Origin of the sequence: Nocardia sp. NBC_01009, assembly GCF_045208035.1 — a bacterium.
In the GTDB taxonomy this organism is placed as follows: Bacteria; Actinomycetota; Actinomycetes; order Mycobacteriales; family Mycobacteriaceae; genus Nocardia.
Genome location: NZ_CP108695.1, coordinates 8322513 through 8551443, shown reverse-complemented (window position 1 = coordinate 8551443; position 228931 = coordinate 8322513). Strand labels below are relative to the sequence as shown.

General features: G+C 65.9%; 215 protein-coding genes, 1 tRNA gene, 4 pseudogenes and 1 riboswitch (1 of these 221 running past the window's edge). Of the genes and pseudogenes, 116 read left to right on the top strand and 104 right to left on the bottom strand.

What is annotated here, in order from left to right; all coding sequences use genetic code 11:
* Window positions 1–11: 11 nt before the first annotated feature.
* The 5 genes from OHA42_RS38745 to OHA42_RS38725 all read right to left on the bottom strand — a co-directional run bounded on the left by OHA42_RS38745 (window position 12) and on the right by OHA42_RS38725 (window position 6922).
* Window positions 12–977, bottom strand: coding sequence for a helix-turn-helix transcriptional regulator (locus tag OHA42_RS38745; RefSeq protein WP_406233418.1), 966 nt, complete (start codon window positions 975–977; stop codon window positions 12–14).
* 712 nt (window positions 978–1689) lie between these two features.
* Window positions 1690–3630 (bottom strand): 5-oxoprolinase/urea amidolyase family protein, encoded by a 1941-nt coding sequence (locus OHA42_RS38740; protein ID WP_406239898.1) that lies wholly within the window; start codon window positions 3628–3630, stop codon window positions 1690–1692.
* Between the two features lie 272 nt (window positions 3631–3902).
* Window positions 3903–4523 carry an urea amidolyase associated protein UAAP2 gene (locus OHA42_RS38735; protein ID WP_406233417.1) on the bottom strand — a complete coding sequence of 207 codons (621 nt, stop codon included), beginning with the start codon at window positions 4521–4523 and terminating at the stop codon, window positions 3903–3905.
* Window positions 4520–5272, bottom strand: coding sequence for a DUF1989 domain-containing protein (locus OHA42_RS38730; protein WP_406233415.1), 753 nt, complete (start codon window positions 5270–5272; stop codon window positions 4520–4522). Before OHA42_RS38730 ends, OHA42_RS38735 begins: the two co-directional genes overlap by 4 nt.
* A gap of 90 nt (window positions 5273–5362) precedes the next feature.
* Window positions 5363–6922, bottom strand: a complete 1560-nt coding sequence (locus OHA42_RS38725) for an amino acid permease (protein WP_406233413.1) — start codon at window positions 6920–6922, stop codon at window positions 5363–5365.
* A gap of 222 nt (window positions 6923–7144) precedes the next feature.
* On the opposite strand from OHA42_RS38725, the gene OHA42_RS38720 reads away from it, so the two are divergent.
* Window positions 7145–7813, top strand: a complete 669-nt coding sequence (locus OHA42_RS38720) for a TetR/AcrR family transcriptional regulator (protein WP_406233411.1) — start codon at window positions 7145–7147, stop codon at window positions 7811–7813.
* Window positions 7814–7824: 11 nt separating this feature from the next.
* Here the strand turns inward: OHA42_RS38720 and OHA42_RS38715 are convergent, their stop codons facing one another.
* Together OHA42_RS38715 and OHA42_RS38710 are read right to left on the bottom strand one after the other, a co-directional pair.
* Window positions 7825–9255, bottom strand: coding sequence for a TerD family protein (locus OHA42_RS38715; protein WP_406239896.1), 1431 nt, complete (start codon window positions 9253–9255; stop codon window positions 7825–7827).
* A 45-nt stretch (window positions 9256–9300) separates the two neighbouring features.
* A complete protein-coding gene (locus OHA42_RS38710) occupies window positions 9301–9837 on the bottom strand; it encodes a hypothetical protein (RefSeq protein ID WP_406233409.1) in 537 nt (178 codons plus the stop codon).
* Window positions 9838–10772: 935 nt separating this feature from the next.
* On the opposite strand from OHA42_RS38710, the gene OHA42_RS38705 reads away from it, so the two are divergent.
* From OHA42_RS38705 to OHA42_RS38695, 3 genes are all read left to right on the top strand, one after another.
* Complete coding sequence (locus OHA42_RS38705) at window positions 10773–11288, top strand: hypothetical protein (protein ID WP_406233407.1); 516 nt, start codon at window positions 10773–10775, stop codon at window positions 11286–11288.
* Between the two features lie 65 nt (window positions 11289–11353).
* Entirely contained in the window at window positions 11354–12859 is a 1506-nt protein-coding gene (locus tag OHA42_RS38700) for a hypothetical protein (protein ID WP_406233406.1), read from the top strand.
* A complete protein-coding gene (locus OHA42_RS38695; RefSeq protein WP_406233404.1) occupies window positions 12856–13290 on the top strand; it encodes a hypothetical protein in 435 nt (144 codons plus the stop codon). The genes OHA42_RS38700 and OHA42_RS38695 overlap by 4 nt, the downstream gene beginning before the upstream one ends.
* 324 nt (window positions 13291–13614) lie before the next feature.
* Here OHA42_RS38695 and OHA42_RS38690 read toward each other — a convergent pair whose 3' ends face one another.
* The 5 genes from OHA42_RS38690 to OHA42_RS38670 form a co-directional block, all read right to left on the bottom strand.
* Window positions 13615–14415, bottom strand: a complete 801-nt coding sequence (locus tag OHA42_RS38690) for a family 1 encapsulin nanocompartment shell protein (protein WP_406233402.1) — start codon at window positions 14413–14415, stop codon at window positions 13615–13617.
* The gene (locus OHA42_RS38685) at window positions 14412–15449 is read right to left on the bottom strand and encodes a Dyp-type peroxidase (protein ID WP_406233401.1); all 1038 of its coding nucleotides are present in this window, start codon (window positions 15447–15449) and stop codon (window positions 14412–14414) included. Before OHA42_RS38685 ends, OHA42_RS38690 begins: the two co-directional genes overlap by 4 nt.
* Window positions 15450–15498: 49 nt before the next feature.
* Window positions 15499–15825 carry a cupin domain-containing protein gene (locus OHA42_RS38680; RefSeq protein WP_328406414.1) on the bottom strand — a complete coding sequence of 109 codons (327 nt, stop codon included), beginning with the start codon at window positions 15823–15825 and terminating at the stop codon, window positions 15499–15501.
* A 222-nt stretch (window positions 15826–16047) separates the two neighbouring features.
* The gene (locus tag OHA42_RS38675; protein WP_406233400.1) at window positions 16048–16557 is read right to left on the bottom strand and encodes a dihydrofolate reductase; all 510 of its coding nucleotides are present in this window, start codon (window positions 16555–16557) and stop codon (window positions 16048–16050) included.
* Window positions 16554–17363 carry a thymidylate synthase gene (locus OHA42_RS38670; protein ID WP_406233398.1) on the bottom strand — a complete coding sequence of 270 codons (810 nt, stop codon included), beginning with the start codon at window positions 17361–17363 and terminating at the stop codon, window positions 16554–16556. The genes OHA42_RS38675 and OHA42_RS38670 overlap by 4 nt, the downstream gene beginning before the upstream one ends.
* A gap of 39 nt (window positions 17364–17402) precedes the next feature.
* On the opposite strand from OHA42_RS38670, the gene cobF reads away from it, so the two are divergent.
* The gene (gene cobF, locus OHA42_RS38665; RefSeq protein WP_406233396.1) at window positions 17403–18146 is read left to right on the top strand and encodes a precorrin-6A synthase (deacetylating); all 744 of its coding nucleotides are present in this window, start codon (window positions 17403–17405) and stop codon (window positions 18144–18146) included.
* A gap of 167 nt (window positions 18147–18313) precedes the next feature.
* On the top strand, window positions 18314–19180 hold the full coding sequence (locus OHA42_RS38660; protein WP_406233395.1) for an Fpg/Nei family DNA glycosylase: 867 nt from the start codon (window positions 18314–18316) through the stop codon (window positions 19178–19180).
* A gap of 186 nt (window positions 19181–19366) precedes the next feature.
* On the opposite strand, the gene OHA42_RS38655 is transcribed toward OHA42_RS38660, so the two are convergent.
* Genes OHA42_RS38655 through OHA42_RS38640 form a run of 4 tightly spaced genes read right to left on the bottom strand, consistent with a single transcriptional unit; the run spans window position 19367 to window position 23984 of the window.
* Window positions 19367–20869, bottom strand: coding sequence for a carboxylesterase/lipase family protein (locus OHA42_RS38655; protein WP_406233393.1), 1503 nt, complete (start codon window positions 20867–20869; stop codon window positions 19367–19369).
* Between the two features lie 13 nt (window positions 20870–20882).
* Window positions 20883–22337 carry a dihydrolipoyl dehydrogenase family protein gene (locus tag OHA42_RS38650; protein ID WP_406233391.1) on the bottom strand — a complete coding sequence of 485 codons (1455 nt, stop codon included), beginning with the start codon at window positions 22335–22337 and terminating at the stop codon, window positions 20883–20885.
* Window positions 22334–22579, bottom strand: a complete 246-nt coding sequence (locus OHA42_RS38645; protein ID WP_328406398.1) for a DUF2630 family protein — start codon at window positions 22577–22579, stop codon at window positions 22334–22336. Before OHA42_RS38645 ends, OHA42_RS38650 begins: the two co-directional genes overlap by 4 nt.
* A 10-nt stretch (window positions 22580–22589) precedes the next feature.
* Window positions 22590–23984 carry a PLP-dependent aminotransferase family protein gene (locus tag OHA42_RS38640; RefSeq protein ID WP_406233390.1) on the bottom strand — a complete coding sequence of 465 codons (1395 nt, stop codon included), beginning with the start codon at window positions 23982–23984 and terminating at the stop codon, window positions 22590–22592.
* Between the two features lie 53 nt (window positions 23985–24037).
* On the opposite strand from OHA42_RS38640, the gene OHA42_RS38635 reads away from it, so the two are divergent.
* Window positions 24038–24724, top strand: a complete 687-nt coding sequence (locus OHA42_RS38635) for a pyridoxamine 5'-phosphate oxidase family protein (protein WP_406233389.1) — start codon at window positions 24038–24040, stop codon at window positions 24722–24724.
* A 19-nt stretch (window positions 24725–24743) separates the two neighbouring features.
* On the opposite strand, the gene OHA42_RS38630 is transcribed toward OHA42_RS38635, so the two are convergent.
* Window positions 24744–25646, bottom strand: a complete 903-nt coding sequence (locus OHA42_RS38630; RefSeq protein ID WP_406233388.1) for an NmrA/HSCARG family protein — start codon at window positions 25644–25646, stop codon at window positions 24744–24746.
* Between the two features lie 103 nt (window positions 25647–25749).
* On the opposite strand from OHA42_RS38630, the gene OHA42_RS38625 reads away from it, so the two are divergent.
* The gene (locus tag OHA42_RS38625) at window positions 25750–26376 is read left to right on the top strand and encodes a TetR/AcrR family transcriptional regulator (protein ID WP_406233386.1); all 627 of its coding nucleotides are present in this window, start codon (window positions 25750–25752) and stop codon (window positions 26374–26376) included.
* A 186-nt stretch (window positions 26377–26562) separates the two neighbouring features.
* On the opposite strand, the gene OHA42_RS38620 is transcribed toward OHA42_RS38625, so the two are convergent.
* Both OHA42_RS38620 and OHA42_RS38615 read right to left on the bottom strand, forming a co-directional pair.
* Complete coding sequence (locus OHA42_RS38620; protein ID WP_406233384.1) at window positions 26563–28032, bottom strand: hypothetical protein; 1470 nt, start codon at window positions 28030–28032, stop codon at window positions 26563–26565.
* A 5-nt stretch (window positions 28033–28037) separates the two neighbouring features.
* Window positions 28038–28820 (bottom strand): crotonase/enoyl-CoA hydratase family protein, encoded by a 783-nt coding sequence (locus OHA42_RS38615; RefSeq protein ID WP_406233383.1) that lies wholly within the window; start codon window positions 28818–28820, stop codon window positions 28038–28040.
* 76 nt (window positions 28821–28896) lie between these two features.
* Between OHA42_RS38615 and OHA42_RS38610 the strand changes: the two genes are divergently transcribed.
* Complete coding sequence (locus OHA42_RS38610; protein ID WP_406233381.1) at window positions 28897–29571, top strand: TetR/AcrR family transcriptional regulator; 675 nt, start codon at window positions 28897–28899, stop codon at window positions 29569–29571.
* Window positions 29558–31177, top strand: coding sequence for an acyl-CoA dehydrogenase family protein (locus OHA42_RS38605; RefSeq protein ID WP_406233380.1), 1620 nt, complete (start codon window positions 29558–29560; stop codon window positions 31175–31177). Before OHA42_RS38610 ends, OHA42_RS38605 begins: the two co-directional genes overlap by 14 nt.
* 106 nt (window positions 31178–31283) lie before the next feature.
* On the opposite strand, the gene OHA42_RS38600 is transcribed toward OHA42_RS38605, so the two are convergent.
* The 3 genes from OHA42_RS38600 to OHA42_RS38590 all read right to left on the bottom strand — a co-directional run bounded on the left by OHA42_RS38600 (window position 31284) and on the right by OHA42_RS38590 (window position 33812).
* Complete coding sequence (locus OHA42_RS38600; protein ID WP_406233378.1) at window positions 31284–32324, bottom strand: hypothetical protein; 1041 nt, start codon at window positions 32322–32324, stop codon at window positions 31284–31286.
* 108 nt (window positions 32325–32432) lie between these two features.
* Window positions 32433–33215 carry a hypothetical protein gene (locus OHA42_RS38595; protein ID WP_406233376.1) on the bottom strand — a complete coding sequence of 261 codons (783 nt, stop codon included), beginning with the start codon at window positions 33213–33215 and terminating at the stop codon, window positions 32433–32435.
* Between the two features lie 174 nt (window positions 33216–33389).
* Window positions 33390–33812: a nuclear transport factor 2 family protein gene (locus OHA42_RS38590; protein ID WP_406233375.1), complete on the bottom strand. Its 423-nt coding sequence runs from the start codon at window positions 33810–33812 to the stop codon at window positions 33390–33392.
* A gap of 71 nt (window positions 33813–33883) precedes the next feature.
* Between OHA42_RS38590 and OHA42_RS38585 the strand changes: the two genes are divergently transcribed.
* Window positions 33884–34795 carry a LysR family transcriptional regulator gene (locus OHA42_RS38585; protein WP_406233374.1) on the top strand — a complete coding sequence of 304 codons (912 nt, stop codon included), beginning with the start codon at window positions 33884–33886 and terminating at the stop codon, window positions 34793–34795.
* Between the two features lie 66 nt (window positions 34796–34861).
* Window positions 34862–35551 (top strand): nucleoside/nucleotide kinase family protein, encoded by a 690-nt coding sequence (locus tag OHA42_RS38580; protein ID WP_406233372.1) that lies wholly within the window; start codon window positions 34862–34864, stop codon window positions 35549–35551.
* A gap of 220 nt (window positions 35552–35771) precedes the next feature.
* On the opposite strand, the gene pgi is transcribed toward OHA42_RS38580, so the two are convergent.
* The gene (gene pgi / locus OHA42_RS38575; protein WP_406233371.1) at window positions 35772–37409 is read right to left on the bottom strand and encodes a glucose-6-phosphate isomerase; all 1638 of its coding nucleotides are present in this window, start codon (window positions 37407–37409) and stop codon (window positions 35772–35774) included.
* Between the two features lie 159 nt (window positions 37410–37568).
* Between pgi and OHA42_RS38570 the strand changes: the two genes are divergently transcribed.
* Complete coding sequence (locus OHA42_RS38570; RefSeq protein ID WP_406233369.1) at window positions 37569–39023, top strand: NAD-dependent succinate-semialdehyde dehydrogenase; 1455 nt, start codon at window positions 37569–37571, stop codon at window positions 39021–39023.
* Between the two features lie 140 nt (window positions 39024–39163).
* On the opposite strand, the gene OHA42_RS38565 is transcribed toward OHA42_RS38570, so the two are convergent.
* Window positions 39164–39457: a chorismate mutase gene (locus tag OHA42_RS38565; RefSeq protein ID WP_406239894.1), complete on the bottom strand. Its 294-nt coding sequence runs from the start codon at window positions 39455–39457 to the stop codon at window positions 39164–39166.
* A 383-nt stretch (window positions 39458–39840) separates the two neighbouring features.
* On the opposite strand from OHA42_RS38565, the gene OHA42_RS38560 reads away from it, so the two are divergent.
* Window positions 39841–42408, top strand: a complete 2568-nt coding sequence (locus OHA42_RS38560; protein WP_406233367.1) for a UvrD-helicase domain-containing protein — start codon at window positions 39841–39843, stop codon at window positions 42406–42408.
* 213 nt (window positions 42409–42621) lie between these two features.
* Here the strand turns inward: OHA42_RS38560 and OHA42_RS38555 are convergent, their stop codons facing one another.
* The gene (locus tag OHA42_RS38555; RefSeq protein WP_406233364.1) at window positions 42622–44001 is read right to left on the bottom strand and encodes a DUF1731 domain-containing protein; all 1380 of its coding nucleotides are present in this window, start codon (window positions 43999–44001) and stop codon (window positions 42622–42624) included.
* A gap of 453 nt (window positions 44002–44454) precedes the next feature.
* Entirely contained in the window at window positions 44455–45678 is a 1224-nt protein-coding gene (locus tag OHA42_RS38550) for a M23 family metallopeptidase (protein ID WP_406239892.1), read from the bottom strand.
* A gap of 544 nt (window positions 45679–46222) precedes the next feature.
* On the opposite strand from OHA42_RS38550, the gene sucC reads away from it, so the two are divergent.
* The 7 genes and pseudogenes from sucC (at window position 46223) to OHA42_RS38515 (ending at window position 55719) form a co-directional block, all read left to right on the top strand.
* On the top strand, window positions 46223–47389 hold the full coding sequence (gene sucC / locus OHA42_RS38545; RefSeq protein ID WP_328406360.1) for an ADP-forming succinate--CoA ligase subunit beta: 1167 nt from the start codon (window positions 46223–46225) through the stop codon (window positions 47387–47389).
* Window positions 47390–47400: 11 nt separating this feature from the next.
* Window positions 47401–48315 carry a succinate--CoA ligase subunit alpha gene (sucD, locus tag OHA42_RS38540; RefSeq protein ID WP_328406358.1) on the top strand — a complete coding sequence of 305 codons (915 nt, stop codon included), beginning with the start codon at window positions 47401–47403 and terminating at the stop codon, window positions 48313–48315.
* Window positions 48316–48904: 589 nt separating this feature from the next.
* Window positions 48905–49996, top strand: a complete 1092-nt coding sequence (locus OHA42_RS38535; RefSeq protein ID WP_406233362.1) for a DUF5336 domain-containing protein — start codon at window positions 48905–48907, stop codon at window positions 49994–49996.
* A 157-nt stretch (window positions 49997–50153) separates the two neighbouring features.
* The gene (locus OHA42_RS38530; protein WP_406233360.1) at window positions 50154–51668 is read left to right on the top strand and encodes a DUF6350 family protein; all 1515 of its coding nucleotides are present in this window, start codon (window positions 50154–50156) and stop codon (window positions 51666–51668) included.
* A gap of 58 nt (window positions 51669–51726) precedes the next feature.
* Window positions 51727–52401 carry a phosphoribosylglycinamide formyltransferase gene (purN, locus tag OHA42_RS38525; protein WP_406239890.1) on the top strand — a complete coding sequence of 225 codons (675 nt, stop codon included), beginning with the start codon at window positions 51727–51729 and terminating at the stop codon, window positions 52399–52401.
* A gap of 50 nt (window positions 52402–52451) precedes the next feature.
* On the top strand, window positions 52452–54023 hold the full coding sequence (purH, locus tag OHA42_RS38520; RefSeq protein WP_406233358.1) for a bifunctional phosphoribosylaminoimidazolecarboxamide formyltransferase/IMP cyclohydrolase: 1572 nt from the start codon (window positions 52452–52454) through the stop codon (window positions 54021–54023).
* A gap of 164 nt (window positions 54024–54187) precedes the next feature.
* A pseudogene (locus OHA42_RS38515) lies at window positions 54188–55719 on the top strand (family 20 glycosylhydrolase).
* A 177-nt stretch (window positions 55720–55896) separates the two neighbouring features.
* On the opposite strand, the gene OHA42_RS38510 reads toward OHA42_RS38515, so the two are convergent.
* Window positions 55897–56349 carry a hypothetical protein gene (locus OHA42_RS38510; protein WP_406239888.1) on the bottom strand — a complete coding sequence of 151 codons (453 nt, stop codon included), beginning with the start codon at window positions 56347–56349 and terminating at the stop codon, window positions 55897–55899.
* A 410-nt stretch (window positions 56350–56759) separates the two neighbouring features.
* Here OHA42_RS38510 and OHA42_RS38505 point away from each other — a divergent pair, with 410 nt between their 5' ends.
* The gene (locus tag OHA42_RS38505; RefSeq protein WP_406233357.1) at window positions 56760–57329 is read left to right on the top strand and encodes a LysM peptidoglycan-binding domain-containing protein; all 570 of its coding nucleotides are present in this window, start codon (window positions 56760–56762) and stop codon (window positions 57327–57329) included.
* Between the two features lie 373 nt (window positions 57330–57702).
* On the opposite strand, the gene rpsR is transcribed toward OHA42_RS38505, so the two are convergent.
* The 4 genes from rpsR to rpmB are packed head-to-tail and all read right to left on the bottom strand — an operon-like array spanning window position 57703 to window position 58715.
* A complete protein-coding gene (gene rpsR, locus OHA42_RS38500; RefSeq protein ID WP_406233355.1) occupies window positions 57703–57957 on the bottom strand; it encodes a 30S ribosomal protein S18 in 255 nt (84 codons plus the stop codon).
* Window positions 57958–57991: 34 nt separating this feature from the next.
* The gene (rpsN, locus tag OHA42_RS38495; protein WP_406233353.1) at window positions 57992–58297 is read right to left on the bottom strand and encodes a 30S ribosomal protein S14; all 306 of its coding nucleotides are present in this window, start codon (window positions 58295–58297) and stop codon (window positions 57992–57994) included.
* Window positions 58297–58467, bottom strand: a complete 171-nt coding sequence (gene rpmG / locus OHA42_RS38490; RefSeq protein ID WP_406233351.1) for a 50S ribosomal protein L33 — start codon at window positions 58465–58467, stop codon at window positions 58297–58299. Before rpmG ends, rpsN begins: the two co-directional genes overlap by 1 nt.
* 11 nt (window positions 58468–58478) lie before the next feature.
* On the bottom strand, window positions 58479–58715 hold the full coding sequence (rpmB, locus tag OHA42_RS38485) for a 50S ribosomal protein L28 (protein WP_328406336.1): 237 nt from the start codon (window positions 58713–58715) through the stop codon (window positions 58479–58481).
* A 101-nt stretch (window positions 58716–58816) separates the two neighbouring features.
* Here rpmB and mrf point away from each other — a divergent pair, with 101 nt between their 5' ends.
* Genes mrf through rpmF form a run of 3 tightly spaced genes read left to right on the top strand, consistent with a single transcriptional unit; the run spans window position 58817 to window position 60580 of the window.
* Window positions 58817–60127 (top strand): ribosome hibernation factor-recruiting GTPase MRF, encoded by a 1311-nt coding sequence (gene mrf / locus OHA42_RS38480; RefSeq protein ID WP_406233349.1) that lies wholly within the window; start codon window positions 58817–58819, stop codon window positions 60125–60127.
* Window positions 60124–60405: a type B 50S ribosomal protein L31 gene (locus tag OHA42_RS38475; protein WP_406233348.1), complete on the top strand. Its 282-nt coding sequence runs from the start codon at window positions 60124–60126 to the stop codon at window positions 60403–60405. The genes mrf and OHA42_RS38475 overlap by 4 nt, the downstream gene beginning before the upstream one ends.
* A 1-nt stretch (window position 60406) precedes the next feature.
* A complete protein-coding gene (gene rpmF / locus OHA42_RS38470; RefSeq protein WP_406233346.1) occupies window positions 60407–60580 on the top strand; it encodes a 50S ribosomal protein L32 in 174 nt (57 codons plus the stop codon).
* A 412-nt stretch (window positions 60581–60992) separates the two neighbouring features.
* Here the strand turns inward: rpmF and OHA42_RS38465 are convergent, their stop codons facing one another.
* On the bottom strand, window positions 60993–62039 hold the full coding sequence (locus OHA42_RS38465; RefSeq protein WP_406233344.1) for a glycoside hydrolase domain-containing protein: 1047 nt from the start codon (window positions 62037–62039) through the stop codon (window positions 60993–60995).
* 189 nt (window positions 62040–62228) lie between these two features.
* Here OHA42_RS38465 and OHA42_RS38460 point away from each other — a divergent pair, with 189 nt between their 5' ends.
* A complete protein-coding gene (locus tag OHA42_RS38460) occupies window positions 62229–63041 on the top strand; it encodes a VOC family protein (protein WP_406233342.1) in 813 nt (270 codons plus the stop codon).
* Between the two features lie 44 nt (window positions 63042–63085).
* Here the strand turns inward: OHA42_RS38460 and OHA42_RS38455 are convergent, their stop codons facing one another.
* Genes OHA42_RS38455 through OHA42_RS38435 form a run of 5 tightly spaced genes read right to left on the bottom strand, consistent with a single transcriptional unit; the run spans window position 63086 to window position 68073 of the window.
* Window positions 63086–63892 (bottom strand): MHYT domain-containing protein, encoded by an 807-nt coding sequence (locus OHA42_RS38455; RefSeq protein ID WP_406233340.1) that lies wholly within the window; start codon window positions 63890–63892, stop codon window positions 63086–63088.
* Window positions 63885–64508 (bottom strand): ATP/GTP-binding protein, encoded by a 624-nt coding sequence (locus OHA42_RS38450; protein WP_328406324.1) that lies wholly within the window; start codon window positions 64506–64508, stop codon window positions 63885–63887. Before OHA42_RS38450 ends, OHA42_RS38455 begins: the two co-directional genes overlap by 8 nt.
* Window positions 64489–64863, bottom strand: coding sequence for a DUF742 domain-containing protein (locus OHA42_RS38445; protein WP_328406322.1), 375 nt, complete (start codon window positions 64861–64863; stop codon window positions 64489–64491). The genes OHA42_RS38450 and OHA42_RS38445 overlap by 20 nt, the downstream gene beginning before the upstream one ends.
* 7 nt (window positions 64864–64870) lie before the next feature.
* Entirely contained in the window at window positions 64871–65278 is a 408-nt protein-coding gene (locus OHA42_RS38440) for a roadblock/LC7 domain-containing protein (RefSeq protein ID WP_328406320.1), read from the bottom strand.
* Window positions 65275–68073 carry an ATP-binding protein gene (locus tag OHA42_RS38435; RefSeq protein ID WP_406233338.1) on the bottom strand — a complete coding sequence of 933 codons (2799 nt, stop codon included), beginning with the start codon at window positions 68071–68073 and terminating at the stop codon, window positions 65275–65277. The genes OHA42_RS38440 and OHA42_RS38435 overlap by 4 nt, the downstream gene beginning before the upstream one ends.
* A gap of 351 nt (window positions 68074–68424) precedes the next feature.
* Between OHA42_RS38435 and OHA42_RS38430 the strand changes: the two genes are divergently transcribed.
* The 11 genes from OHA42_RS38430 to OHA42_RS38380 all read left to right on the top strand — a co-directional run bounded on the left by OHA42_RS38430 (window position 68425) and on the right by OHA42_RS38380 (window position 79266).
* On the top strand, window positions 68425–69111 hold the full coding sequence (locus OHA42_RS38430; protein WP_406233336.1) for a response regulator transcription factor: 687 nt from the start codon (window positions 68425–68427) through the stop codon (window positions 69109–69111).
* 11 nt (window positions 69112–69122) lie between these two features.
* Window positions 69123–70595, top strand: a complete 1473-nt coding sequence (locus OHA42_RS38425; RefSeq protein WP_406233334.1) for an ATP-binding protein — start codon at window positions 69123–69125, stop codon at window positions 70593–70595.
* 103 nt (window positions 70596–70698) lie between these two features.
* A complete protein-coding gene (locus tag OHA42_RS38420) occupies window positions 70699–72135 on the top strand; it encodes a trypsin-like peptidase domain-containing protein (RefSeq protein WP_406233333.1) in 1437 nt (478 codons plus the stop codon).
* 122 nt (window positions 72136–72257) lie between these two features.
* Window positions 72258–72752 (top strand): MogA/MoaB family molybdenum cofactor biosynthesis protein, encoded by a 495-nt coding sequence (locus OHA42_RS38415; protein ID WP_328413430.1) that lies wholly within the window; start codon window positions 72258–72260, stop codon window positions 72750–72752.
* Between the two features lie 38 nt (window positions 72753–72790).
* Complete coding sequence (locus OHA42_RS38410) at window positions 72791–72940, top strand: hypothetical protein (RefSeq protein ID WP_406233331.1); 150 nt, start codon at window positions 72791–72793, stop codon at window positions 72938–72940.
* Between the two features lie 501 nt (window positions 72941–73441).
* Window positions 73442–74116 carry an MspA family porin gene (locus OHA42_RS38405; protein ID WP_406233329.1) on the top strand — a complete coding sequence of 225 codons (675 nt, stop codon included), beginning with the start codon at window positions 73442–73444 and terminating at the stop codon, window positions 74114–74116.
* 62 nt (window positions 74117–74178) lie between these two features.
* On the top strand, window positions 74179–74847 hold the full coding sequence (locus OHA42_RS38400) for an MspA family porin (protein ID WP_406233328.1): 669 nt from the start codon (window positions 74179–74181) through the stop codon (window positions 74845–74847).
* A 321-nt stretch (window positions 74848–75168) separates the two neighbouring features.
* Window positions 75169–75843, top strand: a complete 675-nt coding sequence (locus OHA42_RS38395; protein ID WP_406233326.1) for an MspA family porin — start codon at window positions 75169–75171, stop codon at window positions 75841–75843.
* Between the two features lie 62 nt (window positions 75844–75905).
* Complete coding sequence (locus OHA42_RS38390; protein ID WP_406233324.1) at window positions 75906–76574, top strand: MspA family porin; 669 nt, start codon at window positions 75906–75908, stop codon at window positions 76572–76574.
* A gap of 495 nt (window positions 76575–77069) precedes the next feature.
* Window positions 77070–78206, top strand: a complete 1137-nt coding sequence (locus tag OHA42_RS38385; RefSeq protein ID WP_406239224.1) for an IS30 family transposase — start codon at window positions 77070–77072, stop codon at window positions 78204–78206.
* 283 nt (window positions 78207–78489) lie between these two features.
* Window positions 78490–79266 (top strand): patatin-like phospholipase family protein, encoded by a 777-nt coding sequence (locus OHA42_RS38380; RefSeq protein WP_406239886.1) that lies wholly within the window; start codon window positions 78490–78492, stop codon window positions 79264–79266.
* 365 nt (window positions 79267–79631) lie between these two features.
* Here OHA42_RS38380 and mscL read toward each other — a convergent pair whose 3' ends face one another.
* The 4 genes from mscL to OHA42_RS38360 all read right to left on the bottom strand — a co-directional run bounded on the left by mscL (window position 79632) and on the right by OHA42_RS38360 (window position 81844).
* Window positions 79632–80036, bottom strand: coding sequence for a large conductance mechanosensitive channel protein MscL (gene mscL, locus OHA42_RS38375; protein WP_406239885.1), 405 nt, complete (start codon window positions 80034–80036; stop codon window positions 79632–79634).
* Between the two features lie 106 nt (window positions 80037–80142).
* Entirely contained in the window at window positions 80143–80811 is a 669-nt protein-coding gene (locus tag OHA42_RS38370; RefSeq protein ID WP_406233322.1) for an SAF domain-containing protein, read from the bottom strand.
* Between the two features lie 79 nt (window positions 80812–80890).
* Window positions 80891–81184: an FmdB family zinc ribbon protein gene (locus OHA42_RS38365; RefSeq protein ID WP_406233320.1), complete on the bottom strand. Its 294-nt coding sequence runs from the start codon at window positions 81182–81184 to the stop codon at window positions 80891–80893.
* 69 nt (window positions 81185–81253) lie between these two features.
* Complete coding sequence (locus OHA42_RS38360) at window positions 81254–81844, bottom strand: 5-formyltetrahydrofolate cyclo-ligase (protein WP_406239884.1); 591 nt, start codon at window positions 81842–81844, stop codon at window positions 81254–81256.
* 111 nt (window positions 81845–81955) lie between these two features.
* Between OHA42_RS38360 and OHA42_RS38355 the strand changes: the two genes are divergently transcribed.
* The 5 genes from OHA42_RS38355 to OHA42_RS38335 all read left to right on the top strand — a co-directional run bounded on the left by OHA42_RS38355 (window position 81956) and on the right by OHA42_RS38335 (window position 86694).
* Window positions 81956–82924 (top strand): UTP--glucose-1-phosphate uridylyltransferase, encoded by a 969-nt coding sequence (locus OHA42_RS38355; protein ID WP_406233318.1) that lies wholly within the window; start codon window positions 81956–81958, stop codon window positions 82922–82924.
* A gap of 207 nt (window positions 82925–83131) precedes the next feature.
* Window positions 83132–84391 (top strand): gephyrin-like molybdotransferase Glp, encoded by a 1260-nt coding sequence (glp, locus tag OHA42_RS38350; RefSeq protein WP_328406291.1) that lies wholly within the window; start codon window positions 83132–83134, stop codon window positions 84389–84391.
* Window positions 84392–84403: 12 nt separating this feature from the next.
* Complete coding sequence (locus tag OHA42_RS38345; RefSeq protein WP_406233317.1) at window positions 84404–85054, top strand: GNAT family N-acetyltransferase; 651 nt, start codon at window positions 84404–84406, stop codon at window positions 85052–85054.
* Between the two features lie 287 nt (window positions 85055–85341).
* A complete protein-coding gene (gene glpR, locus OHA42_RS38340) occupies window positions 85342–86535 on the top strand; it encodes a gephyrin-like molybdotransferase receptor GlpR (protein WP_406233315.1) in 1194 nt (397 codons plus the stop codon).
* Between the two features lie 86 nt (window positions 86536–86621).
* Window positions 86622–86694, top strand: a tRNA-Ala gene (locus OHA42_RS38335).
* A gap of 238 nt (window positions 86695–86932) precedes the next feature.
* Here the strand turns inward: OHA42_RS38335 and OHA42_RS38330 are convergent.
* Both OHA42_RS38330 and OHA42_RS38325 read right to left on the bottom strand, forming a co-directional pair.
* Window positions 86933–87631 carry a hypothetical protein gene (locus tag OHA42_RS38330; RefSeq protein ID WP_406233313.1) on the bottom strand — a complete coding sequence of 233 codons (699 nt, stop codon included), beginning with the start codon at window positions 87629–87631 and terminating at the stop codon, window positions 86933–86935.
* A gap of 319 nt (window positions 87632–87950) precedes the next feature.
* A complete protein-coding gene (locus tag OHA42_RS38325) occupies window positions 87951–88253 on the bottom strand; it encodes a putative quinol monooxygenase (RefSeq protein WP_406233312.1) in 303 nt (100 codons plus the stop codon).
* 173 nt (window positions 88254–88426) lie between these two features.
* Between OHA42_RS38325 and OHA42_RS38320 the strand changes: the two genes are divergently transcribed.
* Together OHA42_RS38320 and OHA42_RS38315 are read left to right on the top strand one after the other, a co-directional pair.
* Complete coding sequence (locus OHA42_RS38320) at window positions 88427–90367, top strand: potassium transporter Kup (protein WP_406233310.1); 1941 nt, start codon at window positions 88427–88429, stop codon at window positions 90365–90367.
* A 79-nt stretch (window positions 90368–90446) separates the two neighbouring features.
* Window positions 90447–91037: a hypothetical protein gene (locus tag OHA42_RS38315; RefSeq protein WP_406233308.1), complete on the top strand. Its 591-nt coding sequence runs from the start codon at window positions 90447–90449 to the stop codon at window positions 91035–91037.
* A 55-nt stretch (window positions 91038–91092) separates the two neighbouring features.
* Here the strand turns inward: OHA42_RS38315 and OHA42_RS38310 are convergent.
* A pseudogene (locus OHA42_RS38310) lies at window positions 91093–91257 on the bottom strand (IS3 family transposase); the annotation flags it as partial.
* Window positions 91258–91953: 696 nt separating this feature from the next.
* Between OHA42_RS38310 and OHA42_RS38305 the strand changes: the two are divergent.
* The gene (locus tag OHA42_RS38305; RefSeq protein WP_406233307.1) at window positions 91954–94386 is read left to right on the top strand and encodes an arylsulfatase; all 2433 of its coding nucleotides are present in this window, start codon (window positions 91954–91956) and stop codon (window positions 94384–94386) included.
* On the opposite strand, the gene OHA42_RS38300 is transcribed toward OHA42_RS38305, so the two are convergent.
* Together OHA42_RS38300 and OHA42_RS38295 are read right to left on the bottom strand one after the other, a co-directional pair.
* Window positions 94272–94757 carry a recombinase family protein gene (locus tag OHA42_RS38300; RefSeq protein ID WP_406233305.1) on the bottom strand — a complete coding sequence of 162 codons (486 nt, stop codon included), beginning with the start codon at window positions 94755–94757 and terminating at the stop codon, window positions 94272–94274. The two genes, OHA42_RS38305 and OHA42_RS38300, sit on opposite strands and share 115 nt — an antisense overlap.
* 227 nt (window positions 94758–94984) lie before the next feature.
* Entirely contained in the window at window positions 94985–95320 is a 336-nt protein-coding gene (locus OHA42_RS38295) for a hypothetical protein (RefSeq protein WP_406233303.1), read from the bottom strand.
* Between the two features lie 419 nt (window positions 95321–95739).
* Between OHA42_RS38295 and OHA42_RS38290 the strand changes: the two genes are divergently transcribed.
* Window positions 95740–96264: a CAP family protein gene (locus OHA42_RS38290; protein WP_406233301.1), complete on the top strand. Its 525-nt coding sequence runs from the start codon at window positions 95740–95742 to the stop codon at window positions 96262–96264.
* Window positions 96265–96273: 9 nt separating this feature from the next.
* Here the strand turns inward: OHA42_RS38290 and OHA42_RS38285 are convergent, their stop codons facing one another.
* Complete coding sequence (locus tag OHA42_RS38285; RefSeq protein ID WP_406233300.1) at window positions 96274–96756, bottom strand: hypothetical protein; 483 nt, start codon at window positions 96754–96756, stop codon at window positions 96274–96276.
* Between the two features lie 617 nt (window positions 96757–97373).
* On the opposite strand from OHA42_RS38285, the pseudogene OHA42_RS38280 reads away from it, so the two are divergent.
* The 4 genes and pseudogenes from OHA42_RS38280 to OHA42_RS38265 form a co-directional block, all read left to right on the top strand.
* Window positions 97374–98372 (top strand): annotated as a pseudogene (locus OHA42_RS38280) (M48 family metalloprotease); the annotation flags it as partial.
* Window positions 98373–98585: 213 nt separating this feature from the next.
* Window positions 98586–100322: a hypothetical protein gene (locus OHA42_RS38275; protein ID WP_406239933.1), complete on the top strand. Its 1737-nt coding sequence runs from the start codon at window positions 98586–98588 to the stop codon at window positions 100320–100322.
* Window positions 100323–100543: 221 nt separating this feature from the next.
* Window positions 100544–101026: a hypothetical protein gene (locus OHA42_RS38270; protein ID WP_406233298.1), complete on the top strand. Its 483-nt coding sequence runs from the start codon at window positions 100544–100546 to the stop codon at window positions 101024–101026.
* A 161-nt stretch (window positions 101027–101187) separates the two neighbouring features.
* On the top strand, window positions 101188–101748 hold the full coding sequence (locus OHA42_RS38265; protein ID WP_406233296.1) for a substrate-binding domain-containing protein: 561 nt from the start codon (window positions 101188–101190) through the stop codon (window positions 101746–101748).
* A gap of 23 nt (window positions 101749–101771) precedes the next feature.
* Here OHA42_RS38265 and OHA42_RS38260 read toward each other — a convergent pair whose 3' ends face one another.
* A complete protein-coding gene (locus tag OHA42_RS38260) occupies window positions 101772–102047 on the bottom strand; it encodes a hypothetical protein (protein ID WP_406233294.1) in 276 nt (91 codons plus the stop codon).
* Between the two features lie 166 nt (window positions 102048–102213).
* On the opposite strand from OHA42_RS38260, the gene OHA42_RS38255 reads away from it, so the two are divergent.
* Window positions 102214–103215 carry an FAD-dependent oxidoreductase gene (locus OHA42_RS38255; protein WP_406233292.1) on the top strand — a complete coding sequence of 334 codons (1002 nt, stop codon included), beginning with the start codon at window positions 102214–102216 and terminating at the stop codon, window positions 103213–103215.
* 67 nt (window positions 103216–103282) lie between these two features.
* On the opposite strand, the gene OHA42_RS38250 is transcribed toward OHA42_RS38255, so the two are convergent.
* Window positions 103283–103810 carry an ArsI/CadI family heavy metal resistance metalloenzyme gene (locus OHA42_RS38250; RefSeq protein ID WP_406233290.1) on the bottom strand — a complete coding sequence of 176 codons (528 nt, stop codon included), beginning with the start codon at window positions 103808–103810 and terminating at the stop codon, window positions 103283–103285.
* A 98-nt stretch (window positions 103811–103908) separates the two neighbouring features.
* On the opposite strand from OHA42_RS38250, the gene OHA42_RS38245 reads away from it, so the two are divergent.
* The 5 genes from OHA42_RS38245 (at window position 103909) to OHA42_RS38225 (ending at window position 106244) form a co-directional block, all read left to right on the top strand.
* The gene (locus OHA42_RS38245; protein WP_406233288.1) at window positions 103909–104262 is read left to right on the top strand and encodes an Rv2640c family ArsR-like transcriptional regulator; all 354 of its coding nucleotides are present in this window, start codon (window positions 103909–103911) and stop codon (window positions 104260–104262) included.
* Between the two features lie 52 nt (window positions 104263–104314).
* Window positions 104315–104536 (top strand): hypothetical protein, encoded by a 222-nt coding sequence (locus tag OHA42_RS38240; RefSeq protein WP_406233286.1) that lies wholly within the window; start codon window positions 104315–104317, stop codon window positions 104534–104536.
* Window positions 104537–104704: 168 nt separating this feature from the next.
* Window positions 104705–104944 (top strand): transposase, encoded by a 240-nt coding sequence (locus OHA42_RS38235; RefSeq protein WP_406233284.1) that lies wholly within the window; start codon window positions 104705–104707, stop codon window positions 104942–104944.
* Between the two features lie 5 nt (window positions 104945–104949).
* Window positions 104950–105249: a hypothetical protein gene (locus OHA42_RS38230; protein ID WP_406233282.1), complete on the top strand. Its 300-nt coding sequence runs from the start codon at window positions 104950–104952 to the stop codon at window positions 105247–105249.
* Window positions 105250–105599: 350 nt separating this feature from the next.
* Window positions 105600–106244, top strand: a complete 645-nt coding sequence (locus OHA42_RS38225; protein WP_406233280.1) for a DUF4097 family beta strand repeat-containing protein — start codon at window positions 105600–105602, stop codon at window positions 106242–106244.
* 166 nt (window positions 106245–106410) lie between these two features.
* On the opposite strand, the gene OHA42_RS38220 is transcribed toward OHA42_RS38225, so the two are convergent.
* On the bottom strand, window positions 106411–106566 hold the full coding sequence (locus OHA42_RS38220) for a hypothetical protein (protein ID WP_406233278.1): 156 nt from the start codon (window positions 106564–106566) through the stop codon (window positions 106411–106413).
* A 113-nt stretch (window positions 106567–106679) separates the two neighbouring features.
* Here OHA42_RS38220 and OHA42_RS38215 point away from each other — a divergent pair, with 113 nt between their 5' ends.
* Window positions 106680–107468 (top strand): CPBP family intramembrane glutamic endopeptidase, encoded by a 789-nt coding sequence (locus OHA42_RS38215; RefSeq protein WP_406233276.1) that lies wholly within the window; start codon window positions 106680–106682, stop codon window positions 107466–107468.
* A gap of 84 nt (window positions 107469–107552) precedes the next feature.
* Complete coding sequence (locus OHA42_RS38210) at window positions 107553–107681, top strand: hypothetical protein (protein ID WP_406233274.1); 129 nt, start codon at window positions 107553–107555, stop codon at window positions 107679–107681.
* Window positions 107682–107857: 176 nt separating this feature from the next.
* On the opposite strand, the gene OHA42_RS38205 is transcribed toward OHA42_RS38210, so the two are convergent.
* The 4 genes from OHA42_RS38205 to OHA42_RS38190 all read right to left on the bottom strand — a co-directional run bounded on the left by OHA42_RS38205 (window position 107858) and on the right by OHA42_RS38190 (window position 111069).
* Window positions 107858–108628, bottom strand: a complete 771-nt coding sequence (locus tag OHA42_RS38205) for an ESX secretion-associated protein EspG (protein ID WP_406233272.1) — start codon at window positions 108626–108628, stop codon at window positions 107858–107860.
* Between the two features lie 184 nt (window positions 108629–108812).
* Window positions 108813–109970, bottom strand: a complete 1158-nt coding sequence (locus OHA42_RS38200) for a WXG100 family type VII secretion target (RefSeq protein ID WP_406233270.1) — start codon at window positions 109968–109970, stop codon at window positions 108813–108815.
* A 16-nt stretch (window positions 109971–109986) separates the two neighbouring features.
* The gene (locus OHA42_RS38195) at window positions 109987–110460 is read right to left on the bottom strand and encodes a hypothetical protein (protein ID WP_406233268.1); all 474 of its coding nucleotides are present in this window, start codon (window positions 110458–110460) and stop codon (window positions 109987–109989) included.
* Window positions 110461–110496: 36 nt separating this feature from the next.
* Window positions 110497–111069: a DUF3558 domain-containing protein gene (locus OHA42_RS38190; protein ID WP_406233266.1), complete on the bottom strand. Its 573-nt coding sequence runs from the start codon at window positions 111067–111069 to the stop codon at window positions 110497–110499.
* Window positions 111070–111242: 173 nt separating this feature from the next.
* On the opposite strand from OHA42_RS38190, the gene OHA42_RS38185 reads away from it, so the two are divergent.
* The gene (locus OHA42_RS38185) at window positions 111243–111407 is read left to right on the top strand and encodes a hypothetical protein (RefSeq protein WP_406233264.1); all 165 of its coding nucleotides are present in this window, start codon (window positions 111243–111245) and stop codon (window positions 111405–111407) included.
* Window positions 111408–111417: 10 nt separating this feature from the next.
* Here OHA42_RS38185 and OHA42_RS38180 read toward each other — a convergent pair whose 3' ends face one another.
* Both OHA42_RS38180 and OHA42_RS38175 read right to left on the bottom strand, forming a co-directional pair.
* Window positions 111418–111720, bottom strand: a complete 303-nt coding sequence (locus tag OHA42_RS38180) for a hypothetical protein (RefSeq protein WP_406233262.1) — start codon at window positions 111718–111720, stop codon at window positions 111418–111420.
* A gap of 811 nt (window positions 111721–112531) precedes the next feature.
* Window positions 112532–113440, bottom strand: a complete 909-nt coding sequence (locus tag OHA42_RS38175; protein ID WP_406239883.1) for an alpha/beta hydrolase — start codon at window positions 113438–113440, stop codon at window positions 112532–112534.
* Between the two features lie 1247 nt (window positions 113441–114687).
* Between OHA42_RS38175 and OHA42_RS38170 the strand changes: the two genes are divergently transcribed.
* Window positions 114688–117717, top strand: a complete 3030-nt coding sequence (locus OHA42_RS38170) for a tetratricopeptide repeat protein (protein ID WP_406233260.1) — start codon at window positions 114688–114690, stop codon at window positions 117715–117717.
* A gap of 112 nt (window positions 117718–117829) precedes the next feature.
* Here OHA42_RS38170 and OHA42_RS38165 read toward each other — a convergent pair whose 3' ends face one another.
* Complete coding sequence (locus tag OHA42_RS38165; protein ID WP_406233258.1) at window positions 117830–118837, bottom strand: HEAT repeat domain-containing protein; 1008 nt, start codon at window positions 118835–118837, stop codon at window positions 117830–117832.
* Window positions 118831–119508 (bottom strand): HEAT repeat domain-containing protein, encoded by a 678-nt coding sequence (locus tag OHA42_RS38160; RefSeq protein ID WP_406233256.1) that lies wholly within the window; start codon window positions 119506–119508, stop codon window positions 118831–118833. The genes OHA42_RS38165 and OHA42_RS38160 overlap by 7 nt, the downstream gene beginning before the upstream one ends.
* A 345-nt stretch (window positions 119509–119853) precedes the next feature.
* Here OHA42_RS38160 and OHA42_RS38155 point away from each other — a divergent pair.
* Window positions 119854–120075: pseudogene (locus OHA42_RS38155) on the top strand (transposase); the annotation flags it as partial.
* A gap of 218 nt (window positions 120076–120293) precedes the next feature.
* Here the strand turns inward: OHA42_RS38155 and OHA42_RS38150 are convergent.
* From OHA42_RS38150 to OHA42_RS38110, 9 genes are all read right to left on the bottom strand, one after another.
* A complete protein-coding gene (locus OHA42_RS38150; protein WP_406233254.1) occupies window positions 120294–120617 on the bottom strand; it encodes a hypothetical protein in 324 nt (107 codons plus the stop codon).
* 66 nt (window positions 120618–120683) lie between these two features.
* On the bottom strand, window positions 120684–121076 hold the full coding sequence (locus OHA42_RS38145; protein WP_406233252.1) for a hypothetical protein: 393 nt from the start codon (window positions 121074–121076) through the stop codon (window positions 120684–120686).
* A gap of 212 nt (window positions 121077–121288) precedes the next feature.
* Window positions 121289–122092, bottom strand: coding sequence for a hypothetical protein (locus OHA42_RS38140; RefSeq protein ID WP_406233250.1), 804 nt, complete (start codon window positions 122090–122092; stop codon window positions 121289–121291).
* A 148-nt stretch (window positions 122093–122240) separates the two neighbouring features.
* On the bottom strand, window positions 122241–122825 hold the full coding sequence (locus OHA42_RS38135) for a hypothetical protein (protein ID WP_406233248.1): 585 nt from the start codon (window positions 122823–122825) through the stop codon (window positions 122241–122243).
* Window positions 122826–123205: 380 nt separating this feature from the next.
* A complete protein-coding gene (locus OHA42_RS38130; protein ID WP_406233246.1) occupies window positions 123206–123682 on the bottom strand; it encodes a hypothetical protein in 477 nt (158 codons plus the stop codon).
* A 37-nt stretch (window positions 123683–123719) separates the two neighbouring features.
* The gene (locus OHA42_RS38125; RefSeq protein ID WP_406233244.1) at window positions 123720–124292 is read right to left on the bottom strand and encodes a DUF3558 domain-containing protein; all 573 of its coding nucleotides are present in this window, start codon (window positions 124290–124292) and stop codon (window positions 123720–123722) included.
* A gap of 383 nt (window positions 124293–124675) precedes the next feature.
* Window positions 124676–124888 (bottom strand): DUF397 domain-containing protein, encoded by a 213-nt coding sequence (locus OHA42_RS38120; RefSeq protein ID WP_406233242.1) that lies wholly within the window; start codon window positions 124886–124888, stop codon window positions 124676–124678.
* A 55-nt stretch (window positions 124889–124943) separates the two neighbouring features.
* The gene (locus OHA42_RS38115) at window positions 124944–125153 is read right to left on the bottom strand and encodes a DUF397 domain-containing protein (RefSeq protein WP_406233240.1); all 210 of its coding nucleotides are present in this window, start codon (window positions 125151–125153) and stop codon (window positions 124944–124946) included.
* Entirely contained in the window at window positions 125140–126054 is a 915-nt protein-coding gene (locus OHA42_RS38110; protein WP_406233239.1) for a helix-turn-helix domain-containing protein, read from the bottom strand. Before OHA42_RS38110 ends, OHA42_RS38115 begins: the two co-directional genes overlap by 14 nt.
* A 334-nt stretch (window positions 126055–126388) precedes the next feature.
* Here OHA42_RS38110 and OHA42_RS38105 point away from each other — a divergent pair, with 334 nt between their 5' ends.
* From OHA42_RS38105 to OHA42_RS38090, 4 genes are read left to right on the top strand one after another with little or no spacing between them, the layout of a single operon-like run.
* The gene (locus OHA42_RS38105; protein WP_406233237.1) at window positions 126389–126763 is read left to right on the top strand and encodes a hypothetical protein; all 375 of its coding nucleotides are present in this window, start codon (window positions 126389–126391) and stop codon (window positions 126761–126763) included.
* Entirely contained in the window at window positions 126763–127101 is a 339-nt protein-coding gene (locus OHA42_RS38100; RefSeq protein ID WP_406233235.1) for a hypothetical protein, read from the top strand. Before OHA42_RS38105 ends, OHA42_RS38100 begins: the two co-directional genes overlap by 1 nt.
* Window positions 127091–127444 carry a hypothetical protein gene (locus OHA42_RS38095; protein WP_406233233.1) on the top strand — a complete coding sequence of 118 codons (354 nt, stop codon included), beginning with the start codon at window positions 127091–127093 and terminating at the stop codon, window positions 127442–127444. The genes OHA42_RS38100 and OHA42_RS38095 overlap by 11 nt, the downstream gene beginning before the upstream one ends.
* On the top strand, window positions 127441–127656 hold the full coding sequence (locus tag OHA42_RS38090; protein ID WP_406233231.1) for a hypothetical protein: 216 nt from the start codon (window positions 127441–127443) through the stop codon (window positions 127654–127656). The genes OHA42_RS38095 and OHA42_RS38090 overlap by 4 nt, the downstream gene beginning before the upstream one ends.
* A gap of 75 nt (window positions 127657–127731) precedes the next feature.
* Here the strand turns inward: OHA42_RS38090 and OHA42_RS38085 are convergent, their stop codons facing one another.
* Entirely contained in the window at window positions 127732–127869 is a 138-nt protein-coding gene (locus tag OHA42_RS38085; RefSeq protein WP_406233229.1) for a hypothetical protein, read from the bottom strand.
* An 18-nt stretch (window positions 127870–127887) separates the two neighbouring features.
* On the opposite strand from OHA42_RS38085, the gene OHA42_RS38080 reads away from it, so the two are divergent.
* Window positions 127888–130908: a Helicase associated domain protein gene (locus OHA42_RS38080; protein ID WP_406233227.1), complete on the top strand. Its 3021-nt coding sequence runs from the start codon at window positions 127888–127890 to the stop codon at window positions 130906–130908.
* A gap of 110 nt (window positions 130909–131018) precedes the next feature.
* Here the strand turns inward: OHA42_RS38080 and OHA42_RS38075 are convergent, their stop codons facing one another.
* On the bottom strand, window positions 131019–131450 hold the full coding sequence (locus tag OHA42_RS38075) for a hypothetical protein (RefSeq protein ID WP_406233225.1): 432 nt from the start codon (window positions 131448–131450) through the stop codon (window positions 131019–131021).
* Window positions 131451–131557: 107 nt separating this feature from the next.
* Between OHA42_RS38075 and OHA42_RS38070 the strand changes: the two genes are divergently transcribed.
* From OHA42_RS38070 to OHA42_RS38050, 5 genes are all read left to right on the top strand, one after another.
* Window positions 131558–131824 (top strand): hypothetical protein, encoded by a 267-nt coding sequence (locus tag OHA42_RS38070; protein ID WP_406233224.1) that lies wholly within the window; start codon window positions 131558–131560, stop codon window positions 131822–131824.
* Window positions 131821–133002 (top strand): DUF6973 domain-containing protein, encoded by a 1182-nt coding sequence (locus tag OHA42_RS38065; RefSeq protein ID WP_406233222.1) that lies wholly within the window; start codon window positions 131821–131823, stop codon window positions 133000–133002. Before OHA42_RS38070 ends, OHA42_RS38065 begins: the two co-directional genes overlap by 4 nt.
* Window positions 133003–133035: 33 nt before the next feature.
* Window positions 133036–133554 carry a hypothetical protein gene (locus tag OHA42_RS38060; RefSeq protein WP_406233220.1) on the top strand — a complete coding sequence of 173 codons (519 nt, stop codon included), beginning with the start codon at window positions 133036–133038 and terminating at the stop codon, window positions 133552–133554.
* Between the two features lie 33 nt (window positions 133555–133587).
* The gene (locus OHA42_RS38055) at window positions 133588–133698 is read left to right on the top strand and encodes a hypothetical protein (protein WP_406233218.1); all 111 of its coding nucleotides are present in this window, start codon (window positions 133588–133590) and stop codon (window positions 133696–133698) included.
* A 107-nt stretch (window positions 133699–133805) separates the two neighbouring features.
* A complete protein-coding gene (locus tag OHA42_RS38050) occupies window positions 133806–134432 on the top strand; it encodes a hypothetical protein (RefSeq protein ID WP_406233216.1) in 627 nt (208 codons plus the stop codon).
* Between the two features lie 440 nt (window positions 134433–134872).
* Here OHA42_RS38050 and OHA42_RS38045 read toward each other — a convergent pair whose 3' ends face one another.
* The 4 genes from OHA42_RS38045 to OHA42_RS38030 all read right to left on the bottom strand — a co-directional run bounded on the left by OHA42_RS38045 (window position 134873) and on the right by OHA42_RS38030 (window position 138545).
* Window positions 134873–136066 (bottom strand): MFS transporter, encoded by a 1194-nt coding sequence (locus OHA42_RS38045; protein ID WP_406233214.1) that lies wholly within the window; start codon window positions 136064–136066, stop codon window positions 134873–134875.
* A 278-nt stretch (window positions 136067–136344) separates the two neighbouring features.
* Window positions 136345–137367, bottom strand: a complete 1023-nt coding sequence (locus OHA42_RS38040; protein WP_406233212.1) for an alpha/beta fold hydrolase — start codon at window positions 137365–137367, stop codon at window positions 136345–136347.
* Window positions 137368–137390: 23 nt separating this feature from the next.
* Entirely contained in the window at window positions 137391–137891 is a 501-nt protein-coding gene (locus OHA42_RS38035; RefSeq protein ID WP_406233210.1) for a DinB family protein, read from the bottom strand.
* A 27-nt stretch (window positions 137892–137918) separates the two neighbouring features.
* Window positions 137919–138545 carry an SAM-dependent methyltransferase gene (locus OHA42_RS38030; protein WP_406233208.1) on the bottom strand — a complete coding sequence of 209 codons (627 nt, stop codon included), beginning with the start codon at window positions 138543–138545 and terminating at the stop codon, window positions 137919–137921.
* 87 nt (window positions 138546–138632) lie between these two features.
* On the opposite strand from OHA42_RS38030, the gene OHA42_RS38025 reads away from it, so the two are divergent.
* The 3 genes from OHA42_RS38025 to OHA42_RS38015 all read left to right on the top strand — a co-directional run bounded on the left by OHA42_RS38025 (window position 138633) and on the right by OHA42_RS38015 (window position 141289).
* Complete coding sequence (locus tag OHA42_RS38025; RefSeq protein ID WP_406233206.1) at window positions 138633–139220, top strand: helix-turn-helix domain-containing protein; 588 nt, start codon at window positions 138633–138635, stop codon at window positions 139218–139220.
* A gap of 366 nt (window positions 139221–139586) precedes the next feature.
* Window positions 139587–140750 (top strand): IS110 family transposase, encoded by a 1164-nt coding sequence (locus OHA42_RS38020; RefSeq protein ID WP_406229495.1) that lies wholly within the window; start codon window positions 139587–139589, stop codon window positions 140748–140750.
* A 74-nt stretch (window positions 140751–140824) separates the two neighbouring features.
* Complete coding sequence (locus tag OHA42_RS38015) at window positions 140825–141289, top strand: hypothetical protein (RefSeq protein ID WP_406233205.1); 465 nt, start codon at window positions 140825–140827, stop codon at window positions 141287–141289.
* A gap of 131 nt (window positions 141290–141420) precedes the next feature.
* Here OHA42_RS38015 and OHA42_RS38010 read toward each other — a convergent pair whose 3' ends face one another.
* Window positions 141421–142344, bottom strand: coding sequence for an RNA polymerase sigma-70 factor (locus tag OHA42_RS38010; RefSeq protein WP_406233203.1), 924 nt, complete (start codon window positions 142342–142344; stop codon window positions 141421–141423).
* Between the two features lie 166 nt (window positions 142345–142510).
* On the opposite strand from OHA42_RS38010, the gene OHA42_RS38005 reads away from it, so the two are divergent.
* Window positions 142511–143590: an NAD(P)/FAD-dependent oxidoreductase gene (locus tag OHA42_RS38005; protein WP_406233201.1), complete on the top strand. Its 1080-nt coding sequence runs from the start codon at window positions 142511–142513 to the stop codon at window positions 143588–143590.
* A 45-nt stretch (window positions 143591–143635) separates the two neighbouring features.
* Window positions 143636–144331, top strand: coding sequence for an NAD(P)-dependent oxidoreductase (locus tag OHA42_RS38000; RefSeq protein ID WP_406233199.1), 696 nt, complete (start codon window positions 143636–143638; stop codon window positions 144329–144331).
* A gap of 291 nt (window positions 144332–144622) precedes the next feature.
* Here OHA42_RS38000 and hutC read toward each other — a convergent pair whose 3' ends face one another.
* Window positions 144623–145375, bottom strand: a complete 753-nt coding sequence (gene hutC / locus OHA42_RS37995) for a histidine utilization repressor (RefSeq protein ID WP_406233198.1) — start codon at window positions 145373–145375, stop codon at window positions 144623–144625.
* A 202-nt stretch (window positions 145376–145577) separates the two neighbouring features.
* Here hutC and OHA42_RS37990 point away from each other — a divergent pair, with 202 nt between their 5' ends.
* From OHA42_RS37990 to hutG, 4 genes are read left to right on the top strand one after another with little or no spacing between them, the layout of a single operon-like run.
* Complete coding sequence (locus OHA42_RS37990; RefSeq protein ID WP_406233197.1) at window positions 145578–147014, top strand: purine-cytosine permease family protein; 1437 nt, start codon at window positions 145578–145580, stop codon at window positions 147012–147014.
* A complete protein-coding gene (hutU, locus tag OHA42_RS37985; protein WP_406233195.1) occupies window positions 147011–148711 on the top strand; it encodes a urocanate hydratase in 1701 nt (566 codons plus the stop codon). The genes OHA42_RS37990 and hutU overlap by 4 nt, the downstream gene beginning before the upstream one ends.
* A gap of 29 nt (window positions 148712–148740) precedes the next feature.
* Window positions 148741–149922 (top strand): imidazolonepropionase, encoded by a 1182-nt coding sequence (hutI, locus tag OHA42_RS37980; protein ID WP_406239882.1) that lies wholly within the window; start codon window positions 148741–148743, stop codon window positions 149920–149922.
* Window positions 149919–150914, top strand: a complete 996-nt coding sequence (gene hutG, locus OHA42_RS37975) for a formimidoylglutamase (RefSeq protein WP_406233193.1) — start codon at window positions 149919–149921, stop codon at window positions 150912–150914. The genes hutI and hutG overlap by 4 nt, the downstream gene beginning before the upstream one ends.
* Window positions 150915–151221: 307 nt before the next feature.
* Here hutG and OHA42_RS37970 read toward each other — a convergent pair whose 3' ends face one another.
* From OHA42_RS37970 to OHA42_RS37930, 9 genes are all read right to left on the bottom strand, one after another.
* Window positions 151222–152175, bottom strand: coding sequence for a hypothetical protein (locus OHA42_RS37970; RefSeq protein WP_406233191.1), 954 nt, complete (start codon window positions 152173–152175; stop codon window positions 151222–151224).
* 350 nt (window positions 152176–152525) lie between these two features.
* The gene (locus OHA42_RS37965; protein ID WP_406233190.1) at window positions 152526–153077 is read right to left on the bottom strand and encodes an N-acetylmuramoyl-L-alanine amidase; all 552 of its coding nucleotides are present in this window, start codon (window positions 153075–153077) and stop codon (window positions 152526–152528) included.
* Complete coding sequence (locus OHA42_RS37960) at window positions 153074–153718, bottom strand: DUF1906 domain-containing protein (protein WP_406233189.1); 645 nt, start codon at window positions 153716–153718, stop codon at window positions 153074–153076. Before OHA42_RS37960 ends, OHA42_RS37965 begins: the two co-directional genes overlap by 4 nt.
* A gap of 967 nt (window positions 153719–154685) precedes the next feature.
* Window positions 154686–154895: a molybdopterin-binding protein gene (locus tag OHA42_RS37955; RefSeq protein ID WP_406233187.1), complete on the bottom strand. Its 210-nt coding sequence runs from the start codon at window positions 154893–154895 to the stop codon at window positions 154686–154688.
* 433 nt (window positions 154896–155328) lie between these two features.
* A complete protein-coding gene (locus OHA42_RS37950; protein WP_406233185.1) occupies window positions 155329–156042 on the bottom strand; it encodes a M24 family metallopeptidase in 714 nt (237 codons plus the stop codon).
* 329 nt (window positions 156043–156371) lie between these two features.
* Window positions 156372–156998, bottom strand: a complete 627-nt coding sequence (locus OHA42_RS37945) for an MBL fold metallo-hydrolase (RefSeq protein WP_406233184.1) — start codon at window positions 156996–156998, stop codon at window positions 156372–156374.
* On the bottom strand, window positions 156995–158080 hold the full coding sequence (locus tag OHA42_RS37940; RefSeq protein WP_406233182.1) for an S-(hydroxymethyl)mycothiol dehydrogenase: 1086 nt from the start codon (window positions 158078–158080) through the stop codon (window positions 156995–156997). The genes OHA42_RS37945 and OHA42_RS37940 overlap by 4 nt, the downstream gene beginning before the upstream one ends.
* Before the next feature lie 9 nt (window positions 158081–158089).
* Window positions 158090–159259 carry an NAD(P)/FAD-dependent oxidoreductase gene (locus OHA42_RS37935; protein ID WP_406233181.1) on the bottom strand — a complete coding sequence of 390 codons (1170 nt, stop codon included), beginning with the start codon at window positions 159257–159259 and terminating at the stop codon, window positions 158090–158092.
* 448 nt (window positions 159260–159707) lie between these two features.
* The gene (locus tag OHA42_RS37930; protein ID WP_406233179.1) at window positions 159708–160058 is read right to left on the bottom strand and encodes a bifunctional 3-phenylpropionate/cinnamic acid dioxygenase ferredoxin subunit; all 351 of its coding nucleotides are present in this window, start codon (window positions 160056–160058) and stop codon (window positions 159708–159710) included.
* A gap of 193 nt (window positions 160059–160251) precedes the next feature.
* Here OHA42_RS37930 and OHA42_RS37925 point away from each other — a divergent pair, with 193 nt between their 5' ends.
* From OHA42_RS37925 to OHA42_RS37880, 10 genes are all read left to right on the top strand, one after another.
* On the top strand, window positions 160252–162705 hold the full coding sequence (locus OHA42_RS37925) for an FAD-dependent oxidoreductase (protein WP_406233177.1): 2454 nt from the start codon (window positions 160252–160254) through the stop codon (window positions 162703–162705).
* Window positions 162706–162709: 4 nt separating this feature from the next.
* Entirely contained in the window at window positions 162710–163873 is a 1164-nt protein-coding gene (gene solA, locus OHA42_RS37920) for an N-methyl-L-tryptophan oxidase (RefSeq protein WP_406233175.1), read from the top strand.
* Window positions 163874–163922: 49 nt separating this feature from the next.
* A complete protein-coding gene (locus OHA42_RS37915) occupies window positions 163923–165059 on the top strand; it encodes an aromatic ring-hydroxylating dioxygenase subunit alpha (protein ID WP_406239881.1) in 1137 nt (378 codons plus the stop codon).
* 6 nt (window positions 165060–165065) lie between these two features.
* Window positions 165066–166547, top strand: coding sequence for an aldehyde dehydrogenase family protein (locus OHA42_RS37910; protein ID WP_406233173.1), 1482 nt, complete (start codon window positions 165066–165068; stop codon window positions 166545–166547).
* A 62-nt stretch (window positions 166548–166609) separates the two neighbouring features.
* Window positions 166610–168148, top strand: a complete 1539-nt coding sequence (locus OHA42_RS37905; RefSeq protein WP_406233171.1) for an APC family permease — start codon at window positions 166610–166612, stop codon at window positions 168146–168148.
* Window positions 168141–169697 carry a GMC family oxidoreductase gene (locus OHA42_RS37900; protein WP_406233169.1) on the top strand — a complete coding sequence of 519 codons (1557 nt, stop codon included), beginning with the start codon at window positions 168141–168143 and terminating at the stop codon, window positions 169695–169697. Before OHA42_RS37905 ends, OHA42_RS37900 begins: the two co-directional genes overlap by 8 nt.
* Window positions 169698–169761: 64 nt before the next feature.
* Window positions 169762–171573, top strand: coding sequence for a putative nucleotidyltransferase substrate binding domain-containing protein (locus OHA42_RS37895; RefSeq protein WP_406239880.1), 1812 nt, complete (start codon window positions 169762–169764; stop codon window positions 171571–171573).
* Window positions 171574–171586: 13 nt separating this feature from the next.
* Window positions 171587–172372 (top strand): IclR family transcriptional regulator, encoded by a 786-nt coding sequence (locus OHA42_RS37890; protein WP_406233168.1) that lies wholly within the window; start codon window positions 171587–171589, stop codon window positions 172370–172372.
* Between the two features lie 282 nt (window positions 172373–172654).
* A riboswitch (glycine riboswitch) is annotated at window positions 172655–172760 on the top strand.
* Window positions 172761–172795: 35 nt separating this feature from the next.
* The gene (gene glyA / locus OHA42_RS37885; RefSeq protein ID WP_406233166.1) at window positions 172796–174130 is read left to right on the top strand and encodes a serine hydroxymethyltransferase; all 1335 of its coding nucleotides are present in this window, start codon (window positions 172796–172798) and stop codon (window positions 174128–174130) included.
* The gene (locus tag OHA42_RS37880) at window positions 174127–175494 is read left to right on the top strand and encodes an L-serine ammonia-lyase (RefSeq protein WP_406233164.1); all 1368 of its coding nucleotides are present in this window, start codon (window positions 174127–174129) and stop codon (window positions 175492–175494) included. The genes glyA and OHA42_RS37880 overlap by 4 nt, the downstream gene beginning before the upstream one ends.
* A gap of 40 nt (window positions 175495–175534) precedes the next feature.
* Here the strand turns inward: OHA42_RS37880 and OHA42_RS37875 are convergent, their stop codons facing one another.
* On the bottom strand, window positions 175535–176797 hold the full coding sequence (locus OHA42_RS37875) for a PucR family transcriptional regulator (protein WP_406233163.1): 1263 nt from the start codon (window positions 176795–176797) through the stop codon (window positions 175535–175537).
* Between the two features lie 351 nt (window positions 176798–177148).
* Between OHA42_RS37875 and OHA42_RS37870 the strand changes: the two genes are divergently transcribed.
* The gene (locus OHA42_RS37870) at window positions 177149–178288 is read left to right on the top strand and encodes an esterase/lipase family protein (protein WP_406233161.1); all 1140 of its coding nucleotides are present in this window, start codon (window positions 177149–177151) and stop codon (window positions 178286–178288) included.
* Window positions 178289–178486: 198 nt separating this feature from the next.
* Window positions 178487–179869 (top strand): lipase family protein, encoded by a 1383-nt coding sequence (locus OHA42_RS37865; RefSeq protein ID WP_406233160.1) that lies wholly within the window; start codon window positions 178487–178489, stop codon window positions 179867–179869.
* 94 nt (window positions 179870–179963) lie between these two features.
* On the opposite strand, the gene OHA42_RS37860 is transcribed toward OHA42_RS37865, so the two are convergent.
* Window positions 179964–180701: a uracil-DNA glycosylase gene (locus OHA42_RS37860; RefSeq protein ID WP_406233158.1), complete on the bottom strand. Its 738-nt coding sequence runs from the start codon at window positions 180699–180701 to the stop codon at window positions 179964–179966.
* A gap of 195 nt (window positions 180702–180896) precedes the next feature.
* Between OHA42_RS37860 and OHA42_RS37855 the strand changes: the two genes are divergently transcribed.
* The 7 genes from OHA42_RS37855 to OHA42_RS37825 all read left to right on the top strand — a co-directional run bounded on the left by OHA42_RS37855 (window position 180897) and on the right by OHA42_RS37825 (window position 189339).
* Window positions 180897–181340 carry a GyrI-like domain-containing protein gene (locus OHA42_RS37855; protein ID WP_379066227.1) on the top strand — a complete coding sequence of 148 codons (444 nt, stop codon included), beginning with the start codon at window positions 180897–180899 and terminating at the stop codon, window positions 181338–181340.
* Window positions 181337–181783, top strand: a complete 447-nt coding sequence (locus OHA42_RS37850) for an effector binding domain-containing protein (RefSeq protein ID WP_406233156.1) — start codon at window positions 181337–181339, stop codon at window positions 181781–181783. Before OHA42_RS37855 ends, OHA42_RS37850 begins: the two co-directional genes overlap by 4 nt.
* 255 nt (window positions 181784–182038) lie before the next feature.
* The gene (locus tag OHA42_RS37845) at window positions 182039–182812 is read left to right on the top strand and encodes a hypothetical protein (protein WP_406233154.1); all 774 of its coding nucleotides are present in this window, start codon (window positions 182039–182041) and stop codon (window positions 182810–182812) included.
* Window positions 182802–184952, top strand: a complete 2151-nt coding sequence (locus OHA42_RS37840; RefSeq protein WP_406233152.1) for an Rv1355c family protein — start codon at window positions 182802–182804, stop codon at window positions 184950–184952. Before OHA42_RS37845 ends, OHA42_RS37840 begins: the two co-directional genes overlap by 11 nt.
* 67 nt (window positions 184953–185019) lie before the next feature.
* On the top strand, window positions 185020–186837 hold the full coding sequence (locus tag OHA42_RS37835; protein WP_406239879.1) for a putative bifunctional diguanylate cyclase/phosphodiesterase: 1818 nt from the start codon (window positions 185020–185022) through the stop codon (window positions 186835–186837).
* A gap of 390 nt (window positions 186838–187227) precedes the next feature.
* Window positions 187228–188355 (top strand): glycosyltransferase, encoded by a 1128-nt coding sequence (locus OHA42_RS37830; protein WP_406233150.1) that lies wholly within the window; start codon window positions 187228–187230, stop codon window positions 188353–188355.
* A 144-nt stretch (window positions 188356–188499) separates the two neighbouring features.
* Window positions 188500–189339 (top strand): SDR family oxidoreductase, encoded by an 840-nt coding sequence (locus tag OHA42_RS37825; RefSeq protein WP_406233148.1) that lies wholly within the window; start codon window positions 188500–188502, stop codon window positions 189337–189339.
* Here OHA42_RS37825 and soxR read toward each other — a convergent pair.
* The gene (gene soxR, locus OHA42_RS37820) at window positions 189308–189793 is read right to left on the bottom strand and encodes a redox-sensitive transcriptional activator SoxR (protein ID WP_328406160.1); all 486 of its coding nucleotides are present in this window, start codon (window positions 189791–189793) and stop codon (window positions 189308–189310) included. The genes OHA42_RS37825 and soxR overlap by 32 nt on opposite strands.
* Before the next feature lie 111 nt (window positions 189794–189904).
* Here soxR and arcA point away from each other — a divergent pair, with 111 nt between their 5' ends.
* Together arcA and OHA42_RS37810 are read left to right on the top strand one after the other, a co-directional pair.
* A complete protein-coding gene (gene arcA, locus OHA42_RS37815) occupies window positions 189905–191203 on the top strand; it encodes an arginine deiminase (protein ID WP_406233146.1) in 1299 nt (432 codons plus the stop codon).
* 7 nt (window positions 191204–191210) lie between these two features.
* Complete coding sequence (locus OHA42_RS37810) at window positions 191211–191570, top strand: GntR family transcriptional regulator (RefSeq protein WP_406239878.1); 360 nt, start codon at window positions 191211–191213, stop codon at window positions 191568–191570.
* A 24-nt stretch (window positions 191571–191594) separates the two neighbouring features.
* Here the strand turns inward: OHA42_RS37810 and OHA42_RS37805 are convergent, their stop codons facing one another.
* Entirely contained in the window at window positions 191595–193196 is a 1602-nt protein-coding gene (locus OHA42_RS37805) for a dolichyl-phosphate-mannose--protein mannosyltransferase (protein WP_406233144.1), read from the bottom strand.
* 297 nt (window positions 193197–193493) lie between these two features.
* Between OHA42_RS37805 and rsmI the strand changes: the two genes are divergently transcribed.
* On the top strand, window positions 193494–194303 hold the full coding sequence (gene rsmI / locus OHA42_RS37800; RefSeq protein ID WP_406239876.1) for a 16S rRNA (cytidine(1402)-2'-O)-methyltransferase: 810 nt from the start codon (window positions 193494–193496) through the stop codon (window positions 194301–194303).
* 101 nt (window positions 194304–194404) lie between these two features.
* Here the strand turns inward: rsmI and OHA42_RS37795 are convergent, their stop codons facing one another.
* Window positions 194405–195064 carry an NADPH-dependent F420 reductase gene (locus tag OHA42_RS37795; RefSeq protein WP_406233142.1) on the bottom strand — a complete coding sequence of 220 codons (660 nt, stop codon included), beginning with the start codon at window positions 195062–195064 and terminating at the stop codon, window positions 194405–194407.
* 126 nt (window positions 195065–195190) lie between these two features.
* Here OHA42_RS37795 and OHA42_RS37790 point away from each other — a divergent pair, with 126 nt between their 5' ends.
* A complete protein-coding gene (locus OHA42_RS37790; protein ID WP_406233140.1) occupies window positions 195191–195943 on the top strand; it encodes an isocitrate lyase/phosphoenolpyruvate mutase family protein in 753 nt (250 codons plus the stop codon).
* Between the two features lie 185 nt (window positions 195944–196128).
* Here the strand turns inward: OHA42_RS37790 and metG are convergent, their stop codons facing one another.
* Window positions 196129–197694: a methionine--tRNA ligase gene (gene metG, locus OHA42_RS37785; RefSeq protein WP_406233138.1), complete on the bottom strand. Its 1566-nt coding sequence runs from the start codon at window positions 197692–197694 to the stop codon at window positions 196129–196131.
* 129 nt (window positions 197695–197823) lie between these two features.
* On the opposite strand from metG, the gene OHA42_RS37780 reads away from it, so the two are divergent.
* The 4 genes from OHA42_RS37780 (at window position 197824) to rsmA (ending at window position 202666) form a co-directional block, all read left to right on the top strand.
* Window positions 197824–198651, top strand: coding sequence for a TatD family hydrolase (locus OHA42_RS37780; protein WP_406233136.1), 828 nt, complete (start codon window positions 197824–197826; stop codon window positions 198649–198651).
* 168 nt (window positions 198652–198819) lie between these two features.
* The gene (locus OHA42_RS37775) at window positions 198820–199950 is read left to right on the top strand and encodes a transglycosylase family protein (RefSeq protein WP_406233134.1); all 1131 of its coding nucleotides are present in this window, start codon (window positions 198820–198822) and stop codon (window positions 199948–199950) included.
* Window positions 199951–200253: 303 nt separating this feature from the next.
* The gene (locus OHA42_RS37770) at window positions 200254–201429 is read left to right on the top strand and encodes a lipase family protein (protein ID WP_406233132.1); all 1176 of its coding nucleotides are present in this window, start codon (window positions 200254–200256) and stop codon (window positions 201427–201429) included.
* Window positions 201430–201784: 355 nt separating this feature from the next.
* The gene (gene rsmA / locus OHA42_RS37765; protein ID WP_406233130.1) at window positions 201785–202666 is read left to right on the top strand and encodes a 16S rRNA (adenine(1518)-N(6)/adenine(1519)-N(6))-dimethyltransferase RsmA; all 882 of its coding nucleotides are present in this window, start codon (window positions 201785–201787) and stop codon (window positions 202664–202666) included.
* Window positions 202667–202840: 174 nt separating this feature from the next.
* Here the strand turns inward: rsmA and OHA42_RS37760 are convergent, their stop codons facing one another.
* From OHA42_RS37760 to OHA42_RS37745, 4 genes are all read right to left on the bottom strand, one after another.
* Entirely contained in the window at window positions 202841–205144 is a 2304-nt protein-coding gene (locus OHA42_RS37760; RefSeq protein ID WP_406233128.1) for a heavy metal translocating P-type ATPase, read from the bottom strand.
* The gene (locus OHA42_RS37755) at window positions 205144–206052 is read right to left on the bottom strand and encodes a hypothetical protein (RefSeq protein WP_406233126.1); all 909 of its coding nucleotides are present in this window, start codon (window positions 206050–206052) and stop codon (window positions 205144–205146) included. The genes OHA42_RS37760 and OHA42_RS37755 overlap by 1 nt, the downstream gene beginning before the upstream one ends.
* Window positions 206052–206258, bottom strand: a complete 207-nt coding sequence (locus tag OHA42_RS37750; protein WP_328406136.1) for a copper ion binding protein — start codon at window positions 206256–206258, stop codon at window positions 206052–206054. Before OHA42_RS37750 ends, OHA42_RS37755 begins: the two co-directional genes overlap by 1 nt.
* A gap of 207 nt (window positions 206259–206465) precedes the next feature.
* Window positions 206466–207101: a TetR/AcrR family transcriptional regulator gene (locus OHA42_RS37745; RefSeq protein WP_406233124.1), complete on the bottom strand. Its 636-nt coding sequence runs from the start codon at window positions 207099–207101 to the stop codon at window positions 206466–206468.
* 78 nt (window positions 207102–207179) lie between these two features.
* Here OHA42_RS37745 and OHA42_RS37740 point away from each other — a divergent pair, with 78 nt between their 5' ends.
* Both OHA42_RS37740 and OHA42_RS37735 read left to right on the top strand, forming a co-directional pair.
* Complete coding sequence (locus OHA42_RS37740; RefSeq protein WP_406233122.1) at window positions 207180–207932, top strand: SDR family oxidoreductase; 753 nt, start codon at window positions 207180–207182, stop codon at window positions 207930–207932.
* Between the two features lie 320 nt (window positions 207933–208252).
* Window positions 208253–209188 (top strand): 4-(cytidine 5'-diphospho)-2-C-methyl-D-erythritol kinase, encoded by a 936-nt coding sequence (locus tag OHA42_RS37735; protein ID WP_406233121.1) that lies wholly within the window; start codon window positions 208253–208255, stop codon window positions 209186–209188.
* 10 nt (window positions 209189–209198) lie between these two features.
* On the opposite strand, the gene OHA42_RS37730 is transcribed toward OHA42_RS37735, so the two are convergent.
* Complete coding sequence (locus tag OHA42_RS37730) at window positions 209199–210047, bottom strand: LLM class flavin-dependent oxidoreductase (protein WP_406233119.1); 849 nt, start codon at window positions 210045–210047, stop codon at window positions 209199–209201.
* A gap of 364 nt (window positions 210048–210411) precedes the next feature.
* On the opposite strand from OHA42_RS37730, the gene OHA42_RS37725 reads away from it, so the two are divergent.
* Window positions 210412–212202, top strand: coding sequence for an ABC-F family ATP-binding cassette domain-containing protein (locus OHA42_RS37725; RefSeq protein WP_406233117.1), 1791 nt, complete (start codon window positions 210412–210414; stop codon window positions 212200–212202).
* Window positions 212203–212209: 7 nt separating this feature from the next.
* Here the strand turns inward: OHA42_RS37725 and OHA42_RS37720 are convergent, their stop codons facing one another.
* Both OHA42_RS37720 and OHA42_RS37715 read right to left on the bottom strand, forming a co-directional pair.
* Window positions 212210–213109: an Abi-alpha family protein gene (locus OHA42_RS37720; RefSeq protein ID WP_406233115.1), complete on the bottom strand. Its 900-nt coding sequence runs from the start codon at window positions 213107–213109 to the stop codon at window positions 212210–212212.
* Complete coding sequence (locus tag OHA42_RS37715; RefSeq protein WP_406233113.1) at window positions 213100–214416, bottom strand: hypothetical protein; 1317 nt, start codon at window positions 214414–214416, stop codon at window positions 213100–213102. Before OHA42_RS37715 ends, OHA42_RS37720 begins: the two co-directional genes overlap by 10 nt.
* 381 nt (window positions 214417–214797) lie before the next feature.
* On the opposite strand from OHA42_RS37715, the gene OHA42_RS37710 reads away from it, so the two are divergent.
* Together OHA42_RS37710 and OHA42_RS37705 are read left to right on the top strand one after the other, a co-directional pair.
* A complete protein-coding gene (locus OHA42_RS37710) occupies window positions 214798–215676 on the top strand; it encodes an Abi-alpha family protein (RefSeq protein ID WP_406233111.1) in 879 nt (292 codons plus the stop codon).
* Window positions 215677–215782: 106 nt separating this feature from the next.
* Window positions 215783–216316: a nuclear transport factor 2 family protein gene (locus OHA42_RS37705; RefSeq protein ID WP_406233109.1), complete on the top strand. Its 534-nt coding sequence runs from the start codon at window positions 215783–215785 to the stop codon at window positions 216314–216316.
* 1 nt (window position 216317) lies between these two features.
* Here the strand turns inward: OHA42_RS37705 and OHA42_RS37700 are convergent, their stop codons facing one another.
* Window positions 216318–217961: a peptide chain release factor 3 gene (locus OHA42_RS37700; RefSeq protein ID WP_406233107.1), complete on the bottom strand. Its 1644-nt coding sequence runs from the start codon at window positions 217959–217961 to the stop codon at window positions 216318–216320.
* A 307-nt stretch (window positions 217962–218268) separates the two neighbouring features.
* Between OHA42_RS37700 and OHA42_RS37695 the strand changes: the two genes are divergently transcribed.
* Window positions 218269–218880: a 50S ribosomal protein L25/general stress protein Ctc gene (locus OHA42_RS37695; RefSeq protein WP_406233105.1), complete on the top strand. Its 612-nt coding sequence runs from the start codon at window positions 218269–218271 to the stop codon at window positions 218878–218880.
* A 24-nt stretch (window positions 218881–218904) separates the two neighbouring features.
* On the top strand, window positions 218905–219486 hold the full coding sequence (gene pth, locus OHA42_RS37690) for an aminoacyl-tRNA hydrolase (protein WP_366526988.1): 582 nt from the start codon (window positions 218905–218907) through the stop codon (window positions 219484–219486).
* Window positions 219487–219666: 180 nt separating this feature from the next.
* Here pth and OHA42_RS37685 read toward each other — a convergent pair whose 3' ends face one another.
* Window positions 219667–221313 carry a fatty acyl-AMP ligase gene (locus OHA42_RS37685; RefSeq protein ID WP_406233103.1) on the bottom strand — a complete coding sequence of 549 codons (1647 nt, stop codon included), beginning with the start codon at window positions 221311–221313 and terminating at the stop codon, window positions 219667–219669.
* A gap of 153 nt (window positions 221314–221466) precedes the next feature.
* Complete coding sequence (locus OHA42_RS37680) at window positions 221467–222144, bottom strand: lysophospholipid acyltransferase family protein (protein ID WP_406233101.1); 678 nt, start codon at window positions 222142–222144, stop codon at window positions 221467–221469.
* A gap of 83 nt (window positions 222145–222227) precedes the next feature.
* Between OHA42_RS37680 and OHA42_RS37675 the strand changes: the two genes are divergently transcribed.
* A complete protein-coding gene (locus OHA42_RS37675; protein ID WP_406233099.1) occupies window positions 222228–222800 on the top strand; it encodes a TetR/AcrR family transcriptional regulator in 573 nt (190 codons plus the stop codon).
* 15 nt (window positions 222801–222815) lie between these two features.
* Here OHA42_RS37675 and egtD read toward each other — a convergent pair whose 3' ends face one another.
* The 4 genes from egtD to egtA all read right to left on the bottom strand — a co-directional run bounded on the left by egtD (window position 222816) and on the right by egtA (window position 227573).
* Window positions 222816–223787: an L-histidine N(alpha)-methyltransferase gene (gene egtD / locus OHA42_RS37670; RefSeq protein WP_406233097.1), complete on the bottom strand. Its 972-nt coding sequence runs from the start codon at window positions 223785–223787 to the stop codon at window positions 222816–222818.
* Window positions 223784–224638, bottom strand: a complete 855-nt coding sequence (gene egtC / locus OHA42_RS37665) for an ergothioneine biosynthesis protein EgtC (RefSeq protein WP_406233096.1) — start codon at window positions 224636–224638, stop codon at window positions 223784–223786. The genes egtD and egtC overlap by 4 nt, the downstream gene beginning before the upstream one ends.
* 90 nt (window positions 224639–224728) lie before the next feature.
* A complete protein-coding gene (egtB, locus tag OHA42_RS37660) occupies window positions 224729–226072 on the bottom strand; it encodes an ergothioneine biosynthesis protein EgtB (RefSeq protein ID WP_406233094.1) in 1344 nt (447 codons plus the stop codon).
* Window positions 226073–226220: 148 nt separating this feature from the next.
* A complete protein-coding gene (egtA, locus tag OHA42_RS37655; RefSeq protein ID WP_406233093.1) occupies window positions 226221–227573 on the bottom strand; it encodes an ergothioneine biosynthesis glutamate--cysteine ligase EgtA in 1353 nt (450 codons plus the stop codon).
* Window positions 227574–227778: 205 nt separating this feature from the next.
* Between egtA and OHA42_RS37650 the strand changes: the two genes are divergently transcribed.
* Window positions 227779–228931, top strand: the 5' portion of a protein-coding gene (locus tag OHA42_RS37650; RefSeq protein ID WP_406233091.1) for an aminotransferase class V-fold PLP-dependent enzyme. 32 nt of this gene lie beyond the right edge of the window; 1153 of the gene's 1185 nt are visible here — the first part of the coding sequence; the start codon lies at window positions 227779–227781; the stop codon falls past the right edge of the window.

The window sequence follows — 228931 nt, the reverse complement described above, 5'->3', positions numbered from 1 at the left end:
AGTTCGCTCGCTCATGTGCCACTCGGCTCGTCCACGGCGGCGGTGAAGCGGGCAGTAAGGGTGCGGATGTGGGCGATCAGTTCGGGGGGTTCGTGGATGTGGAACGGGAAGCCGAAGCCGGCTACGTAGATGGCCAGTTCGTCCAGGGAGTTGGAACCTGTTCGAAGTAGGCAGGATTGGTGGTCGAGGGGTTCGATGGCGCCGACGGTCGGGGCGATGCGGTCGGCGGCCACCTCGGCGGGGACCTGCAGCGTGATGCGGGCGGAGTAGCGGTAGGGGGAGGTGGTGACGCCGCGGGAGATGTAGCCCGCGAGGTCGATGTCGGGGGCCTCGCGCGGGGTGAAGCGCGGGCCGGTAGGGATGCGGGGTTCGATGCGGTCGACGCGGTAGGTGCGCCAGTCGGCGCGGTCGAGGTCCCAGGCGATCAGGTACCAGTGGCGGCCGGTGTGGGCGAGGCGGTGGGGTTCGGTGGTGCGCAGTGATGTTGTGCCGCGATGGCTCCGGTAGTCGAAGCGCAGGCGGTGGTTGTCGCGGATGGTGGCGGCGAGCGCGGTGAGGACATCGGGATCGACGGTCGCCGCCGCTGCGGGGACGGTGATGGTGGTCGAGTGCAGCAGACTGATGCGGTGGCGCAGCCGCGAGGGGAGCACCTGCTCGAGCTTGGTGAGTGCGCGCAGCGAGCTGTCCTCGATGCCCGCGATGGTGCCGCCCGCCGCGGTGCGCAGGCAGATGGCGATCGCAACGGCCTCGTCGTCGTCGAGCAGCAGGGGCGGGAGTTTCGCGCCCGCGCCGAGGCGGTAGCCCGCCACGCCCGGCGTGGCGTCGACGGGATAGCCGAGGTTGCGTAGCTTGTCGATATCGCGGCGGACGGTGCGTGCATCGACCTCGAGGCGGTCGGCCAGTTCGGCGCCGGTCCAGTCGCGAGGCGTCTGCAACAGCGACAGCAGACGCAGCAGGCGGGCGGAGGTTTCCAACATGAACAAAGTCTGCCCCTAACCTAGGGCGGAGGACGTCCTAGGTGGGTCATCACGTCAATGTCATAACCACAGACCCCTTGCCTGCGGCCCTGTCGACTCATCCGTCGGTCGGCTCGCCTGGATCACGAAAAGCCCGTGAATGGACGCATCCGCGAAAAACCGTACTGGACAAGATCACTGATCGAGATCGGTTGCTGATAGACGCAATGTTGTTCTAGCTCAATGGAACCGCCGGTCGGCCGGGTACGTGGCAACGCACAGGATGGGTGTGGGGCGAACCCAGCCGAATTCCGATGTCCCACCCGAGTAATCGTCCTCGCACACGGTATCGGTATCCGGCAGTACGTCAGAACGGAGAACGCCATCACCCATCGGGTCGATGTCGATCGCGGCGGGCACTTCGCGGCAACGAGGAGTCGGAGCTGTTGGTCGCCGATATCCGCGCGTTCTGCCGCGACTTGTGCTGAAACCGAAGCCTGTGGTGCTTGTTTCGGCATATCGTCGCCGGAGCGAGACCGCGATCGGATGTACAGGAGTGACCGTCATGAGCGAGCAGCGTTGGCTGACCCAGGAACAGCGTGAAGATTTCTGGGGCGCTGCGGCTGGTCACCGACCATGCCGGAATCCGACCGCGTGATCATCGAAAACCGCTGGGACGACGAGTCGATCGACATGGCGAGCTTGTTCGGTTGGTGACCTGGACGTCCACGCCTCACCCAATGAGTTCGCCCGCGCGCTGCCACGAGTTCCGCTCCGCGGCGAATGCCTCGGCTTGCATTGCCCGGAATTCCGCGATGGATCCGGCGTTGTCGGCGAGGAACTGCCGGTAGTCGGCCAGTCGGAAGTCACCGTCTTCGGCTTTTACCCCGACGTTGCCCGCAGCGAAATCGGCACGCAGGTCGAGGAGTTCCTCGGCTTCGACGGGATACCAGCGGATTCGGTCGAAATAGCGAAGCAACCACGGGTTGTCTTCGGGGTCGGTGCCGGCGTTGCGGTGGTTCCACACCTGGGTGGTGCGGCCGACGAACTGATAGCCGCCGGGGCCCTCCATTCCGTAGATGCACAGGTAGGCGCCGCCGATGCCGACCGCGTTCTCCGGGGTCCAGGTGCGGGCCGGATTGTATTTGGTGGTGACCAACCGGTGGCGCGGATCGGTGGGGGTGGCCACCGGCGCGCCGAGATAGACGTCACCGAGGCCGAGGACCAGGTACTCGGCGCCGAATACGGTGTCGTAGACGTCCTGTACCGCTGCCAATCCGTTCATGCGGCGGATGAATTCGATGTTCCACGGGCACCAGGGGGCATCGGCGCGGACGCCGTGCTGGTAGCGGGTGATGGCCTCCCGGGTCGACGGATCGTCCCAGGACAGGGGGAGATGGACCGTGCGGCTCGGCACGATGAGCTGGTCGGAGGCCGGGATGGTGTGTTCGGCTTCGGCGAGCAGGTCGAGCAATGCGGGTACCGGCAGGATGGCAGGGTCGACGCGGACCTGGAGGGACCGGACACCGGGGGTCAGCTCGGTCACGCCGCGCACTCGGGCGGCAAGCAGGTGCCGGTGCAGTGCGTGGACGCGGGCGCGCAGACCCAAATCCAGTGTCATGGCGCCGTATTCGACGAGCACACCGTCATTGCCTTGGCGTCGGTAGGTCACGCCCGTCTGGTCGTCGACGTCGGTACGGCGCAGCACGCCGTCGTCATCGTCGCCGCCGGTCGAAATGACTGTGGGCCATGCAGCCCGACGCGCCGGACCCAGTTCACGGATCGAGGCGGCGTGCGCACTGCGAATCGGGACGAAGCGCACGGCGTCGCCGGGGGCGAGCTGGCCGAGCTTCCACCGGTCGGCGGCGACCACGGTGACCGGGCAAACGAAACCGCCGAGACTGGGCCCATCCGGACCGAGCAGGATCGGGGTGTCACCGGTGAAGTCGAGTGCACCAACGGAATACGGGGTGTCATGAATATTCGACGGATGCAGGCCCGCCTCGCCGCCGTCGGTCCGTGCCCACGCCGGCTTCGGGCCGATGAGCCGGACTCCGGTGCGATCGGAGTTGAAATGCACTGCGTAATCGGTCCCGATGACGGTGTCGAAGTCGGCGCGGGTGAAGAACTCCGGTGCACCGTGCGGACCCTCGGTGACCGCCAGCTCCCATCGTCGGCTCAGCACCGGCTGTTCCTCCATCGGCACCGCCGCTGCAACTCGGCCGATATGCGGTGCAAGCGGCAGTATTTCGCCCACCCGCAGCGCAGTACCCGCACTGCCGCCGAACCGGCCGAGCGTGAAAGTCGAGACGCTGCCGAGGTATTCGGGGAGCTCGATGCCGCCCGCGATCAGCACGTAGCAGCGCATGCCCGGCCCGCGAACGGCCCCGACATCCAGCACGCCGCCGGCCGGAACCTGCACGGTCCGCCACTGGTGCACGCGCGCACCGTTCACCGTGATATCGGTGGGTGCACCGGTCACGACCACCCAGGTCGGTGCCGAAAACTTCAGTGCGGGTCCGCCGAGGGTGCATTCGAGTCCCGCCGCGCCCTCGTCGTTGCCGAGCACCCGGTTGCCGAGCCTGAAGGAAAGATCGTCCATCGGTCCCGACGGCGGTACACCGACATGCCAAAAGCCGAACCGGCCCGGCCAGTCCTGCACTGTGGTGAGCATCCCTGGGCGCACCACCTCGACCTGCGCGAGGGAGGGCGAGTCCACAGCTCTGCGGTCCGCAACAGCGGGGCGAGCATTCCGGCCCGGACAGCCGGTTGCACCGCTGTCGAGAAGGTCTGCGGCGGCCTGACCGATCGGACCCGTGGGAGGCCGACTGTCGGCCCGGTCGGATTCTCCGTATCCCGACCGGGCCGCTGTCGGAGTCGAGATTTCGGCGGATTTTCCGGGTGAGCTGCTGGTCGTTGCGCCGCTGCGCGGTAGTTCGGCGACGGTCATCGGGTCACCACCATGCGCACGGGGGTGGGGTCGAAGCCGTTGCAGGGGTTGTTGATCTGCGGGCAATTCGAGACGAGCACCAGCGTGTCGGTCTCGGCGCGGAGGGTGACTCTCTTTCCGGGAGCAGACAATCCGTCGACGATGCCGAGGGTGCCGTCGGCCTCCACCGGGACGTTCATGAACCAGTTGATGTTGGACACCAGATCTCGCTTGCCGAGACCCCATTTCAGTGCCTCGGCCAGGAAGTTCTCCACGCAGGCGTGCTGCTGGCGGGTGTGGTGGCCGTAGCGCAGGGTGTTGGACTCCTGGGAGCAGGCGCCCGCGATGGTGTCGTGGTTGCCGACCTCGTCGGCGACCACGGTCATCAGGGCGGTGCCCACATCGGTGCGCAGCACACTGCCGGTGGTGAGGAAGATATTGCGCTGGGCGGTGATGGTGGCCTGCGCGCTGTAGCGGTCGGTGTGGTCGGCGGCCGAGTACAGCAGACAGTCGACGGCCTGATTGCCGTGCAGGTCGATGATCTCGAGCTGTTCGCCTGCCCGGACTACCGTGGACCACGGCGCGCACGCGGGGACGGTCTCGTCGAGCACGATGGTGCGCGTCAGTGTCGAGTTCATGCCGATACCTCCAGCGTCAGCGCGGCCGCCCACGCTTGTTCGGTGTTCTGTACGGCCCGTTGGTATTCCGGGTCGGAGTTGTGGGTGGCGGTGAGCTCCTCCGGCGCCGACCAGGCGATGACATCGAGGTCTGTTGCGGGTCGGTCGTCCAGCGGGTGCGTGGCATTGGCGATCAGCGCGACTACCGGTAAGTGCACGAGCAGGTCGACCGAGGCGCCCGCACCCGCGCTGCCGGTGGCGATCAACGTGCCGTCGGATTCGACGCGGACACCGCGGAAGAACGACACCGTGGGTGCGATGTCCCGTGGTTCGAGGCCCTGTTTGGTTCCCGCGAGCCGGAGCAGGCCACGGGCCTCTGAGGTGGGTCCACAGAGGGTGTCGTGGCGGCCGGAGGTGTCGGCGAGCACGGTGGCGAGCACCCGGCCCTGATCGGAGAGCAGCGGATGGCCGTCCGCGAGGTAGGCCTGCCACGGCACCTTGACGGTGTCGGCGACATTGAGGCGTTCCCACGGCGCGTCGGCCCGCACGAGCAGCAGGTGCCCGCATGCGGCGCCCGCAGGATCGCCGAGCCGGATGCGGGTGCCGCGGCCGAGCACAACGTTCGCGTAGCCGCCTGCCGGAATGCGTTGGGCCCACGTGATCTTCGTGGTGGCAACGCCGTCGGGCAGCACAGGGTTGGCGACGGCGGCCGCTGCGGCCTGCGATCGGGCGTGCGCGCGGGCGTCGGTAGTGGAAGCGGTGCTTGTCATGATTGCTCCCTCGGGTCAGGTGTGTCGAGGTATCGGATCGGACGTGCGCGGTGGCGGGCAATGGCGGCGCACCACCGCGCACGGCCGGGGTCAGGCAGGTACTACGGCGGGTTCCGAGAGGTCGGCGCGGCGCGGTCCGGCATTGACGAACCGATGTACGACGATTCCGACGGCCACCACGATCAGCACGAAAAGCGGTGCGGCCCAGAGCATCCACCAGCTCCCGCCCTTCGGTGTGTACACCTCCGCGCGGGGCCAGATCAGATTCACCGCCATCGCGATGCCCCACACCACGGCCAGCAGATTGACCGGAATGCCCGAGCGGCCGAGGTTGAACAGCCCGGCGTCGGCGTTGTCGCGGCCCCAACCCTTGAAGCGCGCGGCCAGCAGCGGCACCGTGACAAGCAGGTAGGCCAGATACAGCGTCACAATGCAGACGCTGGCCAGCGTCGCGAAGATCGCGGCGTTGCCGAGGTTGAGCACCAGCAGGCCGATGCCGAGCACACCGATCACGACGGCGGGCAGCATGGGTGTGCCGTAGCGCGGATGCACCGCGGCGAGTCGCTCGGCGAAGGGCAGCTTGCCGTCGCGTGCCATCGAGAACATCAGCCGCGAACCCGCGGTCTGAATTGCCAAGGTGCACACCATGATCGCCACCGCGACGCAGCCGAGCAGTACCTTGCCCGCCGGGCTGTCGAGCTTCGAGGTGAGCACATAGGCCAGGCCGTCGGTGGCCAGCGTGCCGTCGGACAAGCTCGGTGCGGCCATCAGTGCGCCGATCAGCAGCAGGCCGCCGCCGAGTGCGGAAACCGACAGTGCAGTGAGGATGGTGCGCGGCGCTACCGTGCGTGGATTCTTGGTCTCCTCGGAAAGCTCACCGGCGGAATCGAATCCGACCATCACATACGCGGCCATCAGGCCGGAGACAAGGAACGCGGCCCAGTACGGGCCGGGTGCGGCCTGATCGGTCTGCAACACCACTCCCGGACCGCGTTCGGTGTGGGTGAAGAACAGCGCGACGATCGCGACGACACCGGCGATCTCGACGGTGACACCGATCGAGTTGATCTTGGCCATCAGGTCGATGCCGATCACATTGATCACTGTCGTGATCACCAGCAGGACGCTGCCGAGCAGGACCGCGTTCGCGGCCCCGGACGAAGAGGTCAGCGCGCTGTCCGCGCCGACAACCTGGAATCCGCTCCAGATCGAGGGCAGCACCACCTGGAGGGCGATGGCCGCCGCCGCGGCGGTGACGATCTGTGCGATGACCATCATCCAGCCCGCGAACCAACCGACGACTTCACCGCCCAGTCGGCGCGACCACTGGTAGATGCAGCCCGAAATCGGGTACCGCGCGGCCAGTTCGGCGAAGTTGAGCGCGACGAGCAGTTGGCCCGCGAACACGATCGGCCAGGTCCAGAAGAACGCGGCGCCGCCGAACGAGTAGCCGAGGCCGAAGAATTGGAAGATCGTGGTGAGGATCGAGACAAAGGAGAATCCGGCCGCGAACGAGGCGTAGCGGCCGAGCTTGCGGTGCAGCACCGGCTGATAACCGAAGCCGGCGAGGTCCACGCCGTCAGCGCTGGTGTCCGGTGGCGCTGCGGGGGCGGCGATGGTGGGGGCGGGCGAATCGACTTCAATGGCCATGGGTGGGGTCCTTCGGCGAGTGGCCAATACCTATCAGATGACAGTTTTGCGTTCGCGATCGCGCTTTCGGTGTCCGGTGTGTATCGCTTACGGGAACCCCGGTAACTTCTGGATTGCCTTGATTTCTGTCAAGTGACAGAAACCTCTCTGCTCGGCCACGACCGGCCGTGTGAACGCTGATGCGCCGGTGAAAGCCCCGAAACGCGATGCCAGAATGGGCAGGTGGCAAACCTCGGCCCCGGCCGCCCTCGACTGGCACAGCGACCGCGTCGCGGGCAGACACCGCGCGCCGAGATCCTCGACGCCGCCGGTGAGCTGTTCACCACCAACGGGTACGCCAACACCTCTACGCGTGTTGTCGCCGATGCGGTCGGAATCCGGCAGGCCTCGCTCTACCACCACTTCGCCGCCAAGGACGACATCCTCGACGCGCTGCTCGGCGAAACTGTCGCCGCCCCCTTGGAACTCGCCGAACGGCTGCGCGATGTGCCGGAATCGGTGGCCGCGCGACTCTACGCGCTGGCCTGGTTCGATGTCCGCCAGCTGTGCGCGGCCCGCTGGAATCTGGGTGCGCTGTACCTGCTTCCCGAGCTGCGTACCGAACGCTTCGCCGCCTTCCGTTTGCGGCGCGACGAATTACGCAGGCACTACGAGGTATTGGCCGCAAGCGTGCTCACCGAGACGGCCGGCGCGAGCGTCGCCGGGCTGGCGGGGCTCCCGTTCCGCCTCGTCGAGACGGTGATCGGCATCCGCTCCGATGCAGGCAGCGCGCCGGCTTACGCTGAACGCGCGATCCCCGACGCAGTGCTGCGGATGCTCAGCTGGCCGGGCGACCTCGACGAGTTGCGTACGGTGGCGGGCACGCTGCTGCACCGATTGCAGGCCGCCTGACCTTCGGTTCGTCAGCCCTTGCCGCTGGAAGCCTGGAATTCGAAGCCCCAGCCGTACATCTGGGCGATCTCCCGGATGCCGCTGCCGGGACGGCCCCCGGGCGGACGGATGAAGGTGCCGTCGCGGCGAACGACGAACTCGCCGTTGAGATTCTCGATGTGGGCGAGAACGACGTCGCGCGAGTTGTCCGTGCAGCCATCCATGGTCATCTCGATCGGCACCGAGTTGACCGGGTACAGGGTTGCGGTGGCCTGTACACCGCGGAAATCGGTCGCGCCCTCGTAGATGGACGCGAACACCAGGATGCGGCGGAACTGCGCGGTGAAATCGAGGTTGATGTCGAGATTCTCGCCGGTGCTGCTGCTGCCGGTCCGGTCGTCCTGGTCGAGCCGGATGAAGGGCGGACGGTCCAGCGCGCCGAACGAACGATCCAGTGCGCGAACGGAACCGATGCGGCCGTCGGCCAGCTCGAAGAAGCAGCAGAGATCGAGGTCGAGGGTGCCCCCGCCGCGCTTCCTGCCGAACAGCCCGCCACCGCTCGGAGCGACCGAGGTCGTCCAGTTCAGGTTGACGCGCATAGTGCCCGATACCGCGCCCTGCTTGGTCAGCGAGATCGATGGCGACTCTTTGGTCAGCGAGATCTTGCTCATGTTGATCGGCGCACCCGACGGCCCGGCTGCCGGAGGCTGCTGCGGCGGGTAGGGCGGTGGCGGCGCGCTGTAGGGAGCCTGTGGTGGGTAAGGCGGATACGGCGGTGGTGGCGCGGGCGCACTGTAGGTCGGCGGCGGTGGCGCGAACTGTGGTGCGGGCGGGGCGAATTGCTGCGGTGGCGCGGGCGGCGGTGGCGGTGCGAACTGCTGCGGCGCGGGCGGAGGCGGTGGTGGGGTGAACTGCTGGGGTGGCGCGGGCGATGCGGCAGGAGCCGGTGCGTCATCGACGGAGATGCCGAAGTCGGTGGCAAGACCGGCCAGCCCCGAGGCGTATCCCTGTCCGACGGCACGGAACTTCCACGCGCTCTGCCTGCGATACAGCTCGCCGAGTACGAACGCGGTCTCGGTGGTTGCGCCGACGCTGTCGAACCGGGCGACCTCGCCGCCGTTCGACGCATCGATCACCCGCACATAGAGACCGTGGAACTGCCCGAAGGTGCCGCCGTCCGAGGAGGCCGCGATCACGATGGTGTCGATCTGCGACTCGACCTGGGCCAGATTTACCGACAACGTGTCCAGCACGATCGGACCCTGCTGTTTGCCCTCGTGCCGGACTGCGCCGGAGGCATGCGCAGGCTGGTTGTAGAAGACGAAGTCACTGTCGGACCGCACCTTGCCCGAGACGAGCAGCAGTGCGGACGCATCCGCATCGGGAACCGCGGGTCCCGACTGCCACCCCAGTTCGATGCGGACCGCGGACATCGGCACCGGAACATTGGCGCCCTTCATCATCGACACAGCTGCCAACGTATCGGAAACGGGCCGCCCGCGTCAGGGCTACGCGCCGCGGGTCGGCGGCGCGATCTGCCAATGTCGATGCAGCCCGCCCGCAATCTCCGGGAGCACCGTGACCGGGACGCATTTGCGGCGCAGCATCTGCCGAATTTCCTGCACCTGCTCACGTTTGCGCATGTCGTAGGCACCCGACACCGGGCGAATCACCGGCGGAATGGACAGCAGCACCAGCTCACCGTGGCGTTCGTCGCCACCGGAAAGGTCGAGGGCAAGCGACCACCTGGCCCGCTCGTCGAGTGCGAACCGCCCGGCAACCACCCGATCCCAGTCGATACTGGATTCCCGCCACGGGGTGCGCCGGTAGATCCCGCCGTCGGTCAGGACGACGACGTCGCGTCCGAACAGCGCGACCAGGATCGCGATACCCGCGACCACACCGGCGAGCAGCCCGGTGAACACCCGGTTCGGGCCGAACCCCGTGACGATCGCACCACAGACGAGTGCGGTCACCCCGATGCCGAGCGCGCCGTAGAGCAGCGCTCGTTGAGTGGGAACCACGCCAGCGCGCACCATCGTCATCTCGCCTCCTGCCGACTGCGAATCCCACCGTACCGGGCCGACCCGCCCGTAGAGTCCTAGCGCAAGCAGTTCGCTTTGATCCGGAAACGTTTTGCCGCGAGTAATCCGCCCCGCCTCGGCGGATCCGTCGCCAGGCCATACGGCGGTCCGCCGCGCAGGCGAGCATTACGGCCGGTGGCCGGAGGTCAACGGCCGGTTACCGGCCGTATCGAGGTGATAAGCGCTCGCCGCCGTTCAGTCGCAACTCCACCCGGCGTACCCACCCGGGGCTGATCCGGCAATCGACCGCGAACTCTGAACTGCTTGTCCAACAGGCCCCTCCAGAGCATCTGCTTGTTGACCTCTGCGGCCGCGCTGGACGTCGTATGCGAAATAGCGCAGGTCGCCGTCCGAGTCGAGGGCCGATGCCAGACTGCCGCCGACCATTTCATCAGCCGGCCCGATGTGTCTACCGCGACGCCGAGGACAACGGGTGGATCGACGGCGGCGAGTGTCATAGGTGGAGTACGCGGATGTCTTCGATGCCGAGGGTGCTCTGTGAGATCAGTTGTGTAGCGCGCCGCCCGGATACTTGTTGCTGGACAGGGCGAAACGGACACCGAATCCAGGCTGATTTGGGCGTAACCTGAGGCCCCGAACGGCGATTTGCAGACGAACGAGCAGCCCGCCTCCGGCTACTACGCAAAGCCTGCCGACGATTGATAATAATTAGTGATCGTGTCCATAAGCTATTCGATGCCATTCCTTCCCGGCAAATCCTTTGTGCTGTAGTAGCATTCATGTCCGGTGGCCTTCCATTCGTCGGTGCGTCCCATCCGCTTTGCGGGAAATGGAATAGGAGAAAGCGCGTTGGGCTGCACTGTCGAGTTCGGGGGAATTGGCCGGAAACAGTTGACGGCTGGTGCCGGTCCGGACGAAGGCTGAGGAGTTCGATTGTGGCAGTACCAGATCCAGCAAGCGACGCTGCTTCCGTTGTCTTGTATCTCGACCCCGAGACCTTTCCCGCTTCGGTCGCAGGCGTGGCTACCGCTCACAACTGTGTGGCCATCGCACGATCGCAGCTGATAAATTCGGTCCCTGGCAATTCGGACGTATTCGGCGACGAAGGTGTCCAGTCCACGTGCTCGTCATTCCACGACGCCTGGCAGGGCGAGACCGATGTGGCGGCGTCGGCGCTCGCCGAAGCCGCATGGCTGCTCGCCACTGCCGTTCAGAATCTGGTGGGCGCCGATATCCAGGGCGGTGCCACTGTCACGAGCGCGTACCCGCCCGATTCCAAGCTAGTTGTATCGCCCCAAAACCTGATGCCCCAAGGCACGCTGCCCCCACCCCAGCTCCCCCAAGACATCCCGGTGCAGACATCACCTCCGGCAGAAGGCGCCGACCCGCCCCCTGAGACCTCCGTTGACGTGCCGCTCCCGGGTAACAACGAATACGAGTCCCTCCAATGAGCGCGGTACAGGCCCTACAGCACGCCATGGACATAATGGACCAACACGCCGCTACTCTCGCGCGTGTGCCGTCGCTTTTGGGGCAAGCCATAGATGCCGCACTGAAGCCGCCGGCCATCAGCGGATCTCCCGATCGAATCAAGGCCCAGGCCGAGCATTACCAAGAATCATGGGGCGAATGGTGGAGGGCGTGGAATGCCTTGCATATCGTCGTGGGCAGGGATCTGCCTACGGCGTGGCGAGGCGCTGCGGCCGAAAGCGCGACGCAAGCCGTGGACGCCCTGGTCCGTGAGTCTTCGACAGGTGCCGAAGCGTTCGCGGCGGGAACCAAAACATTGAACGCCTGGGCCGAGACGTTGAAATATGCGCGAGACTGCGACGATCAGGGACGCACGCAACTGAAAACCGCCAGAGAGCAGCTGTCGAAGGCCATGCTGGCCTCCGCCACAACTTCCCTATCGCAGACGACGATGGTCCCGATCCTCGAAATGGCGAGTACCGGCTGCCACGACCGCTTGGTCGCCGCAAAGAATTTTGCCGCCGGTGCCGCAGAAACGGCCAGCGCCCTGAGGCAATGGGCCGAGCGGGCTCGAGCCCGGCGGGTCGGTGCACCCGGCGTGAGTCCGCTGACCAAAGTCGTTCTAGCTGCCACAGCCCGCGAGATACTGACCCCGACCGCGCTGCAACGGGCATCCCAGCGACTCCAGAGCATGTCAGCTGCGGACCGCTCGGCATTCGAGAAACTACTGGCGGATTCCAAATCCCCGCTCGAGGCCGCCTTCCTGTGGAAGACATTGGCGTCAGGGTATTCGAGCACAGAAATTCAGGACTTCTACGACAAAATACATCCGCACGGCGACGACGAGAAATGGCTCACTGACCACTTGCAGCCCGATATCGCCAATCGGAACGCAGGCACCGGCGAAGAAGGTCAGCACATACTCCGATATCTCGGGGAATGGTCGGTCCCGAATGCCGATGGGAATCCAGAGCCTGTCTATGGCCAGGATGCGGGTAACTGCGTCGCTGTCTCGACGGTCGGCGCACGCGCGAATTCCGATCCGGCGTTCATGCTCGGCCTGACAACCGGGCAAGGACCCGCCGCCGTCGGCGGCGCGAAAGCGGGCGATGACAGCCTCGACGCGTTCCGAAAGCGACTCGTGGAGTCCTACCATTCCACCGACGCAACGTATAGCTCGACATCCCAAAGCGATGACGACCGCACTAAACTGTTCGACAGGATGTTTTCACCATCGACGGGTACGGGCTACGAATATCAGCGTTTGACCGATGCAGACTCACGGACGGCGGCCCTGCCCCGGATCGAAGCGGCAGTGGAATCCGGCAAACCGGTCCCAGTCCAGGTGGACGACTCGACCTACGGAGGGGAAACCCACGAAATGATGATCATCGGGGCCGAGGACGGCAAACTCGAGATCTACAATCCGTGGGGATTCACCCAATGGGTGACGAATGATGAATTCATCGACGGACGCATCGGCGCGCTGACAGAGGCGGGGTTGCCTAACGGCGGAATGCCCATTCCGATTGATGTTCAGCTGCCGAAATGAGCACTACACCCCGACGCCGAGATCAAGACCTGAGCGGCGTGGACGTCGAGCAAGCCCTCATCAGTGGCATGGGCGAACCCGGTCCGGCACGCAATGCACTGTTCACCGAGGCCGCGATCGCCGCATCAATGCAGGCCGAAAAGCTTGCCGTCGAACCCTATTCCCTAACCTTTCTGGCCCACTGTGTCCGCTCGCTCGGCCTCGATGACGCCCTGCGATTACCGGAGCCGCTGATCGGATCCGCGCCAACGCTGCTGGTTCGTAACTGGATGTCAGCCGCCTATACCGGAGCCGTGGTGGACGTGGCCCGCGACGACCTGTTCGCGCAGTGGCTGGACATGGTCGCGATGCTGCTCGGTTCGCGCAAAAAGGCAGCCGCCGATGCCGAACCGGAACGCAACGACTCGCCCGACACGACCGAGCTTTCCTAGCAGGCAGTTCAGAACGCGGTGGTCGCTTGGACCACAGAGTATTAGAACGCGTTTGAGAACACGGGTGTTGGGCCCTGGCGCCCATCGCTGAGGAAGCGACGATCGAGCTGGAGGCCTCCATCGACTCGCTGCACTCCACCCCCGCTGAGCAACGCCTGGGCTGACGACCGGTCGGGCAGTGCGCCAGGCGCCCTGTGCCGCGCCCGTCATGCCCTCGGCGGCCCACCCCAAATGCTCCCAAAACAGTTGCATCACACCACATCACGACGTCGGCAGACACCCACAACCGACACCACACCCACCGCTACGGGATAAATCTCGAACTCAGGCCTCCAACGCGACCGCGGCCTCGCCCGTGTACACCAGGAAGGTCAGGCTCTGCTGGAAGTACAGCTGCACCGACTCGGCGTCGTGCGACAGGTAGCCGATCGACAGGTCTTGGCCGAGTTGCAGGTCGAAGTCGCCGCCTCGGGTGGTCAGCACGAACGCGCCGTCGATCGCGGGGGCCCAGATGATCTCGCCGTCGGGGATCAGGCGTTCGATATGGGTGCGGATCGGGTGGCCGTGATCGGACGTCTCGCTGACCGCCGTGTACAGGTCCGCACTGAGCAGCACCGAGTACGGGCCGTCGACGCCCGCCAGCCGCAGCGCGCTGAGCGCCTGGGTGACGGCCTCGGGTACCAGCCGCGGGTCGCTCGGCACGCTGATCGCCTCGTTGGACGAACTTGCCCGGATACCGGTGATATTCGCGGCCGGGTAGCCCTCGAAGATGGCGCGGTCCTCGGCGAACGCGATGCGTCGCGCGGCCTCCTTCACCGGATCCAGATCCGTGTCCTTGGCGCCGCGCTCGACATCGTCGAGCTCATCGCGCGACAGTGCGAACGGGACCCGCAGTTCGACCAGCGGCGCGACAACGCGCTGACGGGCCTGCACGCCCACGTCGGGCGCGGCGATCGCGGTGGTGCGCCCGAGACCGACGGCGGAGTAATCGGTGCCGTGCGGGCCGGACAGATCGACGACGCGACGTCCGGCGATGTGCCGCTTGAAGGTTCGCGTCGCCTCTTCCTCGATTGCCGTCCACGCCTCGGAGGTGATCGGCGCGAGTTCGCGATGGAGGTTGTTCATTGCTGCGTGCTCCTTTTCAACGTGCCGATACCGAGTGATCCGTCTCCGGTGTCCGACTTGTCAACGCCCTCGGCGCTCGAAGATTCCTCGACCTCGGGAGCGTCCGGGGGAGCGTCGAGGAAGTCCTGGGGCGGTGTGAAGAACAACGTGCCGGTGACCGCGGTGGAGAAGTCCAGAATTCGGTCGTATTCGGCCTCGTCCGAGCCGAGGAACATCCGCGTGAGCATGGCCTCGGTGACGCTGGGTGTGGCGGCGTAAGCGATGTAGTACGTGCCGAATTCGTCATCGCGGATGCTGCCGAACGGCATATTGGCGCGCAGGATCTGACGTTGGGTTCCATCGGGATCGACGATGGTGTTCACGGCGACATGGGAATTCAGGGGCTTGTCCGCGTCGGAGAACTCGATGTCGTCCAGCTTGGTTCGGCCGATGACCCGTTCCTGCTCGGGGACGGGTAGTTCGCGCCAGTCCGTCATGGCGTGCAGATATTTCTGCACGATCACGTAGCTGCCGCCCGCGAAGTCGGGGTCCTCGTCGCCGATCAGTGCCACCCGTCCTGCGTCCGAGGTTCGCGAGGCGCCTTCGGGATTCTCGGTGCCGTCCACGAAGCCGAGCAGATCGCGCTGCTCGAAGTAGCGGAAACCGACGGTCTCGTCGACGATGGTCACCGCGCCGTTGAGTCGGTCACTGAGCAGCATCGCCAACTCGAAGCAGGCGTCCTGCACTTCGGCTTTGATGTGGAACAGCAGGTCGCCCGGTGTGGCGGGGGCTTTGTGGTGTGCGCCGTCGTAACCGGGGAAGTCGTGCAACTCGGCGGGTCGCGGTCCGGTGAACAGCCGATCCCACGCGGCCGAGCCGATCGACGTCACACAGGTCAGTCCGGATCCCGGCAACCGGAACCCGACCGAACGGCGCAATCCGGACAGATCGGCGAGCACCTCGCGCACCGTCTGCTCTCCGCCCTCGTCGATGGTGGCGACGAGGAAGATCGCGGCCGGTGTGAGCGGTTCGAGGATCGGCTGCGGCTCACCCATGATCAACAGCGTAGTGGCCGGCGCCGACACACCGGTCGAGCGGTGCGGGCTACTTGGCGACTGTCAGCAGGAACGCGACGTCGTCCACGGCCTTGACGCTGTGTCGTGCTTTCGGCACAACCAGCAGGTCACCGGCCGAGCCCTTCCATTCGTTGGTGCCGCTGATCAGCGTCAGCGTGCCGCTCAGTACCAGCAGCGTCGACTCGCCCGCGTTGTCGTGCTCGGCCAGACTCTGGCCCGCGCTGAGACCGACAACGGTCTGGCGCAGCGAATTGGCGTGTCCGCCGTAAATGGTTTGCGAACTGCGCCCGCTCGTGGCGGTGGCTGCCAACTTGAGCTGTTGGCGAGCAACCGCTGTCAGCGATTTCTTGTCCATGGACCGCCTTTCGCAGATCACATCCACCCGGGCTGGTGATTCGGGCTGGTGGGCGGCGGGTGGACGGATGTCCGAACCGCCGCCTATTCAGGAGTATGCCCGACGTCTGCGCGCCGCGGGCCAGGTTTGATCGCCTGCCCTCGGTGCGGCGTGTTCACGGCCGTTCCCACCGGTCGAACGGTGTTGTGCTGCTGCGGCTGACCGACGCCGGAGGTTTGCCGACTAGTCGGATCGGTGGCGGATGTAGTGCCGGATACGGAAGCGCAGCCCGGTCGTCGACTCCCGCCACTGCGCCGGTTCGACGGCATGCCATTCGGGGCCGATGAGAGGTGCGTACGCGTCGCCGTCCACGGTGGTGTCGACCTCGGTGACGAGCAGGTCCGTCGCGAAATCCATAGCGGCGCGATAGATCTCGCCGCCGCCCGCGATCCACACGGTGCCCGGCGTACTCATGGCCATCGCCTCTGGCAGCGATCCTGCGCGTTCGGCGCCCTCGGCGGACCAGTCGGATTGCCTGGTCACCACGATGTTGCGGCGGCCGTCGAGCGGGCGGAATCTCGGTGGTAGCGAGTCCCAGGTGCGCCTGCCCATCACCACGGGATGACCCATGGTGACGGCCTTGAAATTCGCCATGTCCTCGGGCACGCGCCAGGGGATGGTGTTCTCGAAACCGATTACCCCCTCAGGGGTTTGCGCCCAGATGAGCCCGATCGTCCGGTCCGGTCCGCTCACACCGCCACCGGGGCCTTGATGGCCGGGTGATGCTGGTAGTCGACGATGTCGACGTCGGCATAGGTGTAGTCGAACAGCGTCGGCGCCTGGTGCAGCCGCAGCGTCGGGAACGGGTACGGGTCGCGGGTGAGTTGCTCGGTGACCTGCTCGATGTGGTTGTCGTAGATGTGGCAGTCACCGCCGGTCCAGATGAAGTCGCCGGGCTCCAGCCCGGTCTGCTGGGCCACCATATGGGTGAGCAGCGCATAGCTGGCGATATTGAACGGGACGCCGAGGAACAGGTCGGCGCTGCGCTGATAGAGCTGGCAGGACAGCTTGCCGTCGGCCACATAGAACTGGAAGAACGCATGGCACGGAGCCAGCGCCATCCTGTCCAGCTCGGCCACGTTCCAGGCGGAGACGATCATGCGACGCGAATCCGGATTGTTGCGCAGGGTGTGCAGCACCTCGGAGATCTGGTCGATGTGGGCGCCGTCCGGCGTCGGCCACGACCGCCACTGCACGCCGTAGACCGGGCCGAGTTCGCCATCGGCGTCGGCCCATTCGTCCCAGATGGAAACGCCGTGCTCTTGCAGCCAGGAGACGTTGGAATCGCCGCGCAGGAACCACAGCAGCTCGTAGACGATCGACTTCAGATGCACCTTTTTGGTGGTGATCAGCGGGAAGCCCGCCGCGAGGTCGTAGCGCAGCTGGTGGCCGAAGATGCTGCGGGTGCCGGTCCCGGTACGGTCCGCTTTCGCCGTCCCGGAGTCCAGGACCAGACGGAGCAGGTCCTCGTACTGGGTATCGCGAGCATTGGTGGCCACGCCTCGCGAGTTTACTGATGCCTGGCAAGCTCTCCGCACATGCGCAAGCTCTACGTGATCGGCATCGGCGCCGGCGACCCTGACCAGGTGACGGTGCAGGCCATCAAGGCCATGCGGCAGGTCGAGGTGTTCTTCGTCATCGGCAAGGGCGTCGAGAAGCAGGAGCTCGTCGACGTGCGGACCGCCATCCTGACCGAGCACCTCGAGGGCGATTACCGGATCGTGGAGATTCCCGACCCGCCGCGCGACCGCATGCCCGCGGACTACCAGGGCGTCGTCGAGGACTGGCACGACCGCCGCTCGGCACTGCTGGAGGAAGCTTTCGCGCAGGTCGACGGAGTCGGCGGCATTCTCGTGTGGGGTGATCCTGCGCTGTACGACAGCACCTTGCGGATTATCGAACGGGTACTCGAGCGTGGTGCGCAGAGCTTCGACTACGAGGTGATCCCCGGCGTCACCAGCGTCCAGGCGCTGGCCGCCCGGCACCGGATGGTGCTGCACCGCATCGGCGAACCGGTGCACATCACCACGGGCAGGCGCCTGCGCACGGAGGGTCTCGGCCCTGGCTCCAACCTGGTGATGCTGGACGGCGACTGTGCCTTCACCGAAGTCCCCGGCGACAATGTGCACATCTGGTGGGGCGCCTACCTCGGCATGCCCGACGAGACCCTCATCGAAGGCCCGCTGCGTGCGGTCGAGGACGAGATCGTCCGACGCCGTGCGGAATTGCGTGCCGAAAAGGGCTGGATCATGGACATCTACCTACTTCGCGTCGACACATAGCGTGCGCACGAAAGTGGCTATCTGCGGTGGTGGAACGGTGGGTGCGTAGGGAGCTGTGGGGCCACCATTTCACTACGCTCGCTAATCCCTCGTTGCGCGCGGAGGCGGGCGGTGTTGCTGCTGCGCATCCAGCTGTTTTGTCGGTGCTCCCGGGTAGCCTGGGATTCGTGCCCGAGCTACCCGAGGTGGAGGCGTTGGCGCAGTTCCTGCGGGAACATGCGGTCGGCGCTGTTGTGGGGCGTGTCGATGTAGCCGCGCTGAGCGCGGTGAAGACGTTCGACCCGCCGGTGACGGCGCTGTCCGGACGGGATGTGACGGGGGCGGGCCGGTTCGGCAAGTTTCTCGGGCTCGAGTGCGGTGGACTGTGGCTGATCACGCATCTGTCCCGGGGCGGCTGGCTGCGCTGGATCGATGAGCCGAGTACGACACCGCCGAAACCGGGCAAGGGACCGTTGGCGTTGCGTGTGCACTTCTTCACGCAGGAAGGGGCGACGCCCGCCTTCGATCTGACGGAGGCGGGCACCAAGAAGCGGCTGGCCGTCTATATCGTCGACGATCCGAAGGTGGTACCCGGCATCGCCCGCCTCGGCCCCGACGCGCTCGACGTCACCGAGGCGCAGTTCGCCGAAATCCTGCACGGCACTTCCCAGCGCATCAAGACCGCGATCGTCGACCAGGCGCTGATCGCCGGGATCGGCAACGCCTACTCCGACGAGATCCTGCACACCGCGCGGATCTCTCCCTTCGCCAACACCAAAACCATGTCGGCGGAAACGATCTCGACACTGTATGCGGCCATGCGGGCCGAGCTCACCGACGCGGTGCAACGATCGGTCGGCCAGGATGCCGCCCGCCTCAAGGGCGAAAAGCGTTCCGGCATGCAGGTACACGCGCGCACCGGGCTGCCGTGTCCGATCTGCGGCGACACTGTCCGCGAGGTCTCCTACGCCGAGCGCTCGTTCCAGTACTGCGCGACCTGCCAGACCGGCGGCAAGGTGCTGGCCGATCGGCGGATGTCGCGGCTGTTGAAGTAGCCGACCGGTATGGCGAGCATGCCGGTGTGCAGCCGGATGTCGGGCCGTGCACAGAGCCCATCCGCGGTCACGCCCCAGTTATTGCTCGGTTGACCAAACCTCACTCGGCGGCAGCACGGGCTGCCGGTCAGCGCCATTTGCAGACGTCGCCCTGGTGCATCGCTCGCGACCGGTCCGGTTCGGACCTCACGTCAGCGTCGGCACCCCGATGCCTTGCCAGGCACTGCGTTTCGCTGCGTCCGGGTCGTTTTCCAGCCGGGTCGGATCATCGATGATCAAGGTGGTCCGGCGGTCCTCGGTGTAGGCGGGCCACGACGGCAGGGGTACGCCGTTGCGGGCGAAGGACAGCCAGTTGTCCTGGAACTGGCGCGTCACCGCGCGCAGGCCACGGCGCCCGCCCGCTGCGGTGATGGCCCGCCCGAAGGGGGAGTCGACCGCGCCGAATACCGGGATCAAGTCGGTCGCGTGGGTCGCGCCGACGCCCGCGAGATGGAATGCGCGCGGGGCGAAATCGTAGCGGTAGGCATACGTGGGTGCGTGGCGGCTGTGGCCTTCCATCGCGGTGACCGAGGGCCGCCAGAAGACGTAGTCGCCACCCATGCGCACCGCGACCTTCGGCGCGGGATAGCCGGGATACGCGGCGGTGACCCGGGATTCTGCTTCGTCGCCCGCCCGCGACAGCAGCCGGTGCAGTCGGTCGGGGTCGGTGGGCAGGTCATCGGCGAACTTCGCGAACAGGGTGCCTTCCTCGCGATTGGTGCCGATGATGAGCGGCACCCGGTGTGCGGCGCCATCGGTGATCGCCTCGATCGGGGCCTTCGGCAGATAGGCGCCGTCGACTGTCGGTGCGATGGGGAACAGGCCGGGGTGTTCCCGCAGCACCCGCCCGCTGCTCCGGTCGACCGCGCGGCGAATCTCGTTCGCGTCGGCCGCGATCAGCGCGTCGGCCGCGTTTTCCGCAGTGGCACCGAGAGCTTCGACGCAGCGGCGGGCGAAGGCGCGGGCATCATCGGAACTCATCGCCCAATCGGCGGGCGGGCTCTGTGCGATGCCGCGGTGGAACAACCCCTCGGCCGCGGGTGTGGCCAGCAGCGAGAGCACCGCGTGCGCGCCCGCGGATTCACCGAAGACGGTGACATTGCCGGGATCGCCCCCGAATGCCGCGATATTGCGCTGCACCCAAGTCAATGCGGCGACTTGATCGCGCAACCCGAGGTTGGCATCGAAAGGCCGCTCCGGCGTGCCGAATTCGCCGAAGTCGACATAGCCGAACGCGCCGAGTCGGTAGTTCAGCGACACCACGACGACATCGCCGCGCACCGCCAGCCGCGCGCCCGAATACAGGCTCAGCGCCGACGTGCCGATCACATAGCCACCGCCGTGGATGAACACCAGCACCGGACGCGGTGTCGACGAGTGCTCCGCCGGTGCAACGACATTGAGTGTCAACGAATCTTCGCTGGTCGGCTGGTAGCGGCGCGGCCCGATCCGCGCACCGGACCTGTGCTGCATCGCGGCCGAACCGAATCGCGTCGCCACCCGGACGCCGGTCCACGGGACTACCGGTTGCGGTGCACGAAAGCGCAGGTCTCCCACCGGAGCCGCCGCGTATGGAAGGGATCGCCAGCGCACCACGCGACGGCCGCGGTGACCGCGGACAACTCCGTCGGCGGTCGTGATATCTGCCATCTACCGATGGTAACTACGTTCGACGTGCTTCCAACAGACGTAACCAGAGCTCGCTTACCGTCGGGTAGGAAGGCACTGCGTGCCACAGTGTTGCCAGCGGTACCTTGCCGACCACGGCAATGGTCGCCGCGTGGATGAGCTCGCCGACCTCGGGGCCGACGAAGGTCGCACCGAGCACGGTGTCGGCGGCGGCGTCGATCACCAGCTTGGCGCGCCCGGAATAGTCGTCGCGCGCCAATGACGAACCGGCGACGGCGATGTCGATCTCCACGGTCTCCACCGAATACCCAGCTGTGCGCGCCGCCGCCTCGGTGAGTCCGACCGAGGCAACCTCGGGTGCGGTGAATACGACCTGCGGGACCTGCTGGTGATCGGCGGTCGCGGCGAACCGCGCATCGGAAAGCTTCCGGCCCTCCGCCCGTGCGGCAATGACATCCCCACACACTCTGGCCTGGTATTTGCCCATGTGTGTCAATGCGACGCGCCCGTTCCCATCGCCCACCGCGTACAGCCAGTCGCCTTCGACACCGCGCGCGGTCAGCTGGTCGTCCACCTCGACCGGGCCATCGGGCAATCCGACCGTGGCCAGGCCGAGTGTTTCGGTGGCCGGTCCGCGCCCGGCGGCCACGATGATCTCGTCGGCCTCGATCCGGGCATTATCCGAATCCACGTCATCGCCACGCAACCGCACGGTCACCGGGCCGCCGTGGATGCGCCCCTCGCCGGTGTCCTTCGCGTCCGCGCGCTCCACCTGCGCGGGCTGGGTCCGGAAGCGGACCCGGACACCCGCGTCGGCCAATCCGGCGGCCACGCGCTCCCGTGCGAACGGTTCGGCATTGCCGAGTAGTGAATTCCCGCGCACCAGCAGCGTGACCTCCTCGGCACCGAGACCGGCCAGCCAGGTCGCGGCCTCACAGGCGACGACACCGCCGCCGACGATCACCACCCGCCGGGGGACTTCGTGCAGGTTGGTGGCATCCCGCGAGGTCCATGGGAGTGCCTCGCGCAGGCCGGGAATGTCCGGAACGCTGGCGGTGGTTCCGGTAGCCAGCACCACGGCGTGCCTGGCGCGCAGCGTGCGGCCCTCGACCTCGACGAGCCGTGCGCCGGCCAGGCGGCCGCTGCTGCGGATCACGTCGATCCGGTTGTCGGTGGCCCACTGCACCTGCGAGCTGTCATCGTGGTTGTGGGTGAAGCTGTCTCGTCTGCGCAACACCGCTTCGACGTCGAGGCCGCTCGCGGAGATTCCGGCCATTGCCTGGGCGCTCGACAACAGGTGCACGGGTCGCAACAGCGCCTTGCTCGGCATGCAGGCCCAATATGAACATTCGCCACCGACCAGTTCGCGCTCCACGATGGCCGCGGTGCGCTCGCTACCTGCGATGGCGTAGGCGGCCGCGTTCTCCCCGGCAGGCCCACCACCGATCACGATGACGTCGTACTCGGTGGTCTCCGGCCCCGAGGTCACTGCAGATAGCCCTCGACCTGACGGGCCGAATTGACCTGTGCATCGTCGGGCGAGCCGCCCTGATCGATGCGCGCCCGCCGGTGCCGCAGCAGATCCCAGGCCTGATCGAGCATGACTTCGAGCTCCGCGAGTTGCTGCCGCTCGGTTATCGGATCGACCTCACCTGCCGTCGCTCTGGACCGCAGATCGTGCTCGCGGTCGACCAAATTCTTGATACGCGCCAGGATGTCCTGTTCGGTCATGGAGACCATGCTACGACCGGGCCAGGCAATCTCCGGCCAACGGAACGGCGTTCTCCAGGTCGGCCCAGCTGAGCGCGGTGTAACCGAGGGCGACGCCGAAGGACCGTTGCGCGCCGATGTGGTGGCGGGCCAATCCGTCGAGGGCGATGCCGCGCGCCCGGCCCTCGGCGATGGCCTGTTGCTCGGCCGCCGCCGATGTCAACGGCACCACGACATGCGAACCTGCGTCGTCGCCGACCACCTCGAGACCCCGCCGGCGCAGCTCATCGACCACCAGTGCCCGGCGCGGTGGCAGGGCACGGCGCAGCCTGCGTAGGTGTCGCGCCAGGTCACCGTGCCTGGCGAATTCGACGAGCACTCGCTGGCCCGCCGGACTCGGCCCGGTGCCGGTCAGCTCTCGGTGCGCGAGCACCGCGTCGGCGATCTCCGGCATTGCGACCAACCAGCCGGTTCCCAGGCTCGGTGACAAGATCTTGCTCGTGGTGCCCAGGTGCACGACCACGTCCGGTGCCATCGCCGCGAGCAACGGCAAAGGCGCTGTGTCGTAGCGCAGCTCGCCGTCGTAGTCGTCCTCGATGATGGGCACGCCTGCCTGTCGGGCGAATTCGACGAGCTGAACCCGGCGCGCCGCCGGCATGCGCGCGCCGATCGGAAACTGGTGTGCCGGTGTGCAATACACCGCTTTGATGCCGGGCGGCAGCAGCTCGACCCGCAGTCCCTCGGCATCGACGGGGACGGGCAGTACCCGGACCCCCGCGGCCAGGAACGCGCCCGCGGCGCGTTGATAGCCGGGGTCCTCCATCGCGATCGCATCGCCGGGTCGCAGCAGCGCGGCGGCGAGTTCGCCGACCGCCGAACTGGTTCCGGCAGTGGCGAGCACGACGGTGTCGCTGTTCGCGCCGAGACCGCGGTGCCGCAGCAGGTGTTCGGCGATCGTCGACCGGAACTCCGGCTCACCGCCGCGGTCCTTGCGGACCATCGGGACGATGTCGGAGGCGGCCCGCCAGGCCCGTCGCCAGGCCGGCTGGTCGATGGCTTCGACGCAGGGTGCGCCGGGGCCGAGGTCGAGAAGCTCCGGGTTGTCCGTCGATCCGGATAAGGCGCTCGGCCGGGTAGGACTCGCGACGGGGGCGGTGGTCAGGTAGGTGCCCGATCCGCGCTTGCCTGCGATCCAGCCCTCGGCGTGCAGCTGGTCATAGGCCGCGGCGACGACGGTGCGGCTCACCCCGAGCCGCTGCGCGAGCGACCGCGAGGAAGGCAGCCGGTCGTCGGTCCGCAGCACTCCGGTGCTCGCCGCGGCCCGCAAACCTGCTGCGACCTGTGCAGACAGCGGCTGCGCGGCATCGCGATCGAGTATGAGCGGGAGCTCGTCGAGCACCAGGTCCTCCGGAATTGGACTGTTCATTTTTACTTGAATTGGCTATTTCAGAATGCCACTTTCCGCTTCAGGATAGTGCTATGACCAAGTCGATTACTGCTCGGCCTCCGCTCTCGCCGACCCCGCGCAGCACACCGACCCGCGCAAAGGAACGAGCCAGGACCGAAAGGGCCGACCTGGACGCGGTCCTCGACGCGGGACTGGTCTGCCACCTCGGTGTTGTGCTCGGCGGCTCTCCCGTGGTGATACCCACCGTCTACGGGCGTGCCGGCGACACGCTCTACTTGCACGGCTCGACCGGTGCAGGCAACCTGAGGGCCGCACTCGACGGCGATATCTCCATCGCCGTCACCCTCGTCGACGGCCTCATCTACGCCCGCTCGGCCATGCACTTCTCGATGAACTACCGCTCGGCAGTGGTGCGCGGCCGCGCCGTGGAGGTGACCGACCCCGAAGCGCGGATGCACGCGCTGCGCATAGTGATCGAGCACTCCGCACCCGGCGCATGGGATCGGGTCCGCAGGCCCAACAAAAAGGAACTGACCGCAACCAAGGTGCTCGCGCTCGATCTCACCGAGGCATCGGTGAAGGTCAGGACCGGTGGCCCGAACGACGATCCGGAGGATATCGAGGCCGGCGGTGTGTGGGCGGGCGTGCTGCCCGTGCGTCGGGCGTGGGATACGCCGGTGCCTTCGGCGGATCTCGAGCCCGGCATCGAGGTGCCGCGGGATGTACTCGACCGCGCGGACGCCGTCACGGCATTGTGATCACACCTCGCCCCGCGGCTCAGGGCTGGTTGCGCAGGAGTGTGTCGAATTTCGCTTTGCCTTCTTTGGTGAGCCAGGTGTCGAAGGTCATGAGTGTGGGGTGCAGTTTGCGTAGGGCGGGGATGTCGGCCTGCCAGCCGCCTTTTTCGTTGGCGACGATGTAACCCGCGATCGCGTCGGGGTCTCGTCCTTCGAGTGCTTCTCGTGGGATGTGACGGTAGGTGACGGGGTGTCCGGTGGCATTGGTGATCGCGTCGACTATCTGTGGCATGGTCAGTTCGTCGCCCGCCAATTCGATTGCCTTACCTAGGTATTCGTGCGGGCTGCCGAAGGCCAGTGCGGCGAAGGCGCCGATATCGCTCACGGCGATGAGCTGCACGGGAACTTCGGGGAGGAATACATCGGCGAGGGTGCTGTCCCGCACGCCGAGTTGCGGGTCGGCTTGGTTCTCCATGAATCTGACCGGGCGCAGGATCGTTGCCGGCAGGCCGAGGTTGTCGATGTGCCGCTCGACTTGCCGCTTGCTCTCCCATCGTCGAATGCCGGTCTTGCGGTCCGCGCCGCCGACGGAGGCGTAGACAAAGTGTTGAACGCCAGCGGCTTTCGCTGCGTCGGCCACGTTGACGCCCAGTCGGATTTCGTCATCGATGGTGAATTCGGTCGGGGTGCCGGGATAGCCCTGGGTCGGCTGGACGCTGAAGACTCCGTACGCGTCCCGCATCGCGGCATCGAGCGAGGTGCGGGAGTCCATGTCGCCCGGAGCGAGTTCGGCACCGGCCTCGGCAAGTGCCTGAGCCGCTCGGCTGCCCGGCGTGCGGACGAGCACCCGGACCCGCCAGCCATTCGCGAGCAGGTGTCGCGCCGCGGCGCCGCCCTGCCACCCGGTGGCGCCCGTTACGAGAATCGGGTGTTCTGCAGGCATGTCTTCCTCCATCGTGTCCCACCACAGTTAATTGGGGAGTGTCCCCGTTTCTCTGCTGTTACGATATGGGGACTATCCCCGTTTGGCAACCCGAGAGAGACTCGTGACGAAACCGAAGGGCCAGGACGGTCTCGCCCAGCGTCCAATGCGCGCCGACGCGCGGCGTAACTACGAACAGCTGCTTGTCGCCGCCAGGACAGCGTTCGCCGAGCACGGCATCGACGCGTCTCTCGACGACATCGCTCGGCGTGCCGAAGTCGGAAACGCGACGCTCTACCGGCACTTCCCGACACGGCAGGCACTGCTGGAAGCTGTTCACCGCGACCAGATCGAGGCACTCTCGGAAGAGGCCAGGGAGCTGCTTACCGCGCAAGCGCCGGGCGAGGCACTGGCCACCTGGTTGCGGGCTGTCGCTGCCCACGGAAGTACCTCACGTGGGCTGGTTGCCGCACTGACGGCCGCCCTGCACAACGGGGGATCGGATATGTCGTGGTGCCGCGAAACGATATTCGCCGCCGCGACAGCACTGCTCACCCGAGCTCGGCAGTCCCGAGCCGTGCGCCCTGATATCACGGCGGCACAACTACTCAAACTCGTCAACGCGATCGCCTTCGTCACCGAGCGAGAGTTGGACGGCGGCGAGCAAGCCGAACAGCTGATCTCACTGGTAATGGACGGCATTCGTTTCCGGGAGCCGGTCACAGCTTCGCCGGTAGTCGACGAAGACTAGGGCGATCCGCGGAGCTGCGGACCGTCCGGTCACTGTGCGTTCGCCAAGGGATTCACCACGCCCAATTGGTGCGCCTGACGGGCTCGAAAACTACCCTCATCCAGCCTCGACTACCCATAGGACGACGACGAGTGCGGTGCGCCGCTTGCGCCGCCGGACGCGCCGGGCGTCGGATAGAGCGGCTCGTCACCACATGGTGAGCGGCACATGCCGATCTGCTGCTGTCGTGCGAACGAGATCCCTTAACGCTGAGGTGGATTCGATGCGGGTGGGGTCGAGGCCGACCAGGGACAAGACGTAGTCGTCGGCTATGCGGCACAGGTACCCGGATAGGCGGGTGCTGGGGAGCAGGTTCGCGGTGAGGCCGGGGTGGATGGCGCGGGCGGCGACGCCGGTGCAGTGGTGTGGGCCGAGGGTGCGCAGGGACGCGGGGAGGGTTCCGATGTTGGAGCACAGGATGTCTCGTTCACCGGCGCCCTTGGACAGCGCATAGGCCCAGCGGTCGGGAATCACCTGTAGCAGTTCCTCGGGCATGCCGCCGGGGCTGGACATGCGACGCTCGTAGGCGATGCGGGACTTCTCGCGAATCGTCGCGGGGGTATCGGCGCGGTCGACGGTGATCTCCGTCATCGCGAGATCGTTGTCGACACGGCGTTCATCTCGGGTGTCGACGGGGAGGCTGGCGTCGATCGTCGCGTGGGGGAATCCAGTGGCCCACAGTATGTTCGCGACCAGCCAGATGAACAGGCTGTTGGCGGTACCGCCCTGTGCGGCGGCCGCCTGGTCCCAGTCGGATACCGCGCACTGCATGATCGCGCTGTGCGTCGGTGCAATGCTGGAACCGGCGCGGGTACGGTCCGCTGGGGCTGTCCCGGGGCGTGCTGGAATGCCATTGCGAAATGCGCGGGCAGTGCCGCGCAACACGATCGACCACTGTCGCAGCGCATCGGCCCAATCCGATTTCGAGGCAATGGAATTAGTCGATTGATTGGCGAGGTTCACCGAATCGATCGGGTCCGATCCGCTCGGCGTGTAGTCGACGGGACGGGCGGCGCCGGCTCGAGGTGATTGCGGTGCTGTCGAGCTCGTGCCGGAACCGCCGTCGGATGCGGCGGGATGCCTTGCGGCCCGGCTGCGCAGGGCTTCGTCGACCGCGAGAACGAGTGCGCGGCCGTCGGCGATGGCGTGTGAACAGGTCAGGGAGACAAGGGTTCCGCCGTCATCGAGGGCTACGGCCGACAGTCGCCAGCCGGGGCCGAACTCGGGGTCGAGGTCGGCGCCACGGCTGTCGGCCCAGTCGAGAAGTGCTTCGGTGGGGATCGGCTCGGCGATGCTGTCGAGTGGGTGGGCCCTGATGTTGGGTTGCCACGATCGGCGGGCGCCTGGTACGCGCGGGCGGACTACGCGGCGGCCCAATGGTCCGGTACGCAGGGCGGTGTGGACCTCGCGGAGCAACTGCGGGTCGATGCGTTCGGCGGTGCGCCAGAGGCCCTGTAGGGCGATCGGGGTGCCGAGGCCGCGATGAGTGCGCAGGAAGATTTCGTCGACGACGCTCAGTCGACGGCTGCTGCCGAGCCGATCCGTGGGGTCGAATCGGTTGGTGTCGTCGAATCGGTTGGTGTCGTCACGTCGATTCCGTGCGCTGGGTCGGCCCATCCGGGTCAGGCGCGTGCGCCGTGTCGGCCTGCGCCCGCGGCGAATCGCTGGGCGCCCTCCAGAGCCCCGTCGGCAAGGGCGGTCATGCCGTGCCGAAACTCATTGCGGATCGCGGCTTCCTCGTCGAGGCCGTCCTGTTCGAGCATCGACATCCGATCGGAGCGCAGGCAGGTTTGCGGCAGCGCGGCCAGTTGGGCGGCGACCTCTTCGGCGGCCCGGCGCGCATCACCGTTGGACACCACGCGATTCACCAGGCCCATCTGCAAGGCCTCGGGTGCGCTCACCGCGCGGCCGGTGAGCACCAGGTCCATCGCGCGCCCTGCTCCGATGATGCGCGGCAGCCGCACGGTGCCGCCGTCGATCAGTGGCACGCCCCAGCGGCGGCAGAATACGCCGAAGGTGCTGTCCTGCTCGGCGATTCGCAGATCGCACCAGAGCGCGAGCTCGAGGCCGCCCGCCACCGCGTAACCGGAGACGGCGGCGATCACGGGCTTGGACAGCTTCATGCGGGTCGGGCCCATGGGGCCGTCGCCGTCTTCGATCGGCCGGTTGGAGTTCTCGGTGCCGAGCGCTTTGAGGTCCGCGCCCGCGCAGAAGGTGCCGCCATCACCCCATAGCACCGCGACCGACGCGGTGGGATCGGCGTCGAAGGCGCGGAACGCGTCGGCGAGCGCGGCGGCGGTCGGGCCGTCGACGGCATTGCGCGCGGCGGGGCGATGCAGGATGACGGTGGTCACGGGTCCGGAGTATTCGACACGGACGGCGGGACCGCTGGCTTGGTCAGTCACGTACACGACCATACGACGTACAACAGCCTGGAAACAGTCCTTGCGCCAAGAAATGAATCTGTGTTTCACTTCTTGCGTGGTGTACCGCAGAACCCCTGCCGTGCAGGCCCGCCTCGATGCGCAGGCCGCGCTGATCGTGCAGGCCGCGACGAAGGTCCTCTCCAGAGAGGGCTTTGCCGGGCTGTCCATGGTGGCGGTCGCGAACGAGGCCGCAGTGGCGACCGGGACGGTGTACAAGCATTTCGAAGGCAAGTCCGAACTGGTGAGCGCGGTCTTCCGGAAGGTGGTCGCCCGTGAGGTCGCCGCCGTCACCGCCGCGGCCGCGGAACGGATCGCGGATGCCGACACCGCAGCCTCCGCGGTCGAACGCGTCACCGCCGCGGTCGAAACCTTCGCGGGGCGTGCGCTGAAGAACCCGAAGCTCGCCTACGTACTGCTCGTCGAACCGGTCGATGCGGCTGTCGACAACGAGCGCCTGCACTTCCGGCGCGCTTTCGCCGAGGCCTTCGAATCGGCTATCACCGAGGGTGTCTCGCGCGGGGAACTGCCCGCACAGGACGCGCGAACCAGCGCCGCCGCATTGGTCGGTGCGATCGGTGAGGTGCTCGTCGGTCCGCTGGCCCACGCACCACACGGCGAATCCGTTGTCCCCGAACTCGTTGCCTTCGCGATGCGCGCGCTAGGCGTGCGCGATGATCAGAGCGCCCCGGGCGCTCCAGAGAAACAGGAGTTGTCCGATGCCGACGCATGAAGTCTTCAACCAGGTTCCGAACATCGTGCCTTTCGACGTCTCGCAGAACCCGGCGCTGCTGGAGGGCCTGCACCGTGAGGGCGCGGGCTGGGCCGAGCAGGAGGTGCGTGAACTCGGCAGGCTCGCGGGCGGTTTCGCGGCGCAGGAGTGGGGCCGGCTGGCCAACGAGTATCCGCCGGTGCTGCACACCCACGACCGCTACGGCAATCGCATCGACGAGGTCGAATTCCACCCGCACTGGCACGACCTGATGAATGTCGCGGTCTTGCACGGACTGCACGGCTCACCCTGGCTCGACGACCGGCCCGGCGCTCATACCGCCCGTGCGGCCAAGTTCTACACCTGGGGTGTCGCCGACGCGGGCCACATGTGCCCGATCTCGATGACCTACGCGGTGGTGCCTGCGCTGCGCCACAATGCGGAGCTCGCGGCGAAATACGAACCGCTGCTCGGTTCCAGGACCTACGACTTCGGCCTTCGTGAGCCGTCGACCAAGGCCGGGCTCATCGCGGGCATGTCGATGACCGAAAAGCAGGGCGGCTCCGACGTCCGCGCCAACACCACCACCGCGACTCCGCAGCCCGACGGCAGCTACCGGATCGTCGGACACAAATGGTTCACCTCCGCGCCCATGTCGGACATGTTCCTCACGCTGGCGCAGGCGCCCGGCGGCCTGTCCTGCTTCCTGCTGCCCAGGGTGCTGCCCGACGACACCCGCAATCCGATTCGGATCCAACGGCTCAAGGACAAGCTCGGCAACAAGTCCAACGCCTCCTCGGAGATCGAATACGAGAACGCCACCGGCTGGCTGGTCGGCGCGGAGGGGGGCGGGGTCAAGACCATCATCGAGATGGTCAATATGACCCGCCTCGACTGTGTGATCGGCTCGTCGACCGGCATGCGCATCGGTGCGGTGTACGCGGTGCACCACGCACGGCACCGGGATGTCTTCGGCAAGAAGCTGATCGATCAGCCCGCGATGCGTAATGTGCTCGCCGACCTGGTGATCGAATCCGACGCCGCGACCACGGTGATGATGCGCCTGGCGGGCGCCACCGATCGGGCAGGCCAGGATCCGGCCGAGGCGGCGCTGCGCCGAATCGCCTTGGCGGTCACCAAGTACTGGGTGTGCAAGCGTGCGCCTTCGCACGCGGCCGAGGCACTGGAATGCTTCGGCGGCAATGGCTATGCCGAAGAATCCGGGATGCCGCGCCTCTACCGCGAGGCTCCGCTGATGTCGATCTGGGAGGGCTCCGGCAATGTCGCCGCCCTGGACGCGTTGCGTGCCATGGGTCGTCAGCCCGAGACCGTCGAGGCGTACTTCAACGAGGTCTCGCTGGCCCGGGGGGCGAACCCCCGTCTCGACGACGCCATCACCCGCGTCGGCAAGGAACTCTCCGACCTCAGCGATATCGAATACCGCGCACGCCGCATTATCGAACTCATGGCCCTCGTCCTGCAGGGCGCGCAACTGGTCCGCCACGGCCACCCCGCCGTCGCGGATGCCTTCTGTGCCACCCGATTGGGCGACGACTGGGGCATCGCCTTCGGCACCCTGCCGACGGGCGTGGACACCGGCGCAATCATCGAACGCGCCTTCGTCTGATCGGCGCCGCGCTGGTCGAGTGTCCGCTCGACCAGCGTCGCCGCGATCCCTTCGTTTGCTCGTGCGCACAACAGTGGGCTGGGGCGTGGTCGAAATCTCGGGTGGGTCAGTTGGTTTGATCGGGGTCGGGAGATGGCCGTTTGGTGGCCGGGTCGGGGGCCGCCGGTCGTGGGGCAGCCTCGGGAGGTGCCTGCTGGGAGGCGGCTTCGGTAGATGCCTGTTGAGGGGCCGGTGATGGTTGCTGGGGCTCGGGAGCCGGTTGTGGGGAAGCCGAGGGTTGCTGCGGCTCGGGAGCCGGCTGCGGCGAAGCCGACGGTTGCTGCGGCTCAGGTGCCGGCTGTGCGGGGCCAGACGATGGCCGCGTAATGACGATGGGCATGCGCAGCGGTATCTGGATGGGTCCGGCCGGGCGATTGCGTACCCACTGGCCGATAGCGGCCACCGCCGAAACCACCGCCATAGCGCCGGCGAACCATGCCCAAGAGGTGAGACCGGCAGTGGTCCATGTGTACCTGCGGACACCGGGCAGCGCGTAACCGCTGTTGCCGGAGGCCCAGCGCACTATCATGCCGACCTGGCTGCCCAGATCCCGCGCGGAGCCGTTTCCGACCATGTTCCGCACGTCGGGAGCTTTGTTGTTGATGTGGACCAAGGCGAAGATGACGAAAAAAGTCAGGGCTATCGAAGAACCCATCACCAAAGTCGAAAGCGCTCGAGTCTGCGCCCGCAGATTGACTACTGCGGCGACGACGATGACGGCGATGGTGATGCACGCGAGAACAGCCCAGGTGCCGTTGATCTTCGCGGTGGGCGGTGGCGATCCCGCCCACAGGGCCACGAGCGAGCTGGATATTTCGAACTTCCCGAACGGGGTGGCTTTGATCTTGCCGTCGGTCGAGGAAGCGTTGATCCACGGCTGGAACAGCGCGTACAGCGTGATAACGCCGCTGATCGCGGCGCCCAGATAGCCCCAATTGCCTCGACACAAGACAAGTACCGGTCGGAGCGCGGCAAGTAGCGGTCGGAGCGTGGCAAGCGCGTTCGCGACGTCGACCTGACGTCGTGGCGCACCGCCTGCTGCTCGGCTGGGCGAAACAGCCTGCGCCTGTGGAGTTTTGCCCGCTTGCCAGGGCGTCGGCTGCACCATGGTCCAAGCTTATGAGTCGTCCCACGATTGTAGTTCGGTCCGAACCCACCGCCGGTGGGAAGCTCGGATCCGTCCGGCGGGGTCACCAGGCGGTCGAGATTTTCGGTGTCACTTGGGTGGGTCGGGTGTGGGCGCTGGAGTGGGTGTGGGCGCTGGAGTGGGTGCGGGTGCTGGAGTGGGTGCGGAGTCGGGTGCAGGGGCAGGTGCAGGGGCCGAAGATGCCCGCGTGATGACTATGGGCATGCGCAGCGGTATCTGCAGCGGTATCTGGATGGGTCCGGCCGGGCGGTTGCGGACCCACTGGGCGATGGCCGCGACGGCCGACATCACCGCGATCGCGGCGGCGAACCAAGCCCAAGCGGTGAGACCGGCGGTGGTTATCGAAACTTTGCGGAGACCGGGCACCGGGTAGTTGCCGTTGCCGGAGGCCCAGCGCATCAGCAGGCCGATCTGGCTGCCCAGATCTGTCGGGCGTCCGTATCCGAGCATGGCCCGCAATTCGGGTGCTTTGCCGTTCATGTGGACAAGGGCGAAGACGATGAATAATGCCGTGGCCACCGAAGAGCCTGCGGCCAAATGCGACAGTGCCGTGGTGCGAGCCCGAAGATTGACAACTACGGCGAACAAGGTGACGGCGATGGCGACACAGGCCAGGACGGCCCAGGTGCCATTGATTTTTGCCTGAGGCGGTGGTGCTCCCGACCACAGGGCAACAAGGGAGCTGGATATTTGCCATTTCCCGAAGGGGGTTGCTTTGATTCTGCCATCGAGCCCGGAAGCGTTTACCCACGGTTGGAACAGTGTGAAGAAAAGAATTAGGCTTCCGGCTGCGGCGGCCAGGTAACCCCAATTTCCGCGGAGCCGCGCCAGATGCGGTCGGAGTGCGGCCATCGTGCTCCGGACCTCGACTCGACGTCGTGGTGCGCCGCGCGCAGACGGGTTGGGCGGGTCGACCTGCCCGGGTGGATTTTTGCCTGTTTGCCAGGGAGTTGGCTGTGCCATCCGCCAGAGTTTAGGAAAAGTGATCGATGTAAGCGGGGTCCGGTCTTGCCGCCCATGGGAAGTTCACACTTGTTGACGACGGCCGCCCGCGGGCGGTTCGAGTACGCGTTCGACCAGCGCGGTGTCGCAGTGCTCGATCAGCTCGGTGAGCTGTCCGCTCGCGAGTCGGAAGATCATGCAATATGTCTGTTCGTACGGCTCGCCGCTAATTGTGATCGCGTGGCCGCGGACCTGTGCCACGACCCGGTCGTCTTCGGCGATGATGAAGTCTGCTGTGCTCCGGTATTCGGTGAACTGCTCCATGAGTGGGCGCAGAAGTTCTTTCAGCACAATAGTTTTCGGCTCCCAGCTGCCGGACCACGACCAGTTCCCTGGGAAAGTCCAGCGGAAGTCGTCGGCCATTGCGTCACTCATCGCCCGCGTATTGCCCTGTGCCATCTGGTCGAAGATGTGCTCGATCAGTTTCTTGTTTTCGGCTGCGCTCATGGATTCGACGCTATGCAGTGCCTCGGCATGCGACAAGCGAGAGTCTCGCATATTTGGTATGAGTAGATCGCATGGGTGAATTCACGATTGTCGGCTTGCGTGTGGTTCGTGAGGCGGGCCGATGTGGATCGTTCTCGACCGCCGCCGAGAATCTCGGCTACACGCAGTCGGCGGTGTCCAGGCAGATAGCCCTGATGGAGCAGGCGGCGGGCAAGACGTTGTTCGAGCGACACGCCCGCGGGGTCCGGCCGACGGATGCGGGGCGGATCATCCTTCGGCACGCGGATACGGTGCTCGCCGGGATCGGCGCGGCCCGGCACGACCTCGACGAGCTCGTCGCGCGTGCGCCGGCGCTGCTTCGTGTCGGCGCGTTCTCGACCGCAATGGCGGCGCTGGTGCCAAGGGCCATTGCCGCCACGTCCAGCCGACTGGCCCGGGTGCCGCTGCGCGAGGGGACCAGCCCGCGGCTACTCGCCGCCGTTGCCCGGGGTCGGCTGGATCTGGCCGTGGTGACCGCAACACCGAACCTGCCCGGCGACCTCGTGCTTGAATCGCTGCTCGACGATCCGCTGCTCATCGCGGCCGGGCGGGGCCACGCTCTCGCGGACCGTGTCAGCGTCACGCCGGCGGAGTTGCGTAGCGAGCGCTGGATCGCGGGCAGCACCGAGTTGAACAGCACCCTGCTCGGTGCGTTCGGTGACGCCACCTGGGAGCCCGACATCGCCTTCGTCGCACGCGACTGGTTTGCCAAGCTCGGTCTGGTCGCGGCGGGTATGGGCATCACCGTGGTGCCCGGCATCGCGGTGCCGGTGCTTCCGCCGACGATCGCGCTCGTCCGCATCGACCATCCCGCGGCGGTGCGCGGCACGGCCGTCGTCTATCGATCCGAGGCCGGAGCCACCGAGCCGCGTCGCATGTTCATCGAGGCGCTGCGCGATGGCGCGGCCGAGTTGTCCGCCGAGGTGCGGCAGCGACTCCGATAGCCGACTTCGCCGGCCACGGGGGCAAATTCGCCGGCAGCGGTGCGCAGTCTGAGTACTGTGGCTCCGATGACGCGGACTACCGTCGAAATGCCTGTGCGCTCGCTCGTCGAGCACCTGCGGATAAGGGCGGCGGCGTGCGCCCGTCGGTATGTGCTCGGTATCGCGGGGCCGCCGGGGGCGGGCAAGTCCACGCTGTCCAAGTCCATCCGGGACGAGCTGAACATTCGAGCGGGCATGCTGATTGCCGAGATCGCGCCGATGGACGGCTTCCATTTGCCGAACGCGGCGCTGCGCGCGACGGGCGATGTCGAGCGCAAGGGCGAACCGCATACCTTCGATGTCGACGGCTACCTCGACACGTTGCGCCGCCTGCGCGATACCCCGATCGGCGAGCCGGTGCCATGGCCGACTTTCGACCGTGCCATCGAGGAGCCGACGCAGGCCGGCGTCGTCTTCGACGGGCACGAAATCGCGATCACCGAGGGCAACTACCTGCTCTTGAACGATCGCGAATCCAGCTCGTGGTGCCGGGTGCGCCCGCTGCTCGACGAAGTCTGGTACCTGGACGTCGATCGGGACGTGATCGCACAGCGCCTGATACGCCGCCATATTCGCGGCGGCCGCAGCGCCGACGCCGCCCGAATCAAGGTGCGCGACAGCGATCTGCCGAATGCCGACCTGATCGCGGGCACGAGGCAGCGCGCCGATCTGGTGCTCCGTCAGCGCGAGGGCCGCTACTACACCGCGGATGCCTGAGGTCTCGATACCCGGACATTCGACCGGGTCGAAACGGCTCGGCGAGTGCTGCGGCTCGACGGCAATCTCGGACCGATGAAGCAGTCTCGGCGAATCTCCGGGCTCGCGCACCCGACGCGCAATGCGGCGACACCAGCATTACCCGCCGACTGGAGGCCGCAGGCGTGCGAAACACCCGGCATGACCGACGTTTCCGAGACAGCACGCTCAGCGGCGTCCGTCAGCGGTTGGCGCGATACCAGCGGATCAGCGCGTCGGTGGAGGAATCCCCTTGGGGCTCGGGCTCTTCCGGGGAGGTGAGCAGCGGCGCCACCGCGAGGGCCTGCTGTTTGCCCAGTTCGACGCCCCACTGGTCGAAGCTGTCGATGCCCCAGATGGTGCCCTCGACGAAGACCTGATGTTCGTAGAGGGCGATCAGCTGGCCGACCACCGACGGAGTCAGTTGCGGGGCGAGGATGCTGGTGCTCGGCCGGTTGCCGGGCATCACCTTGTGCGGCACCACTTTCGGGTCGGTGCCTTCGGCGGCGATCTCCTCGGCGGTCTTGCCGAAGGCGAGCACCTTGGTCTGGGCGAACAGGTTGCTCATCAGGATGTCGTGCATGCTGCCGGTGCCGTCGCGGGTGGGCAGATCATCGGTGGGACGGGCGAATCCGATGAAATCCGCAGGGATCAGGCGGGTGCCCTGGTGCAGCAGCTGGTAGAAGGCGTGCTGGCCGTTGGTACCCGGTTCGCCCCAGAAGATTTCCCCGGTCGAGGTGGTCACCGGCGTGCCGTCGGCGCGCACCGACTTGCCGTTGGACTCCATGGTCAGCTGCTGCAAGTAGGCGGGAAAGCGCGCGAGATCATTCGAATAGGGCAGCACCGCACGGGATTCCGCGCCGAAAAAGTTCGAGTACCAGACCCCGAGCAGGCCGAGCAGCACTGGACCGTTCGCCGCGAGCGGAGCGGTCGCGAAATGCTGGTCGACGGCGTGCATGCCGGCGAGGAACTCGCCGAAGCGTTCCTTGCCGATCGTCGCCATCACCGAAAGGCCGATGGCGGAATCCACCGAGTAGCGTCCGCCGACCCAGTCCCAGAACCCGAACATGTTCGCGGTGTCGATGCCGAATTCGGCGACCCGCTCGGCATTCGTCGACACCGCGACGAAGTGCTCGGCGACGGCGTCCGCGCCGAGTGCCGCCACCAGCCAGCGCCGCGCGGCGGTGGCATTGGTCAAGGTCTCCAGTGTCGAGAACGTCTTGGACGCAACGATGAACAGCGTGGTCGCCGGGTCGAGGCCGTCGAGTTTCGCGACCAAGTCCGCGGGGTCGACATTCGACACGAAGCGTGCGCCGATCCCGGCGTCTGCGTAGTGGCGCAGCGCGCGATGGACCATCTCGGGTCCGAGATCCGACCCGCCGATCCCGATATTGACCACCGTGGTGATCCGTTCGCCGGTCGCGCCGCGCCATTCGCCCGAGCGCAGCGAGTCGGTGAATTCGCCCATCCGCCGCAGCACCTCGTGCACCTCGGCGACCGCGTCGGCGCCGTCCACGATCAGTGATTCACCGGCGGGCAGGCGCAGCGCGATGTGCTCGACCGCCCGGTTCTCCGAGGTGTTGATGTGCGCGCCGCGGAACATCGCGTCCCGGCGCTCGACGACGCCTGCCTCGCGCGCCAATTCGACCAGCAACTCCAGGGTTTCCCGCGTGACGCGGTGCTTGCTGTAGTCGATGTGCAGGTCGGCAACCTGGACGGTCAGCTCACGGCCACGGGCCGGATCGTCGGCGAAGAACTCACGCAGGTGTCGCTCGGCGACCGCGCCGTGGTGATCGTGCAGTTTCCCCCATGCCGCCGATGCGGTGATGTCGCTGCTCACGTTCGCCGAGGGTACAAGCCCTCGATCCGCCGCGCAGGGAAGGTACGCAAACTTGGGCGGGTGTTGGGCCCTCGGCCACCGGAGCCGGGTCCGCGGCACCCGCTCGGTCGCGGGAGATTTCGCCGGCGATCGGTCGAGCGGTCGGCATAGGCTGGCGACATGGTGTCCGAACGCGAACTTCTTCAGTCAGTACCGACGCAGTTGTGGATCGGCGGGCCGGTCGATGCCACCGGAGGCGGCACTTTCGAGGTGCACAATCCGGCCACCGGGGAGGTGTTGACGCACGTCGCGGACGCGACGCCGGCGGACGCGGTGCGCGCGCTCGACGCGGCCGACGCGGCACAGGCGGATTGGGCCGCGACCTCGGCGCGGGAGCGTGGCGAGATCCTGCGCGCGGTGTTCGAGGCGATCACCGCACGCGCCGAGGAATTCGCGCTGCTGATGACCTTGGAAATGGGCAAGGCGCTGCCGGAGAGTCGCAACGAGGTGCGCTATGGCGCCGAGTTCTTTCGCTGGTTCAGCGAAGAGGCCGTGCGCGTGCACGGGCGCTATTTGCACGCGCCGTCCGGGGCCGGCCGGATCATGGTGCACAAGCAGCCGGTCGGACCGTGTCTGGCGATTACGCCGTGGAACTTCCCACTGGCCATGGGGACTCGCAAGATCGGTCCCGCACTCGCGGCGGGCTGCACGATGATCGTCAAGCCCGCTTCGGCGACCCCGCTGACCATGCTGCTGCTCGCGAAGCTGTGCAGCGAGGCCGGCCTGCCGCACGGTGTGCTCTCGGTGATCACCTCCAGCCGTTCCGGCGCGGTGACGCAGCCGCTGCTCGACGATCCGCGCCTGCGCAAGCTCACCTTTACCGGATCGACCGAGGTCGGTAAGAAGCTCGTCGAGAAGTCGGCCCACGGACTGTTGCGTACCTCGATGGAACTCGGCGGCAACGCGCCGTTCGTGGTGTTCGACGATGCCGATATCGATGCGGCCGTGCAGGGCGCGATGCTCGCCAAGCTGCGCAACGGCGGCGAGGCATGCACCGCGGCCAACCGTTTCCATGTGCAGAGCGGCGTGCTCGAGGAGTTCACCACCAAGTTCGTCGAGACCATGTCGAGCACCGTCACGCTCGGTCCCGGCACCGACCCCGGCACCACCCTCGGCCCGCTGATCAGCGAGGACCAGCTGAACATCGTGAGCGAACTCGTCGAGGACGCGGTGTCGGCGGGCGCGCAGGTGCAGCTGGGCGGCAAGGCGCCGGGCGGCCCCGGCTGGTTCTACCCCGCAACCATCCTGACCGAGGTGCCGCCGCACGCCAGGATCCTGCGCGAGGAGGTGTTCGGGCCGGTCGCCCCGATCGTCGGTTTCGAGACCGAGGCAGAGGGGCTCGCCGCCGCCAACGACACCGAATTCGGTTTGGTCAGCTATGTCTACACCCGCGACCTCGATCGCGCGCTGCGCGTCGCGGAGGGTCTGGACAGCGGCATGGTCGGGGTCAATCGTGGCGTGATCTCCGACCCCGCCGCGCCCTTCGGTGGTGTGAAGGCCTCTGGCTTCGGCCGAGAGGGCGGTATCGAGGGCATCGAAGAGTACTTGTCCACCAAGTACATCGCGCTCACCTGAGCGCCGGTCCCGGACGCGAAACGACCGCCCCGGGGGTGAACACCCGGGGCGGCCTTTGGGAATGCGGAGGTCTTACGATCGCCGCATGAGTGTGGGGGCCGCGTGCGCGGCGGGCAGTCGGTAGCCCAGCGGGCAGGCAGTCAGTGGCCGAGGCGGCCGCGGCCGAGCCGGAGCAGCAGCATCGCGAGGGTGTGGCCCTCCTGGCCGAGTTCACTGAAGCGCTCGAGCACCTTCATCTCACGACTGTGCACGAGGCGGGGTCCGCCGGAAGCCATGCGCGTGCGGCCGATGATCCTGGAGATCTCGGTTCGGCGCTTGATGGCGGCGAGGATGTCCGCGTCGAGCTGGTCGATCTCCTTGCGGAGCTTCTCGATCTCCGCCTCGGAGTGCGGGAGAGCCGAGTCGGACCCGGTCGTCGTGGCAGGCGTGCTCATCATTCATCTCCTCGTGTCAGAACATGGATCGGCGGGTGAGCCCGGCTCGTTACCGATCGGTTCTTTCACCGTGCAACAGACCTGTTGGGGTGTTGCATTGTCCCCCCGGACGGGCGCTCAGGCGTAGGGTCTGCCATCACGATATCCGGCTGTTAACCGTATCGGATACATCCCACGAGCGCAGATCATGTGGCCAGTGTGCCATGGGTCCGAAGCAATGCAAAACACTTCATTTTGTGAATCTGCTGAGAGCGCCGTCACAGATTTGCCGTCCGGGACACGCTGCGGCCGTTCACTCATCGTTCGCCGACACGCCGCCGAACAGACATCGACGGGAACGGGACTTCATGTCTGTCGGTAGCCGCCGGTAGCGTTGATGGACGATGGACATCACGGTGGCTCCCCAGATGCAGGCCGGGCAGACTCGGCACCAGGACTCAGCCAAGAAACCGCAGGTCGACGATGGTCGTGCCGTGGATTCGGTGCAGTCCCCTGAACAGCGCCGCCTCGAAAGGGAGCAACGCAAGGCCGAAGAGGCCGAGCGGCTACTCGAGGGCCTCAACCCGCAACAGCGCGCCGCGGTCGTGCACACCGGCGCGCCGCTGCTGATCGTCGCGGGCGCGGGCTCGGGCAAGACCGCCGTGCTGACCAGGCGCATCGCCTATCTGCTCGCCGCGCGCGGCGCGACGCCCGGCCAAATCCTGGCCATCACCTTCACCAACAAGGCTGCTGCGGAGATGCGGGAACGCGTCATCGGTCTGGTCGGCCCGCGCGCCAACAATATGTGGGTTTCCACATTCCACTCCAGCTGCGTGCGCATCCTGCACATGCAGTCGGCCCTGCTGCCCGGGCTGAATTCGAATTTCTCCATCTACGATGCCGACGATTCGCGGCGACTGCTCACGATGATCAGCCGCGACTTCGACATCGATGTGAAGAAATACTCGGCGCGGCTACTCGCGACCGCCATCTCGAATCTGAAGAACGAGCTCATCGGGCCCGCGCAGGCAACGGCGGACGCCGAGTCCGACGAGACCGAATTGCCGGGTCTCATCGCCAGGGTCTATACCGAATATCAGCGCCGACTGCGCGCCGCGAACGCGATGGATTTCGACGACCTGATCGGTGAGACGGTGGCGCTGCTGCAAAACCACCCGCAGGTCGCGGAGTACTACCGGCGCCGCTTCCGGCACGTGCTCGTCGACGAGTATCAGGACACCAACCACGCGCAGTACATTCTGGTGCGTGAGCTGGTAGGACACCACAGCGAGGCAGCGGAATCCGGCGACGGCGAGGCGCCGGACGCGGTGGCGCCGAGTGAACTGTGCGTGGTCGGTGACGCGGACCAGTCCATCTACGCCTTCCGCGGCGCGACCATCCGCAATATCGAGGAATTCGAACGCGACTTTCCGGATGCCGAAACTATTCTGCTGGAACAGAATTACCGGTCCACCCAGCACATCCTTTCGGCCGCGAACGCGGTGATCTCGCGCAACGAGAACCGTCGCGACAAGCGACTGTGGACCGATTCCGGCGAAGGTGATCTGATCACCGGCTATGTCGCCGACAACGAGCACGACGAGGCCTCCTTCGTGGCCCGCGAGATCGACCGGCTGGTGGATGCCAAGGAAGCCACGTACGGCGACGTTGCGGTCTTCTATCGCACCAACAACAACTCGCGCGCGCTGGAAGAAATCTTCATTCGAATGGGCCTGCCGTACAAGGTGGTCGGCGGCGTCCGCTTCTACGAGCGCAAAGAGGTGCGCGACATTGTCGCCTACCTGCGCGTACTGGAGAACCCCGACGACGCGGTGAGCCTGCGTCGGATTCTCAACACCCCACGCCGCGGCATCGGTGACCGCGCCGAGGCGTGCGTGGCCGTGCATGCCGAACAGCGCGACATCGGTTTCGCCGCGGCACTGCGCGATGCCGCCGAGGGCAAGGTCGCACTGCTGAACACCCGCGCCCAGCGCGCGATCGCCGGGTTCCTCGAGCTGCTCGAGCAGATTCGGGCGGCGGGCGCACAGGCCGACCTCGACTTCCCGGATGTCGGGAATGTGGTCGATGCGGTGCTGGAACGCACCGGCTATCGCGCCGAGCTGGCGGCGTCCGACGACCCACAGGACGGCGCGCGGCTGGACAACCTGAACGAATTGGTCAGCGTCGCACGGGAATTCAGCTCCGAGGCCTACAACAATGCCGCCGCGGCCCGCGAGGAGGGCCTGGTGCCGGAGGCGGCCGATGGTGAACCGGATCCCGGTTCGCTCGCGGCCTTCCTGGAGCGGGTCTCGCTGGTGGCCGACACCGATCAGATCCCCGACGAGGGCGCGGGCGTGGTCACGATGATGACCCTGCACACCGCCAAGGGCCTGGAGTTTCCCGTCGTGTTCGTGACGGGCTGGGAGGACGGCCAGTTCCCGCACATGCGGGCGCTCGGCGATCCCTCCGAGCTCGCCGAGGAACGCCGCCTCGCCTACGTCGGCATCACCAGGGCCAGGCAACGGCTGTACCTGTCGCGCGCGGTGGTCCGTTCCGGCTGGGGCCAGCCCGTCTCGAACCCGGAATCTCGCTTCCTACAGGAGATTCCGAGCCACCTCATCGACTGGAAGCGGCTGGAGCCGAGCGGTTCACCGCTGACGCGCGGCATCCGGCGTCGCGGTGACGACGACAGCGTGGAACGGGACTGGACCCGAGGCGACGGCTGGAACGAGCAGCGCCCCGGCGTGCGCGGTGACCGCGGCCCGCGCCGCCCCGCACCCGGCGGCGCCACCCGCAACAACGCCAATCTCGTACTTGCCGTTGGGGACCGGGTCACCGACGACAAATACGGCCTCGGCCGAGTTGTCGCGGCCGAAGGCTTCGGGCCGTTGGCCACCGTCACCATCGATTTCGGCACTGCCGGAAAGATTCGCCTGATCCCGCAATACAGCCGGACGCTGGTCAAGCTCTGAGAAAGCGGCTGCCAACCGCTCTGCTGATCGAAGGGTGGCAAGCCGTCGCCCCGAGGTGGTTCGACGTGTCCGCTCGGGTGAATCGAGACTCTCGAGCTGCGGCTGCGTGAGCACGCTGACGGGCTGGTCGAGCAGGCAGCGCCAATTCGCTGTCGTGGGTGGATTGTTGTGGTCCTACGGGCAGCTTTCTGCGATCTGGTTGTTCGATATCGATCAGCGGGGCAGCAGATCGCTGAGTGCTTCGTCCAGGCTTGGGTATTGGAAGCGGAAACCGACTTCGCGCAGCACCGTTGAGGTTGCATGCCTGCCGGTGAGGCCGAGGGCGGGGTCCGAGCGCAGCAGGATCGCGCCGACTGCCAGCAGGGCTGCCGGGGTCGGCGGTGCGGGCGGGCGGTGCAGGTGTCTGCGCAGCGCCGTCATCAGTTCGCGGTTGCGGACCGGGAAGTCGGTGGCGGCCACCAGGATTCCGTTCGGCAGCGTGACCTCGGGGTCGAGTCCGAGGGCGGCGCGGACGATGGCGAGCCAGTCTGCGATGTGAATCCAGCTGAACCACTGCTTGCCGCTGCCGACCCGGCCGCCGAGGCCGGCTTTGGTCAATTGGCCGAGTCGTCTCAGTGCGGGGGCCTGGGCGTCGAGCACGATCGAGGTGCGCAGGATCGTCGAGTGCAGCGCATTTGCACCATCGAAGGCGCGCTCCCATGGCTCGGCCACTCCGGTCATCTGTGGTAGCCCGACCGGCAGCGGAGTTGTTTCGGTGCAACGGATTTCGCCCGCATCCGACCAGATCGCGGTCGTGCCGGCCTGCACCCAGTAGTCGATCGGCGCGTCCAGCGTGGCGGCCGCGTCGACCAGGGCGCGCGTCGAATCCACTCGGCTGCGGCGCAATTCATCGATATTGCGTCGGGTCGGTCGGCAGTCGACCAGCTTGCCCGCCAGATTGATCACCGCGGTGGGACCCGAATTCTTCAGCACACCAACCCATTCGCCGACGGACCTGCCGTCCCATTCCGCCTGCGCGAACGGCAGCTCCGGGTCGCGCCGCCGCGTCAGGATGGTTACGCGATGGCCCCGGCAGGTCAGGTCTGCGGCAATCTGCTTGCCCAATGCCCCGGTGCCGCCCGCGATCACCGCATGCAAGGCCGAAGCGTCCGGAGCGATCCCGGCGAGCTGAGCGAGCCGTGCAAAGCACACACGGGCATCTGTTTCCAGCTGCGGAGCGACTACGGCCCTGGCGATCGGCGCGGACACCCCGCTGAAGGTGAGCCGCTGTGTCACCTCGGTCCCACCGTCGCGCGGCGTCAGCGTCCACGACATCCGCATTCGCCCCGCCGGTTCCGGTTGCTCCAGCGCCAGTTCATGCCCGGGAACAAGCACCGTGATCACAAACGGCGGCGCAGTCCGCCCGTGCACCGCCTCGAGGACCCGCCCGCGCGGCAGATAATCCCCGGTAGCGCCGACCGCAACCACCCCATGCAGCCGCACTGATGTGACCGCCGCATTCCACTCCGGCCACCGATCCGGATCCCCCAGCACCCGCCATACGTCTTCCGTTGGCAGTGCAATGAATTGGGTGTACGTCGTTGTACGAGCCATATCCAGAAGCTATCTCGCTCCGGCGCACGCAGGAAGCGTGCCGTTGATCACCTACACACCGCGCCGGCCCCGATCTCGGCCTTCTCGCCGCGGCGTGGCGCGGCCTCGGGTTCGGATTCGGATTCGGCAACCGGTGACAGGACACCGGTCAGCTGTCGGGGTGCGCGACATGGTGCCGAGTCCTACCGTGGCCGTCGATGAGCGAGGGGCGCAGTAGCTGTCGGCCTGTGCGTGCAATTCGGTGGTGTGGCACAGCGCGATGCCTCCAGCGATCGCCGGTTCGAGACACGCGTCGAAGGCCTGCAGCAGCTGCCGGTGTGCGACACGGCACCAAGACCTGCGGCAGCAGTCCGCGCCACCACACCAGGGCACAGCGACTACCGGTCCGAGGCGCGGCGCCGAGCCCACCGATGAGCGGGCTCTATGCCTACAGAGGCGGGTGTGGCGGCATGGTCAGTCGCGCTGTTGGCCGAGGCTGATGCCGCGGGTGGCGAGCCAGGGCAGCGGGTCGATCTTGTCGTGGCCGTTGAGCCATACCTCGAAGTGGCAGTGCGGGCCGGTGGAGAAGCCGCGGTTGCCGATGGTGGCAATCTGATCGCCCGCCAGGACTCGCTGGCCCTGTGACACCGTTGCGGTGTCGATGTGGCCGTAGATGGTGACGGTGCCGTCGTCGTGCAGCAGCCGAACCCACATGCCGAATCCGCTGGCCGGGCCGGCCTCGATGACCGTGCCGTCGGCTACCGCGTAGATCGGGGTTCCGATCGGGCCCGCGATGTCGATGCCGAGGTGCTGGACGCCCCAGCGGGCACCGTAGCCGGAGGTGAAATTGCCCGCGGCGAACTTCGTGAACAGCGGGCGCAGCTTGGCGGCTTCTTCAGCGGCGAGATCCTCGGCGTACTTCTGCCCTTTTTGCAGGATGTCGTTGAACTGGCCCAGGTTGCTCGGGGCCGAGACATTGAGCACCTGAGGCGAATCCGGTGCGGCAGTGGGGTCGGACACGCTCATCGACTGCGCGGCGATCTCGTGAATCTGACCGGCGGCTTCGTAGTCGACGGTCGCCGAAGGCTGTTCGGGCGAGGCGAACGCGGCCTGGCCTGCGGCGACGACAGCGCCGGCCGCGACAGCGACGACCGCGGCACGTCCTTTGAGCGAGGACGGTGGCGCCGGCACTCGATGTGCGCCGCCGCGGCGCTGCGAACGGCGCCCGGGGATGACAGTGGGAAAGGCAGGGGATTCGGCATCGTCCGTCTCGTGTTCCCACGAGTCGTCCGCGTCGGGGGCCCAGGAATCACCGGTATCGGGAGTCCACGAGTCGTCGGCGGGGGCCGTCCAGGAGTCACCGGCTTCGGGCGTCCAAGAGTTGTTGGTTTCGGGCGTCCAAGAGTTGTCGGCGGCGGGCGCCCACGCTTCCTCGGCCGACCATGCGCCGCCGTCGGACCACGAATCCTGTTGCGACCATGCACCGTTCGCGGACCAAGAGTCGTCGCGGTGGTCGCCTGCGGGGTGGAAGTCGTATCCGGCATGCGCTCCGGCGGCGGGGGCCGCGTATCGGGCGTCGGCTGCTGGGGCACCCTGTCTGCTCTGGTCGGCGTAACCGCCGAACGGTTCGTCATCGGCCCGATAACGATGGCCGGAGCGAACGCGATTGGAAGTAGGGAGGGTCGAGCGATGATTCATCGGCTGTGCCACATCATGAAGCTGGAGATGTTCGCGGTGTCGAGATCCCTGCCCCGATGGGGTGTTGACAGGTCATCTGCGGAACGGCTCTCCGTGTGCGGAGTGCTGTGCTGCGTCAAGCTTGCCGTCCTCCTAGTCGTGACCGTGTTGTGACATCGACCGCACTGACGGTAACGAAACGATTGCGGGGTTCGCAAGCGCTGCGCGCGATCAATTCAAACATGTGAGATTGATCACGGTAACACTACGGAATATCGCACCGCGCGCTGGGCACTCGGGTGAGGTCGTTCGACGACAGCTTGTAGTAGACAGCTCCCTTTTCCGGGTTCGGCTGATCTACCTGGCGCACCGCCAAAAGCTACTCGCGAGTAGTGTTGGCCAGCGGTTTTTCCGGCCTGGACACTGGCCCGTGACCTGCGCCACTTACGATGAATGTGGCCGTTTGGCCATCCATGTGACTGGTTAGAGTCCGACCCGACCCGCTTCCGACGTCGGGCCGCCAACAAAGACGTTGTCATAGCAACGCAGACGAGACGGTGAGTACATGGATCTCTTCGAATACCAGGCGAAGGAGCTCTTCGTTAAGCACGGAGTGCCCTCGTCCGAGGGCCGCGTGACGGACACGGTCGAGGAAGCCCGCGCCATCGCGGAGGAAATCGGCAAGCCGGTAATGATCAAGGCACAGGTCAAGGTGGGCGGCCGTGGCAAGGCGGGTGGCGTCAAGTACGCCGCCACCCCGGACGACGCGCTTACCCATGCGCAGAACATCCTCGGCCTGGATATCAAGGGCCACATCGTGAAGAAGCTCCTTGTCGCCGAGGCCAAGGACATCGCGGAGGAGTACTACATCTCCTTCCTGCTGGATCGTTCCAACCGCACCTACCTGGCCATGTGCTCGGTCGAAGGCGGCATGGAGATCGAAGAGGTCGCCGCCACCAAGCCGGAGCGGCTGGCCAAGGTCCCGGTCGACGCCGTCAAGGGTGTCGACCTCGCGTTCGCCCGTTCGATCGCCGAGCAGGGCCACCTGCCCGCCGACGTGCTGGACGCCGCGGCCGTGACCATCCAGAAGCTGTGGGAGGTGTTCGTCGGCGAAGACGCCACCCTGGTGGAGGTCAACCCGCTGGTCCGCACCCCCGACAACCAGATCCTGGCCCTCGACGGCAAGGTCACCCTCGACGAGAACGCCGAGTTCCGGCACCCGGACCACGAGGCGTTCGCGGACAAGGACGCGACCGACCCGCTGGAGCTCAAGGCCAAGGAAAACGACCTCAACTACGTCAAGCTCGACGGTGAGGTCGGCATCATCGGCAACGGCGCCGGTCTCGTCATGTCCACGCTCGACGTGGTCGCCTACGCGGGCGAGAACCACGGCGGCGTCAAGCCCGCCAACTTCCTCGACATCGGTGGCGGCGCCTCGGCCGAGGTCATGGCCGCGGGCCTGGATGTCATCCTGAACGACGCGCAGGTCAAGAGCGTGTTCGTGAACGTCTTCGGTGGCATCACCGCGTGTGACGCGGTCGCCAACGGCATCGTGAAGGCGCTGGAAATCCTGGGCGCCGAGGCGAACAAGCCGCTGGTCGTCCGTCTCGACGGCAACAAGGTCGACGAGGGCCGCAAGATCCTGGTCGATGCCGCGCATCCGCTGATCACACTTGCGCAGACAATGGACGAAGGCGCCGACAAGGCCGCCGAACTGGCAGCGGCCAAGTAAGGAAATCGGAAATGTCTATCTTCCTGAACAAGGACTCGAAGGTCATCGTCCAGGGCATCACCGGCGGTGAGGGCACCAAGCACACCGCACTGATGCTCAAGGCCGGCACCCAGGTCGTCGGTGGCGTCAACGCGCGCAAGGCGGGCACCACCGTCGCGCACACCGATAAGGACGGCGCCGCGGTCGAGCTGCCGGTGTTCGGCACCGTCGCCGAGGCCATCAAGGAAACCGGCGCGGATGTCTCCATTGCGTTCGTGCCGCCGAAGTTCGCCAAGGACGCCATCATCGAGGCCATCGACGCGGAGATCCCGCTGCTCGTGGTCATCACCGAGGGCATCCCGGTGCAGGACACCGCGTACGCGTGGGCCTACAACGTCGAGAAGGGCAACAAGACCCGGATCATCGGCCCGAACTGCCCCGGCATCATCACCCCCGGCGAGTCGCTGGTCGGCATCACCCCGGCCAACATCACCGGCAAGGGTCCGGTCGGTCTGGTGTCGAAGTCCGGCACCCTGACCTACCAGATGATGTTCGAGCTGCGTGACTTCGGCTTCTCGACCGCCATCGGCATCGGCGGCGACCCGGTCATCGGCACCACCCACATCGACGCCATCGAGGCGTTCGAGAAGGACCCGGAGACCAAGCTGATCGTGATGATCGGCGAGATCGGCGGCGACGCCGAGGAGCGGGCCGCGGCCTACATCAAGGCCAATGTCACCAAGCCGGTCGTCGGCTACGTCGCGGGCTTCACCGCCCCCGAGGGCAAGACCATGGGCCACGCGGGCGCCATCGTCTCCGGCTCGGCCGGCACTGCCCAGGCCAAGAAGGACGCACTCGAGGCTGCCGGTGTGAAGGTCGGCAAGACGCCGTCCGAGACCGCCGCGCTCGCACGCGAAATCCTGGAGAAGGCAAGCATCACCGCCTGATTCGCGATAGTCGAAAAGGCCGCCGCCCGACTTCGGGCGGCGGCCTTTTCGTGTTGCGGGTGGTCTGATCAGGCGCTGCCATGCTGTTGGCGTGGAGGTGCCGGTGCTGGGCCCAGCGGGTGTGGGCGGGCGAGGAGAGTGTCGCCATCGATCGACCTTTGGAACGCGCTGTGCTGGTGCGACTGGTGCTGGCGAACGGGGTTCCGGTGCCGGATGGGCGGCTGACCGAGGACCTTGGGGGCAGTGTGAGTCTCGCGGCAACCAGGTGTGAAGGGCGGGGAATGGCAGGACTACGACTGCCAGGGCAGCTACGGCACCTACTATCTGGCGTCACGCTACTGACGTCATTCGGAGGTTTCACGCCTCGACTAGAGGGGTTTCCCGCCCGGAGTGTCCACGGCGACTCGGCCGCCGGATACCCCGGGCGCGAATTGTTATGGAGTCGGGACCGTCATGCGGCACCAGGCACGGAAGGCTTGATCAGGTCGCCCGGCCGGTTCGTTAAGGATGACCGGGACCGGCCAGTGCAGTAGCGTCAGATGAGATCCAGCCGTCTAGAAACGTACGACTCGACCTAGGAGACGACGACATGTCCTACCCGACCGGGGGCTCCGGGTACAACACACCCGCGACGCCCTCCGTTCCTTCCAGCCTCGGCCAGTCGGCGGGTAGTACCGGCACAAGTTCGAGCACTCCCGGATCCGATGCCAAGGGACTGCCGTACTTCCTCACGGTCGGTGCCGCCGGCCTCGGCGTGCTGAACTTCCTGCTCGGGTTCCTGCCCTATGCGGGCCGCGAGGCGGTCAACCCGTTGAACGGCGCCAAGATCGCCAGCGAGAGTGCCAACGGCTTCGACGTCCCGCTGACGGCGCTGCTCGCGCTGCTGCTGCTCGGCGGCCTGCTCGCCGGACTGTCGCTGCTGCCGAAGCAGAACTGGATCGGTGCGGCCGCCGCCGCGTCACTCGCCGGTTTCCTCGGGCTTGTCGTCCAGTCGTTCAATCTGTCCGACGGTGTCGAGTTGAAGTGGGGCGCATGGGTTGTGCTCTTCCTCGCCCTGGTGCAGGCCGCGGCCGCAGTCGGCGCGGTGCTGTTCGAAGCGGGCATCCTGACGCCGCCCGCGCCCAAGCAGGCCACGCCGCAGGGCCCGCCGAGCGGTTTCGGTCAGGGTGGCTATGGCCAGCAGCCCGGGGCGTTTTCGGCGTTCGGTCAGAGCCCGAGCCAGTCCGGCTACGGCCAGAGCCAGCCCGGCCAGACCTACGGGCAGCAGCCGTCCTACGGCCAGAGCCAGCCCTCCTACGGTCAGGCCCAGCCCAGCCAGCCGAGCCAGCCCACCTATGGCCAGAGCCAGCCCGGCCAGCCCGCGTACGGCCAGAGCCAGCCCGGCCAGGGCTACGGTCAGCAGCCGTCCTACGGTCAGCAGCCCGGATACGGTGCGGCACAGCAGGGTTCGCCCTACGGTGCGCCGGCGCCCACGCCGCGCCCCGACGAAAGCGCCACCCAGCATTTCGGCGCACCGCAGCCCGGTCAGCAGCAGTACGGTGCGCCCGGCTACGGCCAGAGCCAGCCGCAGCCGGGTCAGCCGGGTCAGCCGCAGCCGGGTCAGCCTTTCGGTAGTGAGCAGGGTTCGGACCCGGCCTCGGACGCCACCCAGGCGTTCCGTCCGTCGGACGACAACAAGTAGTTTCGGTCGCTCTCCCGGCGCCGCGCCCATCGCGGGCGGGCGCGGCGCGCCTGACCCGCTCGCGCCGGGGGAGCTGCCACGCTGAATTTCTATGAGCTCCCCGAGATCCTCTCTTGTTCGCCGGACCACCGGGTCCCGTAGCGCGCCGGATTCCTCGGTGCGCAGGTCGCGTCGCGGCGCTCCGGCACCAAGCGATGGTGACGAACACGGGTTCCTTTCGCTGAGTCCGGAACGCGCCCGCGTGCTGGTACTCGTCGCCGCGCGCCCGACGGCTCTCACGCTCACCGCCGTTATCGTCCTCGTGCTCGCCACGCTGCTGGCCTCGGGCAGCAGCATGGCCGGAACCTCCGGCGCGATCGCCGCGGGTTGGCTTGCGGCGCACCAGGTTCCGCTGGTGATCGGCAAGACGTTGCTCGGCCTGCTGCCGCTGCTGCCGACTGGTCTGCTGGTCTGGCTTTCCGGACGTGAATGCGCCCGCGCGGTCGAGCCGAACAGCACTCGCGCAGATCTCGGTTGGATTCTCGGTGCGGCGCTGGGCGGGCCCCTACTGGTCACGGCGGTCTGTCTGGCGGTCGCCGAGGACGCCTCCGGAGTCGTCGCGCTGCAACCGCCGAACACCCTCGCCGCGTTCGGTTGGGTCGGCGGCGTGCATCTACTCGCCGCGGCGGGTGGGATCGCCTCCCGCAATCGGCGCCGGGTTTTCACTCTGCTGCGGATGCCGGACTGGGCTGTCGCAGGCACGTTCGGCGCGGGCCGGACCGTGCTGCGGCTACTCGCCTGTGCCACCGCGGTCACCGTCATGTCATTCTTCGCGCATTGGTCGAGGATCGGTGACACCTACCAATCGGCCGGCGATGCCGCCGGGATTATCGGACTGACTCTGCTCTCGCTCGCCTATCTGCCGAATGTGGTCGTCGCTGCGGTGAGCGCGCTGATGGGCGCATCCGCACAGTTCGGCGACGCGTCGGTCGGTGTGTTCTCGGTGGTCGGCGGGCCGATTCCGGCGGTGCCGGTGCTCGCCGCGGTGCCGACCGGGCCTGCGGCGGGCTGGTGGCTGGTGCTGCTGCTTGTCCCGGCGGCGGTCGGTGTCCTCGGCGGGCTGGACAGCGCGCGGACCTCCACCGACCGGGTCGCCGCACCCTGGGCGACGCTGACCTCGGCCGGTCTGGCGACTGTGGTGCTGGCATTGCTCGGCGTGGTCGCGGGTGGTGCACTCGGAACGTTCGGCCGAGTCGGTCTCGACCTGCCGATCTTCGCGGTGGTGAGCTTCGTCTGGCTGGCCGTCGCGGGTTATGCGGGGCTGGTATTCGGGCGTTTCTTCGTTGTCCCGGTCGGTGCTCCGAGTACTCGATACGACGAGGACGACGACTATTACGCGGACGACGAGTACGCCGACTATCACCACGCCGACTATCACGACGACGACTACGACGACTACGACGCCGACCACGACGAGTACGCGGCCGATGACGACGACTACTTCGACGATGACGAGTACCAGCACTACGACGGGCCTGACCTCGAGGTGGAAGTCGACGGCGAGCTCGTCGAGGAGCAACCCGCCCTCGGCGTGCGCGGTTCGGCGCCGGGCGGCGATACCATCCCCGACATCGTCGACGCCGAAGTGGTCGAGGCGGACCTGCCGGAAAGTGACCCGGTGGACGGTCGTTAGGCTCTACAGCGGCGGTCTCGTGCCGCCCGCACTATGAACAGCCCCGCCTTTTCGATCGATACGCAGGAGTAGAGCGCTGACGTCCCCGCATGCTCAGTGGGTGCCCACCACGGCCCCGGCCACCGTCGTCGTGCTGGCCTCGGGCACCGGGTCGCTGCTGCGCGCCCTCATCGAAGCCGCGTCCGCATCCGACTATCCCGCGAAAATCGTCGCCGTCGGTGTCGACCGGAACTGTGCCGCCACCGAGTACGCGGCCGCCGCGGGCATCCCGGATTTCCGGGTGGCGCTCAAAGACTTTCCCGACCGCGCCGCGTGGGATGCCGCGCTGACCGAGACGGTCGCCGCGTACCACCCCGATCTCGTCGTCTCGGCCGGCTTCATGAAACTCCTCGGTCCGGCGTTCATGACCCGATTTGGCGGCCGGATCATCAATACCCACCCCGCGCTGCTGCCCGCCTTCCCCGGCGCGCACGGGGTACGTGACGCGCTGGCTTACGGCGTCCGCGTCACCGGCTCCACTGTGCACCTTGTCGATTCCGGCGTCGACACCGGACCGATCCTCGCGCAGGAAGCGGTGCCGGTGCTGGACGACGACGACGAGGCCACGCTGCACGAGCGCATCAAGGTTGTCGAGCGACGGTTGCTGGCGGAAGTTGTCGCCGCCGTCGCCACCAGAGGCATTTTCTCCGACGGACGAAAGGCAGTTATCCCAGATGAGCGAGTTCTTCGGTGAGTGAGCGCAGCGAAGGAACGGTTGACCCGGCTGAGCGCAGCGAAGGGTCGGTGCGGAAGTCGATCGAGCGGGCCCTTGTCAGCGTGTACGACAAGACCGGGCTCATCGAGCTCGCCACCGGGCTGCACGCCGCGGGCATCGAGCTCGTGTCGACCGGGTCGACCGCAGGCAAGATCGCCGACGCGGGCATCCCGGTCACCAAGGTCGAGGACCTGACCGGGTTCCCGGAGACCCTGGACGGCCGGGTCAAGACGCTGCACCCACGCGTGCACGCGGGCATCCTCGCCGACACCCGCAAGGCCGAGCACGTCGACCAGCTGGTGGAGTTGGGCGTCGAGGCGTTCCAGCTGGTGGTGGTGAACCTGTATCCGTTCACCGCGACCGTGGCCAGCGGGGCGACTCCGGACGAGTGCGTCGAACAGATCGATATCGGCGGGCCGTCCATGGTGCGCGCCGCCGCCAAGAACCACCCTTCGGTCGCAGTGGTCGTCGACAGCGGCGACTACGACGACGTGCTCAGCGCGGTGCAGGCCGGCGGTTTCACGCTGGCCGAGCGGACCGCGTTGGCGGCCAAGGCTTTCCAACACACCGCGAGCTATGACGTCGCGGTGGCGAGCTGGATGACCAACGTGCTGGTGCCGGGGAAGGCCGAGTCGGCCGAGCCCACCGGTGTGCAGTTCCCCGGCTGGCTGGGCGGCACCTGGGCGCAGGCCGCGGTGCTGCGCTACGGCGAGAACCCGCACCAGGCCGCCGCGCTCTACGTCGACAACGACGGCGGCGTCGGGCTCGCGCAGGCACAGCAGTTGCACGGCAAGGAAATGTCGTACAACAACTACACCGATGCCGATGCCGCGTGGCGCGCCGCATACGACCACGCCGCCCCCGCGGTGGCAATCATCAAGCACGCCAACCCCTGTGGCATTGCGATCGGCGCCGATATCGCCGAGGCGCACCGCAAGGCGCACGCGTGTGATCCGGTCAGCGCCTACGGCGGTGTGATCGCGGCCAACCGTCAGGTGACCGTCGAGATGGCCGAGCAGGTCGCCGAGATCTTCACCGAGGTGATCGTCGCTCCGTCCTACGCCGACGGCGCCGTGGAAGTGTTGCAGCGCAAGAAGAATGTGCGCATCCTGGTCGCCGCGGCACCGCAGCGGGCCGGCGGGGAGCTGCGTCCGATCAGCGGTGGTGCGTTGCTGCAGCAGCGCGACATTCTGGACGCGGCAGGCGATGACCCGGAGAACTGGACGCTGGTGGCCGGGGAGGCCGCCGACGCCGAGACCCTGGCGGATCTCGAATTCGCTTGGCGCGCCTGCCGTGCAGTGAAGTCGAACGCGATCCTGCTCGCCCACGACGGTGCCTCGGTCGGCGTCGGCATGGGACAGGTGAACCGGGTGGACGCGGTCGGCCTTGCCGTGCAGCGCGCCGGTGACCGCGCCAAGGGCTCGGTCGCCGCTTCGGACGCGTTCTTCCCCTTCTCGGATGGTCCGCAGCAGCTCATCCAGGCGGGCATCCGCGCGATCGTGCAGCCGGGCGGCTCGGTCCGCGATCAGGACACCGTGGATCTGGCCCGCGAGGCCGGAGTCACTCTGTACCTCACGGGTTCTCGCCACTTCGCGCACTGAGCCACACCACGTCGAGCACGTGGTCGAGCAAGAGGGCGGGCCCATCGGGTCCGCCCTCTTCGCGTCCGCGCACGACACAGGTCGCCAACCTTCGGCGGATATCGAACCCGGCTTTCTACAGTTGGTCGCATGTCGACTCGTGCAGCGATGGCGTCGGTGTGGTCATGATGCTCGCGGCGGTCACCGTGGTGTTCGGTGCGCAGGGGGAGGCCGGTGCGGAGCAGGTCGTGCCGCAGGCTGTTCCGTCGCTGAAGCGCTGGGTGCCCGGTGGGTCCTCGTTCGCGCTCGGTACACACGCGCGGGTGTTGTACGCGCAGGATGCGCTGCGCGACAGCGCCACCGACCTTGCCGAAGAACTGCGCGCCGTCACCGGCAATGACGTTGTGGCGCAGGCGGGTTCGGTGGGTGAGTCGGGCGACCTCGTGCTGCGAACCGGTTCGGTGCCAGCAGCGCCGGAATCTCCTGAGGCCTACCGGATATCGGTGTCAGAAACCCTCGAGCTGACCGGTGCGGATGTCGCGGGCGCCTTTTACGCGACCAGGTCGGCGCTGCAACTGCTGCGGCGCGGCATCACGCTGCCCGGCGGGGTTGTGACCGATTGGCCGGAGTACCGCGAGCGCGGGCTGATGCTCGATGTCGGTCGCGAGTATATGCCGGTCGATATGCTGCGCGCCCAGATCCGGCGGATGGGGCAGTTCAAATTGAATGTGCTGCATCTGCATCTCTCGGACCGATTCGGGTTCCGGCTCGGCAGCGACCGGCATCCGGAAATACAGCGCCGGAACACTATTCGAAACAAGAGCTACGCGATCTCATCGCATATGCGGCGCGCTACCAGGTCGAGATCGTGCCCGAGGTGGACTTTCCCGGCCACATGAACGGCATTCTCGCCGCCCATCCGGAGGTGAAACTGCGCAGCGCGAACGGTGTCGTGTCCGACGCCGCCATCGACATCGCCGATCCGCGCAGCTACGACCTGATGCGCGACATCCTCGAAGAGTTCCTGCCGTTGTTCCCTGGGCGCTATTGGCATCTCGGTGCGGACGAGTTCCTGCTCGACGGCCTCCGTGTCGCGAGCTTCGAGGACTATCCACAGATCGGCGCGTATGCGCGCGCCACCTACGGACCGCAGGCTCAACCGGTGGATGCCTTTCTCGGCCTGATCAATTGGGGCGCGGCGATAGTGCGGGAGCACGGCAAGCGACCGCGTATCTGGAACGACGGTCTGCGCACCGGCGAGGGAACCATCGCCATCGATTCCGACATCGTTGTCGATTTCTGGAGTAGGGCGGGGATTCCGCAGCTGCCGCTGCCGTACTTCGGAATCGCGCGCACCGCAATGGATCTCATCGCGTCCGGACACCAGGTCCGCAACGCGGCCTTCACGCCGACCTACTTCGTGACCGGCGGCCCGACCTCGATCGGCAATGTGCCTGCGCCGATAGCCTACGAGCTGTGGGACCCCGCGGTGTTCGTCGACGGCAGCAGGCTGACACCGCAGCAGAACGCAGGCAACCTCGGGTCCGGTCTGTTCGTGTGGTGCGACGACCCGACTGTTCGGACGCCCGCACAGATTGCCGTGTCGATCACGATGCCGCTGCGGGTGATGGCGCAGAAGACCTGGGGCCCGGCGCGCGCGGGCAGCTACCTGGAGTTCGCCGCGCTATCGGATGCGGTCGCCGAACCCGTCTCGTGAGCGATGCGCTCATCCTTGATCTGCACACCACGCCGCCCTGACTCGAGTCATGTTGGTGCGTCATGGTTTTCGGTGCGGTGCGGTGCGGTGCGGTGCGGTGCGGTGCGCACACATCTATGGCATCGGTCACCAGGATGTGTTTCCGCCGCTGTGGGGCTGCGACCTCGCTGCGGGGGCCTACGTCGCGCTGAGGACCTGGCGGTTCCCGAGCGGAGCCTGCAGCGGCACCTCGAGCGTGCCGAACACCGCGATCATCGTGCACATCCGCCCGACTGCATCGGCGCGCGTGCCGGACCGCAGTTCGATGGTGACCGTCGAATCGGTCTCCTTCGCGGTCGCGTCCACGCCGTAGCACTCGGGTGCGCCGGTCTGGAAGTTCACCGCGATCCGATCGTCGGCGACCCGGGTCCACGAGGTGAACGGAATCGGATGGGCTCCGACGATGGTCGGATCGGCGACGAAGGGGTTGCCGGAATTGCCGCTCGCCTCCTCGGTGGGCGTCGTCGGCGCCGAGGTCGTTGCGGTCGTCGTTTTCTGTTGTGCGCCTTCGTCGTCGGAGCCGCCGCAGCCTGCGACAGCGAGGACGGCGAGCAGAACTGCGGCGGCAGCAACGGGGCGCGCACCCGACATCCGAGACATGGACACCACCCTAGTTGACCACGCCCCGCGACCGGCGAAGATCGCCCTCGCCGTGTGCCAGCTATCGCCGTAGACGGCCTGCTGCACTGTGCGACAATCCAACACAGCGACCAACGCCACACAGTGAACTTTCGGCGAACCGTGCGCGTAATCCCTCCACGCGGGTCGGAAGGGCAGTAGATTCGGCTCCGACGTACGTCATGATCTTGTTTCGAGCGATCTGCAAGCAAGTCGCCAGCGGTGTTGTGACCTGTAAGCAGTCGCAAGCGGTGTTGTTTTCGAGAGACCTGTAAGCAGTCGCAAGCGGTGTTGTTTCGGGCGACCCGCGTGCAGTCACAAGCGGTGTCGCGGCGTGCGTCGATGTCGGATGCTTGGCACAGTAACTCTTCGAAAGGAACGACGTGGGCGACACGCTGCGCGTAGGTGAAGAACTCGGACTCGGCCAGTCTCTGGTGGGCGGTGCGTACACCCTGACCCTGCAGCCGGATGGCAACCTGGTGTTGTCGGAGCCGGATGGAAATGTCGTGTGGGCCACCCAGACTCACGATCAGGGTGTCGAGCGCGCCGTCCTGCAGGAGGATGGCAACTTTGTGCTCTACAAGGGCGAAGGCGCTGCCTGGTCCACCGAGACCAACGGCAGGAGCGCCGACAGGCTGACCGTGCAGGCCGACCGCAACGTGGTGCTGTACGGCACCGACGGCGGCGCCCTGTGGTCGTCGGAGACCCAGACCGACAACCCGCTGTCTGCTCCCGAGCCGGTCGCCGAAGAGGTTCCGGCCGCGCCGGCCGCCGAAGAGGTTCCGCCCCCGCCGCCGGCTGTGCAGACCTACACGGTCGAGCCGGGCGACACCCTGTGGGCGATCGCCGAGCGCTTCTACGGCGACGGCAACCGCTACCAGGAGATCGCGAACGCCAGCGGCATCGACAACCCGGATGCGATCAACGTCGGCCAGGTCCTGACCATCCCGTAATTTTGGCCGCGCGGGCGCGGCGGGTTCGCGGCCCCCTTGGTCTCGCGTCCGAGCCGTCGAGACTCGCGCCTTCGGCGCATGCGCTTCGACGACTCGGACGCGAGACGGGCTGCGAACGGGTCGCTCGTAAGACTCGCTCCGTGGTGGTTGCGTCGGTCCTCGGGACTTGTGCGTTTGGTGCATGCGCGGTTGTCGGACCTTCGTCAGCCCCGGCGCTTCAAGCTTCGACGACTCGGACGCGAAACGGGCCGCGAACGGGTCGCTCGTAAGACTCGCTCCGTGGTGGTCGCGTCAGTGGCGATTCGCGCGACCGAATGACTGCGGAGCTGGATGACTGCGCCGTGATCGGCCCTGGTCGTTGGTCGGGGTGGGCTTACCGACTGGTGAACGGCAACAGTGCCATCTCGCGGGCGTTCTTCACCGCGACGGCGACCTGGCGCTGCTGCTGGGGGGTGAGCCCGGTGACCCGGCGGCTGCGGATCTTGCCGCGGTCGGAGATGAAGGTGCGCAGCAGATTCACGTCTTTGTAGTCGACGGTCTCGATGCCCGCGGAGATGAGCGGGTTCTTCTTGGGCCGCCGGTTCTGTTCGGCGCGAACCTTCTTCGAGGGTGCTCGCTTGACTGCCATATGACGGGTTCCTTCTCACGAGAACAGTGGTTGTCTACCAGCTCGATTTGTGCACACCGGGCAATTCGCCCCGATGGGCCATTTCGCGCACTCGCACACGGGAGAGTCCGAACTTCCGGAGATGACCGCGCGGCCGTCCGTCCGCGGCGTCCCGATTGCGCAATCGTACCGGACTCGCATCGCGAGGCAGCCGCTGTAGCGCCGACTGCGCGACGGCCCGGTCGGCGTCGGCGGTGGCCGGGTTTCGGATCAGCTCCTTGAGCTCGGCGCGCCGGGTGGCATAGCGCGCGACGACCTCCTTGCGCTGTTGGTTGCGTGCGATCTTCGATTTCTTGGCCATCAGCGTTCCTCGCGGAAATCGACGTGCTTGCCGACCACGGGGTCGTATTTGCGCAGCACCATCCGGTCCGGATCGTTGCGCCGATTCTTTCGGGTGACGTACGTATATCCGGTTCCCGCAGTGGATTTCAGCTTGATGATCGGCCGGAGCTCGGTCGACTTGGATGCCATCGGTGTTCCTCTCAGATCTTGTCGCCGCGAGCCCGGATCCGGGCCACAACGGCTTCGATCCCGTCCCGGTCGATGGTCTTGATGCCTTTGGCGGAGACGGTCAGCGTGATGCGCCGATCCTCGCTGGGCAGGTAGTAGGTCTTGCGCTGGATGTTGGGGTTCCAGCGACGGCTCGTCCGCTTATGCGAGTGCGACACGGACTTACCGAACCCCGGCTTGCGCCCGGTGACCTGGCAGTGGGCCGACATGCGGTCTCCCTCCAGTAGATGATAATCATTTTCGACAACGGCTGTTCGACAATGTACCGTCGAGCTACTGTAAATGAAAATCGTTATCGAAAGGGGTTCCGGTGATCGAGTCCGACCGGAGAACGCCCGTCGTGGTGATCGCCGGATCTTCCGGACGTGCGACGGCGGGTGTGGACCGCGCGGCCGATGCGCTGCGCACGACGCCAGGCACCGTGACCATTCGGCACGACCTGAGTGGATTGCGCGAGGGCATCGTGCATCGGACGGTGCGCACCGGCGAGCACGAGACCTCGGCGGTGCTCGAACTCGCGCACGGTTGCGTCTCGTGCACCCTGCGCATGGATCTGTTGCCACTGCTGTGCACGTTGGCCGCGCGCGACTCGGTGTATCGCATTGTGCTCGCGCTCGACCCGGCGTTCGAAGCCGAAGCGGTCTGCCAGGCGATCGAGAATGTCGTCGTCACCGGCATCGTCGGCAGGGTGGATGGGCCCGCCGGTCGCGACGTGCGCCTCGAGGCCGTGGTGACCTGCCTCGAGGCCGAGCGGTGGCTCGCCGACGCGACCGGTGAGGAGACGCTCGCCGAGCGTGGCCTCGCCACTGCGGATGACGAGCGGACCGTCGCGCAGCTCGCGGTCGGCCAGGTCGATTTCGCCGATGCCGTTGTGGCGCTCGGTGATTCGGGTGATCCGCTGGAGCGGATGCGGCTCGGCGCGGTGCTGGCCAGGCTGGTGCCCGGAGCCCCCGTCGCCTGGGTGGCCCCCGACGGTCCCGGCTCCGAGGAGATCGAGACCCTGCTCACTCGAATTCCCGTGGACTCCCGGCGCGGCCGGGTCTTCGACGCGCACGCGCCGCTCCTGCGCGGACAGCCACCGCTCGGCGCCGATCACGCAGTTGCGCTGATGGAGTTCGCCGCGAGCCGCCCCTTCCATCCCGTGCGCCTGCACGAAGCGCTCGACGTGCTGTTCGACGGCGTGGTGACCGCACGCGGCCGCATCTGGCTCGCCACTCAGCCCGACGAGGTGGTGTGGCTGGAGTCGGCGGGCGGCGGCCTGCGCGTCGGCGGTGCGGGACCGTGGCTGGCGGCAATGAGCCCTGCGGAGCTGGAAAGCGCCGATCCGACTCGGCGGGCGATGGCCGCACTGCGTTGGGACGACAGGTTCGGCGATCGGGACACCTCGCTGGTGATCCTGGTGCACGACGCCGATCCTGCCGAGATTCGCCAGGCCCTGTACTGGGCCCTTGTCGAGGACGACGAACTACGCCTGCTCGAACGCGCGCCCGAACTGGTGGCGCAGTGGGAAGACCCGTTCGGCGAATGGCACACCGACCCGTGCGAGACCGGTGAATCGACCGGCCTGCCCGTGGAAGGCAGTGCGGGACAGTCGAAAAGCCCGAAAGGAGAAAGCACATGAAGATCGGAATACATCCGGACTATCACCCGGTGGTTTTCGAGGATTCGAGCACCGGTAAGCAGTTCCTGACCAGGTCCACCTCCACCAGCACGCGGACGGTGCAGTGGTCGGACGGCAACACCTACCCGTTGCTCATGGTGGACGTGACGTCCGATTCGCACCCGTTCTGGACCGGAGCGCACCGCGTGATGGATACCCAGGGCCGGGTGGAGAAGTTCGAGCGCAAGTACGGCAGGCGGGCCCGCGGAGCGTCCCAGCCCGGACGAGGGGAGGGCTGACATGGCGGTTCCGAAGCGCAGGATGTCGCGGTCGAATACCCGCAGCCGCCGCGCACAGTGGAAGGCGACACCGCCGGACCTGGTGCCGGTCACCGTCGGAGGTGTTGTGCACAAGGTGCCGCGCCGGTTGTTGCAGGCGGTGCGACGTGGGCTGATCGACCTCGATCGGCTCTGATCGAGGTCCGGTTCGAACGCAGTGTGCTCGAACAACAGTGGGCCGGCCGGGCAACCGGCCGGCCCACTGCTGCATCTGGTGCGGTGTGGGCAATCGATGAGCTACCGATGTGTCCTGCGCCACATGGCAATTCTTTGACGACGCGGTTGCGATGCGGTAGCCAATGGTTGAAATACGTACTGAGGGTTGGTTTTTGGTGTCCGTAAAAGTCCTCATGAAGTGATGATTTCGTGTCCCTACGCCGGTACCCTCGTGCGAGAGGGCGGGTTCTCCTGGACCCCCGAGAGAACCCGCTCATCGCCAAACTTCCGGCCGAATCGGCCGATCTCGATCTTCCGAATCCCTTTGTCCCCCTGTGATTCGCGCGTCCCCAGCCGATCCAGCAACAGTGGGGCTGTGGGCGACGTTCAGTTCACTGCACGGTTCCGAGCTGTGCCGGCTGTGCGATCTCGGCTCGGTCATCCTGCGCCGATTCGCCATGACCGGGCATACCGGGCAAGTCCGGCAACAAGGACTCCAGTCGGGCCAGCTGCTCCGCGACGAGCGCCGCGGGACCTTCGATCAGGGACAACGGCCACGGCCAATGCCGCCCGTTCAACCGCTCGACCTCATCGACCAAATCGGCTGTCGTGGCCTCCAGTTCACTGATCTCGGTCCGCAATTCGCTGATTTGCGTTCGCAATCCAGTTGATTCGCGCTCCAGGTCCTCGATCCGGTGCAGTGCCGCGGCCAGTCCGTCCACCAGGGTCAGGCTGTGGCCATCGGCGTCGGTGCCCAACTGCGGCCAGCCGGCAAGTCCGGGCCCACGCAGCTGAATCTGGATGTCACGCAGCACTGCCGCTTGTTCCGGCGTCACGTCCGGTTCCTCCTGTAGGAAATCCCATTGGCCGAAGTCTTCGGTTTCGGCCTCGTTCACATCGCAGAGCACCCCGCCGACCACCACCTGGCGCAGCGTCTGATGGATATTGCGGCGAGTCTCGACATTGGTCCCCGACCAGGCATCGGTCTGCCACGCCCACGCCGCACTGCCCACGTCCAGCGCCCTGCTGACCGACCAATACCCGCCGTAGACACCGACATTCGCGGCGCCGAGCACCGTTGCCGCACCATTCAGGTAGGCGTTGATGGCGAGTTGATCCTGCGGCGTCGAATCGAAATCGGCGGAGAAGTAGATCGGCCGGTCCCGGCGGCCACCGCAGCGCAGCACCTGCGCCAGGCCCGCGCGGGCATCCACGATGCCAGCACTGTGGCCGTCGAGCATGCGGGCGGCGGTGGTTTCCCAGTTCGATACGATCGACACCCCGTGCGCCCGCAGATCGTCGGCCTCGGCGGGCGTGAGCAGCTTTCCCGGCAGTGTCGGGCCGCCATCGGACAGGTAGCGCACCACGAAGTCGAACCCTGCCGCGCGGATTGCTGCACCCCCAGGGCGTCCCGCGGCGTAGTCCAGACCGAAACGCATATCTCTCACTGTAAGACGGTCGGGCACGGAAATCGGCGGCATTGTCGAACCCGCGAAAACTGGCGGTCCCGGCTGGTTGACTGTGGGTGGTTCGCGTGGTCGCCGAGATGGTGTGTGCACCGCGGAGTTGTGAGAAGGCGATTGCTCGGCCGTTTGTCGATACGAAACTCATCGAAACGGAGATGTCCAATGCCCATACGCAACGAGGCCTGGCAACCCGGCACACCCGCCTGGATCGACTGTCAGGTCGACGACCCGGCGAAGGCCAGTGAGTTCTACACCCAGTTGTTCGGTTGGGAGATCCAGGACGGCGGCCCGGATGCGGGCGGCTATCTGATGGCGGCGAAATCCGGCGCGGCGGTGGCGGGCATCGGGCCGAAGCCCGACTCCATGCCCGGGATGCCGTCGGCCTGGACGACCTACTTCGCCGTCGTGAACGCCGACACCAGCGCCGACGCTGTGGTGGCCGCGGGCGGCCGGTTGATGGTGCCGACCTTCGACGTGATGGAGTTCGGCCGGATGTTTGTCGCCGCCGACCCGAGCGGCGCGGCCTTCGCGGTATGGCAAGCGAAACAGCACAACGGCGCCGCGGTCTACAACGAGCACGGTGCCTACGTCTGGAACGAGCTGCACACCCGCGACCTGCCGGCCGCGAAGGACTTCTATGCCAATGTCTTCGGCTTCAGCTACGCCGATTTCCAACTCGGCGACGCCGAGTATCTGATGTTCACCCCGCCGGGCCGGACCGAAGGGGTTGGCGGGCTGACCGACGACTCGGCCACGGTGAGCGACTCGATGCCGGACTACTGGCTGGTGTGGTTCCAGTTCGACGACGTCGACGCGGGCATCGCCAAGGCCCTCGAACTGGGCGGCACCGTGTTGCAGCCCGCGTCGGACTCCCCGGTCGGGCGGTCGGCGGTCCTTGCGGCTCCGCAGGGTGAGTCGTTCGGCATCATCGATCCGAGTCGAGCCGCCGGCGAGATGCCTGCCCCGAAGGGCTGAGGCGGGTTCGATCCGCACGCGAACCCGGTCGGGCGCGAGGCGACTCAGCGAGCCGCTTCGAGCCCGACCTGCCGCGTGGTTTCGGCGATCGCCGCGGTGTCGCGCCGATCGGGTGCGACGAGCACGGCGGTGATCGGCACGGTCAGGGCCAGCGACCCGATGACGAACATGGGGAAGACGAAGTCGAACAGCGGAAGTCCGGTCGGCGCCTTCGCGGTCGGATCGATGGTGAGCTCGATCGCGCCGATACCGGCGTAGTACATCCCGGCCACGCCGATGCCGAACAGCACCGTCGTCGCCGCTCGTGCCATCGGGAACTGGAAGGCCTGTACGGACCACAGTGTGGCGGTCGCGGTGATGATGGCGACGGTCAGCGATACCGCGGCCAGCGCCGGTGAAATCTCGACCGAGCCCTGAACCTGGATCGAACCGATGCCGAGGTAGAGCGACAGCCCGGTGCCCAGCCCCATGACGACGCCGCCTGCGATCAAGCGCGGCAGGTGCAGGGTGCGCCCGATGATCACCAGCGCGGCGAACACCGCGACGAATGCCACGACCATCGACGTGATGAGGCTGCCTGCGTCGAACCGCACATCGCTGCCCGGCACGTGCACGCCGAGCAGCACCACCGAAGTGGCCAGCCAGATCCCGACGCCGCCGACCGACACGGCCGCCGAGGCGAGCCACACCAGCCGGAAGCGAATCGACCGCGAACCGTGCAGGATGCAGGCCACCCCGACCACCGCGCCGACGACCGAGATCCCCAAGGAGAGCGCGGCGATCCAGTACCCCATGGAGAACTGGTCCACCGCACCGTTGTTCCCGAGCGAGAACAACCGGACCTCATGCATGCGAGGCGGTTCCTTCCAGTTCCGAGGCCTTCAGCTGGGCGATTGCGTATTCGGTCACCGCGGCGAGTGCTTGGCGTACCTCCATGGCGTTGCGGGCGTCGATGTCCACGATCGGCACGCCCTCGCGCACCGAAAGCGCTTCGCGCAATTCGGCGATCGGGAAGCGGGGCGCGTCGGGGAACCGGTTGACCGCGATGAGGAACGGCAGTTTGCGCGCCTCGAAGAAATCGACCGCGGCGAAGCTGTCCTCCAGCCGTCTGGTGTCGATCAGCACCACCGCGCCGATAGCCCCACGGATCAGGTCGTCCCACATGAACCAGAAGCGACGCTGGCCCGGGGTTCCGAATAGATACAACACCAGGTTGCCCGGCAGGATGATCCGCCCGAAATCCATGGCGACCGTGGTTGTTTCCTTCTCCGGGGTATCGGCGAGATCGTCGATACCGTCGGAGAAGCGGGTCACCATCGCCTCGGTGCGCAGCGGAACGATCTCCGACACCGCGCCGACAAAGGTTGTCTTGCCCGCTCCAAAGCCACCCGCTACAACGATTTTTGTCGATGCGACGCGGGAGTCGGCATCGTTCGGTGCGAGGTTGTTATAACGCGCGGAGTCCACGCAAAGTCCTCTCCATCAGTGAACGGCGCTCGTCAAAACTCGCCTCTTCGGTCAGTGTCGAATGCATCCGCAGGTGTCCGTCGACGACCAGGTCGCCGACCATGACCCGAACCATTCCGAGTGGACGATCCAGGTGCGCGGCGATCTCGGCAACCGAGAGACGGTGGGTGCCCAGCCTGAGGATCTCCGTACGGAGATCTCCCGATGGCCAGTCGAGATGGGCAGTGTAAGACAGGGTTTCGATGACAGCCTCAAGCGGCAGGTCGACCGCGGGCTCGGTACGCCCAGAGGTCAGCGCATACGGTCTGACGCGTGTGGCCGGTCGGTGTTGTCCGGGGCCGTTGGGGCTGGACATCTCACCCTCAGACGGCGGTGCGGGCGGTGGCGGTGACCACCGTGCCCACCCGATCGACCAGCAGGGCCATCTCGTAGCCGATGCGGCCGATGTCGTGTGCCTTATTGGCGAGCACGGCCAGGTGCGAGCCGTTGCCGACACTCATCACCAACAGGTAGCCGCGCTGCATCTCGACGATCGACTGCATCACCTTGCCGCCGTCGAAAAGCTGTGCGGCACCGGCCGACAAACTGGCGAGGCCTGCGGTGACCGCGGCCAGTTGTTCGGCCCGGTCACTGGGTAGATGCGGGCTGGTTGCCTGCAGTAGGCCGTCCGCCGAGACCAGCACTGCGTGCGATACCCCGGGGACGTCCCTGGTGAAGCGGGTGACCAGCCAGTTCAGGTTTTCATCGGTGGTGCTGTTCGCGTTGGTCATCCAAGCCCTCCGTCGTTGTACTGGGCATCGGCCCGCCCACTGCGGACCCCACTGAGATGCCTGGTGAGGTTGCTCCGGATTTCCTCCGGATCACGAGCTGCTGCGTCTTCGGCAGGCGCAAGACCACCGGGCACCAACTGCGCTCCTGGGCGCCGGATCGGCAGACCGCCGACGGTGCGGGAGGTGGTGGACGGCCGGGCGGCGTCCTCGGCGGCCAGCCAGCCCGCGTCCGCCGCCGGTGAGGACCAGGTCGCCTCCGACTGCTGTGAGGTCGCGGGCTCGACCAGCCATTCCGAGACCATTCGCTGGTAGATCGGCGTCGGCGATTCGCCTGCCACCGGCTGCAGCCGCGATGAGGTGACCGTCGCGGGTTCCGGTGCGCCTGCGGGCTTTCTGGCGGGCGATGCCGGTCGTGCGTCTGCCGACACCGTCGCGGGCTCCCGGTCGACGACCGGGTTGGGACCGGTTGTCACCGCCGCGTCGGCCTCGGTCCAGGTATCGCTCGCGGTGCCGAGCGGCACCTGCGGTTCGATGTCGGCGACGGGTGTCGAATCATCGATGGCCTCGAAGGAGCCGGTGTCGAAGATGGGCCAGGCCTGGGTGTCCACATCGACGGAGGACTGTGCCGCCGACTTCGATGCCGAGGCCGGCGGGCCGAACGCCGCGACCCTCGGCAGCTCGAGGCTCGGGGTCTCGATCGGATGTTCGGCGAACATATCGGGCAGCGGTTCGGAGTCGTCGACCGTCGGTGTCGCGATTGCGGGCTGCTCGGCCGTGTCGGCCACCCGGATGGCTGGACGACGCTGCGGTAGCCCGGAACTGGTGAAACGCGGTGGTTCGCGCTGCGGCAGACTCGGCACCGGCACCAGCGTGCGCGGCGGCTGGCTCGGTGTGGCGGGCACCGCGGGCGCTTCGATTAGTTGCTGCGTCGGCTCCGGATCCATCGGCGGCGCCACGAGCGCACCGGGTAGATGCACACTCGCGGTGATGCCGGGCTGCTGCGCCATCGTCGAGGTCCGGCGCAGGCTGACCGTGATGGTGTGCCGCTTTGCGAGCCTGCCGACCACGAAAAGACCCATTCGGCGGGCGGTTTCGACGGTGACCTCACCACCGGAAGCGAGCCGGTCGTTGGTCGTCTGCAGATCGTCGAGGCCCATGCCGAGGCCGCGGTCGGTGATCTCGATCAGGTAGCCGCCGTCCACCGCGCGCGCGACCATCACCGCGACCGGAGTCGTCGGCGGCGAATAGCGCAGCGCGTTGTCGATCAGCTCGGCGAGCAAGTGCTCGATGTCGACCGCGGGCTCGCCCGCGACAATGCCGTCGGGCACCGCGCCGATCTCGACCCGCTGGTAGTCCTCGACCTGAGAAACCGCGCTCCACAGCATGTCCGACAGCGGCACCGGGTGCAGCTGACCGCGCCGCAGTGCCGTGCCCGCGAGCACGAGCAGGTTGTCGCCGTTGCGGCGCATGCGGGTCGCGAGGTGATCGAGGCGGAACAGGCTCTGTAGCCGTTCGCCGTCGTCCTCGTCGTGTTCCAGATCCTCGATCAGTGCCAGCTGCTGCTCGACGAGCGACTGGCTGCGCCGGGAAAGAGTTTCGAACATGTTCCCGATCTGCAGTCGCAGTCGGGCCTGTTCGGCTGCCAGATTCAGCGCTTGCTCGTGGATTTCGTCGACCGCGCGGGCCAGCTGCCCGACCTCGTCGGTGGTGTGCACGGCGACCGGCGTGATCTCCGGTGTCGCGCCGCCACTGCGCACTACCGCGAGTTCCTCCGGCAGCTTGACGTGCGCGACCTCGAGTGCGTCGCGTCGTAGCCTGCGGACCGGGACGACCAGGGTGCGCGCGACGGCGAGCGCGAGCGCGAGACCGGCGAGCAGCATGCCGATCACGATGGTGGTTTCCCGTAGCGCGCCGGTCTGGGCCTCGGTGGTCCGGTTGGCGAGTGCCTTGTCGATGGTGTCGGTCAGCTGGGCGGTGGTCTTCTCATAGAGGTCGGCGCTGGTTTGCAGTGAATCGAGCACTGCGGGATTGGACGTCGGATCGCCCGCGTTCTGGCTGAAGGCCGCGAGCCGGACGGAGACTGCGTCCAGCATCTGGCGCATGTTGGTGGAGTTGTCGGGAAGGATGACGCCATAGGTGTTGATCATGGTCATCTCGGCGCCCGCGGAGGTGAGCACTCGGGGGCGCACGGCCGGATTGCGGCCTGCCTCGGGCGAGCCGACCAGCATGCGCTGCTGGGTGAGCACGCGCCGCGAGGTCTGGATCGCGCCGATCTGCAGGAAGTACCGCTGGATGATGAGGTCTTCGACCGAGGGCGACATCGCGAAGGCGTTGCCGATGCGCACCGCGATTTCGTCGGCCTGCTCGCCGACCATCGCAGGTGATCCGTTGCGCAGGCTGTTGCGCATGGTGGTGCCGGTGGCGACGGCGGAGGCGAGTTCGGCGCTGACCCGGTTGCTGACTTTGGAGGTACGCATCGCGGCCTCGAGGTCGGCGAGCGCCTGGTCGAATTTCGTCAGCGCCGCGTCGGTCGCGGGATCGGCGATGTTTCCCCATGAGGAGGTCGCAGCGATCGCGAGTTGTTCGGTGGCCGTGCCGAACTTGCCGATCGGGCGGATGATGATGACTTGCTCGGTCGCCGCGTCCAACTGCGACATGGTGCGCAGCTCGTTGTTGATACGGAGTACGGCGAACACGGTGGCCAGCAGCACCGGAAGCACCAGAACGATGCCGACCTTGCGAGTGACAGACCAGTTGGACAAGCTGAATTGCCAGGACCGCGGTGCAGCTTCCATCCGCTTCCGTTGCCTCCGCTTCACGAGTGGCCCCCGGATGGCGCGTGGCTGTTCGGTTTTGATTCAACCCGCTGAGAACCAACTAGAGGTCTTCTTTTTACCGCAGGGAACATACCGCGCAGAGTGAGCCACGGCAATCTGGGGCTCTCAGTCTGATATTCCGCGGAATATGGCTATACAGAACATGATTCAAGACTCAATTGGTTCCCAGGCGCGGGAAGTTCTGTAGAAGGTCACGAAAGGTGCTGGTCCATCGACCAGTGTTGCTCATGGGATGGCTACGAGCCTGACGCGGCGTGTCGGAAGCTGCCCTCTCAGTCGACTCTCAGTCGGTGCGGTCAAACTGGTGGCATGCGCATTCTGGTAGTCGACGACGATCGCGCCGTCCGTGAATCACTGCGCCGGTCGCTGACCTTCAACGGCTACTCCGTCGACCTCGCGGTAGACGGTCTCGATGCGTTGGAGAAAGCAACCGTGCAGCGACCCGATGCACTCGTGCTCGATGTGATGATGCCGCGGATGGATGGGCTCGAAGTTTGCCGACGCTTGCGCAGTACCGGAGACGATCTGCCGATTCTGGTTTTGACGGCGCGGGATTCGGTATCGGAGCGGGTTGCTGGACTCGATGCCGGCGCCGACGATTATTTGCCGAAGCCATTCGCGCTGGAGGAATTGCTCGCCCGGCTGCGGGCACTGTTGCGTCGACGGACGACCGATGCCGGCGAGATGTCGGAGACGATGACGTTCGCTGACCTGTCGCTGGATCCGGTGACGCGCGAAGTATCGCGCGGCGAGCGCGCGATCAGCCTGACCCGCACCGAATTCTCACTGCTGGAAATGCTGATGGCTAATCCGCGCCGGGTGCTGACTCGCAGTCGCATCCTCGAGGAGGTCTGGGGCTACGACTTCCCGACCTCGGGCAACGCGTTGGAGGTGTACATCGGATACCTGCGCCGCAAGACCGAGGCCGAGGGCGAATCGCGGCTGATCCACACGGTGCGCGGCGTCGGCTACGTCCTGCGCGAAACACCTCCGTAGGCCGCCGGATCATGGCCCGCTCAATTCCCAAGCGACCTGCCGTCGCCGCGCTCGGTCCGCTGGACTCGGCGGAGATGCGCCCGCCCATGCCGTTGACCAGATCGGTCTCGCTGCGCTGGCGAGTGACGCTGCTCGCGGCCTCGGTGGTGGCCATCGCGGTCGCGGTGACCTCGATCGCGGCCTACGCGATGGTGGCCCGCGCGCTGTACGCCGATGTCGACGCGCAGCTGAAAGCCCGCGCCGCCACGATGATCAACAACAATTTCGAGAGCCTCGGTTTCCAGTCGATCGTGCTGGCGGGGCTGTATTCCAACGATGTCGGCGTCGCGCTGGTCTTCCCCGACCACAAGCCCTACATGCCACCACAGCAGACGATTCCGCCGGTCGGCAGTCAGGAGTTCGCCGTCGCGGATGGCGAACTCGCCTCGTCGCTGCGCACCGTGAGCAGTCAGCGAGTGCTCGCCATGCCGACGCATTCCGGTGCGACGCTGATCATTTCGCAGCGGCTGCAGCCGACCCGCGAGGTGCTCGACCGGCTGGCGTGGCTGCTGTTCGTGGTCGGCGGTTGCGGCGTCGTGCTCGCGGCGGCGGCGGGCACCGCGGTCGGCCGTACCGGACTCCGTCCGATCGCACGGTTGACCGCGGCGACCGAACGCGTGGCCCGCACCGACGACCTGACGCCGATTCCCGTCACCGGTGACGACGAACTCGCCCGGCTGACCGAGAGTTTCAACACCATGCTGCGGGCCCTCGCCGAGTCGCGCGACCGGCAGCGCAGGCTCGTCGCCGATGCCGGGCACGAATTGCGCACCCCGCTCACCTCGCTGCGCACCAATATGGAACTGCTGATCGCCTCCAGCCGTCCTGGCGCACCCGCGCTTCCTGACGAGGATATGGCCGGGCTGCGTGCGGATGTGATGGGGCAGATCGAGGAGCTGTCCACCTTGGTCGGCGACCTGGTCGATCTCGCGCGGGAGGACGCACCCGAAACCGTCTACGACCGCATCGATCTCGGCGAAGTGACCGAGCGCGCGCTGGAACGGGCAAGACGGCGGCGTGGCTCGATCGAGTTCGTTGCCGAACTGAAACCGTGGTTCGTGTACGGCCACGAGGCGGGGCTGGAGCGGGCGATCCTCAACGTCCTCGACAATGCTGCCAAATGGAGTCCGGCCGCGGCTCAGGTGAATGTCACCATGCGCGAGGCCGGACGTGGGCTGCTCGAGCTAGCCGTCGACGACGCAGGTCCCGGCATTCCGGCCGATGAGCGCGAACTGGTCTTCGAGCGGTTCTATCGAACAACTGTCTCGCGCTCGATGCCGGGCTCGGGCCTCGGTCTCGCCATTGTCAAGCAGGTGGTCACCAAGCACGGTGGCACGATCACCATCGATACCTCACCGCGCGGTGGCGCCCTGATCCGTATCGTATTACCTGGTGAAGGTGGTGCGCCCGGTGCGGGCGCCGCCACCGAAGAACGCGATCAGTAGCCCGATGGATCGGAAGATCTCGGCCAACTGATAGCGGGGTCTCAGTCCGCTCTAAGCCGTCGCCGCCAAGCTGGTCGGCAGACGTGAGGAGAAACGAGAAACCATGAGCGAGGATGCCAAGGACCGGCAGGGGGAGCCGTCAGCTGCGAGCGCCGCCACCGGCTCTCATTCGACTGAGCAGATCCCGGCCTCGGGACAGCCGGGTCCGCCGTATGCGCGGCCGCCCTGGTCCAGCCCGCAGCCGCAGTACTATCCGGCCGCGCCGCATCAGACGGCTCCCCATCAGACCGCAGCGCATTACACCCAGCCGTTCCCGGGGTATGAATCCGGTCAGGAGTACAACGCGTCATCGTTCGATCCGCCGATCCCGCCCGACGCCATGCCCGGCGCGGCCTTCGGGGCGCAACCGAATCCGGGACCGGCGCGGCCGCCGATCCGGACCGGGCTCGTCGCAGGTGCGGTAGCGCTCGCTCTGCTCAGCGGTGGCGTCGGCGGCGCGGTCGGCGCGCTCGTCACTCGGTCGGACACCGGGCACACCGCCGTGACCAACGCCCTCGATGCCCCGAAGCCCAATGTCAACAACGTGGTCAACACCCCGGCGGGCTCCACCCAGGCGGTGGCGCAGAAGGTGCTGCCGAGCGTGGTGATGATCAAGGTGGCGAGCAATAGGGCCGAGGGGGAGGGCTCCGGCGTGGTGCTGTCCTCCGACGGCCTGATCCTCACCAACAATCACGTGGCTGCCGGTGGCGGCGCCAACGCCAAGATGGAAGTGGTCTTCTCCGACGGAAGCACCGCGCCCGCATCCCTGGTCGGTGCGGATCCGGTGTCGGATCTGGCGGTCATCAAGGTCAACGGCAAGAGCGGTCTCACCCCGATCGAGCTCGGGGCCTCCTCGAACCTCCAGGTCGGTCAGCCGGTCATCGCCATCGGGTCGCCGCTCGGCCTGGCGGGTACGGTCACCACGGGCATCGTCTCCGCGTTGAACCGGCCGGTGTCGACCAACGGCGAGGGCACCCCCGATCCCTCGGTCAATCCCGTGATCGACGCGATTCAGACCGACGCGGCGATCAACCCGGGCAACTCCGGCGGCGCGCTCGTCGACAGCAGCGGAAAGCTGATCGGCATCAATACCGCGATCGCGAGCCTCGGCGCGGGCGAGCAGCCCGGCCAGCAGAGCGGTTCGATCGGCCTCGGCTTCGCCATTCCGGTCGATCAGGCCCGCCGGGTCGCCGACGAACTCGTCAAGACCGGCCACGCGACCTACGCGCAGCTCGGCATCAAGCTGCGGCCGCAGGACACCGCGGCACGCGTACTGGAGGCAACTCCGGACGGCCCGGCTGCCAAGGCGGGCATTCCCCCGGGCGCGGTCGTGACCAAGCTCGACGACCGGCCCATCGATTCGGGCAACGCGCTCATCGCCGCGGTCCGCTCACATCAGCCAGGAGACAAGGTGAAGGTGACCTACACCGACGAACAGGGAAACAACGCCAAGACCGTCGAGGTAACCCTCTCCGGCGCGCCCGCGGGCGGTGGCCGGTGATGCGCGTGCTGCCCGGCGACTGGACGCCCCGACTCGCCGTCGATGCCGAGCTGCTCGCGATGGACGCAGAGCTTGTGGGCGTGGGCGCCCGGCTTCTGGATGCGGACGCTACGGTGAGCACCATGGAAATCGATACTCCGGTGGCTGGGCGCGCACTTGTGGTGGTCGTCGACGATCGAACGGCGCATGGAGGTGTGGATTCGCTCGGTCCACTGGTTACCGAGCTGCTGACCGAGGCGGGTTTCCTCGTCGACGCTTCGGTGACGGTTCAGGCCGATGAGGTGGAGATCCGCAATGCGCTGAACACCGCGGTGATCGGCGGCGTCGACCTGGTCATCTCGGTCGGTGGCACCGGAATGTCCCCGCGCGATGTCACGCCGGAGGCCACCTCACAGGTGCTGGACCGGGAACTGCCCGGCATCAGCGAGGCGCTGCGCTCCTCCGGCCGGGTGGCGGGCTCGCTCGACGCGGGTCTGTCGCGTGGTCTCGCCGGCGTTTCGGGCAGCACCCTGGTGGTGAACCTGCCCGGTACACGGTCGGCGATCCGCGACGGCATGGCCACCCTCGGTCCGCTTGCCAGCCGAGTGATCGGTGAGCTGTCCGGATTGGCCGAATAATTCCGGCGCCGGATTCTTCCGAGGACCCTCGCCCGGCCGTGCGCCGGGCGAGGGACTCCGCGCGTCTGAACAAAATCTTCGGTGACGCGCTGCCGGACACCACGCGCGACGAACGCGACCAGGATTCCGAGGTGGGTTCGCCCTCCGATGACTGGCTCCGCGAGCAGGTGCCGCCGCACCACGGCTGAGGCTCATCTACTGTCCAGTTACGTATAACGGTCGGTTATCGGCGATATCCACCTGTGATTACTTCCGGCTGAATGTATTTTGGCGATTACTTACGGCCTTGGCCCGTATTTGACGGGCGGCCTCTCTGCGCCTACCGCCCCTATTTGTGCTCAAAACGAGACACTTTCCAGCTATTTATGCACGTCAAGCTACATGTGCATGTCAGCTGTCGTGATCTACATCACATTGATATTAACGATTCTTTACGTTGCTTCGCCGTTACCGAACGTTTAGTGTTCGCCGGGAGCCACCCACATGCTGGACCTTGCGGGCCTGGTTCGGCGCGTACGCGCCGAACTGGCGGAACCTGGGCTCGGTTCCTGGCCGGCTAGAGTGTTGCGCCGAAATAACAGCCGGTTACAAGTCGGCAACAAATGAAGCACAAACTGAGCTGGGCCTGAGAGGACCACCGTCCAGCCTCGATGGTCGAGGCTGACTGTTCGAACCTGATGAGGGGAAGTATGAGCGAGAACCGCACCATCGGTCTGCGCCGCGGTGTCCGCGTCGCGGGCGTCGGCGCTGCCGCGGCCGTGGCCATGGGCCTGTTTTCCACCGGTGCTGCCAACGCCGATACCTTCGTGCCGTTGCCGGACGGCCAGAAGATCGGTACAGGCGTCACCATCAACCGCACGGGTGAGCGCGCCCTGATTTCGCCGTCGCTGAGCGCCAATGGCGCCGGCCGTGTTGTCTGGGTTTCCGGCAACGCCATTGCCGACGTGGCTGTCACTCCGGAAGGAACCGTCGGCCCCTACAACGGCGCGACCAACGCCCCGGGCACCAACAACTCCTCGACCCACGGCGCCTCCGCGCTCACCACCGGCTACATCGTCGGTTGCCAGGTCAGCATCGCCAGCGACGCGATCTCCGCCGGTGTCTCCGGCGGCATCAGCCTCGACGGTGGCAGCCTCGGCGGTTCGATCGGCCTCAACCTGGGCCCCGGTGAAGTCAAGTTCGTTTCGATCGACTCGAAGGACATCCTGAAGCCGGGCGTCTACTCGGTCGAGTACCAGGATGCGGAAATCGAGATCCAGGGCTGCGCGGGCTACGCCCAGGCGCGTTCCTACACCGTCGTCGAGATCGTCGGCGACCACTACTCGAAGACCACCCTCTACGGGCAGCCGTTCAGCATCGGCTGACATCGGTCGAATCACACGAACATTCTTCTCGCGGAAGCGAACTCAACCCCTGAGGGAAAAACATGATCAACCGTAAGAACGTGGCGCGGGTGGCCGGTGTCGGTGCTGCTGCCACCATCGCCATGGGCCTGTTCTCCACCGGCGCGGCGAATGCCGATACCTTCGTGCCGCTGCCGGGTGGCGAAATCTCCAAGACACTGTCCGATGGCACCGTCGTGACGGTCCGCCTGGTCGGCGAGTCTGCCAACATCAACCCGTCCATGGGCTCCACCCCGGTGCACCGCAACGCGTGGGTCTCCGGTAGCGCTCAGGTCGAGGTGTCCGGCGATGGCAGCGGGTCTATCTTCCCGGGCTACACCGTCGGCTGCCAGGTGAACATCGCGGGCGGCGGCGCCTCCGGTGGTGTCGATGCCTCGGCCGACTGGAGCGGCGAAACCGTCACCGGCGGCGTCGGCGCCAACAGTGGCGGCAACCTGACCCTCGGCCCCGGCCAGTCGCAGTCGTTCTACATTCTCGACCTGGAACAGGCCGACGACTTCGGCAGCGAGGTGCACAAGAAGCGCAACAAGTTCAAGGGCGGCAGCGGCTCGGTCACCTGGGCCGACTCGACCATCGGCCTGACCGGCTGTGGGGGCTACGCCCAGGCGCGCGCGTTCGTCAGCGTCGAGGTCGAGACCGACAATGTCATCACCTGGGTGACGTTGTGGGGCAAGCCTTTCAGCCTCGGCTGAGTCTTCGCGGGTAGCTGACCCGCCGCACACGAAACGGGCCCGTTGCATTCGCAACGGGCCCGTTTCGTGTGCAGACCCTTTGGTGCCCAACATGATCGCCGATCGTATCGGGCAACGGACCGGTGCGGCGGCACTTGGGCGAATTTCCTGAGAGAAGTGACGGAAACAAATAACATTAGAACCCCAAGATCGTTCATCAACGAGATGGTCGGCAGTTCCCATGGTGGACAGTCCAATCCGCCACGCTCGGCTGACCTGAAAGGGAGTTTTTCGGCCTCGGCAAACCCCGAGACCGACCGCTAGAACCTGATGAGGGGAAGTATGAGTAACAACCACCCCGCCCTGTTGCGTCGCGGTGTCCGTATAGCGGGCGCCGCCGCCACCGCAACTGTGGCTATGGGACTCTTGTCGAGCGGCGCTGCCAACGCCGATACTTTTGTGCCGTTGCCGGACGGTCAGAAGTTCGGTCCAGGCGTGACTATCAGGCACACTGCCGAGCGCGCGCTCATTTCACCATCGTTGGCCGCCAACGGCGCTGGTCGCGTCGTCTGGGTATCGGGCAACGCCATCGCCGATATCTCGGTCACCCCGGAGGGGGAGGTTGGCCCCACCAATGGCGCAACCAACGCTCCGGGCACCAATAACTCCTCGACACATGGTGTTTCAGCACTCACCACCGGATACATCGTCGGCTGCCAGGTCAGTATCGCCGACAACGCGATCTCCGCGGGTCTCTCGGGCGGCATCACCCTCGACGGTGGCAGCCTGGGCGGTTCGATCGGCCTCAATCTCGGCCCCGGTGATGTCAAGTTCGTTTCGATCGATTCGAAGGACGTTCTCAAACCAGGCGTCTATTCCGTCGAGTATCAGGATGCCGAAATCGAGATCCAGGGCTGTGCGGGTTATGCGCAAGCGCGTTCCTACACAGTCGTGGAGATCATCGGTGACCACTACTCGAAGACCACCCTCTATGGTGCGCCGTTCAGCATCGGCTGACGTCTGTCGAATCCAACGAAAACTCTTCTCGCTGAAGCGAACTCAATCCTCGAGGGAAACCAATGATCAACCGTAAAAACATGGCCAAGGTGGCGGGTGTCGGTGCTGCGACAACCATCGCCCTCGGTCTTTTGTCCACCGGAGCGGCGCAAGCCGATACCTTCGTGCCGCTGCCGGGAGGTGAGATCTCCAAGACGCTGTCCGACGGCACCGTCGTGACGATCCGCCTGGTCGGCGAGTCTGCCAATATCAACCCGTCCATGGGATCTACGCCGCTGCATCGCAATGCGTGGGTCTCCGGTAGCGCCCAGGTCGAGGTGTCCGATGATGCCGGCGGCAAGATCTTCCCGGGCTACACCGTCGGCTGTCAGGTGAACATCGCGGGCGGCGGCGTCAGCGGTGGTGTCGAAGGCACGGCCGACTGGAGCGGCGAAACCGTCAAGGGCGGCGCCGGCGCCAACAGCGGTGGCAACCTAACGCTCGGTCCGGGCCAGTCGCAGTCGTTCTACGTCCTGGACCAGGAAGTGGCCGACGACTTCGGCAACGAGTCGCACAGGAAGCGCAACAAGTTCAAGGGCGGCAGCGGCTCGGTCACCTGGGCCGATGAGACCATCGGCCTGAACGGCTGTGCCGGTTACGCGCAGGCGCGGTCGTTCATCAGCGTCGAGGTCGAAACCGACAGCGTCATCACCTGGGTGACGTTGTGGGGCAGGCCGTTCAGTCTCGGCTGAACATAGGGGTCACCAACTCCGCACACACGAACGGGCCCGTCGCCACCTTGGGTTCATGCGGTCGTCGCAACACTCTCGATGTGAGAGGTTGCGGCGACCGTGTCGTTTTCGGAGGATTTGGTTCAGTTCGGTGATCAGCTGGCCCGGCTGGCCGATGCCGGGGTCCCGGTGAGGCAAGCAGCTGAGGCGTTGGGGATCGGGCGGGGGCGTTGCTATGCGATCCTGCGTGCGCAGGGTCGTGCAGCGGGCAAACCCAGGGGTGCGTCCCGGGCGGCGGACCCGGAGTTGATCAGGTCGGTGTTCGAGGCGACGGGATCGGTGAACCGGGCGGCCGAGACCGCTGGGGTGGCCTTCTCGGTGGCGCGCCGTTTTCTGGTTGCCGATGGCCTGATCGGCGTGGGTCCGATAGTTCGCGGCAAACCCGACGCCAAGAGGCGGTTCAGTGAGCTGATCGCCTCGGGGTGGTCGGTGGCGCGGGCGGCTCGCGAGGTCGGGGTGAACGAACGAACTGCCCGGGATTGGCGGGCTGGGATACGCAGGTCCGGGGACAAGCGGATTCATCCCGACGGCACGGTGGTGGACTACACGACCGGAAGCCGGTACACATCTGCGGTGATCAAACCCGTTGGTGTCGAGCCTGTTTCGATCAGTGACCGGTACCTGTCGTTGCAGGACCGCCTCGATATCGCCGATGGGCTATTGATCGGGCAGTCGTTGACGGGGATCGCGGCACGGATCGGTAAACATAAATCGACGGTGTCGCGGGAGGTCCGGGCGCACCGGATCGATGGGCTTTACCTGCCCTATCAGGCGAACAAGGCTGCCGCGGATGCGCGGGCGCGTCCGAAGGGGTCCAAACTGGTGACCAACCAGGCTTTGCGGGCGTGGGTGGTCGATGGTTTGTCACGGCAGCGGTCTCCCGAACAGATCTGTCACCGGCTCCGCAGGGACTATCCCGACGACGAGAGTATGCGGGTGAGCCACGAAACGATCTACCAAGCCCTCTACTTCCAGTCCCGTGGCGGGCTGAGACGTGAAGTCGCGCAAGCGTTGCGAACTGGACGGACCCGGCGGAAACCGCATCGCAAATCAGATCAGCGCACCCACCGGTTCGTCGATGCGATGATCATGATCAGTGACCGGCCCGCCGAGGTCGAAGATCGTGCGGTGCCCGGCCATTGGGAAGGCGATCTGATCATCGGCAAGGACGGTGGTTCGGCCATCGGCACCCTCGTGGAACGGTCCACCCGTTACACGATGCTGGTTCACCTGCCCGGCGGTCACGACGCCGAAACCGTCCGTGACGGCTTGATCCGGACGATCTCGACCCTGCCCACCCACCTGCGCGGGTCGCTGACCTGGGACCAGGGCGCCGAGATGGCCAGGCACAAGCAGTTCTCGATGGCCACCGACATGGCGGTCTACTTCTGCGACCCGGCGAGTCCTTGGCAACGCGGAACCAACGAGAACACGAACGGGTTACTGCGCCAATACTTCCCGAAAAGCACCGATCTGAGTGTCTATGGTCCCGAAGACCTCGAACACGTCGCTCACCAACTCAACGATCGTCCACGCAAAACGCTCGACTGGGAAACCCCAGCCGAGCGTCTGCGTGATCTACTTACCCGCTAAAAGCAGGCAGTGTTGCGACGACCCCTTGAATTCACCCACCGCGGCGGGCCCGTTTGCGTTCCCGTGGAGGCGAATTCGGTTCACGACTCGTGCCTGCGGCCCGCGCTGTTGCCTCGCACGACAAGATCGCCGCACGCACGCGACGTGAGGCGGGCTCGTCGGTACTGCGCTGTATCGTGGTGATTTCCCTGACGAGGATGTGGTCGTGGCACACACAGAACAGGCGAGTACTCCGCGCGCAGCCGTGGTGCTCGGTGCTGGTGGAGTAGTCGGCACAGCATGGATGGCCGGCCTCCTCACAGGTCTGCGCCGTCACGGTGTCGACCTGGCCTCCGCCGATCTGATTGTCGGTACCTCGGCTGGTGCGATCGCCGGTGCCATCCTGGCCACCGGCGAACCGATGCAACGACTGGCGACTCTGCCCGCTCGAACACAGCAGCGGAGCGCGCCGATAGATACTGCACACCCCCGGCTAGGCGAGGTTTTCGCCATACTCCGCGAGCCAGGTCAGCAACCCGCGACCGCACGGCGCCGTGTCGGCGAACTCGCCCTCACAATCGGCATGGGTGACCCGACCGAACAGATCGAACGGATGCGTCGCCTGATCGGTGTATCCGAATGGCCCGACCGAGATTTGCGAATCACCGTGGTAGACGCCGAAACCGGCGAACCGGCAGTCTGGGACAGGCACAGCGGCGTACCACTGCCGACCGCAGTCGCTGCCAGCACCGCATTCCCAGGCGCCCAACCACCCATATCAGTAAATGGGCGCTACTACATCGACGGCGGTCTACGATCGGCCACCAACGCCGACCTTGCCTCAGGCGCAGAAACTCTCGTGGTCATCGAGCCGCTGGCACACCTGTTCTCCGATGATCCGTCACCAGAGCCGCTTGCCGAGACAGTCGTTCGCATCGGCCCGGACACCACAGCGCTCGAGGTCTTCGGCACAAATCTCTACGATCGCGCAAACTGGGCTCCCGCGTATCAGGCCGGCCTACGCCAAACCGAAAACAGTTCGACGCGTGCCCAATTCGCTCGCTTCAGAACTGACTCCTGAGCTCACCGACGAAACCACCGCTGTGACTCTCAGCGATAGGTGGCGCTGAATTTTCGCCCGTCGGGTGGCCGCCGATGCGCCGGTTTTCGAGCTGTTCCCCGTCGATCGACACTCGCCGCCGCCAGCCGACCAGCGGACGGTCGGCCTATCGTGCGGTCCTACTGCGTGGCTGTCGGGGAAATTGGTGTGGGGTGGATGTCGGTGCCGCGCTTTAGGGTCACGCCATGTCTGGTTCTGACCACAGCGCTTTCGATCAAGTGTGGGATCGCTTCGTATCCATGTTGGTCGTGTACTCACCGGCCGATCGTGCGGCATTGCGGCCCGTGGAGACTTATGTCAGGACCGAGTCCCGGCAAGGATTCGGTTCAGAACTCGTGCTTGCCGCCTGCGCTGTCCCGGCCCTCCGCGAGCAGGTCGCGGATCTGGCGCAGCACGTCGGAATCGGTGAGTTCCGTCTCGTTGGAACCCCAGCGCTTCTTGGCGTGTATGGCGGGCAACACGAGCACGAAGTACAGCACCGTCGCGATGATCAGGAAATTGAGAGCTGCGGTGATGATCGGACCGACTTGCACAAAGGTCGCCGGCTTGTCGGCTGCCAACCGGAAACCGAGGCCGAGCTCGTCGTTGCCACCGAATACGGCCAATATCGGATTGATGATGCCATTGGTGAACGCGGTGACGATCGCGACGAACGCGGTACCGATCACCACGGCTACGGCCAGGTCTATGACATTTCCGCGGAATAAGAAGTCCTTGAAACCCTTGAGCATTGCCGATATCTCCTCTTCGGATGGGAGCTTTCCAGTCACGCTCGGCGGTTTATGCAGCCGGTCCGACGATGCTAGTTCAGGTTTGGCAAATGCTTGGCGAACATTCTCAATGGAAGACAACGGTAAGTGCGGTCCGCAGCGAGGCTGCCGCGACCGTGGTGGCGCGCTCGGCATCCATCGCGACCAGCACGATCCGTTCCTGGCTGCCGCGTCGATCGCCGGGGCCGGAGACCAGAACCACCGCGGCATCGGTGGCGAGGGTTCGCGCCGGGCGAGCCGCGGAACCGGTCTGTTCCTCGGCGCCGACGACATCGACCCGATCACCGGCGCGCAGGATCTCCGCGACTGCGGTGTCGGCCAGGCGGATGGGCACAATCCTTGCGTCGCGCCCACCTGTGGCCACGGCGGCCAAGCGTGGGCCGACAATGCGCAGATCGGTGAATATCTCGCCGGTGCGCATGGCCGCCGTCAGCGTCGCACCGACAAGAGTGGTGCTGTCGGTGACGACACCCGTCGGCAGGGCGCCCGATTCGCGAGCGGCCGAGCGTAGGTCGTCGGCCTGGATGAGATGGCCGGGTGGCAGGTCGCGGCCCGCGACCACGATCCGGGTGCGCTCGGCGCCCGGATCGCCTCGGATGAAGAGGGCGGCGGCGAGTGCGGTGAGAACGACCGCCAGCAATCGCCGCACCAGCAGGCCATCGGCCCATGGTGGTCGATTCCACAGCGCGAAACGCAGTGCGCTATCGCGACCGAGATCGCCGAGTGATCGAGTCATGGCCGGATCCTATGGCCACAATCACACCTGCTCAGCCGCTGAAACGGCCAGCTGTGGACAGCGAGAGGCTGGGGACAACTCAGCTGGCGACGGCAGTGCTCGTGGCCGTGGACGTGCTGCTGGAGGAGCTCGAATCCGAACTTGACGAGCTGCTCGAACCGTCCGACTTCGCGGGCTCGCTCGCCGTCGAGGCGCCGCCGCGGCTGTCGGTGCGATAGAAACCGCTGCCCTTGAACACAATGCCGACCGAATTGAACAGCTTGCGCAGCTTGCCAGAGCACTCCGGGCAGACGCTCAGCGCCTCATCGGTGAAGGACTGAACGATGTCGAAGCGGTTGTCACACTGGGTGCACGCGTACGAATAAGTTGGCACAGGATCCTCCGCAGGGTTCGTCAATCTGGCACTCTACAGCCGACATTGCCAACGCCGCTAATCGACGTTTCATTCCGTGCCCTGTTCCACACCGAGTTGTTGCAGGCCGCCCTGCGGTGTGAGCGCCCAGCCCATGCGCAGATCGTGCGGTTCCTCGGGGAGCCGGTCGACCAGCTCGTCGTCACGGACCACCGCGATCAGGCGCGCGGCCGGATCGGCAGCGGCCAGCGTGCGGTCGTAGTAGCCCGCGCCCCGTCCGAGCCGGACACCGCGGCGGTCCACCGCGAGCGCGGGCACCAGGATCAGTCCGGCCGTGCCGACCGCGGCGGTGGGCAGCACCTCGCCGGACGGCTCGAGCAGTCCGAACCGCGCGGGTCGCAGGCCCTCGACGCCGGTGTATTCGGCCCAGCTCAGCGGCCCGAGGGGACCGGTGACCGGCAGCAGCACCCTGGCTCCCGCGGCGCGCATGGCATCCAGCAGCGCCGTCGAACCCGGTTCCCCGCGCACCGGCACATAGGCACACACCCAGTCGGGCAGCTCGAGCCTTGCAGCGGTCTCGGCCAGCGCACGCGCCTCTGCCTGCTGGTCAGCGATTGTCATCGCGGCCCGTCGAGCACTGATTTCGGTGCGCCACGCATGTTTGTCACGCTGACCGGGCATCTCCACAGTGATCACCTTAAGCTCACCGGGACCCGGATCGGCCCGACGGCCGATTCCGGTGCTGTGCCCGACGGGCGTTGGGACGCTGTGACGGATGGATAGGGTAGGCGTATGACAGCAGTGCCGGATAAGACGGCCGGACGGCCCGCGAATGACGCGGTGGTGTCGTGTTTCCGCACGGCCGTGGTACCCGCGGCCGGCCTGGGGACGCGGTTCCTGCCTGCGACCAAGACGGTGCCCAAGGAGTTGCTGCCGGTCGTCGACACCCCCGGCATCGAGTTGGTGGCGGCCGAGGCCGCCGACTCCGGCGCGGACCGGTTGGTGATCGTCACCTCACCGGGTAAAGACGGCGTTGTCGCGCACTTCGTCGAGGACCTGTTGCTCGAGAGCACGCTGGCAGAGCGCGGCAAGTTCCATCTGTTGGAGAAGGTGCGCAAGGCGCCGGGTCTGCTCGATGTCACTTCGGTCGTGCAGGAGGAACCGCTCGGTCTCGGTCACGCGGTCGCGCAGGCCGAGCGCGTCCTCGATGACGACGAGGACGCCATCGCCGTGCTGCTGCCCGACGACCTGGTGCTGCCGTGCGGTGTGCTCGACGTGATGAGCCGGGTGCGCCGCAAGCGTGGCGGCACCGTGCTCTGCGCCATCGATGTGCCGAAAGACGAGGTCAGCGCGTACGGCGTCTTCGATGTCGCCCCGGTGCCCGATGCGGTGAACCCGAATGTGCTGCGCGTCAACGGCATGGTGGAAAAGCCTGCTCTCGCCGACGCGCCCTCCACCTTCGCGGCCGCGGGCCGATATCTGTTGGACCGCGCGATTTTCGACGCGCTGCGTCGGATCACGCCGGGCGCGGGTGGAGAATTGCAACTCACCGACGCGATTGCGCTGCTCATCGAGGAGGGCCATCCGGTCCATGTGGTGGTCCACCGTGGGTCGCGCCACGATTTGGGCAACCCGGGCGGTTATCTTCGTGCTGCGGTCGATTTCGCTTTGGAACGAGAGGAATACGGCCCCGCCTTGCGGGAGTGGCTGCAGCATCGGCTGAGTTCGGATTGGGATCCGCAGCTGACAACGTACGACTAACGCGGGTGGGCGTCGGGTTTCGCCGATAGTGGACTGTCGGGTACGAATGATGGTTCATTGCGGCGTGCGCGACGGGCCCGGAGACGGCAGCTTGCGTGACCACGAAGGGCCCCGGGAACGCCGCCGATCGGACACCGTCGGGCGCACCGAACTCAGTTGCGCTGATGCGGAATCCGGGTTGGGTGCGAAGAGATCAGGAAGGGCTGGATGCGCTCGGTTGAGGATCAGCAGATCAAGGTGACCGCCGCGGCGGTCGCGCCCCGGCCGGTCCGGGTCGCGATCTCCGAGGCCCAGGGCCTGCTGTGTGCCGAGGACGTCGTCACCGAGCGGCCGCTGCCCGGCTTCGATCAGGCCGCCATCGACGGCTACGCGGTGCGCAGTGTCGATGTGGCCGCCGCCGGTTCGGATATCCGCAATGAAGATGGCGAGTTGGTCGATCTCACTTTGCCGGTAGTCGGCGAGGTGGTCGCCGGTTCCAAGCAGCCGAGCAGGCTGCAACCGCGCCAGACCGTTCGGGTCGATACCGGTGCGCCGCTGCCGACTTTGGCGGATGCCGTTCTGCCGCTGGACTTCACCGATGGTGGCCGGGCCAGGATCAAGGTGTACGAGCCGGTGCGTTCCGGCGACTACGTGCGGCGCATCGGCGACGATGTGCAGCCGGGCGATGTCGCGGTGCGCGCGGGAACCATCATCGGTGCGGCGCAGGTCGGACTGCTCGCGGCCGTCGGCCAGGACAAGGTGCTCGTGCATCCGCGGCCCCGGCTCTCGGTGATCTCCGTCGGCGGCGAGCTGATCGACATCGATCGCACGCCCGGCCCCGGCCAGGTCTACGACGTGAACTCCTACGCATTGGCCGCCGCTGCCCGTGACGCGGGCGCCGATGTCAATCGGGTCGGCATCGTGAGCGCAGATCCGCGGCGACTACGCGATGTGGTCGAAGGTCAGCTTGTTCGTTCCGAGGTCGTGGTGATCGCCGGGGCCATCGGCGGCTGGGCGTCCGAACAGGTCAGGGAAGCACTCGAAGGTCTCGGCGAGTTGGAGATCGCGCGGGTCGCCATGCACCCCGGTTCGGTCCAGGGCTTCGGGCGGCTCGGCCGCGACGAGGTGCCCACTTTCCTACTGCCCTCGAATCCCGTTGGCGCACTAGTAGTTTTCGAGGTGATGGTGCGTCCCTTGATCCGGATCGCGCTCGGGCGCAGGCATCCGATGCGCCGGATCATCCGGGCCAGGACCATCACCCCGATCTCCTCGATGGCCGGGCGCAAAGGCTATCTGCGCGCGCAACTCATGCGCGACGAGACCACGGGCGACTACCTCGTCCAACCGCTCGGCGGCGGCGCGGGCTCCTCCTCGCATCTGCTCGCGACGCTGGCCGAGGCCAACAGCCTGATCGTGATCGATCCGGACGACACCGAGATCCGCACCGGTGACGAGGTCCGAGTCGCTTTTCTCGCACAGCGCGGCTGAGGCGTGGAGTCGATGAACGTGTTCCGGGTCACGCAGCATCCCGGATGGCCCGCGCATCTCGGACCGCTGCGCGTCGCGGCAGGTCAGGTGACGTTGCGGCCGGTGCGATTGCGCGACGCCGCGGCGTGGAGCCGGATCCGGCTGCGCGATCGGGCGCACCTGGAGCCGTGGGAGCCGACCGGCCGGGGGGCGTGGGAGGCGCGCAACCACGCGTCGAACTGGCCGTCGCTGTGGTCGAGCCTGAAGGCGGAAGCCCGTCGGGGCGCGATGATTCCGTTGGTCATCGAGGTGGACGGCACCTTCAGCGGCCAGCTGACCATCGGCAATATCGTGCGCGGTGCACTGCGCTCGGCCTGGATCGGCTACTGGGTGGCCAAGGACCTCGGCGGCCAGGGCGTCGCAACCGCGGCCCTCGCCCTCGGCCTCGACCATTGCTTCGGACCCGCCGGACTGCACCGCGTGGAAGCGACCGTCCGCCCGGAGAACCTGGCGAGCCAGGCTGTGCTGCGCAATGTCGGATTCCGCCAGGAAGGTCTGCTCGAGCGGTATCTGGACGTAGATGGAGCCTGGCGCGATCACCTGCTCGTCGGCATCACCGTCGAGGAGGTCGTCGGAACAGTGGTCGACCGCCTGGTCCGCGACGGCCGCGCCACCTTGCTCTGAGCGTGGTTTTTGCCGATTTGTGTGACAGGTGTGGCAGATGTGCACGGCGCGCCTGACGGATCTCGCTGCGACGCGGAATTAACCTACGGACGTCGGTGGTGCGTCTTGCGTCATCGGCAGGGAGCCTGCGAGGCGTCCGGCGAACTCGCCGAAACGCTTGGCGGCGACCGGACTTCCGCGGAGTCCGAGTGCGTTTTGCGGCGAGCGAACGCACCGCGATGGGGAGCGGAGCGACCGGTCGAAGGCCGAACGGACAACCCAGGCGGGGACGGAGGTGCTGAGGCGATATGCCGAATTCAATTCTGTGGATCGGCCTCGTCATTCTCTGGGTCTTCGTCCTGTTTCCGATACTCGCCGACCGGCACCCGAGAATCCGGCAGACGACCGACGCGGCGCTGGCGACCCGTGTATTGCACCGCGGAGATTCCAAGCGGCGCCCGAAAAGTGGACCGGCCGCAGGGCACGACAGTGATCCCGATTATCGGCCGACCCGCGTGCAGAGAAAGCATCCCCATAGTGATGATGCGGAGGACCGGATGACAACACCGGCCGACGAGCCCGTCACCGAAATCGACGACGAACAGTCTCTTCGAAGCGAAACACTGGAGCTCGAGGGCGGCACCCCTCGTGAATCCCGATCTGCTGCATCCGATTCCGACTCCGATTCCGATATCGCCGAGGCCGAGGCCGACATCGATGAGCTCGATGACGAGCTCGACGATCGTGCGAACGAACTCGGTGCGGCGGAGGCCGAATTCGATGATGTCGAGCCCGAATCCGATGGCGTCGACGGTGAATTCCATACCGAATCGGGCAGTATCGACATCGCTGCGGCCGGAATCGCTGCGAACGCCGGTGCGGCGGCCGATGATGACCTCGTGGCCGATGAGCGCGACGATCCGGCGGCCCGGATCCCCCCGGCGCGCTCGGCTGCGCCCGCACAGTACCTCGACACCGACGACGACACCGAATCCGATTCGGCCGACCCGGATTTCGTCCCCACCCGGCGCGGCCGCGGTGGCTTCGATCCGGAGGCCGACGCGATCGCCCGCGCGGCCCGCTACACCTTCCGTCAGCGCGCCGTGCTCGGACTCCTCCTGAGCGCCGTCATGTTCGGCGGCCTCGGTATCGCGGTGGCATCGCTGTTCTGGTGGGCCTGCGGCTTGTCGGCGGTCGTGCTGGTGACCTACCTGGCGTACCTGCGCAAGCAGGTCCGCATGGAAGAGGAGATCCGCCGCCGCAGGGCCGCGCGCCTCGGCCGCGGCCGCGAGCAGGCCGAGCACCTCCCGCACCACACCGAGAAGCAGGCCAGGCAGCAGGCCATGGACCGCGACACCGCCCGCGCCCTGCGCCGCCGCTCCGCCCGGCTCGAGGCCGACGATGAAGACCCCATGTTCGAACACCTGGAAACCTTCGACGCCGCCACCGCCCGCGCCGTCCGCAACCGCACCGGCGACATGCGAAGGGCAGCCGGCGCGTAATCGCATACGCCCAGGTCAACGGGCCGATTCGGAGTCTGAGCCCCGCTACTGATACAGTGTCACAGCGCGGTTCCCCGGAGCCGCACGGGGCTATAGCGCAGTTGGTAGCGCGTCTCGTTCGCATCGAGAAGGTCAGGGGTTCGATTCCCCTTAGCTCCACTAAAAAGGCGAATGCTCATGGCGAGCATTCGCCTTTTTAGTTCCGGGTGTTTTGTGGGGAGCGAAGCCCCGGGCCGCGTTCCTTGTCGGCCAGTGGATGCAAGCTGCTTGTCGGCTTCTTCGTCGAGGCGCCCATTCGCACTTCGTTCCCGCCCCGGAACTCTCAGGTGTCACCGCACCCAGCGCTGGTCGCGAGCATAGCGTGGGTGCATCTCTGGGATGCGTGCTCCCGCGCGGATTACAGGCCGTCGGCGCGAGCTATCTGGAAACAGTCGGCGACGCAGGCTATCTCGCCGTGTAGGTGGGCGAGGATCTGTATTACCGAGGAGCCGGAATTGGCGTACTCCCAGGCGTTTGTCAACGCGAGGGCGGCACCGGTGGATCTGTCCCGGGTGCCGGGCCAGGTCTTGAAAGTTCCGTCGATTGTTTCGACGACCGAACGATAGCGGTCGAGTGTGTCGTGGGGTGCCACGGATTGCATCAGGCCCACGAGCGCGGTGAGGTAACCGTCGTAGAACTCTGACGGGCAGGTGGGGTCATAGCGGCTCTGCATCATGGTGTTGTCGTAGGTGGCGTAGCCCTGAATGCCCTGGATTTCTTCGTCGGTGCACCAATGGTCCACCCGCACGCCGAAGACCGGGTCCGGGGCACTCACACCGGGGCTGGGTTCCGCTGGTGTGATGGGTGGTGGCCCCTCGTAGCGGCTGCGTTGGTCTTGTACCGGCCAATCGGTGCCGGACTGGCGACGCACTTCACGTTGGATGTCGAGCTCGATGCCCGGGGCGCTCGCAGCGGCCACTCCCAGATAGCCGGCGGCCATATTGGTGATGTCCTGTTCGGACATGGACGAGTTCAGTGCTGACTCACGTGCCCGCTGCACCGCTTCTCGAATGTCCTCCTGGACTCGGGGATCCTGCGGGTCTGGATACGCCGACATGCCGACCCTCCTCACTTGGACGGGACAAGCAAACTGAAACCAGAATATCTCCGATCGATCGCCCTTCGAAGTTGCCGCTCTCGACCGAGTCCAGACGTTGCCGAGTGCCACATGGTGGAGGGGGCCACCAGGCGATTCGCCTCAACCATGTGCCACTCGGCGTTCGGCTCAGTTGGGTGTTGTGGATTAGGGGCGATTGTCTGATGGTGATCGGGTTGGGCTGCTAGTCCACCAGAAATCCCAGCTCAGGCCGGGCTTTTTGGTTTCGGTCCACTTTTCGAGCCGCTGCGGCACAGCTGGGTCGACCGTCCAACAAGTGTCAGGCCACGGGCGCGGTGCTGAGCGGAAGCAGTTCGGCCGGACCCGCTCGGAACGCCTTGTTGGCAGCATCAGCTGCGATCATGTGCTCCGAGGCGTCGTGCTTTTGCAGTGCCTCCGCCGACGCCCATTCCTCGAACAGTACGCAGCCGTCCGGATCACCGTTCACGGAGTGCAGGTCGTAGCGCAAGCAACCGGGCTCGTCGCGAACCACAGGTGCCAGCGCTGCGAAAGCGGCGATCTGTTCGGCTCCGCGCCCGGGCTGGGTGGTGATCAGAACAATCGCACGAAGGGTGCCGGACATGCGCCGAACCTAGCAAGCATTTGGATGGTGCTCGCGCTCCTGCGTTCAATACTTCGCTCGGTCCTTGGATCGGTCGTGCGTTTTGACCCACCTTCGTTTCACTGCGTCGCTGCTGTGCCATGGTGGCGGGGCACGACACAATAGGGTGCTGTTCCGCAGACGAGGAGTGCATCATGGAGACCGAAACTCGAGTCGACCCGTCTTCGCATGCGGCGGGTAGTGGCGGAACCGTTCGGGGCGCGGTCGTGGTCGGTGCTCTCGGTGTCGTATTCGGCGATATCGGGACCAGTCCGATCTACACCATCCAGACGGTGTTCAACCCGGCCGACCCACACCCGGTGCCGATCAGCACGGACAATGTGTACGGCGTTGTGTCGCTGATCTTCTGGTCGGTGATGATCATCGTCACGCTGACCTATATCTCGCTGGTGATGCGCGCCGATAACGATGGTGAGGGCGGGATCATGGCGCTGATCACGCTGCTGCGCCGCCTGGGTGGAACCCGGGGTCGGCAAGCGGCCACAGTGCTGGCCGGGGTCGGCATCTTCGGTGCCGCATTGTTCTTCGGCGACAGCATGATCACTCCCGCGATTTCGGTGCTGTCCGCGGTAGAGGGTTTGAAGATCGTCGAGCCGGGATTCGAGAATCTGATCATTCCGATCACGGTGGTGATCATCATTGCGCTGTTCTCGGTGCAGCGCCACGGCACGGCCGCGGTCGGTCGACTATTCGGCCCTGTGATGATTCTTTGGTTCGTCACGATCGGTGCTTTGGGTGTGTCCGGTATCGCCCGGCACCCGGAGATCCTGAAGGCACTGTCGCCGACCTACGCGCTGGGTTTCATGTTCGGGCACTTCGGAATTGCGTTCTTCGCGCTGGCGGCGGTCGTGCTCGCGGTTACTGGTGCGGAGGCGCTGTATGCCGATATGGGCCATTTCGGGAGGAAGGCGATCACCCGCGGCTGGCTGGGGCTGGTGCTGCCGGCGTGTGCATTGAGCTACCTCGGGCAGGGCGCGCTGCTTCTCGGCGATCAAAGCGCGGTGAGCAGCCCGTTCTTCCTGCTCGCTCCCGGGTGGGCGCGGTTCCCGCTGGTGCTGTTGGCGACCGCGGCAACCGTGATCGCTTCGCAGGCCGTGATCACCGGCGCGTTTTCGGTGGCCGCGCAGGCGGCTCAGCTCGGATACCTGCCGAGACTGCGCGTGGCGCACACCTCGGAGTCCACGATCGGGCAGATCTATGTGCCGTGGATCAACTGGGTGCTGATGGTGTCGGTGCTGACATTGGTGTTCGCTTTCCGTAGCTCGGCGGCATTGGCGTTCGCGTTCGGCATGGCGGTGACCGCGACTATCTCCATCACGACGTTGCTTTTCTTCTACGTCGCTCGCACCAAGTGGGGAACGCCGCTGTGGCTGGTTCTGCTCGGTGCCATCCCGTTGTTGGCGGTGGATGTGCTGTTCTTGTCGGCGAACCTCACAAAACTCGTGCACGGCGCGTGGTTGCCACTGTTGATCGGTCTCACGGCGTTCACTGTGATGATCACGTGGGCGCGTGGGCGCGTAATCGTCACCAGGGCAAGGGAACAGGTAGAGGGATCGCTGCGCGCGTTCATCGATCAGTTGCAGGATTATCACCCGCCGCTGGTGCGGATCGCTGGGACGGCAGTATTTCTCAACCGAGGCAAAGAGACCGCGCCGCTGGCGATGCGAGCCAATGTCGAGCACAATCGCGTGCTGCACGAACACGTGGTGATTCTGGCGATCGACACGCTGCCGGTGCCTCGGGTGCCGGATTCGCAGCGCACCGAGATCGACGCGCTCGGGTACGGCGAAGACGGGATCATCCATGTGACCGCGCACTTCGGTTACATGGAAACACCGAATGTCCCGCACGCGTTGCGCTTACTCGACCCAGCACGGACCGAAGGGCCGATATCGGTCGATGGCGCCTCCTACTTCCTGTCGAAGATCGAGTTGAAGAAAGGCTCGGCGCCCACGATGGCGCCTTGGCGCAAACGCCTGTTCATCGCCACGTCCTACATCACCGCCGACGCTGCCGAATACTTCGGCCTGCCGGGCGAGCGGACAGTGATCATGGGTTCGCAAGTCGAGGTGTAGGTGTGCCATGGCCGAGGGATCCGGCCGCAAGTGGTCGGGCTATTTTTCTGTTCGTGGGGTCTCGCGATAGCTTGGTCGGGTGATCAGCAATCCGGTGCCCACGGTGGCAGGAGCATGGCGAGCGGGTGACGGTGCTGCGGTGCCATTGCGTGAGGCGACGGTGGCATGGGCTTTGGCCGCGCACGCGGAACTGTCCGAGATCGCTACCGGGTACGGGCATTTCATCACGGTGGCCGAGCTGGCCGAGCGGGTGCAGGAAGCGTCCGGCGTGCAAACCGAGGCGCCGACGCGCACCTGGATGGACGCCATCCTGCGAAAGATCGCGCGGCGCTGCCACAAGGCGGGCGAGCCGCCGCTCACCGCGCTCTGCGTGCAGCAGAACCACACCGTCGGCGACACCTATAAGTACGTGCTGGAACTCGCCGGATTGCCGATCCCGAACGACCTCGAGCTGCACGCCGCCTACGCCCGTTGGCAGTGCTACCTCCACCACGGGGCCGAAATGCCGGCCGACGAAGGCGTCCCCCCGCTCACTCCCAAGGTGGCGAGCCGCCGTTCGCCGAGCACCGCGGGTCAGGCCGAGGTCAAGCCGCAGCCGACCCGCGCGGCGGTGTGCGCCCAGTGCTTCATCGAGCTTCCCGCCAGCGGAACCTGTCAGTACTGCGTGTGACCGGCTCGGGCCCACGGAAAGCCCGGTCCGCAACGACCGGGCCATGTGTTCTGCCCTGAGAACCGGCGTACGAGTGGTGAATTATGTTGCTGGACAGTAGATCACCTTCGCTTATCCGTGCCGCCGCCGCTTGCCGGATCGCGGATTCGACGAAGCTGGTGTGCTTGGATGTCGAGCAGATCCCAGCGAGAATTCTCCCGGCGTAGGCATCGATCACGAACTCGCCGCCGCCGTGGCGACATCCTCGGAATCGCCCTCATCGACCGCGGCTCGGCGATCCCACTTCCGCAACGTCTCGGGGCACCTTCACCGGCTCGCGAGTGGTGATCGCGCCTACTCCGAGGCGTAACCGTCTCGGTGCTCGCGAGCCAGACGAACCGCCTTCGCCTTCGCGTCGTACCTGCTCGGCATCATGCCTACTTCCCGATCAAGAAGGCAGGCCTCAAACCGAGGACTTCACTTCAGCCTTTCGCGGCCGGTCCTCCCGGCCCTGTGCAGGAAGCGTTCTCGGCTCGGGCGGGACAAGGGCGTTCCCTTCTTCACTGGCTGTCAAGCTACCGGTCGGTTACTATTTCATTGCGCCGTCGCAGTATTGAGTGGGTCAAAAAGAAACAATATTGGATGCATGGGTGGCGTTGGTTCTCCCAGGTTGTTTTGTTGTGGCCTTGTCTTCCTTTGACATGTGCGGAGCCATCGACGGTGACGGCTCACGAAGCGACCCCACCCGTCGGTAAGGGGTGCGCTTTCCAGATTTCCCGTTGGAGCGTCGGTGTTCCCTCAGCGCCGTTTCCGTAAGTTCGCCGCACGTGCTCCAGAGCAAGAAGCCGGCAAGTCACAGCGCTGAGCTACCTCGTCGAGGACGCGGGACTGCGCACATTGCTGTTCGGAAAGGGCTGGCGGCGACCAGTCTCACGGCGTGACCGCGGGCAACATCGGCAAGAACCTACGCGCCGATCGGCCGGATGTATGCCGGTCGGCGGGACGGAGGATCGAGGAGATGTCACCGAAGGAATACAGGCCGGGAACTGCTTTTCCTGGAGTCATCGGTCGGACGGCCGATGTGTCGAGTCCCGCTTGGCCGCAACCGGTGCGGCCTGTACTGGGTGCGCCGAACGTGCTGTTCATCGTGCTCGATGACACCGGGTTCGGACAGCTCGGTTGTTACGGCAGTCCGATAGCCACGCCGCATTTGGACGCCCTGGCCAAGGGCGGATTGCTGTACAACAACATGCATACGACAGCGCTGTGTTCGCCATCGCGTTCGTGCATCATGACCGGACGCAATCACCATGCCAACGCGATGGCGAGCATTACAGAAGTAGCCACGGGATATCCGGGCTATAACGGCAACATTCCGTTCGAGAACGGGTTCCTCTCCGAGATGCTGCTGCAACACGGATACAACACCTACATGGTCGGCAAATGGCACCTGGTGCCGTCGGACCAGGAATCGGCAGCAGGCCCGTACGAGCGCTGGCCGCTCGGCCGTGGTTTCGAGCGGTTCTACGGCTTCCTCGGCGGCGACACCAGCCAGTGGTACCCGGATCTGATCCACGACAACCACCAGGTCGAACCGCCCGCCACCCCGGAGGAGGGCTACCACCTGACCGCGGATCTGGTCGACAAGGCGATCTCCTTCATCTCCAGCGCGAAGCAGGTTGCTCCGGATAAGCCGTTCTTCTTGAACCTCTGCACCGGGGCGACGCATGCCCCACACCATGTGCCTAAGGAGTGGGCGGACCGTTACCAGGGCCGCTTCGACGACGGCTGGGAGGCCTACCGCGAATTCACCTTCGACCGGCAGAAGCAACGGGGCATCATGCCACCGGACGCGCAGCTCTCCCGTCACGACCCGGATGTGCCGGAGTGGAACTCGATGCAGCCAGATGTGCGCCGCCTGGCCGCGCGGATGATGGAGGTCTTTGCCGGATTCCTCTCGCACACCGACCATCACATCGGGCGGCTGCTGGACTTCCTGAAGGAGATCGGCGAGTTCGACAACACGCTGATCATGGTCGTCTCCGACAACGGCGCCAGCGCCGAGGGCGGAGTCACCGGGACCACCAATGAGCTGCAGTTCTTCAACAACGCCCCCGAACCGATCGAGGACAGCCTCCGAGCGATCGACGAACTCGGCAGCCCTACCACGTTCAACCACTACCCGTGGGGTTGGACCTGGGCGGGCGACACGCCCTTCCGTCGGTGGAAGCGTGAGACCTACCGCGGTGGTGTCAGTGACCCGTTCCTGGTTCACTGGCCGCGGGGCATCATGGCGCGGGGTGGGGTACGCACTCAGTACGCGCACCTGGTCGACATGGTCCCCACCGTCCTCGACGCGCTCGGAATCGAACCCCCGGCCACTATCAAAGGCGTGCCCCAGTCGCCCCTCCACGGTGTCAGCTTCGCGCACACCTTCGACGACCCGGCCGCGCCGACCCGGCACCACACGCAGTACTTCGAGATGATGGGCCACCGCGCGATCGACCACTGCGGATGGCGTGCCGTGTGCCCCTGGCCGGGCCCCTCCTTCACCGAATCGGGCAAACTCTTCGGCACCCCCATCACCGCCGCGGATCTGGGCGAGTTGGACGCCCACCACTGGGAGCTCTACCACATCGAGGAGGACTTCGCCGAGACCCGCGACATCGCGGCAGAGCACCCGGACAAACTCCTCGAGATGATCTCACTGTGGTACGTCGAGGCGGGAAAGTACCAGGTATTGCCCATCGACAGCAGCGGCATGCAACGGCTGATGGCGGAGAAGCCCCAGATCACACCGGCGCAGCTCAGCTACACCCTCCGCCCCGGCACCGAGGCATTGCCCGCGGCCGTGGCGCCCCGGGTGATCAATCGTCCGCACAGCATCACTGCCGATGCCGAGATCCCGCCCGGCGGCGCCGAAGGCGTCCTACTGTGCCAGGGCACCAATGTCGGCGGCTGGTCCTTCTATCTCAAGGATGGCCGACTGCACTACGCCCACAACTATGTCCGGCGCGCCATCTACCGTGTCTACTCCATGGAGCCGGTTCCCGAAGGCCGCCACGAGCTGCGCTTCGAATTCGAACCCACCGGCGAGCCCGACCTCGCGCACGGCAAAGGCACACCGGGCCGCGGTCAGCTCTACATCGACCACCGCTTGGTCGGCGAGGCCGAAATCCCCGTCACCACGCCGGTCGCCTTCAACCCCGGCGGGATGACCTGCGGCGCCAACTCGGGCTCGGCGGTGGCACCTGACTACGAACCGCCTTCCCGGTTCACCGGCACGCTGCACTCCGTCACCGTCGACCTCTCCGGGGAGCTGATCACCGACATCCAAAGCGAGATGCGCATGCACATGGCCCGGCAATAGGGCGTCGGCTTTGCCGCCGAGCAGTCGGCACAGGTCTCATCCGCAGCGGGTTCGGCATCGCGAGCCGAGCCCGGCAGGTGCTGGGGGTCCGGTAGTAACGGCGCAAAACAACGGATGTGGCGTATCGCCTGGTCGCGGGGTCCGAAGAGAACCCTCGTGACACGCTCGGCATTCTTTCCCGACTTCTTGTCGGTGAAGATCCGCTGACACCCCGCGGCGGTGAGCGCCTGGATCTGACGATCCAGGTTCTGGTCCTTGGTGGAGACGCGGCCGTAGCTGATCAGCGCGCCTGCTCCGCCGACCGGGTCGAGCCTGTCGCCGTCGGGGGTGAGCGGTGCAGGGATGTCGAGATCGCAGGTCGCGGTGGCCAACCCATGGGACTGTAGGAGAAAGGGGCGACAAGAATTGTTGGATATCAACACTTTTCGACACGTTTTATCGATATGTGGCCGAAGTGGGTGACCATGAACTGCGGTTCGCAGCGATCAGTAGCGGTGAGGTGTCGGAGAACCGAACGATTTACGACAACCACTACACCGGCATGATCCTTACCGGCATCGTTGCTAGATCCGACCGTGGGCGGGCGGTTGGATGTGTCTCATAGTTGCTTGAAGGCGACCGGAATGCCCGGCCACGTGTCGGAGCCCTCATGATCGCCCGGAATTCCGTAGGTCACGTCATCGGGATCCATATTCGTCCGATTGTTCCGCCACGAGACCATCAGACGCTGCGTAGTCGGGCACAGGTTGTGCCAATGGATGGTTGTTGTGGTCGTCGAAGTGCCGTCCTCGGTCCACCACCACTGGATACAGCCCGCCACACCTTCATGTCTGGTAACCGCTGCTTCCGGCTGGCCGTGCGCGGCGCCAGTGAACGCCACCACGGAGACAGCCGCGGCTGCAAGAACGGCGGCCAGCTTGTTTGTCGAGGTCATGTTCTGAGTTCCTGCCTGCTGCGAAATCTCGTGGTGAACTCAGTTCTAACGCATTCCCTTTCCTGGAGAACCGATGTGCACTGCGAAGCTGGACACACCGATATCGCAATTGCGCCCTGATGTGCTGGTACGCCTGGACACACTGCTGACCGACTTGGGTTACTGGCGCGAGGAACTGGCCGACCCTTGATGGCTGCGCGGGTGCGCGTGGAAATCGCCCCCCGGCCGCCCTTCACCAGGGCGGCGATGCCTCGGCGGTCCCGCCAGCAGCACGGTAGGTTGATCGCCGAATATCTCAGCGCCCTTGCCGAATGGCGGATCCACCGGTGGGGCCTCTGCTTTCGTCGTTGGCTTCCTGCTCGTCTCGCCTACTCACCCGGGAGATTGATATGCGTCGTGGACGGTTTTTGTCGGCTTGTGTGGCTGTGCTGATGGCTGCCGCCCTCGGCGGGGCGGGTGAGGCCACCGCCGGAGTGGACTCCACGTGTGGCGGGGCGTCGTTCGCCCAGGACATGCTCAACGCCCACAACCAGTACCGGGCAAAACACGGCTCGCCGAAAATGGTGCTGGATCCGGCGGTGTCGGCTTCGGCCCAGAAGTGGGCCGATCATCTGGCCGACACCCAGATTTTCGAGCACTCGAAGGGTTCGGGCAACGGCGAGAACCTCGCTGCTATATGGGGCGACCGGCACACCGGCTCCTCGGCGACGAAAGCGTGGTACGACGAGATCAAGGACTACAACTTCGACACACCGACCGGGTTCTCCAGCCAGACCGGGCATTTCACACAAGTGGTCTGGAAGGCCAGCACGAAGCTCGGGGTCGGGGTCGCCTGCAACACTGGCGGAAGAGGTGGGCAATACGTCGTCGCCCAGTACAACCCGGCCGGCAACATGATGGGCAACAACAACCAGTACTTCCGGGAGAACGTGCAGCGCGGGTAGGCCAAGCGGTCACTGAGCGTTATTTTCCGCGCCCTGGTCCAAGTCCGGATCAGGATCTGGTGCCGCCTGCCCATCCACAGCCGCCAAACGTACTGCGACTGCATCGGCCAATGCGGTCGCCTTCTCGACGTCCAATCCATGTTGCGCCGCAAGCTCGAGTACGTGTCGTCGGACTGAGGTGATCTGCTCTCTGGTCAGGGCCGGTACTTCGACCGGGCCAGCGGGCCGGCGGAACAACCTGCGCACGAGCGCTTTCGCCCCTTTCGACACCTCGTCACCGGCCGCGTCGCCCAACTGTTTCGCCGCTTGGTCGACCGCGAGCCACACCACCGGTGTCGCTAGGGCCGCGACCTCCGCGACTCCGAATCCCAGGGGGTCGCGTCGGCCTCGACGTCGATTCAGTCGTTGGATCACAGCCGAGTCGTCCAGGGTGGCCATTGCCTCCACGAGCGGTATCTCCCCAGGCGCTACCGCCATGATCACGTCGCGCACGACGGAGCGGACCGTAACCGCCGGGACTGCGACACTTTTGGCGTCAGGACCCGAACTGTCGCTGTACACAACACCCCCAGAGAGTTCACCGGTTCACTCTGAGTAAAGAATACGGCCACACCGTGTGTCGTGCCCGCCGACCGCGTGCAGCTGGAAGTTCATCGCCCGCTGGAGGTTCGACGCTCGTCGACGGGGCAGGACGACCGTGTGGGGCGACAACCTTTGCCGCGGTGAGGGTTCCCGAGATCGGTCCATCGATCACGCCCATCCTCTATCGTTGACGGCGAGCCAATCACTCTGGGGGCGGGGATATGCGTAGGGCAGACGTCGACTTCGTTGGACAGAGCGGATTTCACTTGAATGCCTCGGCCAGGGTGCGCTGCCGAGATCACCGCGGTACACATGCCTCGGGGACGAGCACCTCTAGCGGGCGCCAGGCACTCGCGGTGTATACGTGGTACAGCGCGCAGTGAACAGCACATTACGGAACCGGTTCCTGACTTGCTGGGTGACTGTGCAATGGGCGTGACTCAGCTGCGGAACCGGCATCGAAAAGCGCTTCCCCGGAGGGTATCTCGCGAGGCGCCGACCATCGCGCAGATTCCTCCCACCACCCGATGCGGCTGTTCGGGGCGGGTGGGGTGTTCCGAAGGCATGTGCCCATGACAGCGGCGACGGACCTGCGAGCACGGGTTGACGATCAAGCGATCGGGACTGGAACCACGATACGGTTCGTGCTGCTGGTCGTGTTGCTGTTGACGGCGACAACTGCAATGGCTGCATCACTTTCCGCCGATCTGGCGGGAGGAGGGTCCTGGCTCTGCCAGCTTGCTGCCGGCGCCGACCCCGACCAGGACGTGGGCGCGAACGTCCTGAAGATGTGGGATCAGATGGACAAGCTGAACCAGTGCATAGGTCGGTATGAGCCGCCGCCGCCCTGGTGGTTGCCGGTGGCATGGATGGCAGTGGAATTCGTGTGCGCTGCAGGGATGTTCCTATGGCTACCGGTATGGAAGTTGCGTCGAAGCAAGATCGTCGGGCTCGAAGTGTTCGACCCGGACGGGGACCTGCAGCACCGGTTGCAGGGCCTGGTCGAGCGTGCTGGGCTGGCTCGTACGCCGAGGTTCGTGGTTGACCGCACCGCATTGTCGTCGGGTGCGGTCGTGTTCGGTCGCACAGCAGCACCGACGGTATGCCTGGACGGTGGACTGGTTGCCTCGAGAGACAATGCAGAGAACCGTTTCCGCGCCGTGGTACTGCACGAGCTTGCGCATATCCACAACCGGGACGTCACAGCGACGTACCTGACGGTTGTGCTGTGGCGGGTCTTCCTCGCGTTGCTCCTGCTGCCCTACACCGCCTCAGTCGTTGTTGCGGCGCTGAAGCTGCTCACGCGACCCCACACCATCGGACCGTCCACGGAACTGACTGTCGATACCCGCAATCTGGCGCTGGCGGCCTTTCTTACCCTGTTGATCTATCTGGCGCGCGCCGACCTGCTCCGCCATCGGGAGATCTGCGCCGACCGCGCCGCTGTGCGGTGGGGTGCCGATCCGCGCGGCTGGGTGATACCAACCCCTGCTCCCGTCACCAGCCGTGTGCGCGCGGCGCTGAGGGCATTCGCTGAACTGTGGCGGACGCACCCCCGCTGGGACCTGCGCCGAGCCGGACTGCAGGACCCGGCGCAGCTGTTCGGTGTCCGAGCGCTGCCGCTGTTTCTGACCGGCGCAATAGCGATGCTCATCGCCACCCAGAGCGACCAGTTCAACCAACGAATGGGAGCGCTACCCGCGGTTGACTTTTGGGTGGCGACTGGAGTCGCGGTCCTCGTGACCGCGGTGGCTGGGATTGCCCTGTGCCGGGCTGTGATCTATGCAGACCTCACTGATGGCCGGATCCCGTCGGGCTGGCTTGCCGGGCTTTGGCTGGGATTGGGGCTCGCCGTGAGTGATGTGATATCCGGGACGCTCTCGGTACAGGCGTGGATACCACCTCACCCATGGGTTCTGCTCATCCCCGTCATCACCGGTATCCTGTTCGGCGCCTGGACAGTTGAAAGCTCACTGCTGTGGTCGCGGGTCTGGCGGGGTCGTAGCATCCGGCCGGTGCTGGCGCTGGCCTTGATCCCGGCGGGGCTCGGCTTGGCCGTGTGGTTCGTAGGCTGGGGCAGCCACCGAACCGTTTTGGGCCAGGGTGTGCTGTCCGGTGTGCACCTGTGGCAACGTTGGGGCTTCGAACTGTCCGATCATGTCGTGGAACAAACCGCGACCGATCTCACGTTCCGTCACACAGCGTTCATCGGTTCTATCGCATCGATACCGCTCGCGATCACAGCATTATGGGCGATTCCCTTATGGGCGTGCGCAATTCGGCGCACGACGGTGGTGCCTGAGTGGATCGACTCCACGCTGGCCAGGACAGGTACGGATACCCGAGCGGCGATCCCTCTACCCTCGTTGCGTGCGGTGCTGTGGCCTGCGCTGATCGGCACACTGGTTTGCTGGTTGTCAGTGCTTGCCGTTCAGGCATATATGCATCGTTGGCGGCCTGATTCCGGCGGGACACAGCAGACCGGTTTCGAATGGGTCGACAGTTGGTGGCTGCTGATCACCGTCGTGATGGGTGCCGCCACTGCTGTGGCCGTCACGCTCGGGTACTCGACGCGATTCTCTCTTATCATCGCGATCGTCGCCGGATACACCACTGTGCTGATCGGAACCGCCGGGATCCTTGCGCTGACATCGACGGATGGCTGCATCCGGGGGCTTGCGATCACCACACGGACCTGCGGATTCCGTCCCCGCCTCACGCAACCGTTCTTCCACTTCGTCCCTGCAGCGGCATTGCTGGTAGCCCTGCTCGCTGGGGTGGCCGTCGGACTGGCCGCCCTGGTGCGCGGCATTCGACAGCGATCGCAAGCCACCCGAAAACCCGAGCCATTGTCGGTGCCTCGCACTCCCGCCGCCACGACAGGTCCCAGGCAGCGCGTTGGAATCATGATGGTCTCCAGCGCTGTGATCGCGGTCGCACTATTCGGCACTACCCAACGAATTGCATCACTCGATCAAAGACCGCCGACCGCGAGCGACCCCGATATCGATGGTCGTTCCGAACCTGTATCGATCATCACGCGTGCTTTGCAGGTCGGTGCGTGGGGCGAGCGGGGAGGCAACGAACTGCTCAAACGTAATGTCGAAATCTTCGACAACGACCTCCCCGCCGCGATCGTTGAAACCGATGACGCTGTCACCGTCGACGTGGGACTCCTTCAGATCGCCTGTACCAAGCTCGGGCAGGGTGCCGACGATGCCGACCGGCTTTTCCGCGTCCCGGATCCGGACGCTCAGAAACTCTGGCAGTCGTTCCTGTCCCAGGCTCATGGCGCCAGCAAAGACTGTCTGAAAGCAATCGACGACATGGGCGGCGTCGGCCAGCCAGACCGTCAAGGTGACCCATCTGATCCTCTCGCGCTGTCACTGCCGGCGCTATTTCGAGCACGTTCCTCCTTCGCCGCCGTACTCGCACGGATAACCGAAGACGTCGCTGCAGGACTTCGGCAATCGTGAGTAATGAAGCGCAGGCGGAAGAACGCCCCAGCTCCACCCGCGACAACGCCGGGAACCGGCCGTGCACTGGTCTGCACACAAGCCCGGTCGTTCAGCCGTCGAGGCAGTGGTCGGGACGCCACCTGGCGCATGTACCTCCGGTGCCCATGAGCTGCGACCGGCCTCGTGCGAGCACCGTGGCGGTAATGGCGGGCGGTTCTTCTCTATGAGACAGTGCCGTCGTGGCCAATCCTCCTTCTCAGCACCTGCCCAATCCCGAGGCGCTGTACCAAGCTGTGGCGGACCGGCGTCTTCAATACGAGAACCTGCTCTGGCAGGTGCCCGCCGTCAGTATGACCGCCCAAGCTTTCTTGTTCAGCGTCGCGCTGAGCCAGAGCATCGACCCTTTTCCGCAGATCCTCGCCGGTTTTCTCGCGCTGAATGTGTCGGTCATTTCGATCATGCTCATGGCTAGCCACCATCGCTCCGAAAGCCGGGATGCTCAATGGTTGGAGCAATTCGAGCAGCAGGAACTGGGCGCGGGCGCTTGGGGCGCGCATGGTGCGGCATTCCGGTCGCAGTACATCGTGGATCCCGACGCCGGCTGGGTAGACAACCTGATACACCTGAGGCTCGTGTTCCAGGTCTGGGTCATCGGTCTCGGATTGTTCGGCTTCGTAGCCATCTTGATGATTGTGAAGACCCTGATAACTCTCGCCCTCTGACTCGGGGCCCACCCCACACCGGTGTCGCTGGTGACCGTTCCACATGAACCACCGGAAGTGCCGAGGTGTGAAGGCTTATTTAGCATGGCCCGTGAGCGGAGAAGTCGGGCAGACTTATCCGCTCACGGGCCACAACGATCAGCGGTGGTTCGTGAGCTGAGGTGACTCGATTTCCACAGTGGGGCCTGCGGATTCGGCACAACGGTTGGTCCGGTCCGTTCGAACCGCTACGGAACCGGGATATCGACGCGCTCGTCACCTGGCTGCCGGTAGAGGAGCCGGATATCACCGTCGGACCCACGGTGTTCACCGAGGGGCAACGAATGATCATGTCGGTCGAACACGCTCTGACCGAACGTGATTCGGTGTCGATGGAGGACTTGGGCAACTATCCGACCATCACGGGCGGAGTAACCGTGCCCGACTATTGGGAGGACGCGTATCTGCCCTTCTACACGCCGAAGGGGCGATCGGTGGGAAAAATTGTGCCGGTGGCCAACATGGAGGAAATGCTGGCGGCGGTCAGCCACGACGGCGTTATCAATACCTTGGCCGAGCACTTCCGCCGCTATTCGACGGGCGTTCGTCCCGATGTCGTCGACCGGCCGATCCGCGACGCACCGCAGCTGCGCTGGGGCCTGGTGTGGCGATCGGATGCCGACAACGTACAGGTTCGTGCGCTGGCCGACGTGATTCGCGAGCTCGGTCCGATGGCGTTGTGAGCGCAACCAGCAGAACGGCCCGGTCACACCGGTGTCGCAGTGCGGGATTTCGCCGCGACTATCGTGGGGTTATGGGCGTTATGGGCGAGTTGTTCCCGGGACAGAAGCTGACCGATGAGGGCAGCGAGGACAGTGACGGCCAGCCGCATCGTCCTCGGTTCGACATAGATCTGGATACCGGGGTGGCGCGGTTGCCGAGGTCGGCTGCGCAGCAACCCACGGAGGAAACCGCCGAGTAGGTGCATGCCCGCGTCGGGCGACGCGGTGGGCGTGTCCTCGGTCGGGGCTCGAACAGGCACCAGGAAGACCCTGAGCGGTCATAATCTGAGGTGATGCGCTTGCATCGGCGAGCGGCGCGCTACTACTACCCGGCCGAAAGTTACTGGCGGCCTTGGCTCTAGGTCTGAGGAAGCACATGGTTCGAGTGCCGCAACGACTTGTTCGATCCATCGAGCAGGCGCACCGATGATCGGCCGGGCTGCGATCATCGGGTGCGGTATCGGTGGAGCCAGCACTGCACTTGCCCTCGCGAAGATCGGTGCCCGCGTGGAGGTCTACGAGGCCTCTGCACGGTCGGTCGAGGTGGGCGGGTGGGTTACTCTCGGGCCCGCGGCCTCGACTGCGTTGGACCGGCTCGGGCTCGGAGAACAGGTCCGGCACTTGGGCTTTCCGGTCGTCAGGGTCACCACGGTCGATACGATCACCGGGCGGGTGAACTCGTTTGCGCGGAACGAGCCCGGCCATCGCTGGCCGAGTACCCATGTGTGGCGACGGGACCTTTTGGCGGTGCTGCGTGATCGGCTCGAGGATGTGGGTGTCTGCTGTCACTACAACGTTCGGGCAGTGCCTGCAGACGTGGCAGGCGATCTGGTTGTCGGCGCCGATGGTGCTCGGTCGGCCACCAGGCGCATGCTCGGCGACCTTCGCAAGCCGACCTACACCGGCCAGCGCATCTGTTACGGCCACCATGACCTGTGTGCACCGGGATTGCCCACCGGAATCTTGCACTTCTGGACGCATCCGGACGGGGTGGTGGGCTATGCGGGCAATGACCGAGATGGCTCGTTTTGGTTCAGTAGGCGTAACGCGGAATCCCCGAACGTGGCACTCGGTCGGGATGCGTTCCTCGAACCGCTACGAGACACGCCGATCGCAGGAGTGTTGGAACTCTCCGAAGTGAGCGACCCGATCGCACTGCACGAGCTCGAACCCGAGGGAATCTGGCACACCACCGACACCGTTCTCGTCGGCGATGCCGCGCATGCTGTTTCACCGGCGGCAGGGCGCGGCGCTACCTCTGCCATTGAAGACGCGATTGTGTTGGCGAAAGCAGTGCGTGACAAGGGATCAATTGTGGCCGGGCTCGATGTCTACACCGCGACCCGGCGACCGATCGCGCGCGCAACTTACCGTCCGCGCGCGGGACGGCCACCCACTCGAGTCACCGCAGCTGAGTTGGAGCTGTGAGGTCCGTCTAGTCTGCCGAGGCCTGGTCCGCTAGGGCCGGGCCATTGGTTTGGCGGGGCTGTCGGCGTCAGCCGCAGCAACCGGCGCCGGAGGCTACGGCTGCGCTTTTGGCCTGGCTGCCGCAGCATGCGCCCTCTTCGGCCGCCTCCTGCGCGGTTCCGCAGCACGGGTCTTCCGCGGCTTCTGGATTCGCGGCGTTTGCGGTGGTTTGCGGTGCGGTGCCGAAGGTTTCGCTGTCTGCAAGCACTGTGTAGACCTCCCAGCGTTCACCGCCGGGCGCGGTCACCCACACCTTGTCCTGGGTGGCGAAGCAACACGTCGTCGCCATCTCCTCCTCGGTGAACACTCCCGCTTCCGACAATCGAGCGATCTCGGCGTGCACCTGCTCGCTGGACTCGACTTCGACGCCGAGGTGGTTGATGCTGCCGCCCTTGCCGGGGTTCTCCAGGAGCACCAGCTTCAGCGGCGGTTGCGCGATCGCGAAGTTCGCGTAGCCCGGCTTGCGCTTGGCGGGTTCGACGCCGAACAGCGTCGAGTAGAACTTCACCGCCACGTCTACATCGTCGACATTGAGGGCGAGCTGGATACGAGACATGATGACCTCCACCTTTGAGACGTATGTCGAATTACTTGGGATGTCACAATCGTGCCCACCTTTTCGGCATATGTCAAGATCCTCGGTAAAGTGGGGTCATGCCGAAAGCATTGCCTGTCATCGATGTGACCGCGCCCATCTGCTGCGCTCCGGTCGCGGCCGGACCGGTCGACGACCAGGCCGCCCTCGAAGTAGCCCTGCGCCTCAAAGCCTTGGCCGACCCCGCGCGGGTCAAACTCATGTCACTGCTGTTGGCGAAGGGTGATCAAGCCACCGGGCAGCTCGCCGAGGTCGTTGGGCTGTCGGAATCAACTGTCAGCCATCACCTCGGCCAGCTCCGCGCCGCCGGGCTGATCGAGTCGACCCGGCACGGCATGAGCGTCCAGCACCGGCCGCTGCGGAATGCGTTGTCCGCCTTGTGCATTGTGCTCGACCCGAACTGCTGCACCTGAAGAGCGCTGCCGAGTTCCGCACCGATCGCGGCAGTGCCCTGACATGGTCGCCGTGACCCGGCCAATCGACCGGCGGCGCCGAGCGTTGCGCGGCTATTGTGACGGCATGGGCGTCATCGGTGAGCTGTTTCCGGGCCAGAAGCTGACCGACGAGGGCAGCGAGGACAGCGACGGGCAGACGCACCGCCCTCGATTCGACATAGATCTGGATACCGGCGTGGCCAGGGTGCCGAGGCCGGTTGCGCCGCAGCACACGGACGAAACAACCGAGTAGCCCCCGATCGAACCCGGGTAGGAAGACTTCCATGTCGCCTGAGCCGGGTTTGTTTGCCGGAACGGTTCTGTCGACCCGATCAGGCGGCGGACTACGCGACGCCCGATTCCGTTGTGCAGGCACGGGAGGCCAAGCAGGACGGAATGCCGTCCAGCGGTCCGGTTGGGGGTGCTGGACAAAGAGTTGCGGCAGCTCGTTGTCGACCTGGGATCCACGTTGATTGACCTGTATGGCATCGGACCATCCAGTGCGGCAAGGCTTCTCGCCGGTACCGGCGATATCCACCGGTTCGTCAATCGGGACCGCTTCGCCTCCTGGAACGGCACAGCGCCCTGGACGCCTCCTCCGGAAACCAGAAACGGCATCGGCTCTCCCGCGCCGGGAGACGCAGGATCAATCGGGTCCTGAACATCATGGCCGTGGCCCAGCTACGCAATCCCAGCGCCGGTCGCACCTACTTCGACACCAGAAGAGCAGACGGGAAGACCCCGAAAGAAGCGATGCGCGCCCTCAAACGACGGCTGTCCAACGTCGTCTACACCCGCATGCTCGCCGACCAGCGCAGACGGGAAACGGCAAGCCCGGGAGGGTATTCGGGAACGACTCTGGACTCCAGCGTGACCGGCCCGACCCCGCACACCGGCCCTTCGGACAAGCCGCAACCCGGACCTGCCACCACAGAGTCTTGCGGCGGACTCCCCACCACCTCTTGACATCAAGAGGAGCCAATATCGCGCGTTGAACGCGGTCGAAAGGTTGGATCCCCTGCGATGAGGTGCGTTCGCTGGCGTGGGGGCCATTCTGTCGGGCCGGCACCACTGCCGATGATCGGCGTGTAATACACGGACCGGTGCCTTTCCGCCCCTCCTTTTGTTCGCTGTGACCAGGCCGAACACCGTGTCAGTGAGCCTGTCAGGTCGGTGTCAGGTCGGTGTCAACCCGGCCGGTGAAAGTAATTCCTGTCAACAGCACAGCAACCGCAACCCCCAGGGCTACGGAAGCGATGCGGGACGAACCCAGTTCACACACCGCACCCGTTGCACACGTTAGAAGGAGTACCGCCATGCCCACATTCGCGACACCCGAACCGATCACCCTCACCGTCGACGTGCTCTCCGCTGACGTCCAGGTCATCGCCTCCGACCGTAGCGACACCGTCGTCGAGGTCCGACCGGCCGATAAGTCCAAGAAGGGTGACGTGCGCGCCGCCGAGCACACTCGGGTCGATTTCGCCGCCGGCACCCTGACGGTGACAGCGCCGAAGGATTGGCGGACCTACACCCCGTTCGGTGGCAACCCGTCGATCGAGGTGACCATCGAGGTGCCCACCGGCTCTCGACTGAAGGCCACCGCCGCGGTGGGCCGACTGCTGGGCATCGGTGGACTCGGTGAGTGCGACCTGGAGATCGCCGCCGGTGACATCATCGTCGAACGCCCGCTCGGTTCGGTGACCGCGAAGGCCGCCAAGGGCGACATCCGTATCGACGAAGCCTCACGTGGTGTGTTGCGGCTGGAAACCTCGATGGGCGAGCTGGAGGTGGGTATCCGCCCGGGTAGTGCGGTGCGGTTGGAAACCAACACCTTGCACGGCAGCGTGCAGAACGTGATGGGACCGGTCGACCGACCGCGGGACACTGCGGACATCGTGCGGGTGGATGCACGGAACTCGTTCGGCAACATCATCATCCGGCACGCCACCGCCGCCTAACGCACCCAGCTTCCACGCTCGAGGGCAGTAAGACCCTGACCGCCTCGGTGACCAAAGGGGACGCCGCAATCGACCTGGCAATGGAGTTCCCGAAGGCGACGCAGAGTCTCATCAAGGAGGTGTTCTGTGGCGGGCAGGCCGGGTGAGCTGACGGGGCCGAGCCGGCTCAGTAGACGGAGCTGAGCACTGCGCACCCGTACGCCTTGAAGGTGGACTCGTCGAGGTCGTGCATCAGGCAGAGCGCGAACCGGGCCACGCCGAGCTCGCTGAGCTCGGCGTGGCTGGGCCACATGCGCGGACGCCGGGCCCAGGGCAACTTCAACAACCCCGGCCGTAAGTCTCGTCAATGTCCTGTCCGCCGAGTTCTGCCCCTCGGTGGGCACTTTCCGACTCATTTCACGTACCCATTCACGACCAGTTTGAGGAGCTCTTGTCATGCGCGCCTTTGAAGACACTCGACCGAACGGAATAGTCAATCGGCTACTGGGCGACCGCCACTCGATGCCGCTATCGGTCGTGTTGCATCTTGTCCCCGGCGCCCTGATCGTCGCCGCCTACCTGCTCATCGGCGAACCATTCGTCGAGGCCATCGGTTATCCGACCTTGATGGGCTGGGCGATCGCCCTGTGCCTGGTTCTGATACCGATTCTGTCGGGGCTGCTGTGGCTGGGCCGCAAGCACAACGGCCGCTTCTCATTACGCGGCGTGCTGCACTACACCGACAAGCCGCTCTCGCGCGGGAAGCTGGTGGCGATGGTCATCCCGCTCTTCGTGTGGATGATGGTGCTGAGCTTCGCGACGGCACCGATGAACACCTTCTTCCTCGAAAACTTCTTCACATGGGTTCCGTATACGGACGACGCCGGCAGCTTCACCAAATTCCTCGACGGATACTCGCACTCGGTCGCGCTCACCACGATGGTGATATGCCTGCCGCTGACCGGAATCTCCCTCCCGCTCATCGAGGAGCTGTACTTCCGCGGTTTCCTGCTGCCCCGCATCGCCCACCTCGGCGGATGGGCGCCGGTGGTCAGCACGGTCTTGTTCTCGCTGTACCACTTCTGGTCGCCGTGGGTGTTCGTGTCGCGGGTGATCTTCATGTTTCCGGGGTTCTGGTTCGCCTGGCGGGAGAAGGACATCCGGTTGTCGATCGGGATGCACGTCGGCGTGGGCTCGACCCTGGCGACGTTCGGCACCATCGCGGTTGCGCTGAACCGCATCTAGTGGCGCGGTGGTTGCGCTGCGCGGTGTGTGTGGCGCCGACGTATCGCGTGGCCGCAACCGCAGCATGTCAACCGCGATCAATAAGTGCCGCCGAAGCGCACCAACGACAACACCGCCCATGAGCTGTCGCAGACGACCTCGACGAGCAACTCGATGAGCATCGAGTTCTACGACAATCTGGCGCTGCTCGGCAAGGTATTCGTCACCAACTAGCAGGGAAGATGCAGGCCAGCATCGCATGGACACCTGCGACCGCCGGTGACCATCTCATCACGGCCCTCGCTAGCGGTGACCATGTCGCCCCGGAGGATCTCGTCAATACTGCGACGGTTCGAGTTGCCACCGACCTCAACCTCAGTTCGCCTATATCCCGATCGGATGAGCGCCGGTTACCAGCGGTCTTCTTCGGCTTCGCGGAGACGTTGGGTGACGCGGTCGATCCAGTCGCCGAAGTGGGCGGTGAGGTCGGTGGGGGTGGTAGGGCGGACGGTGATGTGTTGGCCGCGGAATTCGGTGTAGCGGCCGTCGTTGCTGATGTCGTGCCATTGCACGGTGTGCAGTGGGTCGGTGAGTTTGTTGACCGGGCCGGTGTAGAGGAGTGCGGATCCGCCGCCGTCGGCGGGGCGATGGAGCAGGCGTTGGTAGCGCTCGCGGGGGGTGTTGCGGCTGATGCTTTCGAGGTGGCCGTTGGGGCGGCCGTATAGGTCGTCGGGGTGGAAGGTGTCCGGTGGTTGCGTGCCGGGTTTGCAAGGTGGCAGGGCACTGGACAGCTGCGCGGTCAGATGGTCGACGGGGAACAGGCGGCAGCGGATGGGGCCGATGGAGTCGTCGAAAGTGGCTTGGGCCAGCGACATGGCGCGCTGGTCGTTGCGCGCGCCGACGACGCGGTACACGCGGGTTCCGCCCTTGGGATTCTTGTGTTGGGTTGTGCCGCCGAAGATTTCGATACGCATGGTCGAGGTGGTCAAGGTGTGCAGGGCGAGTTGGATCTCTTCGAGTTCGTCGCGGGAGTAGCGCTCGCGCACAGTGACGCGGTGGGCGTCGAAGTCGTCGCGGTAGGGGAAGCGACTGGTGAAGCGGAGTGGATTGGGGAACCGGTCGTTCGCGGGGCCAAACCATAGCGCGGCGAAATCGTCCGGCTCCCAAGTCCATTCAGCCATCTAGAGATTCCAATCGGTCGTGCGGGGTGAGTAGTGCTCGGCGCGGTACGGCGAGCAGGAGCGGTGCTCCGGAGTGGTCGGCAGGACGGGTTCGCGCTGGGCAGGATTCGCGCGACCCGGTGCCGCGCGATCCATTGCCGCGCGGCCGCGCGAGTGCGCCGCCGAACCGGAACCGGCGCAGTGGTCAGTTGCGGGTGGGCGGCAGCGGGGGCGCAATGTCTCCGCCGATCACGCCACCGGGAACGGTAGGTGCGATCTCGCCGATCAGTTCCGCCGTGTTCTCGGCATTGATGAGATAGTCCGGCGTCTCGTGGGTGTTTTCATCATCGGACTTGCCCTTGCCGGCGCCAGCGCCCATGCCGCCCATGCCCGGCATGCCTGTTCCGCCTGCGAGTCTGCTGGCCGCGGCCGCCGCTGGATTGGCGCTTGTGGGTGTACCAGGGACACCCGGGACGCTGCGGCCCGGGCTCGGGGTGCTCGGCGACCCTGGTGTGCCGCCGCCGGGTGAGCCCAGCCCGCTCGGGGTCCCCGCAGGTGTGGTCGGGGTGCCTGCTTTGGATGGGTCGAGCGCGGTCGGCGTGGTCGGAGTGCTGCTCGGGTCTGTCGAAGTCGGATTGGTGCTGGAGGGGTTGGTGTCCTCCGACGACGGATCGTCGGTCGATTCCTCCTCGGTCTTCTTCTCCTCGGGGTTCTCGTCCGTTTCCTTCGGATCGTCGGTTGAGCCAGGAGAAGGGTTTCCGGAACCGCTGGGATTCCCCGAGCCCGGGTCACCGGTGCCGGTGGGTTTGGTCGGTTCGGAGATGTCCAGTGGGTTGGTGGGGTTGAGCGCTGTGGGGAGTACCGGGACCCGTCCGTCGAACTCGGCGAACTTTTTCACGTAGTTCTCGAGCATGGCGTTGCGAGCGCCTGCGGTTGCCTCGCTGCGGGTGTTTTCTTCCTCGGCGGCACGCGGTGGCCATACGTTCGAGGTCCAGGAGTGGTGGTTGGCCTCCGGGATCCCGGTGGCGACGCTGCGGATCGCGTCGGCGGCGGCCTCCATGTCGTTGGACATCTGCGTGATCAGCGGGGTCAGCTCGTGGGCGTCTTTGACGTAGCGGGTGATTGCGTCTTTTGCCTTATCGGCGGCTGAGCCTTCCCATGACTCGGCGATCGAGCCTTGGACAGAACGGGCGAAGGTCTCGAGTCCCTGGTCCCATTGGGTGGCCACGTTGGAGTACTTCATGGCAGCGTCGTGGGCATCTTTAGGATTCAACGGGGTGAACGCTTCCTCGATTTCGGTGCGTTCCCAATGGAATACGTTCTCCCCACGCGGGGGGATCTGGGTGGACTCGTTGCCGGTCAACGGATCGCCCCTTTCTTTACAGGCCTGGCCAGGAGAAGATCTTCGCCTGGGCCGGTGGTTGCTTCGGCAGATTCGTCTCCAGGTCCTGGTATCGAGTGGCCTGGGCACTGTCGGCGCTGGTGATGCGTTCGCGAACGGTACGGAACAGGGTCTGGAAGTCTTCAATGACCTTGTAGTGCGACTCCATCACCGCGAAGACACTGTTATCTGAGCCCTGGGATTTTTCCCGCCAGCGGCTCACCATCGTCTTGGCGGAGATCAGGTCCCGGTCTCCCTCCTTGGGGAAATGCTCACCGAGACCCCAGGTGTCCTGGTTATGGATCCGGGTCATAGTCGTCTGGATGTCTCGGATCTGATCCTTGAAGTAGTCGCAGTCGCGGTCGAGGTAGACGAACTTCTCGAGGTCCATTCGCACCGTCAGCCGACCCTCGCGGGCCTCTGTGATCAGGTTCGCTAACGGGCTTGATGAAGTTTTGTCGTCTTTTGCCATGGGGTCCCCTCCCAGTTCGTTCTGTGCAGCAGTTGGTCAGGAAGCGGGGGGCAGGCTGGGCACAACCTGTTCCGCCAAGCCCCGAGCTAGCACACACGAGTCGATGCTGCCGGTGTCGCGGCCCGATGGCGGATTATTCAGGTTGATGTCGAGGCTGCCACCCTTCATCTCGACATTCACGGTGCACACATATTTGATGAACTCTCCTTCGAACTGCCGCGTCGAGATTGCCCGCCTGCCACCGATGGTGAACTCGCTTGCCTCGGCGAAGTTGCGGCTGCGGATGAGATCGATGGTGAGGTTTGTTGTGCGGATGCTCACTCCATACCCGTTCGACCGCACCCATTGGCAACCGACCCAGCGGACTCCTGAGCTCGTATCGTCGTCGACGGGGTGCTGGTTGTGCAGCTTTTCTGAGTCAAGCACGCTTTGCGGAACGTCCTTGCACGGGTCGTAGTTGCGTGGCACATCAGCTGCGAGTGATGGCCCCGTGCTCGTCGGGGTCGCTGGCTTGGCTTCCCCTCCAGTCGATGGCCCACATCCCGACAACAGGACAACAGCACTGGCCGCGAGCGCGGCACCGAGCAGCGTGTTTCCCCTGCTGGTCATGTGTTCCTCCCGGTCGCCGGCTGTATCGATGACATCGATCAGGGCCGGCCCGGCTCCCCGCCCCCTGTTCAGCTGGATTGACCGTACCGGCCGGTCAACCAGCGTGCAACCGCCCCCGGGCGGGTTCCGGCGAAGTTAGGAGGCGTGCGCTGCGGACGCGGACCGCGATCTGGATGCCTTCCCAATCAAGGCACTTCGAGGAAACAGCGGTATGGATCGCCCACAGGACGTTCAGCAGGCACGGGATCGGCAACGAGCTCCATCTCGGCACCGACGACGTCATGGTCGTCTTCACTCCGGAACTGGGCTCCCGGATAGGCATTCCGAAAGACCGTTGAGTCCAAGGCGTCACGGTTGCCGCAGGCGCGTATGCAACTCATCGAACCGGTTGCCCAGCACCGTGTAGGCCTCCAGCCATCCGCTACTGGCCGCGATCTCACACAGCGGCCCGGTAGGCACGAATAGGAATGAAAGATCGGGCAACCGGCTCAAATCTCCTTGCCCGATACGCCGGGCATGATCGGTGAGATCATCCACGAGCTCTTGTTCATCCGAGTACCGAGATTGCCAGATCAGCTCCTGCGGAGCGCGTTTCACGATCACCAACACGTGATCGAGGATGCCGACGATCTCCATCGCGGCCGACTTCATCCCGCCAGCATGCCATGCCCGGAGCGGACACTCCGCCTGACAACCGATCGGTGTGTTCAGGTGCAAGGGCCGAGGTCAGCGCTCAGGCGCAGGACGGCCACTCGGTGGCGAACACAAACTCGTCCTTCGGGAATGACCAGATGAACTGGCGCAGCTGTAGATGGAAGGCCATTGGTTACCTGGCCGTCGAACCCGTTTGACTCACCTGAAACAGCAGCCATACCAATTATTTCCACGTCGCGGGGCTGTAGCCGCCGAAGCGCAGCGTTCAGCTGCTGCCCCCGCCTCCGCAGCCCCCACCCCCGCAGCCGGATCCGCCACCGCCACAACCGGATCCCCCATCGGAAGTATCGCTGCCGCCGTCGAAACTGCTGCCGCCGCTGGACGCCCCCCACGCTCTGCGCCTGCGCCCCCGCCGCCTCGATGCCTTTCGCTTGTCCCTGCGGACTCCCCAGGCCATCAGTACACAAAATACGACCAGACTCCCTAGACCCCAGAGAATCGCGCGCATCGAGTCGGCGAACACGATGACGATCACAGCCAGAATCGCCGCGATGACTGCCAAAGCCGAAGCGGGCTGTGCTCGAGCTCCCATCCCGCTAGTCAACGCGAGCTCCGCCGATGCCTCAAGACCCTGATTGTGTGACGTTTGGACACCAGGCATCCGGGGAAGCGGCGCGCACCACATGTGCTGCATGCCCGGCGTTCACCGATGTAGTAGGCCGGTCACCGAATTCGCGCCGCTGCCGATCGATCACGACTGCTCTGTGAACCTCACTCAGAACCAAAACCCCGTTGGTGACAGGTTCCGTCAGCGCACGCCCAGCGCATCGAGGATCATCGGACGCGCCGTCGCGAGCGCTTGCTGCCAGTAGGGCCAATTGTGCGTTCCATTGACGATGTCGACGCGAGCGGCGATTCCGAGCGCTGTGGTTCGATCACGGAACATTTGGGTAGCGGTTGTCGCCATCGCCTCGAGGCTCATCGCGTTCACCGTGTTGCCGACCCCGTACGGCAGGTCGAGCGGGCCGGGCACGCCATTGCCCGTCCAGATGTACATCGGCAGTCCACGCAGCAATTCGGCCTGCACAGTGGCATCGTTGCGGGTCCAGGCGGGGTCCTTGGCCGGACCCCACATGTCGTCCACATTGAAGTTGCCCTCGTCCCACATGGCAACGCGCATCGCTTCGCTCCAGAGCGGATACGTCGGATGTACGAAGCCTGAGAAGGATCCGGCGAACTTGAACTGGTCGCGATGGTGGCCGGCCAGCGTCAGGGCGGCGTTGCCGCCCATGGAGGCCCCGACGATGGCGTTGTTGGTTCGCGAAACGCCGTGTTGTTGCAGGAAGGCGGGCAGCTCCTGGGTGAGGAAGGTCTCCCATTTGTACGTCGTCGTCTGACGGTTGGTACTACTCGGCCGGTACCAGTCGGTGTAGAAGCTCGAGTGACCACCAACCGGGAACACCAATGTGACGTTGTCGCCGGCGAACTGGCGCAGCGCGTCGGTATCGGTCGTCCACTGACTGTGGTCGGCGGGCGCACGGAAACCGTCGAGCACGTAGAGGGCCGCGCTCCCGCCGCGGGCCGCCCACTGCACCTGGACTTTGATCGGCCCCATGCTGGACGGCACGAAGAGCTCCTGGTAGCCGCCTGCCGGTGCGCGCAATATCGGTGTGTGGATCGGTGCGGCGGTCGCCACCGCCGCACCGATCGACGACATCAGCACAGCTGTTGCTACGACAACGCCGGTCTTCCTCAACCAACCGCGAATTCCCCGCTGGTCCCCAGATCGCACTGCTCCGCCCACCCCGTTTACCTCCTGCTTTTCCCGATCAGTGACCGAGGAGATCCGAATTTGGTTGTCGCTCAGGCCGAGTCGCTACCCGTGCGCTCGCGGTCCCGCTCAGCCCAGGAGCGGAAAGACCATCATAGGTTGTGCCGCAATCGCTCTCGAGCTGCCGTACACGTGCAGCCCTCGGGTGAACCGTCGTCAGTGTGTACGTGCGCTCCAGACTCGCTCGAGGAAATGCTGTCCAGAATGTGGAGTTGTTGTCGTCAGAGAAGTCGTCAATCTGCCGTCACGCTCCTCTTCATACAGTGGCTCACACGCTGTCACCACCAGTGGGGAGGGCAACCCCGACCTTTCATGAAGTGTGGTGGTCTTCTGTGACATCACATCTGCAGTCACGCCTCCCTTGCCGTGCGGCGCCACACCGAGGTGACGCCCCCGTGCGAACGGGCTGGGGTAGACCGTGAGTCAACCTTCTTGATAAAGCCCCTGTTACGCAGCCGCAGGAGCATCGGCCCGAACTGGCGAGGCTCCGGTAACTCCGGCCATCCATCAGCGCGCATCGTGTTCTGCACGTCCGCGTTGATGAACTCCGTCCCTACCGGCAACGCAAGGATCAACTTCTCTGCTGTCGCGAGATACCTCCCTGGGTCAGGCGTGGTTGCCGGTTTTGGTTGCTCAGTCATCCCGATACCCTCGATCCGCTCGATAGCCCCGCTGCGGAGATCGCTAGTCGCCATCGCTGCCCTCGATCCCAGTTTGGACGTCTCCGGGCGCCTTTTCAGCGCGTTCGACTAAAGAACAGTCGGCGGCGGATTGGGCTGATGTCGGCTACGGGTTTGACCGATGGGCGCACTGCATCCCACGGCACGCAGTGGCGCAGCGTGACCGCGGTCAGGCCCGGAATGAACCGGTGGAGTCGGTGTTCGCACCCTGCGCTATTCGCGCGGTGACGGGTCGTCTGAGGTGTTCAGGACATCGTTCGTCGGATGCGGCACCCGCGGTCAGGTTGGACCTGGGCACTGCTGAATTCACATCAGGTTCTCCACCGGTGGTGCTTGTGTGAGGGGTATGTTCGCGGGGTGGGAGGCAGGCTGGCGCTTGTGGTGGGGTCGGAGTGTGCGGCGTTGCACCGGTTGGGGTTTGCGGACCGGTTGGCGAGCGACCTTTCTGACCGGTTGAGCGCGTTAGGAGGGTGGGAACCAGCCAGGAGTTCGGGTGGTGCGCTGCTGAATCCGACAATCACGGAACTAGTTTCGGCGGTCAAGGCCGCGTTCACGGCGGCCTCGGAGCAGCAGGCAGCATTGCTGATCAGTTTCATCGGTCATGGTGTGGTGACCGGTGATGGGAACTTCTTTCTGCTGGCACGTGATTCGCCTGCCCTGCCGGAGTCTGATACCGCATTGCACCTGGTTCAGGTGTTGAGCGAGCAGATGGACCGTCATCCGGTGGATGGGCTGATCGTCATGATTGACGCATGCGAAACCCAGGGGGGCCTCACCGGTGCTTCACAGCGGCTGACCGACCGGACCGCGTTGGCTGCCAAGCGAATCGAGCTGCTGGTAGCGACCGGCCACGAGAACGCCTATGACGGCTGCTTTACTCGCACCGCACTGTCTGTGTTCGAACACGGACTCCCCGCCCGCGGGGAGAACCTGCTGCCGGTAGATCTGTTGGATCCGTTGGCCTCGGGGTGTCCGCGTCAGGTGCCCGGGCACTGGGGTGTGGCCCATGGTGGAGATCCGGGTCTGTGGCTGGTACCGAACGTCGCTCGCCGCGATGACGCCGTGCAGGGGCGGTCGACGGCGGGGTTAGTGGATCAGCTCACCGAGGGCGTGGTCCTCACCGATACGTTGCTGTGGCGGGTCGCCGAAGTGTTCAGTACCACCAGTATCCGCCTGCGCGTGGTGATCGGCCCGGCAGGCTGCGGCAAATCAACGCTGATGTCAGTGCTGATCCGTCCGGGACTGCTCGGGAAGACCTGGTTCAGCCCCGATTATGTGGCCGCCGCCGCGTTCGTCTCTGCGGCTACGTCACTGGGGTCACTCGCGATCGAGCTGTCGGAGCAGCTGTATCGGCGTGTCGAAGGGTTCGGCGCGGCTGCCGCGCTCGCCGCGACGCGTGGTGAGGATGACTCGGACGTCGATGTTTTCGAGTCGATGGTCTTAGAACCGTTGGCGCAGATCGCAAACCAGTGGCTGCCGATCAACATCGTTATCGACGGTCTCGATCAGGCCGAATCCGGTACCCGTGACCTGATCTTGGCCGCGCTGGCGAAACTGGTCGAGAGCGACGAACTCGAGCATGTGAAGCTGATCGTGGGAATCCGGGAGGGCACCGGTCTTGAGGACCAGCCGCTGTTCGCCGGAATGCATTGCGTCCAGATCCCACCCCCAACACCAGAGGAGATCGCCGCGGTCGTGGACTCAGCCCATATGGCAGCGACTCGAGAACTCCCCGACACAGCCGCGAGCGACTGGGAGCGGTGGATTAACCGGCTGCGGGGGCAGTCCGATGTGGGTGGGTGGCTGCTGGCACGGTTGCTGACCGAACTCGACAGCGACGACGCACTCGAGATCCGCGGCGGCATCACCGTGGCCGGGCTGGTTGAAAAGCGTATCCACCACGCCCTCCGCACCACCGATCCCGCAACACCCCGACCGATCCCAGCCCTGCTGGCCGTGCTCGCCGCGGCGGGATCTGGCCCGGTGTTACCGGTCGAGCTCCTGCACGCCGCGCTTACCGCACTCGGTCACACGGTGACCGCTGCAGGTCTGCGTGACAGTGTGGTTGCACTAGGGATGTTGATCAGCCGAGGCAACCCCGGAACCTCCGAGGAATTACTCGGACTCGCCCACGAGGAATTCATCAACCCGATCGGCACCGAAGCAGATCGACTCGGCATTGTCTCCACCGACGCACACCGAGCGATCACCACAGCATTCGAAACCGTCACCGGTGACCGCAGCCTCGCATACGCCCGCGCGTCCGGTGTGCGTCACCATTTAGCCTGCGGTGAACCCGCCGCCGCCATAAAACTACTCGCCGACTTGGACACCCCACGCACGGCTGATAGCCGCGATGCTTGGGCGTCCTGGCTGCCCCTGATCGACCAAACGCTCGGGCCCGACCACCCCGGCACCCTCGCCACCCGCAACAACCTCGCCCACTGGCGCGGCCGGAGCGGTGATATCCCCGGGACGATCGCCGAATTCGAGCGGCTACTCACCGATCGCCTGCGGGTGCTCGGACCCGACGACCCTGGCACCCTCACTACCCGCAACAGCCTCGCCTCTTGGCGCGGCCGGAGCGGTGATATCCCCGGGACGATCGCCGAATTCGAGCGGCTACTCACCGATCGCCTGCGGGTGCTCGGACCTGACCACCCCGACACCCTCGCCACCCGCAACAACCTCGCCGGCTGGCGCGGTGAGAGCGGTGATATCGCCAGAGCGATCGCCGAATTCGAGCGGCTACTCACCGATCGCCTGCGGGTGCTCGGACCTGACCACCCCGACACCCTCACCACCCGTAGCAACCTCGCCAACTTGCGCGGCCGGAGCGGTGATATCGCCAGAGCGATCGCCGAATTCGAGCGGCTACTGGCCGATCGCCTGCGGGTGCTCGGACCCGACGACCCCGACACCCTCGCCGCCCGCAGCGCCCTCGCCCACTGGCGCGGTGAGAGCGGTGATATCGCCGGGACGATCGCCGAATTCGAGCGGCTACTCACCGATCGCCTGCGGGTGCTCGGACCCGACGACCCCGACACCCTCACCACCCGCAACAACCTCGCCTCTTGGCGCGGTGAGAGCGGTGATATCGCCAGAGCGATCGCCGAATTCGAGCGGCTACTCACCGATCGCCTGCGGGTGCTCGGACCTGACCACCCCGACACCCTCACCACCCGTAGCAACCTCGCCAACTTGCGCGGCCGGAGCGGTGATATCGCCAGAGCGATCGCCGAATTCGAGCGGCTACTGGCCGATCGCCTGCGGGTGCTCGGACCCGACGACCCCGACACCCTCGCCGCCCGCAGCGCCCTCGCCCCCTGGCGCGGTGAGAGCGGTGATATCGCCGGGACGATCGCCGAATACGAGCAGTTACTCACCGACAATCTGCGGGTGCTCGGACCCGACCACCCCAGCACCCTCACCATCCGCAGCAACCTCGCCGGCTGGCGACGTCGGATGCAGGAAGGTTCCTGATCGACCTCTGCGGGTTGGAAACATCGGCATCCAGCATTGTGCTAGCCCTCTCCTTCGAGTGAGATGACTTCGATGTTCCTCGAGCCTGGACCCGTGCCGGGGCCTCCGAAATCTATAGGCGTTCTTCGAGCACTTTCACGAGGGCCGCGGCCATGAGGGCCACGGCCCGATCATCGTCGTGGGCCAGTTGACGCAGGGTAGTGAGCGCGATGGTCCCCGGCATTTCGGCGAGTGCCTGTGTCAGCCGCATCCGCACCGCCGAATCCGCTGTGTGGGTGGCGAGTTCATCGACCATCGCACTCATGATCCGGTCCGCCCACTCGGCGTCGTATGCCAAGGTGCCCAGTATCTCGGCTGCCTCGACATCGTTCGGGCCTTCGACCACGGTGTCGACTAGCGTCGGCACTGCTCGGGTCACGCCCCGCGCGCCCAGTGCCAGAGCAGCATGTCTACGGGTCGTCGTGTCCGTATCCCCGAGCGCGTCCGTGAGCACTGCGGTCGGCGCGTCGCCGGGTAGCTCGGCGAGGGCCAGGACCGCGCGCCGCCGGATGGCGATGTTCTCCGAGCTCATGGCGGGTATCAGGCTTGCCACACCGTCACCGCCTGCCCTCGCGAGGGCCCACCGCAGGGCCCCGGCAACGTTCGGATCGGATTCGATGAGGACCGCCTCGGCCAGCAGCTCGGCGGGCATCGGCAGATCCTCGGCCGGGGCCAGGACGGCTTGCTGCCGCCGCGCGGCACTCGGCGATGCCAGTCCGTGCAGGAGCTCGACGATGCGCGCGACGTCCTGCCAGCTGGAGGGCTCGGCCGTCTCGACCGTACGGAGCCGCTCGAGTAGCTCCTGCTCCCGGTTCAGTCGTTCCTCGGCTTTTCGGATGAGGTCGCCGACCAATGCGGACGGGGTGAATCCGGGATCGTCGAGAGCGGATCCGATCTGGCGCAGTGACAGTCCCAGGGATCGCAGACCCTCCACGTGGAAGATCCGCCGGATGTCTTCGGCAGAGTATTCCCGGTAGCCACCTACAGTGCGGCCTGTGGGTCGTACCAGGCCGAGGGAGTCGTAGTGCCTGAGCATCCGGGCGCTCACCCCCGAGCGGCGCGCCGCCTCACTGATCAACACGCAGTTGCCTCCTCCTGGTCTGGACCGAGCGCGACGACCCGTCGTGCCTCATCGACAGCGAGGTCGAATCCGGCATCCGGGTCGTGCAGCAGCCGCCGCGTGGCGCTCGCATGCGCATGCACCGCCGGGTCGTGACTTGCCATCGCCGCCTGCAGGATCGGCTCGATCACATCGCCGAGCGCGACGAGGGCACGGCTCAGACTCAACCGTACGTCCCGGTCACCGCGCCCGAATTGCGTGGCCAGTTCCGTGGCCAGACCTTCCTTCTCCCCATCGGGCGCGAGAACGACGGCAGCGCGCCATGCACTCCGTGCGACCTCGTCGTCGGAATCGTGCAGCAACGACCGCGTGATTGCGGGCCACACGTTCTTGTCCCCGATCTTCGACAGCGTATGCAAGGCCTGGCTCCGAGCCTGTGCGCGTTCGGAACAAAGTTCCGCGCGCAGTTTCGGAACCGTAACCTCCGACGCGAGGCGGGTCAGCGCCCACGTGAGCATGTCGCGCACGAAGAAGTCCGGCTCGATCGCACACCGTTCTACGAGCACATCAACGAAACCGGGTACAGGATGCGTACCGATTGCCAGGGCCGCCTTCAGCCGCGTCGACGAGTTCTCAGCGGCCAGCAGCCGCGTGTCCTGTGAATTCCTGTTTGTCGAGTTAATGGGGACCACCTCCGACCGCCAGTGAAAGCCTTCTCACAGTGACAATGTCAAGTTCACGGGCGAGACGCTCAACTCCACGAGCACATTCGGGCGCCGGCCCGCTCGAACTCATGGCTGAATTCCGGCACCGCAAACCCGAGAACCTGCGCCACTACTTCAAGCTCTCCGCCCAGGCCATGCGCGGCCTCGCGAGCCTCATCGGCCCTGAGCTGAACGACACCGATGACCAGCAGCTACCGAACTTCGTTTTTTTTGCGCGGTTACTACCGGAACCCCGTCAGTTGGGTTCTGGGATTGGAGAAGCAGTCCAGTCGCCGAAGGGGAATGTTGTGGCGCGCAGCCCATCTGGCCAGCCTGCGGAACCTGCCGTTCCACCGCTTCGACGCCAACCGCGTCTGGCTCGCGCTCGTCACGCTCGCACTCGACCTCACAGCCTGGATGCAGACCCTCGCCCTCACCGACCACCCAGCCCGCCGCTGGGAGGCGAAAACCGTACGGCTGCGGCTGTTCTCGATCCCCGCTCGCCTGGCCCGACACGACCGCCGCGTCCACCTACGCCTGTCGGCCCACAACCCGTGGACCAACCTCGCCCTCGGCGCTCCGCCCGCCTGGCAGCGACCTGAACAGCGCCACGTGCCCCTACAACCATCGAAAGGACATCACCGGGCCCGTGGAACCCGGCAGCCCACCCGCTGACACGGGCCGCTCAACCACACCCACCCGCCCGGATGCCATCAGAAAATCGCAATCCGAACCCGATCACGCCGGGCCGAAGGCCCGGCGAAAAATCGAGGTTAGTTCTCCATAAGTTGCTTGAGTTTTTCCGTCTCCTGCACTTGCTGTTCCTGTTGTAGTGCGAAGCTGGTCGAGGCTGTGTGCAGTGCATTTCCAATCTGTTCAGCCACGGGCTTAGCCTCATTTAGGCGCTTCTGAATGAATTCCGCAGCCCCAATATAGGCTTCCCACATCCCAAAGAATAGAGGCCCGAACTGTACCACTGTATATTTTAACGGGTCGATCTCTGCAGCTGTCTGCGCCAACTCTGGAGCAACGTCGTTCAGCCAAACCTTCGACACTTTCTCAAGAAGGTCGACGTCTACTTTCAGCTCTCTCGCCACTGAACATCACTCCTTAACTGTTCGGCTTTTGCATTTCGGGGACGGCCCTTATCGCTGTCCGTCTCATTATGGATCTACAATTTTCCAGATCGCCATTTCAGCTTCTGCAGGTGCCGCGCCATTCCACGGATGGTCCTGGAAGTTTTCATCGGTTAGAAGCGTTCGATACTTTGGTTTCGCTGTGCCTTGGTTAGTGATGTCCACTACCGAGATTCGCGATGCAATTGCAGTCTTCTTGAGAAGGCGCGCGATATCAGTGGCGACCGGACGTAAATCGTCGGGACCGGCCGACGCTGCCACATCGAGGCTAACGGTAACTGATATTTTGCCCGGGTTCTCGCTCCTGTCAGTTGTGTATACCGTGAATAGGCAAGTTCCTGACGGAAAAGAAAGTTTCGCAATTTCCGCCGTCAAATATTTCTCGTCCGCGTTCTGCGTTTTTCTGGATTTCCAGTCCACGCACGGTGCGGAAGCAACTGTCGACACCGCTTGGGAACTAGAACTCGGCTGCGCAGTTGGCGTAACATAGTTGCTTGAACCGCACGAGGACAAAACGAATATCCCAGCGACGACGGCTATGGTCTTTGGTGCCGACTGGAGGTGATCAAAGACTGCCGCTCGTGGGGATTGCGACATACGGCGGCCATTGCTGGATTGCGACTGAATGCAGTTCATTTCTCCTTCTCCTCACCGTCTTGATGCCAATCATCATCTTTACTATCGTAAAGATCGCTTGCACTGCTGGGCCAAGTCACAGAACCCGATTTGGCAACATCGAATCCGGTTGGGGAGTGGATGAGATTCTTCAGGTCATTCATCGCGACGTACACTTTGCTCTGGACTTTTATGAAGTCAGTAATTGCCTGAACGACGAGCTCAACTGCCGCCACAACGGCACCATTCAGAGTGTCGATGGTGAAGGGCACACTGCCGCCGGCTGTGGATCCCGCTTCCGAGGCGAACGTTGCCACGTTAGCGATTATCGTAGCCAGCTTGCCGACTATGTTGTAGTAAAGAGTTTGACCCTCTTCTGCCACCGTTATGAGTTTGTCATGAATGGTGGTGCACATAGTGTCGATGGAGGCCATAGCAGCCTGCTGGCTCTCTTTTGTTGTCTTAAAAGACTTGTAGGCGCTCCCGTCCCATCGGCCCTCCATGTTCAGATCGCGCTGGTTCAGCATGCCGTTGCATCCGCGGACCTCGCCGCCTATCCATTGCCACTTGGCTGCGTAGTCCAGGAACAACCAGGGAGCAAACATCCCCTCAATAGCTTCTTTTAATTTTTCGAACAGCTCAGCGAGCTTCTCTTGTATATCATCCCTGATATCGCTCACCTTCAAGTACACCAGGGGTGCAATATACTTCAACTTATCGACTGCGTCATTAATTTTATCTGGCGCCTTCTTGACTTCATCGACCTTCGCCGAGAAGTCCTCTCTAACCTTCGCCAGGCTCGCTTCCGTCAATTCAACCATAAGAATCCTGTGTCCACTCTAATCATGTCTTCGATCTGTCGAGTCGCTAACCGTCCCCTACTGAGGCGTGTGAGTTCGCGGCATGCGACTAATACGATTGGCCAATGAAATCGGGATCGTTCAATCCGTGAACTTCCCAGTGTCATCATCAGCTATCTTGCAATAGATAATTCTCATGCTCTACCACCCGCGAGGCCACCTGGCTATCCGGTTCTCGATCCATGTAGACGTCTTTTATAGGCTTAGGTCTATTCGCTCTGATCTGCTGACAGCATTCGAGGATATCCTGGGCCACGAAATTAGCATCGATTTCATTCGCCCAGGTCGCGTCGATACTGATAGAGATGAGCTTCGCCGAAGACGCAGTGACTGTCAGCACTGGCTGGCCGTATGCGTTTCGCCCTGGCCCATGAACCGTAATCGGCTTTTCGAGATATAGCTGGTCATATAATTCTCGAAAATCTTCGATAGTGCGGGTCCTTAACAACATCGGAGCAGCGTCGCGCAGCGACGGCACTGTCGACGGAGGCAGCGTTCCGGCCTCGACCATGCGAGCAGTCATATCGTAGAGTCCAAAGCGATAAGCGTCCATAATTGACTGGCCCTGTTGCGCCGGCTCGAACGCATTCTTCCAGTCGCGGCTCAGCTTGATATTTGTAGGCAGGCGATCGGGGCCAACCTCCACAGAGACCAAAGATGATTTCTGCGGCGGGGTGATGCCAAGCTTTGTCATCAGAGCGGCCGACTCCGACGAACTCAACGTGGGCGTGGTATCACGGCCGGCAGGGGAAGAGCGGCTGAACGACGAGGACGAGGATGTCGCGGGACGAGGCTCAGTCGACGGTGGTGGTGGCTGGTACGAAATAGGTTGACCTACGGGTTGGTGGTACGAGGGCGGGGCCTTGGGTGTCGGCTTGAGAGGTGCCTCGTCCCAGTCTTCATCGGGGTCATCGTAGTGGTTGTAGAACCCGCCGGCCATCACTTCACCTCTCGGCAGTCGCTGGCCGACAATGCGGGCAGCATGGTCATTTCACGAATCAAGTTAACCCCCCATTCGAGTTGATCTCCGCCGTATTCGGACGTGACTACCCTGTCTCCCACCATTCGGATTTCTTACAGCCCTGGCCAGGAGAAGATCTTCGCCTGGGCTGGCGGTTGCTTCGGCAGGTTCGCCTCCAGGTCCTGGTATTTGGTGGCCTGGTCGGTGTCGACGCTGGTGATGCGTTCGCGGACGGTGCGGAACAAGGTCTGGAAGTCTTCGATGACCTTGTAGTGCGATTCCATGACTGCGTAGACGTTGTTCGGGTTCTGCGTGCTCTGTGACTTCTCTCGCCAGCGCGAGACCATCGTCTTGGCTGAGATCAGGTCCCGATCTCCCTGCGGCTCGAATTTTTCACCGAGACCCCACTTGTCCTGGATGGAGATCTCGGTCATTCTGTTCTGGATGTCTCGGATCTGTTCCTTGAAGTATTGGCAGTCACGGTCGACGTAGACGAACTTTTCGAGGTCCATACGTACCGTTAGCCGACCTTCACGGGCTTCGGTGATCAGGTTCGCCAATGGACTCTGTGTTGTCTTGTCGTTTGCCATGTGGGGTCCCCTCCCAGTTCGGTCTGTAAAGCAGTGATCAGGCAGTCGCTGGCAGGCTGGGTACAACCTTTTCGGCCAAGCCTCGAGCGAGCACACACGAGTCGGTGCTGCCGGTGTCACGGTTCGACGGCGGATTATTGAGGTTGATCTCGAGGCTTCCGCCCTTCATCTCAACATCTACGGTGCATGCCTCTTTAATGAAGGGGCCGTCGAATTGGCGTGTCGAGATCGCCCGCCGTCCGCCGACGGTGAATTCGGTGGCCTCAGGGAAGTTGCGGCTGCGGACGAGGGCGATGGTGAGATTCGTCGTCCGGATGCTCACTCCGTAGCCGTCCGGCCTTATGTAGGCGCACCCGCGCCATTTGACACCGGCGCTCGAATCGTCATTGGCGATGCGGGTTTGGCGCAGCTTCTCTGAATCCAGCACGCTTTGCGGGACGTCTTTGCAGGGGTCATAGCTGTGCGGCGCATCAGCCGCGAGTGATGGTCCCGTGCTCGTCGGCGTAGCTGGCTTGGCGTCTCCACCGGTCGATGGCCCACATCCCGAAAGCAGGACAACAGCGCCGACCGCAAACGCGGTGCCGAGCAGTGTGTTTCCCCTGCTGGTCATGTGTTCCTCCCGGTCGCCGGCTGTATCGATGACATCGATCAGGGCCGGCCCGGCTCCCCGCCCCCTGTTCAGCTGGATTGAACGTACCGGCCGGTCAACCAGCGTGCAACCGTCGAGGGGCTGGGCTCCGGCGAAGTAGAAGGTGTGCGCAGCAGACGCGGACCGCGACGTGGATGCCTTGCTGATGCGCAGAGTGTCCTATGACTTGCATGAGGATGTCGGTGTCGGATTGCGACGTCGGCCCGACGGCATCCGTGATCGCCAAGCCGCCGAAGCTGTTGCATGGGCTGGACTTTCACAGGGGTGACAGGCCGACGGCCCCGTTTCGACGTGAGCTCGTCGCGCGGGGCCGCTTCGTGGGTGTTCGGTAGTTTGTGTCCGGCTTAGGCTGGGCGGTTGAATTCTCCGTCGGTGACGCCAGCGGTGAAGGCGTCCCATTCGCTCGGCGTCAAGGTCAGTGCTGGGCCGGTCGGGTTCTTCGAATCTCGGACGCCGACCCTGCCTCCCGCGAGCCAAGCCACCTCAACACAATCGGTTTGGCCGCCGCTGTAGCTACTCTTGAACCATTCGGCCTCGGGCTGGTCAATGCCGGTCAAGCTCAAACTCCTTCGTCGCAAGGGGCCGCTCGATGGGGTTGGGGGGTTTGTGAGCTCAGGCGGGGCGGTTGAACTCTCCATCGGTGACGCCAGCGGTGAAGGCGTCCCATTCGCTCGGCGTGAAGATCAGCGCCGGACCGGTGGGGTTCTTCGAATCGCGGACGCCGACACCGCCTGCAAGCCAAGCCACCTCGACACAAGCGCCTTGGCTGCCACTGTGGCTGCTCTTGAACCAGGAGGCTCTAGATAGGTCAATGTTGTTCACGCTCAAGCTCCTTTGTCACCCGGCGAATTAGCTCCCGGGTCTGTCCTTCATCCAGCGATGCGCTTCGAATGGCCTCTGCGAGCTCACTATAGAGCCGCACCTCGTCGGGCTTCTCGAGGTAGACGTCCTGGGTAGGCCCGCCTTCCAGGTAGACGATCGGCGGCTCGATCGGATCATTCCGGGTGCCCGTGTCGAAGCGCAGGATGGCGAACAAACGATACGGCGTTCCCCAGGTCAGGCCCGCGTCGTAGGGATGTATCCGCAGCGTGACGTTCGGCAGCTTCGAGATCTCGGCCAAGTGCCGGAGCTGTGCCCCCATGATCCTCCGGCTACCGACCATCCGGTGCAATGCCGACTCGTGCAGCAAGACTTCCAGCTCCACCGGATTGGTCTTGCGGGTGACGATGGCCTGTCGTTTCAGCCGATGTTCGACCCGGCGGTCGATATCGTCGCCGCTGCTGAATCCAGGGTATGCGCCGATGATGGCTCGGGCGTAGTCAGCTGTTTGGAGTAGGCCAGGGACGTGTTCGTGATAAGTGATCTGTTGCCGCGCACCTGCTTCGAGTCCGACGTACATGTTGTACGCGCCGGAGTACAGGCCGCCATACGCGTGGTACCAGCTCTGTGTCCTGGCCATGGCTGCCAAGTCGATGGCGGCCTCGGTGTCATCTGGGCCGATGTCGTAAAGCTCGCACAGGGCGCGGACATCCTGTTTACGTACCTTCTGGGTCTGTCCCGCTTCGATCCGTTGCAAGGCTGAGGCGGACAGGTCTACCAGCTTCGCGGCGGCGGCGACGGTGAAGCCGTTTGCGTCGCGCCAGTCGCGCAGGAACCGGCCGAGCTGGCGTCGCGGCAACGTCGAGCTGGGTACAGCATCGGTGTCACCATCGGGACTGGTCATGATCTTCTTCCCCCTTGTCGCGGAAACGGATTGAATCAGTCACGCAATCGGGTCCGTTGTACCGCACTATCGGGTCGGTTCGTGGGGCTTTGGATGAATTCCAATTGGGTACCCGATTTCTCTGGCTCCTGGCGGTAGCCGGTGGTGTGCTTGGTTGCAGCGTACGGATGACACCGCATTTTGGAGGCCGCAAACATCTCCAAAATGCTTGAACTGCAACAACTTCGACTGAGTGCATCGCCCTCGATTCCGCCCCACGAGCGAACAGCACCCCTTCCTGCCGGTCATCCGAACGCCTGACAACTCAGCACACCGACCAGGTTCCGGGGGAACCATGACACACACGCAAGCCATCAAGTCGCTGCTGACGACAAGCGACAAACCGAAAGCCATTGGGTTCGTACGCAATGACGTGTCCGGTCTGGACGCGCCACGCCACGCCACGGATGTGCAGCGGCACGCTCGCAAGCTCGGCTACCAGTACGTCTACACCGTGCGACCACCGGCCGACGTCGACCCGATCGGGTACGCGCTCGGCATAGCGGCCGGACTGGGAGTGGAGGTGATCGTTGTCTTCGACCTCGGGCAAGTGGACTGTCTGCCCGCCTTGATCTGCGATGAAGGCTTCGACTTGGAAACCGTTTGCCCGCAAGGCATGTGGGCGCGTAGCGCGCAACCCAGGCCCGGCGTCGAGATGGGGGCCGCGTAATGCGCGAAGACACAATCGTCACACCACCGAACATCTGCGGCTCAGCCGAAGTCGAGCTCGCGCACCGGCAGATGCGGCGGCACTGTGCGTGCCGGATCGACCGGTGCGCGTGGAAATGGGTCGCGTACTACACGCTCGTGCACCACGGCCGGATCGCGCCGCAGGAGTTCAGCCCGCGCGAACGCGCCCACCTGCGTGGCATCGACTTTCCGACCGACACCACCGAACGCTGCCTGCCCAACGGCGCACCCGAAGTTCTCACATTCCACCAGGTGCTCGACGGGCTCGCGCAACTAGCGCTACCGCCGATCTATCCGGGTAATGGCTGTGAGCGGTGAACGGCGTATGGGCGCCTGGCAGGTGGTGCACAGCATCCTCGCGGTTGTCGGGAGCGGCGCGTGCGCCATGGTCGGGGTGGCGTGCGTGTGGCCGGTCGACAAGCCGAACCGCCAGCGGTCTGCTCGAGGACGCTGCGCCATCCGGCCGGTCGAGTGGCCGAAGGCGTGGACATGCGGCCCACCCGGTCGGCCGTTCACGCTCGCCGACGCCCATCTGGCAATGCAGCTGCACCGCGATCACGACTGCGACCGCAAGCATGCCGCGTTCGACGCGCTGGTAGCCGCCGGACGCATCCATCCCGATTCATCACGCCGACATCGACTTTGGGGGAAGCCCTGGTGAACGAGAACGAAAGGCAGTCACGGCCCGTGACGCGGCAGCCGGATTCGTTTGTGGCGCAAGTGCGCCTCCTCGAGGCTCGGGCCGAGCAGGCCGGATACCTACTCGTCCATGCCGAGCATTCACCGGGCGGCTGGACTCTGTTGGCTGCCGAAGATGGCGAGCGCATCTACAGCGGCAGCCTGGATCAGATCGACGCGTGGTTGAAGTCGTAGCAGCCGCGATGTGCCGGGAAATGGTCCTGGTCGGCTCCGCCGGACGTAGCAAGGACAGGGGAGAGGTCCGCCTCGCTACGTCCGTGCCGGCATGGATTCGGCCCTGGTCCCGATCCCGTGGTTCAGGAACGGCGCGACTGTTGCCGCGTCCTGTGCCGCGAGCAGGGCAAGCGTCGCGCTCGTCGGATCGAACATCACTGCTACCAATGACATTCGAGACAGGAAGCTTCGGTGCGGAGTACGGAGGAGTCGGGCAACGGTTTGTGGCCGCACCAAGCCGAGGCTGTCGAGAAGATCTGTGTCGAGCTGGGTGAACGGGGCCGGGCGACGGCCGTGGCCGCGTGCGGAACCGGTAAGACGCTGATCGGTGCGGAGTGCTCGGTGCGTTTGGTGCCCGCCGGTGCCGTGCTCATCGTGGTGCCCACCCTGGAGTTGTTGTCGCAGACCGCGCTCGCCTACGTGAGTCATCTCGGTTCGGCGGCCGGTGTCATCGCGGCGGTGTGTGGGGACAAACAGGTCACGGATCCGGCCGCCGAGCTGCGAACGGAGCTGACCGGATTACCGGCCGCAGTCACCACCGACCCCGCGGTGATCGCTGGTTTCGCCGGGCGAGCCGAGCGCGTCACCGTGTTCGCCACCTATGCGAGTCTCCCGGTGATCATTGCGGCGCACGCCAAGAACGGGCTGGGATGCTGGGGTTTGGTCGTTGTGGATGAGGCCCATCGCACTGCCGGAGTGCGGGGGCAGTGGGCGCAGATACATGAGGATCGGCTGGTGCCGGCAACACGGCGGCTGTATCTGACTGCGACGCCACGGATTATGACGATCGGTGGCACCGACAGTGTGAGCATGGACGATCCCACGGTGTTCGGTCGGCAGGTGTTCCAGCTGCCGTTCGCATCCGCGATCGAGTCGGGCCTGCTGGCCGACTATCGCGTGGCAGTGGTGACGGTTACCGACGCCGAGGTGGCGAAACTGACTGCCGCGCGCCGGCTTGTGAGTGTCGATGGGCGCGCGGTCTCGGCGCGGATGCTGGGCATGCAGGTTGCATTGGCAAAAGCGGTGCGCGACTACGGGTTACGACGTGTGATTACCTATCACGGACGGGTCATGGCGGCGACCCGGTTCGCCAGGGGGTTGGCCGCGGCCATCGACCTGTTGCCCGCGGTTGATCGACCACCGTGGGAGGTGCGGGCCCGTTGGGTCAGCGGGGACATGCCGCCGCAGCACCGCCGTGCCGCGCTGGCCGCACTACAGCGCCCCGGCGACTCGACAGTGGTGGTCTCCAACGCCCGCGTTCTCGCCGAGGGGGTGGACGTACCCGCCTTGGACGCCGTGATGTTCGCCGACCCGCGCGACTCGGTCACCGACGTGGTGCAGGCTGTCGGCCGGGCTTTGCGACGCGGCGGCGAAACGGGAAAGATCGCCACGATCATCGTGCCGATCTTCCTCACCGAGGGCGAGAATCCACAAGCGGCGCTGGATGGTTCGGAATTCGAGACCGTCTGGCGGGTGGTGCGGGCGTTGCGTGCGCATGATGAACGGATCGCCGACTACCTTGATCGGCGGCGTCAGCTGTCGCGGCCCGGACAGCCCGAATCCCGGGAAACCGGTTGTGTCCCTGGCTGGTTGCAGATTGATGGCGCACCCGCACGAGTAAGCGATGCGTTCCATCGAGCGATCCTGCTGCGCACCGTGGCGACGACGACCTCACCATGGTGGGAGAACTACGGCGCTCTCGTGGCCTTCCACGCCGAGTACGGCCACGCCGATGTCGCCTACGACTACCGCACTCCCGATGGCTACCCGTTGGGCCGGTGGTTGGGGCGGTGCCGCCGCGAATACAAAGCCGCGACACTGCGCACCGACCGGGTTGCGAAGCTGGAAGCCCTCGGCGTGGACTGGGATCCGTTCACGACCAGATGGGAAACGGGAATCGCCGCATTGCGCCGATTCCGCGCCGAGCACGGACATGCGAACGTTGCCGCCGACTACCGGTCTGCGGACGGACGCCGGTTGGGCGAGTGGCTGGCGCAGTGCCGCACTCGGCAACGGTCCGGGAGGCTTTCGGCGGTCCGGGTGGCGGAGCTGGAAGCCCTTGGAGTGGGCTGGGATTCGCTAGCCGTCAAGTGGGAGGCCGCGATCGCCGCGCTGCGTGCTTTCCATACCGCACACGGGCACGGCGATGTCGCGGTCTCGTACGTGACTGCTGATGGCTTCGAGCTGGGGCATTGGCTGTGCAAACGCCGCGAGCAGTACAAGGCGGGCACCTTGTCGGAACGGCACGCCGCAGCCCTGGAAGCTGTTGATATCGACTGGAATCCGGCCATCAGCCGTCGCACGAGTCGATGGAAGACGGCGCTGGCCGCGATCGACGCCTATCGGACGCATCATGGTCACACAGACGTCCCGGCCACCTATATCGCATCGGACGGTTTCCAGCTCGGCAAGTGGCTGTCGCGCCGCCGCGAAATGTTCCACGCTGGGACGTTATCGAGCGAACAGGCCACTGCGTTGGCAGCCGCAGGCATCGACCTTGCCGAACAGCGATGGAGCCGACGGCTGTGGAACCGACACCTCGAAGATCTGGCCGCGTTCCGCCGCGAGTACGGGCACGCCAACCCTGCCCAAAGGTATGTGACACCAACGGGATTCCGGCTCGGTGCGTGGATCAGCGGATGCCGAACCAGCTACCGTTCGGGCGAATTGACCGCGGCCCAGATCGACGACCTGCGCCGCCTCGGCGTTGACCTGGGCCCACAGCTCACCGGCGGGACCGCACACAAACAATCGCGATGGCGGATCGGAGTGGAACATCTCGAGGCATACCGGAGCGAGCACGGCCACGCAGGCGTCGACAACAGTCACCGCACCGTGGACGGATTCCGGCTCGGCGCATGGCTTGCGCAATGCCGCCGCGACCATCGCTCGGGTACGCTACCCGCGGACCACGCCGGCGAACTCGAAGCACTCGGCATCGACTTGCGCGGTTCACGAGAAACCTTGTGGGACAACGCCATCACCGCCTTGAGCGCCTATCGCGAGCAATACGGGCACATCGACGTCCCCACCCACCATGTCACCCGCGACGGCTTCCGGCTCGGCACATGGCTCCGATCACGCCGCAACGACTATCGAACCGGCCGGTTATCCGCACAAAGAAAGCAGGCCCTCACCGAACTCGGCATCGACTGGCACCCCGCCCGTGGCCGGAAGTCCAGCACGGAGGCGCGGTGGGCAACCGTTCAGTGAAGGGTCTCCACCCAGCCTCGAGCAGCCTGACTCTCGACGACATTACGAGCGAGACCACTAAGTTCCACAGAGGGCCCGATCTGCAAGGACCGGCTCTTTTGTATGCCCCTTCAGTGGAAGAAGCTTTGGTTGCGCCTCTCATTCAGCTCGATCAACTCGTCTTCGCTGAGCTCGTCTTCGTGCGCCGGTGCGGGACGACGTCGCGGTTCGGGCACTGGCGGCGCCGGACGTTCGACGGCGCTCTCCAGCGTCTCCCGCACCGCCTCGATCCGAGGATCGGCGCTGAATTCGGCCAGGCGTTCTCGCACGTTGATGCGCGCTTCCTCCAGGGCTTCCCGGGCCAAATCAGTGATCAGCTTCCCGAGTTCGACCCCATACGGCGTGACGCTCTCGTCGATGCGAACCGCGGCCAGGGTCCCGTCCGCGCCCACCTCGACGGTGACTCCATATCGACCGGCGCTGGCCCGATCGGTCAGCAGCGCGCGCCGCACCGCGTCCATCCGGCCGTTGATCGGATCGATGTCCTTACTGTTTGGATACACCGTCGACTTCGCCCTCCACGTGTCCAATACAGTCGTGTTAGCGTAGCCCGCTTCCAGGGGAGGGACTAATGACCGAGCTATATGTTGATCAACCCGCAGTTGAAGGCATGATCGGCGCGCTGAACCAATCCCGCGATGCGCTGGCACAGATCCCCACCAGCAGCTTCATCGCCGCGATCGAGCAGGCGCTGCCCGGCTCCGGTCTCGGGCACGCCTTCATGAAGGCTGGCTGGCGAGCAGGAGCGAGCGTGAAGGGTGTCAATGCCCAGCTAACCGAAATCGCGGACAAGGCGGGCATCAGCATCGTCGAGTACAACAACCGCGACCAGACGAACGCCGGTGCGCTGGAATCTGCCGGGGACGCCCCCCGATGAGTTCGCTACCACCGACAAAGTCGCAGATTCGCAGCTGGAACGTCGCACCCCTGGCAGACCAGGGCCTGGAGTGGGGCCGCGGCGTCAAGACGATCACCGACGAACACGGCGCTGTCTCCCGCCAACTCGCCGATTCCCCGGGCTTCTGGCGCGGCCCCGCGAGCGACGCCATGCGCGACAAAGGCACCGAAGCGCTGTCGTCGATGTCCAAGGTGGCCACTGCCTTTGAAAAGGGCGAACTGGCGAGCCCTCAGATCGCGCAGACCCTCGGCTTCGCGAAAACCACAGCAGTGAACGCGATTGCGACCGCCGAGGAGCAGAAGTTCATCGTCGCCGAAAGCGGTGCCGTCGGCTACGACGACACGACAGTAGGCTGGCTGCTGAGCTACCCGGACACCTCGTGGCTGACTGCGGACTATGTCTTGCGCGCGATTGCGAAGCAACACGAAAGCGACATCGTCAAGGCGCTCCAAGCCGCCGCCGACGCCGCGGAAAACGCCCGCAAATCCATCGAAAACGCTTTCGCCGACGTCCCGATCCCACCTGGCGCCGTACTCGATCGGATCCTTGTCGACAATCAGGTAGAGGCAGACCCCGGGGGCATGGTGAAGTGGCCGGACGGTGCGCTCGCGACGCTCATGGGCTTGAAGCCCGGGTTCGAACCACAGAGCGTGACGGAGGCCGAAGCGGCCATGCTCGAACAGCTCAGCCTCGGCGACAAGATCAGGTTCTACAACATCAAGACCGAGGCCGAGGAGACGGCCGAATCGCTCTTTCCCAACGAGAACACCCAAGACAACCACACCGACGCCTACCGGCACGCCTACTGGAATGCCTTGATGACGCAGGAATTCGGCGAGGACTGGACCAAGGAGTACACCTCCAAGCACGAAGGCCGCCCCGACAATGCCGCCGTGCGTGAGGCAATGGACTTGTACAACAACGAAATCGGCCGCAAGATCGCGTTGGCGAATCCTGATGCCAGCCAGGAACAGCTGCAAGACCTCGTCAAGGATGCCGTCGACCGCGGCGATACCGTGCTGATCAACCAGAACCAGAGCCTCAGCTTTACCAATCAGGTCGGACAGGGCCAAGCCGTCGATTCGTCCGAGTTCGATAAGAATCCACAGTTCCTGCCCGGCACCCCGTCACCAAATGATCGACCGTCGCCCAAATAGTGCGGACTTCCCTCTCGCGACCATCGGAGACTCATGCGAATTAGTACAGATACGACTACCAAGTGCGCGCTCAGCCTGTTCGGGCTGGCGACGGTCGTCGTGGCGGCCACTGGGTGCCAGCTTCCGTTCGGCGATGAGAGCGTGACCGTACAGGCCGAGAATTCCGCTCTGGCAGCGGCTTTCGATCGGGTGCGGGATGCGCGAAATACCGCGCGGCTCGGAGATATCGTCACCGATTCGGGGATCGGGATCGGGGCGTGGGATCGGATGTACAGCTTCTACTCACCTGTGTCCGAGGACAAGGTGAATGCGACGCTCGGGACCAAGGACCTCGACTGGAAGGGGTTACCACAGGGCTCGGATTCCGCGATACAGGTTTTCGTGCGGGAAGGCAAGGTCGTGTACGCGTTTGACGACAAGGTCCCGCGCCACAGTGTGCACGCCAAGAAGTACGCGACGCCCGATTCCGTTGTGCAGACTCGGGAGACCAAGCAGGACGGACCACTGTCCAGTGGTCCGGTTTGGGTGCTGGATATCGAGGAATTCTCCTGACAGCACGTCACCCGCGACGGTTTCCGGCTCGGCATGTGGATCCGATTACGCCGCAACGACTATCGAACGGGCCGACTGTCCGCGCAAAGAGAGCAGGCTCTCACCGAACTCGGCATCGACTGGCATTCCGCCCGTAGCCGGTAGCCCAGCACGGACGCGCGGTGGACAACCGTTCAAATGTAAGGTCACCACCAAGCCTCGAGCCGCCTGGCTCCCGACGACCTCACGAGCGAGACCACTAAATTCCATCGATGAGGATCCGACCTTCCTATCTGGTTATGTTGTGCCGCCGTGATTTGCCATCATCGAAGTGTCACATGCTGATTCGCTTTTTCGGAGACACGGAGACACGGAGACACGTGCTGAACGTCAAAGCTTATGCCGCTCGAAGGGTACTCGGCCCGCTCGGGCTGGCCGCGCTCATTGCTGTCGGTTCGGGATGCAGTCAGTTGCCGCTCGGCGGTGACAAAGCCACCGTGGAGGACGAAAATCCAGATTTAGCCGCTGCTTTCAGTCGGCTCATCGATTCGAGAGGTTCCGCGAACCTCGACGAGATGATCGCTCAGGCCGGCATACCTGCCGGATCGTGGGACCGCATGTACTCGTTCGACTCGCCCAACACAGAGAAGGAACTCAACGCTGCTCTCGGCACCGATGGGCTCAGCTGGGCGAAACTTCCTGAGGATTCCGAGCAGACAACGCAGGTCTTCGTGCAGAACGGCAAAGTCGTGCGTGCGTTCAACGACAAGAAGCCGAGACACGGTGTCCGTAACGGAAAATACGCAATTCCAACTTCCGCCGTACACGCGGTAGAGGAGCCTCGCGGCTACCCGGCAACCGGCACCGTGTGGGTACTCGAAATAGACGAGTTCTCCTAGGCTGAGATGCGACGGCGAGTTCATGCGACAGCGCAGAGACGACTACTAGGCCGAAACCCGCTGTCAGGCATGAGCTAGCCGGACTGTGTCCGAATGTGGGGGTGCCGGTTGTGTTGTTGGCTTCTGCGGAGTTCCGGACTCAACGGTGCAGCAGGGTTTCGCGTTGCTTATGTGACAGCTTCTGGGGATTGCGCACGGAGTAGATCCCGCTGATGAGTCCGGCGTCGATGCGCACCGCCATCACGCTGTCGAGCTCCCCGTCGAGCAGAATGATCAGCGCCGGGTGTCTATTGACCTGTGTCGGTTGCAGTGTCGCCTCGGCGCCTATCGTGTTCCAGTAGATGGCGAACAGTCGAGATCGACTGGCATCCCACCCCTAACCGGTAACCACCGGAATTTCGGAGCGCATTGCCGGAATCGTGATGCACAAACAGGTGAAGCTACACCGGGCTGATGGAAGGCTGGTCACGCGTCGACAGGCTCGGGTCCGCGCCCGCCGGTATGAGGGGAGCGTGCGAGTATGCCCGGCGGAATACCAGCACGGCGGCGACCGCGACCGCGATGACGGCAGCGGTAATCGAGGGAAGCATGTCGCGTGAGGAGTCGACAAGGAGCGCACCGAGTCCGGAACCCGATGCGATCCCTACCTGGAAGGCCGCGACATAGTAGGAGCTCGCCAACTCGCGGCGTGCGGGCGCGGCGCGAATGATCCCGGCCTGAGACGCCGGGCCGAACGCGCCGTACCCACTGCCGCACAAGGCCATTGCCGCGAGCAGCAACACGCCCCGCCATACCGGCGCCGAGGTGGTGGCCGTGGAGGCCAGCAACAACATTCCCGCCAGATAGGTCGCCGCCGAAGCTATCGCACTGCCCTGCGGGTGGCGGTCGTTGTGCATGCCGACCAGGAAGTTTCCCGCACTTCCCGCCACGCCGAAGACGGTCAGCACCGTAACGAGGAGCCCCGAGCCATGCAGTATCGAGATGACGATCACCGCGAGATAGGTGTAGGTCGTGTAGTGCGCGGTCACAAAGACCAGGCAGATTACGCAAATCGCGGTAACGGCCCGCCAATCGACCCCACGATGGTCCGAGATATCTTGCGATGCTTTCGATTCCGCTGTATGTGCCGCCTTCGGTGAGGCTGGGAGGACCAACCACAGGCCGATAGCCGTGGCCGCGGTCCAGATCGCCACCAGTGCCGCAGTTTGCCGCCACCCCAGAGCGTGGCCGATGAGCGTGGTGAGCGGACTGCCCGCCACCAAGGCTAGCGACGCACCCGCGAACACGGCAGCGGTGGCTCGCCCCATGCGCGCGGGCGGCACCAGCAACGCGGCGACCGGCGGCACGAGCGACCAGAACAATCCGTGTACCAGCGCCGCAAGCACTCGGCTTGCGGCCAGCGCGGTGTAATTCGTCGCCATGGCGGTGATCACCTCGGAGCCGAACAGCGCGACCAGCGATAACAGTAGTGCGTTGACTCGCGACAACCGCGCGGTGATCAGTACCGATGGGATCGTCACCAGCGCGGAGATCGCTGCATATCCGCTGACCAGCAAGCCAATCCGGGCATCGGACACACCCAGGTCGCTTGCCATGTTCGGAACCAGCCCTACCGGAAGGACTTCGAATGTCACCGAGATGAATGTGGCTGACGCGAGCAGTAATAGCCGGATTCGGAGCACACATCAGGATGCGCGCAGCCCACAGCGCGTTCCCGTTGGGGTACGGCTCCGGTGGTGCAATTCTCCTAGGCTTGGCGCATTCTCTTCCGCTGCACGGTGAGACAAGACTTGCTACGCCAGCACCGGCGTGCGGGCGGAGGTACCGGTTGTGTTGTCGGTTTCCGCGCCGAGTTCCGGACTCAACGGTGCAGCGAGGTTTCGCGCCCGTTCGCCGAAACGGTGGGGTGTCGTCAGGAGAGGAAGCGCTGTAGTTCCGCGGTGACGAACTGGGGGTTCTCCTCGACGAGCCAATGTCCTGCATGCGGCACGTCGACCGCACGCACGATGTTGTTTATGCGCGGGGACACGGTGGCTCGGACCGCGTCGAGTTGCCCCTGGGCGGTCATGAGCAAGGTCGGGACACGTGTCGGTGCTGCTGCCACGGTGTCGCGGACGTCCTTGTCGAGGGCGCGGTAGAGCTCGAAGCCACCCGCCAGAGCCTCGGGCCGGCTGTAGGAGCGTGCGAATTCGTTGATCTCGGCGTCGGTGAACGGGGACCGATCCGACGTGCCACCGAATGCCGTGCCGCCGAAGGAGACCTGAGGGTAGAACATGGCCAGGTACTCGCGGACGTGGTCGCCGACAACCGCTTCGGGGACTCGCCGCTGGGAGTGGAAGGCGATGTGCCAGCTCAGTGAGCGGTAGGTCGGTGCATCGATCGCGGGCCCGGGTAGCGGCAGGTCGAGGTAGCCGAGGCGTGCGGTGTCGGCGGGGAACTGGGTGGCGTACTGGAATGCGACGGCGGCGCCGAAGTCGTGTCCGACGACGCGGGCATCCCGCACTCCGAGCCGGTCGGCGATCAGGGCGTGCACGTACCGCGCCAGGGTGGCCTTGTCGTAGGCGGTCGGTGAGCCGGTGCTGTCGCCCAGTCCGGGGAGGTCGACGGCGTATACGGTGTGGTTTTCGGCGAGTGCGGGCATGATCGGCCACCAGCCGTACCAGGTCTGTGGCCAACCATGGATCAGCACTATCGGCGTGCCGCTGCCGCCGGTCACATAGTGCATACGGACACCATCGACGTCGGCGAACTCGTGCCGGAAGGTGCTGTCGAACGCGGGGTTGTCCTGGGTGGCGGCGGCGTAGGGGGCGACGTCGGGGGCGGTCGTGGAACAGGCCGCGGCGCTGATCGTGATCAGGAGGGCGAGCGCGACGGCCGCCACCGCGCGCGCGGATCGGAGGAAGCCGTGTGTTGGCGGCCGGGTTGCGGTGATCATGTGTTCCTTGCCTGGAGTGGAAGTCAGCGGCCGGTTGTGCCGTCGATCAGTTCGCGGAGGATGTCGGCGTGGCCCGCGTGTCGGCCGGTCTCCTCGATCATGTGTGTGAGTGCCCAGCGGATGCTGGGAGTGGGGCGTCCCGGTCGCGGTCGAGGTATCGGTGCACCGAGATCGGTGCAGCCCTCGAGTATTTCGTTCGCGCGCTCGACCGCGGTTCGGTAGCGGGCGACGACGTCGGCCACGCGGTCCGCTGGAGAAGCCTGGAACGTCGCCTGCCAGTCGGTCACGTTGTCCCCGAGGAACATCGAGCGTTCGACGAAGGTCAGGTGCTCGAGCAGGCCGAGCAGGTTCGTGCCCGACGGCACTGCGGCCATGCGCACCTGCGGTTCGGGTGCGCCGTCGACCTTCGCGACGATCGAGGTCCGCAGATAGTCGAGGAATCCGCGCAGGACCTCGATCTCGTCGCTTCCGGTCCGAGGAGGCGGGGTGTCCCCGCGGCGGGTGCGGCGCGTCGTGCTGGGCACGGTGGTCTCCTTCCTTCGTCGCGAGCGTCAGGCGGTGCGGTGGATGAGCAGGACGTGGTCGGTGACCTCCGCGGTGCGCCCATCCGGTCCCGTCGCGATCCGGCGGGGTGCGTCGGACCGCTCGACCCTCCACGTCGCTGGATCCAGATCCATACCCGCGGCGACCTCCCGCGGGCTCGGGTACCGGAGGTTGGGATCGGAGTTCCACGACCACGGCGCGGTCGAGCCGTGGTCGACGACCAGTAGCCGCCCGTCCGGACGCAGCGCGTGCGCGGCCCGGCGCAGCACGGTGGCTCGGTCGAGGTCGAAGGGGGTGTGCAGATAGTGGGCGCAGATCAAATCGAACTCGCCCGGCGGGAAAGACTTTCGCAAGTCGTGCCGCTCGGCGACAACCCGGTCGCCCACGCCGTGTGCGCGTGCCAGGTCGGCGAGCCGCGCGACCGCCACGTCCGAGATGTCGGCGGCGGTGACATGCCAGCCCCGGCGGGCGAGCCACAGTGCATCGCCGCCGTCGCCGCATCCGAGGTCCAACGCATCTCCGGGCAGGAGTTCCGAAACCGCTTCGGTAAGAAGGTGATTCGGTTGCGGGTCGGTGGCTGCCGGCCCGGCGGCGTAGACGCCGTCCCAGAACGTGACCGCATCGGTGGTGCTCATCGAGACTCCTTCTGTCGGGACGCGCTCAGTCTCGCCGGGCCCGCCACGATCTGGCACGCAATCTTGCGGTTTCGGCAAGATGGTCTCGTGGACCGCGAAACCGACGACGTGCTCGACGCAGTGGGACCGAGACTGCGTGCGCTGCGCCGCGCCCGCGGGATCACCCTCGCCGACCTCGCGACGCTGACCGGGGTATCTGAAAGCACGCTGTCCCGGCTGGAGAGCGGGCAGCGCCGGGCGACCCTGGAGTTGCTGCTGCCGCTCGCCCGCACCTACGACATTCCGCTGGACGATCTCGTCGGTGCCCCGCGTACCGGCGACCCCCGGATCCATCTGAAGCCGATCCGGCGGTTCGGGATGATCTTCGTGCCGCTGTCCCGGCGGCCGGGTGGGATGCAGGCGTTCAAGATGATCATCCCCGGTCGGCCGGAACCGCTCGAACCGACACCGCAGACCCACGATGGCTTCGAATGGCTGTACGTGCTCAACGGTCGCCTGCGGCTGGTGCTCGGCGAGCGCGACCTGACATTGCCGCCCGGTGAGGCCGCGGAGTTCGACACATCCCTGCCGCACTGGCTGGGCAGCGCCGACGGCGGAGTGGTCGAGCTACTCATCCTGTTCGGCCCGCAAGGGATGCGTGCGCACGTGCGCGCCGACCAGCCTGAGAACCGTTGACCGACAACGGATCTTCTCCAGTCCAGAAAGAAGCTCCTGCTGCGACGTGCGCTCGTCGGCATTAGGGGGATGCCTCGAGCCGCACTAGGTCGCGACGCCGGCCGCGGCGGTGTGGTCGGCTCGGTCCGCCCGCTCAACGGCTACTTAAGACTGGCGATAGGACCGGTGCTCGGCCAAGCTCTGGTCCAGGTGCCCGGTGAGACGCTCCCCCAATGCGGCTGCCCACCATCGTGATCGGTGTGGCTCTCTCATGGCTTGCGTCTCACCGGGCGCCGTGCGGGGAGTGGCTCGAAAGGGGTTTGCCCGGGCTCGAAGTAGCGGTGCCCTCCCTAGCCTGAAAACACACGCTAGCCAGGGAGAACACCAGTGGCGGTCATCATCGGAATGGATCCACACAAACGCTCGGCCACCATCGAAATCATCGATGACATCGGGAAGGTTCTGGCCCTCGGCCGGTACGGCACCGACAAGACCGGCTATGCCGACATGCTGCGCGCCGGGCGTCGATTCACCGATCGAGTGTGGGCGATCGAAGGCTGCAACGGCATCGGCCGCCATATCGCACACCGGTTGGTCCACGACGGCGAAACGGTGCTGGATGTGCCGGCAAAACTGTCAGCGCAAGTACGCGTGTTCGCCACCGGCAACGGCCGCAAAACCGACCCAGTGGATGCGCACTCGGTAGCACTGGCAGCACTGCATTCACCGAATCTGCATCGTGTCGAGGCGGATTCGGAGCTGATCGTGCTGGGCATGCTCGCTGATCGCCGCGATGGTCTCGGCACGGCCCGCACCGAGACCGTCAACCGTCTGCACCGGATATTGCTGGACTTGTTCCCCGGCGGCGCCAAGAAATTCCTCTCCGCCATGCAGGCACGCAAGCTGATCGCGACGATCAAACCGCGCGATCCGGTCGGCAAGACCCGGCGTCGCCTCGCCGTCGAGCTGATCGGTGAGCTCGAAAGTATCGACCGCAAGATCAAAGCCGCCGACAAAGAACTCCAGCAGTTGGTCACCGACCGCGGCTCGACCCTCACCGACCTGCACGGCATCGGACCCTCCAGCGCCGCACGACTTCTCGCAGACACCGGTGACGTCCACCGTTTCCGCAACCGGGACCGATTCGCCTCCTGGAACGGCACCGCACCCTTGGACGCATCCTCAGGCGAGCAGCAACGACACCGCCTCTCCCGAGCCGGGAACCGACGAATCAACCGAGTCCTGCACATCATGGCCGTGGTTCAACTACGCAACCCCACCCCAGGACGCACCTATTTCGACACCAGGAAAGCAGCCGGGAAGACCTCGATGGAAGCCATGCGATCGCTCAAACGACAACTATCCAACGTCGTCTACACGCGCATACTCGCCGACCAGAAACGAAGCGAAACGGCAAGCCCGGGAGGGCAATCGGGAACGGCTCTGCAATCCAGCGCGACCGGCCTGACCCCGCACACCGGCCCTTCGAACAAGCCACATCCCGGACCTACCACCACCCAGCCTAACCACCGTCTCCCAGCCATGTCTTGACATAAAGGGGAGCCATGAGAGTGCCTTCGGTAGATGCATGTGACCGGCCGCGGGAGGCATGGGATCGTGTCGGCATGGTTGGATTTGCGGACCGGCTCGAGGCCGCCTGCCAGTGGCGGTGTGCCGCTGTCGACGCATCGCAGGACGGGTACTGGGTTCGCGATGCCGTGGAACGACAGGTGATAGCCGATATCTCAGCCGCCACCAACGCCTTACACGGTGGACGAATGCCTCCGTTCGTCGGCGACTCATGGCATGTGCGGATCGGACGGATCGCCAATTGGGCCGGTGTGCTTCGGCTGGCCGCATGCGCCGGGGGATGGGAACTGAGATCGGTCGTCGGGCACAACCCGCCGCGCCCTGCCGGCATGACCGAATTACTTTCGGGTATTTACGCCGTCGCTGAGCAAGGCGAGATATGGGGGCGGCAACTTCTAGCAGACCAACTGACGCCACCCGAACGCGAGATCGCCTTGGCCGAAGGCTTTTTCATTGGCCCAGGGTCCATAGAGGACCTCGAGCTGTTCTTCTATGACTGAGAATTTCCTGACTGCCAGCGGGTCCACCACGCCACAGCCATCTCCCGGAACGGCGACAGCTACCGGCTCGAGGACCGTGACGTCGGTCGCGTGCCGCAGCCGAGACCGATTGATTCCGCGGAGTTCCGGACTCAACGGTGCAGCGAGGTTTCGCGTTGCATATGCGACAGCTTCTGAGGATTGCGCACAGAGTAGATCCCGCTGATGAGTCCGGCGTCGATGCGCACCGCCATCACGCTGTCGAGCTCGCCGTCGAGCCGGATGATCAGCGCCGGGTATCCATTGACCTGTGTCGGTTGCAGTGTCGCCACGGCGCCGATCGTGTTCCAGTAGATGGCGAACAGTCGAGCCACTTGGTCGGCCCCGACGATGGGCCGCGGTAGGGCCTGCTTGATTCCGCCACCGTCGTTCAGGGCGACGACGTCGGGTGCGAGGATCTCGAGCAGGCGCTGTAGATCGCCGGTTTCGACCGCTCGTTGAAACGCTTCGAGTGCGTCTCGGGTCTCGGCCGCGGAAACGATTCCGCGCGGTCGGCGCGCGGCGACGTGTGCCCGTGCTCGGTGGGCGATCTGGCGGACCGCGGCGGGGGTCTTGTCGACGGCTTCGGCGATGTCGTTGTAGGCCAGGTCGAATACTTCGCGGAGCACGAATATCGCTCGCTCGGTCGGTGCGAGTGTTTCGAGCACGAGCAGCATTGCCATCGAGACGCTGTCGGCCAGCTCGATGTCCTCGGCTACGTCGGGGGCGGTGAGCAGTGGCTCGGGCAGCCAGGGGCCGACGTAGGACTCCTTGCGCCGGTCGAGGACACGCAGTCGGCTCAGCGACTGGCGGGTGGTGATCCGGACCAGGTAGGCACGCTGATCCTGCACGGTGTCGAGGTCGACGCCCGCCCACCGTAGCCAGGTCTCCTGCAGGACGTCTTCGGCGTCGGCGGCCGAGCCGAGCATCTCGTAGGCGACGGTGAACAGCAGGTTGCGGTGGGCGATGAACGCCTCGGTGGCGGGATCCGAGCGGTCATGAGGTAGCGGCGCCGTGTCCGTTGTTCGCTCGCTCATAGCCGACTCCTGCCTGTTTGCTCTCGACTGTGTCACACACCAGACGCCGGTCGGGCCCGCTTTGTGACACCTGCGATCGGTGGCGCACGTCACGTGGCCGAACTGTCACGGGGGTGTGGTCACCAGCGTCTTGTGTTCGTCGAGTTACACCAGACAGGAGGCTGACATGCAGGTTGTAGTAGTGGGCAGCGGCTACTCGGGCACGCTCGTGGCGAACCGGGTGGCCAAGAAGGTGAAGGGTGCCGAGATCGCGGTGATCAACCCGCGCCCGGACTTCGTGGAGCGGGTAAGGCTGCACCAGCAGATCGCCGGGACAGCCTCGGTGGCGACACCCCTCACGGAGGTCCTGCGTGCGGGGATCACGGCGCGGCTCGGCACTGTCGACAAGATCGGCGACGGCACCGTCGCCCTCACCGACGGCGAGAGAATCGACTTCGACTACGCCTTCCTGGCCGTGGGCAGCACAGTGGTGCCGATGCCGGGCGCGGTCCCGGTGGGCACGTGGGAAGGTGCGCAACAAGCTCGCGCGGCGCTGGCGGCGCTTCCCGCGGGCGGGCAGGTCACGGTCGTCGGAGGCGGTGCGACGGGCATCGAGACGGCGGCCGAGATCGCTGAGGCCAGGCCGGATGTGCGGGTGCGGCTGGTCGGGTCCTCGGTGGGCGGGGGCTTTGCCGAGGGAGCGCAGCTGCGGGTCCGCGCCGGACTGGAGCGGCTGAGCGTCGACATCGTCGATGACGGGGTGACCGAAGTATCCTCGGGCGCAGGGCAATTCGGCGGTGTCGTCCACCTGCGATCGGGAGCGTCATTCACCTCCGATCTGACCCTGTGGGCGATTGTGGCCGACGTTCCCGACCTCGCGGCGCGCAGCGGCCTCCAGGTCGATGCGCGTGGTCGCGTGGTCGTCGACGAATTCCTGCGCAGCGTCAGCGACGAGCGGATCTTCGCGGTGGGCGACTGCGCAGCCGTGCCCGGAGCTCGTTTCGCCTGCTACACCGCCCTACCGCAGGCCATTCACGCGGCCGACAACTTCACCCGGCTGCTCAAGGGGCGCACACCCAAACCGCACTCCTTCCCCTACTGGAACCGGGGCATCTCTCTGGGCAGGAAGGACGCGGTCGCCCAGTTCACCCATGCCGACGACACCGTCCGGCGGTCCTATCTCGCCGGTCGAAGCGCGGTCGTGCTCAAGGAAATGGGTTCCCACAGCGCGTTCTCCACCGCCCGCGCGGGCGTATCCAGCCTCTGATGAACAACACCGCAAAGGCTTCGCAACCAGGGAAGGACAATCGTCATGCGTATCGCAGTCTTCGGAGCCAACGGTCCCACCGGCCGCCTGCTCACCGGCCAGGCACTCGCCGCCGGACATCAGGTCGCCGCGGTCACCCGGCAGCCGGATTCGTTTCCGCTGCACCATGATCGGCTCGAGGTAGTCGGTGCCGATGTGCTCGATCCGGTGGCGGTCGACGCCGTAGTGGCGGAGCAGGATGCGGTGCTGTCGGCGCTCGGGGTGCCCGCTGGGAAGGAACCGATCAGCACCTATTCGCGTGGTGTGGCCAATATTGTCGCCGCGATGCAACGGCATCGGGTGCGTCGGCTTGCCGTGGTCAGCTCGAGCGGGGTCGACCCGCACCCGTACTCCGATGGCGGGTTCCTGTTCAACCGAGTACTACTGCCATACGTGACGCGGGTGCTGGGTAAGACGCTGTACGACGACATGCGGCGGATGGAAACGCTGGTCCGCGCCAGCGATCTGGACTGGACGATCGTGCGCCCGAGCGGGCTCTACCACCTGCCGTCGGTCACCGACTACACCGTCGTCGAGGGCCACGCCGATGGCAGGTTCACCGCCCGTGCGGACCTGGCGGCGAGCATGCTGTCCCTGCTGGACGGCGACCGCTACCTCCGCACCGCCGTCGGCGTCATCACGACCGTCGACAACCCCACCTTGCTCCAGTGGATCCGCGGCGAAGCACTCGCCAAGAGCTGAGCCGATTCGTCCACCGAGGCGCTACTGCAATGGGTACGCACTCCTTTTCGACGGTACGCACCCCGTATCGGCATACATCAAGGTGTGCGTACCGCCATTCAGGAGCGCGTGCCCGGTGCGTGGGGTAGGAGGTTGGCGCGGAGTGTCAGTGGGGGCCTCGTCGGTGTTGCCCGGCTCGGAGCGGTGTCCTTGTCCTCTCGCTGTTCCCACTCGCGCGTGGCAGAAGATATGTCTCCGGCCGCAGGTCCTGGCTGCGGTTATCCGGTGGTTCGATGCCGCGCTACTTGCGGCTCATTGACCAGTGAAGGTGCCTTCCAAGCGGTTTCGCGATCCCGGGTGGACCAGCCGCGCTGCGCTGACCAATCCCCGCGCCGACCACGTCCGCCGACGAATCAATAGGCAAGGTTCGGACCGCTTGATTCGAAGGAGTCGGCATTCGTCCGCACTGCCGAGTACTGCTTCGACAATGTGCTCCCCGCGCTCCAGCGGCGCGACTTCGCTCAGATAGTTGTTCGGCGTTTTCCGCGTGAAATCCTGGTCGAGGTAGCCGGGGGCTTCGCTCGGGCTGACGTATCTGTCTTCGACCTGAATCGGTGTGTCGTCTTCGAAATGCACCATCAGCGAGTGGAAGACCTTGCCGCGCATCAGATCCTGGATCACCGGGTTGGCTGTGTCGGCGTGTTCCTCGCGCACATAGATCACCTCGGTGCGGTGGCGGTGGCCGCGCCGTTGGATCTCGTCGGCGATGTTCTTCACCTCGAAGAGGGGGGATGCGGTCTTCGGCGGGGCGACGAAGGTGCCGACGCCCATCATGCGCACGATGAGTCCGTCGGCGGTGAGTTCGCGCAGTGCGCGGTTGATGGTCATGCGTGACAGGCCGAGTGCGGCGACGAGCTGGTTCTCCGAGGGCAGCTGGTCACCTTCGGACCAGTGGCCCGAATTGATCTGTGCGACAACGAGATTCTTCACGCGCTCGTAGGCAGGAGCCGATTCGGTTCCCGCGTCGTTGTACAACGCAGCAAGCTCTGCGTCGACGATCGCCACGATTCGAACCCCTATCCGTTGACTGCACGCTGATCATCCCATGTGGTCGGCGCTTGTCCGACAGCGCTTGACATGAGGTTGTCTATACAGGACTATACATCCTGTTCACGGGAAAACGTGAGCCAGCGCACAGTGCGTACGAGATGGTGGCCCAGCCGCATCACCTCGCACCAGCCGGACTCGCGGGAAAGAGATCAGGCCTATGACTATCGACGAACCATCCGAAGTCGTCCTCGCGCCGGAGCGTCGCACCATCGACGTCATCCCCGACGACGAACGGTATGGCTCCCCGTTCAGCCAGTTCACCCTCTGGTTCGGCGCCAACATGCAGATCACTGCGATCGTCGACGGCGCGTTGGCCGTCGTGTTCGGTGCGGATGCCATCTGGGCGATCCTCGGCCTGCTGATCGGCAATGTCCTCGGTGGCGCGGTGATGGCGCTGCATTCCGCACAGGGCCCGAGGCTCGGACTCCCGCAGATGATTTCCAGCCGCGCGCAGTTCGGTGTGTTCGGCGCGGTGCTTCCGCTGCTGCTGGTGGTGCTGATGTATCTCGGTTTCGCCGCCACCGGCAGCGTGCTCGCGGGCCAGGCTGTCAACAAGATCCTGCACATCGATAGCCCGACCGTCGGCATCGTCATTTTCGGCGCACTCACCGCATTCGTGGCGGTGACGGGATACAAGCTCATTCACGTCGTCGGACGCATCGCCACGGTCATGGGCATCATCGGCTTCACCTACCTGGCGATCCGGTTGTTCACCGAATACGACGTATCGGCCGTGGTGGGCGTCAAGGGCTTCGACATCGCCACCTTCCTGCTCGCGATCTCCCTCGGCGCGGGTTGGCAGCTGACCTTCGGGCCCTACGTGGCGGATTACTCCCGCTACCTGCCGCGCACCACCAGCGCCCGCGCGACGTTCTGGTCGACCTTCGCGGGCAGCGTCATCGGATCGCAGTGGGCGATGACCTTCGGCGCACTGGTGGCGGCGGTCGCAGGCAAGGCGTTCCTCGGCGACCAAGTGGGATTCGTCGGCAAACTCGCCGGGCCCGCCGTCGTCGCGACGCTGATCTACCTGGTGGTGCTGGTCGGCAAGCTGACCGTCAACTGCCTCAACGCCTACGGCGGCTTCATGTCGATCCTGACCACGGTGACCGCGTTCAACGGCCAGACCAAGATTTCCAGTGCCGCCCGCACCGCGTACATCGTGGGCTTCACCGCGGTGTCGGTCGTCGTCGCGGTCGGTGCCAGCGCCGACTTCCTCAACAACTTCAAGAACTTCGTACTGGTGCTGCTCATGGTCTTCACGCCGTGGAGCGCCATCAACCTCACCGACTACTACCTGATCTCGAAAGAGAAGGTGGACATCCCCGCGCTCTACGATCCCGACGCGCGCTACGGCCGCTGGAACAGCACCGCCCTCGCGTGCTACGTGATCGGCGTGCTGGCCCAGATCCCGTTCCTCGCCCAGAAGCTCTACACCGGACCGATTACCGAACAGCTGGGCGGCGCGGACATTTCTTGGATCGTCGGCATCGTCGTCACCGCAGCCCTCTACTACCCACTCGCGCGGCGCACCAGCAATCCGCCCGCCTCGATGATCTATCCCGCCGATCCAGCGACCACAAGGAGCATTCGATGACCGCACACCCCCCGGCTACCTCCGGCGCGCGCCGCGTGTCCGCACCGCGCGGCAGCGAACTCACCACGCTCGGCTGGCAGCAAGAGGGCGCGCTGCGCATGTTGATGAACAACCTGGATCCCGACGTAGCCGAGCACCCGGACGAGCTGGTCGTCTACGGTGGCACCGGCAAGGCCGCACGGACGTGGGAGGCCTTCGATGCGATGGTCCGCACGCTGAAGACCTTGAAGTCGGACGAGACCATGCTGGTGCAGTCGGGCAAGCCGGTCGGTGTCTTCCGCACCAACGAATGGGCGCCTCGGGTGCTCATCGCGAACTCGAATCTGGTTGGCGACTGGGCGAACTGGGAAGAATTCCGCCGCCTGGAGGAACTCGGCCTGACCATGTACGGGCAGATGACCGCAGGCTCCTGGATCTACATCGGAACCCAGGGCATCTTGCAGGGAACCTACGAAACCTTCGGCGCCGTCGCACGGAAGCTGGCGGCATCGGGTCGTTTGCCGAACAGCGACGGCACGCTGGCGGGCACGATCACTTTGACCGCGGGACTCGGTGGCATGGGCGGCGCGCAGCCGCTCGCTGTCACGATGAACGGTGGCGTCGCGATCTGCATCGATTGCGATGTGACCCGCATCGACCGCAGGATCGCCCACAAGTATCTCGACACCAAGGCCGTCGACCTCGAGGACGCGTTGCGCCTGGCCGTCGCGGCGCGTGATGCGAAGCGACCGCTGTCCATCGGCCTCGAAGGCAATGCGGCGGAAGTGTTTCCGCAGCTGCTCAAGATGGCGGCGCCCATCGATATCGTGACCGATCAGACCTCCGCGCACGACCCGCTGGCGTACCTGCCGATCGGCATGGACCTCGCCGATATGAAGGCGATGGCCGAGAAGGATCCGGCCAAGTTCACCGACGACGCCCGCGCGGCGATGGCCGCCCAGGTGCGGGCGATGGTCGGCTTCCTCGATCGCGGCGCAGAGGTCTTCGACTACGGCAATTCGATCCGTGACGAAGCCCGAAAGGCCGGATACGACCGGGCTTTCGACTTCCCTGGCTTCGTGCCCGCCTACATCCGTCCACTGTTCGAAGAGGGGCTCGGCCCGTTCCGATGGGCGGCGCTGTCGGGCGATCCGAAGGACATCGCCGCCACGGACAAAGCGATCGTGGAACTGTTCCCGGACAACGAGCATCTGCGCCGTTGGATCGAAATGGCAGGGGAGAAGGTGGCTTTCGAAGGTCTGCCCGCTCGTATCTGCTGGCTCGGATACGGCGAACGTCACCTCGCCGGGTTGAAGTTCAACGAGATGGTGGCCTCCGGCGAGCTGTCCGCGCCGATCGCCATCGGGCGCGACCACCTGGATTCGGGGTCGGTGGCCTCGCCGTATCGCGAAACCGAGTCGATGGCAGACGGTTCCGACGCGATCGCGGACTGGCCGTTGCTGAATGCCCTGGTGAACACGGCATCCGGTGCGTCCTGGGTGTCGATCCACCATGGCGGTGGCGTCGGCATGGGGCGTTCGATCCACGCCGGACAGGTGTGCATCGCGGACGGCACCGACCTCGCCGCCGAAAAGCTGACAAGGGTCCTCACCAATGATCCCGGTATGGGCGTGATCCGGCATGCCGACGCGGGCTATGAGCATGCCAACAATGTCGCCAGGGAGCGCGGCGTGCGCGTGCCGATGGCCGAGGCATGAGCGCCATGCGCTCCGATGTGCTCAGCGCCATGGGATCCACAGTCCTCACCGGCATTGGCACCCTCGTCACGAACGATCCCGACCTCGGTGCCGGTCCGCTCGGCATAATCCGTGATGCCGCCATCGTTTTCGACGAGGGCGTCGTCGCGTGGGTGGGTCTGTCCAGCGCTGCGCCGAGCGCCGACCGCGGACACGATCTCGGTGGCCGCGCAGTGTTGCCGGGCTTTGTCGAGAGCCATTCGCACCTGGTCTTCGCCGGTGATCGCGCCGAGGAGTTCGGGGCGCGGATGTCGGGAACGCCCTATGCGGCGGGCGGCATCCGCAACACGATCGCGGCGACCAGGGCCGCCACCGACGACGAGTTGCGCGCCAACACTCGCCGGTTGATGAACGAATCGCTGCGTGGGGGTAGCACGACCGTCGAAATCAAGACGGGCTACGGGCAGTCGGTGGAGAGCGAACTGCGCAGCGCCAAGATCGCGGCCGAGTTCACCGATGAAGTCACCCTGCTCGCCGCGCATGTGCCACCGCCGGAGTACGCGGGCCGCGCCGATGACTACGTGCGCATGGTCTGCGACGAGATGATCGATGTGTGTGCGCCGCACGCCAAGTGGATCGATGTGTTCTGTGAGCGGGGCGCATTCGATCGCGATCAGGCGTACGAGGTGCTCACGGCGGGTATGGCGAAGGGGCTCGTGCCGCGTGTGCACGGCAACCAATTGCAGACCGGCCCCGGCGTCGCGCTCGCGGTGGAGGTGGGCGCCGCGTCCGTCGATCACGTCACCTATGTCACCGCAGCGGACATCGACGCGCTGGCCCAGAGCTCGACGGTGGCGACTCTGCTTCCCGGCGCGGACTTTTCGACCCGCAACAAATACCCGGATGCCCGGGCGCTCATCGACGCCGGAGTCACCGTCGCGCTCGGAGCCGACTGCAATCCGGGCACTTCGTACACCACCAGCCTGCCGTTCTGCATTGCCATCGCGGTGCGGGACATGCACATGACACCCGAGGAAGCGGTGTGGGCCGCGACCGCGGGCGGGGCGCGGGCGCTGCGACGTGACGACATCGGCGTTCTGCGGCCGGGTGCGCTGGCGGATGCGATTGCCTTGGCCGCACCGTCCTATCTGCACCTTGCCTATCGGCCGGGAGTGCCACTGATCCAACAGGTTTGGCGGGCCGGTGTTTCGGGCTATACCGCTGATCGATGAGCTTTACCGATAAGGAGACCATGGTGCTACCCATTCCGGTGGCGACTGCTTTCGAGCCGTGGACCGGGCGTGACGACGGCAGTGGTGTGGAGCATCTGCGCTGGCATCACGTGGTGGAACCGTATGCCGCGCAGTCCAAGCTGGCCTCCTGCGTATTCATCGGCTTCGCCAGCGATGAGGGCGTGCACCGGAACAAGGGTCGCCGCGGTGCTGCCGCGGGACCACGTGCGCTGCGGCAGGCGTTGGCGTCGATGGCGCTCGCCACCCCGATCCGTGCCTTCGATGCGGGCACCGTGCCGGTCGACGACGACTTGGACGCGGGCCAGCGGGAACTGGGTTCGATGGTGCGCGCCACCCTCGATGCCGGCCACTTCCCTGTGGTGCTCGGCGGCGGCCACGAGGTGGCCTTGGGCACCTATCTAGGTCTGGCCGATTCGGCACTGCTGACTGTGCACCCGCGCATCGGAATCCTCAATCTCGACGCCCATTTCGATCTCCGATCCGATGAGATCCCCAGCTCGGGCACGCCGTTCCGGCAGATCTTCGATGCGGCGAGCGCGGCGGGCACTTCCGTCGAATACGCGGTGGTCGGCATCAGCCAGCCGAGTAATACGGCGGCGCTGTTCGACACCGCCGACCGCCTCGGCGTCCGCTACCTGTTCGACGATGAATGCGGTACCGGAAACCTCACCGCCGTACAGGATTTCGTGCAGGACTTCCTCGGCAGAGTCGATCTCGTCTACCTCACCATCGACCTCGATGTGCTGCCGGCCGCAGTAGCGCCCGGTGTCAGCGCCCCGGCCGCTTTCGGTGTGCCGCTGGAGACGATCCAACTCGTCGCCGACCTGCTCACCGCAAGCGGGAAACTCGCGGTATGCGACGTGGCCGAGCTCAATCCGGAATTCGACATCGACAATCGCACGGCGCGCACGGCGGCGCGACTTATCCATCGCATCGTCACCAGACACGTTCGGCTACAGCAGCTTCCATGAGGTGCAGAGGGGCTGTCGACTCTGGGCAGGGTCGCTACGGGGAGCTGCCACGACCTGTAACCGGCACATCGGCCGGGTCGTCGGTCGATCGGCCTGCGATGCCGGGCTATCGACCGACTTCGGGAGTCGACGCCGCGCTACGCCGACGCCGATATCGATGAGGTGCTCGACGAAAAGAAGGAGCCACCGGATCAAGCGGGGGACGAGTGGGACGTCACGAACGAGGGGTCGTGGCGACCACACTCGATCGGGTTTGCCGCAGCATGAAGGCGAGCCCGGCGAACGAATGGTCTGGACGACAGAGAACCTAGCCGTCGTCTGACTTCGCGCCCAGCTGCGATGACGCGCGAATCGCCATGCTGGAGAAGAGCCTGCCCGAGAAACCGAAGAGCAATGCGAGCGCGAGGGCAATCGGCGTAGTCGGCATCTCCCACACGTCACGGAAGATCGACCCGAGCAGATTGACCCGTGGATCGGACAACAGGGCGACCAGCAGTAGGCCGCCCACCGCGGTCAGCGCGCCGCCGACCGGACTCAGCACCCGAACTCCCCACGAGGACGGCGTATTTCGGTTGGTCAGCGAGCTGACCGTGGGGGCCAGGAACCCGCCGAGCGCACCCATCAACATCGTCACCTCGTGGCCGAGCACTATCCCGATTGCGATGACACCGTCGAGGCCGACGAGCGCGAGCCAGAGCGATACGCGTTGATGGTCGAATTCGGTGACGAGCCGGGCATCTTCGCGCTCGTGCACGAGCTCATGGGCGCGCTCGATGACGATCCGTTTGCTGTTCGGCGTGGCGGCCTCGTGTAATTGTCGCCCTAATCGCCCCGCCTCCTTGTCGTCGAGCACCTGCAACCGGGCGATGATCTGTGCGCCGTAGGTCATGAGGTCGGGTTCCGGGACTAGTTGCACGAACCGCCGGTTCACCGCATTCAAATGTTGCAGATCGGCGGCGAGCTGGGTGAGCGGCGCATCGAAGAGCCATGCGAGCCGCCTACGCATCCAGCTGCCGGGCGATCGCCGCTGAGCCGTTGTCGGGCCACTCAGTTTGTCGATGGCCGCATCGATCGTCGCGCGCGCGACTTCTGTCGCCTCATCGCGGCTGGATCGAGCCCCGATGATCGTTGCGCGCTCCCGCGCCAGATCCACCTGAGTCAGCAGTAAGCGTTTGCGCGGTCCGGCTATCACGCCGCGGTTGGTGATCATGATGATGAGGAGATAGCCGAGGCATACCAGGACGATAACCAGTGCGTTCACGGCTACCTCCCTGCGCACGGGAGAGCCCCCGGCCGCTCCGAATGCTCATGGTCCGTCAGTCTGGGTGCGTTCGGCACGGTTAAAAGATCTTTCGGTAATTGGGTGACATGTGGTCACAGTGATAGCCCGGTATGGGTGAGGAAGTTGAAGCACAGGTCGTAGTCGCCACCGACGCGGTCGAGGCCGGCTTCGGCGGCCGCCTGTGCCTTGTCGAGGGTGTCGGGGCACAGGTTGGCCAGCTGCCTGGACTTGATATTGCCCCAGACCTGTTCGATAGGGTTGAGGTCGTAGGCGTAGCCGGGCAGCTGCTCGGCGCGCAGCCAGTGTCGTTGCGTGGCGATCCAGCCCTGTCAGGAGCCGGAATACTCGTTCAGTTTGGAGTTCAGATAGTCCCACGGGAAGTTCGAGCCCACGTCGGTGTGCGAACCGTTGTGCTTACCGATCGTGTAGGCATTGTGATCGGCTATCCCGGCCTGGTCGTTCCCGAGCTCTTCCGGTGTGATGGTGCGGATGGGAATCCGGTACTTGCGGCAGTCCTGCACCGCGATCCAGACTGCACAGTCGATGCCGCGCTGCATATTCGAGAACCATTCGTCGCGGGTCCACGCGACCCGCGAGCCTGCGAAACAAAGGTTGATCGATTGCGGGTTGCCGCTGAGCACCGACCACGACGCCAGATCCGTATCCACCACGTCGATCACCATGCCGGAGTTGTCGACCGTGTAGTGATAGGACACCCCGGAGTTAGGGTTCTGCAGGTAGTTCGCCAGCGACTGGGCGTCGCCGTCTCCCTCCTGCGTGTGCAGCAGGAACCAGAGGATCGGCGCGCCGTTGCGGGATTCGCAGTTCGGGCTGACGCTGGTCTGATCTTCTTCCTTGTTCATCGGCGATGTCATGGTCATGTTGTGTCCCCTCCTGGTTGCCGAGCAGCCGACCACTGTCCGTAGTCGTCCTTCAGAGCCTCGTTCACATCGACGCCGACGCCATCCACCTGGCGCTGGTCGATCTCGATCTGATGCAGATGTGCCTGCGGATGATCTCCATTGATGGACGGATCACCGGACCAGTTGTGCTGCCAGAACCACCGCGCCACACCATCTTCCAGCGCCCAATCGATGCAGCGGGCGTTGCAGTAGACGCCTGTCCATTCGAGGCCGACAACCGACGCCCAGCCGCGCAGGAACGGGGCGATGAGGTTGGTCCAGTCCTCCAGGCTCGGGTTGTCGTCAACCGGGGCATACAGCGGACGATAGCCGGGCCCGCCGGCCTCGAAGTGCAGGCGCAGTGCGGTTTCCGCGTGCCGGGCACCGCCGTCGTAGCCGCCGCGCCAGTCCGCGGTCTCGCCCTTGCCGTATTGATAGTTGGTGACGATCTCCAGTCCCGCATCGCGCAGCCGATCACAGTAGTCACGGCGTAGCCGCTTGGCACCGAAGTTGGTACCTGGACGCGACTCGGAGAAGTATCCGACCACTCCGGCGAAACCGGCGGCCCTGATGTCGGCGGGCTCGATAAGTGCCGCCGAGAAGTCGATCAGCTGAGCCACGACAGTCCTCCGGACGCCCGACGACTGCAGCCCGCGGATTGCGCACAGAAGCAGCGTTGAAAACGCAAAATGTATTGTCCTTCCACATGTTCCGGCGACTCGACTGATCACGCAAAGCCTGGCAACCCGGACGACACCGCGCAATTACTCAGCGGACGAGCGGATCAACGGGTTGATGACACCAACCCTTGAACGGCGGGTTGTCCCGGATCCGCAGGTGCTGTCGAGCCGTGAGCTCGGCTACCGATCCACGCGCGTGTCGAACGGATCAGTTTGGGACGCAGGACAATTCGCAGAATCCTGACCTTGTTTCGCCCCCTCCGACGTACCTGCGTTCCGCCCGGCAGTATACAACTGCATATCAAGGGTTCTGCGGCGCAATCCCCAAACGTGTTTCAGCACAACGTTCTTCACCCAGGTCGGGCGTGGTGCTCCTGCGATGGACTGCGCAACCAGCCGCATGGTCTGTCCAGATCACTGACAGTCCCCCTTCGGTAATTCGGTGCGTCGTTGCAGGTGGGTTGTGATGCGGTGCAGGACAATCCCGGAGTGTCTGGGCGAGTGCCGTTGTCGGGTGAGCGGAAGGGGGCGAAAGCGGCCGGCTGCTCGTCGGGATTTCGACGCTCTGCGGGAGCGCCGTATGCGATCGGTGGAGATGTTCGAGGCCGGTAGACAGCGGGTCGACGTCGTTGTGGAGCTCGAGGTGTCGGCGCAGGCCCAGAATCACTCAATTACCGAAAGATCTGTAACCGACTACTCGTTATATCCAGACGGGAGAGCAGATGAAGACAGCCGATCTCGGCACCACTCGCTGGATGCAGTGTGGTGCCTCATGGGTCGGCAACCACCAGTGCGATGTCTGCAACGGGTGGTGTCGCGCGATCAGCTGCTGACCGGATTCGCGACCAGAACCAACGGGCGACTACCGCCGAGGCCGCATCGCTTCGGCGGGAAACCTCGCCCTGCTCTACTCGACGCCCAGCGAGACTTCGGTCGACTTGATGAGAACCTTGACCGGTTTGCCTTCGGCGAGTCCGAGGTCCTCGACGGCATCCCTGGTGATCGAGGAGGTGATCTCGTCTCCGCCGGTCAGCTGGATCCGCACGACGGCCATCGCTTCGCCTCGGGTGACCGAGAGGACGGTTCCATCGAGCTGGTTGCGCGTGCTCAGTCGCATGGAGGTGAGCATACGCAGCGCGCTGGCGGCTGAGTGGGAACTCCAGCCGGTGTCGATCAGCTGCCCGACCTTTCCGAACCCAGCGAGTCAGTTGCGACGCGGAAGGCTGCGAATTTCAGGTGCGCCGGGCGCGATTTTCCAGCTTCCGACCGCCGAACAGGGCTTTGCTCTGCCCGCAGGGCCGAGGGCCCCGGCGGCATCCACCTGCTGTCAACGGTGTTGCGCGGACAGGACGCTGGTCCCAGGTTCACAGGGAGCGTGGCGTCGGCGGATATTGCCGAATCGGCACGGCACCAGCCGGCCCGAAACTACGGGCCTCCGGCGTGCTCGCGAGCGAGTCCGAAGGAGACTGTTGCTACTGGTTGGGAGAGCGCGCGTCCAACGCGCCGAGTATCTACCGATCGAGCGGGCGGATGTCCAACGCGCCGAGTGTTTACTGATCGAGCGGACGCACGTCCAATAGCTGCTCGAAGAAACCGCCGATATTGCGTTCGCGGTCGATGAGGTGGATTTCCAAGATCCAGTGGCATGCGCGGCCGGTGGGGTCGAGGCGTCGCATCGGGGCGGTGGAGTCAGGGGCGACGTAGGTGGTGATGTCGGTGCCGGAGATCTGCTTGTGCGGGAACTCCCCGACGAGATGGCCTGCGATCGGGGCCGAGAATTCCCAGCCCTGCTCGGTCGCACGATCGACGACCCAGGCGTAGAGCTGCTCGCCGGTGATGTCGGGGGTGGCGTCGAAGTAGTCACGTCCCTGCTGCCACAGTGGCTCCAATGCGTCACGCAGCGCCAGCTTGGCGGGATCGTCGCCGAGGACAAAGGTGCGGCCGAAGTCGGCTTCCCACTCGGCGAAGATCGGCCCGAAGTCCAGGAAGCAGATGTCATCGGACTCGATGACGAGATTCGGCGGTTTCGAGGCATAGGGCTCGAGAGTGTTGATTCCCGATCGCACAATGCGTTTGTGCCAGAACCTGCGCGTGCCGAACATCTCGTTGGCCAGGTCACGCACGGCGTCGCTGACTTCGGACTCGGTGGCGCCGGGGGTGATGATGCTGCGAGCGACGACCTCGTCGAACAGGGCCGTCGCTTTGGCCTCGGCGTCCAACAGTGCCGCGACGCGCTCCGACTCGTCGAGGTCCAGTGTTTCCATGCTTTCGACCCTAGATCAGCACGCACAGAACGAGGTCTGCTGCCCTGGGAAGGGTGGACCGCGGACCTGACTGCGGGAGGGTAAGTCGGGGTAGCCCACCAGACGTGCCCAGCACTGCCCCGGTAAACCCCTGGTAGGCAAAACCTCTCGAACAGTCAGACCCCGGAGCACGTCACCGACGCAACAACCCTCGCCCGCTCGATTCCCTACGGCCCATACTGCACCCGCCGTAGTGCTCGAGCGGGATCAGGCTGTCCTCGCCGAGTGGCACATGGCAGCGGGATGTTCTCGGCGTTTGCCGCGGCCATGTGCCACTTGCCGGGACCTTGTCAGTGGCCTCTGGCGATCCAGTCGGCGAGGGCGGGTTTTTCGGCGCCGATGGTGGTGGTGTCGCCGTGCCCGGTGTGGACGACGGTTTCTTCGGGGAGGGTCAGGAGGCGGTTGCGGATCGAATCGATGATGGTGTCGAAGTCGGAGAACGATCGGCCGGTTGCACCGGGGCCGCCGGAGAACAGGGTGTCGCCGGTGAAGAGGGCGGCGGCCTCGGGTAGGTGCAGGGATACCGAGCCGGGGGAGTGGCCTGGTGTGTGCAGGATGTCGATGTCGGTGCCTGCCACGGTGATTCGGGGCAGGTCGGCCAGCGAACGGTAGTTCACGTCCGGGTGGGTCATGCGCCAGAGCGGGTCGTCGCCGGGGTGCAGCAGGACCGGGGCGTCGAGCCGTTTGCTCAGTTCGGGTGCGACGGTGACGTGGTCGTTGTGGCCGTGCGTGCACAGCACCGCGACGACGTTGCGGTCCCCGACCGCGTCGATGATGGCGTCGGCATTGTGCGCGGCGTCGATGACGAGGACCTCGTCGTCGTTGCCGATCAGCCAGACATTGTTGTCGACGTCCCAGGTGCCGCCGTCCAACGCGAAGGTGCCCGAGGTGACCACCCGATCGATGCGGACCCTCACAGGACGACCACCGAGCGCAGCACCGCACCGGCGTGCATCGCATCGAAGGCCTTCTCCACCTCGTCGAGCGCGATGCGTTCGGTGACGAACCGCTCCAGCGGAAGCCTGCCCTGGTGGTAGAGGTCGATGAGCACCGGGAAGTCGCGTTCGGGCAGACAGTCGCCGTACCAGGAGGACTTCAACGCACCGCCGCGGGAGAACAGATCGATCAGCGGCATGTCGAGGGTCATATCGGGAGTCGGGACGCCGACCAGCACCACCGTGCCCGCCAGGTCGCGGCCGTAGAAGGCCTGCTTCCAGGTTTCGGGCCTGCCGACCGCGTCGATGACGACATCCGCGCCGAACCCCTCGGTGAGTTCCTGAATCTTGGCCACCACGTCGTCGGTGCTGGCGTTGATCGTGTGGGTCGCGCCGAAGTCGGTGGCCCACGCGAGCTTTCGCGGATCACGGTCGATCGCGATGATCGTCTTCGCGCCCGCAAGCCGAGCACCGGCGATCGCGGCATCGCCGACGCCACCGCAGCCGATGACCGCGACGGTGTCACCGCGCGAGACATTGCCGGTATTCATGGCGGCGCCGATGCCCGCCATCACGCCGCAGCCGAGCAGGCCCGCGACCGCAGGATCGGCGTCGGGATCGACCTTGGTGCACTGGCCTTCGTGGACGAGGGTCTTGTCGGCGAAAGCGCCGATGCCGAGGGCAGGGGAGAGTTCGGTGCCGTCGGCGAGGGTCATCTTCTTGCTCGCATTGTGGCTGGCGAAGCAATACCAGGGGCGACCGCGCTTGCATGCGCGACACTCGCCGCAGACCGCACGCCAGTTGAGGATGACGAAATCGCCCGCGACGACGTGGGTGACCGCGTCGCCGACGGTTTCGACGATGCCCGCGGCCTCGTGTCCGAGCAGGAACGGGTATTCGTCGTTGATGCCGCCTTCGCGGTAGTGCAGGTCGGTGTGGCACACCCCGCAGGACTGGATACGCACGATGACGTCGTGCGGGCCCGGATCGGGGATCACGACATCGACGATTTCGACCGGCGCACCTTTGCTACGGGCGATGACGCCACGCACGGTTTCGGACACGAAAACCTCCTACGGAGTTGGGATCGGGGTGAGCCGCTCGATCTGCTTGCGATATCTGGTGAACAGGCGAGGGTTATCGATGGCGAACACCGCCACCGGCGCGCCATCGCGCTCGTAGAGGGCGGTCAGCGACCGCGTCGACGGGTCGCCGTCGACGAAGCGGACCTCGTCGGTCGGTCGGCAAGCACCCGCGAACTGCAGCATTCGTCCATACTGCCGCGACCAGAAATACGGCGCGGCGGGAGGGCGCTGCGGTGCGCCGAGAATCGCCGCCGCCGCAATACGCGCCTGGACCGTCGCATTGGTCCAGTGCTCGGAACGGTGATGAGCGCCGGCTGTTTCGTCGTAGCTGCGGGCGCAGTCGCCGATGGCGTACACGCCGGGTATCGAAGTACGGCACTGCGAATCGGTGACGAAACCATTGTCGATCTGCACATCCGAGTCCGCGGCCCATTCGGTGTTGGGCACGGCGCCGATTCCGATCACCACGGCATCGGCCGACAGTACGGTTCCATCGGTCAATTGCACCGCATTCACGTGCTCGTCGCCGAGGAATCGGTCGACAGCGACACCGGTCAGTAATCGGACGCCGTTCGCGTTGTGCAAAGATGCGCACAATGGTCCGATATGTGGACCGAATACCGCGGTGAGCGGATCGTGGCACAACTCGACAATGGTGACCGCAATTCCCATAGCAGCTGCGGTGGAAGCGATTTCGGAGCCGATCAGACCGGCGCCGACAACGGTCAACGTGCGCGCAGCGCGCAGCGAACGGCGGATCGCGTGCGCGTCGTCGATCGTGCGCAAGGTGTGCACGCCCCGCAGCGCCCCGACGCCGGGAAGGGCTCGGGCGCGTGCGCCGGTGGCAAGTACGAGCGAGTCTCCGGCGAGCCGGGTGCCGTCGTCGAGCGTGACTCCGGGTCCGGCTGCGGTCACGCCGATCCCGACCGCGCGCCGCCCGAGCAGCCAGCGTGCGCCGGTCGCGGATTCGTCGCCCAACGCGAGGTCGACATCCTCGCGGAGAAACTCCTTGGATAGCGGCGGCCGATCGTAAGGCAGATGCGCTTCGTCGCCGACGACCGTGATGCTGCCATCGTGGCCGTGCTCGCGCAGGGCGTTCACCAGGGAGAACCCCGCCAGCGATGCGCCGACGACCACCACCGAGCCCGCGCTGCTCACGAGTCCGCCTCGTTGATGCTCGACTCCGTAGGCACAGCCCGCTGTGGCCTGGTTTGTCGGCTTCGCTCGTTCACGACTGCCTCTCGCTGGCGCTCGACTTCGTGTGCACTGTCTGTGGTGGCCTGGTTTGCTGGTTTCGCTCGTCCACGACCCCTCGTCGCTGACGCTCGACTTCGTGTGCACTGTCTGTGGTGGCCTGGTTTGCTGGTTTCGCTCGTCCACGACCCCTCGTCGCTGACGCTCGACTTCGTGTGCACTGTCTGTGGTGGCCTGGTTTGCTGGTTTCGCTCGTCCACGACCCCTCGTCGCTGACGCTCGACTTCGTGTGCACTGCCTGTGGTGGCCTGGTTTGCTGGTTTCGCTCGTCCACAACCCCTCGTCGCTGACGCTCGACTTCGGAATACGCACCGCCCGCAATACGCACCGCCCGCTGACATGGTCCGCTCGCTCATGACGGCACCGCGGCGACCATGACATCGCCGTCGACCACGCGCACCGCATAGGTGCGGACGGGGATCTTCGCCGGTGGCCCGGAGGCCGCGCCGGTGCGGAGGTCGAAGCAGGATTCGTGCAGCGGGCATTCGACCGTGCAGTTCTCCACCCAGCCGTCCGCCAGTGAGGCGTCCTGGTGGGTGCAGGTGTCATCGATCGCGAAAAAGCCGTCCTCCGTGTGGAATACGGCGATCGGGGTGCCGCCGTCCGGTTGCACTGTCGCGACTTCGCCGACCGGCAGGTCTGTCAGATGCGCGACGAACAGGTCCGTCGTGGATGTCGCCGGTCGCTGCACAGTCGATTCCATGAGCCCTCCAAGTTGCTGATAGCGCAACAGTGATCGCAGTACGCAACAGTGTGGGCCGGTTTTCGGTCGTCGTCAACCCGTAAGCCAATTTATGAACGATTGGTTTCCAGCGGTTGACACGCGCCCGAATCGGGTTGACCATTTGTTGCGTAATGCGATTGCGTTGCGCAGTAAGCAACATCGGAGGCATGCCTTGGCTCACCCGAAAGTTGTCATCATCGGAGCCGGAATCGTCGGGACATCGCTCGCCGATGAAATAACTTCACGCGGTTGGACCGATGTCACGGTGCTGGAGAAAGGTCCGCTGTTCGTTACCGGCGGATCCACCTCACACGCGCCGGGATTGGTGTTCCAGACGAACTCGTCCAAAACAATGACGGAGTTTGCGCGATACACAACCGAAAAGTTTCTGGCGCTCGATCATCCGGACGGCTGGGCGTTCAACCCGGTCGGCGGGCTCGAAGTGGCCACCACCCCACAGCGCTGGCAGGACCTACACCGCAAAGCCGGCTGGGCGCAGTCCTGGGGAATCGAAGGTCGCCTACTCGACCCCGTCGAGTGCGTCGCGCTGCACCCACTGCTCGATGTCGACCGAATCATCGGCGGATTCCACACTCCGACAGACGGTTTGGCGAAAGCGCTGCGTGCCGCGGAGGCGCAGGCGCGACTCGCGACAGCCCGCGGCGCGGTATTCCGACCGCACCAGGAAGTGCTCGGCATCGTGGCACGTGGCGGCCGGGTGGCCGGGGTGGAAACCGCCGACGGTGTCATCGAAGCCGACATTGTCATCTGCGCGGCCGGATTCTGGGGCGCCGAAGTGGCCAAGCAGGTCGGCCTCGTGGTGCCGCTGGTTCCGATGGCGCATCAATACGCCAAGACCGGTCGGATCGACGCACTCGAGGGCCGCAACACCGAACACGGTGAGGCGAGTCTGCCGATCCTGCGGCATCAGGACCAGGACCTCTACTTCCGTGAGCACGTGGATCGGATCGGCATCGGCTACTACGGGCACAAGCCCATGCCGGTGGACATGTCCACGCTGACTGCCGTGACGGCGGGCACGGCGATGCCCTCCATGCTGTCGTTCACCGACGAGGACTTCGCGCCGGCATGGCACGAATCCATGGAACTGCTTCCCGCGCTGGGTGATTCGAAGGTGGAGGAGGGTTTCAACGGGATCTTCTCCTTCACCCCCGACGGCTTCTCGATCATGGGCGAGCATCGGGAACTGGCCGGTTTCTGGGTCGCCGAGGCCGTGTGGGTTACCCACTCCGCGGGCGTGGCCAAGGCGATGGCCGAGTGGATCATCGAAGGCGCACCGCAGACCGACGTGCACGAGTGCGACCTGTACCGCTTCGAGGAGGTGGCCCGCAGTGACCGCTTCATCATGGAGACGAGTTCACAGGCGTTCGTCGAGGTGTACGACATCATCCATCCACACCAGCATCGAACCGCGCTGCGCGGACTGCGGACCAGCCCGTTCTATGCCCGTCAACTGCAACTCGGCGCCTACTTCTTCGAGGGCGGCAGCTGGGAGCGCCCCGCCTGGTACGAGGCCAATGCCAAACTGGTGCAGCGCCTTCGCGACGACGGCGTGACCTTCCCCGAGCGTGATGAGTGGTCGAGCAATTTCTGGTCGCCGATCTCCATCGCGGAAGCGCACTGGACCAGGCAGCGGGTGGCGATGTACGACATGACGCCGCTGACCCGCTACGACATCGCGGGCCCCGGCGCGCTGGAACTGTTGCAGCGGCTCACGACGAACAATCTGGACAAGAGCGTCGGCTCGGTCACCTACACGCTGCTGCTCGACGAGAACGGCGGCATCCGCAGCGACCTCACGGTGGCCAGGCTCGCGCCGCAGCAATTCCAGGTCGGCGCGAACGGACCGCTCGATTTCGACTGGTTCACGCGCAATCTGCCCGCCGATGGGTCGGTGACGCTTCGTGATATCACCGGCGGCACCTGCTGTATCGGGTTGTGGGGTCCAGCAGCGCGAGATCTGGTGCAGCCCTTGTGCTCCGACGATCTCTCCCATCAGGCCTTCAAGTACTTCCGTGCGTTGCAGACCTATCTCGGCGCCATACCCGTCACGATGATGCGCGTCTCCTACGTCGGCGAGCTCGGCTGGGAGATCTACACCACCGCCGAATACGGAAGGGCCCTCTGGGATCTGCTGTGGTCGGCCGGGCAGGCGCACGACGTGATCGCGGCCGGCCGGATTGCGTTCAACAGTCTGCGCATCGAAAAGGGCTACCGCGGCTGGGGAACCGATATGACCACCGAACATCTGCCCGCCGCCGCGGGCGTCGATTTCGCGGTGCGCATGAACAAGCCCGATTTCGTCGGCAAAGCCGCCCTCGAGAAGGCGGACCCACCGGCGAAGATCCTGCGCAGCATTGTATTCGACAGTCCCACGATGGTCGTGCTCGGCAAAGAGCCGGTCTATGTGCGCGGCGCCTGCGCGGGCTACATCACCAGCGCGGCCTATTCCGCCACGATCGGCCGCAGCATCGCCTACGCGTGGCTGCCCGCGGCCCTCGGCCCCGGCACCGTGGTCGAGGTCGAGTATCTCGGCACCCGCTACACCGCCGTCGTGCACCCTGAGCCGGTGGTCGACCCCGAAATGTCCCGGATCAGGAGGTAGCGAAATGGCTACTACGACAGACGGTTACGACGTCATCGTTATCGGACTCGGCGGGATGGGCAGCGCCGCCGCCTATCACCTCGCCGCCCGCGGGCAGCGGGTGCTCGGGCTGGAGAAGTTCACGCCCGCGCACAATAAGGGCTCGAGCCACGGCGGTTCCAGGATCATCCGGCAGTCCTATTTCGAGGATCCCGCGTACGTGCCGCTGCTGCTGCGTTCGTACGAACTGTGGGAGCAGCTCGCCGCAGATAGCGAGCGCGAGGTCTTCCGCCTCACCGGCGGCCTGTTCCTCGGCCCACCCGACTGCCTGACGGTGGCGGGCAGCCTGCGCGCGAGCCGCGAATGGTCGCTGCCGCACGAAGTGCTCGACGCTGCCGAGATTCGGCGCAGATATCCGAATTTCACCCCGGACTCCGGCGATATCGCGGTCTACGAGGACAAGGCCGGATTCGCGCGCCCGGAGCTGACGGTGCAGGCGCACATTGATCTCGCGCTGCGCGCGGGAGCAACGCTCTCGTTCGGTGAGGAGGTGCTCGGCTGGGCGGAGACCGGCTCCGGCGTCACGGTGACGACCGCGCGGGCCACCTACCGCGCCGACCAGCTCGTCATCTGTCCCGGCGCCTGGGCTCCGGAACTGCTGGCGCAGTTCGGCATCCCGATCACCATCGAACGACAAGTGCTGTACTGGCTCGACCCGATCGGCGGGACAGCCGCCTTCGAAGACCAGCCGATCTATATCAGCGAGAACAGCTCCGGTCAGCAGATCTACGGGTTCCCCGCCATCGACGGACCCGCGGGCGGGGTGAAGACGGCATTCTTCCGCAAGGGCATCGAGTGCACCCCCGACACCATCGACCGCGTCGTGCACCCGCACGAGATCACGGAGATGCGCGACCGCGTCGCCGAACTGATTCCCGCATTGGACGGTCCCTGCGTGCACACCGCGACCTGCATGTACTCCAACACCCCCGACCAGCACTTCGTGATCGCGCGCCATCCCGACACCGCGCGCGTGACCGTCGCATGCGGTTTCTCCGGCCACGGCTTCAAGTTCGTCCCTGTGGTCGGTGAGATCCTCGCGGACCTGGCCATCGATGCGAAAACCGCACACCCCATCACACTTTTCGACCCGCAAAGGTTGGTGACCTATGACAACAGCATCGCGTAGCGATTCCTTGGGGGGTGGCGGTCCGGAGACGGGTGGGCCGACCGCGGATATGCCGGTGCAGACCCCGGCGCTGATCCCGACCCTCGGTGGCAAGTGGTACGTCGAGGATTCGATCTTCGCGGCCGAGCAGGAACATCTCTTCGAAAAGATGTGGTTCTGCGCGGTCCGATCCGCCGACCTCGCCGATCCCGGCCAATTCAAGAAAGTCCAGGTCGGCAGGGAGAGCGTGCTGATCGTGCGCGGCCGCGATGGTGCGCTGCGCGCCTTCCTCAACATCTGCCGCCACCGCGGCGCGATGCTGTGCACCGAGGACGAGGGGCAGGTGCGCCGCAACCTGCGCTGCCCGTACCACGCCTGGACCTACGGGCTGGACGGCAAGCTCGTCGCCGCACCCAATATGGCCGCACTCAAGGACGCCGGGGGCGAAGACATCGACCGGGTCGCCTACGGCCTGGTGCCGGTCGCGCTGCGGGAATGGCTCGGTTATGCCTGGGTCTGTTTGGCCGACGAGCCGCCGTCGTTCGAGACCGACGTGATCGGTGCGGTCACCGAACGGCTCGGTACTGAGGCCGCGATCGACGCTTACGACATCGACACCCTGCAGGTCGGTCGCCGCGTGGTCTACGACGTCGCCGCGAATTGGAAGCTCATCGTCGAGAACTTCATGGAGTGCTACCACTGCGCGACCATCCACCCCGAGCTCACCGAGGTGCTGCCCGAGTTCGCCGACGGTCTGGCCGCTCAGGTCTTCGTCGGCCACGGCGCCGAGTTCGGTCCGGAGGTCGAGGGGTTCACCGTCGACGGTTCGGCCGGGTTCGACCGCCTGCCCGGAGTCACCGCGGAGCAGGACCGCAGGTATTACGCGATCACGATTCGACCGACTGTCTTCGTCAACTTGGTCCCGGACCACATCATCTTCCATAGGATGTACCCGCTGGCCGCGGACCGGACCCTCGTCGAATGCGACTGGCTCTACACCGGTGACGTTGTTGCCGCAGGTCGCGATGTGTCGCGCTCGGTCGAGCTGTTCCATCGCGTCAATGAACAGGATTTCGCGGCATGTGAGCGAACCCAGCCCACGATGTCCTCGCGTGCCTACCGGGACGGCGGGGTGCTCGTTCCCGCCGAGCACCACATTGCGGAATTCCACGAGTGGTTGCTCGCCCGCATCGGCGATATGAGGTGACATGACATGAACGGTGAACCGGACCTGCTCATCGACGGCGCGTGGACGCGTGCCTCCGATGGCGGCACGAGGCAGATCGTCAACCCGGCCGACGGCTCGGTGGTGGCCGAGGTGGACGAGGCCACACCCGAGGACGCACGCAGAGCGGTGGCGGCCGCGCGCGCCGCCTTCGATGACGGGGCCTGGGTCGCCACACCGGTCACCGAACGCGCGGCGCTGCTGCTGCGGATCGCGGATCTGCTCGAACGCGATAAGGAGCAGCTGGCCCGCCTCGAGACGGTCGACACCGGCAAGACGCTGGTGGAAAGCCGGATCGACATCGACGATGTGATCTCGGTGTTCCGCTATTACGCGGGACTGGTCGAGATCCAGGCCGACCGGCTGATCGACGTCGGTGATCCGACGGTGATCAGCCGCGTGGTTCGCGAGCCGATCGGCGTGTGTGTGCTGATCGCGCCGTGGAACTATCCGCTGCTGCAGATGTCGTGGAAGATCGCGCCCGCGCTGGCTGCCGGCTGCACGATGGTCGCCAAACCCAGCGAGGTGACCCCGCTCAGCACCATCGCCTTCGCCCGCCTGGCCGAGGAGGCCGGCGTGCCGGCGGGGGTGCTGAACCTGGTGCAGGGCAGCGGCGCGGTGCTCGGCGCGGCACTGACCGACAACGCGGACGTCGATTTCATCTCGTTCACCGGTGGCCTCGCGACGGGGCGGACGATCTCCGAGGTCGCCGCCCAACATGTCACGAAGGTCGCGGTGGAACTCGGCGGCAAGAACCCGCACATCGTGTTCGCCGACGCCGACTGGGAGAGCTCGGTCGACCAGGTGCTGACCGGGGTGTTCCTGCATTCCGGCCAGGTCTGCTCGGCGGGCACGCGGCTCATCGTCGAGGAATCCATCGCCGACGACTTCGTCGCCGAACTGGCCCGAAGGGCCGAGCGGATTCGGGTCGGCGACGGCCTCGATCCGGCCAGCGAGACCGGCCCACTGGTCTCCGAACAGCACCGAGCAAAGGTGGAAGCCTACGTCGAGCTGGGCATTTCCGAGGGCGCGAAACTGGTGACCGGCGGCGTCCGGCCCAGCGACCCGGCGCTGGCCGCAGGCAGTTTCTTTCTGCCGACCATCTTCGACAACTGTGACCGATCGATGCGGATCGTCCAGGAGGAGACGTTCGGCCCGATCCTTACCGTCGAGCGCTTCAGCACCGAGGCCGAGGCGATTCGGCTCGGCAACGACACCGAGTACGGCCTCGCGGGCGGCGTGCGCACCGCCGACCCGGCGCGCGGCGAACGCATGGTGCGCGCGCTGCGGCACGGCACGGTCTGGCTCAACGACTTCGGCTATTACACGGCGGCCGCGGAATGGGGCGGGTTCAAGAAGTCCGGCAACGGACGCGAACTCGGCCCGACCGGATTGGCCGAATATCAGGAAATCAAACACATTTGGCACAACACGGCACCGAAGCCGGCGGAGTGGTTCCAGGGCGTCTGATCCAAGTTTCGATCTCGGCCGGACAGCCCGTACCGGCCAGCACCGCGAAAGGCACGGTAGCAATGGTAGTCAAGGAACACAGTGTGTCCGATGACAATGGGATGGAGGATTTCGGCTACAAGGAATCCCTCGACCGGAGTATCGGAAAATTCGCCAGCTTCGCGGCAGGCGTCAGCTACATTTCGATTCTCACCGGTACATTCCAGCTGTTCTATTTCGGGTTCGGCACCGCAGGTCCCGCCTATCTATGGTCGTGGCCTTTGGTTTTCGTCGGTCAGCTCGCTGTCGCACTGTGTTTCATGGAGCTGGCCGCGAAGTATCCGGTCGCGGGCTCGGTGTACAACTGGTCCAAGGCGCTCGGCAGCAGAATCGTCGGGTGGTCCTCGGGTTGGCTGATGCTGACCGCGTCGATCGTGACACTGTCCGCGGTGGTGCTCGCCCTTCAGTTGAACTTGCCACGACTGTGGAGCGGCTTCCAGCTGATCGGTGACGGCAGCGGTCAATACGACTACGCCACCAATGCCGTGGTGCTCGGCACGATAATGATCGTGTTCACCACCGCCGTCAACGCGCTCGGCGTCCGGCTCATGTCCATGATCAACAGCGCGGGCGTGTTCATCGAACTCATCGCGGCCGTATTGATCGCCATCATCTTGGCGGCCAACTGGACTCGTGGCCCGCAGGTGTTCTTCTCCACGCACGGCTACGGCGCCGGGGAGTCGGGCGGTTACCTGGGTGCGTTCCTGGTGGCCTCGCTCGCCTCCGGCTATGTGATGTACGGCTTCGACACCGCGAGCTCGCTCGGTGAGGAGACGGTGGAGCCGCGGCGCACCGCACCGAAGGCCATCCTGCGCGCGGTTCTCGCCTCGTTCGTGATCGGCGGCGCGATCCTGGTGTTCGCGGTGATGGCGGCTCCCGATCTCGACGACCCGCAGATCGGCAGCTCCAGCGGCGGCCTGCAGTACATCGTCGAACAGGTGATGTGGGGCCCGCTCGGCACCATCTTCCTGTGTTGCATCGTGGTCGCGGTGACGGTGTGTTCGCTGGCCGTGCACACCGCCGCTATCCGGTTGACCTTCGCCATGGCTCGCGACAACGCGCTGCCCTTCGGCGAGAAGCTCGCCCGTGTGCACCCGAAGACCCAGACCCCGGTGGTGCCCGCCGTGCTGATCGGCGTGCTCGCCGCGCTGATCCTGGTGATCAATATCGGCCAGCCGAAGATCTTCACGGTGCTGACCTCGATCGCCATCATCATGATCTACCTGGCCTACCTGATGGTGACGGGGCCGATGCTGAAGAAGCGGCTGCAGGGGCAGTGGCCGCCGAAGGATCTGCAGGCCGGCGGCTACTTTTCGATGGGCCGATGGGGCCTGATCGTCAATATCGTCGCCGTTGTGTGGGGCATCGGGATGGCGTTGAACCTGGCCTGGCCGCGCGAGGCGGTGTACGGCACACCCTGGTACAACACCTGGGGCGCGTTCGTCTACATCGGTGCGATCCTCGGCGCCGGGCTGCTCTGGTACTGGGCAAAGGGCCGCAAGAGCATCGGGACCCTTGCCTCCCATGCGGCAGCGGTGACGAAGGCGGATTCCGATGTCTGACAACGTATTCGACTATGTGATCGCGGGCGGCGGCACCGCGGGATGTGTACTGGCCGCCCGGCTCAGCGAAGATCCGGACGTGTCGGTGTGCCTGCTGGAGGCGGGACCCTCCGACGTCGGCGACCGCAATATCCTCGAGCTCTCGGAGTGGATGTATCTGCTCGATTCCGGGTACGACTGGGACTATCCGGTCGAACCGCAGGAGCGTGGCAACAGCTTTCTGCGTCACGCAAGGGCGAAGGTGCTCGGCGGATGTTCCTCGCACAACTCGTGTATCGCGTTCTGGCCGCCGGCCGAGGGCCTGGACGAATGGGCCGCGATGGGCGCGAAGGGCTGGAGCGCGGCCGAAGTGCTGCCCTACGTCGCGCGGGTGGAGAACAATGACGCGCCGGGCGAGGAGCACGGCCGCAGCGGTCCGGTCCGGTTGCGCGACGTCCCGCCCGTCGACCCGTGTGGTGCGGCGGTGCTCGAAGCCGCCGCGCTGGTCGGCTTGCCGACGGTCGAATTCAACCGCGGCACAACGGTGCGCAACGGCGCGGGCTGGTTCCAGATCAATTCCGACGAGGACAACATCAGGATGTCGTCTTCGCACGCCTACCTGCACCCGGTGCTCGACTCGCGACCCAATCTCTTTGTGCGCACCGGGTGTTGGGTCAGCGAGATCCTGTTCGACGACGCCCGCAACGCCACCGGTGTGCGGTATCAGCGCCCGGATCTCACCGGGTACGACACGGTGTCGGCCCGGCGCGAGGTGATTGTCACCGCTGGAGCCATCGATACGCCGAAGTTGTTGATGCTGTCCGGGATCGGGCCCGCCGAGCATCTGCGCGAAGTCGGTGTTCCGGTGCTGGTCGACGCTCCCGGCGTCGGTTCGAACCTGGACGACCATGTCGAAGGCCTGGTGTTCTGGGAGGCCGCGCGGCCGATGGTCACCACTTCGACGCAATGGTGGGAGATCGGACTGTTCGCCACCACCAACGAGACCTTGCGGCTGCCGGATGTGATGATGCACTACGGCAGCGTGCCGTTCGACATGAACACCCTGCGTCAGGGCTACCCGACCACCGACAACGGTTTCTGCTTGACGCCCAATGTCACGCAGGGCCGTTCCCGCGGCACGGTCCGGCTGCGCAGCCGCGACTTCCGGGACCGCCCCAAGGTCGACCCGAGGTACTTCACCGATCCGGAAGGACACGACGAACGCACCATGCTCGCCGGCGTCCGGCTGGCCCGCAAGATCGCCGAGCAGACACCGCTGCGGAACTGGATCGCCAGGGAACTCGCACCGGGCCCGGACGCCACGACCGACGACGAACTGCTCGACTACATCCGCGCCACGCACAACACCGTCTACCACCCGGCGGCCACCGCGCGGATGGGGGCGGCCGACGATCCGATGGCGGTGCTCGATCCGGAACTGCGGGTGAAGGGCGTGTCCCGATTACGGGTCGTCGACGCCTCCGCGATGCCGAAATTGCCCGCGGTGAACCCCAACATTACTGTCATGACCATGGCAGAGAAATGCGCGGACCTCCTACGGAAAACCTGAGTGCGAGGTGCCGAAGGAGGGTGAGCTAGCGGCATTTCTCGCCGATCACGCGCCGTTCCAATCGATGACGCCGCCCGAGCTGGACCAGCTCGCGGCGGCTTCTTCGCTGCACGCGTTCGCCGCGGGCGCGGTGATCATGGACTATTCGGCCCAGGTCCCCGACGACATCTGGATGCTGTGGACCGGCCGCGTCACCCTGCAGGGCAGCGGCGACGGCGCACCGATCGATGCCCTCGAGCCTGGCGGAATCTTCGGCTACGTTCCGCTGCTGACGGGCGGCAGCGCCGACTTCGTGGCGCGGGCGGTCGAATCGAGCCTGCTGATTCGGTTGCCCGGAGCCTTGGTGCGGGCTCAGTTCGCCCAACCCGACGGCCTGGCGTTCCTCGCTTCCTCGGCCTGGAAGACGGCGTCCGGCGATCGAACTCCGATGGCGCCGGTGCTCGGCAGCCGACCGGTCGGCGAACTCGTCTCCGGTGCGGCAGTTTTCGTCGCGCCGGAGACCAGCGTGCGCGATGCCGTCGTGCGAATGACCGAACAGCGTGTGTCCTATGTGCTGATCCGATTGCCGCAGGGCGAATTCGGCATCTTCACCGATCGCGATCTGCGAACCAGGGTGGTCGCGGCCGGGTTGTCGGTCGAGGTGCCGATCTCCCGGGTGATGAGCGCTCCGGCCCGCCGGGTGACCGCCGACCTGACCGCCGAAACCGTGCTGATGGAGATGCTCGAATGCGGTCTGCGGCACATGCCGGTGCTGTCGCGGCGCGGTGCGGTGCTCGGCGTGCTCGAGGACGCCGACCTGCTCGCGGCCTCGGCCCGGCAGAGTTTCGTGCTGCGCCGTTCGATCGCCGCGGCCGCGGATGCGACGCAGTTGCAGCGCGCCGCCCGCGAGATCACCGGCACCGTGGTCGACCTGTTCCGCAATGGCACCAAGGCATCGGCGACCAGCGGCATCTTGTCGGTCGTCATCGACTCCGTGGTCCGCAAGGCGCTCGAGCTGGCACTCGCCGAGATCGGCGACGCGCCGGGGCCGACCCCTTCCGGCGACCGGCAATCAGTCACCGGCGGCGGATTCGCCTGGCTGACCCTCGGCAGTATCGCCCGCCGCGAGGCGATGCCGTCGTCGGATGTCGACAGCGCGCTGTCGTGGCCCGACGAATTGTCCTCGGCCAGTACGGAACTGCGCGCCGTCGCCGCGCGAGTGCACGCCATCCTCGATGCCTGCGGCCTGCCGGCGGACAGCAATGGCGCGATCGCCGCGAGGCCGAAGTTTTCCCGTTCCCGCTCGCAGTGGGCATCGGCGGCCGCGGGCTGGCTCGAGGATCCGTTGCAAGATCGGGGCCTGATCCTGTCCTCGCTGCTCATCGACGGGCGCGTCGTATGGGGCGAGGAAGCGCTGCACACGGTGCCCGCCGCCTTCCGGAGCATGCGCGCCGAACACCCGAACGCCCTGCGATTGCAGCTGCTCGACGCATTGTCGGGACGAGTGCGGGCGCGCTCGCTGCGCGATGTGCTGTCCCGGCGCGGGGGGACATTCGATTTGAAGAGCCACGCGCTGGCTCCGATCGTCAACCTCGCTCGATGGGGCGGCCTGGTGGCGGGCGTGACCACGGCGTCGACGCCGGTGCGGTTGGCGGCGGCCGCGAGCGCGGGGGCGCTGCCCGAGCGCGATGCCACCATCCTCACCGAGGTTTTCGTGATGCTGCAGCGCATGCGGATGGTCCATCAGGTCGAGCAGCTCTCCGCCGGGCACAGTCCCGGCGACATCATCACGATGTCGGAACTCTCGCCACTGAATCGCAGTCTGCTCAACGATGCATTGCGGGAGATCGCCGTGGTGCAGCGACGTGTCGGCAGCTTGGGAGCGACGACCACTTAGAATGGCGTTCGAGATGGCAACTCGAGACGGCGATGACAACGGGCGGACGGCTGCGGTGCAGTCCGTCGACCGAGCGCTGCTGGTCATGGAGATTATCGCCAAGCTGGGGCAGGCCGGCGTCACGGAGATCGCCGCGGAACTCGGCGTGCACAAATCTACCGTCTCGCGCCTTGTCGCCGTGCTGGAATCGCGTGGATACGTGGAACAGCTCTCGGAGCGCGGCAAGTATCGGCTCGGCTTCTCCATCGTCCGGCTCGCCGGATCCACCAGTGCGCAGGTCGACCTCGTCGGGCAGAGCCAGGGCGCGTGCAACGAGCTCGCGATCACCTCGGGTGAGACGACCAATCTCGCTGTCCTGGACGGCAATCGGATCATCAATATCGTCGAGGCGATGGGACCCGGCTCGATCGCGCTGCGGTCCTGGGTGGGGCAGAGCTGCCCGGCGCACGCCACCTCCAGTGGCAAGGTGCTGCTCGCGGGGCTCGAGCCGAGCGAGATGCGTAAGCGGGTCGGCGCCAAGCTCGAGGCGTTCACCGACAACACCCTCACCAAGGTCGCCGACCTGGCCGCCGAGCTCGTCGAGGTCAGGAACAATGGCTGGGCAAGCGTGCGCGAGGAACTGGAGATCGGGCTGAACGCCGTCGCCGCGCCCGTTTACGACAGCAACGGTGCAATCATTGCGGCACTGAGTGTTTCGGGTCCCGCCTACCGCCTTGCTCCGGACGGTTTCGCTCGCGCCGCCGAGCTGACCATCGCGAGTGCCGCGGATATCAGCCGCCGCCTGGGGTACCTCGGCTGACCACATCCGTACCCTCTCTCGCGATCTGTGCCTGCTGCGGTCGTCGTACGCGGGCGAATCGTGAGGAGGGGTGATCGGTATCGGTGTTCCTGTTGACAAGGGGTGGGGGCGGCCCAATACTTAGTTGCATATGGAGCACCAGTTGCGTATTACGAAACTAGTTGCTCGATGTGCAATCGAATAATCGCCGTTCGACGCGTAGCGGGAGATCTCCACGGGTTTTCGTGGGGAGCCGAAGGAGCAAATCCTCCCGGGAATCTCTCAGGCCCAGTACCGCTGCGCACAGGCAACTCTGGAAAGCAGTGCGCACGCACTCGCCGACGGGGCAAACGCGCAGTGTCCCAACACAGTGCGTGAAACTCTCAGGCCATTGGACAGAGCGGGAGGAGCCACCTACGCGCATGCGTCGACGAAAGGCTCCTCATGGCCGAACCTGTCACCGCTGGCGACCGCTTGCAGGTCGTTCGAAACAGCAACACCGCCGTCCGAACCGAGCTCGACGCGTCGCTGCGCGAATTCGACCCGCTCGTCGCACATTTTATCGACCGCGAAATCGACAGGCAGCAACGCGGTCTGGAAATGATCGCCTCCGAAAACCACGCGCCGCTGGCAGTGATGCAGGCGCAGGGTTCGGTGCTCACCAACAAATACGCCGAGGGCTATCCCGGCCGCCGCTATTACGGCGGGTGCGAGCATGTCGATGAGATCGAATCACTCGCGATCGACCGGTTGCGCGCCTTGTTCGGCGCGGAATACGTCAACGTCCAGCCGCACTCGGGAGCCCAGGCCAACGCCGCGGCGATGCATGCGGTATTGCGACCCGGCGACGGCATCCTCGGGCTTGCGCTGGATCATGGTGGACACCTCACCCATGGCATGAAGATCAATTTCTCCGGGCGGCTCTATGACGTTGCGGCCTACCATGTTCGGGCCGAGGACCATCTCGTCGATATGGACGAGGTGCGACGGCTTGCACAGCAGCATCGGCCGAAGCTGATCGTGGCAGGCTGGTCGGCCTATCCGCGGCACCTCGACTTCGCCGAATTCCGGCGCATCGCAGACGAAGTCGGCGCATACCTGATGGTGGACATGGCGCACTTCGCCGGTCTGGTCGCGGCGGGGTTGCATCCTTCGCCCGTGCCGCACGCGCACATCGTCACCTCCACCACTCATAAGACCCTCGGCGGGCCACGCGGTGGATTCATCCTCGCCGTCGAGGAATTGGGCAAGAAGCTGGCTTCGGCGGTCTTCCCCGGACAGCAGGGCGGGCCGCTGGAGCATGTGATAGCGGCCAAGGCCGTCGCCTTCAAAATGGCGGGTGAAGCGGCGTTCCGTGATCGCCAGCAACGCACGCTCGCGGGTGCGCGGATCCTCGCCGAGCGACTGCTCGCTGCGGACTGCCGGGCGGCGGGGATCAGCGTGGTCAGCGGCGGTACCGACGTGCACCTGGTGCTCGTCGACCTACGCGACTCCGAGCTCGACGGCCAGCAGGCGGAGGATCGGCTCGCCGAGATCGGAATCACCGTGAACCGCAACGCTGTTCCGTTCGACCCGCGACCGCCGATGGTGAGCTCCGGTCTGCGGATCGGCACCCCGGCGCTGGCCGCACGTGGCTTCGACACCGCGGCATTCACCGAGGTCGCCGACATCATTGCCGCGGCGCTGCGCGCGGCGCAGCCGGTCGAGGAGTTGGGCGAGCGGGTCGGTGCGCTGGTCGATCGGTTCCCGCTGTATCCCGGTCTGCGTGGGCGGGCATGACGGTCAGCATTTTCGACCTGTTCCGGGTCGGCATCGGGCCGTCGAGCTCGCACACGGTCGGGCCGATGCGCGCGGCCGCCCGGTTCATCGAGCAGCTCAAAACCGATGGTCAGCTGCACAATACGGCCGGTGTTCGGGTTGAGCTCTACGGATCGCTCGGCGCGACCGGGCGCGGGCACGGCAGCATCGAGGCGATTGTCGTCGGGTTGTCCGGCGAACGGCCGGAGACCGTCGATCCGGAGGTGGTGGCCGCCACCACGTCCGAGGCGCGCGACACCGGCACGCTGCGGCTCGGTGGGGTGCATCCGATCGGCTTCGCCGTCGACGAGGACATCGAACTGCTCTGGCGAATCCGACCGGTCTTCCACAGCAACGGCATGATGTTCCGCGCCATCGATGCCGAAGGTCAGGTGCTCGTCGAGCGTCGCTTCTACTCCGTCGGCGGCGGATTCGTGCTGGACGAAACCGAGATCGACCGGCCTGCCGAGACTAGGACCACGGTTGGGCACCCGTTCGCCTCGGCCGCGGAGCTGCTTGCCCGCACCGCCGCTACCGGGCTGTCGATCAGTGCGCTGATGTTGGCCAACGAAATGACCTGGCGCAGTCCGGATCGGATCCGGACCGACCTGCTCGAGATCTGGAAGGTCATGCAGGACTGCGTCCAGCGGGGGACCTCGACGGCGGGTGTGCTGCCGGGCGCACTCGCCGTTCGACGGCGTGCGGCAGCGCTGCACGAACGATTGACCCTCGAAGCCGACGACACCGACCCGCTACGAGCGATGGAGTGGGTCACGCTGTACGCCATGGCCGTCAACGAGGAGAATGCCGCGGGCGGTCGGGTCGTCACCGCGCCGACGAACGGCGCCGCGGGCATCATTCCCGCTGTGCTGCACTATGTTCAGCAGTTCGTCACCGGTCCGAACGACGACAGCGTGATCGATTTCCTGTTGACCGCGGGTGCGATCGGGCAGCTGATCAAGGAGAACGCCTCGATCTCCGGCGCGGAGGTCGGGTGCCAGGGCGAGGTCGGCGCGGCCTGCGCGATGGCGGCAGCCGGACTCACGGCCGTGCTCGGCGGCACACCCGAACAGATCGAGAATGCCGCCGAGATCGGCATCGAACACAACCTCGGTCTCACCTGCGATCCGATCGGCGGACTCGTGCAGATTCCGTGCATCGAACGCAACGGTGTCGCGGCGGTCAAGGCGATCACCGCGGCCCGCATGGCGATTCGCGGTGACGGCGTGCACCACGTGTCGCTCGACAAGGTCATCCAGACGATGCGCGCGACGGGCGCGGACATGCTGGACAAATACAAGGAGACCTCGCTCGGCGGCCTCGCGGTCGCGGTCGTCGACTGTTGAGCGGCCTGGTGGTGCCCCCGCCCGAGCGCGGGACGCCGGCTCAGTGGCTGCCGGTTTCGGCTGCCGGGAACAGACGGTGGATCGTCTGGGCCGCCGCGAGCACGCGGGAGTCGTTCGGATCGGTGGGATCCAGACCGGTGAGCTCGGTGATGCGTCGCAGTCGGTAGGTGAAAGTGTTGGGGTGCACGTGGATTTCGGCTGCCGCGACCTTGCGTTCGGAGCCGTGGCGCAGATGCGCGTCCAGTGCCTCCAGCAGATGCGGGCTGCGCAGGATCGGAGCAATGCGCTCGGCCAGCCTGGCGCGGGCCGGTCCCGGTCTGGTGAGCTGGAACTCGAGCAGTAGATCGTCGAGCCGATAGACGCCGGTCGGCCTGCCGAGCAGGCGGGCGAGTTCCGCGATCTCGGTGGCCTCGTGCGCGGCCTGCGGGACGGATTTGCGTGCGACCGAAGGGCATTCGGCCACCGTGACTTCGGTGCCGAACTGTGCGGCCAATCCGATGGCGAGCCGGTGGTATTGCTCGTGATCGAGCTCGGCGGACTCGGAGACGTTCGGTAGCAACGCGATGCCGTTCGAGCCGTCGAAGGTGGCGAGCGCGGTGGTGCCGGTGAGGCCGTCCAAAGCGCGTTGCAGGACGCGGATCCGGCGTCGGGTCAGCAGATTCGCGACAGTGCTCGAGCGACTGTCCTGCGGCAGCCGATGGTCCTGGTGGATATGGATCGCCAGCACGGTGTAGCCGTCGGTGAGCGCGGTATCCGCCCGCGCCGCAAGCTCTTCGGCGGGCAGCCCACGCAGCAGCGCCGAACACAATTCGCGACGGGCCTCGCGCTCGGCGTTGTAGATCGACTGTTCGACCTCGGAGTAGGTCTCGACCACGGTGATGTTGATGTGCATCAGCAGCTCGAGTAGGCGGCTGCCGACGACCACAAGATCCGCCGTCTCGGCGGGTGTCGCCAGTGCCGCGGCCTCGGCAAGCACGGATTGTGCCGACCCGTGGATGGCCTCGATCAGCACCGCGAGCGGGAATCGGTCCTCCGCATGCCGCTCGACCACCGGTGCGACGAAGGTCGCGACCTCGGCCCTGCTGAAAGTGCGCTGTTCGCCGATGGCCTGCAGGACCGCGCGGCCGCAGGCATAGATGGCGGGCAGCACCTCGGCGGTGAAATGCCCAGGGGGCAGATCGGCGGCGGGCGGGGTCGCACCCAGCCCAGCGGCGAGCATGCGCTCGGAGATCTGGGGCCACCTGGTCAGCAACCGAACGACCAATGAGGCTTCGCTGTTTGCCGGTGAGAGAGCGACGGACATAAGCCGATTGTTTCCAACGACAGTAACCGCAGCAAGCCTTCGGTCCTATCGACGGGAACTTTGTCACACACAACAAGTTTCGGTGCGGTTTCTTCTCTCGGCAGCGCAGTGACGCTGGGGGTGTGCCGGCCATAGATTTGGGCAGCGGAAACAAATATGGCCGCAGTCACACCGAAGCCGGAATGTGGCGCAGGAAACAGTAAGTGGTCATGGGGATCCGTTGCTCGAACCGCCGTTCGGTGAGGTCTTCGCGCTCGTCGATGGTTGCATCGCGGTCCGTCGCCACATGGTGGCGGGGCTCCGCAGCCCGAACGCGGAGATGCTGGACGGGAAATGAACGGAATGTTTGCAATGAAGCAAAATGCTCGACGGGCCGTCTTCGGTGCCGCAGTGATCGTGGCAATGACCGTCGCGACGGCGCTCGGCGGCGGCGGGGCCACCGCGGACCGACAGACCGCGCCGACGGAACAGACTCTCGCGGAGGTCATCAGCGCCGGGCTCACCCCGGCCGCGGACGGCAGGCAGCCGCAGGCGATCGTCGATACCGGCAGCGGTTCGGGATCGGCGACGAGCCGGGCCACCGATGTCCTCGGTGAGGGACCCGAGATGTCGGCGTATCTGGCCGCATTCGGTTACGGATTACTGCATCCCGATTCGGCGCCGCCGGGCGCGAATCGCTGGAACTGCACCCCGTCGGCCGAGCATCCCCGGCCGGTGGTGCTGTTGCACGGCACTTGGCTCAACGCCTACGACACCTTCTCCTATATGTCTGCGCGCCTGGCGCGCGCCGGATTCTGTGTGTTCGCCTTCAATTTCGGGCGTTCCACTCTCCTGGAGGGCGGCGGGCTCGGCCCGATCCTGCCCGGCCGCTATGGGGTTGGTCCGATGGAGGATTCGGCACGGCAACTGAGCGATTTCGTCGATCGCATAGTGGCGGCGACGGGCGCGGCGCAGGTCGACATCGTCGGGCATTCGCAGGGTGGGACCGTGGCGAATCAGTATCTGAAGTTCGACGGCGGTCAGGGCAAAGTGGGCAAACTCGTCACCTACGGCGCCACGCACCACGGCACCTCACTCATGGGTATCGCCACGCTCGGCAGGCTGATCAATAATCTCGGTGTCAATATTCTCGGCTTCTACGAGCCGATCGTCGGGCATTCCAATATTCAGCAGGCTTTCGGTTCACCGTTCTATACCCGCTTGAATGCCCACGGCGACACCGTTCCCGGCGTCGACTACACCGTGGTCGGTTCTCGCTATGACGAGGTCACCAATCCCTACGACTGGACGTTTCTGCGGGCCGGGCCCGACGCGACGGTGGACAACCTCACGCTGCAGGCCGGGTGTGAACAGGATCTGTCCGATCACCTCACGATGATGTATTCGCCCCGCTCGGTGTCCATTGCGCTGCACGCACTCGATCCCGCGGCGCACCCCGATCTGGAGTGCGCGTTCAACCCCTGGATGCTCGGCGGCGGCGGCGGTCTCTGACGAGGCTGTCACTGCACGGACAGGAGAAACCCCGGCGCGCGAATTGTGACCGCTGACAATTCTTTTCCTTCTCGGGCATTCGTAGGCTCGAGTACGGGCAGCCGGCGGCATCGACGGCGCGGCGCTCTCGTTCATCGGCGACCTGCGCCGGCTGTCGCGGCACATGTTGTGCCGTGCCGTTCGAAAGGATCAACCCTGATGAGTGTCGCCGCCGACCCGACCGCGTTCGCGACCCACGCCGATCACACGCCGTCGGCCACTGCGCCGTTGTTGCCGGAGGAGGATCCGTTCTACCTGCCGCCGGCAATGATCGGGCAGCTGCGGCCGGGCGCCGTGGTCCGCGCACGAGAAGTCGAGCTGGCGCTGTTCGGTCGAGTGGCGCAGAAGATTTCGGCGTGGCAGCTGCTGTATCGGACCTGCGACCTGGATGACACACCCGAGGTGGCAGTGACGACGGTACTGCTGCCGTGGGGTGCGGACCCTACGGCAGCTCGCCCGCTGGTCTCCTTCCAGTGCGCGATCGATGCCGTCGCCTCGAAATGTCTGCCGTCGTATGCATTCCGGCGCGGGGCGCGGGCCGCCGGTGCCATTCCACAGCTCGAGCTTCCGCTCATCGCGGGCGCATTGGCCAGCGGCTGGGCGGTGTCGGTGCCCGACCACGAGGGGACCGGTGGCCAGTTCGGTGCCGCCCGCGAGCCCGGGTACCGGGCGCTGGACGGGATTCGGGCCGCGCTCGCCTTCGAACCGCTCGGCCTCGGCACCTCGACTCCGGTTGCGCTGTGGGGTTATTCGGGTGGCGGCCTTGCCACGGCATGGGCGGCGGAGCTGGCGGGCGAGTACGCACCGGAGCTCGATATCGTCGGCGCGGTGGCCGGTTCGCCGGTCGGTGATCCCGCGGCGGCGTTCGTCCGCATGAACGGCGGACTCTTCGCCGGGTTTGCCGCGGTCTTCACCGCCGGACTGTGTCGGGCCTACCCGGAGTTGGACCGGCTGCTGCGCTCCCGGCTGGATGCCGACTATCTCCGGCTCATGGCGGCCGCCGAGTCGACGACGACATTCCCGCTGCTGTACCGCTTCGCGCGCCGCAATCTCGATGACCATTGCACCGGCGGTCTGGCCGGTCTGCTGGACGCGCCGGAGCTGCAACGCATCCTGGCCGACATCCGGCCCGGCGATCGCGCGCCCGCGATGCCCTTGCTGGTACTGCAAGGGGTGTACGACGAGGTCATCGCGGTAGCCGACGTCGATGCGCACGTCGACCGGTATGTTGCCGCAGGCGTGCATGTTCGGTATCTGCGCGACCGACTCAGCACCCACCTCCCGTTGCAGTTCATCGGGGCGCCAGTGATCATCGATTGGCTGTCGGATCGGTTCGGCAATCGCGCCCTTGCCCCGAACGCTGTCGAGACGGTGTGGTCGGTGGCGTTCTCCAAGCGGGCCGTGTCCGGGCACCTGCGGCTGGCATTGCTGTCGGCGCGCATGCTGTTCGGCTTGCCCATTCGGCAACGCAGGCAAGTGAATCCGCCCAGCGACGTGCACCGGTTGTCGCTTCGGTCGACGTTGCGCAATCCGTTGTCCTGAGCGACTTCCCGCTGTGGGCTCCGGCATCGGTCGGCCGTCGGGGTGTGTCGCGGCACTGGACGACCGCCATTCGGCTCGGTAGGAGGAGACGCGATCAATGCCGCGCAGCTGTAGGCAGGCCGGCCGCGGTTGCGGCATCGGCGAGGACTGCTTCGAGCATGGGGGGAGTGAGTCGTCCTGTGAAGGTGTTCTGCTGGCTGACGTGGTAGCAGCCGAAGAGCTGCAACGGTTCGCGAGTGTCGTCGGATGGTGCCAGCGTGATGCGGGCGTTGTGGCCGAATTTGGGGCGTGGCCGAGGAACGATCCACCCGGCCTCGGCGAGCACGGGCAGCAGCGCCTGCCAGCCGAACGCTCCGAGCACGACGATCGCCCGGACCGTCGGCGCGAGCAGTGCCAATTCGGTGCGCAGCCAGTGACTGCACCGGTCGCGTTCGTCCGGCGTCGGCTTGTTGTCCGGTGGTGCGCAGTGCACGGGCGCGGTGAGGCGGACTCCGGTCAGCCGCAGGCCGTCGTCGCGTCGGATGGAAGTGGGCTGGTTGGCCAGGCCGACTGCGTGCAGAGCGGCGAATAAGACGTCGCCGCTGCGGTCGCCGGTGAACATGCGCCCGGTCCGGTTGCCGCCGTGGGCGGCGGGGGCGAGGCCGACGATCAGCAGCCGGGCGTCGGGCGGGCCGAATCCGGGGACGGGGCGGCCCCAATAGGTTTCCTCGCGAAAGGCGGCGCGTTTCTCCCTCGCTACCCGTTCGCGCCAGGCGACAAGCCGCGGGCAGGCGCGGCAGTCCGCGACGACGGTGTCCAACTCGGCGATGGTGTGGCACACAAGGAAACCCAATCACAATCAGTGGCGGGTCGGCTCTAGTAACCAGAGGTTTGCATCCAGGACGTGTGTCCAGGTCGGTACGGCCGTGAGCTGCGGATAACGACCCGGACGTGTGATCGTGACCACGAGGGTCGGGTTGATAGCATGGCCTTTCTGGCCGACCGGATGCGGGCATCGCCCCCGGATTCACCTCGAAAGAGTCTTTCCATGCAGTTTGAAATCGTCGAGCGAGACGAAACGTGGGTTGCCGGGCTGCCAGTGCGCAGCCCGAAACGTGCGCTCGGGGAACTGCGTGATCACGATCTGGAGGCGGCCTGGGCCGCGGTGCTACATCAGGAGCTCGGTGGCCCGTTGGCCAGCGCGTACACCGATTACACCGGTGAGCTCGGCACGTACAACACCCAGATCGTCGGCTACGAATGCGCGTCGTTCGACGACGTCACCCGCGGTCACTTGGTCGCGCGGCTGCCGCGCGGCACCTATGCCCGGTTCTCCTCGGTCGGTAACTTCCCGCAGGTGATGACCGATCTGTGGACGCAAATCGCCTATGCCGAGGAGCACAACTACATCAAACGCACCTATACCGGGGACTTCGAGTGTTACCCGCACGCCTACAAGATCGACCTCTACCTGGCGGTAGATGCCCGATGACCTATGCGATTGTCGTGCGTGGTGAGGCGATCTACGCAGGCCTGGTGGTGCCGCGGGTGCGGCCGAGCTTCAAGGTGAGCAATAGCGATCTGATCGAGTTCCTCAAGGACCGGCTGCGTGACCGCGCCGGCGAGCAGCAGCGGTCCGATCACCCGATGTACACCGTGTACGTGCCGGATCCCGCGGGGAACTTCAACGCTGTCGTCTGCTTCGAATATCCGGCACCCGACGTGGTTCCGGTCGGTGATGTGCTGGTCAAGGTGCCGAAGGGCGTCTACGCGCGCTTCGTGCCGAATGGCGACTACCACGATCCGGTCGAGGACGTGTGGGCGCAGGTCGACGATGCGACTGCCTCGGCGGAGATCACTCGCGCCTACCGCGAAGAGGTCGAGATCTGGCACGGACCGGAGTCTGTGGAGTTGTTCATCTCGATCCTGGTCTAGTTGCTGAATGGTAGCTACCTCGGTACCAACTGGTCTCCACGTTCCGTTCCTTGTTCGAAAGGTGCGGCCTGACCTGCGGTGATTTCGGGGGCCGAAATTAGTTTTCGGAAGATTAACCGGTCGTCTGGTCAATTCCTTTCGGATGACGGATACTTCCCTAGGCAATCTCACCCGACCGGCGGGCTGTCGGGTGTGAGAGCTGGACCGGCTCGATTGACCGCGCGTGGGCGCGGTGGCTACGGAGTAGGGAACACCATGACTGTCGAAGCAATCGCAGTCGGCCCAGGGGGCACACGCGATGCCGAGGTGTTGCGCTTTCGGGATATGCATTCCGGATATGTCTTTCACGTCACCACTCCGGAGGCGCATCCCGAGCTCTGGCGTCGATACTTGCGCGGTGCGCTGCAGGTTTACCGGCATTACGATGTCGATCACGCGCTGGAATACGACAAAGTCGAAAACGGTTGTACGACAACATTGTTCTGCACCGCCGTGGATCCTTTCGGCGAGGTTGTCGCGGGCCTGCGGGCGCAGGGGCCCTACTCGGCGGTCGAGGACGTGCACGCGCTCGGCGCCTGGGCCGGGCGACCCGGTGCGGACGCACTGCGCACGATGATTGCCGAGCGGATACCGGAGGGTGTCGTCGAGGTCAAAGCAGTGTGGGTGGCGCGGAACGCGCCGCGCCGGTCTGCGCTTACCGCCGCGCTGTCCCGCTGTGTTGTGCATGCGACCTGGCTGCTCGATGCGCGATTCGGCTTCGTCACCACCGCCTCGCACAGCCTGGAACTTTATCGCTCGAGTGGTGGGCGAGTGGCCGATCGGATACCGTCTGTCCCCTATCCGGACGACCGTTATCACACGGTCCCCGTGTGGTGGGACACCCAGACATATCGGTCATTTGCCACAAAATTGCAGACTTCATTGATAGCGCTCGAGCAGGCCGCGCTCGAAGCCTGGCATGCACAGCCGCACGGTGGGCACCGTGCGGGTGACCATGGATCGGAGGACGGGCGCAGGTATGAACGGTGACCCCGGCCCGGTCGCGGACTACAGGCCGCTGATTCTCGATGAAAACGCCCCGGACGACGCCCCGATCCTCCTACAGCTGCGAAAGTCACCCCAGGTCCGCATCATCGACCTGCGGGATGTGCTGCATGGCGAGCTGGCCAAGGTGCGGTCACGGCCCGCCCTCGACGATCCGGATCCGGACCGGTGGGTCTACTACCCGTGGCGGCGCACCCTGGTCGGACTGCCCGGCGAGCGCACCTACCGGGCGATCCGGCTGGACCGCAATCGCAACAAGCTCACCAGGGACGAGCAGAAACGCCTGGCGGGCTTGACAATCGGCGTCGTCGGGCAGAGCGTCGGCCATGCGGTTGCCTACACCCTGGCCATGGAGGGCACCTGTGGCCTGCTGCGTCTTGCCGATTTCGACGACATCGAGCTGTCCAACCTGAACCGGGTGCCGGGCGGCATCTTCGATATCGGGGTGAACAAGTCGATCGTGACCGCGCGCCGGATCGCCGAGCTCGATCCCTATCTGCCGGTCGAGGTGCGCACCGCGGGCATCGACGAAGACTCCGTCGACGAATTCCTGACGGGACTGTCGATCGTGATCGAGGAATGCGATTCGCTCGACATCAAGTTCGCCGTCCGTGAGGGCGCGCGCAGGCATCGCATCCCGCTGCTGATGGACACCAGCGATCGTGGCCTGCTCGATGTCGAACGATACGACCTGGAGCCGGGCCGCCCGCCGTTCCACGGACTGCTCGGCACCACCGAGGGCGCCGACCTGCGCGGGCTGTCCACCAGGGACAAGGCACCCCACGTCATGCGGATCCTCGATCCGAAAGAGCTGTCGGCGCGGATGGCCGCCAGTCTGGTGGAGATCGACGAATCGGTCACCACATGGCCGCAGCTCGGCAGCGATGTACAGCTCGGCGCGGCCATCGTGGCGGCGGCGGTGCGCAGACTCGGGCTCGGACAGAAACTTTCGTCCGGGCGCACGCGCATCGATCTGGAGCGTGGTCTCGACGCGTTGGCCGAGCCGGAGCCGGTGGGTGAGCTGGTGTGCGAGCCGCAAGCGGTCGCGGGCAAACCGGCACCGGCGGGGACCGCGCTGCTGAGCGTGCTCGAATGTGCCCAGCGCGCACCCTCCGGCGGTAACACCCAGCCGTGGTCGCTGCGGATCGATGGGCCCGACCTGCGGATAGATCTCGCCCGCCCGCGCTCCTCGGCCCTCGATATCGGCTATCGGGGCAGCGCGGTGGCGATCGGTGCCGCGCTGCACAATGCGCGCGCCGCGGCGGCCGTACACGGCATGCTCGGCGAACACGAATTCCTCGAAAGCGAACCCACGGCGCTGACCGCGGTGCTGCGTCTCGGTACGGCCACCGATGCGTTGCTGGCCCGCGACTATCAGGCCGCACTGGCCCGCGAGACCAACCGGCGTCTCGGCACGGGTGCGCCGTTGACCGGCGGTGTGCTCGCCGGCCTCGCCGCGGCCGCCGCTACCGAGGGCGTGACGCTGCACAGCATCACCGACCGGGCCGACCTCGCGACGGCGGCCGAATTGCTCGGCGAATCGGATCGAATCCGCTATCTGACGCCACGGCTGCATCAGGAGATGTTCGCCGAGCTGCGGTGGCCCGGCGACGATCTGCTCACCGGAATCGACGTCTGCGGTATGGAGTTGGCCGCCGACGAGTACGCGAAGCTCGAGATCGGGCGCCGCGCGGATGTGATGGACCGATTACGCGAATGGTCCGGCGGCGCCGCGCTCGGCGAGCACACCGCGGATCGGGTGCTGTCGAGTTCGGCGGTCGTCGCGGTGACGTTCACCCACCATAAGGGGGCCTCGGGGCCTGGACTGACCGACTATGCCCGTGCAGGTGCGGGAATGCAGCGCGTCTGGCTCGAGGCGCAACGGCGTGGACTCGCGGTGCAACCGGTCTCTCCGGTGTTCCTGTATGCACGGCACCCCGACGAGCTGATCGCGATTTCCACGGATTTCGCGGATACACTAGCGTCACTTCAGGGCCGTTTCCTGGACCTGCTGGGAGTGCCTGGGCATGAGATCATGGCATTGGTGCTTCGCCTGAGCTATGCGGCGCCAGCCTCGGTCCGCAGCAGGCGGCTTCCAGTGCCGGGCGCGGGCAACCGCAGCTAGCACGATCGGAGACAAGGTGCCTCGGCGAACGCTCGACTCATTGGTGACCCAGGTCGCCTCCGAGTTGATGGGCGTCGACGCCACGACGATGGTGGCGGCGAGTGAGCGGGTGCTGGCCAGATTGGTCGAGCACTTCGACGTCGATTTCAGCTATTTGCGACACACCGATCGCGAGCGAAGAGCCACCGTGCTCATCGCGGAGTGGCCGCATCGCGGTGACATCCCGGATCCCGATCCGCTGAAGGTCGTGTACTTCGAGAGCGCGGATTCGGTGTTCCGCGAGCTCGAACACGCCACCGAGCCGATCGTGGTGCGGCCGACCGTGGAATCCGCCGACTATCAAGAGACGATCCGTCGTTCCTCGGGGATCCCGGAGGTCGCCATGGCCGCCGTCCCGCTGCTTTCGCGTGGTGAATCGACCGGTGTGCTCGGCTTCATCAAACAGGGCGATCGGGACTGGAGCACCAGAGAACTCAACGTGCTCAAGGCGATTGCCGCGCTGTTCGCGCAGCTGCAGGCGCGAGTGGTCGCCGAGGAGCGGCTGCGCTACATCGCACTGCACGACGATCTCACCGGACTTGCCAACCGCCGTGCGCTGCTCGAGCACATGGAGGAACGATTACACGCGGGCAGTCCCGGCCCGGTGGCCGCGTTCTTCCTCGACCTCGATCGACTCAAGGCGCTCAACGATTTCCTCGGCCACACGGCCGGCGACAATTTCATCCGCACGCTGTCCTCGCGACTGCGTGAGAACCTCGACTCGAACGACATGATCGCCCGGCTCGGCGGCGACGAGTTCGTGATCGTGCCCGCCAAACCGATGGACGCGGTGGCGGCCGAGCTGGAGGCGACCAGAATCCAGCAGCTCATCGGGCGGCGGGTCACCGTCGGCGGCGAGTCGGTCAGCCGCGGTGCGAGTGTCGGTGTCGCGGTGGGCATCCCGGGGCAGACCACGGTCGCCGATGTCCTGCGCCGGGCCGATCATGCGCTGCTGTCGGCCAAGTCGGGTGGCGGCAATGGCGTCGCGGTGTTCACCGATGCCATGCGCGCTCAGTTCGAACTGCAGGACGATGTCGAACTCAACCTGCGCGGCGCGGTGTCCGACGGCTCGTTGCTGCTGCATTATCAGCCCGAGGTCGACCTGCGCACCGGACGGATCGTCGCATTGGAGGCTTTGGTTCGCTGGCTGCACCCGACGCGGGGCCTGTTGCCGCCCGGTGCGTTCGTCAGTGTCGCGGAGGCAACCAATCTGGCGGGCGAACTCGGCCGCTGGGTGATCAGGTCGGCGTGCGCCCAGTTCGCGGAATGGCGGCGGCGTGGCCTGGCCGCGAATATGGTGATGCGGATCAATGTGTCGCCGGTTCAGCTGGTCAGCCTCGACTTCGTGGAGCGCATCGAGGACATCCTGCGGCTGTTCGGCATCGACGGCAGTTCGGTGTGCCTGGAGATCACCGAGCATGTGGTGGTACAGGATCTGGCCCGCACACAGGTCACACTGCGTGGACTCAAGCGGATGGGCGTACAGATCGCCATCGACGACTTCGGCACCGGCTACAGCTCCTTGTCGCACCTCAAGGCGCTGCCGGTCGACGCGGTGAAGATCGACCGCGGCTTCGTGCAGCGCCTCGGCGCGAGCACCGACGACCTCGCGATCGTGAAGTCCATCATCGGCCTGGCCGGATCCTTCGGCCTCGGTGTCGTCGGGGAGGGCGTGGAGACGCCGGTGGCGGCGCGCACCCTGGTCGGTTTGGGTTGCTATCGGGCGCAAGGCTTTCTGATCGCCCGGCCGATGCCCGCAGACGAGGTCGAGCCACATCTCGCGATGGGCCGAATCCCCTTGGACCTCGATCTGCCGCGTGCGGGCCGCGGCACTGCGAAGTACTGACCCACTGCGCTTCAGCTGGTCCTGCGGCTGCCCGCCTTCACTCGGCCCGGCGCAATGGCGGCCGCGTCGCCTTCGCTCGGCCAGCGCGACTTTCGACGGACTCAGCCCGGCAATGCCGTAAGCGGCTGCCTTGCCTTCGCTCGGTCTGGTGCAATGGCGACTGGGTCGGCTTCGCTCGGCGCGGCGCGACTAGCGATGGACTCGGTCCGGCAGTGCCGTAAGCGGCTGCCTTGCCTTCGCTCGGTCTGGTGCAACGGCGACTGGGTCGACTTCGCTCGGCGCGGCGCGACTGGCGACGGAATCCGTCCGGCTGTGCCGTTATGCGGTTCTTTCACGGCTGTTCATGCGCCGTTGGGCGCACCGGTCCCGATCCGCTGCACGATCGGCGGAGTGCGCATCGTGCAGCTGGCGAACTTCTACGGCCCGCGGTCCGGTGGGCTGCGCACCGCACTGCATCACCTCGGTGAGGGCTACGTGGCAGCGGGACACGAGGTGGTGCTGATCGTGCCGGGGCCGCGCCGCGCCGAAGAACTACTGCCGACCGGTGCGGTGCGGATTACCTTGCCCGCCTTGGGCATTCCATGGACCGGCGGCTACCGGGCGGCAGATCCGCGGCGGGTGGCCGACGTGCTGGCCGGCTTAGGTCCGGACGTGCTGGAGGTGTCCGATCGGCTGACGTTGCGCGGATTCGGTCGATGGGCGCGGCGGCGCGAGGTGGCGAGCGTGATGATCTCGCACGAACGGCTGGATCGGCTGCTCGGCCAGGTCATGCCGGGGCCCGCTGCCCGCCGCTGTGCCGACGTGGCCAACCGGCGGACCGCCGCGGAGTACGACATCGTGGTGTGCACCACGGAGTTCGCGCGCGCGGAGTTTCTGCGCGTCGGTGCGTCGAATGTCGAACTGGTACCGCTCGGTGTCGATCTGGAGCTGTTCAGTCCGCGTCGGCGCGATCACGCGCTGCGGGCCGATCTCGGCGTGCCGGGGCATCCGCTGCTGGTGCACTGCGGCAGGCTCTCGGTGGAGAAGCGGGTCGACCGCAGCATCGAGGCGGTGGGCGCGCTGCGGAAGGCAGGCCTGGAGGTGCGGCTGGTCGTCGCGGGCGAGGGCCCGCGGCGCGAGGCGCTGGAGCGCCGCGCCAAGGCGCTGCCGGTGCTGCCGGGCGGGTTACCGGCGGTGCATTTCACCGGGTTCATCTCGGATCGGTCGATGGTCGCGAAACTGCTGGCCACCGCGGACGTTTCGCTGGCGCCCGGCCCGCACGAGACTTTCGGCCTCGCCGCGTTGGAGGCGCTCGCGGCCGGGACGCCGGTCGTCGCCAGCCGATCGTCCGCGCTGGCCGATATCGTCACCGCGGAGTGTGGTGCGGTGGCCGCCGATCATCCCTCGGATTTCGCCCGAGCGGTCACCGATGTGCTGGCACTGCCGACCGCGGGGCGCAGGAAGGCCGCGCGCAGCCGGGCCGAGCAATTCACCTGGCCGCGGGCGGTCGCGGGCATGCTCGCAGTTCTCGGCCGATGATCGCCTTCGCCGGCGGCGCGAATTACCGATGATCCTGCGGACCGATCGGCGGCGCACAGTACCCTGCGAGGACTGATTCGGGGCTATGGGAGATGGGGTTCACCGGTGCGAATGGTTGGTCGCGGACGCGCAGGCCGTAGGACGATGCAGGGCGCCAAGGTGTTGGTGACGGGCGCCGCCAGCGGCATAGGCAGGGCGAGTGCGCTCGCTGCCGCGGCGGACGGCGCCGAGGTGGTGCTGACGGATATCAATGCCGAAGGACTCGAGGAGACGGTGTCGGCCATCGGGGCGGCAGGCGGCGTCGTGCTCCTGGCACGGGCGTTGGACATCACCGACTACGACGCGGTCAGCGAGTTCGCGAAGGATGTGCACGCGGAGTTCGGCACCCTCGATGTCGTGATGAACATTGCCGGCACCTCGACCTGGGGCACCGTCGAGAACCTCGAACACCAGCATTGGCGAAAGATGGTGGACGTCAACCTGATGGGCCCGATCCACGTGATCGAGAACTTCGTGCCGCCGATGGTGCGGGCGGGGCGGGGCGGGGCGCTGGTGAACGTGTCCTCGGCGGCGGGTCTGCTCGCGCTGCCGTGGCATGCCGCCTACAGCGCGGGCAAGTACGGCATCCGCGGCGTCTCCGAGGTGTTGCGATTCGATCTGGAGCGCCACGGCATTTCGGTGCATCTGGTGGTGCCCGGCGCGGTGAACACGCCGCTGGTGCAGTCCTTCGATCTGGTCGGCATCGACAAGGACGACCCGCGGGTGCGCCGGCTGGCCGGTGCGTTCACCAAGCATGCGGTGGAGTCGGAACATGTTGCGTCGCAGATCCTTCGCGGCATCGAACGCAACAGGTTCCTGGTCTACACCTCGTTCGATATCCGGTTCGGGTATTGGTGGTCGCGGAAATTCGCCTACCCCTACGAATTCGTCATCCGCAGGGTCAGCGCTCGCTTCAGCAGGCTGCTGGCTTCGACGGGCAGTTGAGCTGCACGTCGAGCACTCTGGCACCAGGTCCCTGCTCGCCGAGCCGATCGTGTTCGTTGACCAGCCTGCAGCTGCCGAGCGACAGGCACCCGCAGCCGATGCAGCCGGTGAGGTTGTCGCGCAGCCGGGTCAGCTGGGTGATGCGGTCGTCGAGGTCGGTCCGCCAGGTGGTGGACAGGGTCTCCCAGTCACGCCGGGTGGGGGTGCGGCCTTCCGGTAGTTTGTCCAGCGCGGCGCGGATGTCGCTGAGCGGGATGCCGACGCGCTGCGAAATACGGATGAAGGCGACGCGTCGCAGCGTCTCGCGCGCGTACCTGCGCTGATTTCCGCTGGTACGACGGCTCGAGATGAGACCCTCGCGTTCATAGAAGTGCAACGCGGACACCGCTACTCCGCTACGCTCGGACAGCTGCCCGGGGGTCAGTTCCTTTGCTCGCCAATCGGTTGTCGACATCAACACTCCTCCATTCACCTAAACAATACTTCAGGTTAGGGTGTGCTGGGGTAGGAATCGGACACACCCCATTTGCATCCCCTCGAGCCCTCGGCGAACTACGGTCGGATCATGGGAGCAGAGGCTGTGCAGGGTGGGCACGCAGGCGAGCCGGACGGGAACGAGCGCGGGGGCGCCGGCGACCCCGGCAGACGCCTCGCCGTCACGTCCGAAGTCGGCACACTGCGCACGGTGCTGCTGCACCGGCCCGGTGACGAATTGCGCAGGCTGACCCCGCGCAACAACGATCAACTGCTCTTCGACGGCATCCCGTGGGTGGAGCGGGCCCAGCAGGAACACGACACCTTCTCCGGTGTGCTGCGCGAGCGCGGCGTCGAGGTGCTGCTGCTCGCCGACCTGCTCGCCGACACCCTCGACGTCAGCGGCGCCGCCCGAATCCAGGGCATCTCGGGGGCCGTGGATGCGCGCAGGCTCGGGCACGGGCTCGCCGACGAACTGGCCGCCTACCTGCGCGGCGTGCCCGCGCGCGAGCTGGCCGACATTCTGATGGCAGGCATGACCTTCGATGAACTGCCGTTCGGCCCCAACACGCCCTCGCTGGTGCGCCGGATGCACCACGGCGGCGATTTCGTCATCGATCCGCTACCGAATCTGCTGTTCACCAGGGACTCCTCGTTCTGGGTCGGGCCGCGCGTGGCCATCACCGCGCTCGCCCTGCCCGCCCGGATGCGCGAGACCTCGCTCACCGACCTCATCTACGCCTTCCATCCCCGCTTCCTCGGGGTGCGCCGCGCCTACGAATCGCACACCGCGCCCATCGAGGGCGGCGATGTGCTGCTGCTCGGACCTGGTGTCGTAGCGGTCGGCGTCGGCGAGCGGACCTCACCCGCCGGGGCGGAAGCATTGGCGCGCAGTCTGTTCGACGACGGTCTCGCGCACACCGTGCTGGTGGTACCGATCGCGCAGAATCGCGCGACCATGCATCTGGACACGGTGTGCACGATGGTCGACACCGACGCCATCGTGATGTACCCCGCCGTGCGGGACTCGCTGTGCGCGTTCACGATTCACCGTGAAGACGACTACGGCGTCCGGGACGGCGGTGGGGTGAGCATGCGCGGTCCCGACCCGTTCCTGCCCGCGGCCGCCGAGGCGATGGGCATCGGCAAGATGCGGGTCATCGACACCGGGCTCGACGGCGTCACCGCCGAGCGTGAGCAGTGGGACGACGGCAACAACACCCTGGCGCTCGCCCCAGGCGTGGTCGTCGCCTACGAACGCAATGAGATGACCAACTCCCGGCTGACCGCCGCGGGCATCGAGGTGCTCCGAATCCCCGGTTCCGAACTGGGTTCCGGGCGCGGCGGCCCACGCTGCTTATCCTGTCCACTGTCCCGAGATGACGTGTGAGCGAGACATGTTCAACATCACCATCACCCATGATTCGCCCGCGCCGCCCTACGAGCAGCTGCGGATGGGCATCATCGCGCACGTGCGGTCGGGCGAGCTGACCGCGGGCACGAAGATACCGACGGTTCGTGCACTGGCGGCGGAACTCGGTCTCGCGCCGAACACCGTCGCTCGCGCCTATCGCGAACTCGAGGCCGACGGTGTCGTCGAAACCCGGGGCAGGCAAGGCTCGTTCATCGCCTCCTCCGGTGATCCGACCAAGGATGCGGCGGGTCGGGCCGCCACCGATTACGTCAACGCGATTCGCCGACTCGGTCTGGACAACGACACTGCCCTGCGCTACGTGACATCCGCGCTGGAAAGTTAGGTCCGCGGTCGGCCGAGTGCAGCCCTAACGCCAGCTTGGCAGCCAGAGATGAGCGTGCCAGTTGCCGGGTGTGATCGCCATGCCGGTGAGGATCGGCCAGAGCCAGACAAAGTTGGCGATGACCAAGCCGAGGTAGATACAGACCGCCAACAGGCCGAGACTATGCCGCTCGTTGGGTGTCGCGGGCAGGAAGGTGCCCGCGGGACTGCGGCGGAACGGACTGCTGCGTGCGGGACCGAGGATGTCGCCGAGCACCAGCGCCACGCCCATCACCAGGAACGGGGCGAGGGCGACGGCGTAGAAGTAGTACATCTGCCGATCGAGGGTGAAGAACCAGGGCAGCAGGGCGGCGCCGTAGCCGACGAGCACCGCGGCGTAGCGCCAGTCGCGGCGCACCATCGTGCGCCACAGTGCCCAGGCGAGCATCGGGAACGCGATCCACCAGATGGCGGGCGTGCCGATCAGCATCACGGCCTTCACACACGGGGTTTGGCCGCAGCCGGTGACACCGTTGTCGGCGTAGTAATAGAGCATCGGCCGCAACCCCATCGGCCAGGTCCACGGCTTGGACTCCCAGGGGTGATGGTTACCAGCCGAGTTGGTGAGGCCGTCGTGGAAACGGAGGGTCTCCCCGCTGTAGAACCACAGCGAGCGCAGCGCATCGGGCAGCCACGAAAAGGCCCCGCCGCGTCCGACCTGATTGCCGACCGCATACCGGTACACGCCGTCCTCGCCGGCGAACCAGGCCCAGTAGGAGGCGAAATAGAGGCCGAGCGGGATGAGCACCAGCGCGTACAGCGCGGGCCCGACATCCCGGAGCGCAGTGCCGAACCAGGGGCGGCGCACACCGTATGCCCGCCGCGCTGTCAGGTCGAAGCAGACACTGAGCAGGCCGAAGGCAACCACGAAATAGATGCCGGACCACTTGGTTCCGCAGGCGAGCCCGAGCATCACCCCCGCGCCGAATCGCCACCAGCGCACCCCGAGGCGCGGACCCCATGGACTCGCGTCGATGCGGCCCTCGGCGTCGACGCGCGCGATCCGCGCTCTGACTTCGTCGCGGTCGACGATGAGACAGCCGAAGGCAGCGGTGATGAAAAACGCCATGAAGATGTCGAGCATGCCGATGCGCGAGGAGACGAAGGTGACCCCGTCCGCGATCAGCAGGATGCCCGCGATCGCACCGATCAGTGTGGATCGTGTCATCCGCCGCGTGATGCGGATGACCAGCAGAACCAGCAGGGTGCCCGCGAGCGCGGCAGTGAAGCGCCAGCCCCAGCCGTTGTAGCCGAACATCCACTCGCCGATCGCGATCAGCTGTTTGCCGACCGGGGGGTGCACCACCAGCCCGTAGCCGGGATTGTCCTCGACCCAGCCGCCGGTGAGCATCTGCCAGCCCTGCGGGGCGTAGTGCTTCTCGTCGAAGACCGGAGTGTGCGCGTCGGTCGGGTAATCCAGGTTGGTGAACCGGGTCACCGCCGCGATCGCGGTCAGGAACACGGTGACCGCCCAGCCGCGCACGGTGTCGAGCGGCCCGAAATCGGGCGACGGCCGCAGAGGCGCGGGGCTCGACCAGGAGGGCACGGCCCCTGGTGCGGTCGCGCGCTGGTCGGTCACCTGGGTCACGCCCCGATCGTATGCTGTGTGCCCGGAGGGGACGCGCATCGGTGAGCATGCCGCCGCGCGAATCACAGTGCGTACGACTGCCGACAGGGGCGTCTCGATCGGTTCGATGCTCCGGATCGGCAGCGGATGGCCGGCCTTCGGTGGGCGTGGTCGGGATCGACGGCGCCCGGTCGATACGCTGCTACCGGGGCAATTGTCTGGACGAGGCCGATGGGTGGCCGAGGTAGGAGTGCGGTGACGGACGAGGCGGCAACCGGCGCGAACGCGACGGGCAGGCTGGTGCTCGGTGCGACGCCGATGGGTGACATCGGTGATGCGTCGCAGCGACTGCGCGACGCGCTCGGGTCCGCCGATATCGTCGCCGCCGAGGACACCCGGCGGACGCGAGCGCTGGCGAAGGCGCTCGGGGTGGAGATCAGCGGACGGGTGGTCAGGTTCGACGACCATGTCGAGACCGCGAAGATCCCGGCATTGCTCGGCGATATCGAGGACGGGCTGACGGTGCTGCTGGTGACCGACGCGGGTATGCCGTCGGTCAGTGACCCCGGCTATCGCCTGGTCGCGGCGTGCGTGGAGCGCGACCTTCCGGTGACCTGCCTGCCCGGCCCGTCCGCGGTGACGACCGCGCTCGCATTGTCCGGCTTGCCGGTGGAGCGGTTCTGCTTCGACGGTTTTGCGCCACGAAAGTCCGGTCAGCGCCGAGAGTGGTTGCGCACCTTGATCACCGAACCACGAACCTGCGTCTACTTCGAAGCGCCGCACCGGCTGGCCGTTTCCCTCGCCGATGCGGTCGAGGTGCTCGGACCGGACCGTCGAGTCGCGGTCTGCCGCGAATTGACCAAGACCTATGAAGAGGTGGTGCGCGGCACGCTCGCCGAGGTTGCGGCCTGGGCCGTCGACGGCGCGCGCGGTGAGATCACCGTGGTCGTCGCCGGTGCGCAACCCAAGTCCGCCGATCCCGCGGATCTGGTCGAGGAGGTCGAAGCCCTCACCGCCGAAGGACTCCGCCTCAAGGACGCCTGTGCCCGGGTAGCCACCGCAAACGGCACCTCCCGCAACGAGCTCTACGACGCTGTCCTCGCTGCCCGCCGCGACGACGCAGAGTAGTGCGGCCGAGTCGGGTGCGACATCGGGCGCAGTGAAATGGCGGCCCGAGCCGAGCCCGAAACCGCCATTTCACTGAATCGTTGCCGTGGGGGAGGGCGGGGTTACTGGTAGCTGGGGGTGGCGGGGATGGGTTTGCCCTCGGCGACTGCGTCTACGACGGCCGTTGCGTCGGCTGCGCGGTATTCCTCCCCGTAGACCGCGCCGGCGCGGCGCGGGGCTTCCATCACGGCCGCGTCAGCGGTGCCGCCGAGGTCGATCGGGACGAAGCCCGCGTCGGTGATCAACCCGGCGACGATGCTCTTGGCCTCGGCGTCGTCGCCGCAAAGCCATTGCACGATACGGTCGTCGCCGGTCCTGGTCGCCGTCTGAGCCTGGAATGCGGCGGTGAGGGTGTTGAACGACTTGGTGTAGCGCGCGCCCGCCATCCGCTCGGCGTTGAATTGGGCGGCGGTGCGCCCTTCCGGTGGCTGTGGCGCGCCGAACTGGTTGGTGGTGTCGATGACGATCTTGCCTGCCAGCGAACCCAGCTGTGGCAAGGCTTCGGGCAGCACCGGCCACGGCACCGAGATCACCACCACCTCGCCGAATGCGACGGCTTCCGCGGGCGTGCCGACCGTGACGGTCGGCCCGATCGAGGTGGCGAGAGCCCTCAGCGTCTCCTGGTCGCGGCTGAAGGCGAGCATGAGCTCATGCCCGGCTCCGGCCAGTTGGCGGGCGATCCCGCCGCCGATGTGTCCCGCACCGACGATGCCGACCTTCATCTTGCTCCAATCATCTTGCGTAGCCGTACTTTTCCCGTAACAGACTCTGCCATCCGAGGCGGCTCGCCGCGTTCCCTCGGGTGACACTCGAGGAGGTTTTCGCTGCGGGCTGACACAATCGATCCCATGACCTCACTGGAAGGCAAGGCCAAGGCATTTCTCGAACTGCATCGCCCCGGCGATCCCGCCGTCTTTCCGACGGTGTGGGACGCGTGGTCGGCAAACCTCGCGGTGGCCGCGGGTTTCTCGGCACTGACCCTCGGCAGCCACCCGGTCGCGGACTCGGTCGGCCGCAGCGACAATGAGGGGATGAGCTTCGCGGAGCTGCTGACCCGGGTCCGTCAGATCACCGAGGTCATCGAGGTTCCGGTGTCGGTCGATATCGAATCCGGCTACGGGCTCGAGCCCGCCCAGCTCATCGAGGGGCTGTTGGAGGCGGGCGCGATCGGCCTCAATATCGAGGACACCGTGCACAGCGAGGGCGGTCGGCTACGCGGCGCCGAGGAGCACGCGGCCTTCGTGCACGGTCTACGTCAGTACGCCGACGCGGCAGGTGTGCATGTGGTCGTCAACGCCCGCACCGACATGTTCCTGCGCGAGGACGGCGACGAATCCGATCGCCTCGACCGCGCCATCGCACGGCTGCAGCTGGCCGCCGCGGCGGGCGCCGACGTGCTGTTCCCCGTTGGCCGCCACTCCGACGCGGACGTGCGCCGCCTGACGAGCGAACTGCCGCTCCCGGTCAGCATGGTTGCGGTGCCCGGCGAGTCCGACAAGGCGGTGCTCGCCGACCAGGGTGTCGCCCGAATAAGCTTCGGGCCCTACCTGCAGTTCGCGCTCGCCGCCGAGGCGAACCGGCTACTCGACCGCTGGAAGTAGGCCGTCGGCCTCGTCCGGGTCGGCGATGGCATCGAGGATGTCGCCGCCTTCGGTCATGGCGTACTCGACCCGCCCCGGCCACCAGCGCGACCGGTTGTTCGGCAGCGCTGATCAGCTGACCTCGAATACGCAAGAGCCCCCGACCTTCTCTCTCGAAGGTCGGGGGCTCCGGCACATACTTGTTGCTACGCCTCGGTTTTCGGCTCCACATAGCGCGGGTAGACCGCCTCCGGCGCGGGCAGCGGGACACCGGCCTCGATCGGCGTCGCGATGTCGGCGAAGGTGCGGTTCTGCTGTGCGAGCAGGTCGAGGATCTTGCCCGCCGAACCGGGCATCACCGGCTGCACCAGGATGGCGACAATGCGCAGCACCTCGAGCGTCACGTACAGCACCGTGGCCTCGCGGGCGAGGTCCTCCTCGGTGCCGGATTTGGCCAGCGTCCACGGCGCCTGAGCGGAGAAGTACTTATTGGCCTCGCCGAGGGTCAGCCAGATCGCTTCCAGCGCCAAATGCATTTGCTGGGCATCGAATTCGATGCGGCAGCGGTCCAGCAGGCCATTGGCCCTATCGAGCAGGGCGCGGTCCTCGTCGGTGAACTCACCCGGGGTCGGCACCGCGCTGTTGCAGTCCCTCGCCACCATCTTCAGGCTGCGCTGCACCAGGTTGCCGAATTCATTGGCGAGGTCGCTGTTCATCCGGCCGACGATCGCCTCGTGGCTGTAGCTGCCGTCCTGGCCGTAAGAGATTTCACGCAGTAGGAAGAAACGCACGGCGTCGAGCCCGAAGGCGTCGACCAGGGCGAGCGGGTCGACGACATTACCGACCGACTTGGACATCTTCTCGCCTTTGTTGTACAGGAACCCGTGCACGAAAACGCGTTTCGGCAGTGCGACGCCTGCCGACATCAGGAACGCGGGCCAGTACACCGTGTGGAAGCGGGAGATGTCCTTGCCGATGATGTGCACGTCGGCGGGCCAGAACTGCTGGAACGCGGCGGATTCCGTGTCCGGGAAGCCGACGCCGGTGATGTAGTTGGTCAGCGCGTCCACCCACACGTACATCACGTGGTCGGGATGCCCCGGCACCGGAACGCCCCAGTCGAAGGTGGTCCGGGAGATGGACAGATCCTTCAGGCCGGCCTTCACGTAGCTGACGATCTCGTTGCGCCGGGTCGCGGGCGCGATGAATTCGGGATGCTCCTCGTAGAGCGCGAGCAGCTTGTCCTGGTAGTTCGACAGCCGGAAGAAGTAGTTCGATTCCTCGGTCCACTCGACCGGCGTCTTCGACTCGGTGGAGATCCGTGTGCCGTCCTCCAGCAGCGTGGTCTCTTCGTCGGTGTAGAACGCTTCGTCGCGCACCGAGTACCAGCCGGAGTAGGTGCCGAGATAGATGTCGCCGTTGGCGAGCATCCGCTCCCACAGCGCGATGCTGGCGACCTGATGATCCGCATCGGTGGTGCGGATGAACCGGTCCAAGGAGATGTCGAGCGTCTTGTCCAGCGCTTCGAACACGTCGGAGTTGCGCGACGCGAGCTCCTCCACCGGGATGCCCTCGGCGATCGCGGTCTGCTGCACCTTCTGACCGTGCTCGTCGGTGCCGGTCATGAAGAACACGTCGTACCCGTCGAGCCGCTTGAAGCGGGCAATGGCGTCCGCCGAGATGTACTCGTAGGCGTGCCCGATATGCGGCGCACCGTTCGGGTACGCGATGGCCGTTGTGACATAGAAGGCGGGGCGTTGGGCTGCGCTCATGGTGATGTCTACTGTAATGCGCGTGGTTTCCAACCCTCACGCGAATATCCCCGGACGCGATGCGGCTGCGCTCTTGTCCGCCGGCGCCGTTTCTCGTGGCACCGTGCTCCGGTCTGTCGGGACGCGCCGATGAGCGACAAGCGCCCGGCGCCCGCGCTGCCGGAACCCCTTGCCCCCCTGGTGGATGCGCACACCCACCTCGATGCCTGCGGCGCGACCGATGCCGAATCGACGGCCGTCATCGTGGATCGCGCGGCGTCGGTCGGTGTCGGACAGGTGGTCACGGTCGCCGACGATCTTGCCGCCGCGCAGTGGGCCGTGCAGGCTGCGAATCGGGATGTACGTGTGTATGCCGCCGTCGCATTGCATCCGACGCGGGCGAATGCGCTCGATGATGCGGCGAAGGTCGAGTTGGAGCGGCTGGCCGCCGATCGGCGGGTTGTCGCGATCGGCGAGACCGGACTCGATTACTACTGGCCGGGCAAGCTCGACGGGTGCGCCGATATCGAGACGCAGATCGAAGGCTTCCGCTGGCATATCGATCTGGCGAAGCGCCTGGGTAAGCCGTTGATGATCCACAACCGCGAGGCCGACCACGACCTGCTGACGGTATTGCTCGACGAGGGCGCGCCGGAGACGGTGATCTTCCATTGCTTCTCCTCCGACACCAATATGGCGCTGGCCTGCGTCGCCGAGGGCTACATCCTCAGCTTTTCCGGCACCGTGAGCTTCAAGAACGCGCACGAATTGCGGGAAGCCGCCAAGGTGGTGCCCGATGATCAGATTCTGGTGGAGACCGACGCGCCATATCTGACTCCGCATCCGTTCCGTGGTGCGCCGAACGAACCGTATTGCCTGCCGTACACGGTGCGGGCGCTCGCGGAGCTGCGTGAGCAGGATGCGGGGGAGTTCGCCAAGATCACCACCGCTAACGCGCGTCGTATCTACGGCATCTGAGCCACGGTCGCGTTAAGACCCCTGACCTCTTCGTTGTGTCCTAGGTCACTATCATTGGTGCGTTTTGTGATCTACCTGCGGTGGTGATATCAATTCGTGATCACTGAAGCACCCGCTAGGCATTCCCCGGTTGTCGACCTCTGACCCCTTCGTTATCGTACTGTGACCATGTCCCCATTCACGAGGATCAACCAGTCGCGCTCGCCGATGCTGTACGCGGCGGTGGCGGCGCTGCTCGTGACGCTGATCGTCGGCGCCGCGATGGCGATCGTGAACCGCAAGACGGTGACGGTGGTCGTCGACGGTGAAATGTCGACGCAGGACACCATGTCGCGCAATGTCGGCGGCGTGCTGAAGGCTGCCGGATTCGATGTGGACGATCGGGACCTCGTCCGGCCGTCGCGGGCCGAGACCATTACCGACGGCGCGACGATCATGTTGAACCGGGCGCGGGAAATCACGCTGTCGGTGGACGGCAAACCACAAAAGGTGTGGTCCACCGGATTGACGGCGGGCGATGTCCTCGAGCAGCTGCGCCTGCCCGCCGACATCTTCGTTTCCCCGGCGCGCAAGGAAAAACTGCCGCTGGAGGGTGCGGCGGTGAATGTGTTCAGCCCGCGCTCGGTGTCGCTGCTCGACGGCTTCGGGCAGCCGGTCGATGTTCGGCTCGCCGCGCCGACGGTCGGTGAATTCCTCACTGCGGCAGGCATTCCGCTGATCCAGCAAGACTCCGTCGAACCTGCGGCGAACACGGCGCTGACCGATGGCCTGCACATCGTGGTGACTCGCAAGCGGATCGAAAACCGCACGGAGACACTGCCGTTGGATCCGCCGGAGAACGTGATCGAAGACCCGACGATGAACATGAGCCGCACCGTGGTGGAGACGCCGGGTGCGCCAGGGGTGCAGGATGTCACCTTCGAGGTCACCATGGTGAACGGTAAGGAAGAGAGCAGGCAGCCGATCGCCTCGAATATCACGGTGACCGCGCAGCCCAAGACCGTTCGCAAGGGCGCCAAACCGGGCACCGAGGTGCCACCGGTACGCGATGGTGCGATCTGGGACGCACTTGCCCGTTGTGAATCGACCGGTAACTGGGCGATCAATACCGGCAACGGTTATTTCGGTGGCATTCAGTTCGATCAAGGCACCTGGGAACGGCAGGGCGGCTTGAGGTATGCGCCGCGGGCCGATATGGCGACCCGGGAAGAGCAGATCGCTATTGCTGAAGTCACCCGTGCTCGTCAGGGTTGGGGTGCTTGGCCCGCATGCACCAGCCGCCTCGGCATCGCGGGCTGATCAGGCGTTTCGCGTATTCGGGTCACGCGAGTCGGGTGCTGCGAGGTTGCGGTCTGCTCCCGCGTTGGGTGCCGGGTCGAGTTTTCCGGGGCGCCCCGGTGAATTGCCTCTGTGCTTGCGAAATCAGTTGTCCGGTCGCCGGAAAGGGCTCGCCGAGTAAGCGTTGCGTGCGCGGATTTCTACAGGATCTCTGTATCTTTATGGGATTGCTCAGTATTCGCCGCAGAGACTTTGGCGGTGGGGCGCCGAACTGTACGCTCGTCCAAATTTGGGGTGGTTGGGGTTGGCGAGATGAGTTGTTCGATGCGATCGCCGCGGACGTTCGGGCGGACCGCGATTGCCGCGATTGCCGCGGTGGTCGCTGCTGGAGTCGCGCTAGGGGTGACAAGTGCGCCAGTGGGCGCGTCGACACCGGGCGTGTTGATTTCCGCGGTCGCGCAGGCGGATGGTTGGCACGGAATGTCCGGCGGGTCGGTGATCGAGTACTGGATGCCCGGTTCCGACGGCACACCGCGGCCGGCCAGTGGAGCACTCTTCGTTCCCTCGGGTGCGCCGCCCGCGGGAGGCTGGCCGGTGATGGCCTTCGACCACGGCACTTCAGGGCTCGGTGCGGGCTGCGGCGGTCAGGCCGACCCCGTCGGAAGTCCGTTCCGGCGCGGCCGCTCCACACAAGACGAGATGATGCGGCACACGGTCGAGAAGGGGTTCGCCGTGGTGGCGCCCGACTATCTCGGACTCGGGCGGTTCGACACCGGGCCGCACCCATACCTGGAAATCGGCACCGAGGCGACCGCCACCATCGACCTGGTTCGCGCGGCGCGCGCGGCGCGGCCCGAACTGTCGCGGACATGGGGTGTGATCGGCGCCTCCCAGGGCGGGCAGGCCGCGCTCGGCACCGGACACCTGCAGGCGAGCTACGCCCCTGAGCTCGACTTCCGCGGCGCCATCGCGATCGACCCCGAGTCCGACGTCGAAAAGTTGCTCCCGCTGACCGGTCCCGGCATCCCGGCGATTCCGAAAACCGAAGACTGGATGAGCTTCTATGTGAGCATCCTGGCCGGGCTACGCGCGGCGCGTCCCGATATCGATGTCAACGGATACCTGACCCCACTCGGCCGGTCCGTCCTCGATGACATCGGTACCGAATGCTCCGGCAAAATCATCGAGCGCGTGCGGGGTCTCGGCATCGGCGACCTGCTGGCCCGTCCGCTGTCGGACGAGCGGATGCGCGCCGCTCTCGACGCTTACATGACCGTGCCGACCAGCGGCTACGACGCGCCGATCCTGTTGCTGCTCAATGCGACCGACACCGTCGTCCCCTCCCCACTGCACGCCGCGCTCGTCGCCCAGTTCGTAGCCAATCGCGTCGACTTCCAGGCCGTGGTCGGTACCGAAAAACATACTCAGCTCAACCAGCAGATGTCGACGGCGCTCGACGAATTCCTCGCGCGCAACTTCGCGGTGCCGTCGCAGCCCTGATGTCACCGGTCCGTGGAGGACTGCTGATCGGGCCGACTGCCTTCGGCAGGTTCTCCGGACGCCGCGGACCCCTGCATCGCAGGCTGATGCTTGTGCTGGGCGCTGTGGCCGGGTGCTGCCTCGGGTGTGGTGTTCGATGTTTCGGGGTGCTGCGTCGGGTGTGGTGTTCGATATTCCGGGTGCTGCTCGGATGTGGTGTTCCATTTCCCGGTGCTGCCTCGGATGCAGTGCTCCAATTTCCGGGTGGTGCGCTGTTGTGTCGGTGGTGCGCTGATGTGCGGGTAGCGCGTTGTTGCTGGACCGGTTGCGTCGAGGCAAGAGGTCGGCTCGGCGTCGGAGTTGGTAGGTTCTTCCAGTGTCCGAACCCGATATTTCCGCTCGTGGGAGCGCTGCCCTGCTCGGGCCCGCCGAGGTGCGGGCGCTGGCCGAGCGGCTCGGTGTGCGGCCGACCAAGCAGCTCGGGCAGAACTTCGTGCACGACGCGAACACGGTGCGGCGCATCGTCGCGGCGGCGGGCGTCGGGCGCGGGGACACGGTGCTCGAGGTCGGGCCCGGTCTCGGGTCGCTGACGTTGGCGTTGCTGGATGTGGTGGCATCGGTGGTTGCGGTCGAGATCGATCCGGTACTCGCCGAGCACCTGCCGGTGACCGTCGCGGATCGGGCCCCGGAGTTGGCCGGACACTTGCAGGTCGTCGCGGCCGACGCGCTGCGGATTACCGCGCAGGACCTGCCCGCGGTGCCGACTGCCTTGGTCGCGAATCTGCCGTACAACGTGGCTGTGCCCGTGCTGCTGCATTTGCTCGCCGAATTGCCGAGCATCACCACGTCATTGGTCATGGTGCAGGCCGAGGTGGCCGATCGGCTTGCCGCCGAACCCGGCAACCGCACCTATGGGGTGCCGAGCGTCAAGGCAGGCTTCTTCGGCGCCGTGCGCCGCGCGGGCGCGGTCGGCACCCAGGTCTTCTGGCCGGTGCCGCGCGTCGATTCGGGTCTGGTGCGGGTCGAGCGCTACCGCGAAGCGCCGTGGCCGATGGACGAAGCACACCGCCGTCGCGTGTTCACCGTGATCGACGCGGCGTTCGCCCAGCGCCGCAAGACACTTCGCGCGGCACTTGCCGGCTGGGCGGGATCACCCGCCGAGGCCGAACGCCGCCTCGTCGCCGCGGGTATCGACCCCACTGCGCGCGGCGAAACTCTGGACACCGCGGCCTTCGTCCGCCTCGCGAATCAGGCGTAGGCTCCGATCCCGCCGACACCGACACCGACACCGACAGCTGCGCGGAGTCGAATGGCGGTTGCGCACAGTACGGATAGCCACCATTCGACTCACCTCGATGAATCGTGGCGTTGCTCGGCGTTCAATGAGAGCGGCGTGGAATGTGAAGCCAGTTGCGGGCGTTGGTCGATGGGGTCAGCGGAAGGAGCGCAGGCGCAGGCTGTTGCTGACGACGAAGACGCTGGACAGGGCCATGGCGGCGCCTGCGAGCATGGGGTTGAGGAGCCCGGCCGCGGCGAGGGGGATTGCGGCAACGTTGTATCCGAAGGCCCAGAACAGGTTTCCCTTGATGGTGCGCAGGGTGGCGCGGGAGAGGCGGATGGCCGCACCGACGGTGCGGAGGTCACCTCGGACGAGGGTGATATCGCCTGCTTCGATGGCGAGGTCGGTGCCGGTGCCCATGGCCAAGCCGAGGTCGGCTGCGGTGAGCGCGGCGGCATCGTTGACTCCGTCGCCGACCATTGCTACAACTCTGCCCGAATTCTGTAGTCGCCGTATTGTTTCCAACTTCTCGATTGGCAGTACTTCGGCGATCACCTCGTCGATGCCGACCCGGTCGGCGACGGTACGTGCGGCGGCGAAGTTGTCGCCGGTCAGCAGCACGGGGGCCATTCCGAGGCGGCGGAGTTCGGTAATAGCCTCGGCGCTGGTCGGTTTGATCGCATCGGCGACCACGAGCACGCCACGCGCCGCGCCGTCCCATGCGACAGCGATCGCGGTATGGCCTGCGCTTTCGGCCGCGGCTTTGGCCGCCGCCAGTGGTGTGGGCAGTGCGATCGACCACTCTTCCAGCAGGGCGCTGCGGCCGACAATCACCGCACGACCGTCGACGACGCCCTGCACACCCTTGCCGCCATGGTTGCTGAACTGCTGCACGGGCGGTACCGCCAGTCTGCGTTCGGCCGCGGCGGCGACGACTGCCTGCGCCACCGGATGCTCGGACCCGTACTCCACTGCCGCGGCGATGGTCAGCAACTCGTCTGCGGACACGCCACGGCCGGCGAGCGGGTCGCCCGCGGGCGGGATCTCGTCTCCGGAGGTGATCATGCCCCCAGCATCGGTGCCGTTCGTGGTGACGATGTCCGCCAACGTCATTCGTCCGGTGGTCACCGTGCCGGTCTTGTCGAGCACGACCGTGTCGATCCGTCGGGTCGATTCCAGTACCTGCGGGCCCTTGATCAGGATGCCGAGTTGAGCGCCGCGCCCGGTGCCGACGAGGAGTGCGGTGGGCGTGGCCAGGCCGAGCGCGCAGGGGCAGGCGATGATCAGTACCGCCACGGCCGCGCCGCACGCCACTGCTGTCGATGCCCCGGTGACCAGCCACACTGCCAGCGTGAGCGCCGAAATGACGAAGACGATCGGGACGAAAATGCTCGCGACTCGATCGGCAAGTCGTTGCACCGGCGCCTTGCTGTTCTGTGCCTCTTCGACCAGTGCGACCATCTGTGCCAGTTGGGTATCGGCACCGATTCGGGTGGCGCGCACGGTCAGTAGCCCGCCCGCGTTCACCGTCGCGCCGATCACGACATCGCCCTGACCGACGTCGACGGGCAGTGATTCGCCGGTCAGGAGGCTCAGGTCGAGGGCCGAATTGCCTTCGACCACTACACCGTCCGTGGCGACCTTCTCGCCGGGGCGGACGAGGAACAGCTCATCCACACGCAATTCCGCAACCGGAACCCGGATTTGGACGCCGCCGCGCAGCACGGAAACGTCCTTTGCTCCGAGCTCGAGCAGCGCGCGCAGCGCGGAGCCTGCCCGATCCTTGGCTCGGGTTTCCAGATATCGCCCGGCCAGGATGAAGACGATCACCCCGGCGGCAACCTCGAAGTACACGTTGGACGCCGCATCGGCCCGCTCGATGCCCAGGCTGAACGAGTGCTTCATGCCGGGCATTCCGGCGTGACCGAAGAACAGCGCGTACACCGACCAGCCGAAGGCGGCGAGGGTGCCGACCGAGATCAGGGTGTCCATGGTCGCGGCGCCGTGCCTGGCATTGCTCAGGGCGGCTCGATGGAAATCGGCGCCGCCCCAGAACACCACGGGCCCTGCGAGCGCGAGCGAAAGCCATTGCCAGTTATCGAATTGCAGCGCGGGGATCATCGCCATCGCGACCACCGGCAGCGCAAGCCCGGTGCTGATCAGCAGTCGTTGTCGAAGTCGATCGAGTGCGGTGGATCTTTCATCGGACCGGTCGGTTTCTGCTGTGGGCGGCGCGGGAACGTGCGCGGTATATCCCGCGCCGTGCACCTGCTCGACCAGCTGTTCCGGCGAAACGGATTGTGGATAGCTAACTTTTGCCTTTTCCGTCGCGAAATTGACGGTGGCCGTGACGCCCTCGATTTTTCCGAGCCGTTTCTCGATCCGCGCCGCACAGGACGCGCAGGTCATCCCGCCGATCTCCAGCTCGATCGAGCGCTGGTCGGCGGGCGTGGCCATCAGCGATCGCCACCCGGATGCGAGTGACTACCGGATGTGGATGGCGCTGTGGATGATTCGACCTCGACGGTGAACTCCGCAGTGTGGACGGATCCGCCGTGTGAGAAGTCTAGATACAGCCGATACGCGCCCGCACTCGGGGCCTGCGCATGGAAGGACACCTCGGGACCTGCAGGGGTGCGGCCGACCTCGCCCTGGGGGTGCACATGCAGGTAGGCGAGGTCGCCGGCGCGTAAGGCGACCAGGTGCGCATATGCGCCGAGATACGGCTCCAGATCGGACACCGGAAGGCCGTCACGCGCGACGGTGAAGCGCAATTCGCTGCCCGCGGTACCGAGATCGCCTGCCAACGTCACCTGATATCCGTCCACCGTTGCGCTCCGTGTCGGTGGGGGAAGTGGTTGCGGCACGGCCGCTCCCGAGACGGTGACGGTCCGGCTGAGCACCAGATCGCCCGGCCCGGCGCCGCTGGTTTCCGGGACGAAGTCGGCGAATACGCGATACGTGCCCGGGGCCGCCCAACTCCACTCGATCGACCAGGTGCCCGCGTCGTCCATGGTCGGATGCAGGTGCCGATACCCAGTGGTGTCGGATCGGACGACGATCAGATGCAGCTTCTTGTCGTGTTGGGTGGTGAATCGGGTCACCGGAGCCCCGTCGGGCCCGGTGATCCGGAACTGCAGTGAACCGGCCTGGTTCGGCTCCGCCGGAGCGGTCACATCGGACATGGCATAGCCGGATTGTGCATCCGACAGCCCGATGGCCGCATCGTGGCCGGTGTGCGGCATCGCGCTGTGGTCCGGCGCCTGCTCGGCCGGACCGCCCACCAGGGCGCCGATGCCGAGCGCGACGGCCAACAGCGCGACGAGCCCGCCGCCGACCGCGGCGAACTTCAGCCGGTCCTGCATCAGACGGCGACCTCGTAGCCTGCCTCGTCCACGGCGGCGACGATATCGGCATCGGCGACCGGGGTGGTGCTGTCGACCTTGACCGCGCCGGTGGCGAGGTCCACATCGACACCGGTCACGCCGTCGATCTTGCCGATCTCCTCGCGGACCGAGCTGACACAGTGCCCGCAGGTCATCCCCGTAACGGTGTAAGTGGTGGTGGCCATGTCCGACTCCTTCGCTCGTGGTTGATCATACGGACCCGGGGTATCCCCGACACGAATGAACATACCCCCCATGGGTATTTACCGCAAGTGTTGATCGATCGGCCGCGCCGGCCGCGTCGTCGGGTAGTCGTTCGGGTCGTGTTCATAGTTCCTGTGGCCGTGGCGTCGTGCTGGTGAACGCCGGAGTTCGGGCGCTGGGCTCGGCCATCACCGTGCGGTCGATGCCGACCTGCCGGTGTTCGCTGGAGCGGCGCCCGGCCAGCCGTGCATGGCCCATTCGGCGACTTGCTGGAGCTGGGCCGACGCGGCGCCATCGCGCGCGGCCTGGGACATGCCCTGCATGACTGTGCCGATGTAGCGGGCGAGCATGGCCGCGTCGGTGTCCGCGGGCAGGATTCCCGCATCGATATCCGCCTGGATGCGGGCGGTGAAGACCTCGATGTTCCGGTTGCGCATGCCGCGCAGCAGTGCGGCGATCTCGGCGCTGGTGGTGTTCAGTCCGGCGCTCATCACCAGGCAGCCGTGCGGGCAGTCGGGCCGGGTGTACTCCGTCGCCGCCTCGCGCAGGATGCGCCGCACCGTCGCCTCGGCCGTCGGTTCTTCGGCGAGTGCGCGCGCGACGAATCCGCCGTAGCGCGCGCCGAAGGTTGCCACCACCTCGTTGAACAGCTTGGCCTTGTCGCCGAAGGCGGCATACAGACTCGGCGCTCCAATGCCCATCGCGGCGGTCAGGTCGCCGATCGACGTTGCTTCGTATCCACGCGCCCAGAACAGTCGCAACGCCTGCTCCAGTGCCGCATCGCGATCGAAGGAACGGGGTCGGCCCCGGGCGGGTGCGCTCATGGAAATCATTCTATAGCGATCGCTAGAAAATGTGCTAACGTCCGTTCTGTAGCGATCGCTAGAGAAAGGACTCGCCTCATGGGTGCACTCACAGGCAAGACGGCACTGGTCACCGGCGGCAGCCGAGGCATCGGCCGCGCCATCGCCGAACGGCTGGGACGGGACGGTGCGCGGGTTGCCGTGCACTACAACGGGAACGAAGAGGCGGCGAAGGAGACCGTCGCGGCGATCGAAGCGGCGGGCGGCTCCGCGTTCGCGATCCGGGCCGAGCTCGGTGTGCCCGGCGACGCCGCGGCACTGTGGGCGGCGTTCGACGCGCACGCCGACGGCGTGGACATCATTGTCAACAATGCGGGTGTCGGCGATGTCCGCACGCCCATCGGCGACACCGACGAAGCCGCCTTCGACCGCGTGTTCGCGGTCAACGCCAAGGCGCCGTTCTTCGTCACGAAGCACGGCCTCGAGCGCCTGCGCGACGGCGGCCGCGTCATCAATACCTCCACCGGGCTCACCCACGGCTTCGCAATGCCCCAGCTGATCGCTTACACGATGAGCAAGGGCGCGATCGACGTCTTCACCGCCAACCTGGCCAAGCAGCTCGGCGCCCGCGGCATCACGGTGAACGCCGTTGCGCCGGGGATCATCGACACCGATATGAATGCGGCCTGGTTGCGCAACGACCAGGCCGAGGCGATGGTGGCCGACTACTCTCCGCTCCAGCGCGTCGGGCAGCCCGCAGATATCGCGGATGTGGTGGCGTTCCTCGCCTCGGACGACTCGCGCTGGGTCACCGGTCAATGGATCGATGCCACCGGAGGCGCCCTCCTGTAACCGAATGACACACATCCGGTGCATGACTCATCGCGAGCCGCGCACCTGTCGTAGGCACCCGCTAGGCGGCTACCTCGCCTACGCTCGGTCCGGCGCATGAGCGGCTACCTCGCCTACGCTCGGTCCGGCGCATGAGCGGCTACCTCGCCTACGCTCGGTCCGGCGCATGAGCGGCTACCTCGCCTACGCTCGGTCCGGCGCTTGTGTGGGGTGCCTCGCCTCCGTTCGGTCCGGCGTTTGTGTGGGTGGCTCGCCTCCGCTCGGTCCGGCGCGGGTTTGGGACGGACGTTGTCCGGCTGTGCCCACTAAGCTTGACCACCGTGTTGTCAGTTGTGCCCAGCCCAGTCGTCGTGCGCGCCCCGTCCAAGGTGAATCTCCATCTCGGCGTCGGCGACCTGCGTGCGGACGGCTATCACGATCTGACCACGGTGTTCCAGGCGCTATCGCTGAGCGACGATCTAGAGATCTCGCCGTCGGCCTCGCTCATGGTGCGGGTCGCCGGCGAGGGCGCGGCGGACGTGCCGACCGACCGCACCAACCTGGTGTGGAAGGCGGCCGTCCGGCTCGCGCACCTGGCCGGCCGGGCCCCACTGGTGGAAATCGCCATCAGCAAAGGTATTCCGGTGGCGGGCGGTATGGCGGGTGGTAGCGCGGATGCCGCGGCTGCGCTGGTCGGCTTGAACGAGCTATGGGACCTCGGACTGACTCGCGACGAATTATCCGCGGTCGCAGCCGAACTGGGTAGTGATGTCCCCTTCGCGCTGCACGGTGGCACCGCGCTGGGCACCGGCCGCGGCGAGCGGCTGCTTCCGGTGTTGTCCCGCAATACCTTTCACTGGGTGCTCGCACTGGCCAAGGGCGGGCTGTCCACCCCCGCGGTATTCGGCGAACTCGATCGCCTGCGTGCGCACGGCGCCCCGCCTCGCCTCGGCGAGCCGCAACAGCTGATGCAGGCGTTGGCCTCCGGCGACCCGAACCAGCTCGCGCCACTACTCGGTAACGACATGCAAGCCGCGGCGCTTTCGCTGAAACCGGAGCTGCGTCGCACCCTGCGTGCGGGTGTCACCGCGGGCGCGCTCGCCGGTCTGGTCTCCGGCTCCGGGCCCACCTGTGCCTTCCTTTGCGACGGTGAGGAATCCGCCGTGGCGGTTGCCGCCGAACTCGCGGGCGCTGGTGTCTGTCGCAGTGTTCGCACCGCGAGCGGCCCGGTCCCCGGCGCTCGCATCTTGAGCGGCGAGGGCCAGGGCAAGCGCTGACGACTCGCGACTAGCCGATGACGTCGGCGAGGCGGTCGACCTGGTCGGCGTCGCCGCCGTAGCAGTAGAGCATCACTTCATCGGCGCCGAGATCGTCGAATTGCTTGATGGCGGCGCGGATTTCGTCGGGTGTGGTGAGCATTCCGGCGACCATGTAGTCGGCGCGGCCACTGAATTCGTAGTAGGCGCCCATGGCAGCCTTGGCTTCCTCGACCAGGTCGGGCGCGCCGAGCGCGACATTGACCTGGGCGACGATGCGGGGCTCACCGGCGCGGCCGTGCTCGGTCCACGAACGGCGGGCGGTATCGAAGAGGCCACCGGCCCAGGACGGTGCCGCGGCGGCGAGGAAGCCGCCGCCCCAGCGGCCGACGCGGTCGATGGCGGCGGGCTGGAAACCGCCGAAGAGCACCTCGGGGCCTTCGGGGCGCAGCGGCGCGGGACCGACCGGGCCGCAGTCGGTGCCGTAGGCCTGGCCGGACCACAGGCGACGCATGATCTCCATCTGCTCGTCCAGGCGGCGGCCGCGGGTGCGGATGTCGGTGCAGGAGGCGATGTGATCGTCCTCGCGACCGCCGACGCCGAGGCCGAGGACAAGGCGACCGCCGGACATGCGGTCGAGGGTGGCGGCTTGTTTGGCGAGCAGCGTCGGCTCGCGCAGCGGTGCGATGAGCACCTCGGTCTGCACTTTGATGCGGCTGGTCGCGCCTGCGAGCATGCCGAGTGCGACCAGGGGTTCCGGGTTGTCGTACACGAGCCGGTCGAGCAGGCCGAGTGTGGAGAAGGGGCCCGCGTCGGCGCGGCGGGCCCAGTCGAGCAGGGCGGCGGGATCGGAAATGGGCAGGCCGAGACCGATGTGCATGAGAAACCTCCAGGTAAGGGGTAGTTGAACCGTGCCGCCCCTCGCACCTCGAGCTGAGGTGGGGCTCCCATTCTGCGGCTTTACTTCGAGAGCGCCATTCGGACTAACATTGTTCGTAACGAACGTTGTTCGATGTGACTACTGTAAACGAACGCCGTTCGTTCCGCAACCCGTGTGTGGCGTCGGCTGGAGCGCGGCCATGACCGGATCGTCGCATCGGTGACTGCCGGATGGATCGGGCGAGTGCCTTATAGAGAGCAAGGCTTTTCGCCCGCCCACTCGTATGGCCTGAGTAGGCGAAGAGCCGGAACAGTACGCTTGCTCCGGGGCGAGCACTCCGCCCGCGCATGACTCGGAAGGATCTATGTCCAACCTGATCAACCTCGAACAGGTCTCCAAGAGCTTCGGGATCACCCCGCTCCTGGACACCGTGTCGCTCGGCGTGCACGCGGGCGAGCGGATCGGTGTCGTCGGCCTCAACGGCGGCGGCAAGACCACCCTGTTGGAGGTGCTGACCGGCCTCGAGCCACCCGACAGTGGCCGGGTGAGCCGAGTCGGCGGTCTGCGAATCGCGGTCGTGACCCAGCGCGGGGTGCTGCCACCTGGTGCGACGGTCGGTTCCGTGGTGCTGGCCGGGCTTGCCGACGACGCGATGACCGACGATGTCGCCGAACACGAATGGGCTGCCAATCCGCGCATCCGCTCGGTGATGGAGGGCATCGGGATCGCTGGGCTCGGCCTGGAGACCTCGATCGACAACCTATCCGGTGGCGAGCGCCGTCGAGTTGCCCTGGCCGCCGCGCTGGTCCGCGATCTCGATCTGCTCGTGCTCGACGAGCCGACCAACCACCTCGACGTCGAGGGTGTGCAGTGGCTGGCCGAACATCTGCTCAACCGCCGCAGTGCACTGGTGGTCGTGACCCACGATCGCTGGTTCCTCGACACCGTCGCCACCAATACCTGGGAGGTCGTCGGCGGCAAGGTGGAAAGCTATGAGGGCGGTTACGGCGACTGGATCTTCGCCCGCGCCGAGCGCGCACGGCAGGCCGACGCCTCCGAAGCGCGACGCAGCAATCTGGCCCGCAAGGAATTGGCCTGGCTGCGGCGCGGCGCGAAGGCACGCACCTCCAAACCGCGCTACCGGGTGGAGGCGGCCGAGGCGCTGATCGCCGATGTGCCGCCGCCGCGCGACAGCGTCTCGCTGGCCGCGTTCGCCAGAAAACGCCTCGGACGGGTCGTCATCGAGCTGGAGGACACCACCCTCGCCACCCCGGACGGCCGGGAGTTGGTGCGCGACTTGACCTGGCGTCTCGCGCCGGGGGAGCGGGTCGGCCTGGTCGGCGTGAACGGATCCGGCAAGACGACCCTGCTGCGCACCCTGGCCGGGGACACGGAACCGGCCGCGGGCAAGCGCATTCAGGGCCAGACGGTGCAGATCGGCTGGCTGCGTCAGGAACTCGACGATCTGCCGACCGATATGCGGGTGCTGGAAGCCGTGCAACAGGTCGCGCAGCGAATCATGCTCGGCGACAAGGAGATCTCTGCGGGCCAGCTGGCCGAACGGCTCGGCTTCACCCCGGCTCGCCAGCGCACGCCGGTCGGGGATCTGTCCGGTGGCGAGCGGCGCAGGCTGCAGCTGACCCGCATCCTGATGGCCGAGCCCAACGTGCTGCTGCTCGACGAGCCGACCAACGACCTGGACATCGACACCCTGCAGCAGCTGGAGGACCTGCTCGACAACTGGGCGGGCACCCTGGTCGTCATCAGCCACGACCGCTACCTGATCGAGCGCATCTGCGACTCCACCTGGGCGTTGTTCGGCGACGGCAAACTCACCAACCTGCCCGGCGGCATCGATGAGTACCTGAAGAAGCGCGCCGCGCAGGGCGATGTCGCGATTCGCGCGGGCGCCACCGAGGTGAAGTCCGCACCTGTGACCGACGCCGCGGCTCAGCGCGCCGCACGCAAGGAACTCTCCAAGCTCGAACGGGCCATCGAGAAGTTCGACGAACGCGAGCAACGACTACACGCCGCGTTGGCAGAGGCCGCGACGGACCCGGACAAGCTGCTCGCGCTCGGCGCGGAGCTCAAGCAGGTGGTCACGGAAAAGGAAGCCGCCGAAGAGCGTTGGATGGAACTGGCCGAAGGCGTCTGACCGTGGGTCAGCTGGTGCCTGCGGCGCGGCCGTCTTGGACGACGACCGGTAGGCAGGTTTGTACGAAGTCGGCGCCGAAGCCGGTGAGTGCGATGCTGCGGTAGTGCACCTTGGTGCCGAATCCGGACCGTTTGAGCACCTCGCGCACGGGGGACTGTGCTTCGAGGAGCTGGTAGCGATTCGCGTTGCCGACCGGTTCCTTGACGAACTCGATCAGGCCGAGCCTGCGCAGGTTGGGCAGGTATTGCTGAATGCGGTTCGGGAAGCGCAGTCCCGCGTGTTCGCCGATCAGGTTGAGTCCGGACATGATTCGCTCGGCGCCGAGGCCACGGGGGCGGCCGGTGCGGATATCGATCGAGGGCTGCGGTCCGTCGAGATGCAGGAAACGCAGGATGCGTGCCTCGTCAGGGGTCAGGTCCGCCAACATCCTGGCGAAGGCCGGGTGGCTGTCGCTGTGCTCCCCCTGCGTGCTTGCCGACAACCGCAGCAGCGCGGCGCCCTGCTCGCGCAAGGTGGGCAGCGCGGCGGGGTCGGGCGGCTCCGGCGTGGCGGGCAGGCGCAGCGCTCGGCGCACCGCATCGCGCACTTCGGCCTCTGCCTCCGCGAGGACCTCCCGTGGTGGCGCACCGGCGACGCTGCCGCGCACGACCGTCGCGCCGACGCCGAGTGCGGTGTCGAAGCTCCACGCGGCGACCTCGGTGGCTGCGGTCACCGCGACCCGCGCAACGCCGGTCGCCGCGCGCACGGTCTTGCGCACGCCGGATTGTCTTCCGCGCGTTGGCGATTCGTCCGCAAACTGGATTTCGGTGACGGGCCGTCGCGCGATCTCCTTCGACGGCGCAGCCGGCTCTAGAGGCTCGACGGCCTGCATATCGTCGCCGTCTCCACCGGGTTCCCTCACCACCATGCTGTTGCCACTCCTGTCCCGAAGATCAGGATATGAGCGTATCCGGCAAACAGGCCGAGCACACCGCCATGGAGGAAAAGCAGCCATTCGTCCTGTTTGATCGCCGATCGCAGCATGTCGACCAGATCGGTGGGCGATAGGGCGGACATTTGCTTGGCGATGTACTCGTTGATCTGCTTGCCCTGCCGGACGTTGAACTCCGGATCGGCGAACGCGATCGGGGCGATGTTCATGGCCTCTGCGGTGAGCGTCGACTGCAGCGCGTTGTACTCGCGGCTGCCGAGCACGAACTTGACCGCCGACTTCGCCGGTCCGAGCGCCCGGTCGGCGGCCGGGCGCAGGGTGTCCTCCAGCATCTGCATCGTGCGGTCCGAGCGCGGACCGTTGAGGAGTTCGTCGCCGATATTGGCAACCGTCATGACCTGGCTGGAGACCAATTCCGCGTAGCCCGCGGTGATTTCGGACTGCCGCTTGATCAGCAGGCCTTGCCGCCACGGGCACCACCACTTCGGGTAGGCGGGCGCGAAGATCATATTGATGCCGACCCAGTTGACCACCCAGCCGATGACGACGCCGCCGATCGGCAGCACCGCGAGCGTGGACCATCCGGTCACGTGCAGGATCGCGACGAGCACGGCGCCCATCGGCGCGCCGAAGTAGAAGCCGAAGTTGATCATGAACCGCAGCTCTTTGGCGCCGAGCACCTGGAACAGCTGATTGAGCAGCTGCGGCCGGGCCTGGAAGTAGCGGATGACCATCTGTTTCACATCGAGCAGCTGATCGATATTCGCGCCGAGTTCGTCGGTGAGGTTGCGCAGGATTTCGGGCAGTTGCTGACGGACCCGGTCGTGCACCATGTCGCGCACCTGGGTCGGCAGGTTGTACCAGAACTGGGGATGTTCGCGGCGCAAGATTTCCTCGACGATGTCGTGGATTTGCGTTTCCGCGATAGTAGTCAAATGTTCGGCGAGGGCGTCCGGCTCAATCTCTCGATAGAAGTCGGCGACGCTGCCCAGTTTCGCGAGCCCTTTGTCGACGGCAATGCTCGCCATCTTGTCCGCACGCGACGGCACGATGCCCTGCCAGCCGATTCGGCCGCCGTAGCTCAGCAGCGGCAGTACCTGAATTCGCTTGGGCAGGTACGGGTATAACGCACGCAGCCCGGGTAACCGAATGCCGTGAAAGGCGATAGGGCGGAACAGCATCAGGACGCCGGTCCAGTTGGTGATGTAGCCGATGATGCCGGTGAAGAGCGGAATCGTAATCAGTTCCAGCGCAATGGTTGGGTGGAACACACTCTCTAACACGACACCCTCCTGCCGATAAACCGGTGATCGCCGCTTCACCGGGAACTCAAAGTAGCACCCTGTCGGCGACTGGACCCTACTGTGAAGTACGGAATGCGGCCAACATCGAGTGTGGCGGGCCACGTCGGATTGTCTGAGACATCAGTCACAGTGCATGTCCAGAATGTCGTACTGCCCATCCGGAGCGGAGACAATGACGACCAACCACATCCCACTCGCCACAGGTACGGGTGCTTGGGGTTTGCGTCGGCGCGGGGCCGGTCGTGAGCGGCACAGTTGTGAGCGGAAGCCACACGGCTGGCGAGTTGGGCATACCTGGAAGGCTGTCGGGCAATAATCTGTGGGCGTATTCGTTCACTAGGCAATACATCGGAGTAGGACGTGGCAGACGACAGGACCGGACAGGACATGGCCCGGGCCGGTTCCCGCGCGGTCGAGCGCAGCTCGGATGTCGAACAGCGGCAGATCAGCAATGAGGCACGGCTGATTCGCGGTGTGTTCCGGGCGGCAGGGCTGGCGGCGGGCACTGTGGTGCGCGGCAGTCAGTGGGCGGTGAACACCTCCTATGAGGTGACCAAGGAGATCACGCAGGCCGCGCTGGACGGAGAGTCCTCGGCCGATATCGCCGAGCGGACCGGCAATGCGCTGCGGTCTATCGCGCGCAGCGCGCTCGGTGTCACCGAGGGCTCGGTGCGCGAAATCGTCAGCTACGTACCGACTTCCAATGGCCCGGCCGCGCAGCAGGCGATCGGCCTCGGCGCTCCGCTGCATTCGGCCTCCATCGAGGACCTGCGCCGCCGCGGTGACGCGCTGCTGGCCCGCTCGGCGGATGTCTACTTCTCCGAGGACGTCCACCCGGCCTACGACCGCATTCTCGACGAGCTGGCTCCGGACGAGGCGCGCATTCTGCGCTTCATGGCGTTGAACGGTCCACAGCCCTCGGTCGATGTGCGGACCAATCGGCCGCTCGGCATCGGCTCGGAGCTGGTGACCGGTGATCTGACCTCGGTGCCGGAGCAGGCCGGCGTCCGCTACCCCGATCGGTCGCGCACCTATCTGATCAACCTCAACCGGCTCGGGCTGACGCTGACCTCGGACGATCCGGTGGTGCTCAGCCGCTACATGGTGCTGGAAGTGCAGCCCGAGGTCGAGGCGGCGCTGAAGAAAGCGGGCCGGGCGCCGAAGATCGTGCGCAAAAGTCTGCGTCTGACCGAGTTCGGCGAGGACTTCTGCCGCACCTGCTTCACGATCGGAAGTTGATCTTCGACACCCCCGGCTTTCCGAATCGGGCGGCCCCGTCATAGCAATCTGATACAAATCTCGCAAATCCCGCAGTACGGCCGCTTCGAATGGGATTGTTTGAGGTATGGATCAGGATGCTGTGTCCGCCATCGGCCGGTTGAAGTTCCGATACCTGCGCGCCCTCGACACCAAATCGTGGGAAGAATTCGCCGACACCATGGTGCCGGAGGCAACGGCGACCTACAGCGAATACCTGCAGTTCGAGTCCCGAGATGCCTTCCTTGCCTTTATGCGCAACACACTCGGTCCGCACGTCATCACCGAGCACAGATGCGATCATCCGGAGATCGACGTCGACGGTGACACCGCCACCGGTACTTGGTATCTCGCCGATACCGTGCTCATCCCGGCGCACAATATGCTGCTGCGTGGCGCGGCGTTCTACACCGACAATTACGTGCTCTGCGGCGACGGCAACTGGCGCATTTCGCACACCGGCTACGAGCGCACCTATGAGGTGGTCCTCTCGCTGAGCGACCTCCCGAGCCTGCGCCTGACCTCCAGCCGCTGGGGCCTCATCGCCCAGGAAGACGGCAGCTTCGCCTCGGTCGAACGAGAACCAACCACCCCGTTGCGGCGGGAGCCGGACGCCGGGTGACTCAGTCGGCGGCGGCGACCAGCGGTTCCAACGTGAGACTCGGCAGTTCCTTCTCGATGTACTGCAGCCGCCACTTGTCGCTGAACAACGCAAGCAGCGCGCCGTCGCTGCGGGTGAAGACCTCCACCCCGCGCTGACGGCTCAGCTCGGGCGCCGACTCGGCGTCGGTGCGCCGCGCCAAGGTGTAGGCCAGGTTTTCCATCCTGGTCTCCACATTGAATTCCGCCATCATCCTGGCGGTGACCACCTCGAACTGCATCGGACCGACGGCCGCGAGCACGGGGGAGGCGTCGCCGCGGATGTCGTTGCGCAGCACCTGCACCACGCCCTCGGAGTCGAGTTGGTCGATGGCCTTGCGGAACTGCTTGTACTTGCCCGCGCTCTCCGCGCGCAGCACCGCGAAGTGCTCCGGCGCGAACGACGGGATCGGCGGGAACTCCACCTTCTTGTCCACGAACAACGTGTGTCCCGGCGCCAGCGCGGTCGCGTTGACCAAGCCGACCACGTCGCCGGGGTAGGCGGTGTCGACGGTGGAACGTTCGCGGCCGAACACGGTCAACGCATACTTCGTCGCGAAGGGCCTGCCGGTCTGTGCATGCGTGACCACCATGCCGCGCTCGAACTCGCCCGAGACGATCCGCATGAACGCCAGCCGGTCGCGGTGCGCCGCGTCCATGCCCGCCTGCACCTTGAACACCACAGCACTGAACGGGTCGGTGGTGTTGCGTGCCGTGCCCGCCACATCGGGACGCGAGCCGGGCGCGGGCGCGAGCGCCACCAGTGCCTCCAGCAGCTGCCGGACACCGAAGTTCAACATCGCCGAGGCATAGATGACCGGTGAGGTCTGACCGGCGAGGAACAGTTCCTGATCGTGGTCCTGTCCGGTGGCCGAGAGCAATTCGCTCTCCTCGGCCGCCGTGGTCCAGGCTTCGCCCTCGCGCGCTTCGGCAGATTCCGGCGTCAGCGATTCCTCCGGCGCGATGGTCGCGCCGCCGGCGGTGCGGGTGAAATGGATGTATTCGACCGCTGCGCCGTCGGGACCGCGGCGCAGCAGGCCGCGGAAGTCACCGGCGATGCCGACGGGCAGGAACAGCGGGGTCGGCGTGAGGCCGATCCGTTCGTGGATCTCGTCGAGCAGTTCCAGCGGTGCCTGGCCCGGCCGGTCCCACTTGTTGATGACGGTGATCACCGGGATGCCGCGGTGGCGGCACACCTGGAAGAGCTTCAGCGTCTGTGGTTCCAGGCCCTTCGCGGCGTCGATGAGCATGACCGCGGCGTCGACGGCGGTGAGCACCCGGTAGGTGTCCTCCGAGAAGTCCGAGTGACCAGGGGTGTCGACCAGGTTGATCACGTTGTCGACATCGGAGCCCGCGGCGCGGTAATTGAACTGCAGCGCGGTCGAGGAGACCGAGATGCCACGGGCCTTCTCCATCTCCATCCAGTCCGAGACCGTCGAGCGGCGTCCGGCCTTGCCGTGGATCGCGCCGGCTTCGGAGATCATCTTGGCGTGCAGTGCGAGCGCCTCGGTGAGCGTCGACTTGCCCGCGTCGGGGTGGGAGATCACCGCGAAGGTGCGGCGCCGGGCAACCTCGGCGGGCAGCCCGCGCGGCGTGGGCGCGACGACACCCTCAGTGGAGGCGGTCAACTTCAACAACCTTTCGCAAACGTCCGATCGGCAACCGCTCCAGCGTACGCGACCGGTATGACCATTGCCCGACGCACGGTAACCACCCGATTCACCTCGCGCATGACCATTGCGCTATGGTGTTCGGGTTGTCTCGGCGAGGGTGACCGCAGACCTTTGCGCTCACCGTGATCGACGCGGCTCGGCTTCCGGCCGTCCTCGTTCGGTCTTCGCCCGACGAGTTGACCAACTTAGAGCCAGGGCGGAAACAGTCCCTGGTGAGCACTGTTGACCAAGCCCGGAAGAGCCGTAGGGAGTAGATCCAGTCATGTCCGACGCCAACGTTCTCGAAGCCGCCGTTCGTACGGAGTTCGGCAAGGGCGCCGCCCGCCGCACCCGTCGTTCCGGCAACGTGCCCGCCGTGCTGTACGGCCACGCCGCCGAACCGCAGCACCTTTCCCTCAACGCACGTGACTTCGCCGCCATCCTGCGTGAGCACGGCACCAACGCGCTGCTGAACCTCGTCATCGACGGCAAGAAGCAGCTCGCGCTGACCAAATCCGTTGTCGTGCACCCGATTCGCCGTTACATCGAGCACGCCGACCTGCTGATCATCAAGCGCGGTGAGCGCGTCACCGCCGATGTGCAGATCGTGCTGACCGGCGAGGCCGCCTCGGCCACCCTGATCACCCAGGAGAGCACCACCCTCTCCATCGAGGCCGACGCCACCAAGCTCCCCGAGTCCATCGAGGTGTCGATCGAAGGCATCGAGGCGGGCACCCAGATCACCGCCGGTGGCATCGAGCTGCCGAGCGGCGTCAGCCTGGCCGGCGATCCGGAAGCCCTGATCGTCAACATCATCGCCGCCCCGGCCTCCGCGCAGGAGACCGAGGAGGCCGCTGCGGCCGCCGCAGAGGGTGCTGCCGAGAGCGCCGAGTAAGAACTCCAGCGGGTCGGTTACTTCATGACCGAATCCACGACCGGGCCCGCGCTCGTAGTCGGACTGGGTAATCCAGGTCCCGAATACGAGCGCACCCGGCACAATGTCGGCTTCATGGTCGCCGACGTGCTCGCGGAGCGCGTCGGCGGCCGTTTTGCCGTGCACAAGAAGTCGGGCGCGGATCTACTGCAGGCCCGCCTCGACGGCCGTCAGGTGCTGATCGCCAAACCGCGATCGTTCATGAACCTGTCCGGTCGCCCGGTCGCCGCACTGGCCCGCTTCTTCTCCGTGCCGCTCACCGAGGTGATCGTCATCCACGACGAACTCGATCTCCCCTTCGGCGCCGTGCGACTCAAGCGCGGCGGCGGCGAGGGCGGCCACAATGGTCTTCGCTCCGTGTCCAGCGCCCTGACCACGAAGGACTACCTGCGGGTTCGGTTCGGCATCGGCCGTCCGCCCGGTCGTCAGGATCCCGCGGATTATGTGCTCAAGCCGTTCTCGGCCCCCGAGCGCAAGGAAGTTCCGGTGATCGTCGAGCAGACTGCCGACGCGGTCGAGCTGCTGCTGCGCGTCGGGCTGGAGACGGCACAGAACCAGCTGCACTGAATCCGCCCGCTCGCGGCACCAATTTCCTACGGGGACAAGGCATGTCGACAGATCAGCGGGGAAAGCGATAGCGCGTCGGGGTGTCGTCCTCGCCCTTGCCGAAGGCGAGGACCTGGGCGGGGGCGAGGCCGAGACGACGGCCGCGGCAGATATTCCTCGCTGCGCCGTGCAGGCTGATGTTCAGTGCAGGTGGATGGCGGTGGCGGAGCGGCGGAGTTTGCCCGAGGAGGTCTTGGGAAGCGCACCCGGACCGAGCACCGTGACGGTGCGAGGGCGGACGCCGACCTCGGTGAAGACCGCATGCACGATCTCGTGCTCGATGCGTTTGACCTCGTCGGCGTTCTGGTGGTCGTTGCTCTCCACCACCACCGCGAAGCTTTCGCGTTTCTGACCGGCGTCGAGACGGACGGCGACCGCATTGCCCGGCCGGACGCCGGTGACGTGCATCGCAGCGCGCTCGATGTCGGTGGGGTAGATATTGCGGCCGCCCATGATGATGACGTCCTTGATGCGGCCACAGACCACGACAAGGCCCTCTTCGGTGAAGTAGCCGATGTCGCCGGTGTCGAGCCAGCCCTCGTCGTCCTGTGCGGAGCGGAAGCCGTTGACGGTGATGTAGCCGGCAGTTACCGCCGGGCCGCGCAATTCGATGACGCCCACCGATCGGGTCGGCAGCGGCTGGCGTTCGGCGTCGACTACCCGGCCCTCCAGGTTGTCGACCAGGTAGCCCAGCGTCGGCAGTCTGCGGACATTGCCCTGGTGCGCATGGTCGTCGTGCACCGGCACCGCCTTACCGAGCGCCTCGAGCAGGTCGGCGTCGACAATGTCGAGCACCTGGCCGTGGCCCGGGTCCGGGACCGAGACAGCCAGGGTGGTTTCGGCCATGCCGTAGACCGGGGTCAGTGCCATCGGGTTGAGCCCGAAGCGTTGTCCGGCCGTGGCAAGCGCGTCCATGGTGTCGGGATCGACCGGCTCCGCACCGTTCCACATGTAGCGGACGCTGCTGAGATCAAGCGATCCCGCCTCCGCCTGCTTCAGCCGGCGAGCCAGCAGGGAGTACGCGAAATTCGGTGCCGCCGTGACGGTGCCGCGGTATTTGTCGATCAGCTCCGCCCACAGCAGGGGGCGCATCAGGAAGTCCAGCGGCGTCACGCACACCACCTCGGCGCCGAATTGCATCGGTACGCTGAGGAATCCGACCATGCCCATGTCGTGGAACAGGGGCAGCCAGCTGATCATCACATCGTCGTCGAGCTGGAACTTCACCCGATCGAACATGGCGTAGGCGTTGACGAAGAAGTTTCCGTGCGTGATCTGCACCGCTTTGGGCGATCCGGTCGACCCGGAAGTCAACTGCTGCAACGCGATATCGGATTCGGTGGTCGGCACCGGATCGGTGTCCTTGCCGTTGTGCAGCTGATCGATGCGCACCACCATGATGCCGCGCTCGCGCAGCAGCGGCTCCGCGGCCTCGAAGGGAGCGCCGAGCACCACGGCCCGCGCCTCGATCATGGTGAGCACGGTCTCGGTGTCGCGAGCCCACATCATCAGATCGGTGCGCGGGGTCGGCTGATGCAACATGGTGATCGACGCGCCCCGCATCCAGATGGCCTGGCATGCGGGTGCGATATCGACCGGCAGGCCGGCGAGCACGCCGACAGCGTCGCCGTGTCCGATCCCGGCTTCGGCAAGTCCACCCGCCATGCGGCGTGCGATCTGATGGATTTCGCCCCAGGTCTGGCGTCGCGGGGCGTCGGGTTCTCCGGTGACAAGCCCGTGGGTGGAGGTGCTGGCCGTCGCGTACATCTCGTCGGTGAACCTGCTCAACGTCCAACTCCCTCATCACGAACGCAGTGGCCGGATCCGCCTCGCCCGAGCGCACTGCAACCGTTTTCCCGGCCTGTCTCCACTATCCCGCCATTTCGGCCCGGCGTTAACCCCTCTTTCGATTCGCCGGCCGATCTGTTGGGGTAATTCCGGCTACTGCCGGCTGCCGAAGGTGGCCGCGTAGCGGTCGACGTAGTGGCGGCCCGACCGCGCGGCGAGCTCCCGCATCAACAGATCGGTTGCGGCACGAACGCGCTCGGCGGGCACCTCGGTGTTCAGCACCATCGGCGGGTAGTAGCGCGGTGCGCCCACATCGATGCGGACCTTGGCGAAGCGCCAGAACCGGCTGCCGCGCGGGTTCACCTTGTCGGTGCCGGACAACACCACCGGGATCACCGGAGCGCCCGTCGCCATGGCGACACGCAGCGCACCTGTTCGGCCGCGGTAGATCCGGCCGTCGGGGGAGCGGGTACCTTCCGGGTGGATCGCCCAGACGCCGCCCGACCGCAGGATCTTCGTGGCGGCGGCGAGAGCGTCCGCGGCCGCGGTGCCGCCGGTCCGGTCCACCGGCACCTGACCTGACGCGGTAAAGAACCAGCGCTGGAAGCGTCCCTTCACCCCGGTGCCGGTGAAGTACTCCTGCTTGGCCAGGAACGTGACTCGCCGAGGCATGACCAGCGCCAGGTACAGCGAGTCGATCACGGCCAGGTGGTTGGCCGCGATGATGACCGGTCCCTCTGTCGGAACATGCTGCAACCCTTCCACTTCGGGTCTGCCGAGCAGCCGCAACAGCGGGCCTAGCAACACGTACTTGAACAGCCGGTACCACACAAGCGCCTCCGAGAAAGTTGGTTGTAGACACTGTCTACAGCACGAAGTAGACAGTGTCTACTCGACGCTGCGACAATGTCGCCATGGTCGGAAACGAGTCACTGCGGGAACGGCTGGTCGGTGCCGGTGTCGAGCTGCTGGAGGAAGTCGGCGCGGGCCAGCTCGGGCTGCGCGCGATCACCAGGGCGGCGGGGGTGTCACATGGTGCGCCGCGCAGGCACTTCCCCACCCACAATGCCTTGCTGGCCGCCATCGCCGCCCGTGGCTTCACGGATCTCATCGAACGGTTCGATGTGGTCGAGGCGGGTGCGGCGACGGCACGCGCGCACCTGGAGCGCATGGGCGCGGCATATGTCGAGTTCGCGGGACTGCGGCCCGAGATGTTCACCCTGATGTTCCGCCACGATCTGCTCGAGGGCTCCGGCGAGAACCTGCGCTCGACGACGCTGCCGCTGTTCCGGCGGTTCGCCGCGCTCGTCCACGAGGCGACCCCGGCGGACACCGACTCGGGTCCGCCGGGGGAGCGGGCGATCGCGCTGTGGACCAATCTGCACGGCATCGCGGCGCTGCAAGCCAACCGCAGCCTTCGACTGGTCGGTCCGGCTATCGATGTGCGAGCACTGGTCGCCCGGGTGATCGAATTGCACGTCGCCTGAACGAGAGGCGAGCGGTCATATTCTCGCTGCGAGTACCAGCGCGAAACGGTTGTCCGGGTCGGTCCAGACGTGTTCGGTGCGGAAACCTGCCGCCGTCAGTTCGGTGTCGAGCCCATTGATGCGGAACTTGGCGGAGATTTCGGTGCGTAGCTGCTCACCGCGGGCGAATTCGACGGTCAGGTCGAGATCGCGGACCCTGACGGTCATGTCCTCGACCGCTTCCAGGCGCATTTCGATCCATTCGTTCTCGGCATCCCAGCGGGCGATGTGCTCGAACTTGTCGGGTTCGAAGTCGGCGTCGAGCCGGTTGTTGAGAACATGCAGGACATTTCGGTTGAACTCCGCGGTGACCCCTGCGGCATCGTCGTAGGCGGGGACGAGGACGGCGGGGTCGATGACCAGGCCGGCCCCGAGCAGCAGTTGTTCACCGGGTTCCAGCACATCGTGGATGCTCGCGAGGAACTCGGCGCGTTCGGCCGGGACGAGATTGCCGATGGTGCCACCGAGGAAGGCGATCATGCGGCGTCCGCCGCCGGGCAGGTTGTGCAGGGTGTCGGTGAAATCGCTGACCACGCCGTGGACGGCTAGGCCGGGGAATTCCGCCGCGATCTCGTCGGCGGCCGCGCGCAGCGCCGAGGACGAGACATCCTGCGGGACATAGGTCTTCAACGGCCCCTCGCTGGTGAGCGCGGAGAGCAGCAGCCGAGTCTTGGCTGCCGAACCGGCGCCCAACTCGACGAGGACCTCGGCCTGCGCGGTGCGCGCGATCTCGCCGACAACCTGTTGCAGCAGTGCGCGTTCGGTGCGCGTCGGGTAGTACTCCGGCAGTTCGGTGATCTGCTCGAACAGTTCGCTGCCGCGGGCGTCGTAGAACCACTTGGGTGGCAACCACTTCGGGTCCGCGGTGAGCCCGAGCCTGGCATCCGCCCGCAACGCCGAGGTGAGGTCGTCGTCGGATAGGTAGATCTCCAGCGTCGGTGCGGTCATAGCGGAGTGCCTTTCGGTATCGCGTCGTTCTCGGGTGACGCGGGTGCGGAGGGAAGCGGATCGACCGACAGCGCGCCGGGCCGTGCGGTGACCAGGCTCCGATCGGGGATCGGCTGCCAGCGGGGGTCGTCATCGAACGGTTCGGAGGAGAGGATGGCGAAGTCGTCGGTGACCAGCGCCGACAGCGAGTGATGCCAGGTGGTCGCCCACAGTTGAACGCCATCGCCGAGCAGGAAGTTCAGCCGCGATTGCGGGGCGTGGGCGAGCACGGCGGAGACCAGCAGGCTGAGTGCGGCGGGCGCGGCACCCCACTCGCCGTCGGGCGCGCTGGTGGCGAGCAGGCCGCGCAGAATCACCCAGAGCATTGCCGAATCGGTGGCCGATTCCGCTTCGAGCAACCGGGTCGGCGTGAACAGCCCGGCACCGAGTTCGGCTGCGGTGCTGTCGAATTCCGCGGCCACCGCGGCGAGCGTGCGCCGCCAATCCGACACCATGCCGTTGTGGCTGAATGCCCAGCGGCCGTGGGTGAACGGCGCGCAGGCGCTCCGCTCGATCGGCATGCCGACGGTGGCCGAGCGTACCGCGGCCAGCACCGCCCACGATTCCAGTTGCGGCAGCACCTCTTCGACGGCCGGGTCGGTCCAGATCGGCGCCGAATTGCGGTAGCGGCTGACCGTCACCGAGTCGTCGCCGTCGCGCCACCAGGCGACACCGAACCCGTCGGCGTTGATCGTGCCGCCACGACGCATGTCTTTCGGCGCCCACGCCTGGGTGCGCAGTGAATGTGTTCCGAGCGTGAGCATGTCACCCACCCGCACCTGCGGGCCGAGGTAACCGAGCTGCCTACACATCGGCGGCTCGCGGGTAGCGCCGATGAAAGCCGATGCCGAGCACCGCATCCCGGCCGCTGTGGCGATCGTGGCCTGCCGCTGCCGTAGTGCTCATTCGCCTTCACCCTGTCGAAGGTCGCGGGCCAGCCGGAAGCCGGAGAAGATCTGCCGCCGGATCGGATGGTCCCAGTTGCGGAAAGTGCTGCGGCAGGCGACGGGATCGGTGCCGAACGACCCGCCGCGCAGCACTCGATAGTCACCACCGAAGAAGACATCCGAGTACTCCGCATACGGAAAGGCACGGAAGCCCGGGTACGGATCGAAACCGGAAGCGGTCCACTCCCAGACATCACCGATGAGTTGGTGCACGCCGGCCGGGGACGCACCCGCCGGGTACGCGCCGACATCGGCGGGCTCCAGATGCCGCTGCCCGAGATTCGCGGTGCTGGAATCGGGTTCGGCATTACCCCATGGGTAGCGACGCGACTCCCCGGTGGCCGGATCGACGCGGGCCGCCTTCTCCCATTCGGCCTCGGTGGGCAGGCGCTTGCCCGCCCAGTTGGCGTAGGCCTCGGCTTCGAACCAGCACACGTGCAGCACCGGCTGATGCAGACGCAGCGCTGTCGGCACGCCGAAAACCCGGCGCCACCACTGCCCGGCCGGATCGCGCTCCCAGAACTGCGGCGCGACGAGCCCGGCCTGCTGACGATGCGCCCAGCCGCGCTCCGACCAGAGCTCAGGTCGGTCGTAGCCGCCGTCGCCGACGAAGGCCAGGTACTGCGCGTTGGTCACCGGCGCCGCGTCGATGGCAAAGGCGGGCACCTGCACTCGGTGTGCGGGGCGCTCGTTGTCCAGGGCCCACGGCTCGGTCGAAGTACCCATGGTGAATTCCCCTGCGGGAATGATCACTTCGCCGCTGACCGGGGTGGTCACCGTCGGTGCTGCGGGCGCGGACAACACGGCGGGCCCGGTTCGCAGCTGATGGGTGGCCAGCATGGTCTCGTCGTGCTGTTGCTCGTGCTGGGCGATCATGCCGAAGGCGAAACCGCCGTCGACGAGCTCCCTGCCGCGTAATGCGCTGCGGTCCAGCACATCCCACACCCTGTCGCGCACAGTGCCGACATAACCTCTGGCCTGCGTCGGGTCCAGCAGCGGCAGCTCGGGCCGGTTGGCGCGCGCGTGCTTGAAGGCGTCGTAGAGCTCATCGATGTCGGCGCGCACCGGCTCACGTCCGCCGACATCGCGCACCAGCCACAGCTCCTCCTGGTTGCCGATGTGCGCGAGGTCCCACACCAGCGGGCTCATCAGCCGGGAATGCTGGGCGATCAGCTCGGCCTCGTCGAGGCTGTCGGTGAGGGTGAGGGTGCGCTCGCGCGCCCGGGTCAGAACTTCGGCGATCTGGTCCCGGAGCCGTTCGGTCTCGGTGTTGTCGGTGCTCGGGTGATGAATGGTCACGAGAGTGCTCTCCACAGTTGGTCATGGTCGGCCGGCGAGCTGATTCGGCCGCTGCGCGCGACCCTTCCCCGCGCGGGCATGGGTGTCGTCGGCACGTCAGCGGGTAATCGGCTGCCCGCGTGGGAAACTCCAACGCGCGCAACCGTGATCACGACCCTCCTCCTGCGCTGTCGGCGACGGCCTCGTCGGTCGGAGTGCGACCACCACGACATCGCCGGAGCGCTCCGGCGATCTCGCGGGCCGCGTCCGGTGTGGCCGCATACGCCTCGGCGAGGGTCAACAGCTCGACAGCTACCGACCGGATCTGCGGGTCGGCCAGGCCGCAGCGCGCCGCGTGCAGCCACTGTCCGGCGAGCGGCGCGGCCACCGCGGTCGCCTCGGCCACCGCGGCAGGGGTCGACATGAGCGCGTCGAACACATGGATCGGGACCATCCAGTCGTCGTCGGGCTGGGCGTCGAGGTAGCGGACCTCGAGGTGCCCCGCCGCGCGCACCGGCGGGAACAACGTGGTCAGGTGGTAGTCGAGATCTCTGATATCAGGGCGGCGACCCACCTCGTCGTCGAGCGCGCCGGAAAGCCAATCGGCGAACGAAGCCCCCGGCGGTGCGGACCAACCGGGATCGTGCCCGTTGTCGCCCGCTCCGGTCGCGGCGGCATCGCCATCGTGCGCCGGGTCCGGCCTGCGCACGCACAGCAGCGGCACATCCAGCGCCCACCTGCCGTAGTCGGCGATCGGATCCGGCCAGGCCTCCACCGGTGGGCGGGTGCGCGCGTGGTCGAGTCGCAACCAGGTGCGCATCCGTTGCGAGGCCCAATCGCCCACCGGCGCACCACGCAGTGCGGGCGAACAGGCGAATGCGGCAAGCAGTGCGGGACCGATCGCGTACAGCGCCGTCCAGCGGGCCGTGACCTCCGCGCGATCGGCGCCCGCATCGACGCTGACCTGGGTGGCCGCGGTATTGCACATCATGAGTTTGCCGAAGGGGCCGATACCGCCGAAGGACTGCTCCATGGCGCGATAGCGCGGCAGCTGCAACACCCGTTTGGGGCGGCGGTCCGCGTCGGCGGCGGCGGAGACAGTGCGGATGGATCGGGATTCGAGAAGATCCCGCAACATCCGGGAGTCGATGCGCAATCCCTCGCACAGCTGCGCGGCAGCGGCGAACGGGGCGCTGGAGAGTTCGATCTGACCGCCGGGTTCGATGGTGACCCGGCTGCCCCCCGGCAGTGAGAGCGCCGGTGAATCGGGGGCGATGGACCTCGGTGCATAGGGTCCGAGAGCAGCTGCGAGTGCAGCCAGTTGCGGGCGGGGAGCGGCCGATCGGCCTGACGTCGAACACTCACCCTGCACGGTGAGCCACTCGAGTTCGGCGCCGATCAGCGTGGGTGGTCCCAATTTGAAACAGACGCCACCCACATAGGCTTCGGCCGCGACCCGCGAGGACAGATCCCCGTCCTGGATGGCGCTGACCGATTCCGGATGTTCCAGCGTGACCGCCATACCAACCTCCGCTGATGAGTCCGTCGGCGGCCGGACGGGTAGGTCCGTCCGAGCGCCCTGGTCGGCGGGTTCGTGTCCGCCTTAGCTGGTGTATCGCTGTGGCAGCGTGTTGCATTCCGCGTACGCCGACTCAAACCAGGGTAGCGAGCGAGACCGACAAAAAAGCGACAAGATTTCGAACTCCTGACCGGATATGGTCGTCGGCATGCTGGACGACCATCGCGTACGGGACGACACTCCAGGCATCTCGTCGAGCTCGGGAACCGGGTTGGTTTTCCTCGACAGCGCGGGATCGTCACTGCCACCGCGGACTGTCACCGACACCGTCGTCGATCACCTGCGTCGTGAAGCCGAGATCGGTGGCTACCGTGCAGCAAATGAGCGTCTCGACGATCTCGCCGCTGTGAAAACCGTGATCGGCACGCTCCTCAACGCCGACCCGGCAAGCATCGCGCTCAGCGACAGCGCCACCCGCTCCTGGGCCGATTTCTTCTACTCGGTGCCGCTGTCGCCGGGCGATCGCATCCTGATCTCCGGCGCCGACTACGCGAGCAACGCCATCGCGGCATTACAGCGCGCGGAGGCGACCGGAGCAACCGTGCAGCACATCCCCAGCGACAGCAGTGGCCAGCTCGATCTCGACGCCCTCGCGGCTATGATGGACGAGCGCGTCAAGCTGGTCTCGCTGCTGCACGTGCCGACCAACGGCGGACTGGTCAACCCGGCCGCCGAGGCCACCAGGATCGCGCACACGGTCGGCGCCTTGGTGTTGCTGGATGCCTGCCAGTCCGCAGGGCAGCTCCCGATCGATGTGGTCGAACTCGGCGTCGACGCGCTCTCGGTGACCGGCCGCAAGTGGCTGCGCGGACCGCGCGGCACCGGATTTCTATACCTGCGTCCGGAATTGGTCACGTCGATGGTGCCCCAACGTCTCGACCTGCACAGCGCAGGGTGGACGGCGCCCGACACCTACACCCTCGCCCCCGATGCGAGGCGATTCGAATTCTGGGAATGCGATGTCGCGGCCCGCCTCGGCTTGGGCGCCGCCGTGCAGTACCTGCTCGACCTCGGCCCCGACGACGTCTACGCCGCTATCGCGGCCCGCGCGGAGTACTTACGCAAGTCGCTGCCGGAGATCGACGGCGTCACCGTCCGTGACATCGGCATCAGGCACAACGGCATCGTCTCCTTCACCGTCGACGGCATCGACTCCGTCGATGTCCGCGATCATCTTGCGGCACAAGAAATTACGGTGACGGTCAGTCACGCCTCCTCCACGCTGTTGGATATGACCGCGCGTGGTCTGGCGTCGGTGGTCCGTGCCTCCCCGCACTGCTTCGTCAGCTTCGAGGAGCTGG

Coding starts and splice junctions, on each gene's coding strand:
- OHA42_RS38680 (WP_328406414.1), bottom strand. CDS start 15,825: ATGGACAAGAAATCGCTGACAGCGGTTGCTCGCCAACAGCTCAAGTTG.
- OHA42_RS38330 (WP_406233313.1), bottom strand. CDS start 87,631: ATGTCGGCGTATCCAGACCCGCAGGATCCCCGAGTCCAGGAGGACATT.
- OHA42_RS38175 (WP_406239883.1), bottom strand. CDS start 113,440: ATGTCGTCGATCGGTGCGGCGGTGGCGACCGCCGCACCGATCCACACA.
- arcA (WP_406233146.1), top strand. CDS start 189,905: ATGGGAGCAGAGGCTGTGCAGGGTGGGCACGCAGGCGAGCCGGACGGG.
- OHA42_RS38420 (WP_406233333.1), top strand. CDS start 70,699: ATGAGCGAGGATGCCAAGGACCGGCAGGGGGAGCCGTCAGCTGCGAGC.
- OHA42_RS38125 (WP_406233244.1), bottom strand. CDS start 124,292: ATGACCAGCAGGGGAAACACACTGCTCGGCACCGCGTTTGCGGTCGGC.
- OHA42_RS38295 (WP_406233303.1), bottom strand. CDS start 95,320: ATGACCTCGACAAACAAGCTGGCCGCCGTTCTTGCAGCCGCGGCTGTC.
- OHA42_RS38060 (WP_406233220.1), top strand. CDS start 133,036: ATGCGAATTAGTACAGATACGACTACCAAGTGCGCGCTCAGCCTGTTC.
- OHA42_RS38360 (WP_406239884.1), bottom strand. CDS start 81,844: ATGCCCGGTCAGCGTGACAAACATGCGTGGCGCACCGAAATCAGTGCT.
- OHA42_RS37840 (WP_406233152.1), top strand. CDS start 182,802: ATGAACGGTGACCCCGGCCCGGTCGCGGACTACAGGCCGCTGATTCTC.
- OHA42_RS38740 (WP_406239898.1), bottom strand. CDS start 3,630: ATGCTCACCACAGTGCAGGACTGGCCGGGCCGGTTCGGCTTTTGGCAT.
- rpmB (WP_328406336.1), bottom strand. CDS start 58,715: ATGTCGGCCCACTGCCAGGTCACCGGGCGCAAGCCGGGGTTCGGTAAG.
- OHA42_RS38640 (WP_406233390.1), bottom strand. CDS start 23,984: ATGAACAGTCCAATTCCGGAGGACCTGGTGCTCGACGAGCTCCCGCTC.
- OHA42_RS38745 (WP_406233418.1), bottom strand. CDS start 977: ATGTTGGAAACCTCCGCCCGCCTGCTGCGTCTGCTGTCGCTGTTGCAG.
- OHA42_RS38535 (WP_406233362.1), top strand. CDS start 48,905: ATGTCCTACCCGACCGGGGGCTCCGGGTACAACACACCCGCGACGCCC.
- solA (WP_406233175.1), top strand. CDS start 162,710: ATGGCTACTACGACAGACGGTTACGACGTCATCGTTATCGGACTCGGC.
- OHA42_RS37890 (WP_406233168.1), top strand. CDS start 171,587: ATGGCAACTCGAGACGGCGATGACAACGGGCGGACGGCTGCGGTGCAG.
- OHA42_RS38070 (WP_406233224.1), top strand. CDS start 131,558: ATGATCGGCGCGCTGAACCAATCCCGCGATGCGCTGGCACAGATCCCC.
- glp (WP_328406291.1), top strand. CDS start 83,132: ATGCGCTCGGTTGAGGATCAGCAGATCAAGGTGACCGCCGCGGCGGTC.
- rsmI (WP_406239876.1), top strand. CDS start 193,494: ATGGGTGACATCGGTGATGCGTCGCAGCGACTGCGCGACGCGCTCGGG.
- OHA42_RS38395 (WP_406233326.1), top strand. CDS start 75,169: ATGAGTAACAACCACCCCGCCCTGTTGCGTCGCGGTGTCCGTATAGCG.
- OHA42_RS38215 (WP_406233276.1), top strand. CDS start 106,680: ATGCGCGCCTTTGAAGACACTCGACCGAACGGAATAGTCAATCGGCTA.
- OHA42_RS37760 (WP_406233128.1), bottom strand. CDS start 205,144: ATGGCCACGCCCGCCGACCAGCGCTCGATCGAGCTGGAGATCGGCGGG.
- OHA42_RS38325 (WP_406233312.1), bottom strand. CDS start 88,253: ATGTCCGGCACCCTTCGTGCGATTGTTCTGATCACCACCCAGCCCGGG.
- OHA42_RS37695 (WP_406233105.1), top strand. CDS start 218,269: ATGTCCGACGCCAACGTTCTCGAAGCCGCCGTTCGTACGGAGTTCGGC.
- OHA42_RS38725 (WP_406233413.1), bottom strand. CDS start 6,922: ATGGCCATTGAAGTCGATTCGCCCGCCCCCACCATCGCCGCCCCCGCA.
- OHA42_RS38550 (WP_406239892.1), bottom strand. CDS start 45,678: ATGAATCATCGCTCGACCCTCCCTACTTCCAATCGCGTTCGCTCCGGC.
- OHA42_RS38595 (WP_406233376.1), bottom strand. CDS start 33,215: ATGGCCGCACTCCGACCGCATCTGGCGCGGCTCCGCGGAAATTGGGGT.
- egtD (WP_406233097.1), bottom strand. CDS start 223,787: ATGACCGCACCGACGCTGGAGATCTACCTATCCGACGACGACCTCACC.
- OHA42_RS37905 (WP_406233171.1), top strand. CDS start 166,610: ATGGTAGTCAAGGAACACAGTGTGTCCGATGACAATGGGATGGAGGAT.
- OHA42_RS38050 (WP_406233216.1), top strand. CDS start 133,806: ATGAGGATCCGACCTTCCTATCTGGTTATGTTGTGCCGCCGTGATTTG.
- OHA42_RS38390 (WP_406233324.1), top strand. CDS start 75,906: ATGATCAACCGTAAAAACATGGCCAAGGTGGCGGGTGTCGGTGCTGCG.
- OHA42_RS37705 (WP_406233109.1), top strand. CDS start 215,783: ATGGATCAGGATGCTGTGTCCGCCATCGGCCGGTTGAAGTTCCGATAC.
- OHA42_RS37795 (WP_406233142.1), bottom strand. CDS start 195,064: ATGAAGGTCGGCATCGTCGGTGCGGGACACATCGGCGGCGGGATCGCC.
- OHA42_RS38130 (WP_406233246.1), bottom strand. CDS start 123,682: ATGGCAAACGACAAGACAACACAGAGTCCATTGGCGAACCTGATCACC.
- OHA42_RS37915 (WP_406239881.1), top strand. CDS start 163,923: ATGCCGGTGCAGACCCCGGCGCTGATCCCGACCCTCGGTGGCAAGTGG.
- OHA42_RS38230 (WP_406233282.1), top strand. CDS start 104,950: ATGGCCGTGGCCCAGCTACGCAATCCCAGCGCCGGTCGCACCTACTTC.
- OHA42_RS37880 (WP_406233164.1), top strand. CDS start 174,127: ATGACGGTCAGCATTTTCGACCTGTTCCGGGTCGGCATCGGGCCGTCG.
- OHA42_RS38460 (WP_406233342.1), top strand. CDS start 62,229: ATGCCCATACGCAACGAGGCCTGGCAACCCGGCACACCCGCCTGGATC.
- OHA42_RS38065 (WP_406233222.1), top strand. CDS start 131,821: ATGAGTTCGCTACCACCGACAAAGTCGCAGATTCGCAGCTGGAACGTC.
- OHA42_RS38630 (WP_406233388.1), bottom strand. CDS start 25,646: ATGCCTGCAGAACACCCGATTCTCGTAACGGGCGCCACCGGGTGGCAG.
- OHA42_RS37855 (WP_379066227.1), top strand. CDS start 180,897: ATGCAGTTTGAAATCGTCGAGCGAGACGAAACGTGGGTTGCCGGGCTG.
- OHA42_RS38590 (WP_406233375.1), bottom strand. CDS start 33,812: ATGAGCGCAGCCGAAAACAAGAAACTGATCGAGCACATCTTCGACCAG.
- OHA42_RS38345 (WP_406233317.1), top strand. CDS start 84,404: ATGAACGTGTTCCGGGTCACGCAGCATCCCGGATGGCCCGCGCATCTC.
- OHA42_RS38085 (WP_406233229.1), bottom strand. CDS start 127,869: ATGTCATTGGTAGCAGTGATGTTCGATCCGACGAGCGCGACGCTTGCC.
- OHA42_RS37865 (WP_406233160.1), top strand. CDS start 178,487: ATGAGTGTCGCCGCCGACCCGACCGCGTTCGCGACCCACGCCGATCAC.
- OHA42_RS38710 (WP_406233409.1), bottom strand. CDS start 9,837: ATGACGATGGTGCGCGCTGGCGTGGTTCCCACTCAACGAGCGCTGCTC.
- soxR (WP_328406160.1), bottom strand. CDS start 189,793: ATGTCGACAACCGATTGGCGAGCAAAGGAACTGACCCCCGGGCAGCTG.
- OHA42_RS38370 (WP_406233322.1), bottom strand. CDS start 80,811: ATGACTCGATCACTCGGCGATCTCGGTCGCGATAGCGCACTGCGTTTC.
- OHA42_RS38185 (WP_406233264.1), top strand. CDS start 111,243: ATGCCTTCCCAATCAAGGCACTTCGAGGAAACAGCGGTATGGATCGCC.
- OHA42_RS38225 (WP_406233280.1), top strand. CDS start 105,600: ATGCCCACATTCGCGACACCCGAACCGATCACCCTCACCGTCGACGTG.
- OHA42_RS38190 (WP_406233266.1), bottom strand. CDS start 111,069: ATGACCAGCAGGGGAAACACGCTGCTCGGTGCCGCGCTCGCGGCCAGT.
- OHA42_RS38355 (WP_406233318.1), top strand. CDS start 81,956: ATGACAGCAGTGCCGGATAAGACGGCCGGACGGCCCGCGAATGACGCG.
- mscL (WP_406239885.1), bottom strand. CDS start 80,036: ATGCTCAAGGGTTTCAAGGACTTCTTATTCCGCGGAAATGTCATAGAC.
- OHA42_RS38195 (WP_406233268.1), bottom strand. CDS start 110,460: ATGGCAAAAGACGACAAAACTTCATCAAGCCCGTTAGCGAACCTGATC.
- OHA42_RS38135 (WP_406233248.1), bottom strand. CDS start 122,825: ATGACAAAGCTTGGCATCACCCCGCCGCAGAAATCATCTTTGGTCTCT.
- OHA42_RS37675 (WP_406233099.1), top strand. CDS start 222,228: ATGGTCGGAAACGAGTCACTGCGGGAACGGCTGGTCGGTGCCGGTGTC.
- OHA42_RS38415 (WP_328413430.1), top strand. CDS start 72,258: ATGGAAATCGATACTCCGGTGGCTGGGCGCGCACTTGTGGTGGTCGTC.
- OHA42_RS37825 (WP_406233148.1), top strand. CDS start 188,500: ATGCAGGGCGCCAAGGTGTTGGTGACGGGCGCCGCCAGCGGCATAGGC.
- OHA42_RS38730 (WP_406233415.1), bottom strand. CDS start 5,272: ATGACAAGCACCGCTTCCACTACCGACGCCCGCGCGCACGCCCGATCG.
- OHA42_RS37775 (WP_406233134.1), top strand. CDS start 198,820: ATGTCCCCATTCACGAGGATCAACCAGTCGCGCTCGCCGATGCTGTAC.
- OHA42_RS37845 (WP_406233154.1), top strand. CDS start 182,039: ATGACTGTCGAAGCAATCGCAGTCGGCCCAGGGGGCACACGCGATGCC.
- OHA42_RS38465 (WP_406233344.1), bottom strand. CDS start 62,039: ATGCGTTTCGGTCTGGACTACGCCGCGGGACGCCCTGGGGGTGCAGCA.
- OHA42_RS38005 (WP_406233201.1), top strand. CDS start 142,511: ATGCAGGTTGTAGTAGTGGGCAGCGGCTACTCGGGCACGCTCGTGGCG.
- OHA42_RS37780 (WP_406233136.1), top strand. CDS start 197,824: ATGAGCGACAAGCGCCCGGCGCCCGCGCTGCCGGAACCCCTTGCCCCC.
- OHA42_RS38140 (WP_406233250.1), bottom strand. CDS start 122,092: ATGGTTGAATTGACGGAAGCGAGCCTGGCGAAGGTTAGAGAGGACTTC.
- OHA42_RS37770 (WP_406233132.1), top strand. CDS start 200,254: ATGCGATCGCCGCGGACGTTCGGGCGGACCGCGATTGCCGCGATTGCC.
- OHA42_RS38435 (WP_406233338.1), bottom strand. CDS start 68,073: ATGGAAGCTGCACCGCGGTCCTGGCAATTCAGCTTGTCCAACTGGTCT.
- rpmF (WP_406233346.1), top strand. CDS start 60,407: ATGGCGGTTCCGAAGCGCAGGATGTCGCGGTCGAATACCCGCAGCCGC.
- OHA42_RS38600 (WP_406233378.1), bottom strand. CDS start 32,324: ATGGTGCAGCCGACGCCCTGGCAAGCGGGCAAAACTCCACAGGCGCAG.
- OHA42_RS38430 (WP_406233336.1), top strand. CDS start 68,425: ATGCGCATTCTGGTAGTCGACGACGATCGCGCCGTCCGTGAATCACTG.
- OHA42_RS38735 (WP_406233417.1), bottom strand. CDS start 4,523: ATGAACTCGACACTGACGCGCACCATCGTGCTCGACGAGACCGTCCCC.
- OHA42_RS37730 (WP_406233119.1), bottom strand. CDS start 210,047: ATGCACATCGGTCTCGGCCTGCCCATTTCCGATCCCGCCGCCCTGCTC.
- OHA42_RS38205 (WP_406233272.1), bottom strand. CDS start 108,628: ATGGCTGAATGGACTTGGGAGCCGGACGATTTCGCCGCGCTATGGTTT.
- OHA42_RS38560 (WP_406233367.1), top strand. CDS start 39,841: ATGGACATCACGGTGGCTCCCCAGATGCAGGCCGGGCAGACTCGGCAC.
- OHA42_RS37910 (WP_406233173.1), top strand. CDS start 165,066: ATGAACGGTGAACCGGACCTGCTCATCGACGGCGCGTGGACGCGTGCC.
- OHA42_RS37950 (WP_406233185.1), bottom strand. CDS start 156,042: ATGGAAACACTGGACCTCGACGAGTCGGAGCGCGTCGCGGCACTGTTG.
- OHA42_RS38605 (WP_406233380.1), top strand. CDS start 29,558: ATGCCGACGCATGAAGTCTTCAACCAGGTTCCGAACATCGTGCCTTTC.
- OHA42_RS38455 (WP_406233340.1), bottom strand. CDS start 63,892: ATGCATGAGGTCCGGTTGTTCTCGCTCGGGAACAACGGTGCGGTGGAC.
- OHA42_RS38690 (WP_406233402.1), bottom strand. CDS start 14,415: ATGAACAACCTCCATCGCGAACTCGCGCCGATCACCTCCGAGGCGTGG.
- hutU (WP_406233195.1), top strand. CDS start 147,011: ATGACCGCACACCCCCCGGCTACCTCCGGCGCGCGCCGCGTGTCCGCA.
- OHA42_RS38510 (WP_406239888.1), bottom strand. CDS start 56,349: ATGTCGGGTGCGCGCCCCGTTGCTGCCGCCGCAGTTCTGCTCGCCGTC.
- OHA42_RS38010 (WP_406233203.1), bottom strand. CDS start 142,344: ATGAGCGAGCGAACAACGGACACGGCGCCGCTACCTCATGACCGCTCG.
- pth (WP_366526988.1), top strand. CDS start 218,905: ATGACCGAATCCACGACCGGGCCCGCGCTCGTAGTCGGACTGGGTAAT.
- OHA42_RS38655 (WP_406233393.1), bottom strand. CDS start 20,869: ATGGCAGATATCACGACCGCCGACGGAGTTGTCCGCGGTCACCGCGGC.
- OHA42_RS37790 (WP_406233140.1), top strand. CDS start 195,191: ATGACCTCACTGGAAGGCAAGGCCAAGGCATTTCTCGAACTGCATCGC.
- metG (WP_406233138.1), bottom strand. CDS start 197,694: ATGAGCGCAGCCCAACGCCCCGCCTTCTATGTCACAACGGCCATCGCG.
- OHA42_RS38380 (WP_406239886.1), top strand. CDS start 78,490: ATGGCCGGCCTCCTCACAGGTCTGCGCCGTCACGGTGTCGACCTGGCC.
- OHA42_RS38570 (WP_406233369.1), top strand. CDS start 37,569: ATGGTGTCCGAACGCGAACTTCTTCAGTCAGTACCGACGCAGTTGTGG.
- OHA42_RS38055 (WP_406233218.1), top strand. CDS start 133,588: ATGTGGATCCGATTACGCCGCAACGACTATCGAACGGGCCGACTGTCC.
- OHA42_RS38000 (WP_406233199.1), top strand. CDS start 143,636: ATGCGTATCGCAGTCTTCGGAGCCAACGGTCCCACCGGCCGCCTGCTC.
- cobF (WP_406233396.1), top strand. CDS start 17,403: ATGCGCAAGCTCTACGTGATCGGCATCGGCGCCGGCGACCCTGACCAG.
- hutG (WP_406233193.1), top strand. CDS start 149,919: ATGAGCTTTACCGATAAGGAGACCATGGTGCTACCCATTCCGGTGGCG.
- OHA42_RS38255 (WP_406233292.1), top strand. CDS start 102,214: ATGATCGGCCGGGCTGCGATCATCGGGTGCGGTATCGGTGGAGCCAGC.
- OHA42_RS37755 (WP_406233126.1), bottom strand. CDS start 206,052: ATGCAGGACCGGCTGAAGTTCGCCGCGGTCGGCGGCGGGCTCGTCGCG.
- OHA42_RS38015 (WP_406233205.1), top strand. CDS start 140,825: ATGGTTGGATTTGCGGACCGGCTCGAGGCCGCCTGCCAGTGGCGGTGT.
- OHA42_RS38620 (WP_406233384.1), bottom strand. CDS start 28,032: ATGGGCCGACCCAGCGCACGGAATCGACGTGACGACACCAACCGATTC.
- OHA42_RS38555 (WP_406233364.1), bottom strand. CDS start 44,001: ATGGCTCGTACAACGACGTACACCCAATTCATTGCACTGCCAACGGAA.
- glpR (WP_406233315.1), top strand. CDS start 85,342: ATGCCGAATTCAATTCTGTGGATCGGCCTCGTCATTCTCTGGGTCTTC.
- OHA42_RS37850 (WP_406233156.1), top strand. CDS start 181,337: ATGACCTATGCGATTGTCGTGCGTGGTGAGGCGATCTACGCAGGCCTG.
- OHA42_RS38445 (WP_328406322.1), bottom strand. CDS start 64,863: ATGTCCAGCCCCAACGGCCCCGGACAACACCGACCGGCCACACGCGTC.
- OHA42_RS38245 (WP_406233288.1), top strand. CDS start 103,909: ATGCCGAAAGCATTGCCTGTCATCGATGTGACCGCGCCCATCTGCTGC.
- OHA42_RS37965 (WP_406233190.1), bottom strand. CDS start 153,077: ATGACCATGACATCGCCGATGAACAAGGAAGAAGATCAGACCAGCGTC.
- OHA42_RS37990 (WP_406233197.1), top strand. CDS start 145,578: ATGACTATCGACGAACCATCCGAAGTCGTCCTCGCGCCGGAGCGTCGC.
- OHA42_RS37740 (WP_406233122.1), top strand. CDS start 207,180: ATGGGTGCACTCACAGGCAAGACGGCACTGGTCACCGGCGGCAGCCGA.
- OHA42_RS37875 (WP_406233163.1), bottom strand. CDS start 176,797: ATGTCCGTCGCTCTCTCACCGGCAAACAGCGAAGCCTCATTGGTCGTT.
- OHA42_RS38400 (WP_406233328.1), top strand. CDS start 74,179: ATGATCAACCGTAAGAACGTGGCGCGGGTGGCCGGTGTCGGTGCTGCT.
- OHA42_RS38180 (WP_406233262.1), bottom strand. CDS start 111,720: ATGAAGTCGGCCGCGATGGAGATCGTCGGCATCCTCGATCACGTGTTG.
- rpsR (WP_406233355.1), bottom strand. CDS start 57,957: ATGGCAGTCAAGCGAGCACCCTCGAAGAAGGTTCGCGCCGAACAGAAC.
- OHA42_RS37895 (WP_406239880.1), top strand. CDS start 169,762: ATGACGCCGCCCGAGCTGGACCAGCTCGCGGCGGCTTCTTCGCTGCAC.
- OHA42_RS38100 (WP_406233235.1), top strand. CDS start 126,763: ATGCGCGAAGACACAATCGTCACACCACCGAACATCTGCGGCTCAGCC.
- sucC (WP_328406360.1), top strand. CDS start 46,223: ATGGATCTCTTCGAATACCAGGCGAAGGAGCTCTTCGTTAAGCACGGA.
- OHA42_RS37745 (WP_406233124.1), bottom strand. CDS start 207,101: ATGAGCGCACCCGCCCGGGGCCGACCCCGTTCCTTCGATCGCGATGCG.
- glyA (WP_406233166.1), top strand. CDS start 172,796: ATGGCCGAACCTGTCACCGCTGGCGACCGCTTGCAGGTCGTTCGAAAC.
- hutI (WP_406239882.1), top strand. CDS start 148,741: ATGGGATCCACAGTCCTCACCGGCATTGGCACCCTCGTCACGAACGAT.
- rpsN (WP_406233353.1), bottom strand. CDS start 58,297: ATGGCCAAGAAATCGAAGATCGCACGCAACCAACAGCGCAAGGAGGTC.
- egtC (WP_406233096.1), bottom strand. CDS start 224,638: ATGTGTAGGCAGCTCGGTTACCTCGGCCCGCAGGTGCGGGTGGGTGAC.
- OHA42_RS37900 (WP_406233169.1), top strand. CDS start 168,141: ATGTCTGACAACGTATTCGACTATGTGATCGCGGGCGGCGGCACCGCG.
- egtA (WP_406233093.1), bottom strand. CDS start 227,573: ATGGCGGTCACGCTGGAACATCCGGAATCGGTCAGCGCCATCCAGGAC.
- OHA42_RS38405 (WP_406233329.1), top strand. CDS start 73,442: ATGAGCGAGAACCGCACCATCGGTCTGCGCCGCGGTGTCCGCGTCGCG.
- OHA42_RS37720 (WP_406233115.1), bottom strand. CDS start 213,109: ATGGTGGTGAGGGAACCCGGTGGAGACGGCGACGATATGCAGGCCGTC.
- OHA42_RS38585 (WP_406233374.1), top strand. CDS start 33,884: ATGGGTGAATTCACGATTGTCGGCTTGCGTGTGGTTCGTGAGGCGGGC.
- OHA42_RS38040 (WP_406233212.1), bottom strand. CDS start 137,367: ATGATCACCGCAACCCGGCCGCCAACACACGGCTTCCTCCGATCCGCG.
- OHA42_RS38475 (WP_406233348.1), top strand. CDS start 60,124: ATGAAGATCGGAATACATCCGGACTATCACCCGGTGGTTTTCGAGGAT.
- OHA42_RS38635 (WP_406233389.1), top strand. CDS start 24,038: ATGACCAAGTCGATTACTGCTCGGCCTCCGCTCTCGCCGACCCCGCGC.
- OHA42_RS38250 (WP_406233290.1), bottom strand. CDS start 103,810: ATGTCTCGTATCCAGCTCGCCCTCAATGTCGACGATGTAGACGTGGCG.
- OHA42_RS37835 (WP_406239879.1), top strand. CDS start 185,020: ATGGGCGTCGACGCCACGACGATGGTGGCGGCGAGTGAGCGGGTGCTG.
- OHA42_RS37750 (WP_328406136.1), bottom strand. CDS start 206,258: ATGGCCACCACCACTTACACCGTTACGGGGATGACCTGCGGGCACTGT.
- OHA42_RS38320 (WP_406233310.1), top strand. CDS start 88,427: ATGGAGACCGAAACTCGAGTCGACCCGTCTTCGCATGCGGCGGGTAGT.
- OHA42_RS37725 (WP_406233117.1), top strand. CDS start 210,412: ATGTCCAACCTGATCAACCTCGAACAGGTCTCCAAGAGCTTCGGGATC.
- rpmG (WP_406233351.1), bottom strand. CDS start 58,467: ATGGCATCCAAGTCGACCGAGCTCCGGCCGATCATCAAGCTGAAATCC.
- OHA42_RS38105 (WP_406233237.1), top strand. CDS start 126,389: ATGACACACACGCAAGCCATCAAGTCGCTGCTGACGACAAGCGACAAA.
- OHA42_RS38440 (WP_328406320.1), bottom strand. CDS start 65,278: ATGACCAACGCGAACAGCACCACCGATGAAAACCTGAACTGGCTGGTC.
- OHA42_RS37810 (WP_406239878.1), top strand. CDS start 191,211: ATGTTCAACATCACCATCACCCATGATTCGCCCGCGCCGCCCTACGAG.
- OHA42_RS38030 (WP_406233208.1), bottom strand. CDS start 138,545: ATGAGCACCACCGATGCGGTCACGTTCTGGGACGGCGTCTACGCCGCC.
- OHA42_RS38110 (WP_406233239.1), bottom strand. CDS start 126,054: ATGACCAGTCCCGATGGTGACACCGATGCTGTACCCAGCTCGACGTTG.
- OHA42_RS38425 (WP_406233334.1), top strand. CDS start 69,123: ATGGCCCGCTCAATTCCCAAGCGACCTGCCGTCGCCGCGCTCGGTCCG.
- OHA42_RS37930 (WP_406233179.1), bottom strand. CDS start 160,058: ATGGAATCGACTGTGCAGCGACCGGCGACATCCACGACGGACCTGTTC.
- sucD (WP_328406358.1), top strand. CDS start 47,401: ATGTCTATCTTCCTGAACAAGGACTCGAAGGTCATCGTCCAGGGCATC.
- OHA42_RS38685 (WP_406233401.1), bottom strand. CDS start 15,449: ATGGGTGAGCCGCAGCCGATCCTCGAACCGCTCACACCGGCCGCGATC.
- OHA42_RS37955 (WP_406233187.1), bottom strand. CDS start 154,895: ATGCGACTGAGCACGCGCAACCAGCTCGATGGAACCGTCCTCTCGGTC.
- OHA42_RS38715 (WP_406239896.1), bottom strand. CDS start 9,255: ATGATGAAGGGCGCCAATGTTCCGGTGCCGATGTCCGCGGTCCGCATC.
- OHA42_RS38580 (WP_406233372.1), top strand. CDS start 34,862: ATGACGCGGACTACCGTCGAAATGCCTGTGCGCTCGCTCGTCGAGCAC.
- OHA42_RS38565 (WP_406239894.1), bottom strand. CDS start 39,457: ATGAGCACGCCTGCCACGACGACCGGGTCCGACTCGGCTCTCCCGCAC.
- OHA42_RS37870 (WP_406233161.1), top strand. CDS start 177,149: ATGAAGCAAAATGCTCGACGGGCCGTCTTCGGTGCCGCAGTGATCGTG.
- OHA42_RS38695 (WP_406233404.1), top strand. CDS start 12,856: ATGAGCACTACACCCCGACGCCGAGATCAAGACCTGAGCGGCGTGGAC.
- OHA42_RS38645 (WP_328406398.1), bottom strand. CDS start 22,579: ATGACCGAACAGGACATCCTGGCGCGTATCAAGAATTTGGTCGACCGC.